At 53.6% G+C, this 230,686-nt stretch carries 148 protein-coding genes, 4 tRNA genes and 1 pseudogene (2 of these 153 only partly in view); 93 read left to right on the top strand and 60 right to left on the bottom strand.

Annotated elements, in window-relative coordinates; genetic code table 11:
* From OH144_RS12205 to OH144_RS12175, 7 genes are all read right to left on the bottom strand, one after another.
* Positions 1 to 600, bottom strand: the 5' portion of a protein-coding gene (locus OH144_RS12205) for a TonB family protein (RefSeq protein WP_266202518.1). The gene continues 228 nt to the left of window position 1, outside the view; 600 of the gene's 828 nt are visible here — the first part of the coding sequence; the start codon lies at positions 598 to 600; its stop codon lies off the left edge, out of view.
* A 97-nt stretch (positions 601 to 697) separates the two neighbouring features.
* Positions 698 to 2,008, bottom strand: coding sequence for a M56 family metallopeptidase (locus OH144_RS12200; protein ID WP_266202517.1), 1,311 nt, complete (start codon positions 2,006 to 2,008; stop codon positions 698 to 700).
* A complete protein-coding gene (locus OH144_RS12195; RefSeq protein ID WP_266202516.1) occupies positions 1,992 to 2,384 on the bottom strand; it encodes a BlaI/MecI/CopY family transcriptional regulator in 393 nt (130 codons plus the stop codon). The genes OH144_RS12200 and OH144_RS12195 overlap by 17 nt, the downstream gene beginning before the upstream one ends.
* Before the next feature lie 143 nt (positions 2,385 to 2,527).
* Positions 2,528 to 3,907 (bottom strand): RagB/SusD family nutrient uptake outer membrane protein, encoded by a 1,380-nt coding sequence (locus OH144_RS12190; RefSeq protein ID WP_266202515.1) that lies wholly within the window; start codon positions 3,905 to 3,907, stop codon positions 2,528 to 2,530.
* 18 nt (positions 3,908 to 3,925) lie between these two features.
* Positions 3,926 to 6,907, bottom strand: a complete 2,982-nt coding sequence (locus tag OH144_RS12185; protein WP_266202514.1) for a SusC/RagA family TonB-linked outer membrane protein — start codon at positions 6,905 to 6,907, stop codon at positions 3,926 to 3,928.
* A 222-nt stretch (positions 6,908 to 7,129) separates the two neighbouring features.
* On the bottom strand, positions 7,130 to 7,708 hold the full coding sequence (locus OH144_RS12180; RefSeq protein ID WP_266202513.1) for a phosphoglycerate mutase family protein: 579 nt from the start codon (positions 7,706 to 7,708) through the stop codon (positions 7,130 to 7,132).
* 61 nt (positions 7,709 to 7,769) lie between these two features.
* A complete protein-coding gene (locus OH144_RS12175; RefSeq protein WP_266202512.1) occupies positions 7,770 to 8,372 on the bottom strand; it encodes a GNAT family N-acetyltransferase in 603 nt (200 codons plus the stop codon).
* A 269-nt stretch (positions 8,373 to 8,641) separates the two neighbouring features.
* On the opposite strand from OH144_RS12175, the gene OH144_RS12170 reads away from it, so the two are divergent.
* The 12 genes from OH144_RS12170 (at position 8,642) to OH144_RS12115 (ending at position 22,882) form a co-directional block, all read left to right on the top strand.
* Entirely contained in the window at positions 8,642 to 10,348 is a 1,707-nt protein-coding gene (locus OH144_RS12170; RefSeq protein WP_266202511.1) for an ABC transporter ATP-binding protein, read from the top strand.
* Positions 10,349 to 10,581: 233 nt separating this feature from the next.
* A complete protein-coding gene (locus OH144_RS12165) occupies positions 10,582 to 11,286 on the top strand; it encodes an SDR family oxidoreductase (RefSeq protein WP_266202510.1) in 705 nt (234 codons plus the stop codon).
* A 75-nt stretch (positions 11,287 to 11,361) separates the two neighbouring features.
* A complete protein-coding gene (locus tag OH144_RS12160) occupies positions 11,362 to 12,480 on the top strand; it encodes an NAD-dependent epimerase/dehydratase family protein (RefSeq protein WP_266202509.1) in 1,119 nt (372 codons plus the stop codon).
* Between the two features lie 33 nt (positions 12,481 to 12,513).
* Positions 12,514 to 14,583 carry an SDR family NAD(P)-dependent oxidoreductase gene (locus OH144_RS12155; RefSeq protein WP_266202508.1) on the top strand — a complete coding sequence of 690 codons (2,070 nt, stop codon included), beginning with the start codon at positions 12,514 to 12,516 and terminating at the stop codon, positions 14,581 to 14,583.
* Between the two features lie 3 nt (positions 14,584 to 14,586).
* A complete protein-coding gene (locus OH144_RS12150) occupies positions 14,587 to 15,597 on the top strand; it encodes an MDR/zinc-dependent alcohol dehydrogenase-like family protein (RefSeq protein ID WP_266202507.1) in 1,011 nt (336 codons plus the stop codon).
* Positions 15,598 to 15,599: 2 nt separating this feature from the next.
* Positions 15,600 to 16,646, top strand: a complete 1,047-nt coding sequence (locus OH144_RS12145; RefSeq protein ID WP_266202506.1) for a Gfo/Idh/MocA family protein — start codon at positions 15,600 to 15,602, stop codon at positions 16,644 to 16,646.
* Positions 16,647 to 16,655: 9 nt separating this feature from the next.
* Positions 16,656 to 17,756 carry a glycosyltransferase family 4 protein gene (locus OH144_RS12140; RefSeq protein ID WP_266202505.1) on the top strand — a complete coding sequence of 367 codons (1,101 nt, stop codon included), beginning with the start codon at positions 16,656 to 16,658 and terminating at the stop codon, positions 17,754 to 17,756.
* Between the two features lie 191 nt (positions 17,757 to 17,947).
* On the top strand, positions 17,948 to 19,090 hold the full coding sequence (locus tag OH144_RS12135) for a CgeB family protein (protein ID WP_266202504.1): 1,143 nt from the start codon (positions 17,948 to 17,950) through the stop codon (positions 19,088 to 19,090).
* Entirely contained in the window at positions 19,080 to 20,186 is a 1,107-nt protein-coding gene (locus OH144_RS12130; RefSeq protein ID WP_266202503.1) for a CgeB family protein, read from the top strand. Before OH144_RS12135 ends, OH144_RS12130 begins: the two co-directional genes overlap by 11 nt.
* Positions 20,183 to 21,286, top strand: coding sequence for a CgeB family protein (locus OH144_RS12125; RefSeq protein WP_266202502.1), 1,104 nt, complete (start codon positions 20,183 to 20,185; stop codon positions 21,284 to 21,286). Before OH144_RS12130 ends, OH144_RS12125 begins: the two co-directional genes overlap by 4 nt.
* A gap of 129 nt (positions 21,287 to 21,415) precedes the next feature.
* Entirely contained in the window at positions 21,416 to 22,237 is an 822-nt protein-coding gene (locus OH144_RS12120; RefSeq protein ID WP_266202501.1) for a TIGR04290 family methyltransferase, read from the top strand.
* Between the two features lie 81 nt (positions 22,238 to 22,318).
* Entirely contained in the window at positions 22,319 to 22,882 is a 564-nt protein-coding gene (locus tag OH144_RS12115) for an NUDIX hydrolase (protein WP_266202499.1), read from the top strand.
* Between the two features lie 647 nt (positions 22,883 to 23,529).
* On the opposite strand, the gene OH144_RS12110 is transcribed toward OH144_RS12115, so the two are convergent.
* From OH144_RS12110 to OH144_RS12090, 5 genes are all read right to left on the bottom strand, one after another.
* Positions 23,530 to 25,098, bottom strand: a complete 1,569-nt coding sequence (locus OH144_RS12110) for an NFACT RNA binding domain-containing protein (RefSeq protein WP_266202498.1) — start codon at positions 25,096 to 25,098, stop codon at positions 23,530 to 23,532.
* 135 nt (positions 25,099 to 25,233) lie between these two features.
* Positions 25,234 to 25,995: an MBL fold metallo-hydrolase gene (locus tag OH144_RS12105; protein WP_266202497.1), complete on the bottom strand. Its 762-nt coding sequence runs from the start codon at positions 25,993 to 25,995 to the stop codon at positions 25,234 to 25,236.
* The gene (locus tag OH144_RS12100) at positions 25,992 to 26,267 is read right to left on the bottom strand and encodes a hypothetical protein (RefSeq protein WP_140621184.1); all 276 of its coding nucleotides are present in this window, start codon (positions 26,265 to 26,267) and stop codon (positions 25,992 to 25,994) included. Before OH144_RS12100 ends, OH144_RS12105 begins: the two co-directional genes overlap by 4 nt.
* Positions 26,268 to 26,648, bottom strand: coding sequence for a response regulator (locus tag OH144_RS12095; RefSeq protein WP_266202496.1), 381 nt, complete (start codon positions 26,646 to 26,648; stop codon positions 26,268 to 26,270).
* A 3-nt stretch (positions 26,649 to 26,651) separates the two neighbouring features.
* Positions 26,652 to 31,889: a PAS domain S-box protein gene (locus OH144_RS12090; protein WP_266202495.1), complete on the bottom strand. Its 5,238-nt coding sequence runs from the start codon at positions 31,887 to 31,889 to the stop codon at positions 26,652 to 26,654.
* Between the two features lie 238 nt (positions 31,890 to 32,127).
* Between OH144_RS12090 and miaA the strand changes: the two genes are divergently transcribed.
* Complete coding sequence (miaA, locus tag OH144_RS12085) at positions 32,128 to 33,054, top strand: tRNA (adenosine(37)-N6)-dimethylallyltransferase MiaA (RefSeq protein ID WP_266202494.1); 927 nt, start codon at positions 32,128 to 32,130, stop codon at positions 33,052 to 33,054.
* A 72-nt stretch (positions 33,055 to 33,126) separates the two neighbouring features.
* Here miaA and tamL read toward each other — a convergent pair whose 3' ends face one another.
* The 3 genes from tamL to pfkA form a co-directional block, all read right to left on the bottom strand.
* Complete coding sequence (tamL, locus tag OH144_RS12080) at positions 33,127 to 35,463, bottom strand: translocation and assembly module lipoprotein TamL (protein ID WP_266202493.1); 2,337 nt, start codon at positions 35,461 to 35,463, stop codon at positions 33,127 to 33,129.
* Between the two features lie 31 nt (positions 35,464 to 35,494).
* Positions 35,495 to 40,558: a translocation/assembly module TamB domain-containing protein gene (locus tag OH144_RS12075; protein ID WP_266206338.1), complete on the bottom strand. Its 5,064-nt coding sequence runs from the start codon at positions 40,556 to 40,558 to the stop codon at positions 35,495 to 35,497.
* A 334-nt stretch (positions 40,559 to 40,892) separates the two neighbouring features.
* Positions 40,893 to 41,864: a 6-phosphofructokinase gene (gene pfkA, locus OH144_RS12070; protein WP_266202492.1), complete on the bottom strand. Its 972-nt coding sequence runs from the start codon at positions 41,862 to 41,864 to the stop codon at positions 40,893 to 40,895.
* A 303-nt stretch (positions 41,865 to 42,167) separates the two neighbouring features.
* Between pfkA and OH144_RS12065 the strand changes: the two genes are divergently transcribed.
* Together OH144_RS12065 and OH144_RS12060 are read left to right on the top strand one after the other, a co-directional pair.
* A complete protein-coding gene (locus OH144_RS12065; protein WP_266202491.1) occupies positions 42,168 to 42,596 on the top strand; it encodes a tellurite resistance TerB family protein in 429 nt (142 codons plus the stop codon).
* A 96-nt stretch (positions 42,597 to 42,692) separates the two neighbouring features.
* A complete protein-coding gene (locus tag OH144_RS12060; RefSeq protein ID WP_266202490.1) occupies positions 42,693 to 43,007 on the top strand; it encodes a hypothetical protein in 315 nt (104 codons plus the stop codon).
* Positions 43,008 to 43,193: 186 nt separating this feature from the next.
* Here the strand turns inward: OH144_RS12060 and OH144_RS12055 are convergent, their stop codons facing one another.
* From OH144_RS12055 to OH144_RS12045, 3 genes are all read right to left on the bottom strand, one after another.
* Positions 43,194 to 43,820: a hypothetical protein gene (locus OH144_RS12055; protein WP_266202489.1), complete on the bottom strand. Its 627-nt coding sequence runs from the start codon at positions 43,818 to 43,820 to the stop codon at positions 43,194 to 43,196.
* 48 nt (positions 43,821 to 43,868) lie between these two features.
* Positions 43,869 to 45,626, bottom strand: a complete 1,758-nt coding sequence (locus OH144_RS12050) for an SLC13 family permease (RefSeq protein ID WP_266202488.1) — start codon at positions 45,624 to 45,626, stop codon at positions 43,869 to 43,871.
* A 963-nt stretch (positions 45,627 to 46,589) separates the two neighbouring features.
* On the bottom strand, positions 46,590 to 47,780 hold the full coding sequence (locus OH144_RS12045) for an aspartate aminotransferase family protein (RefSeq protein ID WP_266206337.1): 1,191 nt from the start codon (positions 47,778 to 47,780) through the stop codon (positions 46,590 to 46,592).
* Between the two features lie 264 nt (positions 47,781 to 48,044).
* Between OH144_RS12045 and OH144_RS12040 the strand changes: the two genes are divergently transcribed.
* Both OH144_RS12040 and OH144_RS12035 read left to right on the top strand, forming a co-directional pair.
* Positions 48,045 to 49,583, top strand: coding sequence for a sensor histidine kinase (locus OH144_RS12040; RefSeq protein WP_266202487.1), 1,539 nt, complete (start codon positions 48,045 to 48,047; stop codon positions 49,581 to 49,583).
* Between the two features lie 129 nt (positions 49,584 to 49,712).
* On the top strand, positions 49,713 to 49,901 hold the full coding sequence (locus tag OH144_RS12035) for a hypothetical protein (RefSeq protein ID WP_266202486.1): 189 nt from the start codon (positions 49,713 to 49,715) through the stop codon (positions 49,899 to 49,901).
* A gap of 59 nt (positions 49,902 to 49,960) precedes the next feature.
* Here the strand turns inward: OH144_RS12035 and OH144_RS12030 are convergent, their stop codons facing one another.
* On the bottom strand, positions 49,961 to 51,049 hold the full coding sequence (locus OH144_RS12030; RefSeq protein ID WP_266202485.1) for an MBL fold metallo-hydrolase: 1,089 nt from the start codon (positions 51,047 to 51,049) through the stop codon (positions 49,961 to 49,963).
* A 260-nt stretch (positions 51,050 to 51,309) separates the two neighbouring features.
* Between OH144_RS12030 and OH144_RS12025 the strand changes: the two genes are divergently transcribed.
* The 3 genes from OH144_RS12025 (at position 51,310) to pepE (ending at position 52,893) form a co-directional block, all read left to right on the top strand.
* Positions 51,310 to 51,540, top strand: a complete 231-nt coding sequence (locus OH144_RS12025; protein ID WP_266202484.1) for a hypothetical protein — start codon at positions 51,310 to 51,312, stop codon at positions 51,538 to 51,540.
* Between the two features lie 93 nt (positions 51,541 to 51,633).
* Complete coding sequence (locus OH144_RS12020; RefSeq protein WP_266202483.1) at positions 51,634 to 51,894, top strand: hypothetical protein; 261 nt, start codon at positions 51,634 to 51,636, stop codon at positions 51,892 to 51,894.
* A gap of 279 nt (positions 51,895 to 52,173) precedes the next feature.
* On the top strand, positions 52,174 to 52,893 hold the full coding sequence (gene pepE, locus OH144_RS12015) for a dipeptidase PepE (RefSeq protein ID WP_266202482.1): 720 nt from the start codon (positions 52,174 to 52,176) through the stop codon (positions 52,891 to 52,893).
* A 113-nt stretch (positions 52,894 to 53,006) separates the two neighbouring features.
* Here pepE and OH144_RS12010 read toward each other — a convergent pair whose 3' ends face one another.
* The 9 genes from OH144_RS12010 to OH144_RS11970 form a co-directional block, all read right to left on the bottom strand.
* Positions 53,007 to 53,459, bottom strand: a complete 453-nt coding sequence (locus OH144_RS12010; RefSeq protein ID WP_266202481.1) for a hypothetical protein — start codon at positions 53,457 to 53,459, stop codon at positions 53,007 to 53,009.
* Positions 53,460 to 53,466: 7 nt separating this feature from the next.
* The gene (locus OH144_RS12005) at positions 53,467 to 53,904 is read right to left on the bottom strand and encodes a hypothetical protein (protein ID WP_266202480.1); all 438 of its coding nucleotides are present in this window, start codon (positions 53,902 to 53,904) and stop codon (positions 53,467 to 53,469) included.
* A gap of 43 nt (positions 53,905 to 53,947) precedes the next feature.
* Complete coding sequence (locus OH144_RS12000; protein WP_266202479.1) at positions 53,948 to 54,487, bottom strand: RNA polymerase sigma factor; 540 nt, start codon at positions 54,485 to 54,487, stop codon at positions 53,948 to 53,950.
* Positions 54,488 to 54,620: 133 nt separating this feature from the next.
* On the bottom strand, positions 54,621 to 55,574 hold the full coding sequence (locus OH144_RS11995; protein ID WP_266202478.1) for a transketolase family protein: 954 nt from the start codon (positions 55,572 to 55,574) through the stop codon (positions 54,621 to 54,623).
* A gap of 65 nt (positions 55,575 to 55,639) precedes the next feature.
* Positions 55,640 to 56,986, bottom strand: a complete 1,347-nt coding sequence (locus OH144_RS11990) for a vWA domain-containing protein (RefSeq protein ID WP_266202477.1) — start codon at positions 56,984 to 56,986, stop codon at positions 55,640 to 55,642.
* A gap of 89 nt (positions 56,987 to 57,075) precedes the next feature.
* A complete protein-coding gene (locus tag OH144_RS11985; RefSeq protein ID WP_266202476.1) occupies positions 57,076 to 57,933 on the bottom strand; it encodes a transketolase in 858 nt (285 codons plus the stop codon).
* Between the two features lie 151 nt (positions 57,934 to 58,084).
* The gene (gene bcp / locus OH144_RS11980) at positions 58,085 to 58,534 is read right to left on the bottom strand and encodes a thioredoxin-dependent thiol peroxidase (protein ID WP_266202475.1); all 450 of its coding nucleotides are present in this window, start codon (positions 58,532 to 58,534) and stop codon (positions 58,085 to 58,087) included.
* 98 nt (positions 58,535 to 58,632) lie between these two features.
* Positions 58,633 to 60,546 carry a M23 family metallopeptidase gene (locus tag OH144_RS11975; protein WP_266202474.1) on the bottom strand — a complete coding sequence of 638 codons (1,914 nt, stop codon included), beginning with the start codon at positions 60,544 to 60,546 and terminating at the stop codon, positions 58,633 to 58,635.
* On the bottom strand, positions 60,533 to 61,144 hold the full coding sequence (locus OH144_RS11970) for a fumarylacetoacetate hydrolase family protein (RefSeq protein WP_266202473.1): 612 nt from the start codon (positions 61,142 to 61,144) through the stop codon (positions 60,533 to 60,535). Before OH144_RS11970 ends, OH144_RS11975 begins: the two co-directional genes overlap by 14 nt.
* 356 nt (positions 61,145 to 61,500) lie before the next feature.
* On the opposite strand from OH144_RS11970, the gene OH144_RS11965 reads away from it, so the two are divergent.
* Positions 61,501 to 62,295: a M48 family metallopeptidase gene (locus OH144_RS11965; RefSeq protein ID WP_266202472.1), complete on the top strand. Its 795-nt coding sequence runs from the start codon at positions 61,501 to 61,503 to the stop codon at positions 62,293 to 62,295.
* 11 nt (positions 62,296 to 62,306) lie between these two features.
* Positions 62,307 to 62,942, top strand: a complete 636-nt coding sequence (locus OH144_RS11960) for a hypothetical protein (protein WP_266202471.1) — start codon at positions 62,307 to 62,309, stop codon at positions 62,940 to 62,942.
* A gap of 97 nt (positions 62,943 to 63,039) precedes the next feature.
* Here OH144_RS11960 and OH144_RS11955 read toward each other — a convergent pair whose 3' ends face one another.
* Positions 63,040 to 63,846 carry a 3'-5' exonuclease gene (locus tag OH144_RS11955; protein ID WP_266202470.1) on the bottom strand — a complete coding sequence of 269 codons (807 nt, stop codon included), beginning with the start codon at positions 63,844 to 63,846 and terminating at the stop codon, positions 63,040 to 63,042.
* A 6-nt stretch (positions 63,847 to 63,852) separates the two neighbouring features.
* On the bottom strand, positions 63,853 to 65,238 hold the full coding sequence (locus tag OH144_RS11950; protein ID WP_266202469.1) for a UDP-N-acetylmuramate--L-alanine ligase: 1,386 nt from the start codon (positions 65,236 to 65,238) through the stop codon (positions 63,853 to 63,855).
* A gap of 218 nt (positions 65,239 to 65,456) precedes the next feature.
* On the opposite strand from OH144_RS11950, the gene dnaB reads away from it, so the two are divergent.
* From dnaB to OH144_RS11925, 5 genes are all read left to right on the top strand, one after another.
* Positions 65,457 to 67,025 carry a replicative DNA helicase gene (dnaB, locus tag OH144_RS11945; protein ID WP_456107243.1) on the top strand — a complete coding sequence of 523 codons (1,569 nt, stop codon included), beginning with the start codon at positions 65,457 to 65,459 and terminating at the stop codon, positions 67,023 to 67,025.
* Positions 67,026 to 67,830: 805 nt separating this feature from the next.
* Positions 67,831 to 70,533 carry a D-alanine--D-alanine ligase family protein gene (locus OH144_RS11940; protein ID WP_266202467.1) on the top strand — a complete coding sequence of 901 codons (2,703 nt, stop codon included), beginning with the start codon at positions 67,831 to 67,833 and terminating at the stop codon, positions 70,531 to 70,533.
* A 77-nt stretch (positions 70,534 to 70,610) separates the two neighbouring features.
* Entirely contained in the window at positions 70,611 to 71,387 is a 777-nt protein-coding gene (locus tag OH144_RS11935; protein WP_266202466.1) for a PASTA domain-containing protein, read from the top strand.
* Positions 71,388 to 71,550: 163 nt separating this feature from the next.
* Positions 71,551 to 73,371, top strand: coding sequence for a T9SS type A sorting domain-containing protein (locus OH144_RS11930; RefSeq protein ID WP_266202465.1), 1,821 nt, complete (start codon positions 71,551 to 71,553; stop codon positions 73,369 to 73,371).
* Positions 73,372 to 73,374: 3 nt separating this feature from the next.
* Positions 73,375 to 73,680: a rhodanese-like domain-containing protein gene (locus OH144_RS11925; RefSeq protein ID WP_266202464.1), complete on the top strand. Its 306-nt coding sequence runs from the start codon at positions 73,375 to 73,377 to the stop codon at positions 73,678 to 73,680.
* 88 nt (positions 73,681 to 73,768) lie between these two features.
* On the opposite strand, the gene OH144_RS11920 is transcribed toward OH144_RS11925, so the two are convergent.
* A complete protein-coding gene (locus OH144_RS11920; protein WP_266202463.1) occupies positions 73,769 to 75,055 on the bottom strand; it encodes a site-2 protease family protein in 1,287 nt (428 codons plus the stop codon).
* Entirely contained in the window at positions 75,042 to 75,674 is a 633-nt protein-coding gene (locus tag OH144_RS11915; RefSeq protein ID WP_266202462.1) for an HAD family hydrolase, read from the bottom strand. Before OH144_RS11915 ends, OH144_RS11920 begins: the two co-directional genes overlap by 14 nt.
* A gap of 91 nt (positions 75,675 to 75,765) precedes the next feature.
* Between OH144_RS11915 and OH144_RS11910 the strand changes: the two genes are divergently transcribed.
* From OH144_RS11910 to OH144_RS11900, 3 genes are all read left to right on the top strand, one after another.
* A tRNA-Ile gene (locus OH144_RS11910) sits at positions 75,766 to 75,839 on the top strand.
* A gap of 817 nt (positions 75,840 to 76,656) precedes the next feature.
* Positions 76,657 to 77,445, top strand: a complete 789-nt coding sequence (locus tag OH144_RS11905) for an alpha/beta fold hydrolase (protein WP_266202461.1) — start codon at positions 76,657 to 76,659, stop codon at positions 77,443 to 77,445.
* Positions 77,446 to 77,539: 94 nt separating this feature from the next.
* A complete protein-coding gene (locus OH144_RS11900) occupies positions 77,540 to 77,950 on the top strand; it encodes a hypothetical protein (RefSeq protein WP_266202460.1) in 411 nt (136 codons plus the stop codon).
* Positions 77,951 to 78,075: 125 nt separating this feature from the next.
* Here the strand turns inward: OH144_RS11900 and OH144_RS11895 are convergent, their stop codons facing one another.
* Positions 78,076 to 78,633, bottom strand: coding sequence for an RNA polymerase sigma-70 factor (locus OH144_RS11895; RefSeq protein WP_266202459.1), 558 nt, complete (start codon positions 78,631 to 78,633; stop codon positions 78,076 to 78,078).
* A gap of 628 nt (positions 78,634 to 79,261) precedes the next feature.
* Here OH144_RS11895 and OH144_RS11890 point away from each other — a divergent pair.
* The 8 genes from OH144_RS11890 to OH144_RS11855 all read left to right on the top strand — a co-directional run bounded on the left by OH144_RS11890 (position 79,262) and on the right by OH144_RS11855 (position 92,181).
* Complete coding sequence (locus OH144_RS11890) at positions 79,262 to 80,452, top strand: FecR family protein (RefSeq protein WP_266202458.1); 1,191 nt, start codon at positions 79,262 to 79,264, stop codon at positions 80,450 to 80,452.
* 120 nt (positions 80,453 to 80,572) lie between these two features.
* Positions 80,573 to 84,124 (top strand): TonB-dependent receptor, encoded by a 3,552-nt coding sequence (locus tag OH144_RS11885; RefSeq protein ID WP_266202457.1) that lies wholly within the window; start codon positions 80,573 to 80,575, stop codon positions 84,122 to 84,124.
* Positions 84,125 to 84,151: 27 nt separating this feature from the next.
* Positions 84,152 to 85,888 (top strand): RagB/SusD family nutrient uptake outer membrane protein, encoded by a 1,737-nt coding sequence (locus tag OH144_RS11880; RefSeq protein WP_266202456.1) that lies wholly within the window; start codon positions 84,152 to 84,154, stop codon positions 85,886 to 85,888.
* Positions 85,889 to 85,916: 28 nt separating this feature from the next.
* Positions 85,917 to 86,864: a sugar phosphate isomerase/epimerase family protein gene (locus OH144_RS11875; protein WP_266202455.1), complete on the top strand. Its 948-nt coding sequence runs from the start codon at positions 85,917 to 85,919 to the stop codon at positions 86,862 to 86,864.
* Positions 86,865 to 86,925: 61 nt separating this feature from the next.
* Complete coding sequence (locus tag OH144_RS11870) at positions 86,926 to 88,611, top strand: BACON domain-containing protein (protein WP_266202454.1); 1,686 nt, start codon at positions 86,926 to 86,928, stop codon at positions 88,609 to 88,611.
* Positions 88,612 to 88,826: 215 nt separating this feature from the next.
* The gene (locus OH144_RS11865; protein WP_266202453.1) at positions 88,827 to 90,014 is read left to right on the top strand and encodes a hemopexin repeat-containing protein; all 1,188 of its coding nucleotides are present in this window, start codon (positions 88,827 to 88,829) and stop codon (positions 90,012 to 90,014) included.
* 51 nt (positions 90,015 to 90,065) lie between these two features.
* Positions 90,066 to 90,947, top strand: a complete 882-nt coding sequence (locus OH144_RS11860) for a phosphodiester glycosidase family protein (RefSeq protein ID WP_266202452.1) — start codon at positions 90,066 to 90,068, stop codon at positions 90,945 to 90,947.
* Positions 90,948 to 91,089: 142 nt separating this feature from the next.
* A complete protein-coding gene (locus tag OH144_RS11855; protein ID WP_266202451.1) occupies positions 91,090 to 92,181 on the top strand; it encodes an SGNH/GDSL hydrolase family protein in 1,092 nt (363 codons plus the stop codon).
* 204 nt (positions 92,182 to 92,385) lie between these two features.
* Here OH144_RS11855 and OH144_RS11850 read toward each other — a convergent pair whose 3' ends face one another.
* A complete protein-coding gene (locus OH144_RS11850) occupies positions 92,386 to 93,033 on the bottom strand; it encodes an SIMPL domain-containing protein (RefSeq protein ID WP_266202450.1) in 648 nt (215 codons plus the stop codon).
* A gap of 254 nt (positions 93,034 to 93,287) precedes the next feature.
* On the opposite strand from OH144_RS11850, the gene OH144_RS11845 reads away from it, so the two are divergent.
* Entirely contained in the window at positions 93,288 to 93,794 is a 507-nt protein-coding gene (locus tag OH144_RS11845) for a cupin domain-containing protein (RefSeq protein ID WP_266202449.1), read from the top strand.
* A gap of 72 nt (positions 93,795 to 93,866) precedes the next feature.
* Here the strand turns inward: OH144_RS11845 and OH144_RS11840 are convergent, their stop codons facing one another.
* From OH144_RS11840 to OH144_RS11815, 6 genes are all read right to left on the bottom strand, one after another.
* Complete coding sequence (locus OH144_RS11840; RefSeq protein WP_266202448.1) at positions 93,867 to 94,925, bottom strand: SDR family oxidoreductase; 1,059 nt, start codon at positions 94,923 to 94,925, stop codon at positions 93,867 to 93,869.
* Between the two features lie 160 nt (positions 94,926 to 95,085).
* Positions 95,086 to 96,039 carry a YeiH family protein gene (locus OH144_RS11835; RefSeq protein WP_266202447.1) on the bottom strand — a complete coding sequence of 318 codons (954 nt, stop codon included), beginning with the start codon at positions 96,037 to 96,039 and terminating at the stop codon, positions 95,086 to 95,088.
* Positions 96,040 to 96,092: 53 nt separating this feature from the next.
* Positions 96,093 to 96,995: a LysR substrate-binding domain-containing protein gene (locus tag OH144_RS11830; protein WP_266202446.1), complete on the bottom strand. Its 903-nt coding sequence runs from the start codon at positions 96,993 to 96,995 to the stop codon at positions 96,093 to 96,095.
* Between the two features lie 106 nt (positions 96,996 to 97,101).
* The gene (locus OH144_RS11825; protein WP_266202445.1) at positions 97,102 to 98,427 is read right to left on the bottom strand and encodes a toxin-antitoxin system YwqK family antitoxin; all 1,326 of its coding nucleotides are present in this window, start codon (positions 98,425 to 98,427) and stop codon (positions 97,102 to 97,104) included.
* A gap of 34 nt (positions 98,428 to 98,461) precedes the next feature.
* Entirely contained in the window at positions 98,462 to 98,995 is a 534-nt protein-coding gene (locus OH144_RS11820) for a HEAT repeat domain-containing protein (RefSeq protein WP_266202444.1), read from the bottom strand.
* A 126-nt stretch (positions 98,996 to 99,121) separates the two neighbouring features.
* A complete protein-coding gene (locus tag OH144_RS11815) occupies positions 99,122 to 100,306 on the bottom strand; it encodes an acetyl-CoA C-acyltransferase (RefSeq protein ID WP_266202443.1) in 1,185 nt (394 codons plus the stop codon).
* A 414-nt stretch (positions 100,307 to 100,720) separates the two neighbouring features.
* On the opposite strand from OH144_RS11815, the gene OH144_RS11810 reads away from it, so the two are divergent.
* On the top strand, positions 100,721 to 103,594 hold the full coding sequence (locus tag OH144_RS11810) for a S9 family peptidase (protein ID WP_266202442.1): 2,874 nt from the start codon (positions 100,721 to 100,723) through the stop codon (positions 103,592 to 103,594).
* Positions 103,595 to 104,099: 505 nt separating this feature from the next.
* On the opposite strand, the gene OH144_RS11805 is transcribed toward OH144_RS11810, so the two are convergent.
* The 7 genes from OH144_RS11805 to OH144_RS11775 form a co-directional block, all read right to left on the bottom strand.
* Positions 104,100 to 104,594 carry a PaaI family thioesterase gene (locus tag OH144_RS11805; RefSeq protein ID WP_266202441.1) on the bottom strand — a complete coding sequence of 165 codons (495 nt, stop codon included), beginning with the start codon at positions 104,592 to 104,594 and terminating at the stop codon, positions 104,100 to 104,102.
* A gap of 1,106 nt (positions 104,595 to 105,700) precedes the next feature.
* The gene (locus tag OH144_RS11800; protein ID WP_266206336.1) at positions 105,701 to 106,021 is read right to left on the bottom strand and encodes a DUF983 domain-containing protein; all 321 of its coding nucleotides are present in this window, start codon (positions 106,019 to 106,021) and stop codon (positions 105,701 to 105,703) included.
* Between the two features lie 176 nt (positions 106,022 to 106,197).
* The gene (locus OH144_RS11795; protein WP_266202440.1) at positions 106,198 to 106,836 is read right to left on the bottom strand and encodes an HD domain-containing protein; all 639 of its coding nucleotides are present in this window, start codon (positions 106,834 to 106,836) and stop codon (positions 106,198 to 106,200) included.
* Between the two features lie 165 nt (positions 106,837 to 107,001).
* Complete coding sequence (locus tag OH144_RS11790) at positions 107,002 to 107,511, bottom strand: acyl-CoA thioesterase (RefSeq protein ID WP_266202439.1); 510 nt, start codon at positions 107,509 to 107,511, stop codon at positions 107,002 to 107,004.
* 64 nt (positions 107,512 to 107,575) lie between these two features.
* On the bottom strand, positions 107,576 to 108,169 hold the full coding sequence (locus tag OH144_RS11785) for a TetR/AcrR family transcriptional regulator (RefSeq protein WP_266202438.1): 594 nt from the start codon (positions 108,167 to 108,169) through the stop codon (positions 107,576 to 107,578).
* Positions 108,170 to 108,266: 97 nt separating this feature from the next.
* Positions 108,267 to 109,202, bottom strand: a complete 936-nt coding sequence (locus OH144_RS11780) for an aerotolerance protein (RefSeq protein ID WP_266202437.1) — start codon at positions 109,200 to 109,202, stop codon at positions 108,267 to 108,269.
* A complete protein-coding gene (locus tag OH144_RS11775; RefSeq protein WP_266202436.1) occupies positions 109,199 to 110,170 on the bottom strand; it encodes a VWA domain-containing protein in 972 nt (323 codons plus the stop codon). Before OH144_RS11775 ends, OH144_RS11780 begins: the two co-directional genes overlap by 4 nt.
* Positions 110,171 to 110,509: 339 nt before the next feature.
* Between OH144_RS11775 and OH144_RS11770 the strand changes: the two genes are divergently transcribed.
* From OH144_RS11770 to OH144_RS11745, 6 genes are all read left to right on the top strand, one after another.
* Positions 110,510 to 110,596, top strand: a tRNA-Ser gene (locus tag OH144_RS11770).
* A gap of 122 nt (positions 110,597 to 110,718) precedes the next feature.
* Positions 110,719 to 110,792, top strand: a tRNA-Pro gene (locus OH144_RS11765).
* Positions 110,793 to 110,864: 72 nt separating this feature from the next.
* Positions 110,865 to 110,938, top strand: a tRNA-Arg gene (locus OH144_RS11760).
* A gap of 2,130 nt (positions 110,939 to 113,068) precedes the next feature.
* Positions 113,069 to 116,218 (top strand): SusC/RagA family TonB-linked outer membrane protein, encoded by a 3,150-nt coding sequence (locus OH144_RS11755; RefSeq protein ID WP_266202435.1) that lies wholly within the window; start codon positions 113,069 to 113,071, stop codon positions 116,216 to 116,218.
* Positions 116,219 to 116,230: 12 nt separating this feature from the next.
* Positions 116,231 to 117,883 (top strand): RagB/SusD family nutrient uptake outer membrane protein, encoded by a 1,653-nt coding sequence (locus OH144_RS11750; protein WP_266202434.1) that lies wholly within the window; start codon positions 116,231 to 116,233, stop codon positions 117,881 to 117,883.
* 87 nt (positions 117,884 to 117,970) lie between these two features.
* Positions 117,971 to 120,067 carry a glycoside hydrolase domain-containing protein gene (locus OH144_RS11745; RefSeq protein ID WP_266202433.1) on the top strand — a complete coding sequence of 699 codons (2,097 nt, stop codon included), beginning with the start codon at positions 117,971 to 117,973 and terminating at the stop codon, positions 120,065 to 120,067.
* 344 nt (positions 120,068 to 120,411) lie between these two features.
* On the opposite strand, the gene purL is transcribed toward OH144_RS11745, so the two are convergent.
* Positions 120,412 to 124,095 carry a phosphoribosylformylglycinamidine synthase gene (gene purL, locus OH144_RS11740; RefSeq protein ID WP_266202432.1) on the bottom strand — a complete coding sequence of 1,228 codons (3,684 nt, stop codon included), beginning with the start codon at positions 124,093 to 124,095 and terminating at the stop codon, positions 120,412 to 120,414.
* A gap of 154 nt (positions 124,096 to 124,249) precedes the next feature.
* Here purL and OH144_RS11735 point away from each other — a divergent pair.
* Positions 124,250 to 125,025, top strand: a pseudogene (locus OH144_RS11735) (IS5 family transposase).
* Positions 125,026 to 125,231: 206 nt separating this feature from the next.
* Here the strand turns inward: OH144_RS11735 and OH144_RS11730 are convergent.
* Positions 125,232 to 125,936, bottom strand: coding sequence for a FadR/GntR family transcriptional regulator (locus tag OH144_RS11730; RefSeq protein WP_266202431.1), 705 nt, complete (start codon positions 125,934 to 125,936; stop codon positions 125,232 to 125,234).
* Between the two features lie 162 nt (positions 125,937 to 126,098).
* Between OH144_RS11730 and OH144_RS11725 the strand changes: the two genes are divergently transcribed.
* The 32 genes from OH144_RS11725 to OH144_RS11570 all read left to right on the top strand — a co-directional run bounded on the left by OH144_RS11725 (position 126,099) and on the right by OH144_RS11570 (position 188,608).
* The gene (locus OH144_RS11725) at positions 126,099 to 129,404 is read left to right on the top strand and encodes a SusC/RagA family TonB-linked outer membrane protein (RefSeq protein ID WP_266202430.1); all 3,306 of its coding nucleotides are present in this window, start codon (positions 126,099 to 126,101) and stop codon (positions 129,402 to 129,404) included.
* Between the two features lie 21 nt (positions 129,405 to 129,425).
* On the top strand, positions 129,426 to 130,958 hold the full coding sequence (nanU, locus tag OH144_RS11720; RefSeq protein WP_266202429.1) for a SusD family outer membrane lipoprotein NanU: 1,533 nt from the start codon (positions 129,426 to 129,428) through the stop codon (positions 130,956 to 130,958).
* A gap of 108 nt (positions 130,959 to 131,066) precedes the next feature.
* Positions 131,067 to 132,008, top strand: a complete 942-nt coding sequence (locus OH144_RS11715) for a dihydrodipicolinate synthase family protein (protein ID WP_266202428.1) — start codon at positions 131,067 to 131,069, stop codon at positions 132,006 to 132,008.
* A 9-nt stretch (positions 132,009 to 132,017) separates the two neighbouring features.
* The gene (locus OH144_RS11710) at positions 132,018 to 134,717 is read left to right on the top strand and encodes a sodium:solute symporter family transporter (protein WP_266202427.1); all 2,700 of its coding nucleotides are present in this window, start codon (positions 132,018 to 132,020) and stop codon (positions 134,715 to 134,717) included.
* A 72-nt stretch (positions 134,718 to 134,789) separates the two neighbouring features.
* The gene (locus tag OH144_RS11705; protein ID WP_266202426.1) at positions 134,790 to 136,364 is read left to right on the top strand and encodes a sialidase family protein; all 1,575 of its coding nucleotides are present in this window, start codon (positions 134,790 to 134,792) and stop codon (positions 136,362 to 136,364) included.
* A 56-nt stretch (positions 136,365 to 136,420) separates the two neighbouring features.
* Complete coding sequence (locus OH144_RS11700) at positions 136,421 to 138,508, top strand: GDSL-type esterase/lipase family protein (RefSeq protein WP_266202425.1); 2,088 nt, start codon at positions 136,421 to 136,423, stop codon at positions 138,506 to 138,508.
* A 12-nt stretch (positions 138,509 to 138,520) separates the two neighbouring features.
* Positions 138,521 to 139,690 (top strand): AGE family epimerase/isomerase, encoded by a 1,170-nt coding sequence (locus OH144_RS11695; protein WP_266202424.1) that lies wholly within the window; start codon positions 138,521 to 138,523, stop codon positions 139,688 to 139,690.
* 124 nt (positions 139,691 to 139,814) lie between these two features.
* Entirely contained in the window at positions 139,815 to 140,981 is a 1,167-nt protein-coding gene (locus tag OH144_RS11690; protein ID WP_266202423.1) for a sialidase family protein, read from the top strand.
* A gap of 342 nt (positions 140,982 to 141,323) precedes the next feature.
* Positions 141,324 to 144,452 carry a glycoside hydrolase family 2 TIM barrel-domain containing protein gene (locus OH144_RS11685; RefSeq protein WP_266202422.1) on the top strand — a complete coding sequence of 1,043 codons (3,129 nt, stop codon included), beginning with the start codon at positions 141,324 to 141,326 and terminating at the stop codon, positions 144,450 to 144,452.
* Between the two features lie 163 nt (positions 144,453 to 144,615).
* Positions 144,616 to 145,878 (top strand): glycoside hydrolase family 27 protein, encoded by a 1,263-nt coding sequence (locus OH144_RS11680; RefSeq protein ID WP_266202421.1) that lies wholly within the window; start codon positions 144,616 to 144,618, stop codon positions 145,876 to 145,878.
* Positions 145,879 to 146,440: 562 nt separating this feature from the next.
* Positions 146,441 to 148,378 carry a peptide-N-glycosidase F-related protein gene (locus tag OH144_RS11675; RefSeq protein WP_266202420.1) on the top strand — a complete coding sequence of 646 codons (1,938 nt, stop codon included), beginning with the start codon at positions 146,441 to 146,443 and terminating at the stop codon, positions 148,376 to 148,378.
* Positions 148,379 to 148,751: 373 nt separating this feature from the next.
* Positions 148,752 to 149,969, top strand: coding sequence for an ROK family protein (locus OH144_RS11670; RefSeq protein WP_266202419.1), 1,218 nt, complete (start codon positions 148,752 to 148,754; stop codon positions 149,967 to 149,969).
* A gap of 68 nt (positions 149,970 to 150,037) precedes the next feature.
* Entirely contained in the window at positions 150,038 to 153,163 is a 3,126-nt protein-coding gene (locus tag OH144_RS11665) for a SusC/RagA family TonB-linked outer membrane protein (RefSeq protein ID WP_266202418.1), read from the top strand.
* A gap of 21 nt (positions 153,164 to 153,184) precedes the next feature.
* Entirely contained in the window at positions 153,185 to 155,089 is a 1,905-nt protein-coding gene (locus tag OH144_RS11660; RefSeq protein WP_266202417.1) for a SusD/RagB family nutrient-binding outer membrane lipoprotein, read from the top strand.
* Between the two features lie 556 nt (positions 155,090 to 155,645).
* Complete coding sequence (locus OH144_RS11655; RefSeq protein WP_266202416.1) at positions 155,646 to 158,903, top strand: SusC/RagA family TonB-linked outer membrane protein; 3,258 nt, start codon at positions 155,646 to 155,648, stop codon at positions 158,901 to 158,903.
* Positions 158,904 to 158,996: 93 nt separating this feature from the next.
* Positions 158,997 to 160,904 (top strand): RagB/SusD family nutrient uptake outer membrane protein, encoded by a 1,908-nt coding sequence (locus OH144_RS11650; RefSeq protein WP_266202415.1) that lies wholly within the window; start codon positions 158,997 to 158,999, stop codon positions 160,902 to 160,904.
* Positions 160,905 to 161,084: 180 nt separating this feature from the next.
* Positions 161,085 to 161,897 (top strand): glycoside hydrolase family 16 protein, encoded by an 813-nt coding sequence (locus OH144_RS11645; protein WP_266202414.1) that lies wholly within the window; start codon positions 161,085 to 161,087, stop codon positions 161,895 to 161,897.
* A 24-nt stretch (positions 161,898 to 161,921) separates the two neighbouring features.
* A complete protein-coding gene (locus OH144_RS11640; protein ID WP_266202413.1) occupies positions 161,922 to 163,436 on the top strand; it encodes a sulfatase family protein in 1,515 nt (504 codons plus the stop codon).
* A gap of 15 nt (positions 163,437 to 163,451) precedes the next feature.
* Positions 163,452 to 164,993, top strand: coding sequence for a sulfatase (locus OH144_RS11635; RefSeq protein ID WP_323134715.1), 1,542 nt, complete (start codon positions 163,452 to 163,454; stop codon positions 164,991 to 164,993).
* Between the two features lie 335 nt (positions 164,994 to 165,328).
* Entirely contained in the window at positions 165,329 to 167,857 is a 2,529-nt protein-coding gene (locus tag OH144_RS11630) for a beta-N-acetylhexosaminidase family protein (protein ID WP_266202412.1), read from the top strand.
* An 80-nt stretch (positions 167,858 to 167,937) separates the two neighbouring features.
* Positions 167,938 to 169,569, top strand: a complete 1,632-nt coding sequence (locus OH144_RS11625) for a beta-N-acetylhexosaminidase (RefSeq protein ID WP_266202410.1) — start codon at positions 167,938 to 167,940, stop codon at positions 169,567 to 169,569.
* Between the two features lie 199 nt (positions 169,570 to 169,768).
* Positions 169,769 to 171,466 (top strand): beta-N-acetylhexosaminidase, encoded by a 1,698-nt coding sequence (locus OH144_RS11620; protein ID WP_266202409.1) that lies wholly within the window; start codon positions 169,769 to 169,771, stop codon positions 171,464 to 171,466.
* Positions 171,467 to 171,609: 143 nt separating this feature from the next.
* Complete coding sequence (locus OH144_RS11615) at positions 171,610 to 173,145, top strand: sulfatase (protein ID WP_266202408.1); 1,536 nt, start codon at positions 171,610 to 171,612, stop codon at positions 173,143 to 173,145.
* Positions 173,146 to 173,186: 41 nt separating this feature from the next.
* Complete coding sequence (locus OH144_RS11610; RefSeq protein WP_266202407.1) at positions 173,187 to 174,740, top strand: alpha-L-fucosidase; 1,554 nt, start codon at positions 173,187 to 173,189, stop codon at positions 174,738 to 174,740.
* Positions 174,741 to 174,995: 255 nt separating this feature from the next.
* A complete protein-coding gene (locus tag OH144_RS11605) occupies positions 174,996 to 177,299 on the top strand; it encodes a glycoside hydrolase family 20 protein (protein WP_266202406.1) in 2,304 nt (767 codons plus the stop codon).
* Between the two features lie 152 nt (positions 177,300 to 177,451).
* Positions 177,452 to 178,888 carry a glycoside hydrolase family 125 protein gene (locus OH144_RS11600; RefSeq protein ID WP_266202405.1) on the top strand — a complete coding sequence of 479 codons (1,437 nt, stop codon included), beginning with the start codon at positions 177,452 to 177,454 and terminating at the stop codon, positions 178,886 to 178,888.
* Positions 178,889 to 179,173: 285 nt separating this feature from the next.
* On the top strand, positions 179,174 to 180,151 hold the full coding sequence (locus OH144_RS11595; RefSeq protein WP_266202404.1) for an isoaspartyl peptidase/L-asparaginase family protein: 978 nt from the start codon (positions 179,174 to 179,176) through the stop codon (positions 180,149 to 180,151).
* A complete protein-coding gene (locus OH144_RS11590) occupies positions 180,132 to 180,884 on the top strand; it encodes a copper homeostasis protein CutC (protein ID WP_266202403.1) in 753 nt (250 codons plus the stop codon). Before OH144_RS11595 ends, OH144_RS11590 begins: the two co-directional genes overlap by 20 nt.
* Before the next feature lie 796 nt (positions 180,885 to 181,680).
* On the top strand, positions 181,681 to 183,531 hold the full coding sequence (locus OH144_RS11585) for an alpha-L-fucosidase (RefSeq protein WP_266202402.1): 1,851 nt from the start codon (positions 181,681 to 181,683) through the stop codon (positions 183,529 to 183,531).
* 281 nt (positions 183,532 to 183,812) lie between these two features.
* The gene (locus OH144_RS11580; protein WP_266202401.1) at positions 183,813 to 186,125 is read left to right on the top strand and encodes a family 20 glycosylhydrolase; all 2,313 of its coding nucleotides are present in this window, start codon (positions 183,813 to 183,815) and stop codon (positions 186,123 to 186,125) included.
* Between the two features lie 240 nt (positions 186,126 to 186,365).
* Positions 186,366 to 187,517: a carbohydrate-binding family 9-like protein gene (locus OH144_RS11575; protein WP_266202400.1), complete on the top strand. Its 1,152-nt coding sequence runs from the start codon at positions 186,366 to 186,368 to the stop codon at positions 187,515 to 187,517.
* On the top strand, positions 187,514 to 188,608 hold the full coding sequence (locus OH144_RS11570; RefSeq protein ID WP_266202399.1) for a family 10 glycosylhydrolase: 1,095 nt from the start codon (positions 187,514 to 187,516) through the stop codon (positions 188,606 to 188,608). The genes OH144_RS11575 and OH144_RS11570 overlap by 4 nt, the downstream gene beginning before the upstream one ends.
* A 974-nt stretch (positions 188,609 to 189,582) precedes the next feature.
* Here the strand turns inward: OH144_RS11570 and OH144_RS11565 are convergent.
* Both OH144_RS11565 and OH144_RS11560 read right to left on the bottom strand, forming a co-directional pair.
* Entirely contained in the window at positions 189,583 to 191,883 is a 2,301-nt protein-coding gene (locus OH144_RS11565; RefSeq protein ID WP_266202398.1) for a GH92 family glycosyl hydrolase, read from the bottom strand.
* 169 nt (positions 191,884 to 192,052) lie between these two features.
* On the bottom strand, positions 192,053 to 194,404 hold the full coding sequence (locus OH144_RS11560) for a glycoside hydrolase family 20 protein (protein WP_266202397.1): 2,352 nt from the start codon (positions 194,402 to 194,404) through the stop codon (positions 192,053 to 192,055).
* A 369-nt stretch (positions 194,405 to 194,773) separates the two neighbouring features.
* Between OH144_RS11560 and fucP the strand changes: the two genes are divergently transcribed.
* Together fucP and OH144_RS11550 are read left to right on the top strand one after the other, a co-directional pair.
* Positions 194,774 to 196,039, top strand: a complete 1,266-nt coding sequence (gene fucP, locus OH144_RS11555; protein ID WP_266202396.1) for an L-fucose:H+ symporter permease — start codon at positions 194,774 to 194,776, stop codon at positions 196,037 to 196,039.
* 1 nt (position 196,040) lies between these two features.
* Positions 196,041 to 196,370, top strand: coding sequence for an L-rhamnose mutarotase (locus OH144_RS11550; RefSeq protein WP_266202395.1), 330 nt, complete (start codon positions 196,041 to 196,043; stop codon positions 196,368 to 196,370).
* A 406-nt stretch (positions 196,371 to 196,776) separates the two neighbouring features.
* Here OH144_RS11550 and OH144_RS11545 read toward each other — a convergent pair whose 3' ends face one another.
* The gene (locus tag OH144_RS11545; RefSeq protein WP_266202394.1) at positions 196,777 to 196,944 is read right to left on the bottom strand and encodes a hypothetical protein; all 168 of its coding nucleotides are present in this window, start codon (positions 196,942 to 196,944) and stop codon (positions 196,777 to 196,779) included.
* A gap of 123 nt (positions 196,945 to 197,067) precedes the next feature.
* Between OH144_RS11545 and OH144_RS11540 the strand changes: the two genes are divergently transcribed.
* From OH144_RS11540 to OH144_RS11515, 6 genes are all read left to right on the top strand, one after another.
* On the top strand, positions 197,068 to 198,723 hold the full coding sequence (locus OH144_RS11540) for a UxaA family hydrolase (protein ID WP_266202393.1): 1,656 nt from the start codon (positions 197,068 to 197,070) through the stop codon (positions 198,721 to 198,723).
* A gap of 239 nt (positions 198,724 to 198,962) precedes the next feature.
* Complete coding sequence (locus OH144_RS11535) at positions 198,963 to 199,727, top strand: SDR family NAD(P)-dependent oxidoreductase (RefSeq protein WP_266202392.1); 765 nt, start codon at positions 198,963 to 198,965, stop codon at positions 199,725 to 199,727.
* Positions 199,728 to 199,996: 269 nt separating this feature from the next.
* The gene (locus tag OH144_RS11530; protein ID WP_266202391.1) at positions 199,997 to 200,848 is read left to right on the top strand and encodes a fumarylacetoacetate hydrolase family protein; all 852 of its coding nucleotides are present in this window, start codon (positions 199,997 to 199,999) and stop codon (positions 200,846 to 200,848) included.
* Positions 200,841 to 201,674: an amidohydrolase family protein gene (locus OH144_RS11525; protein ID WP_266202390.1), complete on the top strand. Its 834-nt coding sequence runs from the start codon at positions 200,841 to 200,843 to the stop codon at positions 201,672 to 201,674. The genes OH144_RS11530 and OH144_RS11525 overlap by 8 nt, the downstream gene beginning before the upstream one ends.
* A gap of 2 nt (positions 201,675 to 201,676) precedes the next feature.
* On the top strand, positions 201,677 to 202,456 hold the full coding sequence (locus OH144_RS11520) for an L-fucose dehydrogenase (RefSeq protein ID WP_266202389.1): 780 nt from the start codon (positions 201,677 to 201,679) through the stop codon (positions 202,454 to 202,456).
* Between the two features lie 110 nt (positions 202,457 to 202,566).
* The gene (locus tag OH144_RS11515; protein ID WP_266202388.1) at positions 202,567 to 204,852 is read left to right on the top strand and encodes a GH92 family glycosyl hydrolase; all 2,286 of its coding nucleotides are present in this window, start codon (positions 202,567 to 202,569) and stop codon (positions 204,850 to 204,852) included.
* Between the two features lie 604 nt (positions 204,853 to 205,456).
* Here OH144_RS11515 and OH144_RS11510 read toward each other — a convergent pair.
* The 7 genes from OH144_RS11510 to OH144_RS11480 all read right to left on the bottom strand — a co-directional run bounded on the left by OH144_RS11510 (position 205,457) and on the right by OH144_RS11480 (position 214,210).
* Positions 205,457 to 205,663: a hypothetical protein gene (locus OH144_RS11510; protein ID WP_266202387.1), complete on the bottom strand. Its 207-nt coding sequence runs from the start codon at positions 205,661 to 205,663 to the stop codon at positions 205,457 to 205,459.
* Positions 205,664 to 205,687: 24 nt separating this feature from the next.
* A complete protein-coding gene (locus OH144_RS11505) occupies positions 205,688 to 206,752 on the bottom strand; it encodes a LacI family DNA-binding transcriptional regulator (protein ID WP_266202386.1) in 1,065 nt (354 codons plus the stop codon).
* Between the two features lie 336 nt (positions 206,753 to 207,088).
* Positions 207,089 to 208,540: a Gfo/Idh/MocA family protein gene (locus OH144_RS11500; RefSeq protein ID WP_266202385.1), complete on the bottom strand. Its 1,452-nt coding sequence runs from the start codon at positions 208,538 to 208,540 to the stop codon at positions 207,089 to 207,091.
* A gap of 121 nt (positions 208,541 to 208,661) precedes the next feature.
* Complete coding sequence (locus OH144_RS11495; protein ID WP_266202384.1) at positions 208,662 to 209,345, bottom strand: carbohydrate-binding family 9-like protein; 684 nt, start codon at positions 209,343 to 209,345, stop codon at positions 208,662 to 208,664.
* Positions 209,312 to 211,387, bottom strand: coding sequence for a phosphotransferase (locus tag OH144_RS11490; protein ID WP_266202383.1), 2,076 nt, complete (start codon positions 211,385 to 211,387; stop codon positions 209,312 to 209,314). The genes OH144_RS11495 and OH144_RS11490 overlap by 34 nt, the downstream gene beginning before the upstream one ends.
* A gap of 410 nt (positions 211,388 to 211,797) precedes the next feature.
* Positions 211,798 to 212,829: a LacI family DNA-binding transcriptional regulator gene (locus tag OH144_RS11485; RefSeq protein ID WP_266202382.1), complete on the bottom strand. Its 1,032-nt coding sequence runs from the start codon at positions 212,827 to 212,829 to the stop codon at positions 211,798 to 211,800.
* A gap of 235 nt (positions 212,830 to 213,064) precedes the next feature.
* Positions 213,065 to 214,210, bottom strand: coding sequence for a formylglycine-generating enzyme family protein (locus OH144_RS11480; protein WP_266202381.1), 1,146 nt, complete (start codon positions 214,208 to 214,210; stop codon positions 213,065 to 213,067).
* 630 nt (positions 214,211 to 214,840) lie between these two features.
* Here OH144_RS11480 and OH144_RS11475 point away from each other — a divergent pair.
* From OH144_RS11475 to OH144_RS11455, 5 genes are all read left to right on the top strand, one after another.
* A complete protein-coding gene (locus OH144_RS11475; RefSeq protein ID WP_266202380.1) occupies positions 214,841 to 217,912 on the top strand; it encodes a SusC/RagA family TonB-linked outer membrane protein in 3,072 nt (1,023 codons plus the stop codon).
* A 35-nt stretch (positions 217,913 to 217,947) separates the two neighbouring features.
* Positions 217,948 to 219,633 (top strand): RagB/SusD family nutrient uptake outer membrane protein, encoded by a 1,686-nt coding sequence (locus tag OH144_RS11470; RefSeq protein ID WP_266202379.1) that lies wholly within the window; start codon positions 217,948 to 217,950, stop codon positions 219,631 to 219,633.
* A 511-nt stretch (positions 219,634 to 220,144) separates the two neighbouring features.
* The gene (locus tag OH144_RS11465) at positions 220,145 to 223,147 is read left to right on the top strand and encodes a SusC/RagA family TonB-linked outer membrane protein (RefSeq protein ID WP_266202378.1); all 3,003 of its coding nucleotides are present in this window, start codon (positions 220,145 to 220,147) and stop codon (positions 223,145 to 223,147) included.
* A gap of 18 nt (positions 223,148 to 223,165) precedes the next feature.
* Positions 223,166 to 224,659, top strand: a complete 1,494-nt coding sequence (locus tag OH144_RS11460; RefSeq protein WP_266202377.1) for a RagB/SusD family nutrient uptake outer membrane protein — start codon at positions 223,166 to 223,168, stop codon at positions 224,657 to 224,659.
* Between the two features lie 107 nt (positions 224,660 to 224,766).
* Entirely contained in the window at positions 224,767 to 226,104 is a 1,338-nt protein-coding gene (locus OH144_RS11455; protein WP_266202376.1) for a DUF3472 domain-containing protein, read from the top strand.
* A 535-nt stretch (positions 226,105 to 226,639) separates the two neighbouring features.
* On the opposite strand, the gene OH144_RS11450 is transcribed toward OH144_RS11455, so the two are convergent.
* Entirely contained in the window at positions 226,640 to 229,798 is a 3,159-nt protein-coding gene (locus tag OH144_RS11450) for a glycoside hydrolase family 2 TIM barrel-domain containing protein (RefSeq protein WP_266202375.1), read from the bottom strand.
* 278 nt (positions 229,799 to 230,076) lie between these two features.
* Between OH144_RS11450 and OH144_RS11445 the strand changes: the two genes are divergently transcribed.
* Positions 230,077 to 230,686, top strand: partial view of an arylsulfatase gene (locus tag OH144_RS11445; RefSeq protein ID WP_266202374.1) — the start only. Its footprint extends 809 nt past the window's final position; only the first 610 of its 1,419 coding nucleotides appear in the window; the start codon lies at positions 230,077 to 230,079; its stop codon lies beyond the right edge, outside the window.

Genomic DNA, 230,686 nt, shown 5'->3' with positions numbered 1-230,686 from the left:
ACTAGCTAGTTTGATGTTGGACACCGTGCCGTCTTTCTCTACTGTGAACTTTACCACTACGCGGGCGTTCAGGTGCTCTTGCTTCGCCTCCTCCGGCACTTTCAGGTGCTGGTTTATCGTTCGCATCAGCGCTTGCTGCCCGCCCTTAAATTGTGGCTGCTGGTCTGGCCCGGCGGCATCGGCAGGTGCATTCTTCATGGCAAAACGTACGGGCAAAGTATACTGTACGGCTACTGTTTTGCCATTCTGCTTGCCCGGCTGCCATTTACCGTCGGTCATCTTCGCCACGCGGGTTGCCTCGGCATCGGTGCTGGTGCTCAGGGATTTTACTACCCGCATATCGTGTACGGAGCCGTTGGCGTCTATCACAAACGAAAGCACCACCAGCCCCTCCACACCGGCTTTTATGGCATCGGCAGGGTAGTTAATGTTACTGCCCAGGAATTTCATCATTTCCGCTTCCCCGCCCTTGAAAACAGGCATCTGTTCCACGTAAGTGTAAGGTTTTTCTGATGTTTGCGCCAGTGCGGATGGGGCAGCAGCGAGTATAGCCATACTTAGCAGTGCGGCAGCGGTTAGTTGTCTGAATGTGTTTTTCATGATTTTGTATGTTTTAAGGTTTGAGAAAAGACAATAGGTATCCTGCATCAGCCCAAAACGAGCTGAAAAAGGTCTTTCAGGAAGGATAAATTATACTTTACCTGATGGCGAAGCGGACGGGCAACGTATACTGGACGGGAACTGCTCTGCCGTTCTGCCTGCCGGGGTGCCACATGCCGTCCATCTTTTCTACCACGCGGATGGCTTCCTCTTCAGTGCCATCGCCCAGCGACTTCACCACCGTGATATCGTGCAGGCTGCCATCAGCTTCTACCACAAAACTCAGCACTACCAAACCCTCGGTACCGGCGTCCTCTGCCTGTTCAGGGTAGCGGATATTTTTACCTAGGAAAGCTAGCATTGCCTCATCCCCGCCTTCAAAGATTGGCATCTGCTCCACATAAGTATAAGGCTGTTCTCTGGATGGGGCAGGAGCAACCACCTCAGCGTCTCGAAGGGGGGCAGGCGGAAGCTTGCTTGTCAAGCTATCTGAGGCAGCGGTTAGGCCTTGGTGTTCGGCCGTAGCCTGCTGTCGGGCAAGCAGAAAGGTTAAGACCAGTAAGAGCGGGGCGGCGAGCAGCGGGCGTATCCAGCTTGGTTTGCGCCCCTGCAGTTGCAGCATGTGCAGGCGCTTAAGCACCTGGGGCTTGGTAAAATAGCTGCCTACCGGCAAGCCCATACTTAGCAGGGCCTCCCTTGAGAGGAGCGAAGTATACTTTTGTGTTTGGTGCCTGGTCACCACGGCGTCGTCGGCCTGGTATTCGTGCACATCGCGCAGCTCCTGCTTTAAGAGCCACACGGCGGGATGAAACCAAAGGATGGCCGAGAGCACTTCGTATAAGAGCACATCCCAGGTGTGGCCATACTTCACGTGCGCCAGCTCATGGGCCAGGACCTGCTCCCGCTCCTGCGGGTGTAACTGCTCCTGTAGTCGGCTCAGGAAAATATTCTTGCCAAAAGCAAAGGCGGGGTAGGGACTGTTCAGGTGGTATAGGTTTATCCCTTCGGCCTGCCGGGCAAGTGTAGCCTGTGCCTTCAGCTGCCGGATCTGCCACAGTTGCCGAACCAGCTTAAAAAGCACAAGCGCCACACCCAGCAAGTATAAACTTAGAAGCGCCGTGTTAACCAACTGCACTGTTGCCGCAGTTTCCGCCGCTGCCGGGGGATAGGGGTTCACAACAAGCTCATCCAGTTGCACTGCCTGCAGTGCCTGGCTGGCAAAAGTATCCGGGGCAAGTAGGGTAGGCCACTTGATGAGGGGGAGCCGCAGCGCGATAATAGGGGCCAATAGCAGGTAGGCCCGGTTAAAGCGGAAGCTGTTCTGGCCCCGTAGCACCAGGATGTAAAATAGGTACAAAGCCAGCAGGGCTATGCTTATCTTTAATGTGTAATTAAGTATGGCTTCCATCGCTGTCGCTTTTTTCGTCCAGATCCTGTTTTACGTGTTTAAGCAGCTGGTCGAGTTCCTGCACGTTCAGGTTGTTATCCTTGGCGAAGAACGACACCAGCCGCTCGAAGGAGCCACCGAAGTAGCCGCTCATAAAGTTCTTCAGGAAGAAGCTCTTATACTTGTCTTGGTCTACCAGCGGGAAGTACTGGTGCGACTTGCCGAAAGCCTCGTGCCCCACAAAGGCCTTTGTTTCGAGTATACGCACGATGGTAGACACGGTATTGTAGGCTGGCTTGGGCTCCGGCAACTCCTCCAGAATGTCGCGCACAAAAGCCCGCTCCAGCTTCCAGAGCACCTGCATGATCTCTTCCTCTGCTTTGGTCAATTCTTTCATAGAGGTATAACTAACTGTGATGATGTAGTAAAGATATAACTATATACTTAGTTTCAAAACTAAAAGTTTAGTTAATATAGAAAAATAATAAAAAAAGCGGCTCCTGAAAGTATAAGAGCCGCTTTTAGACATTAAAAAGTTTTCTACCCTGAGTAGCCGGGGTTCTGCGTCAGCTCTCCCTGGCTGGCGTCTATCTCCCTCCTCGGAATTGGCATCACCAGTTCCGGCGAGTTCCAGGGGATGGTGTAGGCATCTCCCTCCAGTACGTCTTCAGTGCGTTTGATGTCGTGAATCCTGAAGCCCTCGAAGGCCAGTTCCAGGCGGCGCTCCAGCAGCACATCCTCCAGGGTAACGCTGCTGAGTAGGGTAGCGCCGGCTCGTTCCCGGATGCGGTTTATGTCCTCGAGCGGGGTGGCGCCCACCGCCGAGCCCAGCCTCAGATTGGCCTCTGCACGGATCAGGTACATCTCGGCCAGCCGCACCACCGGAATGTTTTGGCCAAAGTCCGTCCACTTGCCGGTTTGGATGTCGCCATACAGGAAGCCCTCGTAAATGAGCTCGGAGAGGCGGGCATCCTGCTCTTCGTAGAGGTCGTAGGAAAGCACGGCAATGTCCCCGCGGCCAATGCCTTCCAGGTCGGCATAAAAGGTGGTGAGTCCGTCGTTGGCGGTACCGGCATTGTTCTGGTCATTCTGCTGTATCTCCCAGATGGACTCGGCGGTGTTATCGTTGCGGAAGATGGCCGTCACGCTGGGGTTCAGGTTAAAGGGGCCTTCCTCAATTACGCGGTTGGCTTCCTCAAGCGCTGCCGCGTACTCCTGGCGCTGCAGGTGCAAGCGGGCCAGGAAAGCACTAGCGGCATAGGTGTTAGCCCGTTCCTCGTTCAGCTCGGGCAAGAGTTCCTTGGCGCGCTCCAGGTCCTGCTGTGCCTGGGCATATACTTCGGCCACGGTGTTGCGCGGGGCGAAGGTTCTCGCCTCCTCTTCGGTGGTGACAGCGGTGGTGCGGATCGGCACGCCCAGGTTGGTGTTCGGGTCACCGTCGTTCCAGGCCCTGCCATACAGTCTTACCAGCTCGAAGTGCAGCATGCCACGCACAAAGAGCGCCTCGCCCTCCATCCTGTCGCGGGTAGCGGGGTCGCTGACGATGTCCAGCTTGCTCAGGATAATGTTGGCCAGGTTGATGGCGGCATAAGCCCCCACCCAGGTCCGCTGCGCCTCGATGTTGTCGGAAGTCATGGTTTTGTTGGCTACTTGCCGGTAACCGGCAAAGGTACCGTACCAGGCTACGTTCTCCTCCGCCCCAAGTAGTTCGGGCAGCAGCAAGAGGTTGGTGCCGTATAGCTCAGGCCCTCCGAGTATGGCATACATTCCGATCACGGCACCCTGCAGGTCATCTTCGGTAATGATGGCATCCCTGGCGTCAATCGACTGCTTGGGCTCCACATCCAGCATGTCTTCGCAGGCCGTGGAGCCGAGGCAAAGTATAAACAGGGCGGCTAGTATTTTATGTCTCAGTTTCATGTCGTTTCAGGCTAAGGGTTACAGACCAATGTTTACACCAATCGTGAAGGTTTTGGCAAGCGGAGGGGTGTAGAAGTCGTGGCCAAGGTTCACGTTGCTACGGCCGAAGTAGGTGGTGTTCACCTCCGGGTCGTAACCGTCGTAGTCGGTAAAAGTGGCCAGGTTGGTTGCCTGCACGTAGATTCTGGCCGACTGCAGGCCAACTCTGTCGGTGAGGGTAGCCGGAAGCCGGTAGCCCAGGTTCACATTGTTGATCCTCAGGAAGGAGCCATCCTGCACCCAGCGGGAGGACCTTCCCCCGCCGTTGCTCGCCAGGTAGCGGGCCTGCGGCACATCGGTCACATCACCCGGCTGCTGCCACCGGTTCAGCTGGTCCTTGGTCTGGTTATCGAAGTAGTCGCCGTTTACCGACTGGAAGAACCCGGCCATGTTGAAGATGTCGTTTCCGGACACGAATTGCAGGAGCACGTTCAGGTCGAAGCCCTTGTAGGAGAAGTTGTTGGTAAGGCCCCCGGTAAAGTCGGGGTTCGGGTTGCCTACCCGCTGCTCCTCGGCCAGGCTATAGTTGCTGGTGGTCTCATCGCTGCCGGCCTGCACATAGTACAGCGCATCCCCGGTCTGCGGATCCACGCCGGCATACTTCGGCCCCCAAAATACCCCCATCGGCTCGCCTTCGCGTATCTGACCAAGCCCTCTGGAGTTGCCGAAAATCGTGTTGCCGCCTAGGTCAGTCACCTTGTTTCGGTTGAAGGCAATGTTAAAGTTGGAACTCCACAGGAACTCGCCCACCAGGTTCTGCGTGTTCAGCACAAACTCAAATCCCTTGTTTTCCAGCTTACCGATGTTCTTGGTGATGATGGTATAGCCGTTGTAGCCCGGGATGGGCAGGTTGAGCAGGAGGTCTTCGGTATTCTTGATGTAGTAGTCCACCTCCCCCGTAATCCTGTCGTTAAACAACCCGAAGTCGAGGCCTACATCCAGCTGCTTGGTCTTTTCCCAGCGCAGGTCCTCGCTCGGCAGGCTGGCGGGTACCAGGCCGGCCAATTCTTCGTAGGCAGCGGCACTATAAAGGGCTAAGGGGGCAAAATTGCTGATCTCGGCGTTACCCGTTAAGCCATAGCTAGCCCTCAACTTCAGGAAGCTGAACAGGTTGGACCCGCTCAGGAAGGGCTCCTGCGTCAGGATCCAGCCGGCAGAGGCCGCCGGGAATGCTCCGAAGCGGTTGCCTGACCCGAACCGGGAGGAGCCATCCACGCGCACGCTGCCGCTGAACAGGTACCTGTCGCGGAATACGTAGTTGGCACGGGTGTAATAAGAGGCGAACACATAGCCCGTCTCGGAGGAGGAGCCGCTCGTAATGCGGGCGGCGCTGGCAATTTTCTGGAACCTGTCGCTCGGGAAGCCGCGGGCCTCGACCGAGGCAGCGCTCGTGTTCGCCCGCTGGTAACTGAAACCGAGCAGGGCCTCCAGCTTGTGCTCACCCCCGAAAACGCCGTTGTAGGTGAACGTGTTGTTGGTGTTGTAGTTGGTGGAGGTCAGCTGCGAGTTGTACCCGTAGCCGGAGGGCCCCCCGTCCTGCGTTTGCCTGCCCAGGTAGAGCTCTTCCTGCAGGTTGAGGAAATCGATGCCATGCTCGGTTCTGAAGCGCAGGTTCTGCAGTACGTCCACTTCCAGGAACGCGGTACTGATCGTGCGGTAGGTCAGGGCGTCGTTAAAGCCGTCGCGCTGGTCGATCAGGTTGTTGTAGTAGAGCGTCTTGCGGTTAAGCTCCCCGGTTTCCGGATCGATCTTGGGCTGAATAGGAGGCAGGGCGTTCAGCTGGATGACATTCGAGAAGGCATTGTCGTCGGATACGCGCTGGTTCAGGGTGCGGATCAGCGAAACGTTGGTCCCGATCCTGACGCGGTCGCTGATGCTGTGGTCCACGTTGAAGCGGCCGGAGGCCCTGTCGAACTCGTTGCCCACCAGGATACCGTCGGTGGTGTTATAGTTACCGTTGATGTAGAAGCGCGTCTTCTCGTTGCCGCCGCTCAGGGCGATCTCATACTGCGATACGCTGCCAGTTCTGAACGGTTCTTCGCCCCAGTTCTGGTCGTACGGGGAATTGATGTCGAGGCCGTTTCTGGCGAAGACACTGGCAGGGTCGCCGCCTACGTTCTCGATGGCCTCGGAGAAGAGCTCGATGTACTCCTCGGCATTGAGGAACTCCCGGATCTTGGTGGGGCGGCTGAAGCCGGTGTAGTAGTTGAAGGTAACGTTCGTCTTGCCGGCCTGTCCGCGCTTGGTGGTGATGATCACCACGCCGTTCGAAGCCCTGGAGCCATAGATGGCGGCGGCCGAGGCATCCTTCAGAATCTCGATGGAGGCAATATCGTTCGGGTTAATGTCAGCGATGGGGTTGAGTGGCTCGGAGTTGGACGTTCCTAAGTCGGATGAGGTAACGGGTATGCCATCCACCACATAGAGCGGCTGATTGCTGGCCGAAACCGAGGCGGCCCCGCGGATGCGGATGTTGATGCCCTGCCCCAGCTTGCCGCTGCCCTGGTTAATATATACGCCGGCGGCCCGGCCCTGCAAAGCCGTCTCCAGCGAAGGCGTGGGAATGTTGGCGATCTCCTCGCCGGATATCTGCGCGATGTTGCCGGTCAGCTCCTGCTTCAGCTGGGTACCGTAGCCAACCACCACTACCTCGCTCAGCTGCTGCTGATCGGGGCTGAGCTGCACGTTCACAGTAGCTCTCCCGGCAACGGGCACTTCCTGTGGGGCCATGCCGATGAACCGGAACACGAGCGTGGCGTTTGGCTGAACGGTGAGGTTGTATTCGCCGTCACTCCCCGTCGTGACGCCATTCGAGGTGCCTTTCTCCAGCACGGTTACACCCGGAAGGGCAGCGCGGTCGGCGGCGGAGGTAACCCTGCCGGACACGACCTGGGTCTGAGCCCATGCCACCGGGAGAAGCATCAAGAGCATCAGAAGGGTAAGTAGTACATGTTTCTTCATAAAGCTATGCGTTTGTGAGTAAAAGAGATAAAAGCGCCTGTTTGGCGGCAGATACAGGGTTATAACCTCTCTGTTCCTGTATAAACCGAGGTTCATATGGGAGCAGGAGGTGACAGTTAGCCTGGCCTATACTTTGAATGCAGTGCTAGAGATACTAGGATTTAAGTATGTTTAGATTATACTATGCGGTGAGATGTAAGTTGCATATATTTAAGTATAAATTTATTTATACTTCGAAAGCATATGCACCGCCAGGAAGCTGTTCCCCCCGTTTATACTTGCCTGCCAGCCCAGACGCTTCAGCTCCCGGAGTATAAAGTTATTGAGCAAGCCATGCGCCACCAGCACGGTGGTGTGGTTCTGGCGGGCGTCTTGGTCCAGAAGCTCGGCGGCTCTCCGGGCGCGGGCGCGGGCCTGCCGGAACGTCTCGATGTCGCGGCTGTTGAAGCCCAGGAACCACAGCACACGGGCACTCAGGAGCCACAATTTTATGGGCAGGCGCAGGAAGGGAAGAGAAAAGATGCGCCGTTCAAACTCCCGGAAGGTGGCGTCAATCCTGAGTTCTACCTCCTCCCCGAAAATGGCACGCGCGGTTAGTTGCGAGCGCACCAGCGTGCTGCAGTATACTTTCTTTACTTGCTTATAGGGAATGGCTTCATGCTGCAGCACGAACTCCTCCACCTGGGCCGCATCGTAGTCAGCGATGTACTTTCGGGCGGCCTCCACATCAAAAAAGCCACTGCGCTTCACCCGGGGCTTGGCGTGGCGAATCAGGAAAATGCGGTTTGGAGCAGTGTTCAAGTATGGGCAGTGTTGGTGATGGTATAAAGTACCGCCAACGGGCTGCTGTGGTTGCTTTTAATTAAACAGAAGTACCGGTTGCGGAAAGGTCGGCGAACACGCGCTGCCTGATACCCGGCCACTCCGCCTTCAGGATGCTGTAATAGATGGTGTCGCGGCGGCGGCCGTCGTGCATCTGCGTGTGGCTGCGCAGCACGCCCTCCTCGATGGCACCCAGTTTGAGCATAGCGCGGCGGGAGCGCTGGTTCAGCACGTCGGTCTTTAGCTCCACCCGCTCCATCTGCAGCACCTGGAAAGCGTACTGCAGTAACAAGAACTTACAGTGCCGGTTGAGACCGCTGCCACGGTAGTCCTTGCTGAGCCAGGTCCAACCAATCTCCAGGCGGCTATCAGGTATGGAGATATTGCCATAGCTGGTGCTGCCGGCTAGTTGCCCGGTAGCCTTATCCACGATCATGAACGTATAGCGGGTGCTGTTGGCAAAGCCACGCGCCACGGTCTCAGCCCATGCCTGCAGCTCCTGCTCATTGCTGATGCGGCCAGGCATAAAGCGCCAGATTTCCTCCTCGAAGGCAATGGCTCGTACGCCGCTAGTATCAGAGGGCTTGTAAGGGCGTAGCAACACGCGGCTGTCCTGTAGCAGAATGTCTTTGCGGAAGTCCATGGGAAAAGTATAGCTGTGGGAGGGCAAGATACGCAGTTTATACTTGGTGGCAAGTGTGTTCGGTGCAAGTGAGGCACCCTGGAGTATAATTAAACCGGGGGCAGGGATTTACCATGAAAAACCATCCGTTAGAGTTTGAAAAGAATTCCTTACCTCCTTTTTAAGCCATAAGCTGGAAATACCTATAGCATCAGTGGTAAGAGCAGGTGATTTTGCCGTAAAAGCTATATTGTGTAGTGGCAAAGGTAAATTTTTGGTAGAGGGGCTGTATGGATGAGTGGAGAAGATTTCTACCCAGAGTCGCAGATTTAATCATGCCGCTTAAGGCAAGAATAGGAATTATAGTGCTTTTGGCTATAGTAGCAGCTGGCATAGGGGTTATAGAGCCTTTAATACTCAAATATTTCTTTGATGAAATAATTGCAACAACAAACAGTCCCACTGAAGTAATTGCTTTCACGGCTATTGCCCTTCTGGTACTGTCCGTAATGCGGGAGCAGGTTAACGGAGTTCACAACTGGCTTGTCTGGAAAGTGAGGCTGAAACTACAGACAAATCTTCAGGCAGCAGCAATCGCAAAACTTTACTCTCTTCCCTTGTCCTACCATCAGCGAGAAGGTGTAGGCGCCACCATGACAAAATTCGAGAGGGCTATAAATGGGTTCGTGGCCGCCTTCAGTGAAATTGCCTTTTTCACACTTCCCACCCTGGTTTATTTATTCGCCTCTATGTACGTGATGTTCCAGCTAGACTGGAAGTTATCCTTAATCGTGCTGTTTTTTGTACCGGTTCCGGTGTTGATTGGCATGTGGGCTTCAAAGGAGCAAATACACAGGGAAAAATTCCTGATAGAATCGTGGACTAAAATCTATGGCCGCCTCCACGAGACGTTTTCCTGCCTGCTAACCGTTAAGAGCCTGGCAATGGAAAAGGTGGAGGCAAATAATTTCCTTTCCAGGATTTCCAGTACAAATGAGTACGTTCTCAAAGGTGTTAACACAGACACTAAAGTAGAAGCCTTCAAAAACATATCGATTACAGTGGCTCGGGTAGCCGCCATTTTCTACGGCGGCTACTCCATTGCCAGGGGGGACATGACGCTGGGAACATTAATTGCTTTCTTAGGCTACATCGGAAACTTATTCGTGCCGGTGCAGGGAGTTACCGGTGTATACCAGACGTTCAGAAAGGCCTCCGTATCCTTGGATATACTAAACAAGATTATGGAGGTAGAGGATCCGGTAGCTGATGGTAAAGTCGCCTTTGAACTTCACAACATGAAGGGGGAGGTGACTTTTGAAAAGGTTAGCTTTAGCTACCCTGGCAATAAACGGGTGTTCTCTAATATAGACCTACAAGTAAATGCAGGAGAAACGATTGCCATAGTAGGACCGAGTGGGGGAGGTAAAAGCACACTTATGTCTTTAATTCTGCGACTTCACAACCCCACAGATGGGGTAGTTAAAATTGATGGATGCGATATCCGCTTGCTAAGGCAGCAGTCACTACGGGAGCAAATAGGGATTGTACTGCAGGAGTCGTTGCTTTTCAATGATACCGTCGGTAATAATATCGCTTACGGTACACGGCATGCGGAGCAGGAAAGTATAGAAGCCGCAGCTAAACTTGCCAATGCCCACGAGTTCATTTTGGAGCTGCCTTTAAAGTATGATACTGTAATTGGCGAAAAGGGAAGTAACTTATCGGGAGGACAGAAACAGCGGATTGCAATAGCAAGAAACCCGGCGATTTTGATACTTGATGAAGCTACGTCGGCCCTTGACTCGGAGACTGAAGCATTGGTGCAGCAGGCTTTCAGGCGGTTGGTAAAAGGCAGAACAACCTTTGTGGTGTCTCATAGAATGGCCAACATTGTTGATGCAGATAGAATAGTTATACTTAAAGATGGAAGCATCTCCAAAATCATTACGGCTAAAGAAGACATTGAGAGGAACCAGGTTTACGCCCATACCTGATGTTATTTTGCCTGTAGATCCCTTTACCAGCCATCCCGGTGCAATGCTTTAGGTGTCGAAGCCCGGATTCTGAAGATAGTGTATCCCTTATACTTAAGTTAGAACAATAATTAGGCTGTATTTATATAGTAGTGTAGCAGCATCTACAACCCTATTTACCTCTGCTACGTTGTAGATAACAGTTTATAAAAAGCTATTTATATATATAAGGAGGACAAACTTTAGCGACGAACGTGCAGCACTTGAAAGGCAAAAAGGCGGTGATAAGTGGAGGAGGTTCCGGCATTGGAAGAGCCATTGCAGAGCTGCTTTCTGAAGATGGAGTTGCCACCGCCATAGCCGACCTGCACCTGCCACCTAGCCTTCCTTCTGGTATGCTTCCGGTTACATGCGATGTTGCCGACCCCACTGCCATAGACAGCCTTTTTTCAGAGGTGCAGCAGCAGCTGGGTGCGCCAGACATACTCGTGTGCAGTGCAGGCCAGGGGGTGCATGAGAAGCTTATCGAGGGGGACCCGGAAAAGTGGCAGCAGGTGATAAACACCAACCTAATGGGCACGCTGCGGATGATCCGCGCCTTTGTGCCGGGTATGCAGGAGAGGGGAGCAGGCGATGTGGTGATTGTATCATCGGTTTCGGCAGGGCAGGCATATCCTTACGGGGGAGTGTACGCTGCCACTAAGACCGCGCTGGCTGTAGTTGCTGAAACCCTGCGCCAGGAGGTACTGCCCGGTATTCGTGTCACGGTTATAGCCCCAGGCGTAACCGATACAGCCTTCTTTGAAAATACCCTGTCCGGAAGCCAGACAGTAGAGAGCATAGGCTATGGAGCTATCACACCAGGGCAGGTTGCCGATGCCGTACTTTATGCCCTGCGGCAGCCGCCCGGGGTGTCCATCAACAACATCACCCTTAGGCCTACGGCACAGGCTTTTTAGCACCAGCCGCCGTCACTCAACAGCATCAGCACCCACAACAAGTAATACAGACTAAACAGACAGAAACACCTAACTATGAAGAACAGAGTATTAATAACCGGAGGAGCCGGGTTTATTGGGTCTCACCTGGCAGACGAACTGCTGCAGCAAGGCTATACCGTTAGAGCACTGGATAATCTGAGTGAGCAGGTACACGGCAAAGACTGCCAGCGACCGGAATATTTGCACGAGGAGGTGGAGTTGCTGGTAGGGGATGTGCGTAACCCGGAGGATGTAGCCCGTGCCCTGGAGGGGGTGGACTACGTGTTCCACTTCGCGGCCATGGTGGGTGTGGGGCAGAGCATGTACGAGCTGCGCGAGTATACGGACGTAAACAATATCGGAACCACTGTATTGCTGGAGGCGCTGATCAAGAACCCGGTAAAGAAACTGGTGGTGGCCAGCAGCATGAGCATTTACGGCGAAGGCCTGTACAAAGCCCCTGCCGGTGAGTTGACCACCGTGCAGGAGCGCCCGCTGGAGCAGCTGAAGGCCGCTGATTGGGAACTGTACAACGAGCAGGGAGAACAGCTGCAGCCGGTGCCAACGCCTGAGTCCAAAACCCCGTCGCTCTCCTCGGTGTACGCGCTTAGCAAGTATGACCAGGAGCGCCTTTGCCTGATGGTGGGTCGCGCCTACAATATCCCGACCGTGGCGATGCGCTTCTTTAACGTGTACGGCACGCGCCAGGCGCTTTCCAACCCCTATACCGGGGTGCTGGCCATCTTCGCCTCGCGCCTTCTGAACAACAATTCCCCGATGATTTTCGAAGACGGGTACCAACAGCGTGATTTTGTGCACGTGCGTGATGTGGCACTGGCCTGCCGTCTGGCCATGGAGAAGGAAGAGGCAACTGGCAAGGTGTTTAACGTAGGCAGTGGCAATAACTACACCATCCGCGAGATTGGCGAGCGACTGGCCGCCGTAATGGGTAAACCCGAGCTGAAGCCAGAGATCACGGGTAAGTATAGGGTGGGGGACATCCGCCACTGCTACGCTGATATCTCGCTGGCCAGGGAGGTGCTGGGCTTTTATCCGCAAGTAGAGTTTAATGCCGGGCTGGAGGAGCTGGCCAACTGGCTGGAAGGGCAGATCGCCTATGATCGTGTAAGTGAGGCAAGCGCCGAGTTGGCCGCCCGTGGGTTAACCGTTTAAGCACCCGACCCAAAACATCAAAAGAGAATTTGAATGAAGATGAATACAGATACACCAATAAGCAACAGCAAACCAAGTTTACCGATGGTGGGGCTGGTAGAGTGGTTCAGGCCCGGTGAACATGAGCATGTAAAGGAAACTTTGGCGAGTTTAAAGGAGCTGGGCGTAACGGAGCTGCGCACCGGCGTATCCTGGGCCGATTACTATACCCCCGGCGGGAAAGACTGGTACGACTGGTTGATTCCTACCCTTGCCAAGGAGGTAAACCTGCTTCCTTGCTTTTTGTATACTCCGCCTAGTATAGGCGAGAAACCGCGCACCTCCTCCCCCCCAAAAGATAGAAAGGCCTATGCCGATTTTCTGGATGTGTTCATCTCCAGGCACGGCCAGCACTTTGAGTGGGTGGAACTCTGGAATGAGCCGAACAACATGGTGGAGTATGACTTTACGCAGGACTACGGCTGGCATAAGTTCGCTGAGATGATTGGCGGAGCGGCTTACTGGTGCCAGCAGCTGGGTAAGAAAACCCTGCTGGGTGGCATGAGCCCGATAGACCCGAACTGGCTGCAGACCATGTACGACCATGGCGTAATGCAGTACATCGATGCCGTGGGCATTCACGGCTTCCCTTACGTGTTCGACCAGATGTGGGACGGCTGGGAAGAAAACATAAAGGCCGTGCGTGGGGTGATGACGCGCAACAACTGCAAGGCCGAGCTCTGGATAACGGAGGCCGGCTTCTCTACCTGGCAGCACGATGAGTACAAGCAGTTGCAGGAGTTTCTGGAGGTGCTGAAGGCCGATGCCGCCCGCGTGTACTGGTACGCCGTGAAGGACCTGGATGCCAACCTGCCTACTGTCGGGGGCTTCCACCTGGATGATCGTGAATATTATTTTGGTCTGAAACGTGCCGATGGCACAAGCAAATTGCTGTACAGGCTATGGGCCCGCCACGGCCTGGAAAAACTGCACGAACTGGAGTACGTGAAGCGCACCATAGACGATAATACAGAGCCTTATACCTTGATAACCGGCGGAGCCGGCTTCGTGGGCACCAACCTGGCCAAGCGCCTGCTCGAGCAGGGCAAGCGCGTGCTGGTGTTCGATAGCCTGAGCCGGGAAGGCGTGGAGAAAAACCTGCAGTGGCTGCACGACACCTATGGTGATAAACTGGAAGTATACGTAGGTGACATCCGCGACATGCAGGCCGTGCGCAAAGTGGTGAAGCGTGCCGAGCAGGTGTTTCACTTTGCCGCCCAGGTAGCCGTGACCACCTCGCTGGACCTGCCGATCAATGATTTTGAGATCAACGCGCGCGGCATCATTAATGTGCTGGAGGCGATACGGGAGCAGGACAACCCGCCCCCGCTGGTGTTCACCTCCACCAACAAAGTATATGGCGGCCTGGAGGATATGGAGTTTATCTCCAACGGTTCCCGCTATTACCCTGCCGATACGAACGTGAAGAAGCATGGCATCTCCGAGAAGCGCCACCTTGATTTCCACAGTCCGTACGGTTGCTCCAAAGGCGCTGCCGACCAGTACGTGATCGACTATGCCCGTACCTATAACCTGCCGATGACGGTGTTCCGCATGAGTTGCATCTACGGTCCGCACCAGTACGGCAACGAGGACCAGGGCTGGGTGGCGCACTTTGCCATCAAGGCGATTGAGGGCGAGCCGGTAAACATCTACGGCGACGGCAAGCAGGTGCGCGATATCCTGTTCGTGGAGGACCTGGTGGATGCCTTCCTGCTGGCACAGGAGCATATGCCCCGGATAAGCGGGCAGGCCTTTAACATCGGCGGCGGTCCTTCAAACACGGTTAGCCTGCTGGAGTTGCTCAAAACCATCAGCAAGTACCGTGGCAAAGAGATCCAGCTCAAGTTCGGCGACTGGCGCCCCGGCGATCAGCATTACTATGTGTCCGACACGCGTAAGTTTCAGGAAGCCACCGGCTGGTATCCGAAGCACAATGTGCAGGAGGGCGTGGCCAAACTATACCAGTGGCTGTGCGAGAACCGTGGTTATGAGGTGCCGATGACACTCTCCACCGTTTTAGAGAAAGAGGAAGAACCTGTTAAAAAAGCTGCAGTAGCTTAACCGATGCAAGATACCCTTACAACAGATCAGAAGCAGGGAGCCGACACCCGGGCTACCACCATGAAAGCGGCCGTTGTAGCATCGCCGCAAAGTATAAAAGTAGAAGAAACCGCCCTGCCTGAGCCACAGGCAGGGCAGGTGCGCATACGTCTGCAGGGCTGTGGCCTCTGCGCCTCCAACATTCCTGTGTGGGAAGGCCGCGAGTGGTTCAGCTACCCGGTAGATGCCGGCAACCCGGGCCACGAAGGCTGGGGTGTGGTAGATGCCGTAGGGGAGGGCGTAACTGCCGTAAAGCCCGGCGACCGCGTGGCAGCCCTGTCTTATAACGCCTATGCCGAGTACGACCTGGCCGATGCCGACAAGGTGGTGAAACTGCCGGAGAGCCTGGCAGGTAAGCCGTTCCCAGGCGAGCCGCTGGGTTGCGCTATGAACATCTTTAAGCGAAGCGAGATTCAGGCGGGGCAGACGGTGGCCATACTGGGCATCGGTTTCCTGGGGGCGCTGCTGGTGCAGCTGGCCAAAAACGCGGGGGCGCGGGTCATTGCCGTCTCGCAGCGGGAGTACTCGCTGGAAGTTGCCCGGGAGTGCGGCGCCGATGAGGTGATCAAAATGGATGATCACTATAAAATTATAGAAAAAGTTAAGGATCTGACAAACGGAAACTTCTGCGAGCGCGTACTAGAGTGCACCGGAAAGGAGTGGCCGCTGAATCTGGCTGGCGAACTGACCGCAGAGCGTGGCAGACTGATCATCGCCGGCTTTCACCAGGACGGCATGCGTCAGGTAAATATCCAACTTTGGAACTGGCGCGGTCTCGACGTCATCAATGCGCATGAGCGCGATCCGAAAGAGTACATCAAAGGTATAAAAGCAGCCGTGAAGGCCGTGGAAGAGGGCAGTATGAACCCTGACAGGCTTTACACGCATGCGTATACTTTAGATAACATAGCAATAGCATTCAAGAACCTCACAAGCCGCCCTGAAGGTTTTGTGAAAGCCCTGATAACCTTTTAAATATGACGGAAACTGTACTTGACACGGCAGAAGCCCTTTCTGCATCTTCTTCTTCTCCTAATTCAAAACCGAAACTTGGCTTTTTAGGCGTCGGCTGGATTGGCCGTAACCGCATGGAGGTGATCGCCAGGCACCGCGCTGCTGAGGTTGCCTGCATTTCCGACACGGCAGCCCAAAATGCGGAAGAAGCCCTGAAGAGTGCCCCGCAGGCAGAGCAGGTGGCCTCCCTGGAGGCCATGTTGCACAAGCCGGAGCTGGAGGGCATCGTGATCGCTACGCCAAGCGCTTTCCATGCCGAGCAGAGCACACTGGCACTGGAGGCGGGGAAGGCTGTTTTCTGCCAGAAGCCACTGGGCCGCAACGTGGAGGAGACAAGGCGTGTGGTAGAGGCTGCCCGCAACAGCAATAAACTACTGGGCGTGGACCTGTCGTACCGCTACACCAGGGCCATGCAGGAAGTATACAAGGTAGTGCAGAGCGGAGAGTTAGGCCAGATTTATGCCATCGAGTTAGTATTTCACAATGCCTATGGCCCCGATAAAGCCTGGTTTTACGAGCCAAAGCTGTCTGGGGGCGGCTGCGTGATAGACCTGGGGGTGCACCTGGTGGACCTTGCGCTGTGGAGTATGAATTTCCCGAAGGTAAAGCACGTACAAAGTCACCTGTATGCCAAAGGCAAACCCATCAGCATGGTGGAGGGCAAGGTAGAGGATTATGCCGCTGCCAGCATCGAGCTGGAAGGCAATACGCATGTGCAGCTGAACTGCTCCTGGAACCTGCCCGCCGGCCAGGAGGCTATCATCAGCGCCACTTTCTATGGCATCCATGGCGGTGTAGCCCTTAAGAACGTGAACGGTTCCTTCTACGACTTTGTGGCTGAACGCTACCATGGTACTAAAACCGAGCAGCTTTGCGCCCCACCCGACGACTGGATGGGCCGTGCCGGCGTGGCCTGGGCAGAGCGCGTGGCCAGTGGCGAGGGCTTTAACGAGGAGGCGGAGGAATTTGTGAAAGTAGCAGAGGTATTAGATAAAATTTACGGAAGATAAGAAGAGAACATGGAAGCAAACCATCCCTCAAAAATATTGATGACTGCGGACACCGTGGGCGGTGTCTGGACGTATGCGCTGGAGCTTATCCGGGCGCTGGCCCCATTTAAAACGCACGTTTCGCTCGCTACCATGGGAGCCCCCCTTTCGGAGGAACAGCGTGTGCAGGCCGATGACATCGACAACCTGACCATCTACGAGAGCGAGTATAAGCTGGAGTGGATGGATAGCCCCTGGGAAGACGTGGAAAAGGCCGGTGAGTGGCTGCTGAAGCTGAAAGAAGAGATACAGCCTGACCTGGTGCACCTGAATGGCATGGCGCACGGTGCGCTGGACTTTGGCGTGCCGACGGTGGTGGTGGTGCATTCCTGCGTGCTGTCGTGGTGGAAAGCCGTGAAAGACGAGGAAGTACCACAGGAGTGGGACAAATATAAGGAGATGATCACAAAAGGCTTGCAGCATGCCACGATGGTGGTAGCTCCCACGCAGGCGATGCTGCACCAGGCAGAAGCCTTGTATGGGCCGTTCCAGAACAGCACAGTGGTATACAACGGCCGTGGCCAGCATACTTTCCAATTCGGTAAAAAAGAGCCTTTTGTATTTAGCATGGGCCGTGTGTGGGATGAGGCCAAGAACATCTCGATGCTGGCGCACATTGCCTCCGACCTGCAGTGGCCGGTATACATTGCCGGCGATGCCCGCCATCCGGCCACCGGCAAGGAGGTCCAACTGGAGAACGTACATTTTCTGGGCCAACTGACGGAGAAGGAGGTATCAGACTGGCTTTCCAGAGCCTCCATTTATGCGCTGCCAGCTAAGTATGAGCCGTTTGGACTGACCGTTCTGGAAGCAGCCATGTCGGGTTGCGCACTGGTAGTAGGTAAGACCGACAGCCAGGCCGAGATTTGGGGCAATGCCGCCAAGTACGTAAACCCGGGCGATGCCGACGAACTGCGCGACACGATTAATCACCTGATCGAGGACGAGTTCGGTCGCAACATCATGGCTTGCCGCGCCGTGAAACGCTCCCACGGCTACACTGCCGACCCCATGGGCCAGGACTATGACCACGTGTACCGCCAGCTGCTGAAACAGACCGTGACGGTGTAAATGGTGAATGAGCGATTGAGTGGATGAGTGAATTCTTTCCATGTCATCCTGAAAGGATCTTGTTAGCCAGTAGCAACTGCTTTAATACTTCGCCACCAAGATCTTTACAAGATGACAGAAGTGAAGATGTACGATTCACTCATCCACTCACTCAAAACTCACCAACCCAACAACGAATAACCAACAACAAAATGAACATCACCCTTTTCTACCACTCTATACTTTCTGACTGGAACCATGGCAACGCGCACTTTCTGCGGGGCATTGTGCGGGAACTGGAGGAGCGGGGGCACCAGGTAACCGTATACGAGCCTGAAAATGGCTGGAGCCTGCAGAACCTGGTAGAGGTCTACGGTAAGGAGAAGCTGGACGAGCTGCAAACCTACTATCCTGGGATCAGCACTAACTTTTATACTTTAGAAAGTATAAACCTGGATGAGGTGCTAGCAAATCCTGACCTGGTGCTGGTGCATGAGTGGAACGAGCACGAACTGGTGAAGCGCATTGGCGCGCACCGTGCTGGCGGCGGCAAGTATAAATTGCTGTTCCACGACACCCACCACCGCGCCGTAACAGCGCGTGAAAGCATGGCCAAGTATGACCTGACACACTATGACGGCGTGCTGGCTTTCGGGCAAAAGATCCGCGATTTATACTTGCAGGAAGGCTGGACCCAGAAAGCCTGGACCTGGCACGAAGCCGCCGATACCTCCGTTTTCTACCCGCATGAGCGGAAGGAGTTTGAAGGCGACCTGGTATGGATCGGTAACTGGGGCGATGAGGAGCGCACGGCCGAGCTGCACGAGTTCCTGATAAACCCGGTAAAAGAGCTGGGGCTGAAGGCAAAGATCTACGGCGTGCGCTACCCCGAGCATGCCCGCAAAGCACTGGCCGATGCTGGCATAACCTACGGGGGCTGGTTACCGAACTACAAAGCCGCGGAGGAGTTTGCCAAGTATAAAGTGACGGTGCATGTGCCGCGAAGGCCTTACGTAGAGGCGCTGCCGGGCATCCCGACCATCCGCCCGTTCGAGGCGATGGCCTGCGGCATTCCGCTGATCTCTTCCCCTTGGGATGATGCCGAGAACCTGTTCACGCCGGGAGAGGATTTCCTGGTGGCCCGCAACGGCGAGGAGATGAAGCAGCACCTGCAAACCATCATCAACCATCCTGAGAAAGCAAAGGAAGTAGCCGGCCGTGGCCTGGAAACCATCTGCAGCCGCCATACCTGTGCCCACCGTGTAAATGAGCTGGAGAGAGTGTGTGAGGAGCTGGGCATAGCCGAGTCAAAAGTATACATCACCCCAAAAGAGCAAATTCTAGATGAAGAATAAGAAATTGAAGATCGCTTTTTTCGGCTCCAGCCTGGTATCTGCTTATTGGAACGGCGCCGCTACCTATTACAGAGGGATCGTAAGAGCCCTGAGCGAGCGCGGCCACCACGTTACCTTTTATGAGCCCGATGCCTACGAGCGCCAGCAGAACCGTGACATGGACGACCCGGACTGGGCAAAGGTGGTGGTGTATGAGGCGACCGAGGAGGCAGTGTATGAATGCTTAGAAGATGCCCAGCAGGCCGACATGGTGGTAAAAGCCAGCGGTGTGGGCGTGTTCGATGAGCTGCTGGAGCGCGAGGTGCTGAAGCTGCAAACCGAAGAGCGCCTGGTGGTGTTCTGGGATGTGGATGCCCCAGCCACTTTGGACCGCGTGCACAACAACCCCGAAGACCAGTTGCTGCAGCTGATTCCGCAGTACGATATGGTGCTGACCTACGGCGGCGGCGACCCGGTGGTAAATGCCTATGAGGCACTGGGCGCGAAAAAATGCGTACCGATCTACAACGCCTTAGACACCGCCACCCACTTCCCCGTGGAACCTGACACGCGCTTTGCCTGCGATCTGGCTTTCCTAGGCAACCGCCTGCCCGACCGCGAAGCCCGCGTGGAGGAGTTTTTCCTTAAGCCGGCGGCGCTGGAGCTCCGCAAGAAGTTCATCATCGGGGGCAGCGGCTGGGGCGATAAGCAGATGCCGGATAACGTGCACTACGTGGGCCACGTGTACACCAAAGACCACAACGCCTTTAACTGCACGCCAAAGGCCGTGCTCAACATCAGCCGCGAGAGCATGGCCCGCTACGGTTTCTCGCCAGCCACGCGCGTGTTTGAGGCAGCCGGGGCTGGCGTCTGTATCATCACCGACTACTGGGAGGGCATCGACTTTTTCTTCGAACCCGGAAAGGAAATATTGGTAGCCAGGGACGGGGCGGAAATAGCTAAAATTATGGCTTCTTTATCCGAAGAAAAGGCAAAGAGAATAGGAGAAGCTGCGTATAAGAAAGTACTGGCTGCGCATACGTACCATCACCGCGCAGAGCAACTGGAACAATTGCTGTACGCGAAAGTTAAATCTACAAACAAAGCATTCGTATGAATATCGTAATTCTTGGCTTATCCATCACCTCCAGCTGGGGCAACGGCCATGCCACCACGTTCAGAGGTTTGGTAAGAGAGCTACACAAGCAGGGCCATCAGGTTACTTTTTTAGAGCGGGATGTGCCTTGGTATGCCGGCAACCGCGATTTGCCCAACCCGGAGTACTGCCGCACGGAGCTCTACAAATCAGTGGATGATCTGAGAAACCGTTTTACGGAGGAGGTGCGCCAGGCCGATATGGTGATCGTGGGCTCCTATGTGCCGGAGGGTGTGCCGGTAGGGGAATGGGTGGTAAAGACTGCCCGCGGCATCAAGGCTTTTTATGATATTGATACGCCGGTAACACTGGCTAAACTGGAGCGCGAAGATTACGAGTACCTGCACCCGAACCTCATCCCGAAGTATGATCTATACTTGTCTTTTACCGGAGGGCCAACCCTAAGTCTGTTGGAGCAAAAGTATGGCTCGCCGATGGCACGCGCGCTTTACTGCTCTTTCGACCCGAGCTTATACTTCCCGGAGCTGATGGAGGCAAAATGGGACCTGGGCTACCTGGGTACCTATTCCGACGACCGCCAGCCGCCGCTCGATAAGCTGATGCTGGAGGCAGCGCGGCAGTGGCCGGACGGCAGGTTTGTTGTGGCTGGTCCGCAGTACCCGGCAAGTATAAAGTGGCCCCAAAACGTGCAGCTGATCCAGCACCTGCCGCCCGCCGAGCACCGTAACTTTTACAACAGCCAGCGTTTCACCTTAAATATCACCCGCGCCGACATGATCAAGGCAGGTTACGCGCCAAGCGTACGCCTGTTTGAAGCAGCGGCCTGCAGCACCCCGATCATCTCCGATTATTGGGAAGGCCTGGAGACGATCCTGGAGCCCGGCAAGGAGATTTTAATCGCGAAAGACACCAAAGACACGCTCAGGTATCTGCGCGAGATCTGCAAGTCGGAGCGGAAACTGATTGGCGAGCGCGCGCGCAGAAAGGTGATGGCGCACCATACCGCTGCCCACAGGGCACAGGAACTGATCAGCTACGCCGAAGAACTGATGACACTGGAAAATCCCTTTGCCAACTCCGAGGTAAGCCAGGAAGTATAGCACAAGGTAGGAACAACGTATAAAAGCTGCCGCCTCCGGACTGTGCCGGGGGCGGCAGCTTTGCGTTTATGTATCAATAGCTGCTGCACCTGCGTAAGCTATCTCATACATTAAATCAAGAATTGCTATATGTTGGAGATAGAAGCGATGGGCCCCTGGTTCCATAACCTGCACCTGCCAAACGGAGCGCAAACTGCTCCGGATCATTTTTTAGGAGATTTCCCCCGCTTTAAGTGGCGGGAGCTGGAGCCCTACATTCCGGAGGACTTGTCAGGATGGGAAGTACTGGATATTGGCTGCAACGCGGGGTTTTATAGTATAGAACTGGCCAAGCGCGGTGCCAATGTGCTGGGAATCGATGTGGACCCACACTACCTGCGGCAGGCGGAGTGGGCGGCAAAGCAGTTCGGATTGGAGGATAAGATTGAGCTCCGGCAGATGCAGGTTTACGATGTGGCCCGCCTCGACAGGCAATTCGACCTGATCTGGTACATGGGCGTACTCTACCACCTGCGCTACCCGCTGCTCTCGCTGGATATCCTCTCTAAGAAATGCCGTGGGCAGATGGTGTTCCAGACCTTAACCATGCCGGGAAAAGAGGTGGCCGACGTGCCGGACGATTTCGAGATAAACGACCGCCAGCGCATGCTGGAGGAGGGCTGGCCCAAGATGGCCTTTATTGAGAAGCGCATGGCCGGTGATATGACCAACTGGTGGGCGCCCAACCATGCCGCCATCCTGGCCATGATGCGTTCCTGCGGATTCAGGCTGAAGGAACAGCCAGGCCACGAACTCTACATGCTGGAAGTAGATGAACAAATGAAGCAGCAGCAGCAATGGAACGAATCGGAGTATCTCTCCGCCACTGGCCAGGATTGGCAGGAGGCGGTCCAGCAAAAAGTGTCCGGCAAAAACGAGTATATGGTGCGGCAGAACGGAAAGCAGGAGTAGGGGCAGGAGCACCACAAAGTATAAACTTCCGCCATGCTTCTTGCGTGGCTTTTTTACGCTGAGAAAGTATAACTTGCATGTATGAGTGATAAGAGCAATGCCCCGCAGCCCTGGAAGATCCTGAAATCTGACATGGTGGTGGATGAGAAGTGGTACAAGCTGCGCCGCGATGAGGTGGAACTGCCTAATGGCCACGTGATGGATGATTACTACGTGAGTGTGCGCCCGAATGTGGTACTGGTGTTTCCGGTGACGGAGGATGGGCACGTGATTTTCGTGCGGCAGTATAAACACGCAGCCGGTGATATTTTTATTGAGCTGCCCGGGGGAGTGATAGATGAGCACGAGAATAATCCGCTGGAAGCCGCCCGCCGCGAGCTGTTGGAGGAAACCGGTTATACTTCTGAGGAGATGGAGCCGCTGCTGGAGGTAATCGACAATCCCACCAAAGACACCAACCGAATTTATTACTTCCTTGCCCGCAACGCCCACAAAATAGCCGAGCAGGACCTGGACGTAAGCGAGCATATCGAAGTATTGAAGGTGCCGCTACAGGAGGTAGAAAGTATGATCCTGAGCGGTAAGGTAAATGTGGCAGGCTCCATTGCCTTAAGCCTGCTGGCCCTGCGGAAGCTGGGGGTGTAGGCATACAAAGCAAAGGTTCATCATACCTGGTCCAACCATCCCTGCCCCTTCTTGTCTAAGGAGGGGCAGGGATGGTTGCGATTTCAGAAGTACAAGCTTCATGGTTTGGGCTAATCAGGGTCATCCCCCTGCCCCCTTCCAAGGGGGACTTGGTTCAAGTTGCATAGCTGCAGCTATCGAATGATACCCAGTCCTTGGATTGAGCGCCTTCTAGATTTCTGGTTTCGCTTCAGCGAAATTGCGACATCAGGAGCAAAGGAAATGTAGACAGCGCGATGCCTTTGTCGGGGGGCCTACCCCCAGGACGAGCCCTCTCGGGCTGGAGAGCGGAAAGTATAAATGGAACAAGTTGGTTTGTAAGTCAGAGGGTGAACGGCAGCTAACAAGTATAGCTTAGTTCACGCTGAAGGAAGCAGCGGCTAGTCAAGTATAGCCGAAGTATGAAGCATAACTCTCCGAGCCAGTCGGGTTACAAACCCGACACCATAGCAGGACACAAGTTGCAAACTCGCGCCAGCGGAGGAACTAGAGGATCAGCTGTAATTTTAAAGTATAGCTTGTGTCCAGTTACGGGAGGCAGCGGCTAAGCGAAGGCACAAGCGGACGCTTGCGGCAGGGAAGTATAAAAAGCTTAGCCTGCCATACTTTTATACTTTCGCAAATGGATTCTCCGGCTTTACCAGCAGCACTTTCTCGCGCTCCACCACCACAGAGCCGGGAGGGGAGCCCTTGGGTTTGCGCACCCATTTCTTAGGAGTGTAGATAACCGGGCACAACGAGTCGGTTTTGCGCTTGCTATAGTAAGCCGCCAGCTGCGCCGCTTTCTCCAGCACGGTGGAGGGGATGGTTTTGCCGGCCTGGTGCTTGATCACTACATGCGAGCCGGACACATCCTTGGCATGCAGCCACATATCCTCTTTATAAGTATGGCGCTGGGTGAGCTGATCGTTATTCTGGGAGCTCTTGCCTACCAGAATCTTGTAGCCTTCGCTCTCGAATACCCTGAACGGTATTTGTACCTGCTCCTGCTGTTTACTGCCAAGCAGATGGGTATACTCCCGTAAGTATGCTTTCAGCTCCTTGTAGTTCTCCACCGCTGCCAGCGCCTGCAGCGCATCCTCCAGCACGATGAGTTCTTCCAGCTTGCGTTCAACCTTCTCTTCCAGCTGCTTTACCTCCACGTGCTGGTTCTTAGCCTTGCGGTAGAGGCGCTCGGCGAACTTCTGCGGTGTTTCATGCTGCTTCAGCCTGTAGGTGCGGGTCTGGTCGGTGTAAAAGTCATACAGCTCCACCTTGGTGCTGCGCGACGGAATGTTGGTGAGGTTGGCCATGATCACGTCGGCGGTCTGGGAGTAGGAGCGGTCGTGCCGCAGCTCCTGCAGCTTCTGCTCGCTCTGCTCCATCACTGTTTTCGTAACATGCCGCTTGCGCTCCAGTTGTTGCTTTGCCTGCTCATACTGTCGTTCAAAGCCTGTCTCTGACAAGTAGAGACGGGTAAAGTGGTCGGCCGCATCCAGAGGGCTTTGGTAGGTATGAAGTACCTGGCCGAGGGGTAGCAGCGAAAGGCGCAGCTTGCCTTGCAAACGGATGATATGGTATTCCTCCGGCGCTTCCAGCACCTCCAGCATACTTTGCACCAGCTCCCACTTCTCCTCCAGGGTAGCGTGGCTGTAACCGCGCTCCTCCAGGTATAAAACCGGAAGCTCCCCGAAGGTAGGGTATACCTTGCGCAGGTTGCCGTTGGCGGCGGCAAAGGCGGCTAGGTTCTGCTGCAGCGGGCGGTCCATCTGCAGCGGGTTCAGGTCGGCGTCGGCGGCAAACTTGTTCTGGAATAGCTCCACTGCCTCTTCGCCCTGGTAAAGTATAATGTTGGAGCGGTTGCCGAAGAGCTTGAACAGCAGCAGGTATCCTCCCGAAAGTATAAAGTAAAAGCTCCGTTCGTTCTGGTGCTGTACCACATCCTCTACCATTTGCCCCTGCAGCTGTTGCATCAGCTCCACCGTGTTGGCACGCGCCCTCCTCAGCCCGGTAGGGAAGGAGAGGGAGGTAAACTGGGAGCCAAGCTGCGCCCGGATATAGAGCTCCTCCTGCGCACGGGCAAAACCAAGTATCAGCTCATCCTTGTTCTGACTGAAAGCCGTGACCGCCTGCATGCCTGTAAGTTTAGGCTTCAGTGCCTGCGCCAGTTGCCGTAAGAAGTAGAAGTTCAGGTGCATGGTTGTAGGGGCGTTTATGCGTATCAGGTATCACGACACATGTATCACGATTTTTTTAAATTTACACGACTAAACTAAGTCAATATATAGCTAAAGTCGTGTTACGTGATATCTGATACGTGATACGCCAAAAGATTATATTTCAAACTGAAGCCCGTCGTAGCCGAGGCGTATGAAATCGGGTAGCTGGAGCTCCACCTCGCGGTGCAGGCCCATCAGGTGGCTGATGTGGGTGAGGTATGCCTGTTCCGGTTGCAGGTCTTCCAGCAGGGCAACTGCCTCTTTCAGGGAGAAATGCGAGATATGGTGCTCGTGGCGCAGGGCGTTCAGCACCACTACTTTGGAGCCGCGCACCTTTTCTTTCTCTTTCTCGGAGATTCGGTTGGCGTCGGTGATGTAGGTGAAATCGCTGATGCGGAAGCCTAGCACGGGTAGCTTGTAGTGCATCACCCGGATAGGTATAAAGGGCACACCCTCTACCTCAAACGGCTCCAGGCCAATAGGGCGCAGCTCTACCTGCGGGATGCCGGGATACTTGTAGTCGGAGAAAATGTAGGAGAACTCCCGCTTCAGCTGCTCCAGTACGCGCTCCTCGGCGTACAGGGGGATGTCTTTGTGCTGCAAGAAGTTGTAGGCACGGATGTCGTCGAGGCCGGCGGTGTGGTCCTTGTGCTCGTGCGTAAACACCAGGGCGTCGAGCGTTTTAACGCGCTCACGCAGTACCTGCTGCCGGAAGTCGGGGCCCGAGTCGATGATGATGCTCTTGCCATCGACCTGCAGGTGCACCGATACCCGCAGGCGCTGGTCACGGTAATCCACAGAACGGCAAACCTCGCAGTTGCACCCGATAACTGGTACGCCCTGCGAGGTGCCCGTGCCTAGTAATGTTATTTTCAATTGGCGTTCTCCCCGTTTCGGATTTCGTGGTACAGCTGCCTGGTTTTATCGCTCAGGCGGCTCTCATCCACAGAAATAGTGCGAAGGATATCGTAAAGGCAGTTGATCTTCCCCTCCAGGCTGTAGTATTTGTTCACTACCGCCACCTTCATGTCTTTCAGCACACAGTAGCCGGCTTTAAAGTTGCCTTTCTCGTAGCGCAGCACAAAATCCGACTCTGCAAAAATATCCTCCAGCTTGTTTAAGAATGGCCGCGTGTACTTAAGCTGCATTTACTTTACTGTATACTTCTTAACTGTTTCCACCAGCATGTCAAAGTCCAGTGGCTTAGGCAGGTAGTCGTTAATGCCCACGGCCTTAAAGTCTTCCATGCTGTAGTTGTTGGCGTTGCCTGTTACCGCGATGATTGGAATAGTGGCAATTTCAGGGTCTTTGCTGGCGCGAATTTCCTTGGTGCAGTCCATGCCGTTTTTCACCGGAATGTTCAGGTCCATCAGGATGGCGTCGATCTTGTTGGATTCTACCTGCTTGAGCACCTCTCCGCCGTTCTTGGCAGTCAGGATCTTGTAGTTCTGCAGTTCCAGGATCTTCTTAGTTAGGTTCAGGATAACGGAGCTGTCCTCAGCGATCAAAATAGTTTTGCTTTCTGCCATTGTCTAACTGAATATAATGTCCTTATAAGTTCTTTTATAGTTTTCGTACTGCGTCTGTAATCTGGAGAAGTTCTCGTCGACCTGCTCCAGGTTGTCATGCTTAATGTCGTGTTCCAATTGCTTGGCAAGCTCTGCCAGCGGATTTATGCCAAGTGTGAAGCCGGTACCCTTAAGTTGATGCAATGTACTTAAAATCCCTTTGTAATGTTGTACATCCAGTTCTTTTTTGGCTTCCTCTATCAATCCGGCGGCTTCTTCCTCAAACTCGGAATATAATTGCTTGGTAAAATCCTCTCCGCCTATTTCTTTCAGCTGCTCCACCACAGCCAGATCAATGATCGGCTCCTGGTTTTCAGGTTCACTTTCTGCGGCCGCGGTTTCCTCCACCGCCGGCTCCCAGGCGTTGCTTTCCCATTTGCTGATCATGGCGTGCAGGTCAGAGCTTTTCACCGGCTTGGAAACGTAGTCGTCCATGCCCTGGTTCATGAACTTCTCGGCATCATCCTTCATCGAGTAGGCCGTCATGGCGATGATAGGAGGACAGCCGGCACCCAGTTTCTCCTTGATATGCCTGGTGGCCGTTACACCGTCCATCTCCGGCATCTGGATATCCATAAAGATGATGTCATACCTGTTACTGGTGGCGTAGTCGATGGCCTCGAAGCCATTGGAGGCGATGTCGGTTACACAACCGAGGCGCTCGAGCTGTTTCTGGGCCACTTTTTGGTTTATCTGGTTATCATCCACCAGCAGCACGTATGGGGTAAACTCCAGCGAGCCCACCTCCTGATGCTGCTGTTGCTGGCGTAGCTGCTGCTCCTTTACCTCGGCCGCGCTGGCTACGCGCACCTTAATGTTGAACCAGAACACACTGCCATCCCCGATAACGGACTCCACACCAATATCGCCGCCCAGCAGGTGGGTAAGCTGCTTGGAGATGGCCAGGCCAAGGCCGGTGCCGCCAAAGGTCTTGGTGGAGGAGTTGTCGAGCTGGGTAAAATCGGTGAACAGCAGCTTCTGGTCTTCCGGCGTAATGCCGATACCGGAGTCTTTCACCCGCACCTGCAGCCTATAGTACTCTTTATCCAGCTTGCTGGCGCCCACATGTATACTCACATCACCGGCATTGGTAAACTTGATGGCGTTGGAGGTAAGGTTCGAGAGCACCTGCAGCAGCCTTGTCTCGTCTGTTACAATGTGGCGCGGCACCTCGGGGTCGATGGTATAGGTAAATTGGAGGTCTTTCTGCTGTGCCCGGTTCACGAACAGGGAGTGTATCTTGCCCAGCGTTTCGTGCAGGTCCACGCCGCTCTCGTGCAGCACCAGCTTGCCGGCCTGTATCTTGCTCAGGTCCAGGATGTCGTTTAGAATGGCCAGCAGCGCGTCCGAAGACTTGCGCAGCGTATCGATGTACTCGCGCTGCTCCGGGTCAGTGTTTATCTGGCTCATCAAATCAATCATGCCGATGATGCCGTTCATCGGCGTGCGCAACTCATGGCTCATGTTGGCCAGGAACTGGGTCTTCACTTTCAGCAGGTTCTCGGCCTCCTCCTTGGCGCGCAGCAGGGCGATCTGTGTGCGCTTCAGCTCAGAAACATCGCGGATCACACCTTCCAGACCCATAGGCTCACCAGCATCATCGTATACCAGCCTGGCATCAAGCACGACCGTTTTATGGCTGCCATCCTTACAAATCATCTCTACCTCTATATCCCGCACGTTTTGCTGCTCCAACACCTTATTAATAAGGCGGGTCCGGTCTTCAGAGTTTGCATAGAAGTCCGTTGTTTTCTTGCCAAGCGCCTCTTGCTCGTTATAGCCAAGCAGTTGTGTCACGGATGGGCTGACAAGCAAGAGGTTTCCGGACAGGTCGGTACGATAGTACACGTCCTGGAACGACTCAAAGATATTGCGGAATTTCTCCTCGCTCTCCGCCAAGGCCAGTTCCGATTTCTTCTTGTCCGTAATGTCCAGGGCTATGCCGGAAATCTCCTCAAACGAGCCATCCTCCATGTAGATGGGGTGCAGGTATACTTCGCGCCAGCTTTTCCCGTGCTCCAGCTCAATCTCGAAGTGCTGCGGATGGCCTGCAAATACCTGTTTATACTTATCCTCCCAGTACGCATAAGAGTTTTCATGCACCATGGAGTCATTATCGATGCGGATAAATGGGCTCAGCTCATAGCCGCTTCGGTCGGAGAAGGCCTGGGCAAAGTTGCGGTTAAACGAGGTAAGCTCATAGTTGCGGTTGATGGACCACATGTGGTGCGTGCCCGACTCGAAAATAGCGTTGAGCCTGGCGTTCTGGGTGTTTATCTGCTCCTCGTTGCGCTTGCGCTCGATGGCCAGGGCAACCTGGTTCGAGATAAAGTGCAGGATCTCGATATCGGTGCTCACGTAGGCGTCCGGGTTCTGGTAGTCCTGCAGCGTAATAACACCGATGATACGGTCGCCAATGGCCAGCGGAGAGCAAAGTATCACCTCGGGCACTGCCCCAAAGAGGGTAAGCGCTTCGCGGTCCGCCAGCTCCAGCAGTTCCTGTTTCTGCATGTATAGCGGCTTGCCGGTAGCAATGATGTACTCCGACAGCCCCTGCGAGAACGGACGCCTGGTCTGGGTCTTAGAGGCTTTATCCACAAACTGGTCTACCAGGTAAACAAAGCTGAGGTGCCTGTGCTCGTTATCGCACAGGGCGATGTAGATGTTGCGCGTCTCGATGATCTTGCTCAGCTCGCGGTGAATGGCCGAGTAGAGCGAGTTCAGGTCTTTACTGCTGATGGCCAGGTTGGCGATACTGTAGTATACTTTCTGCAGCCGCTCGGCCTTGATTCGGTCTGTGATGTCGTGCAGGATGGCGCGGGTGGCCACGGGGCGGCTATCCTGCCAGCTGCAGGTGATACTTCCGATCAGGTGCACCGGCTTACCCGCCTTGGTCAGGAACACAGTCTCGATCTTGTTCACATTCTCGCCCTTGTAGAGGTTGCGCAGCTGGTAGATCAGCTTGGCCTTGTAGTAGGGGTGCACAATGTCGTTGAGTGTGAGCGACTCAATATCGTGGTCGGTGTAGCCGAGGCGGTCTTTCCAGGCCTTGTTTACAAAAATGAACTTGTTATCGACCGAGATATTCTGGATAAGGTCATGGGCATTGTCGAAGAGGTCCTGCAGGCGGATCTTGTTGTCTTTCAGGGCCTCCATGGCGATGCGCTTGTCGGTCATGTCCTTGCCCACGCTGGTGATGCCGGTAACCTGCCCTTCGGGGCTATACTCGAACATGCTGTTCCAGCGGATGGTCTTCAGCTGACCCGACTTTGTCAGTACGTCGCGCTCGTAGTAAGAGCTGAGCTGCTTCGTCTCCAGCGCTTTCCTATAGTCCTGCAGGCGCTGCGCGCGCTCCAGCTTTGGCACCAGCAGTTCGTAGAAGTTCTGGCCTATCAGCTCTTCCTCGGTATACTCCACGTACTTCAGGAAGAAATCGTTGGCAAAGGCAATGTTTCCCTTGGTGTCGAGGCTGTAGTAAATCAGGTTTACTTTGTCCAGGAAGCTGCGGAACTGGTTCATCGACTCGTGCAGCACCTCCTCCTGGCGCTTTGTCTGCTGGGTCAGCTTATGCTGGGTGATGTCGCGTTTAAACACCTGGATGTAAGCTTCCCCGTCTAGGATGAGGCGGGTAACGGTAAGCTCGGCATCGAAGAGGGTGCCATCCTTGCGGCGGTTCTTCCACTCGATGGTAGCGGAGCGGCCTGTCTCCAGCACCTCCCGCATGATGCGCGCTGTCTTCTCCGACGACCGCTCCCCATCGGGCTGGAACTCAGGAGAAAAGTCCATCGGTGTTTTGCCCACCAGGTCCTCGCGGGTGCAGCGGAAAAACTCAATGGCTTTGTCGTTGCACTCAATCACTGCCCCGTCCTTGAAAAGAAGGATGGCATCATAGGAAGCCTCAAATAGCAGTTTATACTTGTCCTCGGTGTGGATGAGTTGCTGCTGCAGCCGGTGCCGTTCAATGTAGTTGCCAATGGCGCCGCCGATAAAGTCCAGCAACGAGAGGAAGGACGGTGTCACACGGGGCTCGCTGTTTGGCCAGATCAGGATCAGGGCCAGCACCTTCGTTTCCGAGAAGATTGGCACAAGGGTGAGCGTGCGGTGAAACCTGTTTTGCAGCTGCTCCTGCAGGCTGACTGCCGCGGAGCGCTTGTGTTCAGATCCCAACTGCTGAAGCTGCTCCTGCGTAAGATGCAACTCCTCTGGCAACACGGGCTCTCCCACCTCGCCGGCCGAATAAGAAAGCCGGGCCACCCTGTTTTCGAGGGAGTTAAGCGTATACACGCAGCCGCCCTTCACATCGCTTTTATCCAGCAGCTCATCCAGCGTGTTGTGCAGGATGTCGTGCTGGCTGTCCGAGGAGGACAGGTTGGTGATAAGCTGGTTCACAAACTCGAGCTGGTGGTTCCGGAAGCGCACATCCTGCTCGGTCTCGATTACCTCGTTGAGGTTTTTTACTGATCCGTAGAGGATATCCTGCGTCTTAAACTTGCCCCGCTGCAGCGTAATCTCGATGGGCAGCAGGTTGTGGTTGTCTTCGTGCAGCCACCACTCAAACTTCTGCTTGCCTTCCTCCAGCGCCTGCTTCAGTTGCCCCCTCAGGGCCACCCGCTCAAATAAATTCAGTTTAAACGCCCGGAAAATAGATTTGCCCGTCAGTTGCTCCTTGGTCTGCCGCACCAGCTGGAGGGCCGTCTGGTTGATGTCAATGAAATTCCCGTCGCAGTCGAGGAGGAACATGGGCTCTGAGTTCTCCTCAAATACATCATGGTAACTGTCGCCATCGTAAGGGAGCAGGGCGGTGGCCTGCCCGACATTAGCCAGCTCCACGCACACAAACGTTTCGCCCTGGAAGTGCACCATGCGGCAGCTATAGGTAAAGGAGCCGCAGTGTTTATCCTCGCCGCCCTCCTCCGCATCCACGAAACCGGTCAGCTTTCGCTGCAGCTGCAACTCCTCCAGCAGCCCGTTAAACTGCTCCGGCGAAATGCCAAGCAGGCTACGCAGGCTGCGGGTAGTGCTGAAGTCAGAATCACTGGGCCTATAGTTGCTGGTTTGTGCGTTGGCAGCCAGCACCTGGCCATTCGGCTGGGCCACTACTACGCCATGCGTTGGCTTGGCGAGCTGCACCAGCACCTGCAGCAGGTTAGAGGCCGCTAGTACAGATTTCTCGTCAGGTTGCTGGTTTAAAGTATGGGGCATGATTAGTTTGTTTCTAGTAGTAAGTATGACAGCATACGAATGACACTGGGCCAGACGCGAAGGCTATGCTAATTTTATAAATAAAGCGATAATTTAGCAAAAAATTGCTTTGATGGCCACCGCTCTTCCGAAGTATAACAAACCGCTGCTGTAGTTTGTGCATTTTGCAGACAATGTGGGCGATAGTTTTACAAGTATGATTTAGTGGGAAAAGGTGGCCGGTAGCTTTACGGAACGCATGAAGAGTATAAACAAGCAGCAGAAGCACCTGGTAGTGGTGGTAGGACCCACGGCGGTGGGCAAAACGGACCTGTGCGTGCAACTGGCCAAGCACTATAGAACGGAGATCATCTCAGCTGATTCCCGGCAGTTTTACAGGGAAATGAGTATCGGCACGGCCAAGCCTACGCCCGGGGAGCAGCAGGGGGTAAAACACCATTTCGTGGATTCGCATAGTATAACCGAGGAGTACAGTGCCGGTGCCTTTGAGCAGGAGGCGCTGGCACTGCTGGAGCGGCTGTTTCAAAAGCATGACGTGGTGATCCTGACGGGCGGCTCGGGGCTGTATGTGCGGGCGGTGCTGGAGGGGATGGACCAGATGCCGGAAACGGACCCTGCGGTGCGGGAGCAGCTAAGGGAGCAGTACGAGCAGAAGGGGCTGCAGCCGTTACTTGATAAGCTGCAGCAGCTGGACTCTTTCTACTTTGAGCAGGTGGATAAGGCTAACCCGCAGCGGGTGGTGCGGGCGCTGGAGGTATGCCTGAGCAGCGGCCAACCATACTCCTCATTCCGGAAGAGCGGACAGCAGGAGCGGCCCTTCAACAGCATCAAAATAGCCCTGAACCGTGACCGTGCCGAACTTTACAGCCGCATAGACCAGCGCATGGACCTGATGCTGGCGCAGGGGCTGCCGGAAGAGGCGGAGCGCCTGTACCCGTACCGCCAGCACAATGCCCTGCAAACCGTGGGCTACAAAGAGATCTTCGACTTCCTGGAGGGCAAGTATGATTGGGACGAGGCCGTGCGCCTGCTCAAGCGCAACAGCCGCCGCTATGCCAAGCGCCAGCTCACGTGGTTCAGCAAAAATCCGGAGGAGTATACCTGGTTTCACCCACAGCACTGGCAGGAGATAGTGGCGTATATCAATGAGAGAATGAGAGAATGAGAGAATGAGTGATTGAGTGGATGAGTGTAAGTATAAAAGAATTCACTCAATCACTCTTTCTCTCATTCAAAATTAGAACGGATAGCCGATAGCGATGTTAAGCACCATACCGTAGTCGCCGCTAAAGCTGCCATCGAACTCGTCTAGCACGAAGCGCTCCCCCTTGGGTAGGAAAGGCACCCGTACCGGTATCCCCAGGTCCAGGCGGATCACGAAGAACTCCACGTCGATGCGCAGCCCCACGCCGGTGCCCACCGCCAGCTCGCTCAGAAAGTCCTTGGCTTCAAACTTAGCTCCGTCCTTATCGGTTTCCCGCAGGTTCCAGATGTTACCGGCATCGGCAAAGACAGCGCCTTTAAAGAACCCGGCAATCGGGAAGCGGTACTCCAAGTTGGTCTCCAGGCGTATGTCCCCCACCTGATCAAAATAAGAGAAGGCAAGAGTATCTGGAATGTTATAGGTGCCCGGGCCAACGCTACGTGCCCGGAAGGCCCTGACGCTGTTAGGCCCGCCGATGGAGAACTGCTTCACGTAGGGCATGGTTCTGGAGTTGCCGTAAGAGTACCCCACGCCCGTTGCCAGGCGCCACACCAGCTGGCTCTCGGTGCCCAGGTTCAGGTAATGGCGGAAGTCGTTATCCACCAACACATACTGCGCAAAGCGGTCTTTGTACAGCACCCGTGGCTCTTCCGCGGTTGGCTTGGGCTTACCCAACAGCGACTGAAACCCGCTCACTACGTTGCCTGACATGTCAAGTGTAATCCTGTCGAAGATGTTGCTGGTGCGGTCTTTATCCATCTGGTTGGTGTAGGTCATCTGGTAAATGCCGCCCACGATAAACTGGTTCTCAAAGCTACTTCGCAGGTAGGGGTTTCTTGCCAGCAGCGCACCAAATATCTCAGTCGTATCTGCCAGGCGCACATACTGCAGGTTGATAGGGGTGGCATCGAAGGTCAGCGTTTCTTTGGGCCGCCAGGTATAGCCGTAGGTGGCGTTGTAGGAGTTGAGTTGATAAAAGTCTGCTCGGCTCAGGAAGTTAAAGCCAAGGCCGATGCGAGTTTGCGGCACATACTCGGTGCGTAGGTTGCGCAGGTTAAAGGGCGATACGATCCTGGGTATGGCCAGCGTGGTTTGCACGCCCAGCTCGTAGGAGGGGATGCCGCTTTTCGCGGGGGCCTCCACGCCCTCGGGCGCCTCTCCCGTGCCACGGCCGCCCACCTGCGACTCGAAGCTGCCGGTGAAATCCACGCTCAACACCTCGGAGCCCCGGAAGGTGTTCCGGTTTTGGAAGGACACCTTAAGACCCGGCCCGGCAAAGTTGTTCGACTTGGTGACCATCTGCGCCTCCGCCCGCAGCGATTTTTTTAGTGCAGGGGTAAGGAATATAAAGGCATCCAGCTTGTCGCTGTTTGTCGTATCCGGCTCATAGTCGATATTCACGAATTTGTAGGCTGCCAGGCCCGAAAGGCGCTTGATGGTCAGCAGGTGGTTCTCGCGGGTATACAGGCTGTCCTGCTCCAGGAAAACCCCATCCAACAGGTGGCGCGCCTTCATGTGCTCCTCGTTCGGGATATAGTGGTAGCCCTGGAAGTCAATGGTGTCGCGCACCGCTAGGCTGTCGCCGAGCGAGTAGTTGGCGAAGATAAAGATATCGTCCAGGGCGTAGGGCTGCAGCGCCTGCGACGGGGCGATGTTTTTTATCCGCATCAGCACATCCACCTGCCTGTCGCCGACGGTGGTGTCTGCGCTGAAAATAAGCAGGTCGGGGCTGAAGTAGTAGTAGCCTTTGTTCTTGAGCTCGGTGTCGATCCGGAGGCGCTCATCGGTCATCACGCTCAGGTCATAGGGCTCCCCAGACTTCAGCAAGGAGGCTTCCCGCGTCTGTTGTATCGCCTCGTGCACCTGCAGCGAGTCGCTCAAAGTATACTTTATATTGCGCAGGCGGTATGGTTCTCCCACCCGGGCCGTCCAGGTGATGGTGGCTTTCTTCTTGGTTGTGTCCACCTCCGTGGTGCTGCCTACGGTGTTGTTAAAGTAGCCCCGGTTGTGCAGGCGGTTGCTCATGACCTGGCTCACGCTGCCGGTATCCACCTGCGAGATAAGCACCGGCGGCTCTCCCAGCTTGGTCATAATCCAGTGCTTCAGGCCTTTCTCCTTCTCGGTATAAAAGGCGTTGTAAATGGCCAGCTTAGGGCGCAGGCCAAGTATAGAGGTGTTGGGCTCAGGGCGCACGGTGGCGCTTAGCTCGGTCTCCAGGTCAGCGCTGCGGTTGCTGCTGTCGTTCTCCCCTTTTACCTTCACACTAAACCCGGTGAACAGCGCATCGTCCTCAGGCACGGTCTTGGTAACGCTGCAGCCGGCCAGCAGCAGCCAGACCAGCAGCAGGGGTAACGTGCAGGCGTGTTTCATCCTGAGCCGGGGGTAAGTTTTTAGCATAATTTTATTTTGTACCTTCTTCCTTAAGTTCTGCCTCTAGTTCTTTTTCCTCCTCCCTTATTTTCTTGGCCGCCTCCAGCCTGCGCTCCTCGTCTTTTCTGCGCCGGCTCTCCAGGTCGCGGAACAGGTCGGAGAAGTTGTTGTACTCGCGCACGAAGATCAGCGCCAGGCCCGTGGCCCGTACGTCGCCGCCCTCAATCACGCCCTCATACTGGTTGCGCTGGAAGGCGCGCACCCGCAGCCTGCCGTCCTCGGTCAGGGAGTACTCCACAGAGATGTCGCCGCCAAAGCCGCTCATGGTCTGGTTCGTCTGGCTGCCCCCCTCCAGACCGATGTCGGTGCCCACCCGTACGGTGAGCCTGTCGTTGAGGAACTGCTGGCGCATGGCCACGTTCAGGTCGGTGCGGCCCTCGGCCGAGCCGGAGGAGTAATCCTGGTAAGAGTCCACGCCCAGCTCCAGGCCCAGGCCGCCGGCGTAGCGGTTGGTGAGCTGGTTGAGCTGGTCCGTCATTACCTGCCCCAGGCTGTTGCGCGCCGTGGACTCAAAGCCGCCGCCGGAGCTGGTGAGCGGGTCTGGGGCCATGAAACGGTTCAGCACCAGTAGCGAGAACACCTGCTTGTTCAGCTCCGACTCATCCTGGCGCAGGTTCCCGAGGCTGGTTGTGACAATGGCTGGCACGCTGCCACGCTCTTCCTCCGGCACTTGTATGTCAAAACTGATTTCCGGGGTCAGCAGCTCGCCTCGCACAAACACATGCACTTCGAAAGGCACCTGGTTTCTAAGCGCGGGGTCTTCGTATTCGCCGATCTGTGTTGAAACGAGTTCCTGCGGCGCTGCTTCCACGTTGTAGATGGCGGTGATGTCCATGGTGGCCAGCAGCGGGTCGCCCGTCCAGTTGATGTAGCTGCCTTCCACGATTTCAAGCTCACGGGAAGCCAGGTCATAGAAATCCATGCTATACTTTCCTTCCTTCACCGTAAAGCGCCCCGACATGTTGATCTCGCCGCTCGGCCGCATCCCGATGAACAGCGGATCGGCGGAGCCCCGCACCGTGAGATTATCGCCCGTGGTAGGGTCTATGATGATCGTGATCGCGGTCGCATCGGTCACCGTCAGCTCCGCTTCCACATCAGCGCCCACAAAGCCGGTTACCTCCGCGGTGTCGCCTTGCTGCTCGGTGATGATGCGCGTCATCTCGGGGTTCAGGTTCACGAATTCCACAATGCCCTCCCGTTCGGCTGCGCCCACCTCATCGGCAGGTATAACGGTGGTAAAGTCAGAGCCATCCAGCACGCGCGCCTTCACCCTTATTACCGGCAGCATCATGCTTCCGGTAATGGCGGCATCGGCACCCACGTACACGGTGCCGTAGAAGAGGCTGTTGTCCTGGGCGGTGGAGTTCAGGGCCAGGAAGCGCTTGGTGTTCACGTCCAGGGCAAGTTCGAAGTCGGTGTAGGTCTGGGTAAGGATGTTCCCGTTAACGATCAGGTCGTTGCCCAGAGAGTCGGTGATGGTGAAGTTAGGGAAGCGGATGCCCTGCTCGTTGAACTCCAGCCGCTCGTTTTGCAGCGTGAACAGCGAACCCAGCATGGTAATGTTAAACTGGGCCTGGTTAAAGTTCAGCTGGCCAAGTATATCGGGCTGGGCCAGGGTGCCGGTAATGCGCAGGTCGCCGGTGGCGCTGCCATCCAGTTGGTCCACCATGCCTGCCATGAAACCCTCCAGCGAGGCCATGTTGAGCTGGTCTATACTTGCGGTCATGTTCAGGAGTGTGGCATCTGCCTGTGGCTCCATATAGCCGTTTACCACCACCTGGTTGTTGTTCCCGGTTAGGCGGGCATCCACGTTGTAACGGCCGCCGCTGCCGCTGCTGGCATTCAGGGCCAGGTCGCCCACCGGCACGCCCTCGTAGGCAAACTCCGTGATAGTAAGGTCGGAGGTGAACGCCAGGTTCCCCGCCAGCATGTTCCGGATGGTGGCCGTGCCGTTTATCGTGCCTGCGATCAGGCTGTCCTCAGGGGCCTGAAAGGTGCGCATGATGTAGGCGATGTCCAAGTTGTCGAAGCTTGCCTCCAACGGGGCGTTGGGTGCTACCGGGCCGGTGCTGTTTAAGAGAATTCCCTGGTTGCTGTGCTGCAGCCGGATGTTGTTGGCGTAAAGCAGGTCTGTGTCGAACTGCAGGAAGTTGTCCTCCGACACAGTCCACTTGTCGCCGTTTATCACCAACTGGTCGGGGTTAAAGACGAAGCGGTAGCCGCGGCCAAGGCTGCTGACTACGCCACCCACCACAAAGCGTTCCCCCTGCTGCAGGCTGTCACCGGCAATAGCCAAACGCACGGCAAGTTCATTATCGCGGGCGGCACCGTCCAGGGAGATGTTGTCCATGTTCAGGGAAGGGGAGAGTAGCCGCTGCAGGTTCAGCTCATAGGCCAGTTGGTTTCTGTCGCCGTTCACTGCCAGGTCCAGGTTCTGTAAAGTGTAATCGGTGTACACGATCCGGCTGATGCGGCCATCCAGCTCCAACTGCTGGTTGTCGCCGTTATAGCTCGCTGTGATGGGCGTGGCTGGCTGCAGCTGCTCCAGGCCAGGCACAAAAGCGGTGATAAGGCCGGTTTGCTTCAGGTTGATGGTGGCGGTAAAATCGCCCAGGTTCAGGTTGGCAGGGTAGGGCGGATCGGGTTGCAGGTCCAGGTAATTGGAGAAGTGCTTCTGCAGGGCTGTTGGCAGCGTAGCCAGCGTGTTCTGAAACTTCATGTCCGCATCCACCACATCAGACTGCACCACTACCTCGGCGGCCTCTCCGGTTTGCTGCAGCGTCAGCAGCAGGGTGTCGATCGGGAAAGTGCTGCCGTTGTGGGCTATGCGCAGTTCCTGGGCCTCCAGGCGGCCGCTCAAGGTGCTGGCATCGGCACCCGTAAAATCCCCCTGCAGCTGCCCCTGCACCGCCAGCGGCTCGGGGTACAGGTTTAACGCATGCAGGTTGGCCCGGTCCAGATCAAGGTCGAACGTATAGGCAGGCTTCTCTGTGTCGCGCAGGTTAAACTTGCCATCCAGGTTAAAGGCCAAATTTTCGTCGTTGGCGGTGGCCCGGACGGTGTAAAGGTTGCGGTCTATATTGGCGGTCAGGTCGATGTCCTTATAACTATAGTTGCCATAGTCGAAGAGCTTTATGTTCGCCTTTACGTTGGCGCGCATGGTTTCCGGCGTAAGGCCGGTGCCGCTGGCCTGGGCCTCCAGGGCTACCTTCCCAAGGCCCAGGCTATCTACCAGCAGCTGGTTCAAGTCAAAGCCGCCGCTACGTACAGTGGCCGTAAAGCGCTCGTTAGCACCCATGTCCACGTTGGCCACCACATTGCCAAAAGAGGTGCGCAGGTTGGCGTTGGCGTCGAAGCTGGTGAGGGAGCCTTTGTAGTTGCCCGTCATGCTCATCTGGGACGGCAGCCGGAAATCAGGCGGAATGGTACCCGCAGGCACCAGTGCCTGCACATCGGTGCGGGTGGTGGTAAAGCGGTCTATGTCCAAGTCTAAGTATAAGTTATCCGGATCCATGGCATTGCGCACGGTGCCGCTCACATCTACCCGGGTATCGCGCAGGCCTGCCAGTTGCAGCGTCTGCACGCGCAGGTTTTCCATAGGCCCCTCAGCCCGTGCCGTAACCTTGATGTTGGAGTTGGCTATACTTCTGAAGGATGGGTTCTCAGCCATGTCCGGCATAAAGTATAGTACATCCTGCATCCCGATGTAACTGTTGTTGATGTCTATGTCCAGCCCCAACTGCTCCGGGTTGTTAGCAAGCGCCTCCAGCGAAGGGTAGGTCATGGCCATTTTGTTCTGCAGATGGCTGTGGCCGGTTCTAAGGTCGAGGTCCGTAAGGCTGGTGTGCGTGGAGTCGAAGATGATATCGGCCTCAAAGTTTTGCAGCGCAAAGCCGCTCTGCTCCTGCAGTGTCAGTTGGTTCAGGGTGGCCTCCGTGCGGCTCAGGCTGTAGCTAATGTCCTGCGCATCCATAAGAATGTCGGTGAACTTCAGGTGGTCGTAGTCCATACCGCGCGGTTGCCGCGGAGCATTGAAGTTATCAAAGGCCACGTCCAGGTCCGACACATCCAGGTCGCCCAGGGTTACCACCCAGTTTACCGGCTGCCCCTGCGCCTGCTCCACCGACTTGTCCAGTTCTTTCACAGTGCGCTCCGGGTTCACGGCCAGCGAGTCGGCAGGTTTATACTTTTCCTGCACATACTTCAGGTCCGTGTTGTGCAGGGCAAAGCTTTTCAGCTCCACACGGGCATTCTGCAGGTCTATGTTGTCTGATACTACTTCGGACTCTCCAAGCGCCAGCTCGATGCGCTGCTCTGCCGGGTGGCTCAGGTAGCTGAGGCGGATGTTCTCCAAGGCCAAGCGGTTCAGACCGAAGTCCATCTCCAGAGGTTCGTAAGCGGAGCTGTCGGGAGGGGGGAGCTTGGTCTGTTCGTAGGCTACCCAGGTATCGGCCAGGCGCACCTCATCCACCAGGTAGCGCTGCTCCTCCAGGTTCAGCTCTTCCATGGTGGTGGTGAGCTCGCCCACGCGTGTTTTGATGTAGTTGCCGCCGGCATCATCCCGAAACACGACATACACATTATCCAGGTTGATAGTGCCCAGCGTTAGCTGCAAGGCCGTGGCGGTGGTATCGGCGGGTTGTGCGGCAGCGGTGTCGGTGGCGAAGGCCTCCATGATGAAGTTGAAGTTGGTGGTGCTGTCCTCGCGGATGTGGAGCTTGAGGGTGGCGTTGTCCAGGTCCACCTTGCTGATATTCACCTCACCCTTTAAGAGCGAAAGGATGGCCATGTCCACGCCGAGGCGCTCGGAGTACCAGAGCGTGTCCTGCTGCGGGTCCTCTACATACACGTCTTTCAGTACCAGTGCGTTGCGCCAGTCCGTGGTGAAGCCGCCAATCTTCACCTCTGTGCCCAGGGTGTTCTGCAGGTAGTTCTCGCCCTGCCTGGCCAGGAAGTTCTGCACCCCCTGAAACTGAAGGGCGATGATGATCAGAAGGAGCAGGCCTACGATAATGGCCAGCGGCCAGAGGATGACCTTCAGGGCTATTTTAGCTATATGTTTGGCAGAGGCGATAGTGTCACAGTTTTAGTTCGTGTATGCTTTTACGGAAAAGTGGATGCAGGGATAGGATTTATGGAATGGCCATCCTCTTTTTTCATCGGCCTGGCAGCGATCCTCCGTTGCCCCAGATGCTGTACGGGGACAACGGCAATATGGATTATCAAAGAAAGCGGGTAGGGGCTGTATTCCTGCTGTGGCCGCTGGGCAAACAAAAAAGCACCCCTGCCTAAGTATAAATAGCTTAGGCAGGGGTGCTTTGATAGGTGGAACCGCTATGGGTGGGCTCTTACAGCGGCTCTTATACTTATACCGAAAGGATATTGACCATCTTCAGGTAGTTCGGGTTAATGAGCTTGTCCTTAGTGATGGTGTCGATGAATGGTGTGTAAACCAGTTCGCCGTTAATGATGCCGGCCATCTCGCACTTGCGGCCCGCCAACAGGCCTTCCACGCAGGCAATGCCCAGTTGGCTGGCCAGCATGCGGTCTGCGGCGGTGGGGGCACCCCCGCGCTGCACGTGGCCGAGTATGGTTACGCGGGCATCCATGTGCGGCAGCTCCTCCTGCACCTTGCGGGCCACTTCGTTGGCATTTCCGGCCTCATCGCCCTCGGCAATGATCACGATAAAGGATGTTTTGGAGCGGTTCCAGCCAGTACGCAGCGTGTCCACTACCTGCTCTATACTTGTATCGGCCTCCGGGATCATCACAATCTCGGCGCCGCCGCCTATGGCGCAGGGCATGGCAATATAGCCGGAGTCCCGGCCCATCACCTCGATAAAGAACACGCGGTCGTGGCTGTCTGCCGTGTCACGTATCTTATCGATCGCGTCGAGGGCGGTGTTCACGGCCGTGTCGTAGCCAATGGTGTAGTCTGTTCCGTACAGGTCGTTGTCGATCGTGCCGGGGGCACCCACTGTCGGGATGCCGAACTCCTCGTAGAAAATATTGGCCCCGGTAAAGGTGCCGTCTCCGCCGATGCACACCAATCCCTCAATGCCGAACTCCATCAGTTTGTCGTATGCCAGCTTGCGTCCCTCGGGTGTCACGAAGTCCTTGCTGCGCGCCGAGCGCAGAATGGTGCCGCCTTTCTGTATGATGTTGCTTACCGAGTGGGAGTCCATCTTGTAGATTTCGCCCTTGATCATGCCCTTGAAGCCCCGGTGGATGCCATATATTTCTACCCCATGATAAACGGCCGCTCGTACAATTGCTCTGATACATGCGTTCATACCTGGCGCGTCGCCGCCCGAAGTAAATACTCCAATCCTCTTCATGGTGTTGTTGTCTCTGTTAGTTGTGGTAATGTTACTCAAAAATAGAAAATCGAAAGTTATCTAAAGTTTAATTTATGCGAGACATCCGCCCTGGTCGTTATAACTTGAAAGGCAAGTATAAAAACTGCCGCGATTACACGACTTTAAATAGCGAAAACCGTATGTTATACCGACAGACTTCACGCTTGCCAGGCGGTGAGGTTCGTAGGCTTAGGTGGCAAGGATGTTCCCTAATTTTTGGAGCAGGCCGTGTCAGCACAAATTAGAGTCCAAGTAAAGTAATTTAACCTACAGAGGCAACGTATGTTCGGTTTTTTTGAGAGCGAAGAGACAAAAAGATTAAAAAGCCATATCGCCAACCTGGGGGCATTGGCTAAAGTTGATGGCCATTTGGATCCTTCGGAGATGAAGTTTATCATCGCCATCGGAGCAAAGCATGGCCTCAAACCGGATGAGGTGCGCGACTTGCTGTCGGATGTTAAGCTGAAGGCGCCGCAACTGCCCTCCAACGACTCCGAGCGCTTCGACCAGATCTACGACCTGGTGGAGATGATGCTGGCCGACGGCATTGTGGACGAGAGCGAGATGGACTTCTGCATTAACATGGCCGCCAGGCTCGGCTTCAAGAAAACGATTGTGGGGGTGCTGGTGCGTAAGATAACAATGGGTGTGAAGGATGGTCTGTCGCGCGACAACATCAAGCGGGAGGCCCAGGAACTGCTCAATTACTAATAATTGTCCTATTTATACTTTATACTTTAGGCTGTAGAAAGCAGCCTCCGGCACGTATAAACTAGAAGTACAAACCTAAACTTGCTCTTAAGCCGGATGAGGCAAAGCCCATACTCTTTTCTTTTTCTCGTTTTATCGCTCTACGGAAGCCTGCTGATGGCCGTGGCGGCCTTCTACCTGCCCGGGAATTACCACCCGATGGTGTTCCTGCTGCGGTTCGGTACGTTCTGGTTCTGTAGCTTTTTGCTGGCGATGCTGGTGTTCCTATACTATACCCGGCGCCAGATTTATACTTTGTCCAAGGTAGATAGGGCTAGGGTGATGCGGCTGAGCACGTATGCGGTTAGCGCGGGGGTGGTGGTGGCGCTGGCGCTGGCCTCTTCGCTGTTCATGCTGCGGGCGGTGTGGTAGTTGCTTATACTTGCAGCGCGATTTATACTTGCTGCCGGCTGCCTTAGCTGCTGTTTGTGCTCTGCTTATACGTATTCTTCTTTACTTACCAGCCGCTATTTTTCCCGGTTCATACCTTTCGGCTACTGCTGGTGTGCAGGGCATAGTACCTGATAGCTTCACCTCCTGCCTTGCGGCGTGCGCACCTCACTCTTTATTTTCCAGGGCAAAACTTTCAAACCCGTTATCCTGGTAAATATAAGCATTCACCTCCTGCCCGACACCAACGGCAATGGCATCGTGCGGCAATTCTACCTCGTTCATGCTGTGTAAATCCTGCACCTGCTCGCCCTGGGGCAGGCGGTAAAGGTAGTATGGGCTCTTCAACGTGCCGCGTTCGTTAAACAGAATGTCCCGCTTCAACTCTACCAACTCATATTTGCCTTCCTGCGGCTGCAGGGCGGCCACGATCACCATGTCCTTGCCTTGCTGCAGCTGCAGAGTCACGTCCTGCCGGGTATCGCCATCAAAATCGCCGCGGGCAAAGGCTGCGTCGCTGGCAAATTCGGCTGCCTGCTGCTGCGCACTGGCCGTCATCTCTGGCACCTCCCAGTCGGGATACCTCTCTGCCAGCAGTTGCATGACCGGCTGAGGCAGCGGCAGTGTAGGGTCGATTACATTCTCATCGGTACGTACAGCGTCCTTCTCCACGTTGGCAATGGAGTCGAGCGCTTTGGCGGGAGGGGCTACCTGCACGTGCTCATCCTGTACCTGCTCGTTCTCGGGAGAGCAGGCAAGTAGACAGAGGGGCAGGAGATAAAGTATACTTTTCATGGGTGTACAGGTTTTTGCTTTTATTGTACTCCCTTTGCATGCAAGCTGTTACAAGGGCCAGATGAGGGGTGTCAAAACAAGGATTACCAGGATGAGCAGCAGCGTGAGCGGCGAGCCAACCTTGATAAAATCCCAGAAGCGGTACTTGCCCGGACTGTACACCAGGATACAGGCCGGCTCAAAGGGCGTTACCAGCGACACCGAGGCCGCCAGCATAATGGCAATGGCAAAGGCCCTGGGGTCGGAGCCCAGCGTCTCGGCTGTGCTGAGCGCCACCGGCACAATCACCAGCGCCGCCGCCGCGTTCGACATCGGCTGGGTGAGTAAAACCGTGAGCACCACAAAGCCCGCCAGCACCGCCAGCTTGCCCATCGGCCCCAGCATTCCCACAATGCCCTCAGCCAGGAAATCGGCCGCACCGGAGTTCTCCATGGCCGTGCCGAAAGCCGTCATGCCGCCAATAAGTATGAGCAGCTTAAAATCGATGGCGGCGTAGGCTTTTTCGGAGCTGATGCACCTGAAAAGGATGGTGGCAAGGGCAGCCAGCAGGAAGGAAATGGAAAGCGGCAGCACCTGGAGCGTGCCTAAAAGGATGGCGACAAGGAAGCAGGAGATGGCGATGATACCTTTGCGCTTCTTAAAGAGCAGTGGCTCAAACTCACCAATGAGGGCCAGGTTGTTGGAGTTGCGTAACTGCGCCAGCCGCTCGGGGGAGCCCTGCACCAGTAGCAGATCCCCGAGTTGCAGCTTGATGCTTCCTATCTTGCTGCGCAGCGTTTCGCCGTGGCGCGAGATAGCCAGCACCACCAGGCCGTACCGCTGCAGAAAGTTTATTTCCTTTATCGTGCGGCCGATCAGCACCGACTGCCGCACCACGAGCAGCTCTGCCAGCCGGATATTGTCTGTTACCAAATCCTTTTCCAGGATAACATCCGCCATGATATCGATGCCCTTGGTTTCCTTCACCTTTATCAGATTGTCCAGATCACCTTCCACCAGCAGCACATCGCCCTCGCGTATGCGCGTGCGGAAGTCGGGCAGGAAGTTATCTTTACCGCGGATAATGTTAAGGATGCGGAAGTTGAGCGAGGTAAGGTCGGAGGCGAATACCAGCTGCCCCACCAGCGGCGACTCTGGCTGTACCACAATCTCGGTCAGGTACTTCTGCAGTTTATACTCTTCGGTCAGCTCCTGGTCTTCGTGGCTGGGCAGCAGGCGCTGCCCGACGGTCATCATGTACCCTACCCCGACCAGGAAAATTATGAACCCGACGCCCGAAATCTCGAAGATGCCAATGGGGGACAGGCCCGTCTTGGCGATATAGCCGCTCACGGCCACGTTGGTGGAGGTGCCAATGAGGGTGCAGGTGCCGCCAAGTATGGCTGCGAAGGCCAGCGGCATCAGCAGCTTGGAGGCATTGGTGTTGATGCGTTTGGAAAGGCCTACCAAGGGCGTAACGAACATGGCCGTCACGGTGGTGTTGTTCATAAACGCCGAAACAAAGCCCGTCACGACCATGATAATCAGCAGCATCAGGCTGGAACTGTGCTCGGCCAGCCGCGCCAGGCGCACGACGGCGAAATCAAGTATGCCCGTCTCCTGCAGGGCAGCGCTGAGTATAAAGATGGAAGCAATGATGATAATGAAGTCGCTGCTGAAGCCGGCAAAAGCCTCCTCGGCAGAGATGATGCGCGCGCCTGCCAGAATGATGAGCATCAGCAGTGTCACGATCTCGATCGAGAGCATCTCAGTGGCAAACAGCACGATAGCAATCGCCAGCAGTGTCAGCACAAGGGCTATTTCCATAAGGTTCCGTTGATTTTCCTATACCCTGGGAGAAAGTATAGCCCCGGTTTTTACGTGCAATTGGTGCTGCGGTTGCTGGCAGGGGGGGAGTTGGTTAGTAGTTGTTCGTGATTTGTCGTTAGGGATGAGTTGAGAGAAAGCATACTTTCCTGCCGCGCGCTTTCAGCTCGTGGCTTTGCATGGGGTCAGCTTTCAGCTGGCGAAAGTATAGCGCTTGCAGGCTTAAAGCCACCTTCTACTCTGGCGCAAGCGTTCGCCTGTGCCTTTATACTTGAGCTATACTTTTATACTTTATATTATCGCTGGCGCGGGTTTGCAGCCCGTGCCTATTATAATGTCGGGTTTATAACCCGACTGGCTCACAGAGCCATACTTATACTTGGGCTATATTTTTATACTTCTCTAGCGCAAGCGTCCGCTTGTGCTTTTTCTTAGCCTCTGCTTGCTTTAACCTGAACCTAGCTATACTTCCAAACTCCTGTTGAACCTCAAGACTTACTTGCCTACAGTTGCATTTTATACTTTGGCTCCCTCCAGCCCGGGAGGGCTCGTCTTCCCGCATCGCGTGGTGTACATTTCCTTTGCTTGACCTGCGGTCTCCGCAATTTCGCTAAAGCGAAACCGGAAATCTACAAGGCGCTCAACCCAAGGACTGGGATCAGATTCGATAGCTGTGGTAATTTGTCATCTCGACCTATGGGAGAGACCTCTTTAGAATTCCGGATAGATCTCTCGCGCTGCTCGAGATGACAATAAAGTATAGTAAGTATGATTCCCTTCCTTGGAGGGGCCAGGGGTGGGCTTATTCTTGTAAGTACAGGCTCCCTCCCCTGTTCTTAGGGGAGGGCGGGGGTGGGGTGAAACTCCCCTCCTTAGACAAGGAGGGGCAGGCGTGGTTGGACCCGGTACTCATAAAAAGAGAGGCAAGGTGTTGCGTCTCTAGGGGTATACATACTATGATACTTATTCTGCTGTCGCCTCCTCGATAGAGCGAAGTATAACGGCGCAGGCCTCGCGAATTTCTTCCTCGGTGATGACCAGCGGGGGTGCGATGCGCATGGAGTTATCGCAGAACAGGAACCAGTCGGTGAGCACGCCGTTGAGGATGGCACGGTCAATGACAGCCTTCAGCACCTCGAAGCTCTCAAACTCGGCAGCCATCATCAGGCCGCAGTTGCGAATTTCTTTGATGCGCGGGTGCACCAGCAGCTCTTTGAACAGCGCCGCCTTCTCCTGAACTCCTTCCAGCAGTTTCTCCTCCAGGATGGTGTGCAGGGTAGCCAGCGAGGCGGCGCAGCTTACCGGGTGGCCGCCAAAAGTGGTGCAGTGGCCAAGGATAGGGTCGGTTTTAAAGGCGGCCATAATCTCCTGCGGTGCAATGAAGGCCCCGATCGGCATGCCGCCGCCCATCCCTTTGGCGCAAAGCAGAATATCGGGCTCCACACCGAACTGCTCGAAGGCCCAGAAAGTGCCGGTGCGGCCAAAGCCGCATTGTATCTCGTCGAGGATCAGCAGGGCACCCACTTCGGAGCAGCGCCGGCGCAGGTGCTGCAGGTAATCGTCTTTGGCCACCCGCACGCCTGCCTCGCCCTGTACGGTCTCGATGATAACAGCGGCCGTGCGGGTGGTTATACTTTGCAGGTCGGGGAGGTGGTTGTAGTGGATGTGGCGCACATCGGGCAGCAGTGGCCGGAATGCGTTCTTGAAGCCCTCGCTTCCATTTATCGATAAGGCTCCCTGCGTGGAGCCATGGTAGGCGTTGCGGCAGGAGACAAGCTCGGTGCGGCTGGTATAGCGCTTGGCCAGCTTCAGGGCACCCTCCACAGCCTCTGTACCGGAGTTCAGGAAGTATACGTTGTTGAGGCGCGCCGGCAGGGTGGCGGTAATCGCCTGTGCCAGTTGCGCCTGTGGGGCCTGTACAAACTCGCCGTACACCATAAGGTGCAGGTACTTATCCAGCTGCTCGTGTATGGCTTTTAGCACGCGCGGGTGCCGGTGCCCCACGTTGCTCACGCCTATGCCCGAGATCAGGTCGAGGTAGCGCTCGCCCTGTGCGCCATACATGTATACCCCCTCTGCCTTCTCCACCTCTATCATCAGCGGGAAGTCTGATGTCTGCGCCACGTTCTGCAGAAACAATTGCCTCATCGAAATCATAGCACAAAGATACGTAAATAAGTGCAGAAGAAAGCGGGGTGGACGGGGACAGGAAAACAAGACAACGACCTGAAGTTACACGGGATTTGGATTGTTTTGAGTCAGTAACGTGTAATTTTTGCACAATATAAAGGAATTGGATATTTAATTACCTCATACTTTTTTCGTTCGAACATTCATTCCTAGTTTTAGTATTATCACTATTCTAAACATGTGTTTCTTTTGTGTTAACAGCCAGCTTGAAACTGGCCAACTTCTTAAATGAGCAAGGAAAACCACATTCTCAAAGACTCCTCCGAGCTACTGTCGGATAACCAGGATCTGTACAGACTGCTCGTGCAGGGGGTGCATGATTACGCCATTTTTCTATTGAGCCCAACTGGGATCATACTAACCTGGAACTCCGGTGCCGAAAAGATCAAGGGCTATAGGGCAGAGGAGATAGTAGGCCAGCACTTCTCAAAATTTTACCCGGAGGCAGCTTTACGCATCAACCACCCCGAACTGGAACTAAAGTATGCCCAGGAGCATGGCCGTTTTGAAGAGGAAGGCTGGCGCCTGAAAAAGGACGGGTCTAAGTTTTGGGCAAACGTGATCATCACGGCCATTCGCAGCGCCGAGGATGGCAGGCTGATCGGCTTCTCTAAGATTACGCGCGACCTTACCGAACGGAAGATACTGGAAGATAAACTCTCGAGGACCATGGCGGAGCTCCGGGATAGCGAAGAGCGGGCCCGGCTGCTAACAGAGGGTGTGCGGGATTATGCCATCTTTATGCTTACCCCCGACGGCATTGTGGCCTCCTGGAACCGGGGTGCCGAGAAGATAAAAGGCTACAAGGCAGAGGAAATCATAGGCAAGCACTTTTCCAATTTTTATACCCAGGATGCCAGGGAGAAAAAATATACAGACTATGAGATAAGCAAAGCCCTACAGGATGGACGCTTTGAGGATGAAGGCTGGCGCGTACGCAAAGATGGCAGCACGTTTTGGGCAAATGTGATCATCACGCCGGTCTACAACGCAGAGAGAAAGCTCCTTGGTTTCTCCAAGATCACCCGCGACAACTCGGAGAAGAGGAAGAACGAGGAGCTGATGCGAAAGAACAAGGAGCTGCACAAGATCAACACCGACCTGGACAACTTTGTTTACACCGCCTCCCACGACCTGAAGGCGCCCATCTCCAACCTGGAGGGACTGGTCTCTTTACTGAAGTCGGACCTGGGGCCGGACCTGGAGAAGCACCAGGAGGTGATCACCCGCATTGATAGATCCATCCACCGCCTGAACAGCATCATATTAGACCTGACGGATATATCCAGGGTGCAGTATGAGGAGCACCAGGTGGAGAAGGTGCAGTTAGAGGAGTTGATGACGGATGTGGAAGACAGCCTGGAGAACCTTATCTTCTCCTGCAACGCCGTTATTGAGAAAGATTTTTCGGCTCTCGGTTACTTAAATTATTCCCGCAAAAACCTGCGGAGCATCCTCTTCAACCTAGTTTCCAACGCCATAAAGTACGCCTCGCCTGAGCGCCGCCCGCTTATCAGAATCAAAACGGAAAAGCAGGAAGGGCAGTGTGTGCTGTCGGTGTCTGATAATGGTCTGGGCATAGATGAAAAACACAAGAAAAAGATCTTTTCGATGTTCAGACGCCTGCATACGCATGTGGAGGGCACGGGCCTGGGGCTATACCTTGTCAGGCGCATCCTGGATAACTCTGAGGACAAAATAGAGGTGGAGAGTGAAGTTGGGAAAGGCTCTACCTTCCGGTTATACTTCCATCAGCGCCAGTCCTAGTTTATACTTCTACTACAGAGCTACAGCAAGGGCAAAGTATAATTCTGATCTCTTTGTGAAGTATACCCGTACACTGATGTGAGCCAGAGGATGCGGAACAGATGTATCACTTAATTGAAAGGAGAGAAAATGCCAAGAGGAGATAAATCTGCTTACACCGATAAGCAGAAACGCAAAGCCGAGCACATTGAGGAAGGATACGAAAAGCGCGGCGTGAGCCAAGAAGAAGCAGAGAAGCGTGCTTGGGCGACCGTGAACAAGCAAGACGGCGGCGGAAACAAAAGCGGCTCGGGCAGGAAGAACCATCCAGGCAGCTAATGAAGCAAGAAGTATAAACGCAAAAGGGCCAGGAAGTATCATCCTGGCCCTTTTGCGTTTTAAGGATAGTTATTCGTATGTTCCGTTGGGATGTCGTAATCCGGTGGGGTATCGCGCAGGGCGCGGTTATGCGAGTAAGGCCGCCGCGCCATGCTGTGCCGCGACTTCATGCGGTAGTCGCCATCGCCTTTCTTGTCGTTACTTCGTTTGCTCAGGGCTACCCAGGCGGCACCCGCCAGCGCCACGGCACCTGCCACAGCCAGCACAGTAGGCACCGGGTTGCTGACCGGCGGCGGCACCGACACCACGCCATACTCATCTACCACGGCGGGCTCATGTACATAGCGCCCGTGCCTGGGCACGGCCACCAGCCAGAAATCATGCACCAACCGATCGAGTTGCTGCCGTAGCTCCTCGCCCTGCATGGGCATTCCGTGGCCCGAGGCGGCTATCTCCGGGTTCAGGTTGCTGAGGGTTTCCACGGAATGGTGGGCAGAGCCCCAATCAGGCGTGAAGTAGGCCGGTGGCCCGTGCACCTCGCGCTTCTGGGTCATTACGGCGATGGCCGATTCGCCATGGCGCGTCACGAAGGCATCCCCTACTAGCAACGTGCGGTCTTCTTCGCGGAACAGGGAAACGTGCCCCGCCGTATGGCCGGGGGTGTGCACCCAGCGCCATCCCTCCAGGCCCGGTACGCTGCCGTCCGGGGGGAGCAACTCCACGCGGTTCCTGATGTCGATCGGCTTTTTAGGGTACGTAAACGACAGATAGGCCATGGCACCGCCGCCCACGCTTGGGTCTGGCGGCGGGTAGCTGGACTGCCCGGTCAGGTACGGCAGCTCCATCGGGTGGGCGTACACGGGAACGTCCCATTCCTCTGCCAGTTCCTTAACAGCACCAACGTGGTCGAAGTGCCCGTGGGTGAGCACAATGGCGCTCGGCTTGCTGTCAGGCCCGAAGATCTCTGCCGCTGCCTGTTTTATCTTGCTTGCAGAGCCGGGCACGCCCGTATCCACCAGCACCCAGGAGCCATCGGGGTTGGCGGCGAAGTATAGGTTCACGAAGATAGTTTGGAGCCCCCATACCCGTGGGGCGGCGGTAAAAGTGTGTCGTTTTCCGGTTGTGTTTCGTGCTGCAGATGCCTCCATAAGCTTGTTTTTTTAGTGTGTAGAAACCTGAACTTATTCTTACGGAACATCTGCCAGTTAAGCTGCCAAATCCTGCGCGGGCATCAGTTTTAACTTAAATTATGGCGCTGTTCTGGTTTACAGCGCGGGAGGCACGCTTTTTGTGCTTCATTTCCTGTCTGCCGTTAAAATCTGGCGCATAGTTTCCTGGTTTGCAGGAATTATTTATATTAGAGGAAAGTTTACTTAACATGGTTAATTTATTCGTACCCCCAAGCTATATGGCCGTCTACGCAAAGTGTGTGGATGCGTCGATGCCAGCCTTCGAGCCGGAAGAGTGGATTGAGGAAGGGAAGGTGTACCCGGTAAAGCATTTCACGGAGCCCCTGAACCAGGGCGAAGGGTTTGCTGTAACGATTATGGATGAGGACGGGGTAGAGATTCACCCGTCGTCGTCGCACTGGAGCTTTGCTTCCACACGCTTCGAGCTCTACACGCTTCACCTGAACTAGACCAAAATCTGAGAATTTACGTTAACTATAAAGGCTGCCCCGTGCAGCCTTTTTTTTAACTAAATTGTTGGACAGTGTAGCAGAATTTTACCCATGAGTGCCGAAGAATTCAATGAGTTGCCGCCGCACCTGCAGGCAACGCTGGCCCTGGATCAGGGCCATTACCTGCATCATCGCATCAAGGGCTGGTGCAAAATCGACCTCTACTGGCTTCACGACTTCTATGTGGAGCTTTGGTTTTTGTATGACCTGAAAAGTATCGGCCTTGTGCGTGCCCTCACCAGCCACCGCCAGCTGGAGCCATACCTCGAAACCATCAGGCTTAAGCTGAAGACCCAGAAGAAGGATAGGTAGATCTGATAATAGGAAATGGACACGGAAAGTTTGCTGTAGCCGTATGAATCATACTTCTTCAGCCTCACCTGTCCCTGCAAGTATAGCAAGTATAAATTACATCCAATCCCTCTCAAAAGGGAAGTGCTTTTTTAGCAAGATGCGTTGGTGCGGGCCGGCAGTCCGTGCCATTTCAACGCAAGTATAATTTCTGCTGAAAAGAAGTATACCTACATCTCCCTCACCCCCAAATTTCCACTTCCCCTGGCCGGCTCATGCTCAAATTTCCTATCTTTGGGTATGAGCAGAAACTTACTTTTGATAAGCACCTCTACCACGCACGGCACCGGTTACCTGGAGCATGCAGAGCAGGAGGTAAGGGCCCTGCTGGAGGGTAAAAAGAGCATCTTGTTTATACCCTACGCCCGCCCGGGGGGGATATCGCATAAGGATTATACTTCTAAAGCGCGCGAGGCCTTTGAGAAATGGGGCGTAAGTGTGAGCGGCGTGCATGAGCATGATGATGCGGCGAAAGCCGTAAAAGAGGCGGAAGCGGTGTTTATCGGAGGTGGAAACACCTTTGTGCTGCTACGCCAGCTCTACCAGAACAAGCTGGTGGAGCCGCTGCGGGAGCGTGTGCGGCAGGGCATGCCTTACATGGGCACCAGCGCCGGCACCAATGTAGCGGGCAAAACCATCGGCACCACCAACGACATGCCGATTGTGCATGTAAAAACCTTCGATGCGCTGCAGCTGGTACCGTTCAACATCAACCCGCATTTCCTGGACCCGGACCCGGGCTCCACGCACATGGGCGAGACACGCGACACCCGCATTGCCGAATTCCACCACCACAACCAACAACCGGTCATCGGCCTGCGCGAGGGCAGCATGCTGCGCGTACAGGGCGACAGAATGAAGTTGCTGGGGCCACACACGGCGCGTGTCTTTCTGCAAAGCGATAAGCCAATGGAGTTTAAGCCTTCCGACGATATCAACTTCCTGCTGGATGTATACTAAGTATAAAACCCGGGGCATCTTGTAAGGCTTCAGGTTTATACTTCGCTGAAACGGAAAAAGGCGCCCCATTACGGTAGCGCCCTTTCCACTCTCAACTTTAGCCAATTTTAACCTTAATCGTTCGCTCTCTTGTCGTCCAGGCGCTTGAGGAGCATTTTTGTAAATTCCCGCTCACCGCGGTAAAGCTTTATCAGTTGCTTATAGGAGATGACCTTCAGGTACCTGCCAGCGTACTCTTTCTCCAGTTCCAGTTCTTTATCCTTTGTTATAAACATGTGGTCGATGCGCGACTTTGCCTCCTGCTCGCTCAGGGCGTCCACATCCTGGCGGTAGCCGCTGCGGTAGCCTTTGATCAGGCTGCGGCGCTTGGCCTCATACTCGTTGTAGAGGGGCCAGAACTTCTGCGATTGCTCCGAGCTGAGTCCCATTTTATCGGTAAGGAAGGCAGTTTTGGCAGCCTCCACACTCTCCTGGCGCTCCTGCGTGCGGCTGTCCTGGGCCTTGGCAACGGTGCTGCCAAACAGCAGGGCGCAGCTAAAAAGTAATAGAAAGGTAAAACGCTTCATGGGTGAATTAGTAATCAAGTGTGTTCAGGTGGTAGTACTCCAGCTCCTCTTCGGCAGCCGTGGCACTTACGTTCAAGACCTCAGCCGGAAGTTCCTGCTCGCGCAGGGTGCTTAGCTCGGCAAAGTCTGTTGTCTCTATGGTTGTGTAGGCACTCAGGTAATCCACAATCTCGGTATCCGACATCGTGGCCAGGTTCATGAGCTGCCTCTCCTGTCCGGCAGTCATGCTATAGTAGAAAACGCCCACGAAAACCAGCAGCAGTAACAGCAGCGGTGCTATAGCCAGGCGCAGTGGGCGCCACAGGTTTGGCAGCCAAGCCACCTGTTCCTGCTCGCTGCCAGCAGTACGCTCCATCACGCGCATTGGCAGCCGGTCGAAGTAGCCTTCCGGTACCTGGTAAGGGTTGCGCCTGGGTATATCGCTGAGCTTAAATTCTTTCTTCATTTTTATGAACTCTACCTGTTAGATAGGGGCTGCCCCCTATAGTTTAATCCTGCTTTACAAATTCTTCAATTTTTTTTACCGCGATGTGGTAAGATGCCTTCAAAGCCCCTACGGATGTGCCCAATATCTCGGACATTTCCTCATACTTCATTTCATCGAAATACTTCATGTTAAACACCAGGCGTTGCTTTTCAGGTAGGCGCAGGATGGCCTTCTGCAGTTTCATCTGCACCTCATCCCCAGCCAGTTCAGGGCTGGCCTCCACCTTTTCCATCAGCTCGGCGGTCACGTCGTTGAGGGGCAGGAAAAATTTCCGCTTTTTGCTTGAGAGGAAGGAAAGGCACTCGTTGGTGGCGATACGGTAGATCCAGGTATAGAGCTGGGCATCCTGGCGGAAGTTGTCGAGGTTCTTCCATACTTTCAGAAACACGTCCTGCGTCAGGTCGTCGGCATCGTCATGGTCGATCACCATCTTGCGGATGTGCCAGTAGATCTTCTCCTGGTACTTGCGCACAAGTTGGTTAAAGGCCATGTTGCGGCTCTCGGGCTGGGCAAATTTCTCAAGTAGCTCTTTGTCTTCCAACGGGCGGTATCGGTAAACAGAAACGGCGGGCTCAGTTTATACTTTAATTCCGAGGCAACGGCTATGATACTTAAAAACAGAGGGAGATAACGCCGTACCTCCCTCTTATGATGCTGCGCAGGTCTGGGCCTGCTTATTTCCTGCTCATGGCGCGCTCCACGGCGGCCACAATGTCATTCTCCGTCAGGCCATACTTCTCCATCAGTTCATCCGGGGTGGCTGACTCGCCGAAGGTATCGTTAACGGCCACATACTCCTGCGGGGCGGGTTTGGTGGTGGCCAGCGCCTGCGCAATGCTGTCGCCCAGGCCGCCGATGCGGTTGTGTTCCTCTGCCGTTACCACGCAGCCCGTTTTGGCCACCGACTTCAGCACCGCCTCTGTATCCAGCGGCTTTATGGTGTGGATGTTGATGATCTCGGCAGAGATGCCTTTGTCAGCCAGAATCTTTCCGGCAAGTATGGCTTTCCACACCAGGTGGCCGGTGGCGAAGATACTCACGTCGGTTCCCTCGTTGAGCATCACGGCCTTGCCAATTTCAAACTTCTGGTCGGCAGGGGTGAAGATGGGCACCACCGGGCGGCCAAAGCGCAGGTATACGGGGGCCTCGTGTTCGGCAATGGCGATGGTGGCGGCTTTGGTCTGGTTATAGTCGCATGGGTTGATCACGGTCATGCCGGGTAGCATCTTCATCATGCCGATGTCTTCCAGGATCTGGTGCGTGGCACCGTCCTCGCCCAGGGTGAGGCCCGCGTGCGAGGCGCAGATCTTCACGTTCTTGCCCGAGTAAGCCACCGACTGGCGGATCTGGTCATACACGCGGCCGGTGGAGAAGTTGGCAAAGGTGCCCGTGAACGGGATCTTACCCCCGATGGTCATCCCTGCTGCCAGGCCGATCATGTTGGCCTCAGCAATACCTACCTGGAAGAAGCGCTCCGGGAATTCCTTCTGGAAAGCGCCCATTTTCAGGGAGCCGATCAGGTCGGCGCACAGGCCTACCACGTTCGGGTTCTGGCGGCCCAGTTCTAACAAACCGTCACCGAAGCCGGAACGCGTGTCTTTTTTCTCTGTATAAGTATACTCTTTCATCTGTCTATTTTTTCTTAAGCTTATAGAGGGCGCTGCCTGGTTAAATTATACTTTAGCAAGCCTCCTTATCTGTTAAAAATCCTTACGGTAGTGGTTGCGCCCGATCGTATGGTGAAGTCCTGCACAAAAGTGAACTTGCTCGACTGGGCGGATTTCATCCGGTACACTATTTTATACTTGCCGGGCTGCAGGGCCATGGTGACCTTGCTGTTATCCTCCGGCAGGTTGTAAAGCCAGCGCTGGGCGCCACTCTCGTGCAGCTCGTACACGCTGCCGTACCCTTGCACCTGCGAGGGAATGGCCAGCTGGCCTGGCGGCGGGATGGTGATAGTGTTCGTCTCTCCCTGCTTCAGCTCCACGTTACGGAGCATGATCCGCGGCATCGTGAGTATCTCCAGGTCATACTTGCCCGCCAGGTACTTGTGCCGGTTGCCGAAGGGCTGCACGTTCAGGGTCTTCTCAGAGCCTGCCTGGCGCACGATGGCGTTCAGTAGCTTGTAAGGCGAGGGACCATCCTGGCGCAGGTATAACTCCCCCTGCGGCGCCTTTACCTTTATTATATTGTTTCTGCCCGGCCTGATGCTCAGGTTGCGCTCCAGCACCGGCGGTGTGGTGTTCACCAGCAGGTGGTAGGGCAGGAGGGCATCCACGTCCAGCACGTCGGTTTTTCCGTTGGCATCCAGGTAATGCACGTAATCATACTCTGCCTCACCGGTCAGGGCGTTCACAAAGGTCATGTTCACGCCCGTTTCACTGGGGCGGTTCTGCTCGTCAAGCAGCTCCACGCTCACGGTGGTCTGACTCAGCGCCTGCGTCACGATCTCGGTCAGCACCGTCTCAAACGTCTTGATGTCGGCGGCGTTAAAGTACTGGCCTATGCAGTTGAGCTGTTTCTCCTGCTCTGGCTCAATGCCGATGCCGATCACGAAGGGGCGCAGGAAAATACGCTTCCGCTGCAGTGCCTCGGAGGTGGCGCAAGGGTCGCCGCCGCAGGACTCCAGCCCGTCCGTAATCAGGATCACCACGTTGCGGGAGCGGTCCTCCGGAAAATCGCCGGCGGCCTGCTGCAGCGAGTAGGTGATGGGCGTGTTGCCCCGGGGCACAATGGCATCCAGCTTTTTCTTGATAGCATCAGCATTATCCTCCCCGAAAGGCACCTCCAGCTTTGTGTCCTTGCAGTCGTTACGCTCACGGCCAAACTGGTGGCCGTAGGCCCGCAGCGCCACCTCCACGTTGTCATACTGGTCGAGCGAGTCCACCAGGTGGCTGAGCAGGCTTTTGGCGACGGCCATGCGGTCGCTGTTCTCCCACTTGGCCATCATACTTCCCGAGGCATCCAGCAGAAAGAGGATGCGTGTTTTAGGCTGCGGTTTTTTATCCTGGGCAAAAGCGCCTCCCGTTGCCGAAATCATCAGCAAAAAAAGAAGGGAGGCTATACTTTTGCTCCAGCTTACCATGCGCTAAAACCAGAAGGATGTGGGCTCAGGTCCGAAAGTATAACTTAGTAATCGGATGCTTGTTCTACGGCCAGTTGCTGCAGGGCTATCTCCAACTGCTCATCGTTCGGTGCCACGCCGTGCCACTTGTGCGAGCCCATCATATAATCCACGCCGAAGCCCATCTCCGTGTTCATCAGGATAATGACCGGCTTGCCCTTGCCTGTGGTGGCCTTGGCCTCTTCCAGGGCAGGCAGCAGCAACTCAAAGTTGTTGCCGTCGGCCTCCAGCACGTGCCAGCCGAAGGCTTCGAATTTGGCGCGCAGGTCGCCCAGGCCCGCTACTTCTGCGGTAGAGCCGTCTATCTGCTGCCCGTTTCTGTCTACGGTGGCGATGATGTTATCTACTTTGTGGTGCGCGGCATACATAGCGGCCTCCCAAATCTGGCCTTCCTCCAGTTCGCCGTCGCCCATCAGCACGTACACCAGGTTATTATCGTTGTTGAGCTTCTTGGCCTGTGCCGCGCCGATGGCCACAGAAAGTCCCTGGCCCAGCGAGCCGGAGGCGATGCGAATGCCCGGTAAGCCTTCGTGCGTGGTCGGGTGGCCCTGCAGCCTGGAGTCCAGCTTGCGGAACGTGGCCAGCTCTTTTACATCAAAGAAGCCGGCGCGGGCCAGTGCAGAGTACCATACCGGCGAGATGTGGCCGTTGGAAAGGAAGAACAGGTCTTCGCCCTGGCCGTCCATCGTAAAATCGGTGCTGTAGTTCATCACCCTGAAGTACAGTGACACGAAGTAATCGGTGCAGCCAAGCGAGCCGCCCGGGTGGCCGGAGTTCACGGCATGCACCATGCGCACAATATCGCGGCGCACCTGCGCGGCGGTTTGCTTCAGCTCTTCGATGCTAAGGTTATGTGGGTTCACGGTATTCGGTTATGTTAAGAATTAATAAAATCTATTTCCGGGTCTTATCCTTTAAAGCACAAGCGGCCCACCTTGCAGAAAGAATGTTTCTACAGATGTCCAAATATAACAAAAAAACGCAGCTGCCGAAGAGGGCAGCTGCGTTAATGTTTTATTTCAGTAGCTGGGCGGCGTGCTCCTTTGTTTTTACCTTGGTGATGATGTCTTGGATTGTCCCTTCCTCATCGATGACGAAGGTGTAGCGCATGGTGCCCATGTACTTGCGGCCATACATCGATTTTTCCTGCCACACCCCGTACTGCTCCACGATCTTCTTATCGGTATCGGCAAGGAGCGTAAAAGGCAGTTCATACTTACTGATGAAGTTCTGGTGTGATTTCTCGCTGTCTATACTCACGCCGATCACTTCGTAACCTGCTTTTTTAAGGTCGCTGTAGTTGTCGCGCAGGTTGCAGCTCTGGGTCGTGCAGCCGGGGGTGTTGTCCTTCGGGTAGAAGTATAGAACCACTTTCTTGCCGCGGTAGTCGCTCAGTTTTACGGTGTTTCCGTTCTGGTCCCTGCCCTCAAACGCAGGCGCTTTGTCTCCGATGTTTAGTGTCATAGTTGTTTACGTATCAAGTAGCACGACACACGTAGCACGAAATGCACCAATTCCTGAAGTCGTGCTACGTGCTACGTGTGTCGTGCTACGGTATCAAATTAAATTCTGGTAGTATACACCGCCTCATTGCCGGCATTATCCCTTACCTTCAGGATCACCTCACCCGATAAAGGTATGTTTTTATCCAGCTTTTCGGACCAGATCGTGGCCTGTTTGTGCTCATACTTCATCAGGATCCACTTTCCGTCCACCCAGGCATTATAGGAGTTCAGGCCCGAGAGATCGTCTGCTATTTTAAAGCTGATGCCGTTGCGGCTCTTGCTGATCAACCGTATGGTCGGGGCCTTGGTATCTTCCATCACTTTAAACTTACCCATGTTCCGGGTGGTGAAGGTGATGGTGTTGCCCTCCCACTTGCCCCCGGTAAAGCCGCGGCCTCGCCCGGTGCCCAGGAAGTATACGGCAGCCTTGCTCTTGTCTATGCCGGTGGTGTCGGCCTTTAGCGTTACCTTAATGGCCTTGTGCAGCGGCGTGAAATAATCACCGATCGTGAATACACCGTTTTCCAGGCTCGTTTGTAAGTATAACGTGTCGTACAGGCTCTGTTTGTCGAAGCCCAGTTTCAGGTAACTGTTACGGAACTGGAACTCCTGCGCCGGCGGCACCATCTGCTCCAGGCCAAAGCTTGTGCTCAGCCCGCAGAAGCGCATCGAGTCGGGCAGGCCGGCGCGCAGGTCATACAGGCCCACGGCAATGGAGTTGCTCACGTAGCTGGGTACCAGCATCAATTCCTCACCGCCTACAAACAGCTCGATGTTCTTGGGTGTGGCGCTGGTATCGGCGGCGTTTATCCGCAGCACATTGCCCAGGATCTCGTAGTTTATACTTGGCTTCTTCACCGTGGCAGACCTGGTTTGGGTAAAGGCCGGTTTTTGGCCCTTCACCGTGAAGCTCAGGGAGGAAGTGTTGTTATAGGAGTCGCGGGCCACCAGCTTTACCTGGTAAACCGAGTCCGGGTGCACCTTCAGGCGGCCATCGCTGCCATTGGCCTTGTAGAGCGGCAGGTCGTTGCCGTAATCCACAAATGCTTTCTGGAACGTACTGCCACGGCGCCTGTACTGGCCGTAATTGATGTGCTGCGACACTTGCCGCGACAGCTCAAAAGGTACCCTGTCGATGTAGTGGTTATACATCTGCTCCCCGTTCACGAACAGCGTTACCTCCTGCGTGCCGTTCTTGTTGGCAGCGCCGTCGAGGCGGTCGATGGTCTGCAGTTCCAGCCCCAGCAGGCCGTGGGCGAAAACCGTGTCGGTCAACGTATAGTTATTGCCTACCTTTTTGGTGCGCAGCTCGGCCCGCTCAAACGCATTGTTTACCCTGGCGTGGATGTTAAGCGGCGCGATGCCTATACTATAAATATCCGGTGGCGTGGTGTCGATCACCTCCTTAAATGTATAGCGCAGCGGGTTGTACAGGCGGTCTTCCTTGTCGCGAATCTCGAAGTGCAGGTGCGGGCCACCCGAGCCGCCGGTGTTACCCGATAGGCCGATCACGTCGCCGCGTTTCACAGGGAACTGCCCTGGCTCCGGGAACAGCTCCAGCTCAAAAGTCTGCTTCTCGTACTGCTTTTGCAGCACATGGTCGGCCAGCGGCTGGTAAAACTCCAGCAGGTGCGCGTACGTGGTTACCAGGCCGTTGGGGTGCGTGACATAGATGATGTTGCCATAACCGTAGGTAGACTGCTTCACCCGTGAGATATAGCCGTCGGCGGCGGCGTGTACGTTCAGGCCCACGCGCTGATCGGTCTTGATATCGAGCCCGCCGTGGAAGTGGTTGGAGCGAATCTCGCCCATGGTGCCCGACAGGTAATTGCGCTCACCCGGCTTTATCGGGAAGAGGAAGTAGTCGGCCGGGGCCGGCATGGGCGGCTCTGCCGGCATCTGGGCCATGGCGCCAAAGCTGGAAAACAAACCAAGTATGGCTGTGGCAATCCGCTTCTTATTTAACTTCAAAATCGAGGAGTTTCTTGTCTTCAACATATCCTTCCAGCCTGTCTCCAATTTTAACGGGGCCTACGCCCTGAGGTGTTCCTGTATAAATAATGTCCCCTTTCTTCAGGGTGATGAATTTAGAAATGTAAGCGATGATGTCGTCAAAGGAGTTGAGCATCATCTTAGAATTGCCCTGTTGCCTCGTCTCACCGTTCACATCCAGCCTGAAACTGATGTTCTGCAGATCGGGGAAGTCTGATAACGGCAGAAACTCGGAGACAGGGGCCGAGCCGTTAAAACCTTTGGCCAGCGTCCAGGGTAGGCCCTTGCTTTTAGCTTTTGCCTGCAGGTCGCGGGCTGTAAAATCAATGCCCAGGCCTATGGCGTCGTAGTACTTATGGGCGAATTTCTGCTCGATGTTCTTGCCCTCGCGGCTGATGCGCAAAATCAGCTCCACCTCGTGGTGAATGTCGTTGCTGTACTCCGGGTAATAAAAGGGCTCGTTGTGGCGAAGGACGGCTGTGTCGGGTTTAAAAAAGATCACAGGCTCGTCGGGCACCTCGTTCTGGAGTTCGGCAATATGATCGGCATAGTTCCTGCCGATGGCTAATATCTTCATGTAAAGGGATTTTTCGGTTCTATTCTCAAAAATAGGACTTCTTACGGAGAGCCCTAGCATAATCCTCAAAAAAATATAGGAGGTGTAGCGTGTTAGGCACCTCGTGTTCAGACTTGTTTTACCTCCGGCCAGTGCAACTGCTAGAGGCGCCTAGCTTGATAACTATAAGCATCGGAGGCGTCGTATACGTGTGCAGGAACCATACTTTTTAAGCCATTGCGAATCAGTAGATCAACGTTAAAGCAGGTTTTTAAGTATAGTTTTATGCTAATTTGTTCATATAATTGCGGGCGGTTTTCAGAAATTTGGTTCAAAATTTGAATTGGGTTTTAAAAGCCATTAAATCATTAAAGACGATGTATAAGAAAATTATTGTATTCACAGTAGCTGTGGTCACGTTTGTGGCCTGTACGACGGTGCCGATCACGGGCCGCCGACAGCTTAACCTGGTGTCTGACGCGCAGATGCAATCGCTGAGCTACGATGCCTACAATCAATTCCTGAAGGAGAACAAGCTCTCGCGCGATGCCCAGGCCACGGCCATGGTGAAGCGTGCCGGCCAGCGCATACAGCGGGCGGTGGAGCAGTACATGGCAGCCAACGGCCTGTCCAGTGAGCTGCAGGGTTTTGCCTGGGAGCATAACCTGATCGAGGATGAGCAGGTGAACGCATGGGCGATGGCAGGCGGTAAAACAGTAGTATACACCGGTATACTTCCGGTGGCGCAGAACGAGACAGGCCTTGCCGTGATCATGGGCCACGAAATTGCCCACGCCATAGCCAAGCATGGCAATGAGCGCATGAGCCAGCAACTGGCGCAGCAGTTCGGTGGACAGACGCTGTCGGCACTGGCTGGTGCGCAGCCGGGTACGGCGCAAAATCTGGTGATGGCGGTGTATGGTGCCGGCTCCCAGTTGGGCCTGCTAAAGTATGGCCGCACGCAGGAATCGGAGGCTGACAGGCTGGGCCTAATTTTTATGGCGATGGCTGGATATAATCCAGAAGAAGCTGTATCTTTCTGGAAGCGTATGGAAGCCAAAAGCGGTGGTCAGGCCCCGCCGGAGTTCCTTTCCACGCACCCTAGCGCCGGTACCAGACAGGCAGATCTGCAGAAGCACATGCCTGAGGCGCTCAAATACTACAAGCGCTAATAAACTCTAACATGACCACAGACAGAAGAAGCCGTGCCCTCGGCGCCACCCTGAACAGAAGCGGGTTGCTGTACCTGCTGTTTTTCCTGCTGCTGGCCTCCTCCGCCTGCTCCACCCGCGAGTTTATACAGGAGGAGAATGCGGAGAACCCGGAAGGTGGCGAACTGGAGGCAGAGGTGCCCTATGATGGCGTGCTTCTGGCGCAGGTCGTGTTTGATACGGTAGACTATATCGTGCCGACAGAGCAGCTGATGCAACCTTTCATCAAAGAGTTTGGCGATGGCACCGTGGTAGATCGGGTGATGATCCGGAAGGTGCAGGAGACGAAAGAGGACGACCCGGCTTACTACCTGGTAGGTCTGGGCATACAGAACGGCGCTTACAGAAGTATGGCGCTAGAACTGGACCTGGCTGCCGACAACAGCCTGTACCTGAGCAGCAAGGGAGCCCGGCATATTTGTAAGTCCTCCATTGGTTGCGGCTTTTGCTACTTTACTTTCTCAGGTAACCGCATCACCGGCTGCCAGTGCTCCTCGCGGGCACCCGGCAACAACTGTGAGCACCGGTATGCTGAAGGTAACACCCTGCTGAAGGAAAACCCGAGGCTCCGCCCGAACCGTGAGCGGGATAGTAAGAAAAGTAACTAAGAAGTATAAAAACAGAAGCGGCCGCTATACTTTAGTGGCCGCTTCTGTTTTTATACTTCTGTAGGGGTTTAATTATCCCGGCTGCATACTGACTATGCTAAGATACCTTCATGCCGCGCAATCTGATGCGGGTCAGGATCTTCTTGGTGTAGAGCGGGAACTCGCTTTTCATCATCCAGTCGTAGTAGCTTGGTTCTTTCTGCAGCACTTCCTCCACCGGCACGTTTTTATACTTGCCGAAATTGAAAACCTCCTGCCCGGAATTGTTATACACAATGCGGCCCGAAAGGTCAGCGGTCTTCTGGAACGTGAACTTGTGCAGGGCGCCCATGTCGTTCTGCACCGGGTACTCGGTGATGCCTTCCGATGTCTCGTAAGGCGTTTCCTGGTAGCGTTCGAGCTGGGCCTTCAGTATCTCGTAGGTGGCCACGGTGTCGGCCTCGGCGCTGTGGGCGTTATCCAAAGATTTGTCGCAGTAGAACCTGTAGGCCGCAGACAGCGTGCGCTGCTCCATCTGGTGGAAAATGCGGCAGGCGTCCACGATGTTACGGTTCTCGATGTCAAAGTCAATATCGCAGCGCAGGAACTCCTCGGCCAGCAGCGGAATGTCGAAGCGCAGGATGTTATAGCCGCCCAAATCACACCCTTCCAGGAACTTACTTAGGTCGTGGGCTACCTGCTTAAAGGTAGGGCAGTCGGCCACGTCCTCGTCATAGATCTTGTGGATCAGGCTCGACTCCAGTGGAATGGGGATGGTAGGGTGGATGCGGCGCGTTTTCAGGATCTCCTCTCCGTTGGGCATTACCTTCAGGGCACTCAGCTCCACGATACGGTCTTTGCCGATGTCGGTGCCGGTGGTTTCCAAGTCGAAGAATACGATGGGGCGCTTGAGGTGTAGTTTCATACTTGTCTATGCTTTCAGAACCGCCTGCGTTAGCGCCTCCAGATTAATGTTGTTATAAGTGCCCGAGCTCATCAGGAGCAGGTTGGCGTTCTGCCAGTTGCGCTCCAGCAAGTGCTGCTCGAGTGCCTCCGAGTCGGTGAATACATTCAGGTTAGGATTTTTAAAGGCCTCTCTCAGCTCCTGCTCCGTCAGCGGCTCCATGCGCTTGTGTTCTAGTGTTTTGGGGCTGAAGAACACGATGGGCTCATCGGCCAGGGCCAGGGCACCGGCGTACTGCGGTATAAATTTCTTATTCAGGCTGCTGAAAGTATGGAGCTCCAGCACCGCCACCAGCTCGCGCTCTGGGAACTGCTTTTTTACGGCCTCCGTGCTGGCCTTTACCTTGGAGGGGGCATGGGCAAAGTCGCGGTAAATGTTGGCCGTGCCCGACTCTCCCAGCTTCTGCAGACGCTTGGCCGCTCCCTTAAAGGTTTTCATGGCCGCATAGAAATCTGACGCTTTCACGCCGATCTTCTTGCACACCTCCTTGGCCGCGTTCAGGTTGCGCAGGTTGTGCTCCCCGAACAGCTGCACCTCCACATCGCCGTCCTTCTTGGTATGCAGGATGGTTTTGCCGTTTCGGATGCTATGCTCGTGTACGCCGTAGCCAATGTAGGAAATATCGGCCGGGTTGCGCGGCACGCTCACCAGCTGCACCTGCTCATCGTCCTGGTTATAGATCAGGGTGCCTGCCTTCGGCGTCATCTCGGCAAAGATGCGGAACTGGTCGCGGTACATGTCCGGGTCCGGGAACACGTTGATGTGGTCCCAGCTGATGCCGCTGATCACGCCGATGTGGTGATGGTAGAGGTGGAACTTGGGTACCCGCTTGATCGGGTCCGAGAGGTACTCATCCCCCTCAATAATGATCACCGGTGCATCGTCGGAGAGTTTTACCATGCGGTCGAAGCCCTCCAACTGTGCGCCCACCGCATAATCGAACTTGCGGCCGATGTGCCGGAGCACGTGCATGATCATGCTAGTGATGGTTGTTTTGCCGTGGCTGCCGCCTATCACCACGCGCTGCTTGTCGCGGCTCTGCTCATAGATGAACTCGGGGAAGGAGTAGATCGGCAGGTTCAGCTCCTGGGCGCGCTTCAGCTCCGGGTTGTCGGCGCGGGCGTGCATGCCCAGTATGACCGCGTCCGGCCGGTCGTTCAGTTTCTCCGGAAACCAGCCTTCCTGCTCCGGTAGAATGCCCGCGGCGGCCAGTCGGCTCCTGGCCGGTTCGTAAATTTCATCATCCGAACCCGTCACTTGCTGGCCCTTGTCGTGCAGGGCCAGCGCCAGGTTGTGCATGATGCTACCGCCCACGGCGATAAGGTGTATGTGCTGAAAATCCTTCTTCTCCATATGCAACAAGTGTGTACTAATCAGGCAAAGTTATAAGTACTTGGCTAATTTAAAATAGCTATACGCTAATATGTGGATACATTGTGGATATGTGTATATTGATGTGGATATCCTGTGTAAAGCCCTGTGTGCGGGTGTTGATAGCCGGGTGGGCAATTTTTACGAACATTTTTCGGGTGCAGGATATATAAGGATATATCTTTGTGCTTATGGAGGAGATGAAAATGAATGTGCGGCCTGCGGGCAACCGCAACGGATGGCAGAAAAAAGCCCCCGTAGTTTCGGAGTTGGGCAAGAAGCCACCGCAGGCACTTGATTTGGAGGAGGCCGTGCTAGGCGCTCTAATGCTGGAAAAGGATGCCCTGACCAATGTGATTGATATTCTGCGCCCGCAGAGTTTCTACAAAGAGTCGCACCAGCGTATTTTCAAGGCCATACTTGCTCTATTCGATAAATCGGAACCTATTGATATTCTGACGGTAACGCAGGAGCTGCGCGAGCACGGGGAACTGGAGCTGGCTGGCGGCGCCTACTACGTAACACAGCTGACGACCCGTGTTAACTCTGCCGCTAACATCGAGTACCACGCCCGAATTATCACGGAGAACTCCATCAAACGCGATTTGATCTCTATTTCCTCCGAGGTGCTTTCCAGCGCTTTCGAGGATACCACCGACGTGTTCGAGCTGCTCGATAAGACAGAGGCCAAGCTCTATGAAGTATCGGAGTCCAACATCCGTAAGAACTTCGACGACATGCGCTCGCTCATGCACATGGCCATCAAGGAGCTGGAGGAAAAGCGCAAGCAGTCGGACGGTTTGACGGGCGTGCCGACCGGCCTGACGGCCCTGGACCGCGTGACTTCCGGCTGGCAAAAATCTGACCTGGTTATACTTGCCGCACGTCCGGCGATGGGTAAAACGGCCTTCGTACTCTCAGTGATGCGCAATGCCGCCGTGGATTTTGGCAAAGGAGTGGCTATTTTCTCCCTGGAGATGTCCTCGTTGCAGCTGGTGAATCGTCTGATTTCCTCGGAGGCGGAGCTGGAGTCGGAGAAGATCAAGAAAGGAAGCCTGGAAGAGTATGAGTGGGCCCAGCTCAACCATAAGATCGCCAAATTAACTGAGGCGCCAATTTATATCGACGACACGCCGGGCCTCTCGATCCGTGAGTTGCGCACCAAGTGCCGTCGATTGAAGGCGCAGTACGATATCCAGATGATCATCATCGACTACCTGCAGCTGATGAGCGGCAATGCCGACGGCAAGAGTGGCGGTAACCGTGAGCAGGAGATCGCCTCCATTTCGCGTGCCCTTAAAATGCTGGCCAAGGAGCTGAACGTGCCGGTGATCGCGCTCTCGCAGCTGAGCCGTGCCGTAGAGACTCGTGGCGGTGATAAACGCCCGCAGCTCTCTGACCTTCGTGAATCCGGCTCCATAGAGCAGGACGCCGACATGGTGTGCTTCCTCTACCGTCCGGAATACTATGGCATCACCGAGGATGAGATGGGTAACCCGACGGCTGGTGTAGGCGAGGTGATCATTGCCAAGCATCGTAACGGCTCGCTGGAGAACGTGCAGTTGAAATTTATCGGCAAGTATACTAAGTTTACGAACCTGGATAATGATTTCGGGGGGGATGCCATGGGCGGTTTCAATGCACTGCCAAACAGCACCTTCGATACCGAGACACCGGGCGCCATCCGTTTAGGCAGCCGCATGAACGACGGGGGCAGTGGTGGTGGAGGCTTCCCGACATCCAACTTTGACGAAGAACCACCGTTTTAAAGAGACTTAAAGCAATACTCGCGCGTTGTTTGTCTACGTTCACAAGTATAAACGAATAGCCAAAGGAGGATTAGCCGCTGTGCCGCAAGCCAGTGGCTTTTCTGTTTTTATAGACCTCGCAGCGTCGGAAGGTCCTGCGGGCGTCTGGCACCTGAAGTGCCTTGGTTATGGAGGGTGAAAGCCTTCTCTGGCGCAAGCGTCCGCTTGTGCCTCTCTTAGCCCTTGCTTCCCGCATCTTGACACAAGCTATACTTGCTAGCCGCTGTTCCTCCACGGCTTTACAACCAACTTGTTCCATAGTATACTTTCTGCTCTCAAGCCCGAGAGGGCTCGTCCTTTGGCATCGCGCTGGGAGCTTTTCCTGCCCTCGTCCCTCGGGCTGTCTCGCTGCCGCTCGTCACCGGAAAAACTCGCATAGGCGCTCAACCCAAGGACTGGGTATCATTTCGATAGCCACGGCCATTGCTATGGAACAAGTATAAGTCCCCCTTTGAAGGGGGCAGGGGTGGGTTTCATGCTTGTAGGGACAAGTCGCAACCTGTCCACGCAAAGCAGCGGCGATGAAACTTATACTTTGGCTTATGCAACTTGAACCGAGCTCCCCTCCTTGGATAAGGAGGGGCAGGGGTGGTTGGACCCGGTACAGCAGAAAAGAACCACAAGCCTGTATAAAGTATATAAACCTTCGCTGCGGAAACGCTTTTGGAGTAGCGTTGGTGCAGCTGTTTAAAGTATAAACCGTGGCATTTTTTTAAGCTCCTAAATTCTACTTAACTTAAGCCCCTCATTTACTACCTTTGCGATAATGAAAGTAGGAATCATCTTTGGTGGCCCGTCGCGCGAGCGCGAAATCTCGTTTGCAGGTGGCCGTACGGTATACGATAACCTGGACAAGTCTCTTTTCGAGGCTGTACCCGTGTTTGTTGACAGCCTGGGCAACTTCATACTGCTCGACTGGCAGTTCATCTACAAGGGCACCATCCGCGATTTTTACCCGCCCGTGGAGGCGCTGCCGGAGAGCGAGCACGGCCTGCAGATTTACCTGGAGTCGCTGGGTGAACTTAGTATAGCCCAGCAGGACAAGATCATAGCCAAAGCGGGTAAGCGTCTGCAGCCGAATGAGTTTAAAAACCATTTCGACTTTGCATTTCTGGCGCTGCACGGCCCCTATGGCGAAGATGGCAGCATCCAGGGTTTGCTGGAGTGGTACCACATTCCGTATTCCGGATCAGGTATACTTCCCTCAGCCATTGGTATTGACAAAGCAGCGCAGAAGGAGATGCTCAAGCAGCACGGCTTCCCGACGCCGGACTACAGAACCATACAATACACCAATTGGAGTAATAAGGAGAACCGCCGCCAGATTTTCGAGCAGCTGAAGGCAGCCCTAAGTTTGCCGCTGGTGCTGAAGGCTCCGCACCAGGGCTCGTCTATTGGGGTATCCATTATCAAGGAAGATGATTTTGATGCTTTTGAGGCCGGCATGGAGCGCAGCTTCTTCACCAAAACCATTTACAAGAGCCAGTGGCTGGCGATGGGTGAGGAGAAGCAGCTGATGAGCATGAAGCATCTCGTGGACATCCGCGAGGGCATCGGTATGCCGGTGGTGCTGGAGAATGGCCAGATCATCTACCACCCGGAGGAGCTTTTCAACCACATCAACCATACGTTCAGCGCTACCGCCACCGACAGCATCACGCTGACAAACGTGGAACACGAGCAGCAGGTGCTGGTAGAGGCCTTTATCCAGGGCCGGGAGTTCTCGTGCATCGTGGTGCAGGATGAGCAGGGCCAGCCTATTGCCCTGCCGCCAACCGAGATCGTGAAGGGTAGCGAAGTATTCGACTACCGCTCCAAATACCTGCCGGGCCTGAGCCGCAAGATCACGCCGATCAACCTGCCAACCGAGCAGATACAAGAGATACGAAAAGCCACCAGCAGGCTGTTTACGGCCTTCGGGTTCAACGTGTACGCCCGCCTGGACGGCTTTATTACCGAGGGTGGCGAGATTTTCCTCAACGACCCGAACACGACCTCGGGCATGCTGCCCTCGTCGTTCTTCTTCCACCAGGCAGCTGAGATCGGGCTGAATCCGTCGCAGTTCCTGACCTACATTATCCGCACCTCGGTGGCTGAGCGCCTGAAGACCGGGAAGGATACGGTAAGGCTGTCGCGCTTGCTGCAGCAGCTGGATAAGAGTATAAAAGACGAGCAGGCGCACCGCCAGGAGAAGATCCGCGTGGGTGTGATCATGGGTGGTTATTCTTCGGAGCGCCATATTTCCGTGGAGAGCGGGCGCAATATTTACGAGAAGCTGTCGTCTTCTGTAAAGTATGAGCCGCTGCCCATCTTCCTGACCGGAAGCAACGAGGCGCACCGCCTGTACGCTATCCCGATCAACATCATGCTGAAAGACAACGCCGACGACATCAAAGAGAAGGTGTTATACTTTGAGCAGGGGGGTAAGCCGCACCCGGTGCTGGCCCAGATTACGGAGGAGGCAGCAAGCATAACACGCAAGTATACGGGCCGCAGCCTGCAGGAGCCGCAGCGTATCTCCTTCGATCAGCTGAAGAACCTGGTGGACGTGGTGTTCATCGCGTTGCACGGTCGTCCGGGAGAGGACGGGGCGCTGCAGCAGGAGTTGGAAAAACTATACATCCCCTACAACGGTTCCGGCATCCGCTCTTCGCAGATCACCATCAACAAGTATGAAACCAACGAAATCCTGGCCAGGCATGGCGTGCCGGTGGCACATCATAAAATGGCCTGGAAAGAGGACTGGCTGCAGGATAAAGAAGCTTTCTTCCAAAGCCTGGAGGCGGAATTCAAGTACCCGTTCATTGCCAAGCCTGCCGACGATGGCTGTAGCTCTGCGGTGAAGAAGATCAAGAACCGCCAGGAACTGGAAGCGTTTACCACGCTGATTTTCCGGGAGATGGAGGAGCTGGATACGGAGTGTGCCCGCACGCTTTCGCTTGGTTTTAAAGAAGAATTCCCGAATAAAGCAGGCTTCCTGGTAGAAACGCTCATCAGCAGGAACGGTGCGAAGCACTTCCTGGAGATCACGGGCGGTTTGCTAACCAAGTATAACCCGGATGGCACGGTGGGTTACGAGGTATTCGAGGCCTCAGAGGCCCTGGCTGAGGGCGAAGTGCTGTCGCTGGAGGAGAAATTCCTGGCCGGGGAGGGACAGAACATCACGCCTGCGCGTTATGCCACTGATCCGGAGCGCCGCCAGCAGATCTCTGACAAAGTAAAGGAGGACCTGCGGCGTGTGGCCCAGATTTTGAACATCGAAGGATATGCCCGCATCGACGCTTTTGTGCGCGTGCTGGAGAACGAAGAGGTGGAGACCATCATTATTGAGGTGAACTCGCTGCCAGGTATGACGCCGGCCACCTGTATTTTCCACCAGACCGCCATCAACGGTTACAAACCCTATGACTTCATCGACCGCATCCTGACCTACGGCATAGAGCGCAACCGTATGAAGGCAGAAATTTAGGAATTAGAGACTTAGAAAGTTTGGGAGTTAGGGAGTTGAGAAGATCTATTAACTAACAATCAGCAACCAAAATACGCATGTTTAAATCGAATTCATTTTTAGGTGTGATAGGGCACCTGCTGATCATGGGCGTTGTTGTGGCGGCCCTGATCTTAGGTTTCTTTTACTATTACCTGCCCTCTACCACCAACCACGGGGAGAGCATCTCGGTGCCTAAGATAACCGGCATGCAGCTGCAGGACGCCGAAATGTTGCTCGAGGAGCAGAACCTGCGCTACTTCATCAACGACTCTACCTATAAGCCGGACCAGAAGCCGTTCCAGATCCTGACACAGGACCCTGCCCCGGGCTCCAAGGTGAAGGAGAACCGCAAGATCTACATCTCGGTGAACATGAAGAACCCGCCGATGATCAAGATGCCACGGCTCATCGACGGATCGGTGAAGAACGCGGAGCTTATCCTGAAAAGCTACGACCTGCGCAAGGGCAAGATTACGTATGTGCCGGACCTGCAGCAGAATGCCGTGCTGAAGCAGTTTGTGGATGGCAAGGAAATAAAACCGGGCGACATGGTGCCGAAAGGGGCTTTGGTGGACCTGCATGTGGGCGATGGCCTAGGTGAGACAGAGTTCGAGATGCCGAAGGTTGTAGGCATGCCGGTAGATGAGGCCTCTGTGCTGCTGGTAGGGCAGGGGCTGCAGATCGGTAACGTTTTTTATGTACAGGGCAGCAACGAGCCCGATGGTACCGTGGTTCGGCAGCGCCCTTTCGCCGAGGTTGGCGCCAAAATTCGCATAGGCGAAATGGTGGACCTCTGGGTGGCCGGTCAGGAGCCGGTGCAAGGTATAGAGTAAGCTTTGACAAAGTATAAACAGGAGCGCCTGCCAGCAACGGCAGGCGTTTTTGTTGCCTCTATACATAAAAGCAGAAGTAGTACGTTTTTAGAGACTGAGACAACCCTGTGGTTTGCATCAGAGTAGCGGAAATGCTACCTTTTGCCTTATATTTATACCTGGGATGAAAAAACAGCTGGCGCTCATACTTCTTATACTCGGCAGTGCTGCCTCCGGGGCCGCTGCACAGGCCGTGCTGCAGCCGCTGCAGCAGCAGGCGAGCCAGCCGCAGAAGTATAAACCGGTGGCAAAGCAGCTGCGGCTTGCTGCGGAGCAAGCACTTCCTTTCTTCGATGACTTTGCAGAGGCCGACAGCCTGAACACCGCGCGCTGGAGCACCACTGGGGTGTTCATCAACAACCGCTATGCGCTGCGGCCCATCACCAAAAATGTGGCTACCCTGGATGGGCTGGATGCCAAGGGCCAGGCCTATGCCCCCAATTCCTTAGCCGCCGGACCTTCTGACACGCTCACTTCTGCGCCTATACTTTTGGGAGGCCTCACACCCGCCGACTCGGTGTATCTGAGCTTTTACTGGCAGTCGGGCGGCCTGGGCGATGTACCGGACCGAACAGAGAGTAACCTGCGCTACCTGGCGCTGGAGTTCCTGGACAACACCGGCGCCTGGCAGGAAGTATGGCACCAAGCGGCAGTGGGCGAGGTGACAGATTTTGCGCAGGTGTTTGTGGGGCTTCGGGAGGCGAGGTACTTCCACAGCGATTTTAGGTTCCGATTCCGCAACGTGGGCCTGCGCAATGGTATGGCCGATGTCTGGAACCTGGACTACGTGGAGCTGGACAAGAACCGCCGCAAGGGCCAAAACACCACCCGCGACATTGCCATCAGCCAAAGTATAAGCAGGCTGCTGAAAAACTACACCGCCATGCCCGCCCGCCAGTTCCGTGAGAACCCGGAGGCAGAACTGGCCGAAGAGGTGCAGGCAACGCTCAACAACCTCGGTGATTTCCCTGGGGCCATCAGTTGGAGGGGCTATATCCGTAACGCGGGAGCCTCTGTGGCCGACACGTTCCTGCGCGAGCAGGCGCTAATACCGGCGCTGGCGCGGCAGTACCAGATCGCGGGCACACCTGGCCTGGAGAGCATCACCCTGCCCGCCACCGATAGCTTTGCGCTGGTGCATGGCATCTGGCTCAACACGAAAGAGCAGAATGCCCTGCAGCGGGCCAACGACATCACTGAACGCAGCACAGTGTTCTCTGATTACTATGCCCTGGATGACGGGACGGCTGAGGCTGGCTTCAGCTTTCTGGGCACCGGCAACACGCAGGTGGCCCAGCGCTTCGACCTGCACCTGGTAGACCAGGTAAGGGCTTTTCGGGTATACTTTCCGAGGGTAGGGCCCGACATCTCGGGTACCTCCATCACCTTCAGGGTCTGGGGCGATGCGAACGGCCTGCCGGGCGAGTCGCTGCACCAGCAGAGCTTCCAGATACAGTACTCCGACACGCTGAACGATTTTTACGAGGTGGAGCTGACGCAGCCGGTGCGGGTGCAGGGCAGCTTTTACATCGGCTGGACGCAGCCGGGGAGCAGGTACGTCAACATCGGCTTTGATAAGAATGAGCCTGCAACCGGCCGCAGGTTCACCTACACCGCTTCGGGGGGCTGGACCGAGGAAAACACGCTGGAGGGGGCCATTATGATGCGCCCGGTGATGACAGGCCAGGAGCCATTGGGCGTGGAGGAGGATCGGTATAGTGCCGCCATGCGCGTGTTCCCGAACCCAAGCCGCGGCCAGGTATACCTGAGCGAGCCCTATGAGCTGGTGCAGGTATACGACCTGCTGGGACGACAGGTACATGCTCAAAAGTATAAAAACAGCCGGGATGCCCTGCAGATAGAGCATTTGTCACCGGGAGTTTATACTTTGCGTATTCAAAATAGAAAAGCCGTTATCACGAAGAAAATAATCCTAACGAACTAAACTATGATCGCATCAGCAGACATCACCGCAGAAGAACTGAAGGAGCGCCTGAGCAAAGGTGAAACTCCTGTCATAATAGATGTACGCGAAGACTGGGAGCACCAGGAGTCTAATATACCCGGGGCTACGAACATACCGCTTGGCACCCTGCCGCAGCGCCTGGACGAGCTGGAAGACCTGAAAGAAAAGGAAGTAATTGTGCAGTGCCGCTCCGGCGCCCGCTCTGCCTCAGCCAGGGCATTTCTGATGCAGCAGGGCTTCTCCAACGTCCGCAACCTGGTGGGCGGCATCATGGGGTATCAGGCCTAAGTATAAATATAAAACAAAGTATAAAGGGAGCGGCTATAACGGCCGCTCCCTTTTTTTACAGGTTTTCTACGTTGCAAGGATTTGAGTCCTACTCAATGATAAAAGGCGCAGGGGTAAAACAGAGCAGGAAGATGAGGAACGCCAGTATACCCAGTGCCTTGCGAAGCGGCGAGAGCGGGCGCTCGTCGGGGCAGGAGGGATGGAAGATCCCCATCACGCGGGAGAGCAGCAAACCGAACACCAGCCAGCCGCTGTACCCATCAGACTCAGGAAAGACCAGCGAAATCAGCACCTGCGCCACCAGCACCACCCCGGCCAGGTATAAACTATACTTAAGCTTTGGCGTAGCTGGCTGCAGCACGAACACCAGATACAGCACGTAGTAAGGCCAAAGCCAGAAGTAGGCCTCCAACTCCGGAAAGAAGCCAGCCAAGCCGTACTGCAGCAGCAGCATGGTCAGGGTGGCGCCCAGGGCGTGGTTGCGGTTGCCCAGTAGCTTGGTGTAAGCCCAGTAGGCGAACGGTGCAAACAGCACCAGCAGCTCCTCAGACCACATGGGCTCCGTGTAGGGCGATATCACCCCAAGCCCGGCATAAAGTATAAACAGCGCGAAAAAGATAGGAGATAGCTGGTTAAAACGTCGGTATCCGATAAGCCCGTACAGCACGTGGCCGCCGTCCAGCTGCCCGATGGGGAGCAGGTTAAGCGCTGTAAAGAACAAGGCCAGGAAGCCCGCAAACACGAACGGGTAGTGGATGACCTCGTACTGGTTTGGCACCAGCGCCGGATCGGCTACGTACTGCTCGAAAAGTATGAACAGCAGGTTCTTGCCCAGCGCGAAGTTGCCGAAGCCCTGCTGGTACACATGCTGCGCATAATCCAGCCCGTAGCGCTCGTACTCCGGGTGTATGCTGAAGATGTACTCCGGCTCGGGCAGGTGGGTAAAACCATAAAACAGCAGCGGAATAGCCACCACAAAACCTGCCAGTGGACCGGCAATACCGATGTCGAAGAACTGCTTCCGCGAGAAGATGCGCTCCTTTATCCGGATGAAGGCCCCCATCGTGCCAAGAGAGGAGGTGATGCCGAACCACAGCGGGATGTAGTAGGGCAGCGTGACGGCGGTGCGGTAGTAGCGGGCCGTGAAATAATGCCCGAACTCATGCACTGTGAGCACGCCCAGGAAGGGTAGCGAAAAGTATAAACCGCCCAGAAACTCGGCCCAGGAGAGCGTACCCGTCCAGCTGAAGCCTTCGGGCCCCAGGAAAAACAGCTTTCCGTACCGCCATTCGGCCCCGGCAATAGTCGTGGTGACCAGCGTGAGGCAGAACAGCAGCAGGTGAAGCCAGGGTTGCTGCCGCCTAGAGGGCAACATCCGCAAAAAACGCGTTGATGGTTAGCGGCGGCTGCAGGTGCAGGGTATGGATGCCCAGGCTGTTGGCGCTGTGGATGTGCTGGATGCTGTCGTCAATAAACAGGGTCTCTGACTTTTGGAGGTTGTTCTCGGCCAGTATCTGCTCAAAAATGGCGGCATCCGGCTTTCGCTTGCCCACTAGGTGCGAGTAATAAGTTTTCTCGAACAGCGAGTCGAGGCTTGGAATGGTGAAGCTGTGGGCCACGATCTGGTTAAAGCGCTGCAGGTGGATGTCGTTGGTGTTGCTCAGCAGGAAAATGCGGTACTTCTTGCCCAGCTCCAGCAGCAGGTCGATGCGCTCCTGCGGAATATCGAGCAGCATGGCGTTCCAGGCCTCGTCTATCTCCTCGTCGGTGGCCTCCAGCTTGTAAGCTTCGCGCAGGCCCTGGCGGAACTCCTCGTTTGTGCAGGCGCCGGTCTCCAGCAGGTCGAACAGGTGTGCTTGCTCTTTCTGGCTGTAGGCAATGTTGCAGTTATCCTTACAGAGCTTCTGCAGCTCCTGTATGCTTTTGTCGTAGTCTAAGTTGATGATGACGCCACCCAGGTCGAAAATGATATTGTTGATTTGTGTCAGGTCCACGAAAAAATTAGCTGTTAGTATTTGAAATATTGAATGCAAATATGTAAAATTGCACTCCCATTTCAAAGGAAGCACTTCTTAAGAAGGGAAAGGGCCTATAGCTCATTCGGTTAGAGCAACTGACTCATAATCAGTAGGTGGCTGGTTCGATTCCAGCTGGGCCCACTTGAAAATCAAGCACTTACGTCCGGGAGATGTAAGTGCTTTTTTGTTTACAGGCAGGTTGTTTCTGCTGCTTTTGCGTTCATTCCTGTTCCGGTTAAAATAAACCGCTCCCGAAGTAATCTCTCTTTCAAGAGCTAACAGAACATACACTTCCCCTGCTTGCTGCTTAAACTGCCTTTATCGTAAAATTCTACACCTTTTACCACGCATCTGTAGGTACTCAGCAATTTTTTTTCCTGTGTGGTAAAGGAGGTTCGTACGAGGTATATGCTTGAATAAACCTGCCATAAAGACACCCTTTAAGGATACAGCTGCTTTGAAACCCGGTCATGGAGGAGGAGAGATTGGATTGGACACGCTAGTAATAGCATTTAGAAAAGGCCTTTTAGCAGCAACCCTGTTTTTAGTCCGATTGTATTGCTACCTTTGAGGTGAGACACGAGCTATAAGACAAGTAGTAAGGAGGGTACTTCTGACTATAGCAACAGGTGGGCCAGGGCAGCCGGGACGGGAACGGGGGCATGTACCAATATCCTCCAGGCGCATACCTATAGCTGCCCGTCTGACCCATAGGTTTGGTTTCTGGAACCCCTCTATGGATTACGTATTTCACGGGTAGTCACCCCATGTTGCCAACATGACCGGTACCCCGGAATGCTTCGGCGAAGCTTCAGCCTACGGGCCTTACTCAGAACCGATGGTCTTTCGGAGGCAGCTGCTCGGTGATGGGGCCAAAGGCAGAGCATTAGGCGCAGACGATACCCTTTGACTTCAGACAAATTCTTTAACAGACAACGAACCGGATCACAAACTCCCTATGAATGTACTTAAAAGAAACAACATAACGGTAAAAGGCAAAGGCCAGCAGCCGATGCTGTTTGCCCATGGCTACGGATGCGACCAGAACATGTGGCGCCATATCACGCCAGCCTTCGAAGAAGACTATCGGATAATTCTCTTTGACCACATTGGCTTTGGCAACTCCGACACAGCCACCTATACGAAGGAGCACTACTCTTCCTTGCAGGCCTATGCTGCCGATATCCTGGAGATATGCCAGGAGCTCGGGTTGCAGGACGTAATCTTCGTGGGCCACTCGGTAAGTGCCATGATCGGGGTACTGGCCGCCATCAAGGAACCAGAGCGCTTTTCGAAACTAGTGCTAATCAGCCCATCGCCTAGCTTCATCAACGACGGAGATTATGTTGGCGGCTTTACCAGGGAGGCGATAGAAGGCTTGCTTGAGTCGCTGGAAGGTGATTACCTGGGCTGGGCTAACACCATTGCTCCTGTCATTATGGGGAATTCTGATCGGCCTGAGCTGAGCCAGGAGCTGGCTGGGAGTTTCTGCAAGAGCCACGAAGGAATAGCCCGGGACTTTGCTCACCTCACCTTTCTCTCTGATCATCGAAAAGATTTGCCGTTGGTGAAGACCGAAGCATTGATCTTGCAATGCTCGGACGACGCAATTGCCCCTTTATCCGTAGGGGAGTATACGCATCAGCACATTCAGGGAAGCAGGCTGATGGTACTGCAAGCAACAGGCCATTGCCCAAACTTGAGTGCGCCTGAGGAAACGATAGCAGCGATGAAAAGCTTCCTGTAAAACGAACGCACTTCAACGTGCTGAAAGGAAGCCCGGGGAGGCTGTCGGAACGAGTAATTGCGTGTTTAAGAAAAAGGAACAAGTACCTTCTATAATGTATAAGGAGCTGAGGAAAGCAAATGGAGATGTATTCTGCGAGGTGAGAAGAACACCCGACAACTCCTTTGTCGCTACCAATTGGATAGGCCTACAGTCCCTGGAAACGGTTATGATCGGTGGCAAGCAGACTCTGGCGATGCTGCAAGAAAAGTCCTGCAAGGGCTTTCTGAACAGCAACCGCGAACTAGTTGGTCCCTGGGAGATAGCCGTAAACTGGCTGATCCAAAAATGGGTGCCACAGGCCAAAGCTCATGGGGTTCGTTACTACGCATATGTGCAAGGTCCGGGTATTTATGGGCGGCGCTCCTTTAATGCATTTTACGAACTTGCTAAACACGAGCTTGAGATAAAGGTATTTTCCGAAGAATCGGAAGCGGAGGCGTGGCTTCGAGAAAAGGCACGTTAGCATACTAGCACTTATGTCCGGAAGATGTAAGTGCTTTTTTATTTGATGCAATTCCTGTGGAGAAGTGCTGCTGGGGGAGGATGGTGGTGAAGTGGTGGTTCTTCTGGGTAACTGCACCCTGCGTCTTACTGGTTCATCAAAAGCAGAAAGGTATACAGCCCGGGTTTGAGCTTGAGGCGAAGCAGTTGCAAGGCCCTTTGCTTTTGTGTCTTTACGGTGTTTATAGAAATACCGAGTTCCTCAGCGATCTCCCCATTCTTCATCTCCTCCAGGTAACCCATTCTGGAGATGCGCTGGCAACTCTCGGGAAGGGTGTCCAGGGCGTGATGCAGTTCAGCGAGTACCTCTGAGAAAATAATGGCTTCATCCAGGCTTTCTTCCGTAACCGACATATGGTTAACATGCATGGCGTAGTTGGCTTTCACCTTCTGATGGCGCACTGCATTCAGGCTGGCGTGTTTTACCGTGCTGTAGAGGTAGCTTTTAATAGCCAGCTCATGTTTATCAATCTCCTCCCTCTGGTTCCAGCACTTAATGAAGGCATCCTGCGCTATGTCTTCGGCAGCCTCCTTGCTCCCCACAATCTGAGCGGAAAAGTAAACCAATCGGGCATAATAACGGTCAAAAAGCTGCTTTAAGAACAGACCCTCTTCCAACATAGACGGATCTTTGTAAATGCTCATCTCAACTAAATTTTAAGAATACTACCTTATACTTCCGGAATCTTTCCTCTGGCCTAAAGCCTTCAACTTTTACGCTTTCTATACTTTAAACAAAGGTGTTTTCTATGTATGACACCTCCTTTTGATTTTGCAGAGCCATAAACATAATTAAAAAATCGGGTTTCTTTATACTTATATAGCTATAAAAGCAAGTACTCGCTCAATTAGTATGCAGCAGCTGTATAGTTAGTTATGATGTCAAGCCCTCCTGTTGGTGTGGCTGGCCATCTTCCACACGAGCAGCTCCATAGGTTGAGGTTATCCGGAATTTTGTTCTTACGCCTCTGGATTGGTTTGACAGGCATGGTCCTTTCTTAGAGCCTTCCACCCCTTCTATTAACTTCACCAAAGCTAGGGCAAATGCTGGTTTTGGAGCTAATACAACAGGTTAAGATAATGTTACATTTGGAAATGTGGCAGTGGCCAAGCACAAAACCGCCCGCGGCAACTGCCAGGGGCAAGCACCACAGGCTTGGGCAGCCTTTAAGCCTTCGGGGCCTGCGATAGCTGTTTCTCACCAACCGCAAAAAAATTAAGTAGCCTTTCACCCACTTTGCCTTCATAGGTGTCTTTACTGCATACGACCACTATGGAGAGCAATCAAGAACAATTCGATAAAGCCAACCTCATACTGAGGCATCTGAGAGGCGAGCTTTCGCCTCAGGAGGAGAAAGAGCTGGAGCTGTGGCTAAGCAGCGGGGAAGGGAACAGACGCCTGTTTGAGAAAATTAAAGGTGAGCATGAGCAAGCGCTGGCCTTCTTTTCCTCTCTGGACACTGATGCGGCCTGGCAGCGAGTTGCTTCACAAACGGTAGCGCAGGAGGAGCAAACAAGAAGCCTCTGGAGACATACAGCCTTATGGAAGTATGCTGCGGTCATCACACTTATACTTGCTACCTCACTTGTTGTCTACCAGACACAGGTAAGGAAGCACAGCCAGCTAGCAGGTACAGCCAGGATAGCGCCGGAGCAACAGGCAGAGGAGATCCTACCGGGCGGAGATAAGGCGATGCTTACCTTCAGCGACGGGTCTTTTTTTGTGCTGGAGGAGCTGGATAACGGCACGGTGCGCGAAGAAAAAGGGGTAAGGGTATCGAAAAAGGATGGCCTGGTATCTTTTGAAATAGCCGATAACAGGAGCGAGCAGGTCTTTTTCAACACTATTTCAACACCTGTGGGGGGGCAGTACCAGGTTGTGTTGCCCGATGGCAGCAAGGTGTGGCTAAACTCAGCGTCCTCGCTGCATTTTCCTTCGGCTTTTGTAGCGCGAGAGCGGGTCGTGGAGCTGACCGGGGAGGGCTACTTCGAGATCGCTAAGAATCAACAGAAACCATTTATAGTTAAGGTAAACTCGGCGACCGTGGAAGTGTTGGGAACCCACTTCAACGTGATGTCCTATGCCAACGAAGGGCGCATTACCACCACGTTGCTGGAAGGCTCTGTGAAAGTGGGGAATGGCAATGCCACGAAGGTGTTGGTGCCTGGTCAGCAAGCTAGTATAGGAAAAGATATCCTGCTGAAAGAGGTAGATGTTGACGAGGCGGTCGCCTGGAAAAATGGACTTTTTTACTTCAATAATGCGGACATAGGTACGGTGATGCGGCAACTGGAGAGATGGTACGGCATCGAGGCGTCTTACAGTGGAGAGGTGCCAACGAAGCATTTCTCGGGCATTATCTCCCGTGACACGGAGATTGATAAGGTGCTGGAAATGCTGGCTTTGACCCGCGCGATAGAATTCAGGACGGAGGGGCGAAAGATTATCGTCTCCAGCCAATAGCAGGAAGATATACCTGCACCACTTAACAGGAGCTATAATTATGCTGCGCATTTACGCGAAGTATGATCGCTAGTACAATCACTTATAATTTGACCTTACCAATTACCCAAAACCTTTTGTATGATGAAACAAATTCTACTATTCAAGAGCAGTAGGGGGCTCGGTGAATTGCTGCCCAATCCATTTCTGGTCCTGCGGTTCGTGGCCTTGGCGCTGTTCATGACGATCCTGCAGGTGCCAGCCTATGCCTACTCCCAGGGTATCTCTATTACGGAGCAGAATGCCCCCCTGAAGAAGGTGTTCAAGGACATCAGTAAGCAGAGTGGCTACCTTTTCCTGTATAACGACGAGCAGTTGCAGCAAGCCCATCCGGTTACACTTAACCTACAGGATGCGACGCTGGAGCGGGCACTGGCAGAATGCTTTGAAAACCAGCCTTTAACCTATAGTTTGGTTGAGAACACCATCGTGGTTAAGCCTGTGGAGGAGAAGTGGCCGCAGCAGAATGCTCTTACGGTGAAAGGAAAGGTAACAGACAAGGATGGTGTTGCGCTGCCTGGCGTTACGGTAGTGCTGAAGGGGACAAACAGAGGAGCACCCACCGATAGCGAAGGAAATTACTCTATCACGGTGCCTGATGGCAACGGCACCCTTGTGTTCTCCTACATTGGTTTTCAGGCCCAGGAAGTTCCCATCAACAACCGTGTCGACATCAATGTAACACTGGGTGAAGATGCTAAGGCGCTGGAGGAAGTGGTGATCGTGGGCTATGGTACGCAGAAGAAAGCCAACCTGACCGGTGCCGTGGATCAGATAAACGCAGCGGACATTGCCCTGCGCCCGGCCAACGACATTACCAGTTCCCTGCAGGGGCTGATGCCCGGCCTGAACATCCAGGTAAATGACGGCGACCCCACGGCAACCCCTGATATCAACATAAGAGGCTTCAACTCCATTAACGGAGGCGGGCCACTCGTGCTCATTGATGGCATTGAGGGGGATATCACCCGGGTGAACCCGCAGGATGTGGAAAGCGTGACAGTGCTGAAAGATGCTGCTTCTGCCGCCATCTATGGTGCCAGAGGTGCCTTTGGTGTTATCCTGATCACCACCAAGACCGGTAAGGCGGGCGAGATGGTGGTGAACTATTCCAACAACTTTGCCTGGACCACCCCCACCACCAGAACGGATTTCATTTCAGATCCCTACAAGTATGGAAAGACCGTGGATGCTGCCCTGTTCGGGTATAATGGTACCACCTACACCGGCTACAATGACCTGGACTGGGAGACGATCCGGATGGTAGCTAACGGCGAAATTGAGCCTTTCCATGAGCTGCAGGCAAACGGAACCTATAAGTTCTTCTACAACACCAACTGGTACGATTACCTATTCAAAAAGTACCAGTATTCCAACATGCACAACATCTCCGTATCCGGGGGAACCGAGAAGTTAAGAGGTTACCTGTCCGGAAGGGTTTATGACAGGGAAACGATCAACAACATCGCCGAGGGGGGCATGGACCGCTACAACCTGAAGGCCAATGTCACCTTTAAACCTAACAAATGGCTGGAGTTGTCTAATAATATCCTCTTCAACCAGGAGAAAGACGAGGAGTTCGGCGGCTTCCGAAACGGCTACGGCGGTATTTGGAGCACAACCACCTGGTACCAACTCTACCCGTTTGCACCTAACATGATTGACGGTGTGCCTACCGACGTGTTCGGGCAGGGCGGACCGGCTGCCATGGAGTATGGGCAGAACTGGGAGCGCAAAAATATCGAGGAGCTCACGAACACCTTCAGGGCGAAGGTTAATCCCCTGAAAAATCTCGAGTTCAACTTCAACTACAGCAACAGGTTTAATAATCAGGCCAGCTCTACCCGCCTTAACGAGTTTGAGTACCTGACCAGCACGCGTCTGGATCGGCAGACTGCTGGTGTCAATCGGCTTGGCGAGTGGCGCTGGAAGGACAACTATAACGCTTTGAACACCTACGGTACTTACTCGCTGAGCGTGGCCAACGACCATAACTTCAAGCTCATGGCAGGTTTTAACCAGGAGGAGTTTGAGCGGGACCGCGTTTTTGCCCAGCAAGGGGGGCTGCTGATCAGAGATCTTGCTAACCTGGCACTTGGTACAGAGATCATGGCTGCAGACGGAGCCTCGGAGCGCTGGGCCGTACGAGGGTACTTCGGACGCTTCAACTATGATTACGACGGCAAGTACCTGCTGGAGGTAAATGCCCGATACGACGGCTCTTCACGCTTCCCAACTGAGAGCAGGTGGGGCTGGTTCCCATCGGTATCGGCAGGCTGGCAGGTAAACCGGGAAAGCTTCTGGGAGCCGCTGGAGAACGCCGTGAGTTTCTTCAAGCTAAGAGCCTCGTATGGCTCCTTGGGCAACCAAAATATCTCCACCAACACTTTCCAGCAGACCATGAGCATTGGCAAATCTAATTGGTTGGACAATGGCCAGCCCATCATCTATGCCAGCGCGCCTAACCCGCTCCCTAAAGTAGTGAGCTGGGAGACAACCAGCACCATCAACTTCGGTGCTGACCTGGGCTTCCTCCGCAATAGACTGATGGCCTCCATCGATGTGTATGAGAAGAAAACAGAAGATATGTACCTGCCCGGCACGCCGCTGCCCGGAGTTTTCGGTGCCGCTGAGCCGAGGGAGAACTTAGCCTCCCTTAGAAACAGGGGCTTTGACCTGAGCCTGAGCTATAACAACAGCTTTGAGGTAGGAGGCTCGCCACTTCGTGTTTCAGCCACGGGCAGCGTGTCTAACTTCAAAGGTGTCATTACCAAGTTCGACAACCCGAACGGCCTGATGAGCACTTACTGGGAAGGACAGGAGTTGGGACAGATCTGGGGTTACCATGTAGCCGGGCAGTTTCAGTCGGATGAGGAGGCACAGGCCTACCAGAACTCTTTTGTAAACCCTTCCAACAGCCTGGGCAATGTGTACAACTACATCCTGAACGTGGTGCAGAACAACGACTGGAACAAGCTTCGCGCCGGTGACATCAAATATGTGGATGTAGACGGAGACGGCAGGATAGACCGGGGTAACTATACTTTAGAAGACCATGGCGACCTGCAGCCGATCGGGAATGCCATGCCGAAGTTCCCGTTTGGCTTTAACGTGAGCGCCAGTTGGAAAGGCTTTGACCTCTCTGTTGCCGGTGCCGGAGTAGCCAAGCAGAACTGGTACCCAACCGGTGATATTTACTGGGGCACCTACCAGCGTCCATACTTGTCTTTCCTGAGGGAAGACCTGGTGGATAACGCCTGGACCCCGGAGAAGCCCGGTAAATACCCGCAAATTGAAAGAGGTTATGCATCCCTGAACGGCGGCCGCTCCCTGTATGAGATGAACGACTATTACCTGGAGAACATCGGGTACCTGCGCGTGAAGAACATGACCTTCGGCTATACTTTACCGGAGGCACTGACCTCAAAAGTCAGCGTGAAAAAACTGCGGGTATACTTTAGCGGGGAGAACCTGCTCACCTGGCGATTCGGGGACCTGACCAGATATGTCGATCCGGAGCAGGCAGGGTCAGCCATCAACTACTCTAACCCCGGAAGCGCTGTCGGCAGAGCTGATTTGAGATCTTATCCTATGGGTAAAACTTATTCAATGGGTATCAACGTGACCCTTTAATTCACCCTGATGATATCAACGAAAAAGATGAATAGAATATACATAACTTCCGTTTTCGCGCTAATTGCCATCCTGTTCTCGGGTTGTGAGAAAGAGTTCCTGGACCGGCCACCTAAGGATGTGGTAGATGCGGAGTTCTTCTTTAAAACGGCCACCGACCTGGAAGTGGCAACCAATGATTTTTATTCCATGCTGCCAACCACCGCGGTGTATAGCGATGATGCCTCCTCGGATAACATCCTGCCGCTGATTGCATCCGAGAGGGTAAGGGGCGGCCGCATTGTGCCGACTAACCGGGGCAGTGGGGGATGGTCCTGGGGAAAACTCCGGGACATAAACTTCTTTCTGCAAAATTACCACCAGGTGCCCGACGAGGCGGCGAAGCGCAAGTATGGCGGCATCGCCCGCTTCTTCAGAGCCTACTTCTACTTCGAAAAGGTGCAGCGCTTTGGCGATGTGCCTTGGTACAGCAAAGTACTGGAGGCTGGCGACCCTGATTTGTACAAGGCGCGCGATTCCAGGAAAGTGGTGATCGATTCTGTGATGGCTGACATCAACTTTGCCATCGAAAACATCCCGGCGGAGGTGAAGCTCAACCGCATCACCAAGTATACGGCGCTGCTGCTGAAGGCCAGAATTGCCTTGTATGAAGGTACATTCCGGAAGTACCATGGGCTGGGCGATTACGAAGAACTGCTGCAGGAAGCTGCCGCTGCCTCCCAGGAACTGATCAATTCCGGGGCCTATCGCTTATTTACCACCGGAGGGGTAAACAGCGCTTACCGCGAGTTGTTCGCCAGAAACAACCAGGACGCGACCGAGACCATACTTGCCAGAGACTTTGACTCAGAACTGGGCCAGCACAACCTGGGCTATCTGATGACGGCGCCAACCCAGGGAGCCTGGGGCATTACCAAGGACGTGATCAACAGCTACCTGATGAAGGACGGCAGCAGGTTCACTGACATCCCGGGTTATGAGACGAAGGGATTCTATGAGGAGATGCAAAACCGCGATCCCCGCCTGACCCAAACTACGGCCGGGCCCGACTTCACCGTATACGGCGAGAGCACCCGCGAGCCTGTAAACCTAAACGGTACCACCACAGGCTACCGGGTAATCAAGGCCCTTCCGTCCAGAGACCAGTGGAGCGCCGCTTACTTCGACATCATTATTTTCCGTTATGCCGAAGCCTTGCTGATACTGGCAGAAGCCAAAGCCGAGTTAGGAACCCTTACGCAGCAGGACCTGGATATCAGCATCAATAAGCTCCGAGACAGGGTCGGCATGCCGCACCTTGACCTGGCGCAGGCCAATGCCAACCCGGATCCTTACCTGGCCGAAATGTACCCGAACGTGGATCAGGGAGCCAACAAAGGCGTTATTCTGGAGATCAGACGCGAGCGCAGAATTGAGCTCTTCAACGAGGGCCACCGATGGGATGACCTCATGCGCTGGAAAGAGGGCAAAAAGATCGAGCAGCCGATGCTGGGTATCTACTTCTCAGGCCTTGGCGCCCACGACTTCAACAACGACGGCAAGACGGACGTGTTCCTGCACGATGGTAACGCGGCTGGCGCACCTAAAGAGGCCTCCACCATCATCAACGTTCAGCAAAGGCCATTAACCAACGGCACCTCCGGCTACCTGAATCCCTTCCAGCTGGGCGGTTATTTCGACGAAAGCCGGGATTATTACTACCCGCTCCCGATCGAGGACCTGAGGCTGAACGAGAAGCTGGTGCAGAACCCTAACTGGGAATAAAAATTTCACACTTATGATACGAACTGAAATGTTAACGATACTACTTACCTGCCTGCTGAGCTTCAGCGCGTGCGATTCGGGAAAGGATTCGCCTGAGCCGGAAGAACCCGAGACGGAAACACCTGTGGTTCCCTTGGAAGTCGGCTATGGTCTGGGCATCGGCAACTTCACGCCTGAGAAGCTTCAGTATGCCAAATCGGTGGGAATAACCTATGTGGAGGCCTCGGGGATGGCTACTTTCCTGGATGGCAACCGGAAGTTCAGGCTTTCAGATGAGGAAATCATTAAAAAGCTGACTGACGCCAAGAAAGCGGCCGATGCGGCCGGTATTAAGGTATGGTCGGTGCATATGCCGTATGGCCAGAACATCGACCTTTCGATCATCAATGAGGAGGACCGGCAGGATGTGGTGGAAAAGCACAAGAAACTGATCGGCTTCCTGAAGATTCTTGAGCCGGAGGTCATCCTCTTCCATCCAAGCTATTACCTGGGGCTTAACGAGCGGGACATGCGCAAAAGCCAGTTGATTAAGTCTGCCATAGCGCTCGATGAAGCGGTACGGGGCATCAAGGCCACCATGGTGCTAGAGAACATGCTTGGCCCCGAGCTGACGGCCAGCAACGGCAGGGAGCGGCCGCTGATGCGCACAGTGGAGGAGACCCAGGAGATCTTCGCCCGGCTGCCCAAAACCATCTACTCGGCCATCGACATGAACCACATCAAGAACCCGGAGAACCTGATCAAGGCTATGGGGAGCCGCCTGAAAACGGTGCACATCGCCGATGGCACAGGGGCGGCGGAGAACCACTTTTTCCCTTGCTCGGGTGAGGGGAAAAACGACTGGAACGCCATTCTGGCAGCATTGGACCAGGTTGGCTATACCGGCCCCTTTATGTATGAGAGTGCTTTCGAAGATGAAAAAGACCTCTTAACCTGCTACCAGACGCTTTACAGCAACTATAGCAATAGCAAGTAGGCAGGCAAGTATAAATGCCTGTTGTGGCGGATGCCTCTGATCACTAAAACAGAATCAAGTCATGGACAAAATGTTATACTTCAATTATATCACACGGTTCCTGCTGGGAGCCCTTCTACTTCTGAACCTATCCGGCTGTAAAGAGGATGAGGATGCGGTTGAGCCGAAGCTGTTTCTGGAGAACGAAACGTTCTCTGTGGCTAACACCAGCAGCAAACACACCATCGTGTTTTTAACCAACCAGCCCTGGCAGGTCGCCTCGGACGCAGACTGGATCGTTTTTGACGAAACAAGCGGGGAAAAAGGAAAGATTAGTCTTGCATTCACCGTGCTGGAAAACGACGACGACGAAAGAACTGCCAAAATCACAGTCTCTGCAAACGGGGTGACGCAGCAAGAAATTCAGGTGGTGCAGGAAGCCGGAAACAGGGACGACATTTACGTGAAGGTGGGTGCATCCGGAGAGGGATACTCCTGGGAGGAGGCCACCAGCCTGGAGAACGCTCTGGCCATAGCGGTTAGCGGGAATACGATTCACATTGCCGAGGGCATCTACACGCCTACTGTAACCGTTACGGGTGGCGATGCCACAGATGCCGGGGACGTAACTTTTGAAATAGGCAAGTATGTGCGGCTGAAAGGAGGCTACCCGGCCGATGCTGCCGAAGGCAGTGAGGCAAATCATCAACAGCATGCCACCATCCTTTCCGGTGGAGGAGTGGCCTACCACGTGGTGACCGTATCGGCACCTAAGACAGAAGGCCAGAAAGTGGTACTCGAAGGCCTGCGCATCACTGATGGCAAGGCCGGTACGGCAACCTCTTCTGCTACCATCAACGGGACGAACTTCCGGAGAGACTATGGCGGCGGCGTAACCATTGGCAACGCCGTGGTGGACATACTCAACACCGAGATTGTGGAAAACAAATCGGATAAGAACGTGGCGGGTCTTTACGCCTTCGACGGCTCGGTGGTGACCATCCGCAACAGTAAGATAAACAACAACGCCTCCTCTGGAAATGCCGGGGGGGTATGGATCAGCGAGTCCGAGGCCCATATCTATGATTCTGAGGTAAGTGGCAACTCGGGAGGGACAGCAGCCGGTGTGCACGGTTACCCGGATGCTACGGTTAACATGTATAACTCGGTGATCGCAGATAACCAGGGCCGGTCTTATGGTGCCGCCTTTTACATCAGGGCCAATTCAAAAGGACTGTTAGTGAACTGCCTCATCATCAATAACAGTAGTACCTCCAAAAACGGCGGTGGCGGCGTGATGATGTATGATAACAACGAAGCGAGCATTGTCAATACCACTATCACCGGAAATACCATCGCAGGCCCGGGCGGTGGGGTTTACCGAAGAGCCGGAGTCAACAAGGTGAGCATCTACAACTCCATTATCTCAGGCAACGTGCAGGCAAACGACGGACCTGATGTGGATGTGTATGAAACCGATGCTCCGGCACCCGTTATTCAGTCGTCGGTGTTAGGAAGCGTAGCCTATAATGCAGGAGGGGAAGCAATAGAAGGCGCCAGCTTTAATGCGGGCACGATGTTAAATACAGAATACCTTCCTGTTGGAGAAAACAATCCTGCGCTAGAGCATGGGATGACAACGGAGGACCTGGTAAGGGTTGGCAACAGCCTTAAACCTGCAGTAGAGGCCAGCCTGATCTCGGCTGACCTGCTGAAAAACAGCCGCTCCGGATTGCGCACCATGGGAGCCCTGGTGGCTGGCCAGTAAACTTTTGAAACAGATACGGAGAGCTGCAGTATAGCTCTCCGTATCTGTTTATACTTACCCTCAAAATGGAGGAGTGTCTACTGAAGTATAAAAGCATGACCGGAAGTACGGCGCGGTAGCTGCGCCCCCTTTGGTGATACCAACAGCTTATGATGAAAAGTAAATTTTACCGAAATTTTCAAACCGCCAGGCTAGTCTTAGTTTTGTTTTTAAGCTTGTTCGTTTTTCAGGCATTTGGGCAGCAGGGTGCGGCGGGCAGAAAGAACGGCATGCTTATTCTAGGTTCCGCCGATAAGAAGACGCTGGTGGAAAGAGTTGACATTGGCTACAGGCTCTACAAGTCCGCTGTCCCGTTCGATTATATCATTGTTTCAGGCGGTTGTGCCGCGCACCAGTCAGCCATCTGCGAGGCAACAGAAATGACAAGCTTGCTGGTTGAAAAAGGAGTTCCTGCGGAGATCATCTTTAAAGAAGAGAAATCTAAGAACACGGTGCAGAACTACGTTTACAGCAGGATGCTCAGAAAGGCGGACGGCTCCAGCGTCATCAGCCCGGGGGATAAGCTGTATGTGGTTTCAAACCACTGGCACGCCATTCCGGTGGCCGCTCGCTTTACCGAAAACGACAGCGTTACAGCGGTATACCATATTGAAGGGGGCATTCTTCCTAAAAATACCGACAAGGTAAACTATACCAATATCTTCGATCCTACCGTGGGCAGTGATGCCTTTGGTGCCAAAGCCCTTTGGCCCCTGGTTGGCGCCAGCTTTTCTGTGGAGAACAAAAAGAAGGGACCTATCACCTCTTATCGCTTGATGGGCGAGGTAGTGTCTGTGCAAGGTGCAGCAGAGCCGGGCGAGGGAAAAGTCCAGCGGGTTGCCCAAGCCCTGCCGGCTATACCTGCTAACTGGGCCGGCGCGGTGGATGCCGCTTATCATAACAGCATCGACAACAAAGTATACATATTCAGGGGAGGGGAATATGCCCGATTCTCGCCTGAGGCCAAAGCACTGGATGCCGGCTACCCGAAGCCGTTGTCGGACCTGGTGAAGAACCTGCCGGCGAATTGGCAGAGTGGCTTCCTGGATGCTGCCTTCTTTCACCCGAAGAGCCGGGAGATTTTTCTTTTTAAAGGAGAGGAGTACCTGCAGCTGTCTGCCAGGAACCACAGCATTGCCGCCGGCTTCCCCAAGAAAATCAACACTTTTGTGCCTGACTGGCCTTTTGCCTGGGGGAGCGGCGATCTGGACGCCGCCGACTACAACAGCAAAGAGAACAAAATTTACCTGTTCAGGGGGAAAGAATATGTAATCATTTCAGGGGACAAGGCGCCCAAGCTCGAGCCGGGCTATCCGAAGAAAATAGAGTTGGCCTGGCCAGAAGCCATACTTGGAAAGCAATAAGATACCATACTGAAGCACTTGCCAGTCAGCATCGAAGTAAACATAAGTAGCATGAAAAAGCTTTTAGCCCTATTCTTAATCCCGGCCATGGTTTTGGTTGGGTGCTCCAATGATGATGTTACCCCATCCGCACCTCCGGTTGTAGAGGCGCCTAAAACAGCTGCCGAACAGGTGGCCAGTGCGGATTGGGAAACCAAGAAAGTGTCGGAGGCCATTGTATGGAAGTACAAGCACTTTAAAGACCTTTTTAGCTCCAATCAAAGCATCACCATTCTGGATATTGACCTGAACGATGCGGGTATGAACGTGGAGGTGCCGCATGTGACCTCGGGCTTTATCAAAACAAGCGAAGCAGCTGCCAGTGTAGGTGCCACAGTGGCTATCAACGGGTCTTTTTTTGACACTTCGAAAGGTGGTTCCACGGTCTTCTTCAAGAAAAACGGGGAGATCATAAACACCACCCGGAGCGGCTTTACCCCCTACCGGGAGAACGCTGGCTTTGCCATTGGAGCGGACGGAAGCATCTCCGTTGTGAAGAAGCCCGCAGCAGGCTGGAGCGCTCTAACCCAGGCCCACACCCTGCTGGCATCCGGCCCATTGCTCGTTTTAGAAAATAAGCCGGTAGATCAGGTGCAGGAAGTTTTCAACACCAACCGCCACCCCAGAACGGCTGTGGGCATTACGGCCGACAATCATCTTATTGCCGTGGTGGTGGATGGCAGGTTCACCGAGGCGCATGGCATGACGACCGAGGAACTGGCGACGGTGATGCACGCGCTAGGCTGCGTGGAGGCCATGAACCTAGATGGAGGGGGTTCCTCTACGGCCTGGATCAGAAACAGGGGCGTGGTGAACTACCCTTGCGACAACAAGAAGTTTGATCATGCAGGAGAGCGCGGCGTAGCGACAGCCGTAGCCTTTGTGCAGAACTAACCGCTAAGAAATCCAAAAGGTATGCGAGGCAGGTATGGGGTTATACTTCATACCTGCTTCCTTTTATGTTTTACTTCACCAGGCTGCTCCCTGATCAGAAAATCCAATGCGAAATCGATTTTAAAGTTTTTACTCCCGAAGTATGAAATTTTATCTTGTGAAATGGGCACTGGCTGTACTTTTCGCCGCTACTGCTGCCTTATCCAATGCACAGTCCACTGTTTATACTTCTGCCACTGAGTTGACACTGGTCGGGAAAATAATGCCCACCCCACAGGTTTACCACAGGGTGGACACGGCGGCGTACCCGGGGATGCCCAAGGCGGTAAACCGGCTATTGACCAATTCAGCAGGCCTGGCTATTGCCTTTAAGACCAACAGCACGTCTATCTCGGCGAAGTGGTGTACCGGTCCGCGTACTGCCTTATCCAACATGACGGCCATTGCTTATGAGGGGCTTGACCTCTACATCAAAAAGGATGGCCGGTGGCAATTTGCCGGTGTAGGAAGGCCCGACGGCGACTGTACGGAGTATACCCTGGTGCGTAACATGGCGGAGGGGGAGAAAGAGTGCCTGCTTTACCTGCCTTTGTATGACGAGGCAACCAACCTGGAGATCGGGGTAGCGGAGGGAGCCTCGATACAGCCCTTGCCTGACCCTTTCGAGAAGCGCATCCTCATGTATGGCTCCAGTATCCTGCAAGGTGCCTCGGCCAGCAGACCAGGAATGGCCTATCCCGCCCGCCTGAGCCGGGACACGGGCCTGAACTTTCTGAACCTGGGCCTGAGTGGCAGCGCCAAGATGGAGAAGGCAGTGGCCGACATGATCACCACGGTCGAGGCAGATGCCTTCGTGCTGGACTGCGTGCCTAATTCCTCCCCTGAGGAGATCCGCGAGCGCACCGCCTACCTGGTGAACACCATCCGGCAGCATCATCCGAAGGCGCCCATCCTGGTTATTCCAAGCACTGTCCGTGAAAACGGGGCTTTCGACCAGGTGATAGGGAACAGAGTGAAGGCGCAAAACAAGCAGATAGAGGAGGAGGTAAACAAACTACTGCGCAGCGGTGTGAAGGATTTATACTTGCTCTCATACAAGAAGCAACTGGGCGATGACCATGAAGGCACGGTGGATGGCTCGCACCCGAATGACCTGGGCTTCGACCGCATGCTGCTGCAGCTAAAGCCACAGATCGTATCTATACTTAAGAAGTATAAAATAAAGGCGGATTAGGCCTGTCACTTAATGCCCAAAAGCCATCTGATTACTAGATGGCTACTCCATGGTATAGTTTATTTAAAGTGTTATAGGTGTATTTATAAGCAATAAATCTTTAGGAATATATTATTTTTAAAATACCATTGAGGATCAGTTAAATGGGTTTAATGTACGGTTATCTCACTCTATCCTCCTTTTAACCGGCACTCCACCCTTTCCCTACCCAATCCGCCACGTAATCGTCACCGTTTCCGTCACATCAATGTTATCGGGTTCAAAGTCCGGAGTGGCTTCGTAGGTAGACTTCACATCGGCTGCGTATAGGGCGTAGTCGTGGTGCTGCGAGCGGATGGTGAGTTCGCGGTAGGAGTAGTCGATGTCGAGGATCTCCAGCAGCTCCACCCCGGTGGCCCCGGCAATGAGGGCGGCATTTTCCTTCGCCTTGGCGATGGCCAGCAGAATAAGCTGCTGCTGTTGCTCAGATGCGTCTTTAACCCCGAAGGCGATGCTAAAGTCGAGGTTTTCCATGCTTTTGGCCACCTGGACCAGCAGCTGGTTGATGAGGCTTTTGTCCAGGGGCAGCTCCAGTTCCAGGTGGTGCGAGGCCCTGAAGCCGTTGAACTCATAGGTATCGGTTTGCTTGTTGCGGGCGGTTTCTTTCCGGATGCTGAAGTCCTTTGTCTTCAGGTTCTTTCGCTCCACGCCCACCGCCTCAACAATCGTGCGGAGCTCCTCCACCTTCCTGTTCAGCGCATTTACTGTTTTCTCGTACTCCCACTCGTGCGCCGAGGCATCAAAGGAAAGTATGACCATGTCGGGTGCAACAGCCAGTTTGCCCCTGCCCGTAATCTGTAGCTTGCGTTCCATAGCTTTATCGTTTTAGAAGGATTGAGTTATATAAATATAGTAAACATAATCTATATTAAGTGCTACAGAGAGGCGGTGTTTATGCGTGCATCCGGGCAAGTGGAACGTATGGAGTCATTATAAACACTGCCTTTATACTTCAGGCGCGCCAGTTAACACAATCTTTTTACTGAAAACTTCTCAGGTTTATTCCGTATTGCTATCTTCAATTCTTGAAATAATTCGAACACTAAATCAGAAACGACAGAGTAGATATGGCGTCAGTAACAGACATGAAGGAAAAGCTATTCGGGGAACTGGAGCAGGAGCTTCAGGCCAAGGGCTTTAGCATAGACAAACAGGACCGGTCGCGCCCCTGGGGTGGCTTTTTTGTGATAGATGAGGCGCAGGCACAGCGGTTTGCCGATACCTACTTTAACGGTATTTCGGTAGATGAGCTGAAGATCTCCGGCAAGCTGAGCCCAAAGATCCTGGTGGTGGCTCCGGAGAAAAGGCTGTCGTGGCAGTACCATCACCGCAGAGCCGAGATATGGCGTGCCGTAAAAGGCACGGTAGCCGTGGTTACCAGCAACACCGATGAGGAAGGCGAGCAGAAAGTGCTTCAGCCCGGCGACCAGATAAAGCTGCAGCAAGGGGAGCGCCACCGCCTGGTGGGTTTGAGCGACTGGGGCGTACTGGCCGAAATCTGGCAGCACACCGATGTCGCTCATCCATCCGACGAAGAGGATATTGTACGGGTGCAGGACGACTTCGGTCGCTAAGTTATTCCTTCAGAAGAAAAGGAGAGGCCGCTACTGGTAAGGTAGCGGCCTTTTTTGTTTCTGAAAGTATACTTATATCTCATAATTCAGCACGTCCTCCTCATCCCTTGACCATTTCCTGGAAAGTATACCGCCCAGTGCCAGAGCCCCGATAGCCAGAGCCCCTGTCAGCACTTCCTGGCGGTGCAGGCTCAGCCATACCTGCGGACTGGTGTAAGTGGCCTTGTCGTCGAAGGTGCCGTGGGCGCCGTGGTCGCCGGGTAGCGGCGCATACAGGTTGTTCTGGCGGTTCGGATCCTCGGGCTCGTCCGTCTGCTGTCCCTTAAAGCCGTCCCGGGCCAGTACCAGGTCTGCATACCATGGCGCAATTTTGTTGCCGATGATCGCTTTCAGGGTAGGATAGCCCACGCGGTACTCGCGGCGCTCGTGCTCAGCGGCATACACGATTACCTCGGCTGCCACTTCCGGCTGGAAAATAGTACCCATCGGTCGGGGCTTGTTCGGTAACCGCGACTTCACGAACATAAACTGGGTTGTGTTCATGGCGGGCAGTTGCACCATGGTGATTTTCACGTTGCTCTTGTCGTGTATGAGTTCGGTGCGCAGCGAGTCGTAGAAGCCCTGGATGGCGTGCTTGGCCCCGCAGTAGGCCGATTGCAGCGGGATGCCCCGGTACGCGAGCGCCGACCCCACCAGCACGATCGAGCCGCGGTCGCGGGGCTGCATCCGCTTCAGGGCCGACAGGGTGCCGTATACCTGGCCCAGGTAGGTCACATCGGTGACGCGCTTATAGTCATCCGGCTCCATTTCCTTTACCGGGCTGAAAACGCTGTTCATGGCGTTGTTCACCCACACCTCTATCTCTCCCAGTTCCTGTTCAATCCTTGTAGCGGCATCCTCCACAGCCTGGGCATCAGCCACATCTACGGGCACATACACGGCCCTGCGGCCCATTTGCTCCACCTCGCGCTTGGCACCTTCCAGTCCTTCCACACCACGGGCCAGCAGCCCCACATCATACCCCTGCCTGGCAAACTCGCGGGCGCAGGCACGCCCCAGACCAGCAGAGGCTCCGGTAATAACAGCTACCCCCTTGCGGGCGCCGCTGTGTTTGTTTTCATCCGTTGTCATTTTGTATCGCTTAAATTTATACGTTGCTTTTGCTGATGGTACGCCTGCCCATCCATCATAGTTATGGAACGGGCGGGGCTGGTATCTTTAAAACAGAAAAGCACCCTGTTTAGAGCGCTTTTCTGTTTTAGCTACTGTCGGTGAGGCGGCTGTCTGTTCCTTACATAATCACCAGCAAGGATACTACTGAAACCAGTACCCATAGCCCGAGCCCGAGAACGAGGGGCCGCCAGCCTACTGCACGGATTTTTTCGACGGACAGGCCGGAACCAATCAGGAAGAGCGTGGCTACCAGCGCTGCACGGGCCATAGTAGTAACAGGCTGGTTGAACGAGGCTACATAGGGTAAGTAGCTGTTAGCCAGCATGGCCAGTACAAATAAGCCTATAAACCAGGGGATGCTGATTTTCTTGTTTTTGCCGCAGAATAATATGGCAGAGAGGAGCGATACAGGGATAATCCAAAGGGCCCGGGCCAGCTTCACGACAGTTGCCACCTCCAGGGCCTGCTGGCCATAGGCGGCAGCGGCTCCTACTACTGAACTGGTATCATGTATGGCTACGGCAGCCCAAAGCCCAAACTGATGCTGCGTAAGCCCTAGGAAATGCCCAAGAGGCGGAAATACCAGCAGTGCCACCGAGTTGAGCAGGAACACAGTGCCAAGCGATACGGAAATTTCTTTTTCGCAGGCATCAATTACCGGGGCCACGGCAGCAATGGCACTGCCCCCGCAAATGGCTGTACCGGATGCCAGTAAGTGTGCTGTTCTGGCATTGATGTGCAGCAGGCGCCCTAGTAAAAATCCGGCCGTGAGTACGACTGCTATAGTTCCCAGTGTCAGCAGCAGCCCGTCTTGGCCCGCCACAACAGCGTTTTGCAGATTCATGCTGAAGCCCAGCCCCACCACCGAGGCCTTCAGCAGCCAGTTAGTGGCTTTATGGTTCAGGTGTAAAAAAGGATGCCCCAGAAAATGAGTGAACAGAAACCCTGCCACCAAGGCTGCTGGACTAGTAACCCAGGGGGTAGTGCACAGGCCTAGCGCAAGTATAAAGGCAGCTTTCTTAATGTATATGGAGGTGTATGCTTTTGCCTGCCGTTGTTTGATAGTTTTCATGCTACAAAGTTAAGTGAGGCGGCAAGGCAGGGCCAATCATATATGCTGATGGCTTATAACAAGGGGTTATAACGGTTGCGGCAAAACTGGCAGAACTGGAGCACCAGCCGCGCATGTTGCCCGTGCCGCATACAAAACCGGAACGTGCGGTGCATGGCAGGCCCGGTGATTTCAACTATCTTCAGTTTACCCGCAGCCAGTTCGCCAGCTATGGTATGTACAGACAGGAAAGCGTAGGCATGGGAGTGCAGCAGGTACTGTTTTATACTTTCGGTGCTGCCTAGCTCAATTTCTACCTGCAGGTCTTTGCGGCGGAGTTGTAGCTTTTCCAGTGCCGCTTCTACAATATCTCGCGTTCCTGAGCCAGGCTCGCGCAATACCAGCGGAACATGAAGTAAATCCTGAGGCGTGATTTCGGTTGTAAGGGAATTCAAGTTGCTGATGCTGGTCACGAGGACCAGCTCATCCTGCACAAAAGGCTCGTAGTGCAGCTGCGGAAGCTGGGTTTCGCCTTCCACCATGCCTACATCAATGCTGCCGTCCTGCAGCAACGCCTCTATGTGCTCTGTGTTTTCGCTAATGAGGGTAAGCTGCACGCTGGGGTAGCTTTTTTTAAATTGGGCCAGCAGCGGGGGCAGAATATATTGGGCAATGGTGGTGCTAGCTCCAATGCGCAATAGTCCGGCCTGCTGTTGCTGCAGGTGCCCTATCTCCTCGCTCAGGCTTTGGTAGAGCGACAGAATCTGCCGGGCATACTCCTGTAGTAATTTCCCTTCGCTCGTCAGGCTTATCCGGCTACCGTGCCGGTGGAAGAGTGGCTTTCCAATTTGCTTCTCCAACTCATTTATGTGCCTGGTAACGGCTGGCTGCGAGATAAAAAGGGCGTGGGCAGCTTTCGTAAAGCTCAGCTTCTCGGCTACGGCCTGAAATACGCTTAGTCTGAAGTCAATGATCATCTGGTGGTATGGGCAGCAGTTAAGTATAGCTATGGTTAAGGTAGTGCCTTAGGCTAAAACAGCAAAAGCACCCGTGTGCGGGTGCCTTTGCTGCAGTGTTTTATACTTATTTGTCCTTTTCCTCCATCACCTGGCCGTTGCGGTAAAGGCGCGTTTTAACCACCTTGCCCTCGAGGCTATGGTACTTCCAGGTGCCGGTTTCGCGGTTATTACGGAACTGACCCAGCACTTCTGTTTTACCATCCTCAAAGTAAGCCTTGTAAGGCCCAAAGCGCAGGCCATCCTTGTGGTTGGTTTCGGATTTCACCTTGCCGGACGGGTAGTACGTATAACTTACGCCAATGATCTTGCCGCTCTCATACACCTGCTTTTCCTGTATCTGGCCGTTGTCGTAGTAGCTCAGGCGCTCACCGGTGAGCCTGTCGGCGTTGTAGTTCTCGCTGAGCTGTACCTTTTTGCCCGGGGCATCAAAGTATATTTTCCAGTTACCCTGCTTTTTCTTGTCTTTCAGCTGCTCCTCGGCCTGCAGGTGGCCGCTAGGGAAGTAGCGCAGGGTTTTCGCCGTAGAGCCGTTGCTGCTGGTCGTGATCTCTTCCTTCAGCTTTCCGTCTTCATAGAAATACTGCGCGGTGCCGTTTATTTCGCCGTTTTTATAGTTGATGACGCTGCGTGTCTGCCCACTCTCAAAGTATGATTTGGCCGGGCCGTGCATCTTGCCGGCTACAAACTGGCCTTCGGTGCTGAGCTTGCCGCTGCGGTAGTAGCTTTTGTAAGTGCCCTGCTTCTCGCCGGCTACATTCTGCACCTCCGTCTGCACCTGGCCGTTGTCGTAGAAGGTTTTGTAGGATCCTTGCAGCATACCGTTGCTGTAGCTGGCCTCTGTCTCGGGGTTGCCGTTGGTATAGTACGTTTTGGCCGGGCCGTTCTGCTTGCTGTTGCGGTAGGTCATCTCAGACTTCAGCTTGCCCGACGGGTAATACTCACGCACCACGCCTTCCGGGAAACCGTTCACGAACTCCGTTTCCTTTTGCAGGGTGCCATCCGGGTTGTAGGTTTTGTAGAGCTTGCTCTGCTTGTCGTTCTCAAAGTAGCCTTCCTGCAACAGTTTGCCGTCGGGGCGGTAGGCTTTAAAGGGGCCCTGCTTTACATCCTGCTGGTAGGTGAGCTGCAGCTTGGGTTGGCCGCTCGGGTAGAACTCAGTGTATACACTGTCCTTTTTGCCGGCCACAAACTTAATCAGCGCTTCGCGCTCGCCGGTAGGGTAGTAACGGTTGTAATAACCCACTATGGCTGAGTCCGGTGTGATGAAATACTCTTCCTTCACCTGGGTATAATTATCATCGTAATAGGTTACGACCTTTCGTTTGTCCTGCCCGAAAGCCAGGGAACTAAAGAGTAAAGCAGCAGGCAGGAGTGAGAGCAATTTCGCCATAGGGAATAAAACTGTCTGGTAATACGGTATAAGGTTATACTTTCTTTTTGATGATCTCCTTTGATACTAACCTCAGGAACGGGTCCGTATCTTTTAGAAACTTCTGAGCCAGTTCAACCGCTTTTGTAGGGTTGACCTTGCCCAAACTCAGCAATGCCCTTCTCTTCACATACTTGTCGTCGTTGCGGTTTATCAGGTTAACGAGAAGCTGCTCCCTGTTCTCCACGTCAGCATTTCCAAGCAACTCAGCCATCTGCCATTTAGCCTGTGGCTGGTTAGAGTTAACGGCCTTTTTAACGAACCGAAGCTTGCTCTCTAGTTTCTCCTCGATGCTCCTAAGGACTTGCCCGGATTCATTATCTATGGCAAGCGCATAAACGAGCAGCTGGGCCAGGTCGTGGTTGAACTCCTTATTAAGCTGTTCTACCGCTTCATTTGCAGCCTTATACAAGGCATCCCAACCAGGGTATTCTACTTCCCACTCACCTAAACCTCTGTTTTCAGTGTAAGTGTCTGGCGTCATACCTGCCCACTCCCAGAATTTAGCTAGTTCGGTTTCTAATGACATAGGTGATTTAACATTGATAAACATCAAAAGTATAGGAAACAGTTTAATTGGATGGCTAAGGTATAAAAAAAGAAGCCTTACGCGCTAAACGTAAGGCTTCCCGCAAAATGTATGCCCAAGGGCAGTTTATACTTTCTCGATCACGATGGCAGAGGCACCGCCGCCGCCGTTGCAGATACCGGTTACACCGATTTTGCCACCTTTCTTATCCAGCACGTTGCAGAGCGTGGCGACGATACGCGCCCCGGAAGCCCCCAGCGGGTGGCCCAGCGATACAGCACCGCCAAACACGTTCACGTTGCCGCCTTCCAGGCCCAGTTTCTGGTTGTTGGCGATGGATACTACCGAGAAGGCCTCGTTGATTTCATAGAAATCCACCTCGGAGGCATCTACTCCGGCGTTCTTCAGCGCCTTCGGAATAGCCAGCGATGGGGTAGTGGTGAACCAGATCGGGTCCTGCTCGGCATCGGCAAAACCACGGATCTTGGCAATTGGCTTCACGCCCAGCTCTTCAGCTTTCTCCTTGCTCATCAGCACCAGCGCAGCGGCACCATCGTTCAGGGTGGAGGCGTTGGCAGCCGTTACCGTACCGGCCTTGTCGAAGACAGGCTTCAGGCCAGGGATTTTATCGAAGTTAACTTTAGAGAACTCTTCATCTTCCGCTACTACCATGGGGTCTTTGCCGCGTTGCGGAACTTCCACGGCCACGATCTCGTCCTTCAGCAGGCCAGCCTTCGAGGCCTCGGCTACCTTTTTGTAGGAGTTGACGGCGTACTCATCCTGCATCTCGCGCGTGATCTTCAGCTCACGGGCCGTGTTCTCGGCCGCGTTACCCATATGGAAATCGTTGTACACGTCCCACAGGCCGTCTTTCAGCAGGCCGTCGATCATCTGGCCATGGCCCAGCTTAGAACCGAAACGGGCTTTGTCGAGGTAGTAAGGCACGTTGCTCATGCTCTCCATGCCGCCCGCCACGATCACATCCTTATGGCCCAGCATAATGGCCTGCGCCGCGAACATGATGGCCTTAGAGCCGGAGGCGCATACTTTGTTGATGGTCGTACACTCCACCTCATGGCCCAGTCCGGCAAAAATAGCTGCTTGGCGTGCAGGGGCCTGCCCCAGGTTGGCAGAGATCACGTTGCCCATGATCACCTCCTGCACTTCTTTTTTATCCACGCCGGCCTTCTCCAGGGCTCCTTTAATAGCTGCCGCACCAAGCTGGGTAGCCGAGAGGCTGGCCAGGGCACCGCCAAAGGAACCGATGGGGGTACGAACCGCCGAAATGATATATACTTCTTTCGTTTGCATAGTTTTGATTTACTTTATTGGGTTTTGTTGTGAAGTTACAGGGATTTGCGCTCAAAAACAAACGAGCGTTAGCTATCCCGAAAGACCTCGCCGTGTGCGCAGCTCCTGCGAGTGTCTGACTGTCAGGGCAGCTTGTTGCGTAGCTGGCAAGGTGCCGTCCGGCATTAAAAATACCGCATAGATTTACGCAAAAGTATAAGCGCTGGCTATCTGACAAGTATAAACGCAAAACTAAGGCAATAGATCATGCGCTACCAGAACACGACTCTCTAACTCTCTAACTCCCCAACTCTCTAACTCTTTTAAACCTCCGGCAGTTTCGGGCGTCTAATCCAAACAGCGGCTGCACCTTTGGCAGTTTATCCTTATCTTTATTCGCAACTCATACCTACTTATCAATCAGTTTCACCCGATATGAAGAAACTTTTATGCCTGGCTGTTGTCTTCAGCGCTGGCCTGCTGCAGGCCGAGGCGCAACAGCAGACAGCCAAAAAAACGCTTACCCACGATGTGTACGACAGCTGGAATGGCCTGAGTGGGGATAAGATTTCCCACAACGGCAAGTTTGTGCTCTACAACATCAACCCACAGGAGGGCGATGGCGACCTCTACATCCGCAGTATGGTCAACAACGCCACAGCTAAGTATAACCGTGGTTCCAAGGCCAGCTTCAGCAACGACAGCCGCTTTGCCGTTTTCCAGATAAAGCCGGAGCACCAGAAAGTGCGCGCCCTGAAGCTGAAGAAGAAAAAGGGCGATGACCTGCCCAAAGACTCCCTGGCGATTGTGAGCCTGGAAGACATGAGGGTGGTAAAGGTGCCGCGGGTGCAGTCGTATAAGTTGCCGAAGGAGGGAAGCGGCTGGCTGGCCTACCACCTGGAGAAGCCGCTGCCGGAGAAGAAGGAAGCTAAGAAAGACACAACCGCAGCAGGCGCGGAAAAAACTGGGGAAAAGAAATCAACCCTAAAGAAAAACAAGGATGCCAAGGGTACCGACCTGGTGCTGCGCAATCTCAGCACCGGACAGGAGCACCGTTTCCCGCGCGTGGTGGACTATATTTTCTCGGAGCAGGGCAACATGCTGTACTTCGTGAAGGATGAGCTGGACTCACTGCACCAGGCCGGGGTATTTGCTTTCAGTACTTCCGAGCTGAAGGAAATGCCGATCGATACGGGCCTGGTCTCCTACAAAGGCATCAGCACCGACAAGGCCGGAAACCAACTGGCTTACGTGGCCACTGCCGATACGCTGAAAGCCGACATCCGCTACTTCAGCCTGAACTACTGGAACACCAAAAGCCGCGAAAGCCAGGTGCTGGCCGATACCGTAGCCAAAGGCATGCCGCAGGACTGGATGGTGAGCGAGCACGGCAGCCTGATATTCTCCGAGGATGGCAAGCGCCTGTTCTTCGGCACGTTCCCGCGCCCGGTGCGCTACGAGAAAGACACCACGCAGCTGGAGGAGGACAAGGTAAGCCTGGATATCTGGACCTACAAAGATCCGTTGATACAGCCCATGCAGCTCAAACAGAACGACCGCACCCTGAAGCGCTCCTTCCTGGCCATGTACGATTTGAGAGGGGGCAAAATGCAGCAGCTGGCCACCCTGGAGATGCCGGATGTGTACCTGGATGCCTACAAGACCGGGGATGTGGCGCTAGGCGTGAGCGACGAGAAGTATAAAATCACGATCGGTTACGACACCCCGACCCGCAAGGACGCCTACCTGATCGACCTGAAGAAGGGAACGACCAAACAGGTACTGACGGAATCAAGAGGTAACCCGCGCCTTTCGCCGATGGGCAAGTACGTGTACTGGTATGAGCCGATGGACAGCAGCTGGCACGCCATGAGCACCAAGGGAGGCGCCAATATCAACCTGACAAAAAAAGTAGGAGTGCCTTTTTACGAGGAGGATTTCGACATGCCGATGCTTCCGGACGACTACGGTTTCGGGGGCTGGGTAGAAAACGACAGCCACCTGCTGGTATACGACAAGCACGACATATGGAAGCTGGACCCTACGGGCAAAAAGGCCGCTGTGAACCTGACTGACACCTATGGGCGCCAGCACAACCTGCGCCTGCGCTATGAAAAGCTGGACCCGGAGCAGAAGTTTATACCTGCCAACGCCGAGCTGTACCTGAGCGGCTTTAACATTGGCACAAAAGCCGACGGCTACTACAAGGAGTATGTGAGCAAAGAGGCAAAACCGGAGCAGCTCATCAGCTCTGACCATGCCTATACTTCGCTCAGTAAAGCCAAAGACAACAACCTGGTTACCTTCCGCCGCGGCGATTTCAGGAACTATAACGACCTGTATACTTCGGACCTGAGCTTTGCCAACGTGCAGCAGCTGACGGACGCCAACCCGCAGGCGGCGGAGTATAAGTGGGGCACAGTGGAGCTGGTGAACTGGAAATCCACGGACGGTATTCCGCTGCAGGGGCTGCTCTACAAGCCCGAGAACTTTGATGCGAATAAGAAGTACCCGATGCTGGTGTATTTTTATGAGCGCTCCTCGGATGGCATACACAACCACCGCGTGCCGGCCCCAAGCGCTTCTACGATCAACATCCCGCTGTTTGTGAGCAACGATTACCTGGTGTTCGTGCCGGACATCGTGTACCAGAATGGTTACCCGGGCGAGAGCGCCATGGACTGCATTATACCGGGTGTACAAATGCTGGTGCAGCAGGGCTTTGTAGATGACAGGAACATGGCATTGCAGGGCCAGAGCTGGGGCGGCTACCAGATCGCCTACATGGTTACCCGAACACATTTGTTCAAGGCGGCCATGGCCGGCGCACCGGTATCGAACATGACGAGTGCGTACGGCGGTATCCGTTGGGGCACGGGTCTGAGCCGCCAGTTCCAGTACGAGCGCACGCAAAGCCGCATTGGCGGTACGCTGTGGGAGAAGCCGATGCAGTTTATCGAGAACTCGCCGCTCTTCTTTGCCGACCGCGTACAGACACCGCTGCTGATCATGCACAACGACAACGACGGAGCCGTGCCTTGGTACCAGGGTATCGAGTACTTTATGGCGCTGCGCCGCCTCAACAAGCCTGTCTGGATGCTGGTGTACAATGGCGAGGAGCACAACCTGATGCAGCGCAAGAACCGCAAAGACCTTTCGGTGCGCATGTCGCAGTTCTTCGACCATTACCTGAAAGGAGCCCCGGCCCCGAAATGGATGGAGCAGGGCGTGCCATCGGTTATCAAAGGCAAAGACTACGGCCTGGAGCTGGTAAGGGAGCCTGAGGTAGCCGGAGAGGCAAAGGAGTAGTTTTATACTTTAGATAAACAGAAAACGGGAGCAGGTTATACTTGCTCCCGTTTTTTTATGCGGTTGCCTGAAGTATGATTTTATACTTTGGAGGATCATTCTATATACAGCCCTCGCTCGCCTCTGGCACGTGTGAGCTTCCCCAAGGCCTCTGGCCGCTTCGGATTATACTTTATACTAGTATTGAGTGGCTCGTGCGCATCTAAAAAACATTAACCCACCCCTACCCCTCCAAGGAGGGGAATTGGCTTTACTTGGCAAGGCATCTGATGCGCATAAATGAATTCATAGTGGAATTATACTTCAGGCCATACTTTATACTTGCAGCGTAACGTGGCGGGACGCCACATGATAACTCACACGCGCCGGAGGCGAGCGAGGGCACTAAACCAAAGTACGGTTTTATACTTTCTAACCTTCTAACTTTTTAACTTTCTAACTATAAAGGCGCAACGTTATTGCGTCTTTACAACTCTCTAACTCCTAAACTCCCCAACTCTCTAACTCAAACGTATCCCTGCAAACTCTCGAGCGGCTGCGTGGTGCGAACAAACTGGCCGGTGCCGAAGGCTACCTCTTTGCCGCGCTCATTGTAGAGCGTTGCTTCGGCGATGAACAGGTTCTTGCTTTGGGAGCGAAGGATACCCACAGCTTTGAGCTCGCCGCCGGTTACCGGGCGCACCAGGTTCAGTTGAAAAGAGGCCGTAACGATGAATACATCGCGCACCACAGAGGCTACGGCAAAGTAAGCGGCATCATCGAGCAATTTAAAGTAGACGGCCCCGTGCAGGGCGTTGGCCCCATGGAAGTACTTTTCCTGGACCGGCAGGGTGATTTCAGCGCGGCTGTGGCTAACCTGTATGCTGCTGCCACTGAACAGCTCCTGCACCTTTGCCTGGTGGTAGAGCCGCTCCAGCCGCTGGTAATGTTCCTGGTATTGCATCCGGCAAGTATAAGTATAAATCTGAGGAGAGGGAAGTATAAAGTATGAACGCAGCAAGTATTAGTATGGCAAGTATCACCGAGTATTTCAGGGAAACTTATACGTCATCGCCGGTAGTTCCCCGCAAAGAAAGTAGAAGTATAGCCTTCCATGCATTCTCTTTTTTTGGGTTTTTATACTTTAGCAGACATCAAACGCAAATTTAAAGTATGGCATACAAGTATGGCGTGGGCATCGGTCGGCCAGGTAGTGGACAGGGTAGGGGCTCGAAAGTATAAAACTCAAGTTGCGATTACCCACCTCTACCCCGAAGGGAGTTGTCAGGGATTCCGGGCAAAAGACATTTGCCAAAGTATAAGTATAAAACCTCTTATACTTGTGGCATCGCTAAAGCGGTGAACTGGTCGCGACCTGTCCCTATTTAAGTATAAACCCACCCTTGGCCCTTCCAGAGAGGGGAATTTCACCCCACCCCAGCCCTCCCCTAAGAACAGGGGAGGGAGCTTGGTTCCTATTGTATAGCAGCAGCTATCGAAATGATACCCAGTCTTTCCGTTGAGCGCCTTGTAGATTTCCGGTTTCGCTTTAGCGAAATTGCGACAGCAAAGGAAATGTACACAGCGCGATGCGGGAAGACGAGCCCTCCCGGGCTGGAGGGAGCCAAAGTATGAGATGGAACTGTAGGTTTGTGGGAACTACAGGATCAGCGGTGTTTTGAAAGTATAGCTTGGTTCCAGTTGCAGGAAGCAGCTGCTAGGGAAGGATAAACCAGCAAGCATAAAGTATGGCTTACGCGGATTCGGAAATCCGCAGCAGAAGTAGTTCCGGACAAGCATGTCCGGAACAGCAAGTATAAAAGTATGGCTTTTCAAGCCAGTCGGGTTGCAAACCCGACACCATAATAGGAAACAAGTCTGGAGACTTGCGCCAGATGAAAAGGCCTGGGGCCAGGTATAAGTTTATGCTTCCGCAAACATCGCCACCTGAGTTATAAAAGTATAAACGCCGATATTAACCACGGGCCGCAGCCTATGCCACACTACTACACTATAGATTTCCGCGACCCGAACGGCTTTGTGCTGGAGGTGGCCTATACGCCGGACATCAAACTATAAGAAAACCGGCTGTGCAGCGCCAGGGAGCAACATTTCCACGAAAGAAGTTTATTGGCAGCGTGCTGAGGCGGCGACGTCTTTGTTATAGTGCACGAAAAAGTTAAACCAGATCGCCCGCGACATTCTGAAGATGAACGGGTAGAAAAGCAGTAGGGCAACACTGAGGGAGCCAAGGAACCATAGCATGGTCACCTCCTCCAGTAGCACGCTCAGGGCAACCAGAATAGTGATCAGTATAGCGGTTGTGATGCCGTAGCTCACGTACATAGCTCCGTAGTAAAAGCCCGGCTCGGGCTCGTAGCGTTGGTGGCAGCAGGGGCACTCTTCGGGCATTTCGCTGAACCTGGTGTAGCTCCAACCTTTATGGATGAAAAGGTCTCCCTTGTGGCATCTGGGGCACTTATAGTTCAGGATACTGTATAGTTTGGAGCCTTGGCTTAGCATGGGAATCCCTCCTTTTGTTTGTTAAGGCAAAGGTACTCATTTCTGCCACGAAATGCATGGCAAAAGCGCGGAGTTGCACGGAGCAAACACTTCTCCTGTGCTTATACGACGGCCTGTGGCTTTGCTATGATTCGCTGTTTTACGGCTGCCACGCTTATGCCGGCAGCCTCCATCTTCTGCACCGCCTGGGCCTCTATCAGCTCCTTCAGCTGGTGCAGGCAGGCGTCGAACTCGGTGTGCTGGCCCATCAGGAAAACAAACTCCTGCTCTACCTCCAGCCAGGTGCTGATGTCGGCGTTATTGTGCTGTATGCGCACCTCCAGCTTGTCAAGGGCGTTGGCCACGCGGGACTCGTACGTAAGCTTATCCTCGAACTCGTGCCAGAGCTCATACACATGCTGCCCCAGGCCGTTGCCCAGCGTGGTGCGGAGGCGCTCGATGGCCTGCAACTCCCTCTGGCGCTTCTGCTCCTTCAGTTCAGGAGTGGTTACCTCAAAAGCTGGCACATCGCCGGCTTCCGCTTCCACCAGGTCGTGTATGATGACCATCTTCAGGGTGCGGGCCACCTCTATCTCATGGTCCAGGTAAGGCTCCAGCAGCACCACCATCAGCGACATGCGCCAGGTATGCTCGGCTACGCTCTCCTGCCTGCCGTTGGAAAGCCAGCTGTGGCGCAGTTCATACTTCAGTTTCTCGGCAAGGTTCAGCACCTCCAGCACCTGTCTTAGTTGCTCTTTCATAGTTGAATTGATAGTAAGGGACTGTTTGGATGGCTCAGGTGGGTAAAGGTTTAATCCGCAAGTGTAATCTTGTAAAATAAAACTGCCTGGAGCGAGTAATGTTCAGCTAGAGAGGCTGCCTGCGCGCCTTGGTGTAGTGAGCGCCAGGCTGCCTTTCCGGTTTGCTTATGCTGGCACGGTAAGCGATCGCAGCTCCTTTACGCGCTGTTCAAAATACTGGTCAGGCTTTCCGTTTCCCATCACGGCGGCGGCCCGGAACAGCTCCATCAGCTGTGGCTCATGACTGGCTTTTATAGCTTTGTGCACATGTAAGTAGGCAAAGCGCAACCACACTGCCGCCTTTACCCGGCCTGTCTCAGGGTCAAGCATCATCCCCTCCATAAACAAGTCGGATTCTGTAAACCAGCGCAGGTTGGTCCGGATAGTAATTTCTTCGTTCATTTTTACTTCCTGCAGGTAGGCAACCTGGCTAGACGCTACCACCCACACGTTGCCGGTTTGCTGCATGTGGGCGTAAATATCCAGTTGATAATTGTCCCGCAGCTGATCTTCCCGGGCGTTCATGAAATAATCGATGTAGCGGCCGTTGTTCAGGTGCCCAAAGGGGTCGCAGTCCTCAAAACGAATGCGGGCCTTGCTCTCCAGTTGCTGTGCGATACTTGTTGTCTCTTGCATAGGTTTAGTTGTTAAGTGGTGTAATAAGAAAAAAGACCGATCGGTTTATAAACAGGTAAAAAAATTAAACTTTAAGTTCCTGCTGTATGAGCTGCTGCAGGTGTTGCAGCACGGTATGCAGGTACTTTGCCTCCCCGTAGGCTTTCGACACCATCACGCCGCCCTCAATCATACTTACAAAAAGGATGGCGAAACGCTCCGCATCCGCAATTGCCTTGAACTCACCTTGAGTTAAGCCCAGCCGCACAATGTTAGCCACGGACTTGTGTAGTTTATTCAGCACCCTCACCACACTGGCCCGGAGGAGTGGGTTGGTGTCGTCGGCCTCAACCGAAGTGTTCAATACGGGGCAACCTCCCTGAATAGGTGGGGCGTAGAGGTAGGTTTTGTAGAAAGCGAGAAGCGCCTCTAATTTTTTCGTGGCAGAAGTATGAGGCGTAATGCTGTCGCCCAGCAACTGCATCAGGTGGGCGGCCGCGTGCTCAAATGCCTCCAGGGCGATCTCCTCTTTGCTGTCGAAGTGGCCGTAAATCCCTCCTTTCGTGAGTCCGGTAGCCCCCATGATATCCTGCATAGATGTGCCGGCATACCCTTTCTGGTTAAAAAGGTGGGCCGATTTCTCTATGATCAGTTGCCGTGTCCGGTCTGCCTTGCTCATGGGTGTTGCTTATACTTTGGCAAACGTAAAATAAACCGATTGGTTTGTGATAAGCAAATGGGATTAAAAATTAAAGAAGGTGTATGTACTTCAGCGCCTACCAGTCCGGCTTGCTGGGGTCCGGCTGGCGGGTCGGTTTTTTGGGAAGCTGCTGTATGTACTGCAGTTCTGCGTTGCGCATGGCATCGAGCAGGAGCCTGGCTTTCTCGGGGCTCATGTTGGCCTGGCGCAGCCTGGCGCGACGCATCTGTGCCTGCTGGTCCTCTTCCGATACTTCCTCCGAGCTGCCCCTGTGCTGCTGGCCGCTCTTATCGAACGGGTTATTGAGTTGCAGCCCTTCTGTGTCACCATCCGCTTCACCGGCAATCTCCTCCCGCTCCTGATCGCTCAGCTGCTGTTCGCTGCTCCCTGCTTGCTGTTGTTGGCCATTCTGGGCCGGCGCCGGCTGGTCGATTTCCTGCTGCTCGCCCTGCTCGTCGGGATTCTTCTGGGGCTGCGGCGCCAGGTCCTCCTCTGCAGGCTGCTGCTGTTGATCCTGCTCAGCATTATTTTCCTGCTCCGGTGCCTCCTGTTGCTGTTCCTCAGCGGCCTCGGGGTGCAGCAACAGGTACTTTTTCAGGAGCTCAAAGTTATACCTGGCCGCGTCGTTGCCGGGCTCGGCCACCAGGGCCAGTTTGTAGAGCGAGAGGGCCCGTTTATACTTCTTCTGCTTCGTGTGGATGTTGCCCAGCTGCAGGTGCGCTAGCGCACGCAGGTGCGGGGTGGGGTGGTCTGCCAGGTATTGGTAAGCCGAAGTGGCCTGTGGCAGCAGCCCCGCCTGGTAATAGGAGTGGGCCAGGTTCAGGCGCAGCAGGTCATCATCCACCTCCAGGTCATCCAGCAGGTAATTGTAGGAGGCGATGGCCTCTATGTAATCTTTGCGCTGATAGGCGATGGCCGCCTCTTCGGCATGCTGGTTAATGCGCGTAATGATGGATATGCCGCCGCTAAACAGGCTGACAAGAAGTATGGCTGCCATGGCGATTGTTTTCATATCCGAATTAGCTTAACGGTGATCAGGATATCGAGCAGGATCAGCAGCAGCGCTAGCGCCAGAGGATAAATGTACTTGTTGGCCGTAACGTCTATGGTTTTACTCTCTCGCAGCTCCCCCTCAATTTTATTGATGGTGCTGATGAGCTTGCTCACCTCGCTCACCCGGCCGTTCACCTCAAAGTATGTTCCGCCGGTCAGCTCCGCCAGCTGCACCAAGGGCTCCGGATTTAGCCGGGAAATCACCTCATTGCCCTCGCTGTCTGTTTTAAAACCCTGTGCCACCGGTATGCGGCTGCCGTCGGTGGTGCCGATTCCCAAGGTATAAACCCGGATGTTCTCCTCGCGCAGTTGCTCCGCCAGTTTCTTAACGTTACCGCCAAAGTCCTCGCCATCGCTTATCAGCACCAGCACCCGCGCTTTCTGCTCTTCCTCCGCAGTGTTGGACTTTTGCCTGAGCTTGTCGAGCGCCAGTTGCAGCACGGGGGCGTAATCGGTGCCGGAGTGGGGGAGGAGGCCGGTGCGAAGCGTCTGGGTATGCAGCAGCAGGGCGTTCTGGTCGAAGGTGAGGGGGCTCTGGATATAGGCCTCGTTGGAGAAGACCATCAAGCCGATGCGGTCGGAGTTGAAGCGGCTGATGAGGCGCTTCGTTATGTGCTTTGCCTGCTCCAGCCGCGAGGGCTGTATATCCGTGGCGTTCATGGACTGGGAAAGGTCTACGGCAACATACAGGTCTTTGCCAATGGTCCGGATCTCTTTTTTCATAGCCCCGAAGGAGGGGCCAAGTATGGCGATGATGAGCAGGATGAGGTAGAGGTGGCGCAGCAGGAACTTAAACCAAACCCCGTATGGCCGCTGCATAAAAAAAAGCGCCACCCTGCGCACGCGCAGCAGATAGCCTACGTACAGCACAAGGAAGGTTGCGCCGAACAGGATCTCCAGTAAGGTGAGGGTTTGGTACCAGGTCATGTTACATAAATAGGCAAGCGGCGCTGCACCACGCATGCCAGCCACAAATATACTAAACCGCAACCAGACTGTAGCAGGTGCCGGCATAGGGTAAACCAAGGCATGAACAAGTATAGAATGGCTCCTTTTCCCAACGTGGTGGGCTTTATCGCAAGTATAAATCTGGGTTGAACATTTTTTTTGGGTTTCTTACCTATAAGAAGCTTTGCTGTATCAAGGAGTTAGCTTTCAGTGGGGCGGGTGGCGTGAAATGTTTGGAAGGAATTTTACGGCAGGGTATTGCGTTGTACAGATCGATGTAGTATGTTTGCAGTCTCTTAAGCAGTAAGGGATTTCCACGGAGAGGTGGGTGAGTGGCTTAAACCAGCAGTTTGCTAAACTGCCGTACTGGTAACGGTACCGGGGGTTCGAATCCCCCCTTCTCCGCTGTAAGATGACGACGAAAAAAGTTAAAAAAAGCTTTTGCAAATCTGAAATCTTCACTTACCTTTGCATCGCAATTAGATGAAACGGTTTAACACCGGATAGTCCGAAAGCGAAAAATAGTTCGGGGTGTAGCGTAGCCCGGTATCGCGCCACATTTGGGATGTGGAGGTCGTAGGTTCGAATCCTGCCACCCCGACTAAAAAATTTCGGAAGAGATTCCGAAATTTTTTGTTTAAAGGGTAGAGCAACCGCTCTCCTGACAAACGCTGGTCTCGTAGCTCAGCTGGATAGAGCAACTGCCTTCTAAGCAGTAGGTCTTTGGTTCGAATCCAAACGGGATCACCTGAAAATTAAGCACTTATAAGGTAAAACTTATAGGTGCTTTTTTTTATGTGCACACATTTTGCACACAGGTTTTATATTGCTGTTCTAAAGGAAAAGTGGGACACAATTCTAAGTATCAATTAGCTTTATCCTAAAATTGGAATGGCAGCTAAACTCCTCATTAATGCCATTGACAAAGGTCACCAGAAGATTTACTAGCTACATTACCATTATTGAGCGAGTAGTTTGTGCCTAAAATTGGTTACTCTACATTTGAAAATAGGAAGTACAACTGTGAAATAGCTTGCTCGCAGAAGGAAAAGCCTTATTAATCGTAAATGGGACGAGATGTTCCAATACCTTTGCATAGATTTTACACAATTAGTACCATACTAATTTTAACCTTTAAAGTTTAGGTAGGCTCGTCGAGATTGTCTGGACTAGGGTTCGTATCCCTGCATCTCTGCTGGTAGGAATGCCATAATCAGAAAAAAGCCTGCAAGCTCTTCGTTTGCAGGCTTTTTTGTTTTCGAGGGGCTCCTAAATTCTTCACCTTTTCCAATACTTTAGGTAAGTAGCCAGGTGAGTATCCCAAAAGTCCCCATTGACTCATTGGATATATATGTGACTCGTTGATATGCAAGGTATACAGAAGAAGTATGCCTTGAGTGCGGTTTACTGCAAGGCTACTTTTATTAAACCTTTTATGTCACCGTTAGAAGCACCGTTTTCAGTCTCCTCTTCAACGTGAAGAAACCGAAAAACTCCAGACAGGCCCGTACAGATCTGCCTGCGTGTCACTGTAGCCGGTAGGCGGGCAGAGCTGGCAACAAGCCGCCTGCGCGGGATCCAAGCAGATGACCTCCATACTGCCTGCTATGCTTCTTAACGGGGTGCCTATGGAGAGCGTGTTGAAGACGCAGGGGCATACAAACCTGAGAAGTAAGCAGCATAATGCTAAAATATTGTATGTGAAGGTAGGGGAGGGTATGCAGCGGCTCCGGGAGCGGCTTACAGCAAAGGAGGAATAAGTAAAAGAAGCACTTGCTCCCGAACTATTCGCTCAGTCCCGTCTGCACTTTTATTTCGCGCCGTGATACTAGGGGAAAAGGCCTGGTGGCCATCATTGACTCAGGTGAATTGCTACCACCGCAAGATGTTTCAGGGCCAGCAGTAGTCCGTCCCCTCATCAGCCCCCTAATATCAAAAAACTCTGCAAGTTATTAGCTTACAAGACTTTTTTGTTTGTGTTATACCTTGAGCCGGGCTTCAGTGAGTTCTTAACTACTTCAAGGGTTTGAAGACGTACGTTTGCAGCGTATATAGCGTATTGGTGATATATCATCATCGGTGATAACAGGTGTTATACAAAATTTTGCCACCTATTCTGTCACCACATATTTGAAGGCTTTAAAAGAGAAGTAAAAATACTTTAGCATGGCATAAGTAGCCTGAATAGGATATGACCTATCAAAGTTTTATTCTGGCAAATAGGAGAGCACCCTTGTAAAGAGGGTAAGTGGTAGCCATTAAATGGCATCAAATCGGGCGCATGGATAGGTGTGGGGCCAGTTCAAGTGGCAGTAAAGCCTTGGCCTGTAAAATAGGGCAGCAGAATGCGACAGGTGAGGGAAAGCCTCGAGCTAGGAAGATAAAGTTTACATGGAGCTATCATTTTACTTCTAATGATAGACTTACAAAGGATTCTGCCTTCGATCCCAATATTTATCTTCTTACGTCTTAAATAACAAAAAAGAGAAGTAATCAAGTCTGTTGTATCTGTGGCGTTTTTATGACAAATACAATGTAGTTAGAAGAAACACTGAGTAAGTAGTGGCTACGGAAAAATAATGATTATTTAATATAATATATTCTTAGATAACTATTTGTTAATAAGTTTCGTATCTCCCTCATCAAATCGATACAATACCTTTGCCACAAGTTAAAGTAACGGGATAAGAGCATTATTTCAGCATATACTTTCAAATGGTTTTCGCATGAACCAGCGGGTGTCTCCATTGATCAGAGAAGATACCAAACGAATACGATAAAGGCTTTAGCTTTAAGACTACCTTCATACACTGCAGCGCAGGTTGCTGGTGCTTTACAGAATAATAAGTTATTCACTAAACGTTAATCAATCTAAGTATGAGTGTAAGATTACATGTTTTTAGGCCTATACTTCATGGTATTTGTGCCGTATCAATGTTAGGTGCCATGCCTGCTCATGCTGGAAATCTCTTTGAGATAACAGTATCAGAAGTAGTGCAGCAGCAGGCTAAAGTTGTATTAGGAAAAATAACTGACGAAAATGGTGAAGCATTGCCGGGAGCTTCTATTGCGGTAGTGGGCACTTCTGTCGGTACAGTTTCTGATACGAACGGAAATTTCGAGCTTTCTGTGCCGGCTGGTTCCGACGTGCTTGCTGTTACCTTCATTGGGTATCAACGGCAAGAGGTTTCTGTAGGAAACCAAACCAGGCTGAATATTTCTTTAGTCCCGGACGCTTCCAGCTTAGATGAATTGGTTGTAGTCGGGTACGGGACGCAGAACAGAAGAGAGATTACTGGAGCGGTTTCTAAAATTGATCCTGCTGATATAAATTCCATTCCTACTTCCAGTGTCGAGGAAATGCTGGATGGTCGGCTACCCGGTGTACAGGTAATGAGTGATAACAGCCCCGGTGGAGGAGTAAGTATCCGTGTACGTGGATATGGAACTATCAACAATAATGACCCTCTCTACATTATAGATGGCGTACCTGTTTCCAATGGGTTGAACGCCATCAATCCAACAGATATAGAGACTATACAAGTATTAAAGGATGCTGCTTCCGCCTCTATTTATGGGTCAAGGGCAGCAAACGGAGTGGTGGTAATCACTACCAAAAAAGGTAGCTCAGACCGTACAGTTATCAACCTGGATGCATATACAGGAGTACAGAAAGCTTTCAATCTACCTCGCATGCTGGGAGCACAGCAATACGGAGATATGCTTTGGCAAGCAGCCAAGAACGATGGAAGTACTCCTAGCAGCGATATTTACGGAAACAACCCGGGTAATGCAGTCATACCTGCATGGCTGGATGATGCGCAAACGATACCTAGTGCTGATGTAGACTGGGTACAGGAAATTTTTAGGCCTGCGGTAGTGCATTCCTATAATCTTTCCGCATCAAAAGGAGATGATAAGACCCATCATGCGCTTTCGCTTGGCTATTTTAATGAGGAAGGCACTATTAAGCACACCGGATTTGAGAGATTCTCGGCCCGCTTTAACTCCAGCTATAAAATCAAAGATATTGTTACGATAGGAGAAAATTTTTCAGCTTCCTTAACCCGTAATGTCAGTGTGGGTACAAACAGTTCATTGGGTAGCATCGTGTACAATGCCTTCCAGTTTCCTTCTATTGTTCCTGTAAAAGACATCAATGGCAATTATGGGGGTAATCCTTTAAATGATATCAGCAACCCATTGGGTAGTCTCTACCGGGCAAAAGATAATGTTAGAAAAAGACTCTCTGCCATAGGCAACGTGTTTGCAGGAGTAGAGTTTGGGGATTTGTCATTCAAGACCAATTTAGGAATTGATTTTCAGAATTATAATTACAGAGGATTCTCGCCTAAATATGATGAAATCCTCTCCCAAAATAACGTTAACTCGCTAAGCACCGATAACAGCTTTAACTATCAGTTAACCTGGTCTAATACGCTGAACTATCTTAAAAGCTTTGGTAAGCACAATGTAGATGCTTTGATAGGTCAGGAGGCGATTGAATACTACTATGAAGGTTTTTCTGCTTCCCGGCAGAATTTTCTATACGAAGATCCAAACTTCCGCTATCTCACTTATGGTGCGGATAATCAACTAAATACAGGAACTGCAAATGAATGGTCCCTGCTCTCTTACTTTGGAAGGATCAATTATAACTTTGATCAGAAGTACCTTCTGGGTGTTACTCTCAGAAGAGACGGAACGTCTCGCCTGAGCCAGAATAAATGGGGAACTTTTCCGGCAGTATCGGCAGGTTGGCGTGTAAGTGATGAGCACTTTTTCGGGAAGGATGGTATCGTGAGTTCTCTCATGCTACGTGCCAGCTGGGGACAGACAGGTAACCAACAGGTACCATCTTATTCAACAGTGGATAGCTATTACAACAACGCCAGGTACTCTGATTATGCCATAGATGGCTCTCAGGGCTCTGTATACAAAGGGTTGATACAGACAAGGGTTCCAAACTCTGATCTGGCCTGGGAGGTAACCCAGCAGGCAAACGCGGGCTTTGACTTAGGCTTATTTAACGAGAAGCTGGCGCTTACTGCAGACTTCTATCATAAGGTAACGAATGATGTGCTGGTATACTCCCCGATTCCTCCGACCTATGGTGGAACAAACGATGGAACATGGATTAACGGGGGGCAGATGAAGAATATAGGGTTAGATGTTGCTGCAAACTATCTTGGAAGTGCAGGAGGGTTAACCTATACAGTAGGACTGAATGCATCAACGTATCGTAACGAACTGACCGAGCTAAACGGCATCTCTTATTTAGGAATACCCGCCTCCTCTCTTCATAGTATAAACTTCGGCCAGGAGATAACCAGGAGTACAGTAGGACAGCCGATTGGAGCCTTTTACGGTTACGAGGCTGACGGAATTTTTAAGAGTGAGGAGGAAATAACTTCCCATGGAATACAGCCCAATGCGCGACCAGGTGATTTAAGGTTCAGGGATGTAAATGGAGATGGTAAGCTTAATGGGGATGACCGTACCTATATCGGGTCCCCCCATCCTGACCTGATACTTGGCCTTAATGTAAGTTTGAACTATAAAGGGTTTGACCTGAGCATGTTGTTTAACGGCAGTATAGGAAACGACATTTACAATCTAACCAAATACAAGACAGAGTTCTTTAACCAGGCCTCCTATAACAAAAGTACTGCTGTGCTGGATGCCTGGACTCCGGAGAACCCCGATGCCATAGTGCCGCGTGTTTCGTTGGATGATCCTAACAATAACATAAGGCCGTCTTCTTATTACCTTGAAAACGGCTCCTATTTCAAGCTATACAATATGCAGCTGGGTTATAATGTCCCTAAAGATAAAGTTGGTGGCATTAACCTGAGGGTTTACTTGCAGGCAACTAATTTGTTCACTATTACCAACTACAGTGGTATGACTCCTGAAATAGGCCTCCAAAATTATTCTTCCAGCAATCGCAACTTAGATATTGGAGTTGATCGTGGTATTTACCCTCCATCTAGAACTTTTACATTAGGAGTTAATTTCACGCTTTAAACTAAAAACGGTATGAATTTTTTTAAAACTACAAATACTTCAAAATTAGTTTTTACTGCTCTTGTCATATTTTCTTCTTCCTGCTCTGACGACTATCTTGAAGAAATGACATATGGAGAAATTTCTCCTTCAGAAATGACAAGCCCAGGTAATGTTGATAGGGCAATCATAGCAGCATACAGTTTGCTAAATGGCCAGTACGATGGCTCTAGCAGTGCCTTCAATTCACCTGCCTCCAACTGGAGCTTTGGGGACGTGGTTTCAGATGATGCCTATAAAGGAGGTGGTGGTACAGGGGACCAGAATAACATTCACCTGATGGAAATATTCAATACGAACCCGACCATTATTGACATTGAGCGAAAATGGGTGGCGCTTTATGAAGGGGTGAAAAGAACAAACGAGGCTATGAGGCTGCTTCAGAGTTCGCAGGAATACGATGCGGCTCTAAAAGAGAACCGGATGGGTGAACTGTACTTCCTTCGAGGACATTATTACTTTGAGCTTAAAAAAATATACAACACCATACCATACATAGACGAAACAGCTGCAACTGTTAAGGACTATGCTGTGTCTCACACCCAATATACCTCTGAGCAGCTGTGGGATAAAATAGAGGAAAATTTCAGCAACGCCTATGAGAGGCTGCCCAATGAACAGGAGGAGGTGGGGCGCCCGAACAAAATGACGGCGAAAGCTTATCTGGCAAAGACTTACATCTTTCAGGGACAATGGCAGAATGCCCTGGATGCCGCGAATGAAGTTATCAATAGTAACAAGTACAGCCTACTTCCTAACTTCAGGGATGTCTTCCTTCCTGAAAACGATAACAGCTCTGAGATAATATTTGCTGTTCAGCATTCAGTGCTCGACGGGGCTCCAGATAATTACAATGGAAGTATAGGTGATCGTTTGTCTGCACCTGGTGGCCCTTTCTATTCACAGTATGGCTTTCACCGCCCGTCTCAAAACCTTGTCAATGCCTACAAAACGAGCGCTAACGGAGTGCCGGTACTGGATAATAAGAACCTTGCCGAAACAGATTTTGTAGATCCACGGTTGGACCATACAGTAGGAAGACCAGGTATACCTTATCTGGACTTAGGCGTGTTGTATGAGGCAAGCTGGGCACGGGATCTTTCAACCTATGGGCCTTTTGCGCCTAAAAAGCGAATTGTGTCCGCCAACTCTCCTTACCAGATCAAGACCTGGCCTTACATTAGCGCACTGAATTATTACATAATCCGCTATGCTGACTTGTTGCTATGGAAAGCAGAGGCTTTGGTTGAGCTGGGTGACCTGGAAGGAGCAAGAGCTGTGGTGAACCAGGTAAGGGGAAGAGCTAAAGACAGCCAGTATGTTATGAACCTGCAAGAAACAGCACCAGCCGCCAACTATAGAATCGAGACATATAATACCCCTTGGACAAACCAAGCCACAGCCCGTGAGGCCGTTCGGACGGAGCGCAGGTTAGAGCTGGCTATGGAAGGGCATCGTTTCTTTGATTTGGTACGCTGGGGAGTGGCTGCGGAAACAATCAATGCGTATTTGGAGGTGGAGAAAACCAGGAGAACTCATTTAACGAATGCGAATTTCATAGAAGGTACTCACAACTATTTCCCTGTGCCGCAAAAGTATTTGGATTACCTGGCAAGTACGAAGTAATGAGAGTTTAACTATTTATACCACAATTTACCACAGGCAGCCATACTATAAGGCTGCCTGTGGTATTTATAACTTTTTATAAACCTAATGCGATTATTAATTCTATTATTCATAGTCATCCTGAGTGGCTGCCAGCAACAGGGCAATGTTGCACAGCAAAAACAAATGCAGGTAGCCGGCAAGGGTGCACCTGAGGAAAAAGTAAATGTTTTCCTAGGCTCTTCCGGCGATCATGGGCAACTGTCACCGGCAGCTTCTTACCCCTTCAGTATGTTGAGTATAGGCCCCCAGACATACCCTGCTACGCATACAGGGTATGAATATTTGGCCAAAGAATTTTTAGGTTTCACACATAACCGTTTTGAAGGGGTAGGTTGTCTGGGCAGCGGAGGTATTATTCTGGTTAAACCATTCTTGGGTGATGTTCCGGATGCAACACCCTTGATCAAATCAGAGGAAAAAGCAGGTCCGGGCTATTACCAGGTAGGTTTTAAGAACAAGATCAAAGCGGAGTTTGCTGTTTTCAAAAACAGTGGTGTACATCATTACCAGTTACCTGTAGGTAAAAAGGGCGTTTACATTGATTTAAGCCATGCTTTTGTAGGAGGCTTTGTGGCAGAAGAACACACTGTTAGTGGTAATACTTTAAGTGGTTGGATAGAAGCAAAAACTACTTGTAGTGTCGGTACCTACCGTATTTACTATGCAATGCACTTTAGGCAACCGGTAAAGTGGGCTACTATAAGTGAACATGAGCTGGTAGCTTCGTTTGCCCCGGATCAACAGGACGTATATGCAGAGGTAGCTTTCTCATCTGTGGATGCAGCGCATGCCAAGGCTGCACTAAAACATGAGCCCTTTGAGCAGGTAAAGCAAAAGAGTATAAGTGACTGGAACGAGCTATTGAGCCGTATCCAGGTAAAGGGGGACCCTGAAAGAGAAAAGCTTTTTTATTCCTTGCTTTACCGGGCAGTACAGTCACCATATGTAGTTTCGGAGGAAGATGGTACGTATCGGGCTATTGATGGCTCTTTGCAAACTTCCAAAAGCACCGTCTATAACGGATGGGCCATCTGGGACAACTACAAAACACAGTTACCCTTGCTATCCTTTGCTTACCCGGAAAGGTTCCAGGACATAGCTTCCTCTATAGCCAACCTTTATCCGTATGGCAAAAAAGACTTTGCTACTGCACATGAGCCTTCCAACACGGTGCGTACAGAACATGCCATCGTAGTGCTGTTGGATGCCTATCGTAAAGGGTATAAAATCGATTTTCCATCCATTCTGGATTCTCTAATGCAGGAAGTGGACAAGCTGGATTATACACATCCTGATAAAGCATTAGAGTCTTCCTACGATGCCTGGGCTTTGTCGCAGATTTTAAAGGAGCTGAATCAGGATAAGCTAAGCGAGAAGTATAGGCAAAAGGCTTTGGAGTATAAAAGCTATTGGGAGAAAGACTTTAAAGACTTAACCCGGGACGATGTGAACCGCATGTCTGCACGCGGGATGTACCAGGGCACAATCTGGCAATACAGGTGGTCTGTTCCTTTCGATGTAAAAGGGTTGATAGAACTGACAGGTGGCGAGCAAACTTTTATAAACCAACTGGACGAGTTCTTTGGAAAAGATTACCATAACCGTGCTAATGAGCCGGATCTTCAGGTGCCACTGCTATACAATGCTACTTCAGAACCTTGGAAATCGCAGGCCTTGATGCATCGGTTGGCTGTAGATACTGTTGTGCAGCATTACTTTAACGACAACAGTCGGGGAGTGGGGTCCTACATAGGTGTTATCTACAAAAATCAGCCGCAGGCTTACCTCAGAACAATGGACGACGATGCTGGAGCTATGTCCTCCTGGTTTGTTTTAACTTCTTTAGGTATACAACCTGCCTGCGTCGGCTGGCCGGTGTATTACCTAAATGTGCCTCTCTTTGAATCAGCTGAGGTAAAGTGGGCCAATGGAGAAAGCTTTTCTATTCAGGTAGAGAATTACGCAGATGAAAACTATTACATCAAACAGGTAACCTTAAATGGGAAAAAGCTGAACCGGAACTGGCTAACACATGAGGAGATTATGGCTGGTGGTAAGCTGATTATAATAGCTTCTGATGAGCCTGAGAAAAGCTGGGGAGTTGCGAACAAATGGGTTTCCAGTTTGCAACAGCCACAGTAATAATTTAATATAGAGAAGTTTAATAAATTAACCAGTTAAGACCCATTACAAGTCCGTATCGCCTACGCGTGGCTTGCAAGCATTGCATCGGCTATAAGTAAAAAAGGCTATTACGACAAATTAATTACGAGATAAAAACGAACTAAAGCGGCCCAGAAACAGCTTTTAAGGTTATGCACTACATTAAAAAAAGCCCCTCAGCGTGAGCTGAGAGGCTTTCAAGTAGACCGAGGGAATAAATTGTCGAACCTTACCCACAGGGATTCAGACAAATTCTATACTTATTTAGAAATAGCCTGGCAGTAAACACCAGCCGCCGGGTTAATATAATAATCCCGTTTCTGTTAATTATCATTTGCCTCCAGCCACTTTCTGGCGTTCACGAATGCTTCCATCCATGGCGATACCTCATCCTGGCGCCCTTTTGGGTAGTGTGCCCACTGCCACTGCAGAAGCGATCGTTCGATGTGCGGCATCATCACCAGGTGACGTCCTGTTTCATCGCAAATCATGGCCGTGTTATAGTCAGAGCCGTTAGGACAGGCCGGATAGGTGTCGTATCCATACTTGCCAACGATCTGGTACTGATCCTCGGTATGCGGCAGGCTGAAGCGGCCCTCGCCGTGCGATACCCAAACACCCAATGTGCTACCGGCCAGGCTAGAGAGCATTACTGATTTGTTCTCCTGGATGGTTAAGGACGTAAAGATACTTTCGTGCTTCTGACTCACGTTATGCAGCATTCTGGCCTTCTGATCATGCCCCATGGTAATAAATCCAAGCTCCACGAATAGCTGACAGCCGTTACATATACCTACCGACAGCGTATCCTCTCGCTTAAAGAAGTTCTCGATGGCGGTCTTTGCTTTTTCGTTGTACATAAAGGCTCCGGCCCATCCTTTTGCCGACCCTAGTACGTCTGAGTTAGAGAAGCCACCCACTGCACCGATGAATCGGATATCCTCCAGCGTTTCTCTTCCGGAGATAAGGTCCGTCATGTGTACGTCTTTCACGTCGAAACCTGCCATGTACATGGCGTTGGCCATTTCACGCTCGGAGTTACTTCCTTTCTCGCGGATGATAGCTGCCTTTATTCTTGGCTTGGAAGTATCAATTACCGGCTTCTTTCCGTCAAATCTTTCTGGAAATTTATACTTCAGTTCGTGCTTCTTATAGTTGTCGAAACGCTCTTTTGCACTTACCGGGCCGCTTTGCTTGATGTCCAGCAGGTACGAGGTTTTAAACCAGGTATCTCGTAGCCGGGCAATATCGAAGCTGTAAGCATCCGCTCCGTTTTTCAGTTCAAGCGTGGCAGAAGAGGTAGCTATACCAATTTTGTGGAACGGTACCTTGTTCGCTTCTAATGTAGCTTCTACGTCTGCCGACGCTTGGAATACTACGCCGATATTTTCAGCGAACAATACTTTGACGCTGTCTTCCTCACCCAGGGAGGTCAGGTCGATGGTTGCGCCCAGGTTGTTGTCCGCAAAGCACATCTCCAGCAGGGTGGTGATCAGACCGCCACTGCCTATATCATGACCTGCCTCTATTTTACCTTCTCTGATTAGGCCCTGCAGTGTGTTGAAAGCATTTCCGAAAGAAGCTGCATCGGTGATATCCGGTGTTTCGTTACCGACTCTGTTTACTATCTGTGCAAAAGAAGAACCACCCAGTTTGAAGTCGTCGTTAGAAAGGTTGATGTAGTAGATGTTACCACCGTCGCACTGCAACACCGGCTCAACCACCTGTCGTACGTTGCTGCAATTGCCTGCGGCAGAAATGATTACCGTACCCGGTGCAATCACTTCCTCGTTTTTATACTTCTGCTTCATCGAAAGCGAGTCTTTTCCGGTTGGGATATTAATGCCCAAGGCAATCGCGAATTCCGAGCAGGCTTCCACAGCTTTGTAGAGACGGGCGTCCTCACCCTCGTTCTTAGAAGCCCACATCCAGTTGGCGGAAAGCGAGACGCTCTTCAAACCATCCTTCAGCGGAGCCCACACGATGTTCGACAATGACTCGCCGATGGCATTCCGGCTACCAGCTGCGGGATCAATTAGGGCCGAGATAGGGGAGTGTCCAATGGAAGTAGCTATACCTTCTTTGCCCTGGAAATCCAGCGCCATTACACCGCAGTTGTTCAGTGGCAACTGCAGCGGACCAGCACATTGCTGTTTCGCCACACGGCCACCCACGCAGCGGTCTACTTTATTTGTAAGCCAGTCTTTGCAGGCCACGGCCTCTAATTGCAGTAGTTGCTCCAGGTAAGTATACAGCTGGTTTTTATCATAGCTTACCGGCTGGTATATTCTGTTAATTGTTTTGTCGGTCATTACCACTTTAGGCGAGCTGCCGAACATGTCGCTCAATTCCAGGTCCATCGGCTTCTCGCCAGTGGTGGAAGACTGGAAAGTAAAGCGATGGTCGCCGGTCACATCACCCACAGTATACATAGGGGCACGCTCACGATCCGCTATCTTTTGCAGGGTAGCAATATCGTCTTCACCGATTACCAGACCCATACGCTCCTGCGATTCGTTTCCGATGATCTCTTTAGCCGAAAGGGTAGGGTCGCCAACCGGCAGCTTGTCTAAGTCTATTTTACCGCCTGTTTCTTCTACCAGCTCAGAAAGGCAGTTTAAGTGGCCGCCCGCACCATGGTCGTGAATGGAGACAATCGGGTTGTGCTCACTTTCCACCATACCGCGTATAGCGTTTGCAGCGCGTTTCTGCATCTCCGGATTAGAGCGCTGTATGGCGTTCAACTCTATGCCTGTTCCGTGCTCGCCGGTATCAGCAGACGATACAGCTGCCCCGCCCATACCGATGCGGTAGTTTTCACCGCCAAGGATCACAATCTTATCACCAGTTTTCGGGTGCCCTTTCTGCGCCTGGCTGGCTTTGCCGTAGCCAACGCCACCTGCCAGCATGATCACTTTGTCGTAGCCCAGTTTTCTCGGATCCTCCAGTTTATCCGCTTTCTCGTCGTGCTCAAAAGTAAGTACCGAGCCCGTGATCAGCGGCTGACCGAATTTGTTACCGAAATCAGTCGCACCGTTCGAGGCTTTGATCAGGATATCCATCGGCGTTTGGTACAACCACTTTCTTTCCTGCGTGGCTTTTTCCCAAGGGCGGTCTTTTTCCAGTCGCGATAAAGCTGTCATGTAAACCGCTGTACCGGCTAACGGAAGCGCTCCCTGACCACCGGCCAGTCGGTCGCGGATCTCCCCGCCGGAACCTGTAGCGGCCCCGTTGAAAGGCTCTACTGTCGTCGGGAAGTTGTGCGTTTCTGCTTTGATCGAAATTACCGACTCAAAATCAGTTACCTGGTAGAAGTCAGGAATATCGGCTCGTTTTGGAGCAAACTGCTGTACCACCGGCCCTTTAATAAAGGCCACGTTATCTTTATAGGCCGAAACGATGTTGTTCGGGTTTGTTTCTGATGTTTTGCGGATCAGTTTGAAGAGCGAAGCTGGTTTCTCTTCACCATCGATCACAAATTTGCCATTAAAGATCTTGTGGCGGCAGTGCTCGGAGTTTACCTGCGAAAAGCCGAAGACTTCAGAGTCGGTTAATGGCCGGCCCACTCTTTCAGCCAGCTGGTTTAAGTACTCAACTTCTTCATCACTTAGCGACAGGCCTTCCTGCTTGTTGTAGGCCGCAATATCCGTAATAGGCTGTACTGGCTCCGGCTGGATATTTATAGTATAGATCTCCTGATTCAGCCCCTTATACTTTTGAGAAAGCATCGGGTCAAAATCAGTAGAATCTTCCGCTACTACTTTAAATTCCTCGATTCGGATGATTCCATCAATACCCATGTTCTGGGTGATCTCCACGGCATTGGTACTCCATGGGGTGATCATGGCAGCACGAGGACCAACAAAAAAGCCACTCAGCGCAGCTTCCTGCATTAGAGTGGCGTCGCCGAATAACCATTCTAGTTTTTGGATGTCGGTAGCGTTTAGTTCCCCTTTAGATTGCAGGGCGTAAACTGTGTCAGGTTGACTTAAAAAGAAGTGAAGCATGTTTATTTTCCTTTCAAGTCACAAAGGTACGGTTTAAATTTCAAATAAGGTTAAATGTGCTTCAGGACAACACTAAATTTGGAATTTTTCATTATGAGGCTAGAAGCTATCTCATAAATAGGGATGATCTTTAGTTGTATGGTGTTTGTTTGTCATGAAGTTGACGGATAAGCAATGGGAAAAGCTAAAGGATTTAATTCCTGATGGAGCAAAGAGGCCAGATGGCAAAGACAGGCCCTGGAGAGATAAGCGCGAGGTGCTCGAGGGGGTTCTCTGGATCTTGAAGACCGGAGCCCAATGGAGCCACTTGCCGCCCGTGTATCCTCCATACCAGCCCTGCCACCGCAGGTTTCAACAGTGGCAGGAGCAGGGCGTGATGCAGCGGGTGGTGGAGGCGCTGGCCAGGGACCTTCACGAAAGAGGCGATGTGGATTTGAGCGAGTGCTTTATTGACGGCTCCTTTTGCATGGCCAACAAGGGGGAGCTTCTGTTGGCAAGACTAAACGAGGCAAAGGGACCTAGGTCATGGCAGTCACAGGCGCTGGTGGTACTGTTTTATCTGTGTCAGTCGAATCAGCATCTCCCCACGAGGTAAAATTGGTGGGAAAGGTGTTGGAGGAGCGTTTCGCAGAGCCCCTGCCTGAGAGGCTCATTGGTGATAAAGCCTATGACTCTGATCCTCTGGATCAAGCGCTGCAGCAGAAAGGCATTGAAATGATCGCGCCTCACAGAGGCAACAGAAAAAAGAAGAAGACTAGAGGACGGCAGAAAGCTCCGCCGTTACAAGCGCAGATGGAAGGTAGAGCGGTTCTTCGCCTGGGTATTCAATTACAGAAGATGCGTGACCATGTATGAGTATAAGGAAGAAAACTCAAAGCATTCATCTTACTGGCATGTATGCTAATAGTGCTAAAGGCATTTATGAGATAGCTTCTAGGCAAATTATCGGATACTGCCTGATACTTTTGTGCATCAGAGGGTGTATGGGTAGCACGGTGCAGTTGAGGTACTAAAACGGATAAGCTAAATGTTCGAAACAAAACATTCCTGCTGAGGGCTGTTGCGCCCTGCTGCAGGAATGCCTGTAAATAGATGTGATGTGTATACAAGTAGCCCGCGCTCGTTTCTGAGTAGTGCTATATCGCCATAATACGTGCAAAGTGGTTGTCCAGGTGGTTGCGCATGCCGTTGCGGAGCATCTCGGCGGAGCCATGCTCAATAATGTCCACCAGGCCCTTGTGCGAGACGAACTTACGTACGGGAACATCCATTTTTAAGAGGCCACTGCGGTTCACGTAGTCAAAAACCGGCAGCAGCATACTCTGGAACTTCTTCAGGGTGGTGTTGCCCGATATTTCATAGAGTTTGCCGTGGAAGGCAATCTCATGCTGTACCTGAAAAATGGTAGAGTCGGAGAGGTCTGGCTCATTGGCCACAATTTCCTTTAGTTCTTCAACATCCTCCTTCGTGACGCGCTCCATAATAAAGTCTGCCATGCCGATTTCCAGCACCAGACGAAGCTCGAAGACGTCGCGCAGGGTTGCGTTATCGAGTACTTGCGGTATCAGGCGCTTCTCCAGCATAGCCAGCAGGTCAGGGCTGGTAATAATAGCCCCCCGGTGCTTTTTTGACTCAATCAAACCCATCAGGCGCAGGCGCAGCAGGGCTTCGCGGATCACGGTGCGGCTCACGCCCAGGGTGGACGCCAGTTCCATCTCTTTGGGTATGGGGTCGCCCACTTTCAGGTTCTGCTGTACTAACAACTCCAGCAAGTTTGTCTCCACCTTATCCACCAGCGAGCTGGTATCAATGGTTTTTATTTTGTTTAGGGCGTTCTCCATTCGGTTATGTATTACTTATTATGCTTTCCTAAAGCTAAATTACAAATTTAGAGAATATTAGATTATCTATTTTTTACAAAAAAGTTAAGGAAATGTTTTGGAAAATTAATTAACTAGAATAACTTTATTATGTAATACATAATTCATCTAAACCCTTTTTGTATGAATCTTAAACGTTTACTCATGTTTCTCTTTCTGGGGTGGAGCTTGCTGATAAGCCCTCACCTCTATGCACAGAATTCCACCGTGAGTGGGCGTGTTCTCTCCTCAGAGAACAGCCAGCCACTGATCGGTGTAAGTTTGAACGTGAAGGGTACTGACCGCGGCACCCAGACAGATACGGAGGGTGCTTTTACCATTAGAGCGTCTGAGGGGGATGTGCTGGTGGTAAGGTACCTTGGCTTTGAGACCCGCGAAGTTGCTGTGGAGAGTGCTGCAAAGGCATTGGACATTACTTTAAAGCCGGCCACAGCAAAACTGGATGAAGTTGTGGTGGTGGGATACGGCACACAGAGCCGCGAAACGCTGACCAATTCAGTGGCAAAACTGGACCAGGAAGTTCTGGCCAGTACGCCGCGCGCGAACGTGGCCACTGCGTTACAGGGTACTGTTCCCGGGGTGCGGGTAGTCAACAGCACCGGGCAACCCGGGGCTGCGCCATCTATTCTGTTGCGCGGCGGGGCCTCTATCAATAGTCCAGGGGAGCCGCTGGTAATCGTAGATGGCGTGATTCGATCGCTCAACGATGTTCCTGCAGACAACATTGCTTCTGTGGAGATTCTTAAGGATGCTGCTTCGACAGCTATCTACGGTGCAAGAGCTAACAATGGCGTTATCCTGGTTACAACCAAGCAGGGAAAAGCCGGCACGGCGCAGGTATCCTATAAATTTACCGGTGGATATAATAAAAGAAGAGAGGGGTACAATTACCTGGGGGCCAGGGATTATATTTATTATACCAGGCTGGGTTACCTGAACGCGGGCAGAACCCTGGCGCAGGCCAATTCATCCAGAGGCCTCGGTCTGTTGACGAATCCTGCTGATCTGGCTACCTTTGATATCCGCAAGCTGGACACTGAAAATAGAAGCCTGTTATCGCAGGGCTGGGAAGTAATGGCTGACCCGTACAACCCTACTGGTGATTCCATCATCTTCAGGGATCATGGGGGGGAAGTGGAGGATATCGTGTTCCGGGACACCTATACGAAGGAGCATTATGTAAATGTGATGGGTGGCAATGATAGAGGTAAATACTTTGCCAGCTTTGACTATTATGACGAGGATGGCGTTATCGTAGGCTCCGGCTACAAGCGCTATGCGCTCGATGTGAACGGCTCCTACAAAGTGAAGCCGAACGTGGAGGTGGGTACCGGCGTTACGCTTTCAACCTCTTCGCAGGTTGGTACTGTGGGCGGTGAGGTGAATACGCTCTACAGAACCCTGGCTATCTGGCCTACCTTCAACCCGTGGCTAGATGAGGCGAAAACACTGCCTAACCCGGGTAACGGGTCGAGCGACGGTAACCCACTGTATTGGCTCAACAAGCGCGAGGTAGATGACGAGGTGAACCGGATCGTGGCCAACGCATCCGTGAAATGGGATATTTTACCGGGTTTATACTTTAAGGGAACTGGTAACGGCTATTTGTACGAGAACCTGTTTCAGTCTTTTCAGCGGGCTACCCAAACGTATGCCAATATATTTGCCGCTAACCCGACCAGCAACACCAGCAGGACTTCCAACACTAGTTTTGACAGGAGCTTCCAACAGCAGTACAATGGCCTGTTAAACTATACCGCCACATTTGGGGCAAGGCACAATGTGGATGCTATGATTGGCTCCGAGTATTTCGGAACGAAAGCAAACTTTATGCGTGTGCTGGGACAGAATGCGCCAACGGATGACATTCCCACGGCAAATGCTTCTACCACCTTTGCCCCTGGCAGCAATACCAGCTCCATATCAGAGTACCGTATCGTCTCTGCCTTCGGGAGGCTGAGCTATGACTACGACCAGCGCTACCTGTTTACGGCCGTATTCCGCCAGGATGCGGTTTCCAGCTTAGCGGAAGAGAACAGAGTGGGCTTTTTCCCTGGCATGTCGGCTGGGTGGAATGTGCACAAGGAAGCGTTCTTCCAGAACGCCGGGCTGGATAAGTATATCTCTACCTTTAAGCCGCGGGTCAGCTACGGCGTGAATGGCAACGTGGCTGGCCTGGGAAGGTATGAGGTGCAGGGGGTATACGGACTCCAGACAAACTATAATGGCAAGGCGGGCTTCCTGAACACAGCCTTTACGAACCCCGGCCTGCGCTGGGAGAAGAGCAAAACAACAGACGTCGGCCTGGATGTAGGCTTCCTGAACGACAGAATCTCTGTCATTGTCGATTATTTTGACAGAAGAACCAGCGATCTGCTTACCAACCTGGACCTGCCGGGCTATATAGGGTACGGTACTTTCAGGACCAACCTGGGTACCTTCCAGAACAAAGGTTATGAGCTGACGGCCAACGCCGTTGCCCTTAGCTCGCCGGATGGGCTGAACCTGACCTTAGGCGCCAACGCTTCCTTTGTGAAAAATAAGATCCTCAAACTGCCTTTCAATGGTAATGAGAACAACAGACAGGGCGGTTTTCAGATATATGACCCTGCCTCGGGAGAGGTGATATGGGTGGGCGGCCTGCAGGAGGGCGGCACACTGGGCGAGATCTATGGTTTCAAGCAGGTGTCTATCTTTAAAGATGAAGCTGAAGTAGAAAGAGTTGCCAACAACAGATACGACGCCATCGCCAGGATAACCGGACCGGGCCTTCCTGCCGGTGTAGATGGGCGTATCACCCCAGGCGACGTGAACTGGCTGGATGTGGACCAGAACGATACCATTGACACCAGGGACCAGGTGCGCTTGGGTAACACTACCCCAAAATGGACGGGCGGTTTCTCGGCAAATCTGACCTATAAAGGCTTCTCACTGTACAGCCGCTTTGAATTTGCACTGGGGCACACCATTTACAACGATTTAGTAGCCAGAACCTTGGGTAACTACCAGGGAACCTTCAACTATATCGACCTGATAGAAAAAGCTTGGTCACCCACCAACACCGAGACTGACATCCCGAAAGTATACTTTGCCGACCAGGTGCGGGGCTCCAAACAGAACTATACCAGAGCCAATAACGCTGGCTCTGTGCTGAACGGCAATAACTCCCGCTTCTACGAGAAGGGAGACTACTTGGCCCTGCGCGAGCTCACGTTGTCGTATGATGTGCCAAGCGGAATAGTTTCCAAGACAAAGGTGCTGTCTCAGGCTAGGATTTACACTACTTTCGGCAACCTGTTTTACATCACTGAATTCACCGGCCCGACCCCAGAGCCTCCTGTAGATTCAAGCGGTAGGATTACGGGTGTGTATGTGGGTACCTATCCTACGCCGAGATCCGCTGTACTGGGTGTTCAGGTTACGTTTTAAGGCTACTAAATTGCTTAGATCATGAAAAAGAGTATTGTATATTTTATCGCGCTCATCGGGACAGTAACATTGCTGGCAAGCTCCTGCTCCGATAAGCTGGACGTCGCGCCAGTAAGCTCTATCAGTGACGCCAATTACTGGAAAACTCCTGACCAGGTTGATGCCTTTGTTACGGGCGTTCATTCACGTTTTCGGGGGCATAATTCAACCTTCCGGACACTGGGTGAGTTACGAGCAGACATATTCGGGTTGGAGCCTGGCTCCAGCGCCTCATTTACAGGGGAGGCCACCCAAGGGATAGAGCGCCTGTGGCTGCAGGCATTAGATCCCAACAATGCCGGTGTTGCTGGATTCGGAGGATTTTACACCAACATTTCCCAGCTTAATCTCCTCATTAGTAAACTCAACACTATCGATGTGGTGGCGCCAGCCACGAAGGACTACTACCTGGGAATTGCCTATGGGATGCGGGCCTTCTATTACTTTCAGATGTACAGAACCTGGGGCGATGTCGTGATACAGACAGAGCCTATCTCTATGATTGACGTGGCCAACTTAGCCAAGCCTGCCTCCAGCCAGGAAGAGGTGATGAAGCTGATCAAGGCCGATATCGATAGCTCCAATGTCAATTTCGGAGGCGACTACTCCTTCCGGGAAGGCAAGTCTTTCTGGTCGAAATCAGCTACCCAGATGCTGAAGGCCGAGGTATACCTGTGGACGAGTTACAGAGGGGGCGGGGCAGCAGATGCTCTTGTGGCGAAGGACGCCCTAACCGATATTCAGACCAATGTACCTGGGTTAGGCCTACTATCTAACTTTGCGGATGTTTTTTCGATTAACACTAAAGGGAACGCAGAAATCATCTTTGCAAGCCGCTACGGGTTAAATGAGGCAACACAGGCAATAGGCAGCTTTGTGCCACAGACGGGGCTTATCGCAAACTTCTATGACTCCCTGGAAAACAGACAGTTTTCCGTTGCAGTTGATAACTGGGGTGGGCTGTTGCGCGCGCCTGTCGAGGTTTCCACCTTCAGGACATTTGATGACGAGGACAGCAGGAAGTGGGCCACCATCCAGCCAGCCTATGAAAAAGTTGACGGCAACTATGTGATCGCCGGTGCATTTGTAAAGAAGTTCCAGGGAGAGCAGAACGCCGGCACGCGGCAGTACACGAATGATTACCCTATCTACCGCTATGCGGACCTTCTGCTGTTGCTGGCAGAAGCCAAACTGATCTTGGGGGAAGACCCTTCCGCCGAGATAAATGCAGTCCGGCAACGTGCGTTTGGCGCTAACTATGATGCCAATGTGCACGGCTATCCAAACCAGCCGGTAGATGCTAACCCACAGCAGGCCATTTTGCAGGAGCGCTTCTTCGAGTTTATCTTTGAGGGAAAGAGATGGTATGACTTACGAAGAATGGGTGATAGCTTCGTTTATGAGCATACAACCCTCACGCCGGACGAATCCTATAAATTGCTTTGGCCTATCGACAGAGGCTCTTTAACAGATAACAGAGCACTGAAGCAGAACCCGGGCTATCCTGAGTTTTAAATATCCGCTGTAAGGCAAAAGGCAAGGCACCTGAGGTATACTTGCTTTTTGCTTTACGGCTTTTCTACCTAGTTTATACTTACCTGTAGTCAATTTTTTAAACATCACATGAATTTTAAACACTTACAGGGGCTTATTGCGGCCCCTTTCACGCCGATGCGCGCTGATGGCAGCCTGAACCTGGCGCTGATCCCGGCCTACTACAACCTGCTGAAAACAAACGGAAACACGGGCGCCTTTATTTGCGGCTCCACCGGGGAAGGCGTTTCGCTGACGCTGGACGAGAAGAAACGCGTAGCTGAGGCCTGGGCAGAAGCCACCAAAGGCGATGACGAGTTCAAGGTGATTACTCTTGTAGGGGGCACCTGCCTGCAGGATGCCATAGACCTTTCGAAGCACGCGCAAAGTATAGGTTTGTACGCCGTGTCGTTTACGGCTCCTTCTTACTTTAAGCCTGCCAGTGTGCAGCTGCTGGCCGAGTGTTGCAAAGCCGTGGCCGACGCAGTGCCGCAGATGCCGTTTTACTACTACCACATCCCGGTGCTCACGGGCGTAGGCTTCCAAATGATCGATCTGTTGGCGGAAGTGGACGGAAAAGTCCCTAACTTTAAGGGGATCAAGTATACCCACGAGGACTTCATGGATTTCCTGTCTTGCCTGCAATTCGGCGATGGCAAGTATGACATGCTCTGGGGCCGCGACGAAAACCTGCTCTCCGCGCTGGTGCTGGGCGCCAAAGGCGGGGTAGGCAGTACCTACAACTATGCCGCGCCGCTTTATACCCGCCTCATCGACGCCTATAACAAGGGAGAGACGGACGAGGCCCGGAAGCTGCAGCAACAATCTATCGACATGATCCGCCTGCTGGGCAAGTATGGCGGTATCGCCACCGGCAAGGCTTATATGAAGCTAATCGGCCTCGACTGCGGCGAATTCCGCCTACCGGTCCGCAACATGAGCACAGCGCAGTTCAAATCATTTAAAGAAGATGTAGCCGCACTTGGTTTTGAGGAGTATTGCTCCCACACACCCGAAACAAAATACGCTTAACATAGCCTGATGAAAAATATCCTGCCCATACTTCTTTTTCTCTTTGCCTTTAGCGCCGGAAGGGCCGAACAGCAAAAGCCAAACAACATAGCATGGTCTGTTGCCGCCACGCTTCCTGCCGCCCCTGGCCAGCCGGTGCAACCGGGTTTGGCTGGTCCGTTGGGAGGAGTGCACAACAATGCCCTGCTAGTTGGCGGCGGAGCCAACTTTCCGGACGGCTTGCCTTGGGAGGGCGGTAAGAAGAAGTACTGGCAGGATATTTTTGTCTTGTTGCGGGATGAGCAGGGAACGTATAGCTGGCACGACAAGACTTTTCAGCTGCCGCAACCGCTGGCCTACAGCGCTAATGTTACCACTGAAAAGGGCATTGTAAGTATAGGCGGCGAGAACGAGCAGGGCATCCAGAACACAGTGCAACTGCTGCAGTGGAACCCTGCGGCTAAAGAAGTGAGGATAGAAAAACTGCCCTCGCTGCCACTACCGCTCACCAACGCCGCCGCTGCTCTCGTTGATAACCAGGTATACGTGGCAGGCGGCGAAACCACAGGCAAAGCCAGCAATGCTTTCTACCGTTTAAACTTATCTGCTCCAGCCAAAGGCTGGGAAAAACTGCCGGACCTGCCAAAGGCGCTGTCGCATGCAGTGGCGGTGGTGCAGTCCAACGGTGAATACCCGGCCCTGTACCTGATCGGTGGCAGAGCCAGAACCGCATCAGGCGTAAGCGAGCTCTACGGCTCCACCTTTCGCTACGACCCGAAGAAGAACAACTGGAAACAACTTAGCGATATTTCTGATGGCAAGGGCAACGAAACAACGCTTTCTGCCGCCACTGGCGTAGTAACAGGGGCCAACTACATCCTCATATTTGGCGGTGACAAGGGCAATGTGTTCACGCAAATAGAGCAGTACAATGCCGCCATTGCCCAAGCCACTAACGAGACCGAAAAGCAAAATCTGGAGGCAGCCAGGCTAAAGCTGCAAACCCAGCACGAGGGCTTCAGCAAAGACATCTACCTCTACAACACCGTAACCGACGCCTGGACCAAAACCGGCACGCTGCCTTACGCGCCCGTTACAACCTTCGCCACGCGCTGGGGCAACGACATCCTCATTCCTTCCGGCGAGGTCAGGCCAGGTGTGCGTACGCCCGAGATATTAAGAGGCAATCTCACACCGCAGCATTACTTTGCCTGGCTCGACTACGTGGTGGTCGTTTTATACTTGCTGTTGATGGTGGGCATCGGCATGTGGACCTCCCGGCACCAGGATACGACCGACGACTATTTCCGTGGTGGCCAGCGCATACCGGGCTGGGCAGCCGGCCTGAGTATCTACGGTACACAGCTGAGCGCCATCACCTTTATGTCGATCCCGGCCAAGACTTACGCCACCAACTGGAGCTATTTCATACTTCAGATCACCATCATTCTGGTTATCCCGGTCATCACCAACTACTTTATACCTTTCTACCGCAGGCTGCAGATCACCTCGGCTTACGAGTACTTGGAGAAACGCTTCAACTACACAACGCGGGCCATGGCCTCGCTCCTCTACATTATGCTGCAGCTGGGGCGCCTGGCTATCGTGCTCCTGCTGCCCAGCCTGGCCCTGACGCTGGTGACCGGCATCAACGTGAACGTGTGCATTGTATTGATGGGCGCCATCACGATTTTTTATACCATGAAAGGCGGGATTGAGGCCGTAATCTGGACGGACGTGGCGCAGGTAGTTATACTGCTGGGTGGCGCGCTGGTGTGCCTCGTGATGATCCCATTCCAGCTGGAGGCGGATGCAGGGGCTATCTGGCAAACGATTCAGCAAAACGAGAAGCTTAACATCATCGACACCACGTTCAGCTTTAGTTCCCCTACGCTGTGGGTGGTACTGCTGGGAGGCCTGGCCATCAACGTCATTTCCTATGGGGCGGATCAGTCGGTGGTGCAGCGGTACATTACTACAAAAGACCTGGCTACCTCGAAGAAAAGCATGCGCCTGGGCGCCTGGATGGCCTTGCCTTCTGCGGTCATTTTCTTCTCGATCGGCACCATGCTGTACCTGTTCTTCCAGGAGCACCCGGAGAAGGTGAACTACCAGCTGCAAAGCCAGGATTCCATCTTTCCGTGGTACATCGTGACGGAGCTGCCGGCGGGTGTTACCGGGCTGCTGATTGCTGCCGTTTTTGCGGCGGCCATGTCTACGCTGAGCAGCAGCATGAACTCTGTCACCACGGCCCTGATCACTGACTTCTACCGGCGTTTTGCCCCTTTCAAATCAGACAAAAGCTACCTGCGCATCGCCAAATTCCTGACGCTGCTGATCGGGGTGGTGGGCACCTCGCTGGCGCTGGTGATGGCGCAATGGGGCATCTCCTCGCTTTGGGACCAGTTTAACACGATTCTGGGGCTATTTACAGGTGGCTTGGGCGGCTTGTTTGTGCTGGGGATCTTCACTAAAAAAGCGAATGCCAAGGGCGCTGTTGTCGGCCTTCTGCTGAGCGGTGTGGTGCAGTTCTACATCAGCCAGTACACCAGCATCAACTTCTTGCTGTACGCCTTCACCGGGCTGGTGTCCTGTGTCGTATTTGGGTACCTGCTCAGCCTGCTGTTTGGCGGCCAGGAGCGCGAGAACGAAGGCCTCACGGTGTACGACGAGGAGGCATCAGAGCGCAAAAGCGTCAGCGAGGATAAGGCGGAGATGAAAGTATCCTGAAATCAAAGTGTCTAAAGTATAAGTCAGCATTTTTATAGCCCGTCGGAGAATGGGCAAAGCCTAAACGTATAAATGATGAATAAAGCCAAACGTATCCTGTGCCTGCTGTTTGTAGTTCTGTTTTGTGGCGTGAGCTGCTCCAGGGAGATCAGCACGGCAGCCTCCACAGCAAACGGAGCAAGTATAGCCAGCACCGCCCCGGCAATACCGGTGCTGAAGGGGGTGGATATGAACCCGCTTCTTCGCCTAACCCTGTATGTGCCGGCAGGCGCGGAAAGTATCACCTACCAAAGTATAAAAGCCCGCCTTAACGGCACCGCGCTGCAGGATGTGGAGCAGCTGGATGTATACTTTACGGGCAACGAACCGCTGTTTGGAACATCCAACCTCATCAGGTCCATCACGCCCACAGCCGAGGAGTTTGAAGTGCCGTTGGAGATTCAGGCAAAGCCAGGCAAGCACTACATTTGGTTCAGCGCCACGCTGAAGGAGTCGGCCAACCTCGCTAACAAGGTAGCATTGCGCGCCACCCAGCTGACCGATGCTGCCGGTAACGTGTACCCGGTAGCCGAGGACGGCTCTGACTACTCCAAACGCATGGGCGTGGCCCTGCGCAAGGCCGGAGACGATGGCGTGGACACCTACCGCATTCCCGGCATCGCCACCACCGACAAAGGCACCCTGATTGCCGTCTACGACATCCGCTACGACAACTCCCGCGACCTGCCCGGCAACATCGACGTGGGCATGAGCCGCAGCACGGACGGGGGGCAGACATGGGAGCCGATGAAGAACATCATGGACATGGGCGCGCCGCATGAGAACAACGGCATCGGCGACCCATCCGTGTTATTTGACCCGGCCACCGGTAAAATCTGGGTAGCAGCACTGTGGAGCAAGGGCAACCGTTCCATCGCTGGCTCCGGACCGGGCCTGACGCCCGACGAAACGGGGCAGTTCGTGCTGGTGAGCAGCTCCGACGACGGCAAGACCTGGTCGGAGCCTTACAGCATCACCGAGCAGATCAAGAACCCGGACTGGCGCATCTACTTCAACGGCCCCGGCAATGGCATCGTGATGCAGAACGGTACGTTGGTTTTCCCCTCGCAGTACTGGGACGAGAACGGCATGCCGCACTCCAGCATCATCTACAGCCAGGACAACGGCCAGACCTGGAAGAGCGGCATCGGGGCAAAGGCCAACACCACCGAGAGCCAGGTAGTGGAGACCACGCCCGGAACCCTGATGCTGAACATGCGCGACAACCGCGGCCGCTTCCGCTCCGTGGCCACCACCACCGACCTGGGCCAGACCTGGGTAGAGCATCATACTTCTTACAGCGCCTTGCCCGACCCGGTGTGCATGGGCAGCTTTATCAAAGCCAGCGTGCGCACGAACAGCGGGCCGCAGGAAGTACTGTTCTTCAGCAATCCCGCCACCCCCTCCGGCCGCTACAATATCACGCTTAAAGCCAGCACCGACCTGGGCGAGACCTGGCCGTCAGGCAACGAGCTACTGATAGATGAGCGCGGCACCTATGGCTATTCCGCCCTCACCAAAATAGACGATAACACGCTGGGGCTGCTCTACGAAGGTGTGAAGCATCTATACTTTGTGCGGATACCAGTGCAGGAGGTAATTCAATAAACAGGGGTGAAATGCCCCAAGGTATACAGGGCGGGTACCTCTAATGTAATTTTATCATGACTCGTTATTTACTGCTTTTTATCTCCTTTATACTTGCTGTGCCTGGCTTCTCGCAACAGGCGGCGGGCCGATTGAAGGTGGCTTGTATCGGCAACTCCGTTACTTATGGGTATCTGCTTGAGGACAGGGAACACAAGGCTTACCCGGCGCAGCTCCAGCAACTGCTTGGGGCAAAGTATGAGGTGGGGAACTTTGGGCTCAGCGGGGCCACGCTGCTCCGCAAGGGGCACCGGCCCTACACGCAAACGCAGCAGTACAAAGATGCCCTTGCCTACAGGCCCGATATTGCCATTATCCACCTGGGCCTAAACGACACCGATCCGCGCAACTGGCCGAACTACGCCGATGAGTTTGCCGCGGATTACTATCACCTGATCGATACACTGCGTGCCATCAATCCGCAGGTGCGCATTCTTATTTCGCGGCTCACGCCCATTTTTTCAGGGCATCCGCGCTTTACCTCCGGCACCCGCGAGTGGTTCTGGCAGATTCAGGCGCTTATACCCCTGATAGCTGAAAGCAGGAAGGTGGAGCTGATTGACCTGCACGCGCCGCTGTACAGGCGACCAGACCTGTTCCCCGATGAACTGCACCCGACCGCAGAGGGAGCGGGAATTATAGCAGCCACAGTAGCCGGGCATCTGACGGGCAAGTATGGCGGATTGCAGCTTTCTTCTGTTTTCTCAGACCACATGGTGCTGCAGCAGAAAATGCCGATCCCGGTGCAGGGCATCGCCGATGCCGGGCAGGAAGTAAAGGTGAGTTTCAACGGAGAGGAGGTTAGGGCCACGGCTGGTTCCGACGGTAAATGGAAAGCCATACTTCCGCCTCAGAGGGCAGGAGGGCCGTTTCATCTCCAGGTTTCTACTGCAGACACAAGTATAAGTATAAACGATGTGCTGGTGGGGGAGGTATGGCTGTGCTCGGGCCAATCGAACATGGCTTTCCCGTTGCGCCAGGCGGTGCACACGGCCGGGGAGATGCGGCAGGCGCAACAGGCGCCCGCTATCCGTTTGCTGCAGCTGAAGCCGCTGGCCGAAACCTATGACGTAGCCTGGGACTCAGAGACGCTGCAGAAGGTAAACCGCCTCGAATACTTCTCCGGCACCTGGCAGCGCAGCGACTCGGCGGCGGCGAAGGATTTCTCGGCCGTGGCCTACTACTTCGGCAAACAGCTGCAGGAGCAGCTTGGGGTGCCCGTGGGGCTGATCGAGGTAGCTGTCGGCGGCTCCGGCACCGAGTCATGGATAAGCCGCTATACCTTAGAGCATCATCCGCAGCTGGTACACATGCTCCATAGCTGGCGCAGCTCTGATTTCCTGATGCCCTGGGTGCGTGAACGGGCAGGAAAAAACCTGGAGAAAGCTACCCTCACCAAGCAGCGCCACCCCTACCAGCCCTCCTATAACTACGAGAGCGGCATTGCTCCGCTAACGGCCTTCCCTATAAAAGGGGTGATCTGGTACCAGGGTGAGAGCAACGCCCATAATACGGAGCTGCATGAGACACTCTTTAAAACGCTGGTGCAGGACTGGCGCGGGCAGTGGGGTTATGATTTCCCTTTTTACTACGCACAACTTTCCAGCATTAACCGCCCTAGCTGGCCATACTTCCGTGACAGCCAGCGCAGACTGCTCCGGCAAGTGGAAAATACGGGTATGGCCGTGACAAGCGACCTAGGCGACCCGCAGGACGTGCACCCGAGACAAAAGCGGCAGGTGGGGGAGCGGCTGGCGGCCTGGGCCCTGGCTAAAACCTATGGCAAGCGCGTGCCCTACAGCGGCCCCTTGTTTGAAGACGTTCGGCTTTCGGGCAACCAGGCTGTTTGTACTTTTGAGCACGGCAAAGGACTGCACACCAGCGACGGCCAGGAGCTACGCGGGTTTGAGATAGCGGGTAGCGACCTGATTTTCAGGGAGGCTAAAGCCGAGATCCGGGGCAGTAAAGTATGGGTGCGGTCGGATCAGGTGCCGGTGCCGAAGTATGTGCGCTACGGCTGGCAGCCCTATACCACCGCTAACCTCGTGAACAAAGCCGGCCTGCCAGCCTCAACCTTCTCTAGTTTCTCCATTCCATCTGAATAAGCTATTTTTGCTATGACCTCAACATTGAACGACTACAAAGACTTCTATAAGAAGCAGCTCTTGGAGGACACCCTGCCCTTCTGGTTCCCACGCTCTCTGGACGCAGAACATGGTGGCTACCTCTTTATGCGCGACGCCGACGGCAGCCTACTCGACACGGACAAAGCCGTCTGGATACAAGGCCGCGCCGCCTGGCTGCTGGCAACGCTCTACAACACGGTGGAGCAGCGGCCAGAGTGGCTGGAAGGGGCGAAAAAGGGCATCGACTTTTTGCGACAGCACTGCTTCGACACGGACGGGCGCATGTTTTTCCACGTGACACGCGAGGGCAAGCCCATCCGCAAGCGGCGTTATTTCTTCTCGGAGACGTTTGCCGTCATCGCCTTCGCTGCCTACGCCAAAGCCAGCGGCGACGAGGAAGTTGCCGAAGAAGCCAGAAGGCTATTCGGCAAGTGCCTGGAGTATGCCACCACGCCCGGCCTGCTCGAGCCAAAATTCACCGACACACGTCCGGCGAAAGGCATTGTAGTGCCCATGATCATGATGAGCACGGCCCAGCAACTGCGCGACAATATTGGCGACGCGCGTTGCGATGAGTGGATTACCAAGTGGATAGCTGAAATAGAAAAGGATTTTGTAAAAGACGATATCCGTTGCGTGATGGAGCAGGTAACGCCGGAAGGGGAGATCATCGACCACATCGACGGCAGAACTATCAATCCTGGCCACGCCATCGAAGGCGCCTGGTTTATACTTCATGAGGCAAGATACCGCAACAACGACCCGCACCTGATTGACCTTGGCTGCCGCATGCTCGATTATATGTGGGAGCGGGGCTGGGACAAAGAGCACGGCGGCATTTTATACTTCCGCGACGTGTATGGCAAACCGGTGCAGGAGTACTGGCACGACATGAAGTTCTGGTGGCCGCAAAACGAGACCATCATCGCCACGCTGCTAGCCTATCTGCTGACGGGCAACCAGAAATACGCCGACTGGCACAAGCAAATCCACGACTACGCCTATGGTCATTTTCATGACAAAGAGCATGGTGAATGGTTCGGCTACCTCCACCGCGACGGCAGCCTATCCTCCAGCACCAAAGGTAACCTTTTCAAGGGCCCTTTCCATTTGCCGCGGCAGGAGTGGTACTGCTGGCAGGCCCTGGAAGCGCTGCGTTAGTTATTCGTTACAGGTTATTAGTTGTTTGATTTCCCAAACTTTCTAACTTTCTAACTATAGAACCGCAAGGTATTACGGCTCTTAAACACTCTAACTCTTAAACTCTTTAACTCTTAAACTTTCCATGCAACGCTTACTATTTACCCTTACCTTTTTCTTTACCGCACTATTCGCGCAGGCTCAAACTACTGATGTCCCTGTTTTTGTTTCCGGCCAGGAAGGCCATAAATCCTATCGTATCCCCGCCATCATCGACCTGCCCAACGGCGATATACTCGCTTTTGCGGAAGGCCGGGTACATGGCGCGGCAGACTTTGGCGACGTGAACATCGTCATGAAGCGCAGCTCGGACAAAGGCAAAACCTGGTCGGCCCTGCAGACGGTGGTGGATTACGACACCCTGCAGGCCGGTAACGCCGCCCCTGTGGTGGACCTGACGGACCTGGCCTATCCGAAGGGCCGAATCTTTCTGTTCTACAACACGGGCAACGCGCATGAGTATGAAGTACGAAGCGCCAAGGGCTATCGCGAGGCGTGGTACGTCACCTCCACCGACAACGGCCAGACCTGGTCGGAGCCTGTGGACATCACCACACAGGTACACCGCCCGAACATGCCTGCCGCTAACCCGGCCTATACCTTTAAAGAGGACTGGCGCGCCTATGCCAACACGCCAGGCCATGCCATTCAGTTTGCGGAGGGCAAGTATAAAGGCCGCATTTACGTAGCCGCCAACCACTCGGAAGGCAACCCGAAGAACACAGCAGAGGATTACTTCGCCCACGGCTATTACACCGACGACCACGGTAAAACTTTCAAGATCAGCGAAACCGTGCCGGAGTCAGGAGGCAACGAGGCAATGGCAGCTGAATTGACCAAGGGCCGGTTAATGATGAACATCCGAAACCAGCAGGGCGATGTGCGTGCCCGCATCATTAGCATCAGCAGCGACGGCGGCGCCACCTGGGATACGACCTACTTTGATCAGCAGCTCCCGGACCCGGTGAACCAGGGAAGTATACTTCGGATCGGCAAAAAGAGAGGGAAAGCCATTCTGGCCTTCTGCAACGCCGCCGACACCCAGCGCCGCGATAACCTGACCCTGCGCATCAGCTACGACGAAGGCAAGACATGGTCCGAGCAGCACCTGATCGCCAAAAGCCCGAACAACGAGAAGGACTACGCTGCTTACTCTGACCTGGTGAAGACAGGGAAGAAGGAGATCGGCGTGCTGTACGAGAAACACGGCTATCAGCAGATCGTGTTCACGGTGGTGAAGTGGAAGAAGTAGAAGGATAAACTTCCTGTATAGAGCTAACTGCTGCCACCGACACAACAGGGTATAGCAATATATACTTGTGGTTTGCGTTTACGAGAACATTGTTTAATTTACGCACTTCTTACGCTATAATGCCTTTCTAAGGTCCTTAATACTTTTGGGAAGTAAGGGTGGCTCCGGGTGTATCCGCTATCAACAGGTAGTGAGGGTATATCCGGAGCCAAACCTTTATACTTCCCTAAGTCATACATGATACAGAGCATGTGCAGTCTCTCTTAAGCCTCATCAGTACCCGGATGGGGTGGAGGAAGTGCCTTGGTTTGTACACGTTACGTTGCCATACTTTAATTAACCATGAATAAACTCTTACTGCTTACGTGTCTGCTGGCCCTGGGCTTTTTCCCGGCGCTAGCCCAGAAACCCTACCTCGATCCAGTTTTCGAAAACCCTGCCGTGCAGGAAGAAAACCGTCTGCCGATGCGGGCGTCGTACTTTCCGTTTGAGGATGTGGCCAAAGCGGCCGCCGGTGACAAGGCCAAGTCTTCTCGCTTTATGTCGCTTAACGGCATGTGGAAGTTCCATTGGGTGGAGGACTACAAGCAGCTGCCGCAGGATTTCTACGCCACCAATTTCAGTGATAAGAGCTGGAAAGAGTTTCCGGTGCCGGCCAACTGGGAGTTTAACGGCTACGGCGTACCGATCTATGTGAACCCGTTCTACGAGTTTAACATGACCAACCCGCAACCGCCGAACATACCGGATAATATAGACCAGCCGGCAGGTGCCTACCGCCGTGTGATTACCCTTCCGGCTAACTGGAAAGACCAGCGCGTGTTCATTCACCTGGGGGCTGTGAAATCAGCCTTTAAACTTTATGTGAACGGCAAGTACGTGGGCCTGGGCAAAGACAGCAAGCTGGAGTCGGAGTTCGATATCACGCCTTACGTGCAGCCGGGCCAGAACCTGATTGCCCTGGAGGTGCGCCGCTGGAACGACGGCAGCTACCTGGAAGCGCAGGACATGTGGCGCGTGTCGGGCATCAGCCGCGACTGCTACCTCTACACCCGCCCGAGCGTGCACCTCTACGACTATGTGACCAACGCCTCGCTGGCCAACAACTACCGCGACGGCGTGATGAACCTGCACATTACGGCCTGGAACAACACCGACGAAAACCAGGAGAAGTATAAAGTAAGCGCGGCCCTGTACGATGCCGATGGCAAGAAAGTATGGAGCGCCCAACAGAACACCTGGGGCCTGAAGATGAAGCAGGGTAAAACCGAACTTCGTTTTAACGCCAATGTTGCCAACGCTAAAGCCTGGAGCGCCGAAACCCCGAACCTGTACCGCCTCGAAATCGCCCTTTACGATGCAGACGGCAAGGTGCAGGAAGTGATCAGCCGCAAGATGGGCTTCCGTACGATAGAGATCAAGAACACGCAAATACTGGTAAACGGCAAGCCAGTGATGTTCAAAGGCGTGAACCGCCATGAGACGCACCCGGAAACGGGGCAGGTGGTGAGCCGTGAGGCCATGCTGGAGGAAGTGAAGCTGATGAAGCAGCTAAACGTGAACGCTGTGCGCACCAGCCACTACCCGAACGACCCTTACTTTTATGAACTATGCGACGAGTACGGCCTGTACGTAATGGACGAGGCCAATGTGGAGTCGCATGGCATGCACTACGATTTGGGCCGCACGCTGGCTAACGTGCCGGAGTGGGAGCTGGCGCACCTGACGCGCATCGGCCGCATGATTCGCCGCGACCGCAACCACCCGAGCATTTTCTCCTGGAGCCTGGGCAACGAGGCGGGCAACGGCTGGAACTTCTACCGTGGCTACGAGCTGGCCAAGAGCCTGGACCCCTCGCTGCCGGTGCACTACGAACTGGCATCCGGCGACTGGAACACCGATATCTACTCTAAAATGTACCGCACCCCGGACGAGGTGATCGCCTACGCCCAGAGCAACCCCACGCAACCCTACCTGCTGTGCGAGTACGCCCACGCCATGGGCAACAGCATTGGTAACTTTAAGGAGTACTGGGATATTTTCGAAACCTACCCGGTGCTGCAGGGCGGCTTTATCTGGGATTGGGTAGACCAGGGCGTATACCGCATGAAGGACGGCAAGAAGATCCTGGGCTACGGCGGCGACTGGGGCGATAAAGACACGCCAAGCGATAACAACTTCCTCATCAACGGGGTGATCGGGGCGGACCGTACTTTCCACCCGCACTCTTACGAGGTGCGCAAAGTATACCAGAACATCGCCTTTACCCTAAACAAAAACCAGCTGGGCGTGCGCAGCAAGTATTTCTTCCGCACCCTGGATAACTTTAAACTGAACTGGACGCTGCTGCGCGACGGCAAAGAAGTAAAATCCGGCACAATCAACGAGCTCACCGTGCAGCCGGGGCAATTTGTGAGACTTACCCTACCGGACGAGGCGATTAAAGCCGATACGGCCAATGAGTACTACCTGCAGGTAAAAGCGGTGCTTAAAAACGATGAAGGCGTGCTGAAAGCAGGCACCGAGCTGGCCTTCGAAGAGTTTGCCCTGAGCAAGCCTGTGCCGCCAGCTTATGCCGCGAGCAACGACAAGATCAACGTAACGGACGGAGCCTCGACTATCGAGCTGGGTAATAAGCGGTTCAGCCTGACGGTGGATAAGAAAACGGGTAACATTACCTCTTACAAGGCCAACGGCAAAACGATATTGGAAAGTGGCCCGCGCATCAACTTCTGGCGCCCCGGCACCGACAACGATTTCGGGGCAAATCTTCCGAAAAGGCTGAGAGCGTTAAAGGATGCTGACGAAAAAGCCGTGGTGAAAAAGGTGAACGTAGAAACGCTGGCCGACGGGCAGGTGCAGGTGAACGTTGAGAAGGAGTTGCTGGACGGTGGCTTGAAGTATGAGCAGACCCTGATTGCTGACGGCAAAGGTGCCCTGACCGTGAAAAACAAGGTGCAGCCGCTGAAGGAACTGAAACTGATGACCTTTAAGGTAGGCAACCACATGACGCTGCCAACAGACTTCAAAAACCTGGAATGGTATGGCCGCGGCCCGTGGGAAAGCTACTGGGATAGAAAAACTGCCGCCCTGGTGGGCCAGTACAAAGGCAGCATCGCCGAGCAGTACCACCCGTACGTGCGTCCGCAGGAGAGCGGTAACAAGAGTGATGTGCGCTGGGCCAAGATCAGCCGCAAAGACGGCTCCGGCATCATCATCCAGCACATCGATACGCTGCTGAACGTGAGCGCCCTGCCCTACAGCCCGGACCAGCTGTTCCCGGGCTTCGACAAGCACCAGACGCACTCAGGTTCGCTGGAGCCGGATAAAAATATCCACCTGCACGTGGACCTGCAGCAGTTCGGCATTGGCGGCAACAACAGTTGGGGCCTGCTGCCGCTCGACAAGTATAAGCTGTTTCTCAACAGGCCATACTATTACGAGTACCGTATAGTGCCGGTGAAAAAGTAGGTTTGATTGATTTTTTGAACGGAGCGGCACAAAGGTATACCTGTGGCCGCTCCGTTTGCGCTTAGGCACCTGTTGCCAAAGTATACAAAGTGTTAGCCTAGCCTGTAGAGGTAGTGCGTTTCACGTGTGGGAGATGACCCATACTTTTATCCAATCAAAGATCATGTTAAAAAAGCTCGTCCCATGTTTTTTGCTTGTTGCGCTGCTTGCCTGCCGGAGCCAGCCCAATAGCGCCGTTACCAGCTACGCACCTGCTGTAGGCAAAGCGGTAGCGGTAGCCGAGCGCCCCAGAACACCCATTATGGGCTGGTCGAGCTGGAATAACTTCCGAGCCAATATCAACGAGGACATCATCCGGGCGCAGGCCGATTTCATGGTCTCGTCGGGGATGCAGGAGGCCGGTTATACGTATGTCAACATCGACGACGGCTTCTTTGGCGGGCGCGATGCGGAGGGAAATATTCTGCCCCACCCGGAGCGGTTCCCCAGCGGCATGCGTGCCCTGAGCGACTACATCCACTCTAAAGGGCTGAAAGCGGGAATTTACTCGGATGCCGGCATCAACACCTGTGCCTCTTACTGGGACAAAGATACCGTGGGCGTAGGCATGGGTCTCTACGGGCACGATGCGCAGGACCTGCAACTGATGCTGCAGGAGTGGAACTATGATTTTATTAAAGTGGACTGGTGCGGCGGCGATTGGCTGGGCCTCGATGAGCAAACGCGCTATACCCAGATCGGCCACCTGATCCGCCAGATCCGGCCCGATGCGGTCTACAACGTGTGCCGTTGGGAGTTTCCGGGCGAGTGGGTGGTGCCGCTGGCTGACTCCTGGCGCATCTCCGGAGACATCGACAACACTTTTGCCTCGGTGATGCACATCGTGGACCTGAACGCCGACCTCTGGAAGCACGCCTCGCCGGGCCACGTAAACGACATGGACATGCTGCAGGTAGGGCGGGGCATGAGCTACGAAGAAGATAAGACGCACTTTTCGATGTGGTGTATGATGAGCTCCCCGCTGCTGGCCGGCAACGACCTGCGCCAGATGAGCCCGGAAACGATCCGCATCCTCACAAACAAAGAGTTGATTGCTATCAACCAGGACAAACTGGTGTACCAGGCCCGCCGCCTGGTGGACAAAGGCGACCTGGAAGTATGGGCCAAGCCCCTGCAGACGACCATGAGCGGCCAGGTAGCCGTGGCGCTGCTCAACAGGTCGGGGAAAACCGCTGCTATTACTTTCCAGCCGGATTCCGTGGGCCTGGATGCCGTCAAAGGCTATACCATGCGTGACCTTTGGGCGAAAAAAGATTTTGCCGTTTCTACAGCGAAAGACATTAGCTTTGACGTTCCCGCGCACGGCGTGGTCGTGCTGACGTTACAGGGTACTTCCCGGCCTTACAATGTATTTCAGTACAAGTAGGCGGGGGAAGAGCTGTAGACAAGCAAGTTTTAGACAAAGGACTATTTGACAAAAGACAAAAGAGGTCAAGTATTGAAATATTTAGAATTCGGATAGATCTCTCCCCGAGGATTGAAATGACGGCAAGGGCAAAAGCTATCGATGCTATTCCCAGTCTTTCCGTTGAGCGCCTCGAGAGGTTCCGGTGCCGAGCGTGAGCGAGGCATTGCGACGTAGGAGCAAAGGAAGCGAAAGCAGCGCGATGCGGGAAGACGAGCCCTTTCGGGCTTGAGAGCACCAAAGCCGGAAATACAACTGTAGGTTTGTAAGTCTGGAGGATGAACAGTAGCTAGTAAGGATAGCCTGGTTCCAGTTGCAGGAAGCAGGTCCTAAGAGAGGCACAAGCGGATGCTTGCGCCAGAGAAGTATGAAGTATAGCAGAAGTACAAAAGACGGCTCTAGAGGTAGTCGGATTATAGAGAGGCACGAGTTACAAACTCGCGCCAGCGATAGGCGACATAAGTCTGCAGACTTGCGCCAGTGACATTAGCAACACAAAAAGCAAAGTATAAAAACCCTAAAAATGAAGTATAAAATTATCCGCAAAGTATGGCTTTACACCCTGACCGCCATGCTTTCCATCATCACCCTCCAAACCCACGCCTCCGATACCTTAAATGTGGTCACGCACAACCGCATGACGGTGGTAACCGACCCGAGCCAGGGCAATAACCGCTACAAAGCCTGGGGCGTTTTCCCGTCCAAAGGCGAGGACATTAGAAGTATAAAACTGAAGCTGCGCCTGGGCTGCCCCGACAACATGCGCTGCGCCGACTGGGATTATAAAGACCACATCACCATTCGTAGAACCGGAGGCAAAAAAGGCGCGTCGCAGGACATTGAGATCGGGCGCATGCTGACGCCCTATGGTGGGGCCTTCGGCAAGGAATGGACTTTTGACTGGGAGGTGGACGTCACCGATTTCAGCCTGCTGCTGCGCGATAGCGTGGAGATAGAGTATAACCACACCGGCTGGGAGCCCAATGAGGACCGTGGCTGGACCGTGACGCTGGATTTCGAGGTCGTGAAGGGGAAACCGGCCTGGGAGCCTATTTCCATCCAGAAGATCTACGACGGGGCTTACCGCTACGGCGACCCTGCCAACCCAATCGAGAATGCGCTGAAGCCCACTACGTTTAAAGCCGATAAAAATGCTGCGTTCGCCCGCCTGCGCGTGGTGCAGACTGGCCACGGCATGGACAAGCCTGACAACTGCGCTGAGTTTTGCAGCAAGTACAGGGAAGTATACTTCGACGAGAAACTGGTAGACAGGAGAGACATCTGGAAGAAGTGCGGAGAGAATCCGCTCTATCCGCAGGCTGGCACCTGGGTGTACGACCGCGCCGACTGGTGCCCCGGCGACCTGATGCAACCTGACCTGTTTGACCTGCCCGTAAAGCCCGGCTCCCAGCACACGGTAGACATCAACATGGAGGATTATACTTCCACGGAGCCAAGCGCCGACGAATACATCACCGCGTACGTCATACAGTATAAAAAGCCCGCTGCTAAAAACGATGTGGCCCTAACCGACATCATCCGCCCGTCGCTGAAAGATGCCCACCGTCGCCAGAATCCAGCCAATGTGCAGCCGCAGATCGTAGTGCGCAACATGGGAGCAGCGCCGCTTACCAGCCTGCAAATTAGCTACGGCACCAGGGGCTTTGGCAAGAAGAAGTATAACTGGACCGGCAGCCTGCAGCCCGCAGGCTACACCGTGATCGCCCTGCCGGGCGAAATAGAGAGCAACGTAGGGCAGAACACCTTTGAAGTAGAGTTGCAGCGGCCAAACGGTAAAAAAGACAAGTATGCGGCCGATAATAAAATGGCCAGCGCCTTCGAGGCGGTACCAAGGCAGGAGGGAACCATGGTCGTATACCTGATGACAAACAACCAGCCGGATCAAAACAGCTACGTGCTCAAAGACAGAGAGGGCAAAGTTATTCAGGAGAGAGTCGCCGGAACCCTGAAGGCGAATACCCTATACCGCGACACGGTGCAGCTGACTAATGGCAACTATGAGTTTGTCCTTCAGGACACCGGCGGAAATGGCCTGGAGTTCTGGGCCAACCCGCGCGGCGGCAGGGGCAAGGTGCGCCTGCTGAATAAAGACGGGGCCATGCTGCAGGATTTTGAGTCTGACTTCGGTTCCTCGGTGCGCTATGCCTTTGAGGTAGGAACGCCCGTAGCGCCAGTTACTGACCAGACCTCCTTCGGCTTATACCCCACCCGCACCAACGATACCACCACCTTCGACTATTATGCTAACCTGCCGCACGACGTGCTGGTGCAGATCGTAACCGACCCGGGCGATGAGGTGGTACTGGAGCAGAAGTATGAGCAGCTAAAGGAAGGCGTCTTCACCTACGACCTGAGCCAGCACCCGAAAGGCCGCTTTTACCTAAAAGTATTTGTTGACGGGGAAGAGAAGTTCAAGAAGCGCATCCGCCTGAAAGAGTAATTTCTCACAAACTATACGTTGTCTACCGCCGCCTGCGAGCACCTTGTTCGCGGGCGGCTTTTTTTTGGGTCTTACGTCAAACACCTCCTTCCATCTCTGTACAGCTATCTATTTATTTTTTAATAATATCAGCTTAAATCTGTAGTGCCGTCTCTGGTTTTTCTCTTGTTTACCTGTTTGCGTGTGCGTTTACATCCTTTAGTTTACTTATTTAAATCCAAATTATCATGGTAAAAGGCAAGGGTGATTAATTACTCAAAGACCGTAAAACTTTTTAAAAATTTCTTTAAAGTATTTTTTTATTAAAGAAAGTCCACCTACTTTGGTAACAATTTCGTAAAGAAGGCCTCAAAAAGATAATATCTTCCATCTGATGTTTGACAAACAGGTTGCTTATAAGAGGAACATCGCAAAGCATCTATACTTTGCCGGTGAGCTGTCCTGTGCTGACCTCAGCACCCTTACTGGTAAGAGTGTACCTCTTACCGCACGCCTGCTTGGTGAGTTAGTGAACGAGGGAACGGTGGTCGAGAAAGGCTATGCCCTCTCCACCGGTGGCAGGCGGCCGCAGATGTACTCCTTAAGGCCTGATTTAATGTACATGGTGTCCGTGGCGATGGATCAGCTCATAACACGCATCGCCCTGCTCGACATGCACAACAACTACATAGGGGAAGTCCAAAAGGTGGAGTTGCCACTGGCCAACAACCCCGATGCCCTGCAGCAGCTAGCCCTTCATCTCACACAATTTATAGCGCAGGCAGGCGTTCCGACTGACAAGATCATCGGAGTGGGAATCGGTATGCCAGGGTTTGTGGATGTGGTTAAAGGAGTCAATCACTCATTTCTCAATAATGGGCAGGTCAGCCTGGTCACGTACCTGGAGTCTGAGATAAACCTCCCGGTTGTGATCGACAACGACTCGAGCCTGGTCGCCCTGGCCGAGCACAAGTTGGGTACCGCCAAGGACAGGCAGAACGTGATGGTGCTGAGCATTGGGTGGGGTATAGGCCTGGGCATGGTATTGAACGGGGCCTTGTTTCGGGGGCACAACGGCTTTGCCGGCGAGTTCAGCCACATCCCCATCTTCATGAACAACAAGATGTGCAGCTGTGGCAAGAGCGGCTGCTTGGAAACCGAGACCTCACTGGTGGTGGTAGCGGAACGGGCGGTAGAGGGGCTAAAGTCCGGCAGGGTATCGATGCTGCAGGGGCTCACGCTCGATGATATGGAAGCCACATCTAATGCTATTATGGAGGCTGCCCTGAAGGGAGACCGCTTCGCCATCGAGTTGTTCTCCGAAACAGCCTATAACATAGGAAGGGGCGTGGCCACACTTATACATCTTCTTAACCCGGAGCTCATCGTGCTAAGTGGCAGGGGGTCTGTGGCCGGCAAACTTTGGATGGCCCCTCTCCAACAGGCAATCAACGAGCACTGCATTCCTAAAATCGCTGAAGACACAGAAATCAAAATCTCAACAATCGGATACCAGGCGGAAATAATTGGCGCAGCGGCGCTGGTTATGGAGCATTACGACACCTTAAGCCTTGGAAAGGGCAAAACGGCAGGCAATCATCAGGCGGTTTAGCCCGATAGATAAGCCTTGTATTACATGAATAAGGGTTACAAAAAATTTCACAATCAAAACTGTTTTCTATGAGGAAAATGATTACTAAGCAGTTCGTGCTTTGTTTGCTCCTGTGCCTGTTTACAGGATTGGCGTTCGCGCAGCAGAAACGGACCATCACTGGTACAGTGAAAGATGACAAGGGAACTCCTTTGCCTTATGCGTCGGTACAGGTAAAGGGAACTACGACCGGAACGACCACCGGTGACGACGGCACGTTCAGCCTTTCAGTGGCTGAGGGGGCTGTTCTGGTGGTAAACTCCTTAGGTTTTGACTCCAAGGAAGTAAGTGTTGGGACAAGCAACACGCTCAATATTACGCTGGGAAGCAGCAGCAGCCAGCTCAGCGAGGTAGTGGTGACAGCTCTGGGGATTGAGCGCGAGAAGAAATCGCTGGGATATGCCATGCAGGAAGTTGGCGGCGGGGAGCTGGTGGAGGCGAGAGAGGCTAACCTAGCAAATGCCCTGACGGGTAAGGTGGCTGGTCTGCAGATCACGCGCTCCAGCAACGGCCCGGGAGGTTCCTCCAAGATCCTCCTTCGCGGTAACAACTCCCTTACAGGGGATAACCAGCCGCTGATCGTGGTAGACGGTATTCCGATCGACAACTTTACCGGAAGAAACAACAACGACTACTGGAACCCGGGCCTGGACATGGGTAACGGTCTTGCCGATATTAACGCAGAAGATATAGCAAGTATATCTGTGCTGAAGGGAGCGTCTGCGGCGGCTCTCTATGGCTCAAGAGCGGGTAACGGCGTTATCCTGATCACCACGAAGTCTGGCAAGCCGCAGGACGGGCTGGGTATCACGATCTCCTCTACCGTTGGCTACGACGAGATTTTTACCTATCCAGAACTGCAGGATACCTTCGGCCAGGGTTCGGAGGGTAGCTATGATCCAATATCTGGCGCTAGCTGGGGCCCAAGAGCCGATGGGCAGACCGTGGAGAACTGGAGAGGCGAAAATGTGCCGCTTCGCATTTATGACAACATCGATAACTTCTTTGGAAAAGGACTTTACTCCAGCCAGAACGTTTCGTTCCAGCAGCAGTACAACAACACCTCTGTTTACACGTCCTTCAATAAGTTTGACAACGAAGGAGTGTCGCCGGGCGTGAAGCTAAGCAGAACCAGCCTGACGGCCAGAGCTGTCAGCCATTTCGGCAAGGCGGAGCGCTGGACCACGGACACCAAGGTGCAGTATACAAAGACTGACGCCGAGAACCGGCCAATCGGGGGTAACAACCCTAACAACTCCTTCGGAACGCTATTCGGCCTGCCACGCTCCATAGACATCCGTGACTTTGAGCGGGCGGTTGATGAGAATGGCAACATGATCTGGTACGGCTCCAGCAGCCAGATGAACCCTTACTGGAACAGCAGGTATAACCTGAACCAGGATTTAAGAGACAGGTTTATCATGAATGGTTCCGTGAAGTATGACTTTACGGACTGGTTGAGTGCTGAGATTAAAGGTGGTGCGGACATGCACTATACTACTGTCGAGAGCAAACTCTACGGCGGCAGCCCACAGACACCATCCGGAAGATACAGCCTGGGCAAGCAGAACTTCATGGAGACCAACTACAGCACACTCATCACGGCACAGCGCGATAACGTGATCGGCAGACTGGGTGGTATGGTGACATTGGGTGGTAACCTGATGGCGCAGAAGTTCAGCTCTATCAGCGGCAACGCTGGCGAACTGGAAGTGCCAAACCTGTTCTCCCTGAACAACGGCAGATCTAATCCTACCATAGGCCAGGACTATCGCGAGCAGAAAATCAACTCAGTATACGGTATGGTGCAGTTTAACTGGGACGGCTACCTGTTCCTGGATGCGACCTTCCGCAACGACTGGGCTTCTACCCTGAGCGAAGACAACCGCTCGTTCTTCTACCCGTCCGTGAGCGCCTCTTACGTGTTCACCGATATGCTGGAGACCACTGGAGCTACACTTCCGGCCTGGTTGACCTACGGTAAACTAAGAGCCTCTTATGCAGAGGTAGGAAACGGCCTTCAGCCTTACGAGCTTTACAACACCTACTGGATAGGAAAAGACCCAAATGGCAACCCGACGGCAGGCAGAAATCCCACCCTTTACAACTCAAATGTTAAAAATGAGCTGATTAAGTCGTACGAAGCCGGTTTGGAGGCGCGTTTCTTTGACAGCCGGATTGGCTTTGACTTTACAGTTTATAAGTCTAACGCTACAAACCAGCTTATTACGCTGCCAATGGACCCGCTCAGCGGTTACAGCGGAAGAATTATCAATGCTGGTGATATCCAGAACAAGGGTATAGAGTTGATGGTAGATGCCGACATCATCAGAAACTCGACCGGTTTTAACTGGAACATCAGCGGTAACTTCTCCAGAAACCGCAACACAGTGGAGGAACTGTATGAGGATATCGAGATCTATCAGTTGGGAGGCTTCGATGATGTGCGTGTAAATGCAGTAGTTGGCGGCGAGTATGGCGAGATCTACGGCAGCACGTTCAGCAGAGTAGATGATTCGGAAAGTCCATACTTTGGCCAATTGCTGCTGAGCAGCGCAGGATTGCCACTGGTAGGAGAGCAGGGTGTGAGACTGGGCAACCAGCAGGCGGATGCACTGTTGGGTGTTACCAACACACTGCGTTATAAAGGCCTGGGCCTTTCCTTCCAAGTAGATGCCCGCATCGGAGGCGAGATCTTCGCTGGAACACTTGCTAGCATGCAGCGCAACGGTACATCTCTCGCCACGCTGCGTGACGGAGGCCGTGAAAGCTTTGTAGTGGAAGGTGTGATACAGGACCCTACTACAGGAGAATACCAAGTAAACACGACAGAAGTAACGCCACAGAACTACTGGAATGCAGTAGCTGGTGTGGGTAACCTGGGTATCACAGAGGCCAATGTTTACGATGCAACCAATGTGCGTCTGCGCAACGTGAACTTAAGCTATGCACTGCCAGGAGGTCTGCTTTCTAAAACGCCGCTTCAGAGAGCCAGCGTTGGCATAACAGCCACAAACGTGTGGCTCATCTCCAGCCACCTGGACGGACTAGACCCTGAATCGGTGTTTGCCACTGGCTCCAACGCAACTGGTTTTGAGAACGGAAGTATGCCAACCACACGCTCTATTCTGTTCAACCTTACGCTGGGCTTCTAATCTTTTAACTGCATTAGTTTTATGAGAAATATACTTAAAAAATCGTGGGTGCTGATGGCAACAGGCCTGATGCTTACCTCATGCAACGATTTCGAAGAAATCAACGTGAACCCCGTAGCGGCAAGTGCGGATCAGGTGCAGGTGGAGTACTTTATCAACAACTCCATCATTAGCGCGCAAATGAACCCAGACGTGGCCGAGCGATCATTTATACTTTACTGGAAAGTAGCTGCGCATTACCAGGAGGGCTCAACCCTTTCGGCAGGCGGCTACAACGACGGCTGGACCAGTGCTTACTATAACCAGGTTTCCGGTTGGCTGAACGCAGCCAACACTGCCATTGAGGTCGCCAACGGGCACATCAACTCGGGCAAAACGCAACCTCACACCGAGAACCTGCTGCAGGTAGCCCGTATCTGGAGAGCATACCTGATGAGCGAGATGTCTGACAACTTTGGCCCCATTCCGATCAATGCCTTCCAGGGCGAGAACCCGGAGTTCTCAGATGAAAAGACTGTTTACTACTTTATTCTGGATGAACTGAGGGATGCGAGTGCTAAGCTTGATGAGTCGGTGGCAAGACCCGATAGGCTTAAGCAATTGGACCCTGCCTATGCTTACAACTGGGCCAACTGGAGAAGGTATGCCAACTCGCTGCGCCTGCGCCTGGCCATGAGGCTCTCCGAGGTAGACCCAGCTAAGGCAAAGGCAGAGTTTGAGGCAGCTGCTGCAACCAACGACCTGCTACTGACCTTGGACGAAACCTTTAAGGTGAAGGAAAAACCGGGTTGGGACGCCCTGTCTGGCGTGATGAGCCGCGAGTGGAACGCGCAGTACCTGTCTCAGACACTGTTCAACACCTACTTCAACCTGGGTGGTATAGAGACGGAGGAGCAGCTCGGCGAGCCTTTCCATGATGCGATCAAACCTGCCGACTGGATGGGACAGCGATTTGAAAATCATTTCGCCACCTTGACGAACAATCCATCCGCTGGCTATTGGTTCAATGGTTTGCCATATGCCGTGGATCCCCGTGCTTATGAGGCCTTTGCCATCCCTGGCGACTATACAAACCCCAACTATAGTAACTATCCATCCTGGACAACGGATGCCAGAAACCCGAAGCGTCCGCTGCTGGATGATGCAGGCAACGTGATAAAAGAGATCGATGCCACGTACACCTGGAACTCAGCCGGCAACGGATCGTGGGGAGCCAAGGGATCGAAAAACAGGGTGTATTCTTACCCAGGCACTATCCCGCGTATGTCGCAGGAGTTTAGAACAAGCCAGAGCCAGCGTGTTTTCTTCGGGCCTTGGGAGACCTACTTCCTCCTCGCCGAAGCCGCTGTTCGTGGCTGGAATACACCAATGTCGGCCGAAGAGGCTTATGAGGCAGGTATTAAGAGCAGCTTTGATTATTGGGGCGTGCCAATGAAGGGTTACCTGGCTTCAGAGGATTATAACAGAAACGGCACCTCCGTAAGCTGGGCACACACCGCCGAACCTTCTGCCACTTATACTATGAAGTATGAGAACGGGTACACAGGTGCAACCAGTGAGGCTACTATCAAGTATCCGGTCAACCACCTGTACAAGGATGGTGCGGTTAAGAATGATCACCTGACTAAGATCATCACGCAGAAGTACATTGCGCAGTTCCCGTGGCTTCCATTGGAAGCCTGGAGTGACCATAGAAGACTGGGGCTACCTTTCTTTGAAAACCCAGCTGTGGAGAACCCGCTTCCGAACCTGCCATCCCTTACCTCCGCAAATTACATGGAGAGCCGGGTGGAGTTCTTCCCGCAGCGCCTGAAGTACCCATCCACCCTGGAGAATACAAACCCTGCTGGCTATGAGCAGGCTGTAAGCTTCCTGAACGGACCCGACGCTGTGGCAACCCCACTATGGTGGGCACAGAAACAGTAGCATTGCCTTAATTTAACCGTCTGATTAGGTTTCATAGCCATTTCAGACGTGTTCTCCGAGTAAAAAGGTTAATCTTCTTATTTGTAATATTTTACATGGGAAGATTAACCTTTTTTATTAGTTTTACTTTATGTATGACAAGAGACAAAGTTTACTTATATTTAGTAGTTGTCTTAGGCTATCAAGTACGACCTGGAGAGTGCCTAGGAAGCTATAGGGTGAAGTTCTAGTGAGAAAGGATAAAAAGAGAAGCCTTTATAAGTTTTTGCGTTTTCGAACACATTTTTATGTACTATATATTGCTAATATTAATTAATTATTATATATTTAATAGTATCTTAAGCTCTGGGGAGGCAAATGGATACATGTGCGAAAGCGTGTACGAACTTTTGCACTGCTGCTGTAAAGCCAACCGGTAAGAAGATTTACCCCTATAACACAAGCCACTACTCATTAGCCACACCGCCGCCGCTACCATTCTATACTAAACGACACAGTTCGAGAAACTATCAAACACAATAACCAAATTAACCTAACTAAAAGTGATAGTGCGTATATGAAAAAATCTACAAAATTATCTACTCTGCTGCTGTTGGCTGCCTCTTTAGGCGGGCCGGTTAGCAGTGAGGTGTGGGCCAACTCCAGGATCAGTCCTGAGCAGTTGGTCCGGCAAAACGAGGGGGAAGCTAATAAGGCTACCCGGCAGGCAAGTGCCGTACAGGGAAAGGTAACTTCTGAAAATGGAGAGGCCCTTCCTGGTGTAACGGTTGTTTTAAAGGGAACCTCAACAGGTACTACGACAGGTGCTGATGGATCTTTCAGCCTGAATGTGCCGAATGGTACAGGTACGCTGGTTTTCTCCTATATCGGCTACCTGCCGCAGGAAGTTTCTGTTGATGGGAAGTCTACCATCAGTGTTACGCTTCGTGAGGATTCGAAAGCCCTGGATGAAGTGGTGGTGGTGGGCTACGGCGAGCAAAAGAAAGCTAACCTGACCGGTTCTGTTTCTACGGTAAGCGCAGAAGTGTTGGAGTCGCGGCCTGTGCAGAATGCTGGTCAGGCATTGCAAGGTATCATCCCAGGCCTAAACCTGCAGACGACAGGACTGGGCGGAGAACTGAACCAGCCGCTGAACTTTAATATCCGTGGTGCCGGTACGATTGGGAATACCTCTTCAGCTCCTTTGGTACTTATTGACGGCATGGAGGGCAACCTGAATGCCATCAATCCGCAGGATATCGAGTCGGTAACGGTGCTGAAGGATGCTGCGGCCTCTTCCATTTATGGTTCCCGCGCTCCTTTCGGTGTAATACTGGTAACGACTAAGGCAGGTAAGGCCGGTAAAACGCGCGTGGGCTATTCCAACAACTTCCGAGTTTCGGAGCCCATGGGGCTGCCCACTATGATGGACTCCCATACGTTTGCCATGTACTTTAACGAAGCAGCCGCCAACGGCGGTGAGTCTCCAAAGTTCTCGCAGGAGGTGCTCGATAGGATCAAGCAGTACCAGCGTGGCGAGATTGACTATGCTACCGTGCCAAATGCCAACGGCGACAGATACCAGTACTACACCGGTTCGCATGGCAACACGGACTGGTTCAAGGAGCATTACAAGGACCAATCTTTCTCGCAGGAGCATAACGTTAGCCTGAACGGCGGCACGGATAACACGCAGTTTTACGTATCGGGCGGCTACCTGGACCAGGGAGGCCTAACCCGCCACGCAGGGGATGAGTTCCAGCGATATAGCTTTACCGGTAAGATCAATACGACGATCTCCAAGCTTGCCAAGTTCAACTATACTGCCAGGTATGTGCGGGAGGACTTTACCAAAGCCACCCACCAGACAGACCTGTTCTACCACAACGTTGCCCGCCGCTGGCCTACGGTGCCTGCCAGAGATCCCAACGGGCACTGGTCTGACCCAAGCGAGATCGCTCAGCTAAGAGAAGGTGGCCGTGTGGAAGATCAGAAAGACTGGTTATATCAGCAGGCTCAGTTAACTTTAACCCCTGCTAAAGGCTGGAACATTGTTGCTAATGGTAACTATAGAATCCAGAACCGCAATAACCACAGCGACGTGTTGCCAGCCTTTGGTTACGATGTGGCCGGTGAGGCCTTTGCTATCCCTGTAGGTTGGAACTCGGCAGGCTACACCTATGTGTCTGAATATGCCTTTAAGGAGGATTATTTCAGCTCCAACATCTTCTCAGATTATACTTTCAGCATCAACGACAGCCACAACTTTAAGGTATTGGGCGGTTTCAACTCAGAGTTGACTAAGACCCGTGACCTGGGTGGCTCAAGAAGTGGCCTCATCACCCCTTTGCTGCCGACTATTAATACGGCTACTGACAATAGCAAGGCTACGGCAGGAGGATACCAGCACTGGGCCATCGCGGGCTTCTTTGGCCGTCTGAACTACAACTTCAAAGAGCGCTATCTGCTGGAACTGAACGGTCGCTACGATGGTAGCTCCCGCTTTATCAGAGACAAGCGCTGGAATTTCTTCCCGTCAGTTTCGGCTGGTTGGAATGTGGCCAATGAGGATTTCTGGACGTTTGATGATCTGATCCAAACCTTCAAGATCAGAGGTTCTTACGGCGAGTTGGGTAACCAGCAGACACTTAACTGGTACCCTTTTTATACTATGCAGCCTGTTAGCGTTGGCAACGGAAGCTGGATGATTGATGGCCAGAGGCCGAATTTGGCCCATGCACCAGGTATTGTAAGTACCCTGCTTACCTGGGAGAGAGTAACCAGCTGGAACGCAGGCTTTGACGTGGCACTGCTTAATAACCGCCTCAACCTGAACTTCGATTACTTCCAGCGCAAAACCTATGATATGGTGGGCCCGGCACCGGAGCTTCCTGTCGTACTGGGTACTGGTGTTCCTTCCATCAACAACACCGATATGGAGTCAAAAGGCTTTGAGATTGAAGCCAGCTGGCAGGATAATATTGGAGAATTCAACTACGGTGTGCGTGCTGTTCTGGCAGATGACTATCAAGTGGTCACAAACTATCCTAATGAGACTGGAAACCTGAGCCAATATTACAACGGCAGAAAATTTGGGGAAATCTGGGGCTACACTACTATAGGAATAGCGAAAACACAGGCAGAAATGGATGCACACCTGGAGAAAGTAGATCAGAGTGCCATGGGCCGCAACTGGGGGCCAGGCGACATCATGTATGCTGACTTGAACGGCGATGGAAAAGTGAATAGTGGTGCCGGAACACTGGATGACCCGGGAGACCGCAGTATCATCGGTAACAGCGCCATGAGATACCGCTATAGCTTGGACCTGACAGGCGACTGGAAAGGCTTTGACATGCGTGTCTTCTTCCAGGGTGTAGGAAAAAGAGACTACATGCCAAACGGCCCATACTTCTGGGGAGTGAACGGCGGCATGTGGCAGTCTGCGGGCTTTGTAGAGCACATGGACTTTTTCCGCGACGAGAACTCTCCAATGGTACAGGCTGGTGTGGCCGGTGTAAACCTGGATTCATACTTCCCTGCCCCAGACTTTGGGTACGGAGGCAAGAACCAGCAAACGCAGACCCGCTACCTGCAGAACGGAGCCTACCTGCGTCTGAAGAACGTGCAGTTGGGATACTCGCTGCCTGCACATCTTACTTCTAAGGTTGGTGTATCCCGTGTAAGACTTTACGTGTCTGGTGAGAACCTACTCACTTTCACGGACATGATCGATATTTTCGATCCGGAGTCTGTTGGCTTGAATGGTTGGAATGACGGTAAGACATATCCATACGCGCGCGTGCTCTCTTTCGGCCTTAACCTTAACTTCTAATTACCCAACGCAATGAATAGAACATTTAGTAATAAGTTATATGCAGTGCTGTTATTTCTCGGCTTTGTTGGGATAACAGGCTGTAACGATTACTTGGACAGGGAACCCCTGTCTGACGTAACGCCTGAGAATTATTTGTGGAGCGAGGCAGACCTGGCAGCCTATACGATTGCCCGCTATAGTTTCCCGACCCACGGCGGCTGGGGGCCGGGCACATTCGGCAACGATAACCATACCGATAACCAGGCAACCAGTGGCTATGCCACCCGCTGGGTACCGGGAGAGTGGCGCGTGCCGCAAGCAGGAGGTAGCTGGAACTTTAATGACATACGCCAGGTCAACTATTTCCTGGAGACAGCAGTGCCCCGCTGGAAAGCTGGAAAGATCACTGGTAGCACCAATAATATTTCGCATTACATTGGAGAAGGGTATTTCCTGCGTGCATACGAATATTTTGGCAAGGTGCAGGCTTTCGGCGACTTTCCTATCGTGAAGAGCACGTTGCCGGACCAGATGGACCCACTGACGCAGGCCTCTAAGCGCAGACCGCGTAACGAGGTGGCGCGCTTCATCATCTCTGATCTGGATTCAGCCATTATGTTGCTGAGCACAGCGCCTCCGGGGGGTAAAAATCGCATCTCTCAGCACGCCGCGCAGCTCTTTAAATCGCGCGTTGCCCTGCACGAGGCTACTTGGCTGATCTACCACCGTGGAACCGCCCAAGTACCGGGTGGGCCAGGCTGGCCAGGCCAGGGCAAGGTAGAGAACTTCAATATCAATATTGATGAGGAGATCAACTACTTCCTGACCGAAGCGATGGAAGCTTCGGCTGCGGTAGCAGATGTAGTGCCGTTGGTAGACAACACCAAAGACAACGGCTATGACTCTTCAACTAACCCCTACTTTAGAATGTTCTCGGATCAGAATCTGGGTAAGTATGATGAAGTGCTGCTGTGGCGCCAGTATGACCCAACCCAGGGCATCAGCCACAACGTGAACCACTACCTGAACCGCAACGGCGGCAACACCGGATATACTAGAGGGTTTGTGGATAACTTCCTGATGAGCAACGGTCTGCCTATTTATGCGGCAGGCTCAGGCTATCAGGGGGATGACTTCATCTCAGATGTTAAAGAGGACCGCGACAACAGATTACAGCTGTTTATGAAGGCCCCGGGAGAGTTGATGTATAAGGATGCTAAAAACCAGGACGGTTCACCTATACTTATCGGTAAACCAGACATTATTGGATTGGCCGAGACACGTGACGTAACTGGTTATTCTGTGAAGAAAGGTATGGCCTACAGTTTCGCTGAGTCGGAAGGCAGCAGCGGAGCCACCGGCAGCATCGTGTTCCGAGCTGTGGAGGCTTACCTGAACTACATCGAAGCTTCTTACCTGAAGGAGGGAAGCATCAACGGCAAGGCAGAACAATACTGGAGAGCCATACGTGAGAGAGCGGGCGTTAATCCTGATTTTATGGTAACAATAGCTGCTACCGATATGAACCAGGAGGCTAAGAACGACTTTGCCGCCTACTCTGCCGGGCAGCTTCTTTCAGATGCAACGCTGTACAACATCCGCCGCGAGCGCCGAACTGAGTTGATGGCCGAAGGCATGCGCTACACCGACCTGAAGCGCTGGAGAGCGCTGGACCAGCTGAAGCAAAATCCATACATCGTGGAGGGCTTTAAGATCTGGGGGCCAATGCAGGAGTGGTATGTGGATGAGGAAGGCAATTCCCTGCTGATCGAAGCGGAAACCCCTGGTAAAACTGCCAACGTTTCCAAGAAGTCGGAGAGCCCGTACCTGCGTCCATACCGCGTGAACCTGTCCGGGTCTAACCTGGTGAAAGATGGTTACCGATGGGCGAATGCCCACTACCTGGAGCCGATCGCCATACAGCACTTCCTGATCACTTCTCAGGGCGGGGCAGACGGATCCGTGATTTACCAGAACCCGGGCTGGCCGCTGCAGGCTAACGCCGGCGCAACGGAGTAACAAGTATAACTGCCACAGCAAGCCCTTAAAGTATAAATAGGGCATGCTGTGGCGGCAAACAGCATAGGTTGAATATAATTAGTTTAGAGAGTAGTAGTTTTAGTTTAGTAAGGTGAAAAGGGACTGCCGAACCTCCGGGTTTGTGCAGCCCCTTTAGCCTTTTTATAAAGTTCAGCAAAAATGATACAGAGACTCTGGGTTTTACTACTTATACTTTGCGCTGCCTGCACATCCATGCCGCAGAAAGCAACCACTTCTGACTGGGTGTTGCTCTGGGAAGATGAATTTGAAACCGACGGGGCACCGGATGCCTCTAAGTGGAGTTTCTCCGGCAGACGTTCCCCCGACTGGGCCTGCTACTGCGCCGATAATCCTTCTACAACTTTTGTCAAAGACGGGCAGTTATACCTGCGCGGCATCCTCAGCGAAGACCCTGCCGACACAGCCAAATATCAAACCGCTTGTATCCAGACCAAAGACAAATTTGCCTTCCGCTATGGTAAAGTGGAAGTAAGGGCCAAGCTCTCGAAAGGCAAAGGGTCCTGGCCAGCCATCTGGCTGATGCCGCAGGATGCCAAGTATGGCGGCTGGCCCCACAGTGGGGAAATAGACATTATGGAGCACCTTAACTACGACTCCATTGTATACCAGACCCTGCACAGCCACCACATCGATAATCTACAGCAGAAAACAAACCCCCTATACTTCGCCACAGCCCCTTTCAAGGAAGGCGAATTCAACACCTATGGTCTGGAGTGGTACCCCGACCGGCTCGACTTCTTCATCAACGGCCAAAAGACTTTCTCCTACCCTAAACTCGAGAACGCTGATCATGTGCAGTGGCCCTTCGATGAGGACTTTTACATCATCCTGGACCAGGCGCTGGGCGGCAACTGGGTAGGAAGTATAAAAGACGAAGACTTACCCGTACAGATGGTAGTGGATTGGGTGCGGGTCTACCAGACAAGTGATCAACAACAGGCTAAGCTATAGAGCAGCATGCGAAGCAGACAAAGTATGAGTATACGATTCCTACTGTTGCTGGCTATACTTAGCGTGGCATCGTTTACCTATGCACAGCAAAAACCAAATGTGGTGCTAATTTACGTGGACGACCTGGGTTACGGCGACCTAAGCAGCTACGGAGCCACTAAAGTATTCACTCCAAACATAGATAAACTAGCCGAACAAGGTATCCGCTTTACCCGTGGATATGCCACCTCGGCCACCTGCACCCCCTCGCGCTATGCCCTTATGACAGGCGAGTACCCCTGGCGAAAACAGGGAACAGGCGTGCTGCCGGGCAATGCCGCGCTGATCGTGCCTACGGACAGGGTCACATTGCCGGGCGTGTTCAAAAAGGCTGGGTATAAGACCGCTGTCGTAGGGAAGTGGCACCTAGGCCTGGGTGATGCGGTGGAGAAGAACTGGAACGAGGATATTAAGCCTGGTCCCAACGAAGTAGGCTTCGACTACTCCTTTATTTTCCCGGCTACTGCCGATCGCGTGCCTACCGTTTTCATAGAAAACCACCGGGTAGTGGGCCTCGATCCGGCCGATCCGATACTGGTGAACTACCGGGAGAAAGTCGGCAGCGATCCTACGGGTAAGGAGAATCCGGAACTCCTGAAAATGAAGGCCTCGCCCAACCACGGGCACGATAATACCATTGTCAATGGCATTGGACGCATTGGCTACCTGAGCGGGGGCACCAAAGCCCGCTGGACGGATGAGGAAGTGCCGCTTACCTTTCTGCAGAAGGCCAAAGACTTTATCGTGGAGAATAGAAAGCAACCATTCTTCCTCTTTTACTCCCTCACCGAACCGCATGTGCCCCGCATGCCATCCACCTACTTCAAAGGCAAAAGCGACTTAGGCTATCGCGGGGACGTGATCCTGCAAATGGATTGGGCCGTGGGGGAAATCGTGAAAGAACTGGAGCTGCAGGGGCTTACCAAAAACACGCTTATCGTCTTTACCAGTGACAATGGACCTGTGCTGGATGACGGCTACGAGGACGAGGCCGTGACAAAGCAAAACGGACACATGCCGGCCGGGCCTTTGCGCGGCGGCAAGTATAGCATCTTTGAGGCAGGCACGCGTGTGCCCTGGATCGTGAGCTGGCCTGGCAAGATAAAAGCCGGAGAGTCGGATGCCCTGATCTCGCAGGTGGATCTGCTGGCTTCCTTTGCCAATCTGTTGCGCCAGCCGTTGGCATCAACAGATGCCCCTGATAGTCACAACATGCTGAGGGCGCTGATGGGCAAATCAAAGCAAGGCCGGGAAACACTGGTGCAACACGCCAGTACGTTGGCAGTTGTAAAAGACAATTGGAAGTATATACATCCAAGCAATGGCCCCGCCTATAACAAGCTGACTGCTATTGAGCTCGGAAATAGCGAGCAGCCGCAGCTCTACAACCTAAGGGAGGATATTGGGGAGCGGCATAACCTGGCTGCGCAATATCCGGAGAAAGTGGAGGAATTCGCTAAGCTATTGCAGGAAATCAAACAAAAAGGAAAAAGCAGGTAATTAAGTATATATTGTATGATGAAGCATTTACTCTTACTGACAGTGGCTTTTGTGGGAAGCTTCGTGGCTTCGGCACAGCAGCCGGCAAAGCGGCCAAACATCGTCATCATCGTGTCCGACGACCACGCGTTTCAGGCCATTAGTGCCTACGGCGGCAACCTGATGCAGACGCCCAACATCGACCGCATTGCCAAAGAAGGCGCTACCTTTAACAAGGCCTACGTCACCAACTCTATCTGCGGGCCGAGCCGCGCTGTGATCCTGACGGGCAAGTATAGCCACAAGAATGGCTTCAAGGACAACGAGAACTCTCACTTCGACGGCAGCCAGAACAGCTTCATCAAGGAGCTGGGCAAAGGCGGCTACCAAACTGCCTGGGTGGGTAAGTGGCACCTGGAAAGCGACCCGCAAGGCTTCGACTACTGGAAAGTACTTCCGGGCCAGGGACATTACTTTAACCCCGACTTCATTAACATGGACGGCAGCCGCGAGCGGATTGAAGGTTACGTGTCTTCCGTAACGGAGGACGTGGCCGAAGAGTGGCTCGACAGCCGCGACAAGAGCAAACCTTTTGCCCTGGTGATCGGCCACAAAAACACGCACCGCACCTGGATGCCGGACCTGGAGGATATGGGCATGTTCGACGACAAAACCTTTCCGCTGCCAGCCAACTTCTACGACAACTATACCAACCGCGAGGCTGCTCAGGTACAGGATATGACCATCGACGAGACCATGATCATGGGCTATGACCTGAAGATGTTCCCGGACTATGACAACATCAAGGACGGCAATATCACCCGCATGAATGAAGCGCAGAAGGCAAAATTTAAAGCCTACTACCAGCCGATCTACGAAGACCTGATGGCGCGCAACCTGAAGGGTAAGGAACTGGTGGAGTGGAAGTACCAGCGCTACATGCGCGATTACCTGGCCACCGCCGCCTCGCTCGACCGCAGCATCGGCCGCACGCTCGATTACCTGGATGCAAACGGCCTGGCCGACAATACCATCGTGATTTACATGTCGGATCAGGGCTTTTACATGGGGGAGCACGGCTGGTTCGACAAGCGCTTTATGTATGAGGAGTCGTTCCGCACGCCGATGGTGATGCGGTATCCTGGCGTAGTGAAGCCGGGTACTAAGTCAGAGCACTTCGTGATGAACCTGGACATCGCCCCGACCATGCTCGATGCTGCCGGCGTGGCTATTCCGAAAGACATGCAGGGCGAGTCGTTCCTGCCGTTGCTAACGGACAAGAAAGCGAAGGGTCGCGATGCGATGTACTACCACTACTATGAGAACGGCGAACATTCCGTGTCACCGCACTTCGGCATCAAGACTGATCGCTACAAGCTCATTCGTTTCTACAAGAGAGTGGAAGGGTGGGAGCTGTACGATTTGCAGAAGGACACGCAGGAGATGCACAACCTCTACGGCAAGAAAGGCTACGAGAAGATCACCGCCAAACTCAAAAAACAGCTCAACGGCCTGCTCGACAAGTATGAGGACGACGGCGCCAAGGCCTTGCTGGCCAAAGAGGGCGGGAAGCTTTAAGCTTTGATTGTACAATAAGCCTTCTTCTGCTGGCGCGAGTTTGCAACTCGTGCCTTATATAGAGTCGGATTTGTAAAGCGACTGGGCTGGAAGCCCAAGTTGTGGCAGGAAGAAAGACTTTGCGAACAGCAGGCGAGGCTTAATAAACAACATACTTGTGGCGCGAGCGTCCTCGCTCGTGACTGGCTATAGTTGGGCCTCCGGCCCAGTTGAGTTATAAACTCGACACCATGATAAGGCACAGGTTTGAAAACTTGTGCCAGCTAAAGATAAAAGTATAACTCCTCCTGTCTTTGCTAAGTCAGGATGGGCCATTGTAACAAAGTCAAAACACAATGCTCACCCTTATCCAGCGCAGCTTCGCTGCCTTTCTACTTCTGATTTCCTTTGCCGCGACGGCGCAGCAGATCGTGCCGCAGCCGCAGCAGGCAACTATCAACCAGCAGCGTTTCACACCGGTCCATGCCTACAAAGTAAAAGGCCTAAAAAAAGATGCGGCTACCTTAGCCCTGCTGAAGACGGTGGTGCCAGTGGCCGAGAAAGGCAAATCGCTTCCGCTGAAGGTAAAGAAGCTCAGGAAAGGAGAGCCCCAATTGCAGCGCTCCGGTGCTTACCGGCTGGAGATCTCGCCGGAAGAGATAACTATTGAGGCCTTCGACGACCGCTCGGTTTTCTATGCCGTGCAGACGCTGTCGCAGCTGGTGCAGAAAGAGCGGAACGGAAGTATAAGCTTGCCCGAAGCCACCATCACCGATTACCCGGATGTAGCGTACCGTGGCACGGTGGAGGGGTTTTATGGGGAGCCCTGGAGTCATCAGGACCGCCTGGAGCAGCTGCGCTTTTACGGCAAACTCAAGCTCAACACTTACATCTACGGCCCCAAGGACGATCCGTACCATTCCTCTCCAAACTGGCGCAAGCCATACCCTCCGCAGGAGGAGGAGCAGCTAAAAGAAGTGGTGCAGGAAGCAAAACGCAACAAGGTGGATTTTGTGTGGGCCATCCATCCGGGCAAAGACATTCAGTGGAACCAGGCCGACAGCAGCGCCATCATCACGAAGTTTAACCAGATGTATGATCTGGGCGTGCGTGCGTTTGCGGTTTTCTTCGATGACATCTCCGGCGCCGGAACGGATGCCAGGATGCAGGCTAACCTGCTCAACTTCATCCAGCGCCAGTTCATCCAAAAGAAAAAGGACGTGGCGCCGCTGATCATGTGCCCCACCGAGTACAACAAAGGCTGGGCGAATAAAGAACCGGGCACCTATCTCGACATCCTGGGCGAGCAGCTCGACCCGGCCATTCACGTGATGTGGACAGGCAACACCGTGGTGCACGACATTACCAAAGAAGGACTGGAATGGGTGAACAAGCGCATCCAGCGCCCAGCTTATGTGTGGTGGAATTTCCCGGTGAGCGATTACGTGCGTAACCACCTGCTCATGGGCCCATCCTATGGCATCGACACCGAGGCGAAGTATGATATGTCGGGCTTTGTGTCGAACCCGATGGACAAGGCGGAGGCCTCGAAGGTGGCGATCTTTGGCGTGGCGTTGTATAGCTGGAACATGCAAGCCTACGATCCGCAGCAGGCCTGGGAGGCAGCTAACCAATATGTGATGCCGGAGGCGCCGGTGGCCTTCCGCACCTTCAACGCCCACAACAGCGATCCAGGGCCGAACGGCCACCGCTACCGCCGCGATGAGTCGGTAGAGATCAAACCTTATATCGAAGCGTTCCTGGAAACCTATCAAAACGGGCTGCACCCTTCAGCGGCGGAAGCCAACAGGATAAAACAAGAGTTTGAAAGTATAGCCAAGGCCCCTTCCGAAATCCGAAGCAAAAGTCAGAACAAGCGCCTGGTAGAGCAGCTGTCGCCGTGGCTGCTGCAGTTCGAGCAGCTGGGCAAAGCCGGTAGCCATGCGATAGATATGGTAAATAACCGTATGAACCTGAACCCTGCCGCCGCCTGGGCCGAGTACCTGCGCCTGGAGGCTGTGCTGGATAGTATGGCTACTGTGGATGCCACCCTCAACCAGAATCCTTACCAGCCTGGCGTTAAAACCGGCTCGCTGGTGCTCATGCCTTTTGTGGAGGAGGTTTTCAAAATAACCGGCAACCATTTCGTGGGCGAAAATCAAAGTGTAGCAAGTATAAATACCGATGTCCCCACAAGCTACAGCCAGTCTCAGCGGTTGGCCACCCAACCACTGCTCTACAACAACAACGGCATTGCCTACTCGCCCATGCTGGAGGTGGCCTACCTGGATAGCGGCGAGTACATCGGTTTTAAACCGTCGGAGGCCTTGCAGGCGCAGGCTTTATACTTTAACCTGAGCAACAATAACCTGCTGAATTGGGGCGTTTTTGAGACCTCCAAAGACGGGAAAGTATGGACGAAAGCCGAAACAACAGCAGAGCGCGGCAAAGGAAGTATAGCTTTCACTGACCCAGGTATAAAGTATGTGCGTTTCCGTAACGCCTCCGATAAACGGCAGAATTTTTACCTGAAGGAGCTTCGTCTGAAGGTGAAGCCTGTTGCCGGAGCGAACGAGTCGGTTTTTGCCCATGACAAAAGTATAAACACCTATCAGACCCTGACCAGCCAGCAGCCGGTGACGGTAACGCTGCCAAAGGAACTGAGAGGAGCTGGCCTAGTCATCTTGCTGAAAAACGACGGTGCCAACTATACGATCACTGCACCCGGCAGAAACGGAAAGCAGCAAACCATTTACAGCGGCAACGGCAGCTACATCCGGATCGATAGCAGCAAACTCAAGAATGTGTCGAAGCTCACTTTCTCGACCGAAAGCAAGCAGCCGGTGCGCATTTACGAGCTGGTAAAGCAGGAACCAGCCAGTTAAGGAACGACCTGAAATTATCCACTTAAATTTAAACCTTCAGTTAAGTAAGCAATCCATACTTCTAAACAAACGCTCACCCCATGAAAAAACTTCTATACCTTCTCCTCTTAGTTTGCCTGGCCGCGTTTGAGGCCGGTGCGCAGGAAATCAACATCATTCCCAGGCCAAACAAAATCGAACTGGCAAAGGGACAGTTCGCACTTGGCAGCGCCAAAGCCATCCAGTATACTTCCGGAGCAGAAAAGGAGGCCGATTTCCTCCAAAAAGCATTGCAGGAGAAGTATAACCTATCACTCGAGGCTAACGCCGGCAAGGGTAAGAAGAACACGATCAGCTTGGAGCTGGATAAGAAGCTGTCCAAAGACCTGGGCAAAGAAGGGTATAGACTGACCGCAACGCCGACGCAGGTGACCATCAAGGCAGCCACGGAAGCGGGCATCCACTACGGTATTCAGAGCCTGCTGCAGGCCCTCCATACTTCTGAAGGCAAATTTATGCCGGCGGTGGCCATAGAAGACAAGCCACGGTTCGAATGGCGCGCCTTGCACCTGGATGAGGCCCGTCACTTCAAAGGAAAAGAGGAGGTGAAGCTGCTGCTTGACGAGATGGCCCGCCTGAAAATGAACGTTTTCCACTGGCACCTGGTGGATGATCAGGGCTGGCGCATCGAGATCAAAAAATACCCGAAACTGACGGAGGTTGGCTCAGTTAGAAAAAGCACGGCCGTAGGGGAGAAGAAGTGGAACAGCAACAAGCAATCCGGGGAGCCGCACAGCGGATTTTATACTCAGGAGGAGATAAAAGAACTGGTAGCCTATGCCGCCGAGCGCCACATCAACGTGGTGCCGGAGATCGAGATGCCGGGCCACGCCAGTGCGGCCATTGCCGCTTACCCCTGGCTGGGCACGGACAATCAGAAGATAGAGGTACCGGTAAAATTCGGCCGCTTCTACGACATCTACGACGTGACTAATCCTAAAGTACAGGAGTTCCTCCAGGACGTGCTGCAGGAGGTATTCGCGCTGTTCCCCTCCAAGGTAATCCATATCGGCGGGGACGAAGTGGGCTACGAAGCCTGGGAGAAATCGAAGCAGGTAAACGCCTACATGAAGGAGCACGACATCAAGACTTACGCTGATTTGCAGGTGCATTTCACCAACAACATCTCGAAGTATATTGAGCAGAACGGCCGCCGCATGATGGGTTGGAACGAGATCATGGGGATTAACATCCACCATGACTTCGAGGAGAAAAAAGCAGATGCCAATGCCGAAACCGAGCTGGCCAAAAACGTGGTGGTGCATTTCTGGAAAGGCGATGTGGAGCTGATCACGCAGGCTGCCTCCCAAGGTTACCAGCTGGTGAACTCGCTGCACTCGATGACCTACCTGGACTATGACTACAAATCTATCCCGCTGCAGAAAGCCTACAGCTTCGATCCGGTGCCGCAGGAGCTGGCCAAAGAGTATCATCAGAACATCATCGGCACAGGCTCCCAGATGTGGAGTGAGTGGATCCCGACGCGAGGCGAAATGCACTATCAGGTGTTCCCGCGCCTGGCCGCCTACGCCGAAGTGGGCTGGACGCAGCCACAGAACAAAAACTACGAGCAGTTCCGAAACGCGCTGTTGCCGCTCCTGCAAGTATGGGAAGCCCGGGGCATTCATTTTGCCCCGCTCTCAGACGCGGAAGAACAGAAGAAGAATCAGTAATTATTTGACAAAGGATTTTTTGACAAAGGACGAAAGACATACAAAGTATAGTTGCAGCATACCGATGTCCCCCTTTGAAGGTGGGAGGGGGATGACAGGCTGACCGAGGGGCAACGATTTATACTTGAAACACCTTTGTCCTTTGTCAAAAATTCCTTTGTCCTGAAAGGATTTATACTTTTAGCTTGCAGTACACTACATGAAAAACAGGCCAACCCTACTGGTTTTATACTTTCTGCTCGGGGTGATACTTCCGCTGCAGGCGCAGCAGGTGAGCATTATTCCGCAGCCGGTAAGCCTGGAGCTGAAGGAGGGCTATTTTATACTTGATGCCCATACCTCCATCCAGTTTAAGCGGGGTGACAAAGAGCTGGCGGCCCTGGCAACGTACTTCGCCAACCATGTCAGAGAGGTGTCTGGCTATACCTTGCCTTTGAACAAAAAGAAGGCAAAGGCGGTCCGGTTTGAGCTGGGAAGTATGGCAGACTTGGGAGCGGAAGGATACAAACTGAGCGTGTCGCCCGAGGCCATCCTTGTTAAAGGAAACAGTCCGGCGGGCGTGTTCTACGGGTTGCAGTCGCTGCTCCAGACCTTGCCGGCCGTGCGCACCAACGAGGCCTTGCAGGTGCCTGCTATGGAAATCTCCGATGAGCCGCGCTTTGGCTGGAGAGGCATGATGCTGGACGTGAGCCGCCATTTCTACACCGTGGAGGCTGTCAAGGAGTTTATCGATTTGATGGCGCTCTACAAAATGAACACCTTCCACTGGCACCTGACCGATAACGAAGGCTGGCGATTGGAAATCAAGAAATACCCGAAGCTGACCTCGGTGGGAGCCTGGCGAAAGGAGATTCCGGGCAGCGTGTACTATAAACCCGACTCTACCTATCAGAAACCCCTTACCGGCAAGCCCTATACCTACGGTGGCTACTATACCCAGGAGCAGGCCAAAGAGGTGGTGGCTTATGCCAAAGCCCGCCACATTACGGTGATCCCTGAAATTGATATTCCCGGCCACTCGGGTGCGGCGCTGACAGCTTATCCGGAATTCTCCTGCGAGCGCCACCGGCAGCAGGCACCCACCTCCGCCCTGTGGAACGGCGTGACAGACCCTGCCAACGTGAACCTGAACTACTGCGCCGGCAACGACAGCACTTTCCTGTTTCTGCAGGACGTGCTCGATGAAGTGAGAGCGATCTTTCCGGCAGAGTACATCCATATCGGCGGCGATGAGGTGGACAAGTCGTACTGGAAGAAATGCCCGCGCTGCCAGGCACGCATGGCGGCAGAAGGATTAGAGAACGAAGAAGAACTGCAGAGCTATTTTATCCGGCGCATGGAAAAATACCTGCTGGCACACAACAAAAAGCTCCTGGGCTGGGACGAGATCCTGGAAGGCGGATTGGCCCCATCGGCCACGGTAATGAGCTGGCGCGGGGAAAAGGGCGGTATTGAGGCAGCCAAGCAGAACCACTACGTGGTGATGACGCCCAGCGACCCCCTCTACTTTAACCGCTACCAGGCTGGTCCGGAAGGCGAGCCCTTTGCGGCCAAGTACTCCATCAACACCCTCGAAAGGGTGTACCAGTATAACCCGCACCCGGAGGCCTTAACGCCAGACGAGCATAAGTATGTGCTGGGCGCGCAGGCCAACATCTGGACCGAGTTTATCTCTTCGGTAGCGCACCTGGAGTACATGCTTTTGCCGCGCCTGCCTGCCATTGCCGAAGCCCTCTGGACGCCCCTGGAAAAGAAAGACTTTAACAGTTTTGTGAACCGTCTGAACAGCTGGCATTTCCCGGGTTGGGAGGCCAAAGGCATCCGCTTCCACCCGCAGTACTACCAGAGCCAAACGCACGAAGGCAACCGCGAGGTGGAGCCGAAGCCGGTGAAGTAGAACGGCGGCTTATGCTCTTTGTCCTTTCGGCGATAGGAGAAATCTACCCGGAGTTCGGAAAAGATCTCTCACAAAGTTCGGGCTGACAGAAATGCAGGAGAGAGGTGACATCATACTGCTGCTATTCTTTACTTAAATCAAACATGAAGAGGCTTTTTCTATTCATCATCCTTATACTTCCTGCACTGGCCATACAGGCGCAGCAGCGGCCAAATATCATCGTGTTCCTGGTGGATGACATGGGTTGGATGGATACGTCGGTGCCTTTTGCCGACAAAGTATACCCGGTGAACAAGCGCTACCACACGCCTAACATGGAGCGCCTGGCCCGGGAAGGCATGAAGTTCACCAGCGCCTACGCCACACCGGTCTGTACGCCTTCGCGGGTAAGTATGCTGACGGGGATGAACGCGGCCCACCACGGCGTCACCAACTGGACCACGCCCTGGAAAGACCGCAATTCCGATACGCCGGATGAGCAGCTGAACTTTGCCAACTGGAACATCAACGGCTTGAGCCCCATAGCGGGCGTGCCGCAAACAGCCTACGCCACCCCTCTGCCGCAGTTGCTGCAGGAGAACGGCTACATGACCATACACATAGGCAAAGGGCACTGGGGCACGGCCGGCACGCCGGGAGCCAATCCCCATAACCTGGGCTTTATGGTAAATGTGGCCGGGCATGTGGCGGGGCGTCCGCTCAGTTACCTGGGCGAGCAGAACTACGGCAATATGCCCGGCAAATCCTATAATATCCATGCGGTGCCGGACATGGCGGAATACTATGGCTCAGAAACCTACCTGACGGAGGCCCTGACACTGGAAGCGCTCAAGACACTGGAGGCACCGATCCGTAACAAGCAGCCGTTTTTCCTGCACCTGGCCCATTATGCCGTGCACGACCCGTATGAGCCCGACAAGCGCTTTTTACAGAAATACCTCGACACCGGGCTGAGCCAGACCGAGGCAATTTACGCCAGTATGGTGGAGGGGATGGACAAGAGCCTGGGGGATGTCTTAAATTACCTGGAAAATAATGGTGTGGACGACAACACAGTGCTTATATTTATGAGCGATAACGGTGGCCTGAGTCTGTCTTATGCCGGGAGAGGGGAGGCTCACACGCAGAACTTCCCTTTGAAAGCCGGAAAAGGTTCGGTTTACGAGGGGGGCATCCGGGTACCCATGCTGGTGAAATGGCCGGGTGTGGTAAAGCCTGCTTCGGTTACTCATATGCCCGTTATCATTGAGGATTTCTTCCCGACCATACTGGAAATGGCGCAGGTAGAGAAGTATGAGGTGGTGCAAAAAGTGGACGGCCAAAGCTTTGTGCCCTTGCTCAGATCACCAAAGCAGAGGCCGGCAGGCCGCGCCCTGGTATGGCACGTGCCCAACAAATGGACCGAGCAGGACGGACCAGGCATCAATTACAGAAGTGCTATCCGCGAAGGCGACTGGAAACTGATCTACCACCTGCGCGACGGTAAAATGGAACTCTACAATCTGGAAAACGACATTGGCGAATCCACGGACCTGGCAGCCAAACACCCCAAACGCGTGAAGGCGCTGGCCACGGAACTAGCGCAGCAATTGCGGCAGTGGGAGGCTCCGATGCCGTCGTTTAAAAGCACCGGAAAACCGGTGCCGATGCCAGACGAAGCGCTCCAAAGTATAAACTAACAAGTATAAAATCTTTAAGTATAGCTCACCCCTACATGAAAATGAAGAAGATAACCCACAGCCTCCTTTCCCTTCTGCTGGCAGCTTCTGCTCCAGCCGTTGCGCAGCAAACAACTCACGAAAAGGTAAACTTTGTGATCCTGCAGCCCGGAGATTCCGAAGCCGACATCATTCGCAAGGCGGCCAATGTGGTGCCCACCCCTCGGCAGTTGCGCTGGCAGCAGCTGGAGCTGACCGGTTTCTTTCATGTGGGCGTCAACACCTTCACTAACCGCGAGTGGGGCACAGGCAAGGAAGATCCGGCCATTTTTAACCCCTCACAGTTAGACGCCCGCCAATGGGTGCGCGTGGCCAAGGAGGCCGGAATCAAGCAGGTGATCCTCACCGCCAAGCACCACGACGGTTTCTGCCTGTGGCCGACAGCCACCACCGAACACTCGGTGAAGAACAGCCCCTGGAAAAATGGAAATGGTGACCTGATGAAAGACGTAGCGGAGGCCTGCAAGGAGTACGGCATTGGCTTTGGCGTGTACCTCTCACCCTGGGACATGAACTCACCAGTGTACGGCACGGATGACTACAACGACCTGTTTGTAGAGCAACTCACCGAACTGCTGACCAATTACGGGCAGATAGATGAAGTATGGTTTGACGGGGCCAATGGCGAGGGCCCGAACGGCAAAAAGCAGGTATACGACTTCGACCGTTGGTACAAGCACATCCGCAAGCTGCAGCCTACGGCCACTATTGCCATTATGGGCCCGGATGTGCGCTGGGTGGGCACCGAAACCGGCTACGGCCGTGAAACCGAGTGGAGCGTAGTACCAGCCGATAACCTGGACCAGAATGCGACGGCGGCAAATTCGCAGCAGGCGGTGGCGTTTAAACCTACCGGCGATATGCGGGGCGAAGTGCTGGGCAGCCGCGAGAAGATCCGCAACGCCAAAGGGCTGGTATGGTATCCGGCTGAAACGGACGTGTCGATCCGTCCGGGTTGGTTCTATCATCCTGCCGAGGACGATAAGGTGAAATCGCCGGAGAAGTTGCTCGATATCTACTACAGTTCCGTGGGCCGCAACGGGGTGCTCCTGCTCAACATCCCGCCCGACACGCGCGGCCTTATCCACGAGAGTGACGTGAAGGCGCTGCAGGGTTGGACCAAGCTGCGCCACGACACCTTCAATAAGAACCTGGCAGCAGGTGCTAAAGTGAAGGTAACGGGCAAGAACAAAAAAGCCATACTCGACGGCAAGTATGACACGCACTTTACCACCAAATCAGAGAAAGACACCACAGCCGTGATAGAGCTGAAACTGGACGGCGAGCAGACCTTTGATGTGCTTATGCTGCAGGAGAACATCAGCGTAGGGCAGCGTATAGAGAAGTTTGCATTCGATTACTGGAAAGACGGTCAGTGGCACCAGGCAACCGAAGGCACCACCGTGGGCTACAAGCGCCTGCTGCGTTTCAAGCCGGTAACGGCCAGCAAAGTGCGCCTGCGCATCGAGTCGTCGAGGCTGAACCCGACCATCTCAGAAATCGGGCTCTACAAGAATGCACTCGAAGGCATGGCTATTTCAGCGAGTGAGCACTAGCAAAGTATAAAACCCAGGTTGCGATGAATCCACCCCTAGCCCCTCCAAGGAGGGGAATTTCTGCAATCGTAACAAAAATCCCCTCCTTGGAGGGGCGGGGGTGGGTTTACACCTTCATCAAATGAGGGAATCGCAACCTGAGTTCTAAAGTATAAAACCGACTGGCCAGTACAGCAAGTATAGATGCTGGTTGGTTTTATACTTCACGACACAATAACTACCAATAGCCTTTAAAAGGCAAAAGACTAAACTACCATGATTAAGAAGACCACCCTTCTTCTAGCCCTGTTTTTCCCCTTTCTGGTGCTGGCCCAGCAGCCGGTCAGTATCATTCCGCAGCCGGTAAGCCTGCAGCGCAGCGAAGGCCACTTTGTAATTGACGGCCATACTTCTATCCACCTGGAAAACGGGAAAAAAGAGCTCCGGCCTGCCGCTGATTTTCTGGCCGCGCGCATCAAAGAAGTTTCCGGTTTGGAGCTGCCGATCAAAAAACGCAAAGGCAAAGCCATTAAACTAGCCATTGAAAGTATAAACAGCCTGGGCGAAGAAGGCTACCAACTGCAGGTAACGCCGTCGGAAATAAGCATAAAAGCCAACTCCAAAGCAGGTATCGTGTACGGTATCCAATCGGTGCTGCAAACGCTGCCCGCTGTGCGCACCAACGCGGCGCTGCAGGTCCCGGCCATGACCATTACGGACTACCCACGCTTTGCCTGGCGCGGCATGCACCTGGACGTGAGCCGCCATTTCTTCTCGCCTGACGCCGTGAAGCAGTACATCGACCTCATGGCTACTTACAAGATGAACAAGTTTCACTGGCACCTGGTGGACGATCCGGGCTGGCGCATCGAGATCAAGAAGTATCCTAAGCTGACCGACGTAGCAGCCTGGCGTGTGGACCATACCGACAAACCCTGGGATGCCAGGCCGCAGGCAAAGCCGGGCGAGCAGCCCACCTACGGCGGCTACTATACCCAGGAGCAGATAAAAGACATCGTGGCCTACGCTGCTCAGCGTAACGTCACGATCGTGCCGGAAATAGAGATGCCGGGCCACGTGGCCTCGGCCATTGCCGCTTACCCGCACCTGAGCTGCAGCGGCAAAGAGCAACTGCCGCTTACGGGTGGAGACTATACCAACATGTCGTCTAACTATTGTCCGGGCAACGAGGAAGTGTTCACCTTTTTGGAGGACGTGCTGGATGAGGTGGTGGCGCTTTTCCCCGGGCAGTATGTGCACATCGGCGGTGACGAGGTAGATAAGTCGGGCTGGAAAAAATGCCCTAGTTGCCAGAAGCGCATGGCCGATGAAGGCCTGAAGAACGTGGAGGAGCTGCAGAGTTACTTCATCAAGCGCATGGAGAACTACCTGCTCACCAAGAACCGCCGCATCATTGGCTGGGACGAGATTCTGGAAGGTGGGCTGGCTCCCCAGGCCACGGTGATGAGCTGGCGCGGCGAGAGCGGCGGCATCGAGGCTGCCAAAATGGGCCACGACGTGATCATGACGCCCGGCTCCCCGGTCTACTTCGACCATTACCAGGCAGGTCCGGAGGGAGAGCCTTTGGCCATTGGCGGCTTTAACACGCTCAAAAAAGTATACGACTACGAGCCTATCCCGAAAGAACTGACAGCAGAAGAAGCCAGGCACGTGCTGGGCGCACAGGCCAACGTCTGGACCGAATATATTACCACCGCCTCGCACCTGGAGTACATGGTGCTGCCACGCATGCTGGCCCTGGCCGAGGTCGTGTGGTCGCCGAAAGAGAGCCGCGACTGGGTAAGCTTTAACCAGCGCCTGCAGCCCCAGTTCAAAGCCTTCGACCAGAAAGCGCTGCATTACTCCAAAGGCAATTTCACCGTGGACATCAAGCCCAGCTCAGAAGGCGGCAAGCTGCTGGTAACGCTCTTTACCGAGGCCATGAACGGGGAAGTATACTATACCCTGGATGGCTCGGAGCCAACGGCGCAAAGTATAAAGTACAAGCAACCAATCCAGATCGATTCGTCGGTGGTGCTGAAGGCGGTGACGGTGGTGAATGGCAAGGTGATGGGCCTGAAGCCGGCGGAGCAGTCGTTTAGCATGCACAAGGCCGTTGGCCGCGAGGTAAAGTATGAAAACCCGGTGAGCAAGCATTATATGGCTGACGGCCCTAACTCGCTGACCGACGGGGTGCGCGGGCGGCACGCAGTGGGCAAATACTGGCACGGGTTCAGCGGCAGGGATATGGTGGCAACCCTGGACTTAGGGGAGGCCAAATCAATCTCCAACATCACCCTGGGCAGCCTGCAGCATTACCGCGATTGGATCATGCTGCCGACGGCCGTGAAGTTCGAGGTCTCCACCGATGGCAAGAGTTTTAAGGAAGTAAAGACGGTGAAGAACCCCGTGTCGCAAAATGAGCAGGAGGCGACCATGCACGATTTCAAGGCCCAGTTCCCGGAGCAGAAGGCAAGGTATGTGCGTGTTACCGCCTACCACCTGACCGCACTGCCGGAAGGCCATAACGGTGCCGGCCAACCCGCATGGCTTTTTGCCGATGAGATTGTGGTGCGGTAACAAGCAGGATAAGATACTAATATAGTACAAGCCATATGGCGAGAAGTTGTACTTATATCAGGAGTTGAGCAGGTTTTAGCCTTATAATTACTATATTTAAGAGCAGAAAATTTACTGGTCATAACCTGATCAAAAAGACTCATAAAACACCCATGCCTACAAGAAGAGATTTTGTTAAGACCGGCGCCATCGCGACAGCCGGTATCGCCGCCTCAGGTTTTTCATTTATGTCGTTCACTCAAAAGCAAAAGTTCGAGAGCCAGCGCCCTGCCATGTCGGAGCGTAATTTCACGAGCAAAGCGGTAGAAAAAGCAATTAAGGATGTAAAGAAGAGCATTGCCGACAAAGAGTTGGCCTGGATGTTCGAAAATTGCCTTCCAAGCACCCTGGATACCACTGTTAACTATCAGGAGAAGAACGGCCGTCCGGATACTTATGTGATCACCGGGGATATTGACGCCATGTGGCTGCGCGACAGCTCGGCGCAGGTATGGCCTTACCTGGCACTGATGGACAAGGACAAGCCGCTGCAAAAACTGATTGCCGGTGTAATCAACCGCCAGACAAGCTACATCATCACCGACCCCTACGCCAACGCCTTTTACGACGACCCTACCAAGGAAGGGGAGTGGGCCAAAGACCTGACCAAGATGCAGCCGGGCATCCACGAGCGCAAGTGGGAGATCGACTCGCTGTGCTACCCGATCAGACTGGGCTACCACTACTGGAAAGCCTCCGGCGATACAAACCCGTTTGATGCGGAATGGGAGAAAGCTATGCGCCTGGTGGTGAAAACCTTTAAAGAACAGCAGCGCAAGGAGGACAAAGGGCCCTACAAGTTTCAGCGCGTAACCGGTTGGCAAACCGACACGGTGGCAGGTTCCGGCTACGGTAACCCGATCAAGCCGGTAGGGCTGATCTGCTCTACCTTCCGTCCGTCCGACGACGCCACGATCTACCTGTTCCTGGTGCCGTCGAACTACTTTGCCGTTACCTCGCTACGCCAACTGGCTGAGATGAGCGAGAAGATCAAGAAAGACAAAACCTTTGCGGCCGAGTGTACCGCCCTGGCCGACGAGGTGGAGAAAGCCCTGAAGGAATACGCTGTGGCGGAGCACCTGAACTACGGCAAAGTGCACCCGTTTGAGGTGGACGGCTTCGGCAATGAGCTGTTTATGGACGATGCCAACGTGCCGAGCCTGCTGGCCATGCCGTACCTGGGCTGCTGCCCGGTGGAAGACCCGATCTACCAGAACACCCGCAAGTTTATACTTGGCCAGGACAACCCCTGGTACTTTGTGGGCAAAGCCGGACATGGCATTGGCGGTCCGCACACCGGAGTGGATATGATCTGGCCGATGAGCATTATTATGCAGGCCCTGACGAGCCAATCGGATGAGGAGATAAAGGAATGCCTGCACCAGCTCAAGAACACGCATGCCGGTACCGGTTTCATGCACGAGTCTTTCCACAAGGATGATCCTTCCAACTTCACCAGAAAATGGTTTGCCTGGGTAAATACCCTGTTCGGAGAGCTGATCCTGAAAGTGCACGCCGAGCGTCCGCACCTGTTAAAAGCGCAAGTATAAAGCACAAGTGCCTGGCTTATGGCTGAAGTATAATCCGCTGTCCCTTTCAAGGGAAGGGCTGATTTATTTTGAGAAGATAAGTACAAATTTCTCTGTCATTCTGGAAGAGACTTGGTGGTAGTAGAAAGAGGCTCCTTCTTCCTGGAGGTTAAGCTATACTACTCGCTATCAAGATCCTTTCAGGATGACAAAAGATAGAAAGGATCAGCCTTGTTCTGAGAGGAGAGGGATATACGTTAGAAGTCAAACATACTTCAGCATTAACCTGCAACATCAACCTATAAAATGAGCACCAGACGAAAATTCATAAAACTATCTGCCCTCGGCGCTGGCCTGCTGGGCAGCGGCTTTCAGTATGCCAGCGCCTTTGGCGGCTCGCTGGGAGCGGCCAAAAAAAACAAACCTGTCGTGATTTCTACCTGGAACCACGGCATACCGGCTAACGCGGCGGCCTGGGAAATTCTGAAGAAAAAAGGTACCGCGCTGGATGCCGTAGAGGCTGGCGTACGAGTGCCCGAGGCCGATCCGGAAGTACGCACGGTGGGCTACGGCGGCTACCCCGACCGGGAGGGCCATGTGACCCTGGATGCCTGCATCATGGACAAGGACAGCAACTGCGGCGCGGTGGCCTTTCTGGAGCACATTAAGCACCCGATTTCGGTGGCGCGCAAGGTCATGGAGGACACCCCGCACGTGATGCTGGTAGGAGACGGTGCCCTGCAGTTCGCCTTGGAGAAAGGGTTTCAGAAAGAGAACCTCCTGACGCCGGAATCTGAAAAAGACTGGAAAAACTGGCTGAAGGAGTCGAAGTACAAGCCGGTGATCAACATCGAAAACCACGATACGATCGGGTTGCTGGCGCTGGACGCGAACGGCGATCTGGCCGGTGCCTGTACTACCAGCGGTGCCGCCTACAAGATGCACGGCCGCGTGGGCGATTCTCCGATCATCGGGGCTGGTTTGTTTGTAGATAACGAGGTAGGAGCCGCCACGGCCACAGGTTTGGGCGAGGCTGTGATCCGTATGGTGGGTAGCCACCTGGTGGTGGAGCTCATGCGACAGGGGAATTCGCCGGAGGACGCCTGCCGTCTGGCCGTGGAGCGCATCATTGCCAAGCACAAAGATGTGAAAGACCTGCAGGTAGGTTTTATCGCCCTCAACAAGAACGGCGAGTATGGCGGGTACTGCATTCACAAGGGCTTTAACTATGCCGTGCAGGATAAATCGGGAGTGAAGCTGCTGGATGGAAAGAGCAAGTTCTAAACCGCTGCTGGAGATCTGCATCGATTCGGTGGCCTCTGCCATAGCCGCCGAGCAGGGAGGCGCGCAGCGCGTGGAGCTGTGCGACTACCTGGCCGGCGGCGGCACTACGCCCAGCGCGGGGATGATCGAGGTGGTGCGCCAAAGTATCAACATCGGCCTGCACGTGCTCATCCGCCCGCGCCGTGGCGACTTTCTGTACTCGCCTGCCGAGTTTGAGGTGATGAAGCGCGATATACAGCTCTGCCGCGGGTTAGGGGTAGACGGTATCGTGATCGGCGCCTTAACAAAGGACGGAAGTATAGACGTGGCCGGTACGCAGGCATTGATCGACGCGGCGCAAGGTATGAGCATCACCTTTCACCGTGCCTTCGACCTGGTGTCCGATCCCTATAAGGCGCTGGATGATTTGCTGCAACTAAACGTGCACCGCCTGCTTACTTCCGGGCAGCAGGAAACGGCGCTGCAGGGCGCCGACCTCATCCGGGAGCTGCATGAAAGAGCGGCTGGCAAGCTCATCATCCTGCCCGGCGGCGGCGTAACACCGGCCAACGTGCAGGAGCTGGTCTCCAGAACCGGCGTAAGCGAGGTGCATGCCTCAGTGCGTAAATCAGTAGACAGCGATATGGTATACCGCAAAGATTACCCGCCCATGTCCAGCAACCGGGTGCTCTCTGAGTTTGAGCAATTAGTGGCTGATGTGGAGCAGGTGAGGGGATTGGTTGCTGGTTGGTAGGTGTTGGTTGTTAGTTGTTGGATTAGTTGGCTAAGCCGCTCTACCTGTCCTCCCGAAAAGAGGAGGGGTCTTTCGGGTATTCTGAAAAGATCTCTCGCGCTGCTCGAGATGACAGAAAGCCGCAGCTATCGAACTGATACCAGTCCTTGGGTTGAGCGCCTTGTGAGATCCGGTGCCCGTTTAGGGCAGCCGCAGCGCAGCGGAGGCAGGAGGGAAAACAGCGCGATGCCAAAGGACGAGCCCTCTCGGGCTTGAGAGCACCAAAGCCAGAGATAAAACAATGCAGGTTGTAAAGCCGTGGATCAGCAGCAACTAGCAAGCATAGCTTGGTTCAAATGGAAGGAAGCAGCAGTTATGCAAGTATAATTAGGAACTGTTGTTCTGCAAGCAACCTGAAAGCAGGAAGGATACGCTTGCAGCAGCTGGCCCACAAGGTCCTTTCAGGATGACAAAAGAGGGACGGTGTTGTCGCTGTCATTGGCAAGTATAGCAGCAAGTATAAACAGAGTAGAAAGTAGAGCTCCAGTAAAGAAGTATAGCCCAAGTATAAGTATGGCTCTTCGAGCCAGTCGGGTTGCAAACCCGACACCATAACAGGACACGAGTTGCAAACTCGCGCCAACAGGAGGAGCTGCAATAGCTAAGCGATGAAGGCACAAGCGGACGCTTGCGCCAGGGAAGTATAAAAGTATAGCCAAAGTATAAACATGGCTTGTGCGGATTATAAATCCGTCGTTCTATACTTTCGGATTACAAATCCGAAAGAGCGGGATAAAATAAGTATAGCTCAAGTATAATGATAAACAAGTACAAACTATTACTCATCTTTCTCTTAGTGCTCAGCGGCAACTTCGCCTCCGCGCAGGCCAAAAAAGCCGCCCCGCAGGACAGCACCAAAATGCAGTGGTTCGGCGACGCCAAGCTCGGCATCTTCGTCCACTGGGGCATCTACGCCGTGAACGGCATCCCCGAATCGTGGTCCTTCTTCAACAACTACATCAGCCACGAAGACTACATGAAGCAGCTCGACGGCTTCACGGCAGATAAGTATAAGCCGGAGGAATGGGCCAGGCTGATCAAAGAGTCCGGTGCGCGCTATTCGGTCATCACCACCAAACACCATGACGGCGTAGCCTTGTGGGATAGCAAAATGGGCGGCATCAACACCAAAAAGCATACACCGGCCAAACGCGATGTGCTCACGCCTTTTGTGGACGCGCTACGCAAGGAAAACTTGAAAGTAGGCTTTTACTACTCGCTGCCCGACTGGAGCTATGCAGACTATGACGTGTTCACACGGGCTAAAAAACGCTATTCGTTAGCCGAGGAGCCACGCCGCTGGAAGAAGTTCCAGAATTTCTATCAGGGCCAGCTCCGCGAGCTTTCCAAAAACTACAACCCGGACCTTTATTGGTTCGACGGTGATTGGGAGCATAGTGCAGAGGAGTGGCAATCGGATAAGGTACGGGAGATGTTGCTGGGCTACAACAAAAACGTCATCATCAACTCGCGCCTCAACGACTACGGAGACTATGCCACCCCGGAGCAGGGCGTGCCAGTGGTAAAGCCACAAGATAAGTACTGGGAACTGTGCCTGACCATGAACGACTCCTGGGGCTATTCGCCGCACGACCACCATTACAAGAGCCCGAACCAGGTTATCCGTACCTTCGCCGACTGCATCAGCAATGGCGGCAACCTGCTGCTCGACATCGGCCCGAAACCGGACGGCACCATACCCGAGGAGCAGGTAGCGATACTAAAGGAACTGGGCCGCTGGACGAACAAGCACGAAGAAGCTATCTTCGGCACCGTGGCAGGCATTCCGCAGGAGCATTTCTACGGCCACTCTACGCTGGCCAAGGACGGTAAAACTTTATACTTATTTGTGGAGAACCAGGGAACCGAATCGGTGCGCGTGCAGGGGCTGGCTACGCCAATTAAAAATGTAAAAGTAGTGGGTAGCAAGGCTACTGCCAAGTATGAGCAGCAGGGTAACACCACCTACATCCAGGTGCCTGCCAATGCCTACGATGAGCAACTGACCGTGTTGGCTTTGTCGTTTGACGAGCCGCTGAAACTGGCTTCTCCAGCGCCAGCGAAACTGGCCTTGGCAGAGTTGCAGAAGACTGGCAAACTGGATGCGACGCAGCGTAACCGCACGATCCGCCGGGTAGCCGATAACCTGCAGGCAGGAAATAACCCCTTCCAGAGCACCGCCTTGCAACCTGACGGTACTGAGGTAAAGCAGCTCAAACTGGCCGATGCGGGTGTAGAGCGTTGGGTGAAAAAGCATGCCGAAACCATGTATAAAGCCAACCCAGGCCTGCCAGAGGGGCATTACGAGGGAAATACTTCGCTATCTGAAGATAAACAGACGCTGTACCTATTCGTGGAGGGTAAGCCAACCGGTCCTATCGCTATCAAAGGACTTAAAAACAAGCTGCACCGCATCCGCGTGGTGGGCAACGGCACTTTGCTGGGCCACGAGATCTTCAACAAGCAGTACTGGAGCCACATCCCCGGCATCGCCTACATCGACGTGCCGCACGACCTGCTGGACGAGGACCTGACGGTGATCGCCATATTGCTGGACGGTCCGGTGGAGTTATACCGTGAGGAAATAAAGCCGATCGAAAGTAATTAATCTGGACAGGCTTTACCCACCTTCATAGAGCTATGCTCACTAGCTCTATGGGGGTGGATTTCTGGTACAACAAATTCACATTCTAAGTTATTCTGATAAGAAACTTGTGAGGAGGGAGGTAAAACCTATACTGCACACCACCAAGATCCTTTCAGGATGACAAAAAGAGAATGAATTAAACCCTGATAGGGGGTAGGGGAATGATTGTCGTTTCCTGATTTTCCACGGGGAAAAGCCACCTTCCCCGCTCAACAGAGACTACGCTTTTACATTTACATATCATGTTCAAACACTACCTTTACGCTTTACTTTTCACAGTTATTTTTCTTGGGGTGCAAACCTTGTCAACGGCGCAGACCCTTGACCCGAAGTATCCCCTGATTCCGTACCCCAGCTCCCTGACACCGCAGGAGGGAAGCTTCATCATTAACTCCAAAACAAAGCTAGTACTGCCCAAAGAAAGCATCTTTAAAAACGAGGCCGAGCAGCTGCAGTACCTGCTGTCTGGCAGCCTGGGCAAATCGCTGAAGCAGGCGAAGAAAGCATCCGCTAATACCATTGTTTTCCAGTACGACCAAAATATAAATGCCCCGGAAGGCTATCGCTTGAGCATCACGCCAAAGCAGGTAACGCTGGCGGCGAAAGAGCCGGCGGGCATGTTCCGGGCCGTGCAGACGCTGCGGCAGCTCCTGCCTGTAAGTATAGAGCAGGGATCAGCGCAGGCCCAGCTTGTGCTCCCGGCCCTGCAGATCCAGGATGAGCCGGCTTATACCTGGCGCGGGATGCACCTGGACGTGAGCCGCCACTTCTTCACCACCGATTACCTGAAGAAGTTCATCGACCTAATGGCGCTCTACAAGTTCAACAAGCTGCACCTGCACCTGACCGACGACCAGGGCTGGCGCATTGAGATCAAGAAATACCCGAAACTGACCGAGGAGGGCGCCTGGCGTACCTTCAACAACCACGACCGCGATGTGATCGCCCGCTCGAAGGAGAACCCGGATTTTGCTTTGGATGAGCGCCATATCGTGCAGAAAAACGGCCAGACCATGTATGGCGGCTTCTATACGCAGGAGGAGATGAAGGACATCATCGCCTATGCTGCTGCCCGCCACATCGAGATCATCCCCGAAATCGACATGCCTGGCCATATGAAGGCCGCCATTGATGCCTATCCGTTCCTGACCTGCGGCGAAGCGGGCTGGGGCGAGACGTTCTCTGTGCCGATTTGCCCGTGCAAGGAGAGCACCTATGAGTTTGCCGAGAATGTGTTCAACGAGATCATTGAGCTGTTCCCGAGCCAGTACATCCACCTGGGGGCCGACGAAGTTGAGAAAACCACTTGGGCCAACTCCGCAGGCTGCCAGGAACTCATGAAGCGCGAGGGGCTGAAGAGCGTGGAGGAGCTGCAGAGCTACTTCATCCACCGCATGCAGAAGTTCTTCCACTCCAAGGGCAAGACGCTGATTGGTTGGGATGAGATGCTGGAGGGTGGTATCAACTCGGACGCGGTGGTGATGTTCTGGCGCACCTGGGCTCCCAATGCCCCGCTGCACGCTGCCCGGAACGGCAACAAGGTGATCATGACGCCCAACAGCCCGCTATACTTCGACGGGATACCCGATAAGAAGTCGGTATATAACGTGTACCATTTTAACGTGGTGCCGAAGGGGCTGAACGCCGAGGAAGCCAAAGCCATACTTGGGGCACAGGCCAATATCTGGACCGAGTACATCCCTTCCGAGAACCGGGCCGAGTACATGTACATGCCCCGCATGACGGCGCTGGCCGAGGTGGTTTGGTCCGACAAGCGCGACTACGATTCTTACCTGCAGCGCCTGCAAAAGCACTACAAACGCCTCGACGCGCTGGACGTAAATTACCGACTGCCCGACCTGGAAGGCTTCCTGGACGTGAATGTGTTCACCGATAAGGCCACGCTGGACGTTCCAAAGCCACTCGACAACCTGATCATTCGCTACACCACCGACGGCAGCCAGCCCACTACCTCCTCTAAGGTATTGGACAAGCCGCTGACTATCACTGAAACCACCACGTTCAAGATAGCGGCCTTTACGCCGGAAGGCTTGAAAGGGGATACCTATACCACTACGTATGAAAAGCAGACCTATGCCAAGGCAATAGCAGCTAAAAGTACAAAGCCAGGCCTGCAGGCGACCTACTACAAGGCTTCCTTCAAAAATACAGGAGGTATGGCCAAGGCCACGCCAACAGGTGTGGCAGAGGTAGCGCAGCTGCAGGTTCCACGTGAGGCGGAAGCACCGAGCTTTGGCGTGCAGTTCAGAAGCTACCTGGAGGTGCCGGAAACAGGTATTTATACATTCCACTTCACCTGCGACGACGGCGGTGTGCTGCGCATTGCCGATCGGCTGGTAGTGGACAACGACGGCCTGCACCCACCACAGGAGAAAATCGGTCAGGTGGCGCTGGAGAAAGGCCTGCAGCCATTTGCGCTGGACTTTATTGAAGGTGGCGGCGGCTATACCCTAAAGCTTCTCTACAGCAAAGACGGCGGAGAGCCGCAGCCCATTCCGGCCAGCTGGTTTAAGTATGCGCCGGCTGTGCAGTAGTTGCTTTTGAATCCCACTTTAGCTCTTTCTGATTTCCAATCCGAAAGTAGATAGCCGCGGATTTGTAATCCGCAAGAGCAAAGGCTTTAGCTACTGGCAAGCAGGCGGGGTGCAAATCCGCAGTTAGCTGAGTTCCGGATTACAAATCCGGAACAGCATACTAAAAACTCAAGTATAAATTCTGCTTTAGCGTCTCTCTTAGACTTCGACTGTCAGGAGAGACGCTTTTATACCCCCTTTATGATGAAGCATTACCTCACCCTGTGCCTGGTACTTTTGGCTGTACTGGCTGCACAGGCAGAAGATAACCCTTCCGCGAAAGCGAAGCGAAAGGCTAAAGCGGCCTCTCCGTTTGCTGGACTGGAGCATCTGTTTACAGAACCGAAACATTACGTGACCCACTTCACCAGCAAGGCTCCGAGTATAGACGGTCACCTGAACGACGAAGTATGGCAACACGCTACCTGGACGGACTTGTTCACTGACATAGAGGGCGATAAAAGGCCGGAGCCAACGTACCCGACCCGCGTGAAAATGGCTTGGGATAATGAGTATTTATACATTGCCGCCGAGATGAAGGAGCCGCATGTGTGGGCTAACCTGACGCAGCACGACGAGGTGGTGTACTACGACAATGACTTTGAAGTATTCCTCGACCCGGACAACGACACCCACCAATACTTTGAGGTGGAGGTGAACGCGCTCAACACCATCTTCGACCTGTTCCTCTCCAAGCCTTACCGCAACAACAACGGTGCCCTCATCGGCTGGGACTTGCATGGGCTGAAGTCTGCGGTGCAGGTGCAAGGTACACTCAATGATCCGACCGATACCGATGAGGGTTGGACGGTGGAAATGGCGATTCCTTTCCGATCTGTTACGGTCGGAAATGTCACGCGTGTTCCAGACGAAGGCACCCTGTGGCGCATCAATTTCTCGCGGGTACAGTGGGATGTGGATGTGGTAGACGGCAAGTACGTGAAGCGCAAAGGCGAGGACGGCAAACCGCTGCCGGAGTATAACTGGGTGTGGTCACCGCAAGGGGTGATTAACATGCACCTGCCGGAGCGCTGGGGCTATTTATACTTTAGCCAGCAACCTGTGGGGGAGCAGAGCATCAACTTTACCATGCCTTACGCTGAGAAGCAAAAGCAGTACCTGTGGCTGGTGTATTACCGGCAGAAAGCGTATTTTGGGAAGCATGGCCGCTACAGTAAATCCTTAAAAGAGCTGGGCCTGAAGAAAGGCAGGGTGGAAGTAGAAGGGCAGGAGAACCAACTGAAACTGGAGGCGGGCACGCTGCAGTTTATGGCCGCCATACACGGGCCAGACGGCAAAGTATGGAGCATCAACGAAAACGGATTTGTACACACGATAAAAGGCTTACAATGAAAACAAGAAGATCCTTCCTGAAGGCCGGGGCGCTAGCCGGCCTGGCCGCAAGTATACCTGCGCCCGCTCTTGCCGAACTCACCGCAGCACCAGGGGCTAAAAAGAACCGGCCCAGGCACTGGGTGTGGGTAAGGCCCAACAAAGCCGATAAAGAGGCCGATCTGCAGCAGCAGTACAAACGCTTCTACGAAGCAGGTATCCGGGGGATCTTCTTTGAAGCCGACAGCGAGAAGCATTTCCGTGCAGCCAAGGCCAACAAACTGGAGGCGCACCGCTGGATGTGGACCATGAACCGGGGCGAAAAAGAGTTGCTGCAGAAGCACCCGGAGTGGTATGCCCAAAACCGTAAAGGTGAGTCGTGTGCCGATAAGCCACCGTATGTGGGGTACTACCGCTGGCTGTGTCCTTCCCGTGAGGAGGTAAAGCAATACCTGGCCGAGGACGTGCGCAACATCCTCAGCAAAGATTATATCGACGGCATCCACCTGGACTATGTGCGCTTCTGCGACGTGATCCTGCCGGTGAACCTGTGGGAGAACTATGACATAGAGCAGACCAAGGAACTGCCAGAGTACGACTATTGCTACTGCGAGGTGTGCCGCAGCAAATTCAAAGCATGGCGCGGCAAGGCGATCGAGGAACTGGAATACCCGGAGGCCAGCCTGTCGTGGCGGCTGTACCGCTATAACGCCGTCAATAACATCGTGAACCACTTGGCCGAGATCGCCAAAGAAAATAAGAAACCGATTACCGCCGCCGTATTTCCAACGCCGGAAGTGGCCCGCCGCATCGTGCGCCAGGACTGGACCAACTGGAACCTGAACGCCGTGTACCCGATGATTTACCATGGCTTCTACAAAGAGGATGTGCGCTGGATCGGTGATGCCGTGACAGAAGGCGTACACTTCCTGAAGGGGAAATTCCCGCTCTACGCCGGCTTATACTTGCCTGACTTCAAAAGCAACGAAGAACTCCAGCAAGGTATAGAACTCGCCCTGGCAAACGGAGCCAAAGGCGTCTCAATCTTCGGCGAAGTGAACGAGCAGGTGCTGCAGGCGCTGGAACGCGCCTCGGCTTCGGTGAAGTCGTAGGAAAGTATAATGTAGAGCTGCCGATGGCAGCTCTACTTGTTTTAGGTGGTATTCCCTTTCCTGGCACAAGTCTGTAGACTTGTGTCTTGTTATTAGGTAGAGTTTGCAACTTTACTGACTCAAAGAACCATACTTTATACTTGTCTGAATCAGGATTTACGGGATTTTTGGATTGACAGGATTGCCGTGCCAGACCAACCACCCCTGCCCCTCCTTAGCTTTTCCGAGGGCCCCTACCCCCAGGAGGGGAGCCTGTCATTACTGCTGCTGAAGCATAAGTTTCATAGTTGTATCTATAGCGCGGACAGGTCGCGACCTGTCCCTACAAAGTATAAATCGCCCCTAACCCCTCCATGGAGGGGAATTCTCCGCAGTTGATTAACATCCCCCTGCCCCCTTCAAAGGGGGACTTGGTTCTAGTTGCAAAAGCCGTGGCTATCGAATCTGATCCCAGTCCTTGGGGTGAGCGCCTATGCGAGTTTTTCCGGTGGCGAGCGTGAGCGAGACATTGCGACGTAGGAGCAAAGGAAAAGCTCCCAGCGCGATGCCCGAGGACGAGGCCTCCCGGCCTGGAGGGAGACAAAGAATGAATTGAAACAAGCAGCTTGTAAAGCTGAGGATCAGCAGGAGCTAGTAAGGATAGCTTGGCTCCAATTGCAGGAAGCGGTTGCTCGGGAAGTCTGGCTTTTCAAGCCACTCGGATTACAAATCCGAGAGTATAGTAAGAGACGGGCTGCAAGCCCGCGCCAGCGAAAATCAGAACAGTGGCAAGTGTTATAATAAGTATTATAAAGTATAGCTAAGGTAAAAATTGCTTTTGCAAGTATAGACCCAAAGTTATTCCTGCCTTCAAGAGGTTTAAAAATGGGTTTCCACTTGATAACAGGAGTGAGCCGCAGCCTAAGTATAAACCAAAAAAGAAAGCCCTCTGTAGCAGCAACTACAGAGGGCTTATACTTTAGGAGCGGATCATGCTACTCAACAGGCTCGGATCTTGGACGGTCAGCCTTGGCTACGCCCCAGGTAGCGCTTGGCGTGCTGCCCATCTCGAACACCAGTTTACCGCCTTTCATCAGGTCCTTGTGCAGGATGTAGGATTTGGAGTATGGCTCTCCGTTAAGCGTAACGCTTTGGATATACTTGTTCGTCTTGCTGTTGTTATTGGCCACGACCTCCAGCACGTTTCCGTTTGGCAAAGAAAGTGTTGCCTGCTTTACAGCCGGGCTGCCGAATACGTAAGCACCGTTAGCCGGGTTCTGCGGGTAAAAGCCCAGGGTAGAGAGAATATACCAGGCCGACATTTGGCCCACGTCCTCGTTACCGATCAGGCCATCTGCCTTATCGGTATACATGTTGTCCACAATGAAGCGTACTTTCTCGGCTGTTTTCCAAGGCTGCCCCACGTAGGCATACATATAGGTAATGTGGTGGCTCGGTTCGTTGCCATGCGCGTACTGGCCGATCAGGCCGGTGATGTCGTTGGAGGCTTCTTCGCCCATGTCGCCCTCCGCTACAAACAGCGAGTCGAGTTTCTGCGCAAAGGCTTCCTCGCCGCCCATCAGGCTGATCAGGCCTTCCACATCCTGTGGCACCAGCCAGGTATACTGCCAGGAGTTCCCCTCGGCGTAGTCGTCCTTGCGGTGCTCGGACTTGAACGGGTCGAACGGCGTGCGCCACTCGTTTTGAGAGATGCGGCCACGCATAAAGCGGGTTTCTTTGTCGAAGTAGTTCTCATAGTAGCGGCCGCGCTTGCTGAAGTACTCGTAATCCTCCTGCTTGCCCATTTTCTTGGCTACCTGCGCAATGCTCCAGTCGGCAATGGCATATTCTAGTCCCTTGGCTACACTTTCCACTTCTTCATCGGCAGGTATAAAGCCCTGCTTCTTCACGTAGGGAAGGCCAAACTCATCGCCCATGGCAGTAGCTTTCATTGCCTCGAAGGCCAGCTCATGGTCAAATCCGTCGAAACCTTTCAGGATGGCGTCGGCTACCACCGGTACGCTGCCATAGCCCACCATGGTGTTCGTTTCGTTGCCCATCAGGTGCCACACGGGCAGCTTGCCCTGCTGCTGGTAAATAGCCAACATGGAGTTGATCATGTCGTTCACGCGCTCGGTCTGCAAGATAGTATACAGCGGATGCGCCGCGCGGTAGGTATCCCAAAGGGAGAAAGTGGTAAGGTTGGTGAAGTCAGCCTTCTCGTATACTTTCTTGTCCGTGCCACGGTAGTCGCCGTTGTGGTCGTTAAAGATGGATGGAGCGATCAGGGTGTGGTAAAGAGCAGTGTAGAAGGTGCGCATTTGCGCCGAGTCCAGTGCCTCGATGCGTACTTTCTGCAGCTCGCGGTTCCACGCGGCATCGGCATCGGCCACTACTTTCCCGAAGTCCCAGTGCGGCACCTCGGCCTGGATGTTGGCTAGCGCATTCTCCGCGCTCACCGGCGAGATACCCACTTTCAGCTTTACTTTTTCGCCTTCCTGCGTTTTGAAATGCGCCACCCCTTTGATCATGCGGCCTTTGGAGGCCGGAACCGGGGAAGAGGCAGCTGTGTCCACTACCTGGAAGCTCTCAAACTTCTCGATCGGCTTGGAGAACACAGCGGTGAAGTATACGCGCTGGTCGTTAGCCCAACCTTTGGAGAAGCGGTAACCGGCCAGCGTGCTGTCGTTCACTTGTTCGATAAAGGTCTCGGTAGGAGAGTCCCAGCCGATGCCTTCTTTCAGGTCGATGATGATGCTTGCCTCGTCAGACTTCGGGAACGTGTACTGGTGGAAGCCCACGCGCTCGGTAGCCGTCAGTTCGGCTCCGATGTTGTAGCGCTTCAGTTTTACCGCGTAGTAGCCCGGTTTTACCGTCTCGTCGTCGTGGGAGAAGAGGGAATAGTAGCCGCTTTTCGGGTCTTTGATGCTTCCTTTCACCAGCTGCACCTGGCCCGTTACGGGCATCACCGAGATGTCGCCCAGATCGCCGATGCCGGTACCGCTTAGGTGCGTGTGGGCAAAGCCAACAATGGTAGAGTCGGAGTAGTGGTAGCCGGAGCACCAGTCCCAGCCCTGGGTAATATTGGTAGGGCCGAGCTGCACCGCGCCAAACGGTACGTTAGCGCCCACAAACACGTGCCCGTGATAACTGGAGCCAATGTAGGGGTCTACGTAGTCGGTAAGCGATACGGTGTTGGGGTTACTATCTTGCTGGTTGGAGGTGGTACAGGAGGCTGAAAGGCATGCCAGGACCACGAAGGAAGCTTTTAGCTTAGATAAAGCTTTTAGGAACATGAATTTTTGCTATGGTTTTAAGATGGTTGCAGCGGTCGTAACGTATACTTGCCGGATCCGCCAGCCTAAAAATAAGTATAATTCTGGAAGGGCGACGCGAATGGCCTAAAAAAGGCAGACCTCATCGCTAATGTATGAGGTCTGCACTGGTTTTACTCTTATTTCTCTGTTACTCTACTATTATCTCATCGGCAAAGAGCCAGGCCTTGCGTTTGTTCTCCTCTGAGCCGGGCATCGGGTTCTTGGCAGTTACCTTGATGTAGCGTACTTTCTTACTCGGTACCTCTGCCGTCACCACTTCCTTGAACACACCCGGCTTGTCTGATAGCTCCGTAATCACTTTCACGGTTTTATACTTCTTCCCGTTTTTTGACACGGCGAACTCTACCTGGGCTGGCAGCTGAATGCCATCGTTCTTGGTTTGCAGGAAGGAACTGCTGATGCGGTTGATGGACTTTTTCTCCTTCAGATCGATCACGGCCTCGAAATCATCGCCCAGAAAGCCCAGCCACTGGCCGTTGGTGAAGCTGTTGCTGGCCAACTGACCGTCTACCAGCGTCAGGCCGCCGGCGGCCGTATAGTTTCGGTGTGGCGCGTTCGTAAGTTCTACAGCATGTGCAAAGGCCTTGTGCTGGTTCAGGTCACGGCTGCTTACCTTGCCCAGCTGCTTGCCATTCTCATCAAAAGAAGCCGCTTTTATAGTAGCTGTTTTAGCAAGCTGGAATGGTGCGCCGTACGCCTGCGATGCGGTTGTAGGCTCTGAGCCGTCCAGGGTGTAATAGATTTTCGGACCTTTTGCGTCTGTTGCCAGCGTAACGGTGGCCGCAGCCTGCGTAGGGTCCACGGCAATGTTTTGCTTCACGTTGAAGGTGCTGCGCGCATAGTTCACGCCCATGTGGTCGAAGCGCTTGTACTGCTGCTGCATGCGTGTCCGGAAGTCATCCCAGTCTTTCTTGGCTGCCGGTGTCCAAAGCACTTCCGAAAGGGCCGAAATGCGAGGGAAAACCATGTACTCCACGTGCTCGGTATTCGGAATATATTCGGTCCACACGTTGGCCTGCGCGCCCAGAATATACTTTTTCTCTTCTGCAGATAGCTCGGCTGGCGTAGGCTCAAAGGAGTATACTTTCTCCAGCGTTGTCAGGCCGCCGATGGCCGTTGGCTCCAAGCTAGGCTCGCCCTGGTAGTGGTCGAAGTATACGTGCGATCCTGGCGTCATCACCACGTAATGGTGCTGCTTGGCTGCCTCAATACCGCCCTCGGTGCCTCTCCACGACATCACGTAAGCGTTCGGGGCCAGTCCGCCTTCCAGAATTTCGTCCCAGCCGATGATGGTGCGGCCCTTGGCGTTGAGGAATTTCTCCATGCGCTGGATAAAGTAACTCTGCAGCTCGTGCTCATCTTTCAGGCCTTCGTCAGCGATGCGCTTCTGGCACTTAGGGCACTCTTTCCAACGGGTTTTCGGGGCCTCATCGCCACCGATGTGCACGATCTTGCTCGGGAACAGGGCCAGTACCTCGGTCATCACGTCTTCCAGGAAAGTGAAGGTTTCTTCGTTGCCGGCGCAGAAAATATCATCGAACACGCCCCATTTCTTCTCTACCTCAAACGGGCCGCCGGTGCAGGAAAGGTGCGGATAAGTGGCGAGTGCCGCTAGTGCATGACCCGGCATCTCAATCTCCGGCACTACGGTGATATAACGCTCCTGCGCATACTTCACCACGTCTTTGATCTGCTCCTGAGTATAGAAGCCCCCGTGGCGCTCGTTGCTGAACTGGTGCGGCTGGTCGCTGTAGTGCCCGATCAGGGTGCCATCGCGCCAGGCGCCGACTTTTGTCAGTTCCGGATATTTCTTGATCTCGATGCGCCAACCCTGGTCCTCGGTCAGGTGCCAGTGGAAGGTGTTGAGTTTGTGCATGGCCAGGTAATCGATATATTCCTTCACGAACTCCACCGGCATGAAGTGGCGGGCCACATCCAGGTGCATGCCGCGCCACTGGTAGCGGGGCTTATCCACTACCTCCAAGGCAGGGATGCTAACAGGAGCGGCGGTTGGCTGTGCCGGCAAAAGCTGGCGCACAGTCTGCGTGCCCAGGAAAAGGCCCTGCGGCTCCTTGGCGGCAAGTGTAATGCTGTTGGAAGTTACGTTTAACGTATAGCCCTCCTGGCCAAGTGTGTCCACCGGCGTGTTAAGCGTTAACTGCAGGTAGTTGCTGCTACCCTTGGTTGGAGCTTTCTGCTCTACCTTCGGCTGCACGCCAGTCATCTCCTTTATGTTTTGGGCCAGATACTCGCCTATTTTGCGGAGCTCCTCGTTTTTCGGGTCCACAAAGATCTTTGTATCCTTACCTAGGGCGAAGCTGCCGCTCTGCTGGGTAAGCTTTACAGGCTTCGGAATGATGGAGATGGTTTGCTGCTGCGCCGTAGTAGCCTGGGCAAAGGCAGCCGGTGGGCTGAACAGGAGCCCCGACACAACGCAGGCAGACGTAGCAAGGGCGGCAATCGTACTTTTAAAATGCATGTTATAAAGGGTTATCTGATGAGTATTTTTTTTCGCAATTCTAAGGGCTGCTTCCTTTTCCTGTAAAACTGTGTTATCGAACACAAATTATCTGAAGCTGCATAAATTTAGTATATATTTCCAAAAATATTCCGTTTTTGTTGGCCCAGGATTATGTAATACTTAAATTAAAGAATTAATCCTCTAAAATACCACAGCAGGTACTAAAACAGAACGAAAGGTATAAATCGGAGGGGAGGGGCGGCGGCAAATTGGCTTGCCGGTATTTGCCCGTTACAGCGCGGCAGGGGCGAGGGGGAGAACAGGCGCAGCGTATCACCGGCAGCAGTTACCAGGATGGGTTTCTATTTCTCAACATACTAACAATTTATGCAAGCAGCTAAAAAGAACAGGTATTTTCTGCCTTTTATTCTTATCACCTCGCTGTTCTTCCTGTGGGGGTTTGCCCACAACCTCAACCCCATCCTTATCCCGCACCTAAAAAAGGCCTGCCAGTTGAGTGATGTGCAATCGGCATTCATCGACTCTGCCTTTTTTATCGCCTACTTCCTGATGGCGCTGCCCGCCGGCTACTTCATGAAGCGTTTCGGGTACAAGAGCGGGATCATACTTGGGCTGGTGCTTTTTGCGATCGGCGCCTTCCTGTTTTACCCGGCTGCAGAGCTTAGAATGTTCGGCTTCTTTTTAGGAGCGCTCTTTGTAATTGCCAGCGGGTTGACCTTTCTGGAGACGGCCGCCAACCCTTACGTTAACGCGCTGGGGGAGGAGGAAAACGCTACACAGCGGCTGAACTTCGCACAATCGTTTAACGGGCTTGCCGCCACGCTCGCGCCGCTGCTTGGCGGCATCTTTATACTTTCCGGCACCTCCTACACCGAAGCAGAACTGGCTGCCATGCCGGCTAGTCAGGTAACGGCCTACCTCAACCTGGAAGCCTCGAGCGTGCAAGTGCCCTACCTGGTGATTGGCGTGGTGGTGTTGCTGGTGGCCCTGTTGCTCTGGCGTGTGCCGCTCCCGGAGATTAAAGAGGAGGAAGCTGCTATAGAAGCTGTAAGCGGGGAAAGTATACTTCAGAAGCGTAACCTGATGCTGGGCGTGTTGACCCAGTTTTTCTACGTAGGGGCGCAGGTGTGCATTGCCAGCTTCTTTATCCGATTCTCGGGCAGTGCCGCGGGGGTGGATGAGAAAACAGCTGCCATGCTACTGGCCGTGGCGCTCTTCGGTTTTATGATCGGCCGCTTTGTAGGTACTTTTCTGATGCGCTTTATACTTCCGGCCCGGCTGCTGGCCATTTACGCTGTGCTCTGCTTCCTGCTCACGGTGGCAGCCGTGGCGGCTAGCGGCTATGTCTCCATCTATGCCCTGATTGGAGTAGAGTTCTTCATGTCGATCATGTTCCCGACTATTTTCTCGCTGAGTATACAGGGACTGGGTACTAAAACCAAGCAAGCGTCTTCCCTACTGATCATGTCGATTGTGGGAGGGGCGATCCTGCCCGTAGTAATGGGCGGTGTGTCGGACAGCTATAACATCCGGGTGGCCTACTTGGTGCCGGCGGTGTGCTTTTTGTTTGTTTTATACTTTGCCTACCGAAATATAGCTGTGAAGCAGAGAGAAGTAATTCTAGCGCATTAAGATGAAAAGATACGGATTAACCCTAGATTTAATAAATGACCCTACGCTCATATCAGAATATGAGGAGCATCACCGGCAAGTATGGCCGGAGATTCAGGCAAGTATAAAAGAAGCAGGCATACGGCACATGGAGATTTACAGGTGGGGCAACCGGCTGTTTATGGTCATGGAGACGGAGGATGATTTCAGCTTCGAAAGGAAAGCAGCCCTGGACGCCTCCAACCCCAAGGTGCAGGAGTGGGAAGAACTGATGTGGCAATACCAGCAGGCTTTGCCGGGTGTGGCAGCAGGGGAGAAGTGGCAGCTGATGGAGCGGATTTTTGCGCTGTGAGTAATCCCTCCCCAACCCTCCCCTAAGAACAGGGGAGGGAGCTCGGTTCAGTTGCATTAGCTCTTGCTATCGAACCTGAACCCAGTCCTTGGGTTGAGCGCCTATGTGAGTTTTTCCGGTGCCGCAGGCAGCCCGAGGTACGAGGGCAGGAAAAGCTCCCAGCGCGATGCCCGAGGACGAGCCCTCTCGGGCTTGAGAGCACCAAAGCCAGAAATGAAACAAGTTGGTTGTAAAGCCGTGGATGAACAGAAGCTAGTAAGGATAGCTTGGTTCAAGTTACAGCAAGCAGGGGCTAAGAGAGGCACAAGCGGACGCTTGCGCCAGTGAAAGTATAAAGTATAGCAGCAAGTATAAAACATGGCTCTTTGAGCCAGTTGGGTTGCAAACCCAACATCATAGCAGGGCACTAGTTGCAAACTCGCGCCAGCGAGAGGAATAGCAGTTGTGCCAGTAAGTATAAAATATGGCCGAAGTATAAAGTATAGTTCAAGTATAAAGTATGGCTTACGCGGATCTGGAGATCCGCAGCAGAAAGGTTCCGGACAGGGATGTCCGGAACAGCGCCAATAGCCAATGTATAAAGATAGCCAGTGCAAGTATGGCTCTTCGAGCCAGTCGAGCCAGAGACTTAACACCATAGTAGGACACAAGTCTGGAGACTTGCGCCAGTAAGAAACAAGAAATTGAAGTATCCTAAATGATACCAACAAACAAACAAACATACCTCCAGATCCACCCCAAAGACAACGTGCTGGTGGCCCTGCAGGACCAGGAAGCCGGTAGCCAGATCTACTTTTGCGGACAGGAGTTTACCTTAAAAAACACCGTGGCGGCCAAGCATAAGTTCACCATTACAGACATGGCTGCTGGCTCTGAAGTATACATGTACGGCGTGCTGGTGGGCAAAACCACCTGCGCCCTGCCAGCCGGGAGCCTACTGACCACCGAGAACCTGAAGCACGCGGCGGAGAGCTTTTCTCAGAAAGCTGGAGACTACGTGTGGCAGGCGCCGGACGTAAGCAAGTGGCAAGACCGCACCTTCAAGGGGTACCACCGCGCCGACGGACAGGTGGGCACGCGTAACTATTGGCTGGTGCTGCCGCTGGTCTTCTGCGAGAACCGCAACATCGAAACGCTCAAGCATGCTTTCCTCAAAGAGCTGGGCTATACGTCCACCAACAAGTATGAGGCACAGGTGCGGGAGTTGGCCGACCTGTACAGGCAAGGCAAAGACCTGCGGGACTATAAACTAGCGGAAGCCCCGGTTTATACTTCGCAGCAGCGGCTTTTCCCGAACGTGGACGGGGTGAAGTTTATCGTGCACGATGGGGGCTGCGGCGGCACCCGCGAGGATTCCGACAACTTGTGCGCCTTGCTGGCCGGCTACTGCGTGAACCCCAACGTGGCCGGCGTTACCGTGCTGAGCCTGGGTTGCCAGCATGCGCAGGTAAGCATCCTGCAGGAGAAGATCAAGGAGCGTGATCCGAATTTCGCTAAACCGCTGCTGATCTTTGAACAGCAGAAAGCCGCTTCCGAATCGGCCATGCTATCGGAGGCGATTCTGCAGACGTTTATAGGTATAGCAGGGGCCAACAGTATCGAGCGCCAGCCAGCCCCGCTGGACAAGCTGGTGGTGGGCGTGGAGTGCGGCGGTTCCGACGGATTCTCAGGTATCTCCGCTAACCCGGCCGTGGGTTATGCGGCTGATCTGATAGCGGCTTTGGGCGGAAAGGTGGTGCTGAGCGAGTTTCCGGAGCTATGCGGCGTGGAGCAGGAGCTGATCAACCGCTGTGCCGATGCGGAAACGGCCGACCGTTTTGTGAAGCTCATGCGTGACTATGCTGCCCGTGCCGAGGCCGTAGGCTCTGGTTTCGATATGAACCCTTCGCCGGGCAACATCCGCGACGGCCTGATCACCGATGCTATTAAATCAGCTGGGGCGGCTAAGAAAGGCGGTACCTCTCCGGTAGCCGATGTGCTGGGCTATGGGCAGTATGTGCGCCGCAGCGGCCTTACCCTTCTCTGCACGCCCGGCAACGACGTGGAAAGCACCACGGCTATGGCTGGCTCGGGCTGTAATATCCAACTTTTCACGACCGGCCTGGGCACGCCTACGGGCAATCCCGTTTCTCCGGTTGTAAAGATCTCCAGCAATACCAGCCTCGCCACCCGCCTGCCCGACATCATCGACCTGGATGCCGGGCCCGTTATCAGCGGGGAGAAAACAATTGAGGAGCTAGGCGAGGAGATGCTGGAGTATATCATCGGCCTGGCCAGCGGGGCGTACGACACCAAAGCCATGGAGCTGGGGCAGGACGACTTCATCTTCTGGAAGCGTGGGGTATCCCTTTAATGGCTGATTGTTGATTGTTCTCTTTTTCTGAAGCGGGCAGGGGCATTAAGTTTTAACGCAGTCTGTCATCTTGGAAGCGAGTAGCATTGGCTTGGCCTTCCTTCCACCAAGATCCTCTCAGGATGACAAAAAATATAGAACCGAACAGCACTACCCAAAGCAGGGGAAAGCACAAGAAAAAGTATAGGACATCAACCTAGGAATAACAACGAACAACTACTAACTAACAACGAATAACCATGTTCAAACTGACCGGAAAGAAAGCCGTGGTAACTGGTGGCGGAAGCGGCATCGGCAAGGCTATTTCCATTGTTTTTGCCCGCCAGGGCGCAGAGGTGCACGTGATAGAGTTGAGCCACGAAGCGGCCGCACAAACACTCTCTGAAATTGAAGCAAACGGCGGCAAAGCCTTTAGCCATACGTGTGATGTGAGCAATCAGAGCCAGGTAAAGGCGGTTTTCCAAAGTATAGGCCGGGTGGATATCTTAGTCAACAACGCGGGTATCGCGCATGTGGGCAACCTGGAGAACACTACCGAAGAGGACCTGGACCGCATTTACCAGGTAAATGTGAAAGGAGCCTATAACTGCCTGCAGGCGGCTGTGGCAAGTATGAAGCAGCACGGCGGCGGGGCCATACTTAACCTGGCGTCCATCGCTTCGCATGTGGGCTTACCCGACCGCTTTGCCTATACTATGAGCAAGGGCGCCATCCACGCGATGACTATGTCGGTAGCCAAAGATTACCTGGGTGCCAGCATCCGCTGCAACAGCATCTCGCCGGCACGCGTGCACACGCCTTTCGTAGACGGCTTTATCGCTAAGAACTATCCGGGGCAGGAAGAAGAGATGTTCGAAAAGCTCTCCAAAACGCAGCCCATCGGACGCATGGCCAAACCGGAGGAAGTAGCCGCACTGGCCCTATACCTGTGCTCCGACGAGGCCAGCTTCATCACCGGCTGCGACTACCCAATTGATGGTGGCTTTATCAGGCTGAATAATTAAATCAGCAAGAACGAAAACATTTGCTGGCGCGGGTTTGCAACCCGTGCCTCACTATAATGTCGGATTTGTAATCCGACTGGGCCGGAGGCCCATGCTATAGGCGGATACAAGCAAGGACGCTAGCGCCAGCAAGAGGAGCCAAAACTGCAGAATAGTTCCCCTTTGAAGGGGGCAGGGGGATGATAATCGTCCCCTTGTAACCAATTCATAATCTAAAATAAACCGCTCCGGCGCAAGCTGAGAGCTAAAGTATACTTACAAATATTGACATGAAATTAATCCGATTTGGTGAGCCGGGCCAGGAGAAAGCCGGCGTGATCCTGAACGATGTAAAATATGACGTATCTGCCTTTGGCGAGGACTACAACGAGCAATTCTTCCAGCGCGACGGGCTGGAGCGCCTGAAGGCCTACGTGCAGCAGAACGAAGGAAAGCTGCCACAAGTGGCGGAGGATGTTCGCCTGGGCTCGCCAATTGCCCGTCCGTCCAAGATCGTCTGCATCGGGTTGAACTACGCCGACCACGCCAAAGAGACAGGCGCTGCCATTCCGCAGGAGCCGATCGTGTTTTTCAAAGCTACCTCAGCGCTTTGCGGCCCGAACGATGATGTCATCATCCCACGGAATGCTGAGAAACTGGACTGGGAAGTGGAACTGGCCGTGATCATTGGCAAAAAGGCAAGCTATGTGTCGGAAGAAGAGGCGCTGGACTATGTGGCCGGTTATGCCCTGCACAACGACTACAGCGAGCGTGCCTTCCAGCTGGAGCGCGGCGGGCAATGGGTAAAAGGCAAAAGCAACGACACCTTCGCGCCGGTAGGTCCGTTCCTGGCCACGCCGGATGAGCTGGAGGATATAAATAACCTGCGCCTGTGGCTGACCGTGAACGGCGAAACCATGCAGGACGGCACCACCGCCAACCTCATCTTCAAAATCCCGTTCCTGATCTCCTACCTGAGCCAGTTTATGACCCTGCTGCCAGGCGATATGATTACCACAGGTACGCCAGCCGGCGTGGGTCTGGGCATGAACCCGCAGGTATACCTGAAGGCGGGTGACGTGGTGGAACTGGGCATCGACGGGCTGGGCTCCTCGAAGCAAACCGTGAGCGCCTATGCTTAAAATAGACGCGCACCAGCACTTCTGGAAATATAACCCCTGGCGCGAGAGCTGGATCACCGATGACATGGCGGTGATCCAGCGCGACTTCATGCCAGAGGATTTGCAGCCCTTGCTGCACCAGAACGGCTTCGACGGCTGTGTGCTGGTGCAGTCTTCGCAGCCCGAGGAGGAGAACGTGTTTCTGCTGGAGCAGGCCCAAAAGTATGATTTTGTGAAGGGCGTAGTCGGTTGGGTGGATTTCCTGGCCGAAGACGTGGAGGAGAAGCTGGCGTACTATAAGCAGTTCGAGAAGCTGAAAGGCTTCCGCTACATTCTGCAGGGCAACCCGGACCCGGCCATTATGCTGCGGCCGGAGTTCCTGCGCGGGGTGGGCAAGCTGGCCAAGTATGGCTATACCTACGATGTACTTATCTACCCCAACCAGCTCGACTACAGCAGAGAGTTCGTGGCCGCTTTCCCTGATCAGCCTTTCGTGATTGACCACCTGGCCAAGCCCGACATCCAAAACCAAAGTATAGCCGACTGGCGGCAAAGCATGAAAGCCTTTGGCAAGTATGAGAACGTGTGCTGCAAAGTATCCGGCATGGTCACGGAGGCCGACTGGCAGCACTGGAAAAAAGAGGATTTCCGGCCATACCTGGATACCATCGTGGAGACTTTCGGCACGAGCCGCCTGCTCTTCGGCTCCGACTGGCCGGTGTGCCTGGTGGCGGCAAGCTATGCCGAGATGTTGGGCATTGTGGAGGATTACTTCTCGGCTTTCTCCGAAGAGGAGCAGGCGGCCATTTTCGGCGGCAACGCGGCTACATTTTACAACCTGACATAAGTATGGATTTAGAACTCAAAGATAAAGTTATCATTGTAACAGGCGGGGCCAAAGGCATTGGCGAAGGCATTGTGAAGGTGCTGGCTGCCGAAGGCGCTATTCCTGTCATTATTGGCCGGAACAAGGAAGACAACCGGAAAACAGTGGTTGAGGTAGAGGCCGCCGGCGGACGTGCTTTTGAGGTGGTGGCCGAACTGACAGCGCCTGAAGCCTGTGCGCAGGCGGTGCAGGCGGTGCTGCAGAAGTATGGCCGCATCGACGGGCTTGTGAACAATGCTGGCGTGAACGATGGGGTAGGGCTGGAGAACGGCAGCTACGAGGCTTTTATGGCTTCGCTCCACAAGAACGTGGTGCATTATTACCTGATGGCGCACCATGCTTTGCCAGCGCTCAAAGAATTCAAAGGAGCGATTGTGAACATTGGCTCCAAAACCGCCGAAACCGGTCAGGGCGGAACCTCAGCTTATGCCGCTTCGAACGGCGCCCGCAATGCTTTTACCCGTGAGTGGGCGGTGGAACTGCTGCCTTATAGTATCAGAGTGAATGCCGTCATCGTAGCCGAAGCCTGGACCCCGCTCTATGCCTCCTGGATCAGTACATTCGAGGATCCGGGGGAGAAGTTAAAGTCCATTACGCAGAAAATTCCGCTGGAGCAACGTATGACCACCACCACCGAGATCGCTAACACCGTGGCTTTTCTGCTCTCCCCTAAATCCAGCCATACCACCGGCCAGTTGATACATGTAGATGGCGGCTATGTGCATTTGGACAGGGCTTTGTAGCCGGAAAGTATAAATCAGCGCGGCGCTTTATTCAGAATGTTGTATACTTGAAGGATAATTATGTTCACTATCAAGCAAAGTATAAAGGCACGTCAATTTTACCGCTCAACATGAAGAAAATCCTGCTGTTTCTCTTTACCCTTGCCACATTTACCGCCTCTGCCCAAACCGTTTTAGTTGAAAAAGTAACCGATCCGGTGGAATGGGTAAGTCCGCTGGTGGGCACCGACTCCAAACATAGCCTCTCCAACGGCAACACCTACCCGGCCATTGCCCTGCCCTGGGGCATGAACTTCTGGATGCCGCAGACGGGTAAAATGGGCGACGGCTGGGGCTATATGTACAGCGCCGACAAGATTCGTGGCTTTAAGCAGACGCACCAGCCCTCACCGTGGATGAACGACTACGGACAGTTTGCCATCATGCCGGTAACAGGCAAGTTGCGCTTCGACCAGGATAGCCGCGCCAGCTGGTTTTCGCACAAAGCCGAAGTGGCCAAGCCCTATTACTACAGCGTGTACCTGGCCGACCACGACGTGACGACCGAGATCACGCCGACCGAACGCGCGGCCCGCTTCCGCTTCACTTTTCCTCAAACTGACAGCGCTTTTGTGGTGGTGGATGCCTTTGATCAGGGCTCTTACGTGAAGGTGATCCCGAGTGAGAACAAAATTGTGGGCTACACCACCAAAAATAGTGGGGGCGTGCCCGAAAACTTCAAGAACTACTTTGTAATCGTTTTCGACAAGCCCTTTGCCTATACTCACACCTGGCGCGACAGCGTGCTGAGCAACAACCTGGAGCTGCAGGCCAACCACGTAGGGGCTGTCATCGGCTTTAAAACGAAGAAAGGCGAGCAGGTAAATGCTCGCGTGGCCTCTTCCTTCATCAGTCCGGAGCAGGCCGAGCTAAACCTGAAGGAAATAGGCAACGACAACTTTGAGACGGTAAAGACGAAAGGCAAAGACGCCTGGAACAAGCAGCTGAGCCGTGTGGCCGTGGAGGGTGGTACGCCGGAGCAAGTGCGTACCTTCTACTCCAACCTCTACCGCACGTTGCTGTTCCCGCGTAAGTTCTACGAGATTGATGCCAAGGGCCAGGTAATGCACTACAGCCCTTACAACGGCAAAGTGCTGCCCGGCTTCATGTATACCGACACCGGTTTCTGGGATACTTTCCGTGCCTTGTTCCCTTTCCTCAACCTGATGTACCCATCCATCAACGCGGAAATTCAGGAGGGACTGGCCAACACCTACAAAGAGGGCGGCTGGCTGCCGGAGTGGGCTAGCCCCGGCTACCGCAACGTGATGGTGGGTAACAACTCTGCCTCTGTTGTGGCCGATGCCTATCTAAAAGGCATTCGCGGGCAGGATATCAAGGCGCTTTACGAAGGGATGCTGAAAGGGGCCAATAACGAGGGGCCGCTAACAGCGGTTGGCCGTGCCGGCGCAGCTTATTACAACAAGCTGGGTTACGTGCCTTACGATGTGAAGATCAACGAGAACGCCGCTCGCACCCTGGAGTATGCCTATGATGACTTCGCCATTTACCAGCTGGCCAAAGCGCTGAAGCGCCCTAAAAAAGAAATCAAGCTTTACGCCAAGCGTGCCCTGAACTATCGCAACCTCTACGACCCATCTACTGGGTTGATGCGCGGCAAGAATCAGGATGGCACGTTTCAGAAGCCGTTCAACCCTTTTAAGTGGGGCGATGCTTTTACCGAGGGCAACAGCTGGCACTACAGCTGGTCGGTGTTCCACGATGTGCAGGGCCTGATCGATATGATGGGTGGCAAGGCTAACTTCACGACCAAGCTCGACTCTGTTTTCAGCCTGCCGCCGGTTTACGATGAGAGCTACTATGGTTTCGTGATCCACGAGATACGCGAGATGCAGATTGCCAACATGGGCCAGTACGCGCACGGCAACCAGCCCATCCAGCATATGATTTACCTCTACAATTATGCCGGCGAGCCCTGGAAGGCGCAGTACTGGGTGCGCGAGACGATGAACCGCATGTATACGGCGGCACCAGACGGTTACTGCGGCGACGAGGACAACGGCCAGACCTCGGCCTGGTATGTGTTCTCGGCATTGGGCTTTTATCCGGTAACCCCTGCCACCGACCAGTATGTGCTGGGGGCCCCGCTCTTCAGGAAAGCTACCCTGAAGCTGGAGAACGGCAAAGAAGTAGTGATCAATGCCCCACAGAACAGTGATGAAAATCGTTACATCCAAAGTATGCGCCTCAACGGCAAAGCCTACGACAAAAACTGGCTGAGCCACTCGGAGCTGATGAAGGGCGCAAGTATAGAGGCCGATATGGCTGCCACACCAAACAAAGAGCGCGGCACAAAAGAAGATGCTTTCCCGTATTCGATGTCGAGGGAGAAGTAGGGTTTAGAAAGAGGAGATAGTTTATACTTACAACTGGGTACTGCCATCCCTTTCCTATACTTAGGAGAGGGATGGCTTTTTACTGCCGGGCCCATCCATCCCAGCCCCTCTCCCGAAACGAGTACGGGCTTCAAGACTTATTCAAGGAGGGGAGCCTGTAACCGCTTTAGCCAAAGTATAAGTTTCACTGCAGCCGGTATCGCGCGGACAGGTCGCGACCTGTCCGCGCAAGAGCGAACCCACCCCCAGCCCCTCCGAGGAGGGGAATTATACTTGCCACACTCCCTGTCATCTAGAGCAGAGCGAGAGATCTATTGGGGATTCTAAAGAGATCTCTCCCAAAGGTCGAGATGACAGTAAACAGGAGCTATCGAATCTGATCCCAGTCTTTCCGTAGAGCGCCTTGTAGATTTCCGGTTTCGCTTCAGCGAAATTGCGGAGACCGCAGGTCAAGCAAAGGAAATGTACACAGCGCGATGCGGGAAGACGAGCCCTCCCGGGCTGGAGGGAGCCACAGCCAGAAATGAAACGATAGGTATGTGGGAACTAGAGGATCAGCTGTAGTTTGAAAGTATAGCTTGCCTCCAGTTGTGGGAAGCAGCGGCTAAGGAAGTATAGCCAAAGTATAAAGTATGGCTCTCCGAGCCAGGCGGGTTACAAACCAGACATCATAGCAGGGCACGGGTTGCAAACCCGCGCCAGCGATAGGTATGAAGTATAAACCAGCAAGTATAACCGTGTGGCTCACGTGGAAACGGAGATTCGCAGCAGAGGGGTTCCGGACACGGATGTCCGGAACAGCGGAAAACATTATGTGGCTGAAACCACGGACACCCTACTGATCCGCCTCGATGTAGTAATGCAAGTTCTCTTTCGTAATGATATCCAGCGGCAGGTACTTGATCGGGTTGTTCTTCTTCTTGAAGATCAGGTGGTCGGCCAGCCCCAGAATGCCCCAGTAGCCCTGGCCTTTCGGGTTCTGGTTGATCAGGAAATTGATCCGGTTCGTGTTCAGATGCGCCAGGTTCTCCTCGATCAGGTCGTAACCCACCAGGTCCACCTGCTGGAGCTTTCGCTGCGCCAGGTAATCGGCCATTACGAAGGCTTTGGAGTTGGTGACAAACACGCCCCTGATGTCGGGATTAGCCTTAAAGAGCTTGTCTAATTGCTGGGTAATGGTTTGCTGTGCGCTGCTCTGTACGTCGATCTGTATTGTATGGTACTTGCTCTCCAGTTCCTGTGTCACAAAGTAATCCACAAAACCCTGCTCCTTACTAATGAGGTGGGAGGAGTTGGCTACGTCTTCCTCGATGTGTGCCACTACAAAAGAACCCTTCTCCTTGCTTCCGTAATGCAGCAGCTTGGCAGCCAGAAAACCACTCTGGTAAGAGTCCTGGCCAATGTACATAAGGGGCTCATAGTTTGGAATGTGCGTGTTGAAGAGCACAAACGGAATGCCCTGACGCTTCCACTTGCTGAAGTAGGAGAGCGACTGGCGGTAAAACACCGGGGCCACCAATATGCCATCAAAAGACCTGGAGGCTACCTTGTCGGCTTCCTTCACAAAGGATTCCGCGTTAAAGGGATCGAAACAGAACTGGGTGACCCGCATGCCATACTGCTGCAACTCCTCCTCGGCTTTCTCAATGCCGGCTTTCGGGGCCTGCCAATAGTTGTCATGGGCCGGGTCAGGGATAAGGGCGGCAATATGGTAGATTTTGTTATTCACCAAGGCGCGGGCCAGGATATTGGGTTTGTAGTTAAGTTCCTCGGCAATTTTAAGCACCCGCTGGCGCACGTCTTCGGCCACCCTGCCGCGGTTATGAAGCACGCGGTCTACAGTTCCTGTTGATACGTTCGCCTTCTCAGCAATATCCTTAATCCTAACTACCTTGTTCAAGTTCTGTATCGTCTTAAATGATTGGTAAAATGTGCGGAGCTTTCCTATACCTTGGTTTATACGTTGGGTGTAAAAACGGACGCTCCGCCTGAAAACGCAAGGTTACCGCAAGTATAGAAAGCCCCCGCGGGTTTTCGCAATATATAAAGTTATACTAATATTTTATACAGAGGAAGCAAAAAGTGCAAAACCGCAGCATTCGGTACCGCTATCCAATCTATACTACAAAGGAGAAAATGAGGGGACTGTACAAAAAAAGCCCCGGCAACAAGTACCGGGGCCCTGGCTAAAGTATGCTTCAGCGTTAAGTATAACAGCCTGTTATATCTTGCGCTGTTAAAGTTTCACAACCACGTTGGTGGTACCACCGCCTGCCAATGACAGGTCTACCGGCGCGTTTTTCTCCCAGGCACCGGCCGTAAAGTCCGGCACGTCTATGGAGTTGGAGCGGTTGGCCACCGACCACTCGCTCAGCAGGCCCACAGCGGTCCAGGAGGCCGCGTCGTATACATCCTGGTCCAGAGGCAGGCCGTTGCGCAGGCAGTCGATCAGGCGCCAGTCCATCATAAAGTCCATGCCGCCGTGGCCGCCGATCTTCTTGGCCATCTCGCCGATCTTCTTCACGATCTCCGGAGTATACTGCTCTTCCAGGGCCTTCACTTCCTCCGGCTTCAGCCAGCCATGGCCTTTGGAGATCTTGGCCTCCGGCCATTTGCGCGCCATGCCTTTGGTGCCGCTCACCAGGTGGATGCGGGAGTAAGGACGCGGCGTAGTCACATCGTGCTGAATCATGATGGTGCGGCCTTTCTTGGTGCGGATGGTGGTGGTGTTCATGTTGCCACGATAGGTATCCTGCACAAACTCCTTGTAGAAAGCATCGCCCTCGGCGCGCTTCTGCGCCTCCTCATACATCTGGAAGTCGTCCGTCGATACCGAAGTGAGGTAATCCATCACGTCGCCGCGGTTCACGTTCATAACCTGGCAGATAGGGCCCAGGCCGTGGGTAGGGTACAGGCTGCCGTTGCGGGTCATGTTCTCGCGCAGGCGCCACATGTTCTGGTAACCATCCTTGTCGAAGTTCAGGTCCAGCAGCTGGTGGATGTAGGCACCCTCGCCGTGCACGATCTCGCCGAAGTAGCCCTGGCGGGCCATGTTCAGCGTCAGGATCTCAAAGAAGTCGTAGCAGCAGTTCTCCAGCATCATGCAGTGCTTTTTGGTGCGCTCCGATGTTTCCACCAGCTGCCAGCATTCTTCTATACTTGTAGCGGCAGGTACCTCCACAGCAGCGTGCTTGCCGTGCTCCATGGCGTAAACGGCCTGCGGGGTGTGCAGGTCCCATGGCGTGGTGATATAGATCAGGTCAAGGTCGTCCCGCTCGAACATTTCCTTCCAGGAGTCTTCCTTGCCGGAGTAGAGGGCAGGGTTGTGGGCAGTGCCGGTTCTTTCCTGCAGCTCCTTTTTTACTTTCTCCGCCCGCTCCGGGATCAGGTCGCAGAGTGCTTTTATCTCTACGCCCTCGATGTTGCTCATGCGGTACACGGCACCGGGCCCACGCATGCCCAGGCCTACGAAGCCGATGCGCACCTTGTCCAGCTTGGGGGCGCTGTAGCCGCTCATGTTAAACTGCTGCGTGTGCTTGCGTTTGGCCTGCTGCGCTATCTGGGCCAGGTTGGACTGCTGTTGCTCCTCGGTGGCGCCTGTGGCACAGCCTGCGAGCAAGCCTGTACCGGCGATGCTTATCCCAGCCAGACCGGAAAGCTTCAAGAATTCTCTGCGGTTACTACTCATGGTTTTATAGGTTAGAAGTTAAGCTGATGTTTCAATCAATATTTCTCTGGATCATCCGGCAAAGTATAAGCACCTGCCTGCGCCAGGTCATTCCGAAGCGACTGCCGGCGACTATTATACTTTACAAAAAAGAGATGGCGCCAAAGTCCCCGGGGCGATGAAACTCCGGGGCGGGAGCCGTTACCGGATTCCAGACCAGAAAGTGGGGCTCCGGCAGATCATCCCCGCATTTATAAAAGTTGCCCCGGGCCTGCAGCCCGGAAAAGTTCTCCAGGCGATGCTCGGTAAACACCGTGGCTGGTATCCGCAGTGTCAGCTCCCAGGCCCGCTCTTTTTGGCCATGGTTGGCTACCTTCAGGTTGGCCAGATGCTCTATTTGTGAGATAGCCTCTACAGCGAGTGGCTTTCTGTCATGCTTCCCCGGCCCATAGCCTACCAGGCAGGTGCCGAGGCAGTTGGCCTCTATGTTGTAGTAAGCGCGCTCTTCTCCAAAAGAGATGAAGAACTCCACGCAAGTGTCTTTGTAGACAGGGTCGTTGATGTTTCTGTAGCGCGCCAGCACTGCCTGCTCCCGTACTTTATACTTGAGCAGCAGGTGACGGCCACTGTGGGCTAGTGTGAATCCCGCTTCTACCTTTTCCCCGCCGGAGGGCCAAGGATCCAGGTCGATGCGCTGCGCGGGGAGCAGGTCAAGCGCCTCCGACACGTCGGAAAGCGGGCTAGAGGGCTTTAGCGCAGGTATAGTAGGAACGACCAGTTGCTTCATCTCCATTACTTTTGTTGTCCGGCTTCGGCTGTTTTGCATAAGGCGGCGGTTTCCTGTACGGTATTGCGTAGCAGCTCCATGTTTTCTTCCAGCACCTCCACCAGCCTGAACTGGGCGCGTGCCCGTTGCAGGTTGTGCTCCGGGAAATGGATCTTGTAGTAGTGGTCCCCGTCGATATAATCGGTCAGGAAGCGCAGCCCCATGATGTAGGGGAGCAGCGTCACGCCGAGTGGCAGCGAGGCGATTTCCTCCTGGGTAAGAAAAGAGCTGGTCTCCTGCAGAAAGCCCTCGGTAAAAGCTTTGAACAGGTTAAAGTCGGCGCTGATCTTGCTCAGGTCCTCCTCATCCTCGGCGGCCTTGTTCACTGTGGTGCGGATGGCATCGCCAAAATCGTAGGCTACGTAGCCCGGCATCACTGTGTCCAGGTCTATCACGCAGAGCGCCTTGTCATACTTGTCGAGCAGCACGTTGTTAAATTTGGTATCGTTGTGCGTGGTGCGGAGGGGAAGCCCGCCCTCGCGGCCCAGCCTGCAGATCGTGCTCATTTGCTCGGCCCGCTGCTGCACAAATTCGATCTCCTGAGGTACCTGCCGTGCCCTGTCTTTGGGGTTGCGTTGTAGCGCTGCCTCAAAAAGACGGAGGCGGCTCTCTACGTTATGGAAATCCGGGATGGAGTCGTGTAGCTGGCTTGTATCCAGGTCTGCCAGCAGGGCCAGGAATTTGCCGAAGGCTTTGCCACCTTCATGGGCCTGCTGCGGAGTCTCCACAATGTCATAGCTGCGCGTGCCGTCCAGCAGCAGGTACACCCTCCAGAAGTTTCCTTCCGCGTCGCGGTAAAAACTTTGCTGCGCATGCGTTGGCACCAGGGTAAGCACCTCCTCGTCGGGCCTGGTACCGGGCATATTCTCCAGTTTCTGACGCAGGTGGCGCGTTACCAGCTCGATGTTGTCCATCAGCAGGGGCACGTTTTTAAAAACGTTGTGGTTGATGCGCTGCAGCAGGTAATCAGGGCTTTCGGGCGTGCCGTTGGTTACGGCATAGGTGTCGTGAATGTGGCCCGAGCCGTAAGAGCGCACGCTGCTAATACTTCCTTCAAGGATAAAGTGGGAGAGTACCTCCCGCAGGTTTGCCTCAGCGTTGGGGTCTTCTTTCATGTGATGCGGTGTAGCGTCTTCCCAAAGGTTTTTAGGGTAAATGTTTGCCTCAATCAGTTCTTTTATTTGCTGGATGGTACCCGCCTTGTCTTCAGGATAGGTCACACCAAACCACTTCTCCGGCGTAGGGATCACCTTTACCCGGGCGGCTCCCGTTGCCAGCATCGCATTGACCACAGAGGGCAGGTAGAACTCGGCTTTCAACTCCTGGCCCTTCTCCTGCAGAAACTCCTTGAGGTACTTGTCAAAGTATGGGAGCACCGAGGGTTTGAAGGCCATCAGGTTCATCGACACGATTTCCTCGCCGGTGAGTTGCCACTGCTGTGTTCCCTCATCTTCTACCGTGATGGCACCGCTTGCAGTACGCGCGATCTTGGTCAGTTCCGTGAGCGATGTCAGGGAGTGGTCCGGGGCAAGGGCGCAGATGCCGCGCGATACGTTGCCGTGCTCGGAGAGGGTGTTGGAGAGCCTGTATCCAATCAGGCCGTACTCGCGTTCGTCGGTGCTGCTCTTCAGGAAATCGGCTGCCCGTTTAAAGGATTCATAGCCGTAAAAGTCATCGGCGTTTATCACGGCAAAGGGTTCCTGCAGCTTGGCTGTGGACACCCAGACGGCGTGTGCCGTTCCCCAAGGCTTGGTGCGGCCTTCGGGCATGCTGTAGCCTGCCGGCAGCATGTCGAGCTCCTGGGAAACGTACTCCACTGCAAGGTCCGCTGGCAGCCTTTCCTGCATGGCAGTTTTAAACGCTTCCTCAATGGATTTGCGGATCACGAACACCACCTTGCCGAAACCGGCTCTCCGCGCATCGTGAATGGAGTACTCAATGATGGTTTCTCCCTGGGGCCCAAAGGCATCTAATTGCTTCAGGCTGCCGTACCGTGTCGCCATACCTGCTGCCAGTATGAGTAAAGTAGGGCTTTTATGCATGTAATGAAGGTTTAGTCTTCTCGGTTAAGTATAATTTTCCCTGTCTGAGCCACAGGCATAAAGCTGCCGGGGAAGGTAGCCTTTTGCGCTGTTTTCAGCTAATATCCTCTATGTTTAGCACATGCAGCCTCACCAAGCCTCCTTCTGAGGGAAGAGGTACGGCCCGTGGGCGTAGCATGTGAAAAGGATGAAAGTTTTTAAAAGTAAACAGGCGTTTGCTACAAAACAAGAAAAAAAGTACATAATGTTTACGAACACGCACAAAATGCGGTCAATAAAACCTGAGGTAGTCTTACTGCAGCACATCAGGTATGGCAGGTGCCCGGTTTAGAGGATTATGAAGGGACGGGCAGGAAATTCATAGCCCCGTTGCGTCATTTTGGAAAGAAAGGGTGGCAGCCGGAGCAGGACTAGCACTTCCGGTTGCTCTCCACGAGCTGCGATTCCACAATAACCTTATAGTACGCTTGCTGCCGCAGGTGCTGTTCCTCGCCTGTAGAGAGCAGGTCCAGCAGGATCTCGGTGGCCTTCTGCCCTTGTTGGTGCGGGAACTGCTCTACTGAGGCAAGCGGGGCGTAATCCATGTACTCGGTCATAGGCAGGTTGGCGTAGCTTACAAACTCCAGGTCCTTATTGATACTTATTCCCAGCCTGCGGGCGTGTTTCTGGGCATAGAGCCATACATAATCGTTGAACGTAACGATGGCTGTGGCTTTGCGCTTGTTTGCCAGCAACTCCTCCAGCGCCTTGATCGTGCCTTCCTCGGTCAGGTCACAGCCTACTACCAGCGAGGGGTCGTACTTGAGCCTGTTCTTCTGCATCGCCTTAATATACCCTTCCCGCCGCTCGGTGCTGGCATAAAGCGTTTCCGGCCCGTTGATCATCCCGATCGCGCGGTGCCCTTTCTTCAGTAAATAAGTTACCGCCTCGATGGTGCCGGTAACCATGCTGCAGGCCACAGAGTGTACACCATTGATTGGCGGGATGCGGTCGAAGAACACCACGGGGATGTTGAACTTGCTCAGGCTGCTGAAGTGCTCAAAGGTAGAAGTGGTTTTGGCCACGGACACCAGCAGGCCGTCCACCCGGTGGTTTTTCATCTTCTCCACTAACTGCTTCTCCGTTTGGGCGTCATCATGCGATTGGGCTAGCAGCACGGTGTAGTTCCGCTTGTAAGCAGTATCCTCTATCGCGCTGATGGCCGAGGAGAAGAATGCCTCCGAGAGCTCCGGCAGTATGACGCCTATCGTGTAGGTTTTGCCCTGCTGGAAGTATACTGCCGTCTGGTTGCGCTCATAGTTAAGCTCTTTTGCCAGCTGCTTTACCTTGGCGCTGGTGGCGGTGCCAATGCTGGGGTGGTCGTGCAGCGCTCTGGAAACGGTGGAGGTAGACACATGAAGTATCTTGGCGATTTCTTTTATCGTGGTAGGTTTCCGTGGCATCTTATAAAGTATAGCAGTTGCTAAAGTTAAGGTTTATACTTTGCAAAGTAAAGTATGGCAGGCGCACAGGTGCTTTGAGGCGTAGTTTAAATTTTTCCAGCCAAATATTTGTGTGTTCGCACACAAAGTGTATATTTGTTAGGCATTAGGTTTTTGCCGCGTAGATATTATCATTGTTAGTTAGTATAGGTGAATGATTGGGGAGCCCCTGCGAAAGCGGGGGCTTTTTCGTTTGTCAGTCCTTCACGCAACGGAAGCCCACATGCTCCAGGCTGCTGTCTTCGGTGCTCTTCATGCGCGCGGCCACCCTGAAGCCGGAGCAGTAGCTGTCGTTGCATAGAAAAGAGCCGCCCCTGATCACCCGCTTCTTAGCGTATGGCTCGTCCGGGTCATGGCTCTCTGCCGGACCGGCGGGGTTGCGCACTCCCGCAGCAGTATGGATTGTGCGGTAGTAACTGCTGTGGTAGTAGTCTGCGCACCACTCCCACACGTTGCCCGCCATATCATACAGGCCATAGCCGTTAGGGGCGTAAGACTTGGCAGGTGCCGTATGGTAGTAGCCGTCCTGCTGCGTATTACTGGTCGGGAAAGTCCCGTTCCAGGTGTTGGCTTTAGGCTTGCCGGAGTTAATGCCCTCGTTTCCCCAAGGATACATCGTGTCTTTTTTGCCCCCGCGTGCGGCCCATTCCCACTCGGCCTCTGTCGGGAGCCTTTTGCCGGCCCATTTGGCATAAGCCTGTGCGTCGTACCAGGAAATATGCACGACAGGGTGGTTTTCTTTGCCCTTTATGCTGCTGCCCGGCCCGTGTGGCTGCCGCCAGTTGGCCTCTTCTTTCCAGGCCCACCAACTGGCAAAGTCATTCAGGTTTACCTGCCCCTGAGGAGACTGGAACACCAGCGAAGCCGCTACCAGCAGGCTTTCGTCCGGCTTGGGCGTGCCGGGAGGGAGCTGCTTTTTTAACTCCTCCCAATCCGGCTTCCGCTCGGCCGTGGTGACGTAGCCGGTAGCTTCCACAAAACGGGCAAACGCAGCGTTGGTCACCTCTGTGGCATCCATCCAGAAACCGTCCACCGTTACCTGGTGCCGGGGCTGCTCATCCGGCCGCGCTTGTTTATCATCTGCCCCCATAATAAAAGTGCCGCCCTCTATCCAAACCATGCCCTCCTTCTGCTCTTTTTCAGACACCTGTTCCCCAGCGGTTTGCCCTTGGGGCGATGATGTACCAAAACGGGAGGGCACAGCGGAAATACAGCAGGAGGAGAGGGAATCCTGCTGCGTGGAGGCGAAGGCTGCTGTGGCGGGCTGCTCTCTAGGCTGCTCCGAGCAGCCGGCAAGTATGGCTGCCACAGCGAAGGCGGTGAGGGGGTGAGGGTATTTCATGAAAGAAAGTTACGAAAGCAATTGAGTCAAAGCAAACGGAATGTAAACGTCCACGCGGCAAACAGAACGGTTTAGGCTTTATGAGCTGGAGGGGTACGCTTATCGGGAGAATTATCAGGCAAGGTGTCCCCTGTAATTATTCCCCCGCAAACGTTTGCTCATTCTTTATAAAATCTTAACAATCAGTTGATACTCTAATCACAAACGCAACTTTGGGGTGCAATGGCAGGAAAGGCCAAAGTATAAAGCCGGGCATGAGTCCTTCGGACATTTATCTTAACTATCACCTGTGTTTTCACCCCAATAGAGGCTATACTTTACTACCTGACACAGCACAACGTGGAGGTAGTTAGTGCACAATTTCCCAGTCGATGCCATGAGGGGCGTGAAAAGGGGAATAGTGTTGAAAAGCCCATGCTTTGGTACTTCCAATCAGACCCAAAACAAACGTTTGTGTGCTTTTAATGGCTTTGCTGGTTAGGTGGTCTCCACGATCAATCCTAAATTAATGATTGCGTTCTCGAACACATATCTATATAAAGCTAAACCATAAGAAGTATGAAACAACATTACAGAGAGGGAAAAGTCCTTCTGGGCAGGAGACTTTACTCGCTACAAAAAAGGTGTACCATGCCCGTACCAGCGTTCTCTTTAGTATTAAGCGCGCTGTTTTTCCTCCTTACCATTCAAACCGGCTACAGCCAAACGCAGCAACGGGTAAGCGGTAAAGTAGTGGATGAGCAGAACCAGCCCCTTATCGGGCTGACCGTGGTAGTTAAGAACTCCACCACAGGCACCACCACCAACATGGACGGCGCCTTTACCATTGCTGCTGCGCCCACGGATGTGCTGGTGTTCTCTTACATCGGCTATGAGACGAAGGAAGTAACAGTAGGTAACCAGGCCACCATCAACGTGACCATGAAGCCTGATGCCAAGAGCCTGGAAGAGGTAGTGGTAGTAGGCTATGGCACCCAGAAGCGGGCAGACGTAACCGGTTCGGTGGCCACGGTAGATACCAAGCAACTGACCGACCGGCCTGTTACTTCTGTACAGAACGCCCTGCAGGGGGTAGCCCCTGGTCTTACGGTGATCCAACGACCGGGTGATGTGGGCAGTGTGGGCACGATTACCGTGCGCGGACGTACCAACCTGAGCTCACCCGGGCCAATGATCATTATAGATGGTATCCCGGCCTCCGACACGGAGCTGGCCGCCCTGAACCCGAACGATATTGAGAACATGTCGGTGCTCAAGGATGCCTCCGCCGCCTCCATTTATGGTTCGAGGGCTGCGAACGGCGTGATTGTGGTTACGACCAGGACAGGAAAGAATACCGAGAAAACCACGATCGGCTTTAACGCCAATTATGGCTGGCAATCCCCTACGCGTCTGCCGGAGTATATGGATGCCGTAGGCTATGCCAGGTTCCACAACGAGGCGATGACAAACGCCGGCAAGGCCCCGACCTACACGGATGAGCAGATTCAGAAGCTCGGCAATGGGAGTGACCCGGACATGTACCCCAATACAGACTGGTATGACCTGGTGCTGCGCGAAACAGCACCCCAGAGCGATATCAATCTCAATGTGTCCTCCAGCGGCAAGAACACCAGTTATTACCTGGGCGCGTCCTATTTTAACCAGCAGTCGCTGCTGCCGGGCAAGGACATGGACCGTTACAGCGTAAAACTGAATACCAGCACCGATGTTTTTCCGGAGATACTCAAGATAGGAACCAACATCTCCTTTATCCGCCAGGATTACGATACGGAGGGGGCAGGCTTTAGCTGGACAGAGCTCAACCGCTCGCTTCCGGTGACAGTGGCGCGCCACTCGGACGGAAGCTGGGGCTCAATAAGCGGAGGTTCGGCCAATGCCAACACGGCCGCCAGAAACCAGCTGCGCAAGATAGAGGAGGGCGGCAGTAGCTGGACCCGTAACAACTACTTGCAAACGGCGGCGAACGCCAGCCTGACCCCGCTGAAAGGCCTGACAGTGAACGGCCTCTTCTCTTTAAAATATTCCAACCTGATGAACTGGTCCTTTAACAGCACGATGGACCCGATTGTAGACTTTACAACGAAGCAGCCGATGAGTGCCTCGGCCGTGACGGTGAACCAGATGCAGGAGAACTGGGGCCGCCGTCAGGAAATCCTGACGCAGGGAACGGCCAGCTACGAGCGCACCTTTGGCAAGCACACAGGCAAGGTCATGGTGGGTGCCTCTCAGGAGAGCAACGTGTACCGCACCGCGTTTATGGGCCGCAAGAACTTTCCGAACGATGAGATGACGACGGTTGGCACCGGTTCGGCAAGTCCGGAGAATATTGTGTCAGGCGCCAACAGTACCGCTGAGACGCAGTGGGCGATCCGCTCCTTCTTCGGGCGTGTGAATTATGATTTCCAGAACAAGTACCTATTCGAAGGTACCCTGCGTACCGACTACTCTTCCCGCTTCCACCCCGACCAGCGCGAGGCAGTGTTTCCTTCCTTCTCAGCTGGCTGGAGACTGTCTGAAGAGCCGTTTATCAAAAACATCAGCTGGATCGATAACCTGAAGCTACGCGGCTCGTGGGGTGCGCTGGGCAACCAGGACGTGGTGCCGCCGGGCAACTACTACTCGCTGCTGAGCACGGGCTATGCCTATAACTTCGACGGGAACCCGGTGGATGGGGCCTGGCAAGGCACAGGTGCCAATACGCTGGCAACCTGGGAGAAAGTATACATGACTGACTTCGGTGTGGACTTCTCCATTTTCCGCGGCAAGCTGGATGTAGTGGCCGACTATTACATCAAAAACACAGAGGGTATCCTGATGCAGCTGCCGGTGCTGGCTACTTATGGCCTGGCTGCTCCCTACCGGAACGCAGCCGAGACACGCAACAAAGGCATAGAACTGAACCTGGTGCACAACGGCGCCATCGGGACTGACTTTACCTATACCATTGGGGCTAACTTCTCCAAGATCCAGAACGAGATCGTGAGTCTGGGTGGTGTGGAAGAGCGCATCAACGGTTACTGGATAGAGCGTGTAGGCGAGTCGGTTGGTGCCTTCTACGGGTACCGTGCCGAGGGCCTTTTTGTAAATGAAGAGGACGTGCAGGGGCACGCCTTCCAAAGCGCTGCCACCAAGCCCGGTGATATCAAGTATGCCGACATCAACGGAGACGAGGTAATTGACGCGGCCGACCGTGTGATTCTGGGCAACGACGTGCCGTGGATGACCTATGGCTTTAACGTGGGCGCCTCCTACAAAGGCTTCGACCTGAACGTGATTACGTACGGTGTGGCTGATGTGGACACCTATCTGGAAGCAGAGGCGGCTTACCCGTTCTTCAACGGAGCCAACATCAAGAAAGCCTATGAAAACCGTTGGACGGCTGAGAATCCGGATCCAAACGCGCACTTCCCGCGCACGCTCATCAGTGCCGATGCCTCGCATAACTATAATACATCCTCCTTCTGGCTCTTCAGCGGCGCGTACTTCCGCATCCGGGCCATTACGCTGGGGTATAATATTCCGGAGACAGTGAGCAGCAAGCTGGGCATGCAGACGCTACGCGTGTACGCTACCTCTAATAACCCTTTCACCATCATGGGGGATGAGCGCCTCAGTGACTACGATCCGGAGTTTGGCTCCGGCCGTGGAGGCTACCCGGGCCTGAAAACCTTCTCACTCGGTGTCAACGCCAAATTCTAACATTGATGGCTTCATCATTACCAACACAAGATATCATGAAAAGAAGTATAAAATATCTCACCTATACCGGAGCGCTTGCCGGGCTCCTGCTTACTACTGCCTGCAACGACGATTTTCTGGAGCGGCCGCCGCAGAACCAGATCTCCGACGCGACATTCTGGAAAACGAAGGATGACCTGTCCAAGGCATTGAACGCGGTGTACAGCCAGCTGACAAGAGAAGACATTATTTATGACGACGGCAGCACGGATAACGCCTATGCGCAGTACCCTTGGGAAAGCACAGCCACGGTAGTGTCGGCCGGTACCATCAACACCAACTCCAACGCCGGCTGGGGCTATACCGGCATCCGCCGTGCCAACCAGCTGCTGGAGAACGCCGATAAAATTGAGATGGATGCTGACCTGCGGGAGCGCTTTAAGGCGGAGGCCCGCTTCCTGCGCGCATGGTTCTACTGGGATATGGTGGTGCGGTTTGGCGATGTGCCGCTGGTTACCAGTACGCTGGGTGCCGGCGAAGAGGATGTGCCGCGCACTCCTCGTACGGATGTGGTAAACTTCCTGCTCGCCGAACTGTCTGAGATTGCCGAAACGCTCCCTGTCGTTTATGGGGGAGGGGACTCAAGCGAGAAGGGCAGGGTTACCAAAGGCGCCGCGCTTGCGCTGAAAGCCCGTATTCTGCTCAACGAGGCCAGCCCCCGCTTTAACGCAGGTGACGCCAGCAAATGGAAAGCTGCCGCTGATGCTGCCCAGGAGGTTATGGGACTGGGTTATACGTTGTTTAAGGTAAACGAGGAAACCGACAAGGACCTGGAAGACAATTATGCCACATGGGTTGATTTTGCCGGTGAAGAAGACGAAAAAAGATTCCGTCTGGGCCTGCGCAGCTACGAAAAGCTTTTCCAGCAGCAGTATGAGGGCAACAGTGAGGTGATCCTGGACCACCAGTTTATCATGCAGGTGGATCCGCAGTGGAACAACACTTACCTGCCGCCAAGCGTGCTGAATGGCTGGAGCTCCGTTACCCCCACACAGGACCTGGTGAACGCCTATAGCAACTTTAAGACCGGCGGCCCAGCCAATATACTCGACCCGCAGGTTCGGGCAGATTTATACCTGAGTGAGGATCCTGCCTTTGCCAATGAGTACAAGAACCGCGACCCGCGCTTCTATGCCTCCATCATGTTCAACGGAAACCCCTGGAATGCCCTGGAAGACGATTATACGTTTACCTGGCAGATCGGCGGAAGCAACAACTCCCAGACAGGCTATAACTTCCGCAAGCTGGTAGACCCGCAGGCGCATCGGGAGAACATCGCCAATCACGCCAACATCATCCTGCTGCGCTACGCGGAGGTGCTGCTAAGCTATGCCGAGGCCATGAACGAGTACAGCGGCCCGGATGCGACCGTGTACGCCGCGCTGAATGAGGTGCGCCAAAGAGCTGGCATGCCGCCTGTGGATGAGGCCGTATACAACAGCAAAGAGAGTCTGCGCGAACTGATTCGCAACGAGCGCCGCATCGAGCTGGCCCTGGAGGGGCAGCGCTACATGGATATCCGTCGCTGGGAAATTGCTCCGGAGGTGATGGGGACTATTTACGACATCCGGAACAAACTGGTGCAAACCAGAACCTGGTATGATAAGCTGTACCTGATGCCGGTGCCGCAATCGCAGATTGACCTGAGCGACCAGATTCTGACACAAAACCCTGGTTACTAATCCTCCCTGAAAAGAGTTTTAGCTTAAAATTGAAGTAGTTCAGCGGATGGGAGCCGGAAACGGTTCCCATCCGCTTTTTTTATGCAGCCATACTTTAGTTGATCACTGGGGAGGCAGCATATCGAAGACTGTTGTTTAAACTTGTATTATTTTGAGTTGCCTTCAGAATAGGTTTTTCTGCCGGAGAGCTATCTGTTATATCAGAACCAGAAGGGGTTAGAGACTTTACGGGAAGCTATAAGTGAGGCTTTAACAAACGTTTGCACATATTTTAATCTATAAAAGATTTGTGATTACCGTGGTATTATGATAAGTTAACCCTGGTGTTTACGTGCACATTAAATTATTTTCTAAGTCAAATCCTAAACCACTAACCTTTATGAGAAGTATGAGCAAGATTTACCAAGGAGGTAGGGCGCTTCTTTTTCGGATACCCTATCTGGAAAAGATAAAGGACCTAAAGACCATGCCAGTGCTGCCGGTGCTGCTATGTTTGTTTTGTATTTTTAGTGTGCCTGACATAGCTAATGCCCAGGGGCAACGACAGGTGAGTGGCAGGGTAGTAGATGAGAAAAGCCAGCCGCTGGTCGGGGTAACGGTGGTGGTGAAGAATAGCCCCACGGGAACGGCTACCGGAGCAGATGGTGGTTTTAGCATCACCGCCGCCCCCACAGATATTCTCGTCTTCTCTTATATCGGCTATTTGACGCAGGAGGTACCGGTAGGCAATCAGACCAGCGTCAACTTGACCATGAAGACCGATGCCAAAAGCCTGGAAGAGGTAGTGGTAGTAGGCTACTCCAGTAAGTCCCAGTCCGAACTGGTGAGTTCTGTCTCTGTGGTGAGTGGCCAGGAACTGCGCGACGTGACCACCAACAACACAGCTACCATGCTGCAGGGCAAGGCCTCCGGGGTAACGGTGTCCAGTGCCAGCGGACAGCCGGGGGAGGCACCCAAAGTGCGTATTCGGGGTACGGGATCTATTTCAGCCAGTGCTGATCCTTTGTATGTAGTGGATGGTGTGATTGGCGGCACGGCCAACCCGACAGACATTGAAAGTATAACCGTGCTCAAAGACGCCGCTGCGACAGGCTTATACGGTTCAAGAGCGGCCAACGGCGTGATTGTGATCACCACCAAACGGGGCAAGGCCGGCAAAACCCGGGTATCTTACAATGGCACCACCGGCGTGAGCCAACGCACTACCGGAAACTTTGAGGTAATGGACGGCCAGCAGCTTTTCGATTATACCAACCGGATGTACCAGAACGATTACACCGGCAAGCGCAACAACCATATCGCTACGTTAAGCAAAACAACGCCTAACCCGTCAGAAGCCGATATCAACGCCTATCTGACTTCCAAGAACTTTCCGTTGACCTATGGGGATTTTGCGAGCGGTGTGCTGCCCACGCAGCCCGAAAACACCAACTGGCTGGACGAGGCCTTCCGCACAGGTATCACCAACAACCACCAGCTTTCCGTATCCGGCGGATCGGAGAAAACCAGGTTCTACATCAGCGGCAATTACTTTCAGGAGGAAGGCACGGTGGTAAACACCAACTATGAGCAAACTAACTTCCGGGCTAACATCGACCACGACATCAACGACCACTTCACGATCACGGCCCGGGTGAATACGCAGTTCTCCAACCGCGACAACGATCCTTCGGGCGCCATCTACCAGTCTTTCATCAACATGCCCTGGGATAACCCTTACAATGAGGACGGCACGATCCGGTATGTGGACGCCAACACCGTAGGGTGGTACGGCCGCGACAAGAGCAATTTTCTGTACACCAGCCAGTATAACTACAACCGCAGCCGGGGCCAGTCGTTGGATGGGGACCTGAAACTGGAGTATAGAATTACTGACTGGCTGGCTTTCGCTACCACCAACCGCTACTCCACTGGTAACTCGCGCTATGAGTCGAACAACGACTCGCGCACGCCCGGCGGCAAGGCAAACAATGGCTCTTTGAGCAACTCTTATGGCTATAGCAACAGCTTCCTGACCTCTAACCTGCTGACCGCCGACAGGCAGTTTGGCTCGCATAGTGTGCGCGGTATTCTGGGCGCTGAATACCAGAAGAATTACACCGATGGCATGAACGCTTCGGGGCAGGGCATTTTTCCGGGCCTGGAGGTGCTCGATGCCGTGGCGACGCCGGTGAACATTGGCGGGTATAAGACCGAGAGTAAGTTTATGTCGGGCTTTTTGAATGTGGACTACGACTTTGACAGCCGCTATTTTGCCACCGTTTCTTACCGGCGCGACGGCTCTTCCCGCTTCGGCCGCGACAAGCGCTTCGGCGACTTCTACTCCGTGGGCGCTGCCTGGGCTATCTCCAGCGAAGACTTCTTCCAGGGCTTGACCTCTACCATAAGCCTGCTCAAGCTCAGAAGCAGCTACGGTACCACCGGCAACGCCAACATCGGTGATTTCGAGGCGGTAGACCTGTACCAGTTTAACGTGCAGTATGCTGACCTGCCGGGGGGCTTCCCGCGCCGCCTCGTGAACCCGAACCTGACCTGGGAGAAAGCCCATACCTTTGATGTGGGACTGGAAATCGGCCTGTTCAATAGAGTTGACCTATCGCTGGATTTCTACAACAGAACCAACAAGGGCATCCTGCAGCAGGTGCCGCTTTCCTCGGCCACCGGCTTTTACTGGCAGACCCAGAACATCGGCTCGGTTAGAAACCGCGGCTTGGATATTGAGTTGAGCACTGAGAACCTCCAGGGGGCCTTTGCCTGGGAAACAGACTTTAATATCTCCTTCAACCGCAACAAAGTGCTGGAACTCTACGACGGGCAGCCGATCGACCAGGGCAGCCAGCGTATTGAGGAAGGCAGGGCTATCGGATCCTGGTTTATGCGCGAGTGGAAGGGAGTGGACCCAGCCACCGGCGACCCACTTTGGCTCCTGAAGAAGTATGATGCCAACGGCAACTTTGTGCAGGACACGGTAACCAACTCCTACAACAGCGCCACCAGAGTATACACCGGCACTACAACGCCTAAGTTTGCGGGCGGTATGCGTAATACCTTTGCTTACAAGAACTTCACCTTATCTGCCTTTGTGAATTTTGTGTATGGCAACAAAGTGTACAACTACAACCGCGAGCTTTTCGATGCTGATGGGGCTTATCCTACTTACAACAGCATGGTGCTGCAGGATGGATGGAGCCGCTGGGAGAAAGAAGGCGATGTGGCCACGCATCCGAAGGCGGTGCTAAACGGCAACAAAGCCTCTAACAAAGTCTCCTCACGCTACCTGGAGGATGGCAGCTACCTGCGCCTGCGCAACGTCACGCTGTCTTACAACCTGCCGGAGGCTGTTACCAACCGAATAAAAGCAGAGAACATCCGCGTCTTTGTGAGCGGCGACAACCTGTGGACGCTGACCGACTTCTCTGGTATGGACCCGGAGGTGGACCTGACTTCCGGTTACTCCACCACCCGCTACCCGGGCAGCAAGAAACTTATGTTCGGCGTTAACCTCGACTTTTAATTCTAAAACTACTGAGCCATGAAATTTAAATTCAGAAAGTATATATACCCTGCCATACTTAGTGCAGTAGTGCTTTCGGGTTGTACAGATGACCTGGAAGTACAGCCATACGACGGCCTCACCATTGATCAGACCACCGGCACGCCCGAGGGGTTGAAGGCGGCCACCATCGGCAACTATAACTACATCAAAGACAGTTATTACACCCGTAATTTCCACATGCTGGCCGAGTACCCCAGCGACAACGTGGCCCTGAGCGGCACCACTACCGACCCGCTGTTCTACGCCTACAACTACCAGCACCTCACGTCCATGAGCATCACGGGTAACTTCTTCCGGAAGGCTTACCAGGCGATCTACGGCACCAACGTGGTGATCGAGAAGCTGCAGGAGGGGCAGTCGGCGGAGCTGGACCAGGTGCTGGGCGAGAACTACTTTTTGCGCGCCATGGTGCACTTTGATCTGGTGAACATCTTTGGGCGGCCTTACGCGCAGGATGGGGGAGCCTCGCCGGGGGTGATGATCCGCAACAACACCGACATTAACGACCTGCCGCCGCGCAGCTCCGTGAAGGAAGTGTACGAGTTTGTGATACAGGACCTGGAGAAGGCGGCGAGCCTGATGGGCAGCACGAAGAACAGCAGCTTTGCCTCCAAAGAGGTGGCCCAGGCTCTTTTATCCAGGGTATACTTATACATGGAGAACAACGAGAAGGCCATTGAGTACGCCGACCTGGTGATTAACTCCGGTCGCTATACCTTGCTGCCAACGGCTGATTTGCCGAACTACTTCACCTACGCCAACGAGACCAACCGCGAGACCATCTTTGCCATCAAGCACACGCTGCAGGACGACCAGACCTGGGGCTCGCTTGGTTCCATGTATCTCAACGACGGCATGGGCTACGGCGAGATGTACGCTTCGGAGAGTTACCGCAACCTGATCGATAAATTTGAAGGGGATAAGCGCCGGGAGTTTATCGTGCCGGTGTATGAGAAAAACGCTGACGGCTCTGTTAAAAAAGGAGCAGATGGTAATCCGGTGCTGGCAAGCCGAAACGGCTATCAGAAATACTACATCACCAAGTATTCTTATCAGGAAGGGGTTGTGACGCTTAGCTCGCCAGTATACCTGCGCCTGGCCGAGATGTACCTGAACCGCGCCGAGGCCAATGCCAAATTGGGCAACAACGAGGCGGCACTGGAGGATGTGAACCTGATCCGCAGGAGAGCTGGTTTATCCGGCGAGGCGCTGTTCTCGGCCTCCAACATGATGGGCTATACCTCGGTGCTGGATGTGGTGCTGGACGAACGCCGCCTGGAGCTGGCCTGGGAAGCGCAGCGCAAGTATGACGTGTTCCGCAACAAGCGCACGATGGTTCGCAACTACCCGGGCACGCACCTGCCGTCCGGGTCGAACACGCAGGAGATTCCGTACACCCACCCGCGTGTGGTATACTACATTCCCGAGCAGGAAATTATCCTGAACCCGAAACTGGAGCAGAACCCGTAGTTACTCAAAGTATAAAGTAAATGATGCAGGTGGATAAGCACCCAAAGTATGGGGAGCTTGTCCACCTGTGTTTATGAAGATCATATTTTTAATCCCAAAGTATAAGAATGTACCTTAAGACAAAGTATAAACTCAGCATGGCGTGTATGGCTCTAGTGCTGATGGCCTGTAAGACACCGGTTGCCTCAACATCCAACCTTACCCCAACTGCCACGGAAACCACCGCAGCCAATACCGCTGTCGTGCCGATGGCAGGCAACACTTGGAAATCCACTAAAGAGAAGGCAGGAGGACAAATTGAAGAGCAGGGCATTACCGGCTGGTCTGATCCGCAAGTATACTTTACCACCTACGCCCGGGTAGCCAAACCAGGAACTATGAAAGTATGGCTGAACCTGCGGGTGCCCGAAGGAAAAACCAAACTACAGGTAGAAGCGCTGGGGAAAACAAAGGCGGTATCAGCCCAGGGTAGCACGCTGCAGGAACATTACGTGGGAGAGTGGCAGGTGGCTGATACCGGCTATGTGGCCTTCACCATCAAAGGGATCACCAAAAAGGGAAACGACTTTGCCGACATAGCAAGTATAAAACTAGCCGGGGAGGCCATTGATGCGCAAACGGCCTATGTAAAGAGCAACGAAGGCAACTTCTTTTACTGGGGCCGCCGGGGGCCTTCCGTGCACCTGAACTACCCGCTGCCGGAGAATACAGACGTAGAATGGTTTTACAACGAGCTAACCGTGCCGGAAGGTAATGATGTGATCGGGTCCTACTTTATGGCCAATGGCTTTGCGGAAGGCTACTTCGGCATACAGGTCAACTCTGCATCCGAGCGCCGCATTCTGTTCTCTGTCTGGAGCCCTTTTAACACCGATGATCCTAACAGCATACCTGACGACCAGAAGATAAAGTTGCTCAAGAAGGGAGAGGGCGTCTACACCGGCGAATTTGGCAACGAAGGCTCGGGCGGACAGAGCTTCCTGAAGTATAACTGGAAGCCCGGCACCACCTATAAATTCCTCTTGCAGGGCAAGCCGAGTGGAGACGACCATACCACGTATACCGCCTATTTCTTCGCTCCCGAAAAAAACGAGTGGCTATTGATTGCCAGTTTCCGGCGACCCAAGACATACACCTACCTGAAGCGTACACACTCTTTCCTGGAGAACTTTATCCCGGAGTATGGCGATGTGGAGCGCAAGGTGCTTTTCTCTAACCAGTGGGCACGCGACGTAAAGGGCAACTGGATAGAGCTCAGCAGGGCCCAGTTCACGGCAGACAACACCGCGCGTGTCGGCTACCGGATGGATTATGGCGGCGGGCAATCGGGCAACAGTTTTTACCTGCGCAACTGCGGCTTCTTCAGCGACTACACGCCTATGCGGAGTTGGTTTGAGCGACCTGCCACCGGCAAAGCACCGGAGATTAACTTGGAGAGTTTGTAGCCGGCAACGGGAAGTATAAGCTGGTGTAAAATAAACTGAAAATAGGTGCTCTTACGGGATTTATAGCGCGAGTGTCCTCGCTCATGCTTCGTATAGGAGTGACCTCTGCTACTGTATGAATTATCGTACTGCTGACCATACTGCTGCTCCGGATTTGCAATCCGGAGCTTTTTTAAAAGCGGATTTGTAATCCGCCTTTTTGCTGATAGCTAAAACCTCTGCCTCTGCGGATTACAAATCCGCGGGTCCTATACTTTCGGATTGCAAATCCGAAAGAGCGGAGTTTTAAATTAAGTACATAAAGGTCTCTATCATTCTGTTAAGAAACTTGGTGGAAATAGAGGGCCCCTTCCCCCGGAGGTTAAGCTACTGCTACTGGCCACCAAGATCCTTCCTGGATGACAAAATGAGGATGAAGTGGCCTGCTTCTAAGGTGGTAGGGGATGAAGTGTCAAACAGTGCTGCAGTTGATATAAAAAACAAAGGCCGAAGTATAAGCTATACTTCGGCCTTTGTTATACTTGCCAGCTAAGGGTTATCGGAGCGGTTTAATCCAGTAGCTGTACTGGTGAGCCTGGTACGGAATACGGTATTGCTCCAGGGGCTGGCTGCCCCAGCTGTCCATACCTTGCATACCGGTTTGCTGCAGGTCTACGCGGAGGTAAATGCGGTCGCGTTTCTCCAGTTCGCCGGAGTGGTACTGCTTCTTGTCCTGCTCCGGATCCAGGTCCTGCAGGGTGTAAGGCAGGGCAGCAAAGTTGAGCAGGCTGTCGGCAAACTCAAAGCGCAGGCCTTTCCCTTTTTTCGTGGTGAGGTTTACCCAGCGCACATCACTCTTGTTGCCGCTTTCCTGCGGACGGGCATACGGAAAGTACTGCTCATCCAGCGTTTGCTTGTACAGCCCCACAAAAGAGGCGGTCTTGCGGTCCCAGTAATTTTCCCACGGGCCGCGGCCGTAGAACTCGATGTGCTCCAGCTGCTTGTTGAGTTGCAGGTCGTTGCCCACGCGCAAGAGCACTTTGTGGTCGCCTTTCAGTGGTTTGATGCTGTTGTCAACCTTCACGGTACCATCGTTGTAGATGGTAAACACCTGCGAAGAGGCGGCGTCGCCATTCACCAGTTCTTTTTCAAAGCTCACTTCGTAGCCATTGGCAGTCTGGTTATAGGTGGCGTTAGTCAGTTTGCCATTGTCGTAGGCCTCGCGCCACATGCGCTTGGATTTGTTGTAGCCGGCGCCGATGTCGTTGTCGGTAGGAGCACGGTAGAAACTCGGCTTCGGGCCTTGCTGCAGCAGCGTTTCGCCTTTCAACGTATAGCTGCTCATCGTACCGTTCTTCTTGTCAAAGCTCACGGTAAAATCCTTGCCGGTCAGCACCAGGTTATCGCCTGTCTCGCTTACTTTCAGGGAGCCTTTTCCGCCTGTGGCCACCTCGGCCGGCTGCAGGGCAGGGCTCAGGGCAAACTGCTCGTTGGCAATCTCATAGCCCTTCTCCAGGAAAGGCTCGGCGTTTTTCAAAGTATAACGCACGTTCAGGAAGTACTCTCTGCCCGGCTTTTGCTGCTTTTTGAGCGGCAGGGTCAACGCTATACTTTGCTGCGGTGCGACGTTGAGGTCTTTTATACTTCCCTTCTCGATGATTTTGCCGTTTTCCAGCACTTCCCAGTTTAGTTGGTAGTTGGAAAGGTCGCGGAAGAAGTAGCCGTTGCGTACCTCCAGGCTGTTGTTGCCGTTATACTTTGTTTTGACGTGCTGGTATACTTTCTTCACCTCCACAGCCATCGGCGTCAGGCCGCGGTAAGCCGTTACCACGCCTTTCACGATGAAGTTGTTGTCGCTCAGGTTTTCATCCACCGGGCCGCTGAGCGGGAAGTCGCCGCCATAGGCCATGATGCGCTTGCCGTTCTTCACCGTGTCGATGGCCTGGTCTATCCACTCCCAGATGAAGCCCCCCTGCAGGTAAGGTTCTTTCTCGATCACGTCCCAGTAGTCCTGGAAGTTGCCCAGGCTGTTGCCCATGATGTGCGCATACTCGCTCATGATCAGCGGGCGGTCCGGGTTGCCTTTGGAGAAGCGGGTCAGCCAGTTCGGGCTCGGGTACTGCGGCACGATGATGTCGGTGTTGTAGTCCCAGCCGGCACGCTCGTACTGCACCGGGCGGAAGTCCTGCGCTTTCATCCAGTCGTAGGCCTCATAGAAGTTGGTGCCGTTACCGGCTTCATTGCCCAGCGACCAGGTCACCACCGAAGTATAGTTCTTGCTGCGCTCGTACATGCGCGAAATGCGGTCGAAGTGCGGGTTGCGCCATGCTTTGTCGTTGCCGAACGTATAAGCCAGGTCGTAGCCACGGCCATGCGATTCGATGTTGGCTTCCTCAATCACGTATAAACCATACGCATCGCAAAGCTCCAGCCAGTACGGGTCGGGCGGGTAATGCGAGTGGCGCACGGCGTTCACGTTGAGCTTTTTCATCATCTCCATATCCTTGCGCATGTCTTCCTTGCTCAAAGTATGGCCTTTGGTCGGGTTGTGCTCGTGGCGGTTCACGCCTTTCAAAAGCACGCGCTTGCCGTTCACCAAAAAGTTTTTATCCTTGATCTCCACCGAGCGGAAGCCGACGCGCTGCGGCACCACTTCCAGCACCTTGCCGTCTTTGTCTTTCAGGGTGATGTATAAAGTATAAAGGTAAGGTGTTTCGGCCGACCAGGTCTTCACGTTCGGAACGGTCTTATGGAATTTCACCTCCTTTTTATAATTGCCCAGCACGCGCTGCACGTCCTGCGTCTTGTCAGTCAAAACGGTTTTGCCGGCGGCATCCACCAAGTCAATCTCGATGGCGAAGGTATCAGGTTTGCTATGCATGGTTTTCTGATCCAGCTTATAGCTGTTGATCTCGGCGGTCAGGTCGAGTACGCCGTTGGTATAGCTCTCGTCCAGCGTGCCCATCACTTTGAAGTCGCGGATGTCGAGCTTTGGCGTGGAGTAGAGGTATACATCGCGCTCGATGCCGGAGATACGCCACATGTCCTGCGCCTCCAGGTAGCTGCCGGTGCTCCAGCGGTATACTTCCAGGGCCACCAAGTTCTCCCCCTTTTTTACATAAGGCGTGATGTCGAACTCGGCCGCCAGTTTACTGTCCTCGCTGTAGCCCACTTTCTCGCCATTCACCCAGATAAAGAAAGCCGATTTAACGGCGCCTAAATGGATGAAGACCTGGCGTCCGTCCCAGTTCTCAGGCAGGGTGAATTTCTTGCGGTAAGAACCTACCGGGTTGTTGTCTTCCGGGATGTCGTGGGGCGGGTTGAGCTTGGCACCTTTCTTGGCGTGGCCGGCAAACTCGTAGGGGTGGTTCACATAAATAGGGAGTCCGTAGCCGTTCACTTCCCAGTTAGCCGGTACCTTAAAGTTGTCCCACTGGGCGTCGTTGAAGTCGGTCTTGTAGAAATCCGTCGGGCGCTTGCGCGGGTCCTGTACCCAGTTAAACTTCCAGGTGCCGTTAAGCGAGAGGAAATACTGAGATTTTTCCTTCTGCCGCTGCTCGGCCAGCTCCCGGTTTTCGAAGGCGAAGGAGACAGCGCGCATCGGCATCCGGTTTACTTCTACGATCTGGGGGGTGAGCACCTCGGTGGGTACTTGCTGTGCCTGCAACGGGATTACAAATAGCAGGGCGAATAAAAACGCATAAAGTTTACGCATGGTGTAGTATTGTGAGAAAAGAACTAAATGGTTAATGATGATTATACTTGGGTGGCAGCCGGCGCAGCGGCGGGCTATGTTTGTTCGACTCTCTGAAAGTATAAAAAATGGACCAGACACGGGCGCTCTAATGTCACGCAAGCGTTTGTGTGGTCCCGGATTTTAACAAGTTGCCTTTAATAGCTATTTTCAGCTTTCTTTCTGCAGGCAGATGCCTGTTGCGGCGATCTTGTACCGGCCGGAAGATGTTTGATCTACCTTATATGTTTTCTTACCTGATGAAATTGTCTACGAGCAGTATTTTTATACTTTTAGTCCTGGCCATATCCTCCTGCCGCACCGCAGCGCCTGAAACTGAAGGAACAATCGCTGCAAAACCAAACATCGTTTTTATACTGGCCGATGACCTGGGCTATGGCGACATAGAACCCTACGGGCAGCGCAACATTAAAACTCCTCACCTCCAGAAAATGGCGGAGCAAGGCCGGCTGTACACGCAGTTTTATGCCGGCTCTACGGTTTGCGCTCCTTCCAGAGCCGCGCTCATGACAGGGCAGCACACGGGCCATACGTACATCCGGGGGAATGGCGAGGTGCCCATGCGCGCCACAGAGGCCACGCTGCCAAAGCTGTTGCAGCAAAGCGGTTACACGACCGGTATGGTAGGCAAATGGGGCCTGGGGCTGGAAGGCTCTACCGGGGTGCCGGAGAAGCAAGGCTGGGATTTCTTTACCGGCCATCTGCACCACCTGGAGGGGCACAAGCAAAAAGCAGATTCCCTGTGGCGGCTGGCCAACGGAAAAAGCACCAAAGTGCCGGTGCCCCAAGGTAGTTTTGTGAACGACATTTTCACGGAGGATGCGCTGGCTTTTATTGAGAACCAGAAGC

It is taken from the genome of Pontibacter kalidii (genome assembly GCF_026278245.1).
Taxonomy (GTDB): Bacteria; Bacteroidota; Bacteroidia; order Cytophagales; family Hymenobacteraceae; genus Pontibacter; species Pontibacter kalidii.
This window is presented reverse-complemented; position numbering and strand designations above follow the sequence as displayed.

Bases quoted from the DNA above. Each gene is read 5' to 3' on its own strand.
- OH144_RS12200 (WP_266202517.1), bottom strand. From the start codon at position 2,008: ATGGAAGCCATACTTAATTACACATTAAAGATAAGCATAGCCCTGCTG.
- OH144_RS12195 (WP_266202516.1), bottom strand. From the start codon at position 2,384: ATGAAAGAATTGACCAAAGCAGAGGAAGAGATCATGCAGGTGCTCTGG.
- OH144_RS12190 (WP_266202515.1), bottom strand. From the start codon at position 3,907: ATGAAACTGAGACATAAAATACTAGCCGCCCTGTTTATACTTTGCCTC.
- OH144_RS12185 (WP_266202514.1), bottom strand. From the start codon at position 6,907: ATGAAGAAACATGTACTACTTACCCTTCTGATGCTCTTGATGCTTCTC.
- OH144_RS12175 (WP_266202512.1), bottom strand. From the start codon at position 8,372: ATGGACTTCCGCAAAGACATTCTGCTACAGGACAGCCGCGTGTTGCTA.
- OH144_RS12170 (WP_266202511.1), top strand. From the start codon at position 8,642: ATGGATGAGTGGAGAAGATTTCTACCCAGAGTCGCAGATTTAATCATG.
- OH144_RS12160 (WP_266202509.1), top strand. From the start codon at position 11,362: ATGAAGAACAGAGTATTAATAACCGGAGGAGCCGGGTTTATTGGGTCT.
- OH144_RS12155 (WP_266202508.1), top strand. From the start codon at position 12,514: ATGAAGATGAATACAGATACACCAATAAGCAACAGCAAACCAAGTTTA.
- OH144_RS12150 (WP_266202507.1), top strand. From the start codon at position 14,587: ATGCAAGATACCCTTACAACAGATCAGAAGCAGGGAGCCGACACCCGG.
- OH144_RS12145 (WP_266202506.1), top strand. From the start codon at position 15,600: ATGACGGAAACTGTACTTGACACGGCAGAAGCCCTTTCTGCATCTTCT.
- OH144_RS12140 (WP_266202505.1), top strand. From the start codon at position 16,656: ATGGAAGCAAACCATCCCTCAAAAATATTGATGACTGCGGACACCGTG.
- OH144_RS12135 (WP_266202504.1), top strand. From the start codon at position 17,948: ATGAACATCACCCTTTTCTACCACTCTATACTTTCTGACTGGAACCAT.
- OH144_RS12130 (WP_266202503.1), top strand. From the start codon at position 19,080: ATGAAGAATAAGAAATTGAAGATCGCTTTTTTCGGCTCCAGCCTGGTA.
- OH144_RS12125 (WP_266202502.1), top strand. From the start codon at position 20,183: ATGAATATCGTAATTCTTGGCTTATCCATCACCTCCAGCTGGGGCAAC.
- OH144_RS12120 (WP_266202501.1), top strand. From the start codon at position 21,416: ATGTTGGAGATAGAAGCGATGGGCCCCTGGTTCCATAACCTGCACCTG.
- OH144_RS12115 (WP_266202499.1), top strand. From the start codon at position 22,319: ATGAGTGATAAGAGCAATGCCCCGCAGCCCTGGAAGATCCTGAAATCT.
- OH144_RS12110 (WP_266202498.1), bottom strand. From the start codon at position 25,098: ATGCACCTGAACTTCTACTTCTTACGGCAACTGGCGCAGGCACTGAAG.
- OH144_RS12100 (WP_140621184.1), bottom strand. From the start codon at position 26,267: ATGCAGCTTAAGTACACGCGGCCATTCTTAAACAAGCTGGAGGATATT.
- OH144_RS12095 (WP_266202496.1), bottom strand. From the start codon at position 26,648: ATGGCAGAAAGCAAAACTATTTTGATCGCTGAGGACAGCTCCGTTATC.
- OH144_RS12090 (WP_266202495.1), bottom strand. From the start codon at position 31,889: ATGCCCCATACTTTAAACCAGCAACCTGACGAGAAATCTGTACTAGCG.
- miaA (WP_266202494.1), top strand. From the start codon at position 32,128: ATGAAGAGTATAAACAAGCAGCAGAAGCACCTGGTAGTGGTGGTAGGA.
- tamL (WP_266202493.1), bottom strand. From the start codon at position 35,463: ATGAAACACGCCTGCACGTTACCCCTGCTGCTGGTCTGGCTGCTGCTG.
- pfkA (WP_266202492.1), bottom strand. From the start codon at position 41,864: ATGAAGAGGATTGGAGTATTTACTTCGGGCGGCGACGCGCCAGGTATG.
- OH144_RS12065 (WP_266202491.1), top strand. From the start codon at position 42,168: ATGTTCGGTTTTTTTGAGAGCGAAGAGACAAAAAGATTAAAAAGCCAT.
- OH144_RS12060 (WP_266202490.1), top strand. From the start codon at position 42,693: ATGAGGCAAAGCCCATACTCTTTTCTTTTTCTCGTTTTATCGCTCTAC.
- OH144_RS12055 (WP_266202489.1), bottom strand. From the start codon at position 43,820: ATGAAAAGTATACTTTATCTCCTGCCCCTCTGTCTACTTGCCTGCTCT.
- OH144_RS12050 (WP_266202488.1), bottom strand. From the start codon at position 45,626: ATGGAAATAGCCCTTGTGCTGACACTGCTGGCGATTGCTATCGTGCTG.
- OH144_RS12040 (WP_266202487.1), top strand. From the start codon at position 48,045: ATGAGCAAGGAAAACCACATTCTCAAAGACTCCTCCGAGCTACTGTCG.
- OH144_RS12035 (WP_266202486.1), top strand. From the start codon at position 49,713: ATGCCAAGAGGAGATAAATCTGCTTACACCGATAAGCAGAAACGCAAA.
- OH144_RS12030 (WP_266202485.1), bottom strand. From the start codon at position 51,049: ATGGAGGCATCTGCAGCACGAAACACAACCGGAAAACGACACACTTTT.
- OH144_RS12025 (WP_266202484.1), top strand. From the start codon at position 51,310: ATGGCCGTCTACGCAAAGTGTGTGGATGCGTCGATGCCAGCCTTCGAG.
- OH144_RS12020 (WP_266202483.1), top strand. From the start codon at position 51,634: ATGAGTGCCGAAGAATTCAATGAGTTGCCGCCGCACCTGCAGGCAACG.
- pepE (WP_266202482.1), top strand. From the start codon at position 52,174: ATGAGCAGAAACTTACTTTTGATAAGCACCTCTACCACGCACGGCACC.
- OH144_RS12010 (WP_266202481.1), bottom strand. From the start codon at position 53,459: ATGAAGCGTTTTACCTTTCTATTACTTTTTAGCTGCGCCCTGCTGTTT.
- OH144_RS12005 (WP_266202480.1), bottom strand. From the start codon at position 53,904: ATGAAGAAAGAATTTAAGCTCAGCGATATACCCAGGCGCAACCCTTAC.
- OH144_RS11995 (WP_266202478.1), bottom strand. From the start codon at position 55,574: ATGAAAGAGTATACTTATACAGAGAAAAAAGACACGCGTTCCGGCTTC.
- OH144_RS11990 (WP_266202477.1), bottom strand. From the start codon at position 56,986: ATGATTTCGGCAACGGGAGGCGCTTTTGCCCAGGATAAAAAACCGCAG.
- bcp (WP_266202475.1), bottom strand. From the start codon at position 58,534: ATGACACTAAACATCGGAGACAAAGCGCCTGCGTTTGAGGGCAGGGAC.
- OH144_RS11970 (WP_266202473.1), bottom strand. From the start codon at position 61,144: ATGAAGATATTAGCCATCGGCAGGAACTATGCCGATCATATTGCCGAA.
- OH144_RS11965 (WP_266202472.1), top strand. From the start codon at position 61,501: ATGTATAAGAAAATTATTGTATTCACAGTAGCTGTGGTCACGTTTGTG.
- OH144_RS11960 (WP_266202471.1), top strand. From the start codon at position 62,307: ATGACCACAGACAGAAGAAGCCGTGCCCTCGGCGCCACCCTGAACAGA.
- OH144_RS11955 (WP_266202470.1), bottom strand. From the start codon at position 63,846: ATGAAACTACACCTCAAGCGCCCCATCGTATTCTTCGACTTGGAAACC.
- OH144_RS11950 (WP_266202469.1), bottom strand. From the start codon at position 65,238: ATGGAGAAGAAGGATTTTCAGCACATACACCTTATCGCCGTGGGCGGT.
- dnaB (WP_456107243.1), top strand. From the start codon at position 65,457: ATGAAAATGAATGTGCGGCCTGCGGGCAACCGCAACGGATGGCAGAAA.
- OH144_RS11940 (WP_266202467.1), top strand. From the start codon at position 67,831: ATGAAAGTAGGAATCATCTTTGGTGGCCCGTCGCGCGAGCGCGAAATC.
- OH144_RS11935 (WP_266202466.1), top strand. From the start codon at position 70,611: ATGTTTAAATCGAATTCATTTTTAGGTGTGATAGGGCACCTGCTGATC.
- OH144_RS11930 (WP_266202465.1), top strand. From the start codon at position 71,551: ATGAAAAAACAGCTGGCGCTCATACTTCTTATACTCGGCAGTGCTGCC.
- OH144_RS11925 (WP_266202464.1), top strand. From the start codon at position 73,375: ATGATCGCATCAGCAGACATCACCGCAGAAGAACTGAAGGAGCGCCTG.
- OH144_RS11920 (WP_266202463.1), bottom strand. From the start codon at position 75,055: ATGTTGCCCTCTAGGCGGCAGCAACCCTGGCTTCACCTGCTGCTGTTC.
- OH144_RS11905 (WP_266202461.1), top strand. From the start codon at position 76,657: ATGAATGTACTTAAAAGAAACAACATAACGGTAAAAGGCAAAGGCCAG.
- OH144_RS11900 (WP_266202460.1), top strand. From the start codon at position 77,540: ATGTATAAGGAGCTGAGGAAAGCAAATGGAGATGTATTCTGCGAGGTG.
- OH144_RS11895 (WP_266202459.1), bottom strand. From the start codon at position 78,633: ATGAGCATTTACAAAGATCCGTCTATGTTGGAAGAGGGTCTGTTCTTA.
- OH144_RS11890 (WP_266202458.1), top strand. From the start codon at position 79,262: ATGGAGAGCAATCAAGAACAATTCGATAAAGCCAACCTCATACTGAGG.
- OH144_RS11885 (WP_266202457.1), top strand. From the start codon at position 80,573: ATGATGAAACAAATTCTACTATTCAAGAGCAGTAGGGGGCTCGGTGAA.
- OH144_RS11880 (WP_266202456.1), top strand. From the start codon at position 84,152: ATGAATAGAATATACATAACTTCCGTTTTCGCGCTAATTGCCATCCTG.
- OH144_RS11875 (WP_266202455.1), top strand. From the start codon at position 85,917: ATGTTAACGATACTACTTACCTGCCTGCTGAGCTTCAGCGCGTGCGAT.
- OH144_RS11870 (WP_266202454.1), top strand. From the start codon at position 86,926: ATGGACAAAATGTTATACTTCAATTATATCACACGGTTCCTGCTGGGA.
- OH144_RS11860 (WP_266202452.1), top strand. From the start codon at position 90,066: ATGAAAAAGCTTTTAGCCCTATTCTTAATCCCGGCCATGGTTTTGGTT.
- OH144_RS11855 (WP_266202451.1), top strand. From the start codon at position 91,090: ATGAAATTTTATCTTGTGAAATGGGCACTGGCTGTACTTTTCGCCGCT.
- OH144_RS11850 (WP_266202450.1), bottom strand. From the start codon at position 93,033: ATGGAACGCAAGCTACAGATTACGGGCAGGGGCAAACTGGCTGTTGCA.
- OH144_RS11845 (WP_266202449.1), top strand. From the start codon at position 93,288: ATGGCGTCAGTAACAGACATGAAGGAAAAGCTATTCGGGGAACTGGAG.
- OH144_RS11840 (WP_266202448.1), bottom strand. From the start codon at position 94,925: ATGACAACGGATGAAAACAAACACAGCGGCGCCCGCAAGGGGGTAGCT.
- OH144_RS11835 (WP_266202447.1), bottom strand. From the start codon at position 96,039: ATGAAAACTATCAAACAACGGCAGGCAAAAGCATACACCTCCATATAC.
- OH144_RS11830 (WP_266202446.1), bottom strand. From the start codon at position 96,995: ATGATCATTGACTTCAGACTAAGCGTATTTCAGGCCGTAGCCGAGAAG.
- OH144_RS11825 (WP_266202445.1), bottom strand. From the start codon at position 98,427: ATGGCGAAATTGCTCTCACTCCTGCCTGCTGCTTTACTCTTTAGTTCC.
- OH144_RS11820 (WP_266202444.1), bottom strand. From the start codon at position 98,995: ATGTCATTAGAAACCGAACTAGCTAAATTCTGGGAGTGGGCAGGTATG.
- OH144_RS11815 (WP_266202443.1), bottom strand. From the start codon at position 100,306: ATGCAAACGAAAGAAGTATATATCATTTCGGCGGTTCGTACCCCCATC.
- OH144_RS11810 (WP_266202442.1), top strand. From the start codon at position 100,721: ATGAAGAAACTTTTATGCCTGGCTGTTGTCTTCAGCGCTGGCCTGCTG.
- OH144_RS11795 (WP_266202440.1), bottom strand. From the start codon at position 106,836: ATGAAAGAGCAACTAAGACAGGTGCTGGAGGTGCTGAACCTTGCCGAG.
- OH144_RS11790 (WP_266202439.1), bottom strand. From the start codon at position 107,511: ATGCAAGAGACAACAAGTATCGCACAGCAACTGGAGAGCAAGGCCCGC.
- OH144_RS11785 (WP_266202438.1), bottom strand. From the start codon at position 108,169: ATGAGCAAGGCAGACCGGACACGGCAACTGATCATAGAGAAATCGGCC.
- OH144_RS11780 (WP_266202437.1), bottom strand. From the start codon at position 109,202: ATGAAAACAATCGCCATGGCAGCCATACTTCTTGTCAGCCTGTTTAGC.
- OH144_RS11775 (WP_266202436.1), bottom strand. From the start codon at position 110,170: ATGACCTGGTACCAAACCCTCACCTTACTGGAGATCCTGTTCGGCGCA.
- OH144_RS11755 (WP_266202435.1), top strand. From the start codon at position 113,069: ATGAGTGTAAGATTACATGTTTTTAGGCCTATACTTCATGGTATTTGT.
- OH144_RS11750 (WP_266202434.1), top strand. From the start codon at position 116,231: ATGAATTTTTTTAAAACTACAAATACTTCAAAATTAGTTTTTACTGCT.
- OH144_RS11745 (WP_266202433.1), top strand. From the start codon at position 117,971: ATGCGATTATTAATTCTATTATTCATAGTCATCCTGAGTGGCTGCCAG.
- purL (WP_266202432.1), bottom strand. From the start codon at position 124,095: ATGCTTCACTTCTTTTTAAGTCAACCTGACACAGTTTACGCCCTGCAA.
- OH144_RS11730 (WP_266202431.1), bottom strand. From the start codon at position 125,936: ATGGAGAACGCCCTAAACAAAATAAAAACCATTGATACCAGCTCGCTG.
- OH144_RS11725 (WP_266202430.1), top strand. From the start codon at position 126,099: ATGAATCTTAAACGTTTACTCATGTTTCTCTTTCTGGGGTGGAGCTTG.
- nanU (WP_266202429.1), top strand. From the start codon at position 129,426: ATGAAAAAGAGTATTGTATATTTTATCGCGCTCATCGGGACAGTAACA.
- OH144_RS11715 (WP_266202428.1), top strand. From the start codon at position 131,067: ATGAATTTTAAACACTTACAGGGGCTTATTGCGGCCCCTTTCACGCCG.
- OH144_RS11710 (WP_266202427.1), top strand. From the start codon at position 132,018: ATGAAAAATATCCTGCCCATACTTCTTTTTCTCTTTGCCTTTAGCGCC.
- OH144_RS11705 (WP_266202426.1), top strand. From the start codon at position 134,790: ATGATGAATAAAGCCAAACGTATCCTGTGCCTGCTGTTTGTAGTTCTG.
- OH144_RS11700 (WP_266202425.1), top strand. From the start codon at position 136,421: ATGACTCGTTATTTACTGCTTTTTATCTCCTTTATACTTGCTGTGCCT.
- OH144_RS11695 (WP_266202424.1), top strand. From the start codon at position 138,521: ATGACCTCAACATTGAACGACTACAAAGACTTCTATAAGAAGCAGCTC.
- OH144_RS11690 (WP_266202423.1), top strand. From the start codon at position 139,815: ATGCAACGCTTACTATTTACCCTTACCTTTTTCTTTACCGCACTATTC.
- OH144_RS11685 (WP_266202422.1), top strand. From the start codon at position 141,324: ATGAATAAACTCTTACTGCTTACGTGTCTGCTGGCCCTGGGCTTTTTC.
- OH144_RS11680 (WP_266202421.1), top strand. From the start codon at position 144,616: ATGTTAAAAAAGCTCGTCCCATGTTTTTTGCTTGTTGCGCTGCTTGCC.
- OH144_RS11675 (WP_266202420.1), top strand. From the start codon at position 146,441: ATGAAGTATAAAATTATCCGCAAAGTATGGCTTTACACCCTGACCGCC.
- OH144_RS11670 (WP_266202419.1), top strand. From the start codon at position 148,752: ATGTTTGACAAACAGGTTGCTTATAAGAGGAACATCGCAAAGCATCTA.
- OH144_RS11665 (WP_266202418.1), top strand. From the start codon at position 150,038: ATGAGGAAAATGATTACTAAGCAGTTCGTGCTTTGTTTGCTCCTGTGC.
- OH144_RS11660 (WP_266202417.1), top strand. From the start codon at position 153,185: ATGAGAAATATACTTAAAAAATCGTGGGTGCTGATGGCAACAGGCCTG.
- OH144_RS11655 (WP_266202416.1), top strand. From the start codon at position 155,646: ATGAAAAAATCTACAAAATTATCTACTCTGCTGCTGTTGGCTGCCTCT.
- OH144_RS11645 (WP_266202414.1), top strand. From the start codon at position 161,085: ATGATACAGAGACTCTGGGTTTTACTACTTATACTTTGCGCTGCCTGC.
- OH144_RS11640 (WP_266202413.1), top strand. From the start codon at position 161,922: ATGAGTATACGATTCCTACTGTTGCTGGCTATACTTAGCGTGGCATCG.
- OH144_RS11635 (WP_323134715.1), top strand. From the start codon at position 163,452: ATGATGAAGCATTTACTCTTACTGACAGTGGCTTTTGTGGGAAGCTTC.
- OH144_RS11630 (WP_266202412.1), top strand. From the start codon at position 165,329: ATGCTCACCCTTATCCAGCGCAGCTTCGCTGCCTTTCTACTTCTGATT.
- OH144_RS11625 (WP_266202410.1), top strand. From the start codon at position 167,938: ATGAAAAAACTTCTATACCTTCTCCTCTTAGTTTGCCTGGCCGCGTTT.
- OH144_RS11620 (WP_266202409.1), top strand. From the start codon at position 169,769: ATGAAAAACAGGCCAACCCTACTGGTTTTATACTTTCTGCTCGGGGTG.
- OH144_RS11615 (WP_266202408.1), top strand. From the start codon at position 171,610: ATGAAGAGGCTTTTTCTATTCATCATCCTTATACTTCCTGCACTGGCC.
- OH144_RS11610 (WP_266202407.1), top strand. From the start codon at position 173,187: ATGAAGAAGATAACCCACAGCCTCCTTTCCCTTCTGCTGGCAGCTTCT.
- OH144_RS11605 (WP_266202406.1), top strand. From the start codon at position 174,996: ATGATTAAGAAGACCACCCTTCTTCTAGCCCTGTTTTTCCCCTTTCTG.
- OH144_RS11600 (WP_266202405.1), top strand. From the start codon at position 177,452: ATGCCTACAAGAAGAGATTTTGTTAAGACCGGCGCCATCGCGACAGCC.
- OH144_RS11595 (WP_266202404.1), top strand. From the start codon at position 179,174: ATGAGCACCAGACGAAAATTCATAAAACTATCTGCCCTCGGCGCTGGC.
- OH144_RS11590 (WP_266202403.1), top strand. From the start codon at position 180,132: ATGGAAAGAGCAAGTTCTAAACCGCTGCTGGAGATCTGCATCGATTCG.
- OH144_RS11585 (WP_266202402.1), top strand. From the start codon at position 181,681: ATGATAAACAAGTACAAACTATTACTCATCTTTCTCTTAGTGCTCAGC.
- OH144_RS11580 (WP_266202401.1), top strand. From the start codon at position 183,813: ATGTTCAAACACTACCTTTACGCTTTACTTTTCACAGTTATTTTTCTT.
- OH144_RS11575 (WP_266202400.1), top strand. From the start codon at position 186,366: ATGATGAAGCATTACCTCACCCTGTGCCTGGTACTTTTGGCTGTACTG.
- OH144_RS11570 (WP_266202399.1), top strand. From the start codon at position 187,514: ATGAAAACAAGAAGATCCTTCCTGAAGGCCGGGGCGCTAGCCGGCCTG.
- OH144_RS11565 (WP_266202398.1), bottom strand. From the start codon at position 191,883: ATGTTCCTAAAAGCTTTATCTAAGCTAAAAGCTTCCTTCGTGGTCCTG.
- OH144_RS11560 (WP_266202397.1), bottom strand. From the start codon at position 194,404: ATGCATTTTAAAAGTACGATTGCCGCCCTTGCTACGTCTGCCTGCGTT.
- fucP (WP_266202396.1), top strand. From the start codon at position 194,774: ATGCAAGCAGCTAAAAAGAACAGGTATTTTCTGCCTTTTATTCTTATC.
- OH144_RS11550 (WP_266202395.1), top strand. From the start codon at position 196,041: ATGAAAAGATACGGATTAACCCTAGATTTAATAAATGACCCTACGCTC.
- OH144_RS11540 (WP_266202393.1), top strand. From the start codon at position 197,068: ATGATACCAACAAACAAACAAACATACCTCCAGATCCACCCCAAAGAC.
- OH144_RS11535 (WP_266202392.1), top strand. From the start codon at position 198,963: ATGTTCAAACTGACCGGAAAGAAAGCCGTGGTAACTGGTGGCGGAAGC.
- OH144_RS11530 (WP_266202391.1), top strand. From the start codon at position 199,997: ATGAAATTAATCCGATTTGGTGAGCCGGGCCAGGAGAAAGCCGGCGTG.
- OH144_RS11525 (WP_266202390.1), top strand. From the start codon at position 200,841: ATGCTTAAAATAGACGCGCACCAGCACTTCTGGAAATATAACCCCTGG.
- OH144_RS11520 (WP_266202389.1), top strand. From the start codon at position 201,677: ATGGATTTAGAACTCAAAGATAAAGTTATCATTGTAACAGGCGGGGCC.
- OH144_RS11515 (WP_266202388.1), top strand. From the start codon at position 202,567: ATGAAGAAAATCCTGCTGTTTCTCTTTACCCTTGCCACATTTACCGCC.
- OH144_RS11510 (WP_266202387.1), bottom strand. From the start codon at position 205,663: ATGTTTTCCGCTGTTCCGGACATCCGTGTCCGGAACCCCTCTGCTGCG.
- OH144_RS11500 (WP_266202385.1), bottom strand. From the start codon at position 208,540: ATGAGTAGTAACCGCAGAGAATTCTTGAAGCTTTCCGGTCTGGCTGGG.
- OH144_RS11495 (WP_266202384.1), bottom strand. From the start codon at position 209,345: ATGCAAAACAGCCGAAGCCGGACAACAAAAGTAATGGAGATGAAGCAA.
- OH144_RS11490 (WP_266202383.1), bottom strand. From the start codon at position 211,387: ATGCATAAAAGCCCTACTTTACTCATACTGGCAGCAGGTATGGCGACA.
- OH144_RS11485 (WP_266202382.1), bottom strand. From the start codon at position 212,829: ATGCCACGGAAACCTACCACGATAAAAGAAATCGCCAAGATACTTCAT.
- OH144_RS11480 (WP_266202381.1), bottom strand. From the start codon at position 214,210: ATGAAATACCCTCACCCCCTCACCGCCTTCGCTGTGGCAGCCATACTT.
- OH144_RS11475 (WP_266202380.1), top strand. From the start codon at position 214,841: ATGCCCGTACCAGCGTTCTCTTTAGTATTAAGCGCGCTGTTTTTCCTC.
- OH144_RS11470 (WP_266202379.1), top strand. From the start codon at position 217,948: ATGAAAAGAAGTATAAAATATCTCACCTATACCGGAGCGCTTGCCGGG.
- OH144_RS11460 (WP_266202377.1), top strand. From the start codon at position 223,166: ATGAAATTTAAATTCAGAAAGTATATATACCCTGCCATACTTAGTGCA.
- OH144_RS11455 (WP_266202376.1), top strand. From the start codon at position 224,767: ATGTACCTTAAGACAAAGTATAAACTCAGCATGGCGTGTATGGCTCTA.
- OH144_RS11450 (WP_266202375.1), bottom strand. From the start codon at position 229,798: ATGCGTAAACTTTATGCGTTTTTATTCGCCCTGCTATTTGTAATCCCG.